This is a genomic window from Microbacterium sp. VKM Ac-2923 (genome assembly GCF_022815605.1).
GTDB lineage: Bacteria > Actinomycetota > Actinomycetes > Actinomycetales > Microbacteriaceae > Microbacterium.
Genome location: NZ_JALGRP010000003.1, coordinates 173,015 through 403,700, shown reverse-complemented (window position 1 = coordinate 403,700; position 230,686 = coordinate 173,015). Strand labels below are relative to the sequence as shown.

General features: G+C 69.5%; 203 protein-coding genes, 10 tRNA genes, 1 other RNA gene and 1 pseudogene (2 of these 215 cut by a window edge). 141 read left to right on the top strand and 74 right to left on the bottom strand.

All coding sequences use genetic code 11. The features are described 5' to 3' along the window. Positions 1-954, top strand: partial view of an energy-dependent translational throttle protein EttA gene (gene ettA, locus MT347_RS07745; protein WP_243499739.1) — the 3' portion only. Its footprint begins 726 nt before the window's first position; 954 of the gene's 1,680 nt are visible here — the last part of the coding sequence; its start codon lies off the left edge, out of view; the stop codon is at positions 952-954. After that, positions 947-1,486, top strand: coding sequence for a thioesterase family protein (locus MT347_RS07740; protein ID WP_243499737.1), 540 nt, complete (start codon positions 947-949; stop codon positions 1,484-1,486). The genes ettA and MT347_RS07740 overlap by 8 nt, the downstream gene beginning before the upstream one ends. A 313-nt stretch (positions 1,487-1,799) precedes the next feature. Here the strand turns inward: MT347_RS07740 and MT347_RS07735 are convergent, their stop codons facing one another. Beyond that, complete coding sequence (locus MT347_RS07735; protein ID WP_243499735.1) at positions 1,800-2,669, bottom strand: acyl-CoA thioesterase II; 870 nt, start codon at positions 2,667-2,669, stop codon at positions 1,800-1,802. A 52-nt stretch (positions 2,670-2,721) separates the two neighbouring features. On the opposite strand from MT347_RS07735, the gene MT347_RS07730 reads away from it, so the two are divergent. Both MT347_RS07730 and MT347_RS07725 read left to right on the top strand, forming a co-directional pair. Continuing rightward, positions 2,722-3,390 (top strand): hypothetical protein, encoded by a 669-nt coding sequence (locus MT347_RS07730; RefSeq protein ID WP_243499733.1) that lies wholly within the window; start codon positions 2,722-2,724, stop codon positions 3,388-3,390. A gap of 171 nt (positions 3,391-3,561) precedes the next feature. Further along, positions 3,562-4,437: a DUF3106 domain-containing protein gene (locus MT347_RS07725; protein ID WP_243499731.1), complete on the top strand. Its 876-nt coding sequence runs from the start codon at positions 3,562-3,564 to the stop codon at positions 4,435-4,437. A gap of 36 nt (positions 4,438-4,473) precedes the next feature. Here the strand turns inward: MT347_RS07725 and MT347_RS07720 are convergent, their stop codons facing one another. The 5 genes from MT347_RS07720 to pepN all read right to left on the bottom strand — a co-directional run bounded on the left by MT347_RS07720 (position 4,474) and on the right by pepN (position 10,619). Then, positions 4,474-4,923, bottom strand: coding sequence for a globin (locus tag MT347_RS07720; protein WP_243499729.1), 450 nt, complete (start codon positions 4,921-4,923; stop codon positions 4,474-4,476). Beyond that, on the bottom strand, positions 4,923-6,146 hold the full coding sequence (locus tag MT347_RS07715) for a mechanosensitive ion channel family protein (RefSeq protein ID WP_243499728.1): 1,224 nt from the start codon (positions 6,144-6,146) through the stop codon (positions 4,923-4,925). Before MT347_RS07715 ends, MT347_RS07720 begins: the two co-directional genes overlap by 1 nt. A gap of 81 nt (positions 6,147-6,227) precedes the next feature. Beyond that, the gene (locus MT347_RS07710) at positions 6,228-7,028 is read right to left on the bottom strand and encodes an ABC transporter permease subunit (protein WP_243499726.1); all 801 of its coding nucleotides are present in this window, start codon (positions 7,026-7,028) and stop codon (positions 6,228-6,230) included. Then, positions 7,025-7,936, bottom strand: a complete 912-nt coding sequence (locus MT347_RS07705; protein WP_243499724.1) for an ABC transporter ATP-binding protein — start codon at positions 7,934-7,936, stop codon at positions 7,025-7,027. The genes MT347_RS07710 and MT347_RS07705 overlap by 4 nt, the downstream gene beginning before the upstream one ends. A gap of 133 nt (positions 7,937-8,069) precedes the next feature. Next, positions 8,070-10,619, bottom strand: a complete 2,550-nt coding sequence (gene pepN / locus MT347_RS07700) for an aminopeptidase N (RefSeq protein ID WP_243499722.1) — start codon at positions 10,617-10,619, stop codon at positions 8,070-8,072. A 150-nt stretch (positions 10,620-10,769) separates the two neighbouring features. Between pepN and MT347_RS07695 the strand changes: the two genes are divergently transcribed. From MT347_RS07695 to MT347_RS07675, 5 genes are all read left to right on the top strand, one after another. Next, positions 10,770-11,957 (top strand): ferrochelatase, encoded by a 1,188-nt coding sequence (locus MT347_RS07695; protein ID WP_243499720.1) that lies wholly within the window; start codon positions 10,770-10,772, stop codon positions 11,955-11,957. A 90-nt stretch (positions 11,958-12,047) separates the two neighbouring features. Continuing rightward, a complete protein-coding gene (locus MT347_RS07690; protein ID WP_243499719.1) occupies positions 12,048-12,590 on the top strand; it encodes a ribose-5-phosphate isomerase in 543 nt (180 codons plus the stop codon). Beyond that, positions 12,590-13,579, top strand: a complete 990-nt coding sequence (locus MT347_RS07685) for an Fpg/Nei family DNA glycosylase (protein ID WP_243499716.1) — start codon at positions 12,590-12,592, stop codon at positions 13,577-13,579. Before MT347_RS07690 ends, MT347_RS07685 begins: the two co-directional genes overlap by 1 nt. Positions 13,580-13,640: 61 nt before the next feature. Next, a complete protein-coding gene (locus tag MT347_RS07680) occupies positions 13,641-14,264 on the top strand; it encodes an FMN-binding negative transcriptional regulator (protein WP_243499714.1) in 624 nt (207 codons plus the stop codon). Further along, positions 14,261-15,754 (top strand): amidohydrolase, encoded by a 1,494-nt coding sequence (locus tag MT347_RS07675; protein ID WP_374206518.1) that lies wholly within the window; start codon positions 14,261-14,263, stop codon positions 15,752-15,754. Before MT347_RS07680 ends, MT347_RS07675 begins: the two co-directional genes overlap by 4 nt. 131 nt (positions 15,755-15,885) lie before the next feature. Here the strand turns inward: MT347_RS07675 and MT347_RS07670 are convergent, their stop codons facing one another. Next, positions 15,886-16,371, bottom strand: coding sequence for a Dps family protein (locus MT347_RS07670; protein ID WP_243499712.1), 486 nt, complete (start codon positions 16,369-16,371; stop codon positions 15,886-15,888). 169 nt (positions 16,372-16,540) lie between these two features. On the opposite strand from MT347_RS07670, the gene MT347_RS07665 reads away from it, so the two are divergent. The 5 genes from MT347_RS07665 to MT347_RS07645 all read left to right on the top strand — a co-directional run bounded on the left by MT347_RS07665 (position 16,541) and on the right by MT347_RS07645 (position 21,709). Next, positions 16,541-17,098 carry a gamma carbonic anhydrase family protein gene (locus MT347_RS07665; RefSeq protein WP_243499711.1) on the top strand — a complete coding sequence of 186 codons (558 nt, stop codon included), beginning with the start codon at positions 16,541-16,543 and terminating at the stop codon, positions 17,096-17,098. Between the two features lie 150 nt (positions 17,099-17,248). Beyond that, positions 17,249-19,099 (top strand): hypothetical protein, encoded by a 1,851-nt coding sequence (locus MT347_RS07660; RefSeq protein WP_243499708.1) that lies wholly within the window; start codon positions 17,249-17,251, stop codon positions 19,097-19,099. Then, positions 19,096-19,635: a hypothetical protein gene (locus tag MT347_RS07655; RefSeq protein WP_243499706.1), complete on the top strand. Its 540-nt coding sequence runs from the start codon at positions 19,096-19,098 to the stop codon at positions 19,633-19,635. Before MT347_RS07660 ends, MT347_RS07655 begins: the two co-directional genes overlap by 4 nt. 67 nt (positions 19,636-19,702) lie before the next feature. After that, entirely contained in the window at positions 19,703-20,557 is an 855-nt protein-coding gene (locus tag MT347_RS18380) for a Kiwa anti-phage protein KwaB-like domain-containing protein (protein ID WP_243499704.1), read from the top strand. A gap of 60 nt (positions 20,558-20,617) precedes the next feature. Continuing rightward, positions 20,618-21,709, top strand: coding sequence for a hypothetical protein (locus MT347_RS07645; protein ID WP_243499702.1), 1,092 nt, complete (start codon positions 20,618-20,620; stop codon positions 21,707-21,709). 122 nt (positions 21,710-21,831) lie between these two features. Here the strand turns inward: MT347_RS07645 and MT347_RS07640 are convergent. Next, positions 21,832-21,905, bottom strand: a tRNA-Gly gene (locus MT347_RS07640). 182 nt (positions 21,906-22,087) lie between these two features. On the opposite strand from MT347_RS07640, the gene MT347_RS07635 reads away from it, so the two are divergent. From MT347_RS07635 to clpX, 6 genes are all read left to right on the top strand, one after another. Continuing rightward, positions 22,088-22,161: transfer RNA gene (locus MT347_RS07635), tRNA-Pro, on the top strand. Between the two features lie 73 nt (positions 22,162-22,234). Then, positions 22,235-23,704: a trigger factor gene (tig, locus tag MT347_RS07630; protein WP_243499700.1), complete on the top strand. Its 1,470-nt coding sequence runs from the start codon at positions 22,235-22,237 to the stop codon at positions 23,702-23,704. A 374-nt stretch (positions 23,705-24,078) separates the two neighbouring features. Further along, entirely contained in the window at positions 24,079-24,567 is a 489-nt protein-coding gene (locus tag MT347_RS07625; RefSeq protein WP_243499698.1) for a tetratricopeptide repeat protein, read from the top strand. A gap of 78 nt (positions 24,568-24,645) precedes the next feature. Then, positions 24,646-25,233, top strand: coding sequence for an ATP-dependent Clp protease proteolytic subunit (locus tag MT347_RS07620; RefSeq protein ID WP_243499696.1), 588 nt, complete (start codon positions 24,646-24,648; stop codon positions 25,231-25,233). A gap of 24 nt (positions 25,234-25,257) precedes the next feature. Continuing rightward, on the top strand, positions 25,258-25,920 hold the full coding sequence (locus MT347_RS07615; protein WP_243499694.1) for an ATP-dependent Clp protease proteolytic subunit: 663 nt from the start codon (positions 25,258-25,260) through the stop codon (positions 25,918-25,920). Between the two features lie 300 nt (positions 25,921-26,220). Beyond that, positions 26,221-27,489 (top strand): ATP-dependent Clp protease ATP-binding subunit ClpX, encoded by a 1,269-nt coding sequence (clpX, locus tag MT347_RS07610; protein ID WP_243499692.1) that lies wholly within the window; start codon positions 26,221-26,223, stop codon positions 27,487-27,489. Positions 27,490-27,675: 186 nt separating this feature from the next. Here the strand turns inward: clpX and MT347_RS07605 are convergent, their stop codons facing one another. The 3 genes from MT347_RS07605 to valS form a co-directional block, all read right to left on the bottom strand. Beyond that, a complete protein-coding gene (locus MT347_RS07605) occupies positions 27,676-29,724 on the bottom strand; it encodes a M3 family metallopeptidase (RefSeq protein WP_243499690.1) in 2,049 nt (682 codons plus the stop codon). A gap of 214 nt (positions 29,725-29,938) precedes the next feature. Continuing rightward, a complete protein-coding gene (locus tag MT347_RS07600) occupies positions 29,939-30,187 on the bottom strand; it encodes a hypothetical protein (RefSeq protein ID WP_115918078.1) in 249 nt (82 codons plus the stop codon). Beyond that, positions 30,187-32,754, bottom strand: a complete 2,568-nt coding sequence (gene valS / locus MT347_RS07595) for a valine--tRNA ligase (RefSeq protein WP_243499688.1) — start codon at positions 32,752-32,754, stop codon at positions 30,187-30,189. The genes MT347_RS07600 and valS overlap by 1 nt, the downstream gene beginning before the upstream one ends. Positions 32,755-33,178: 424 nt before the next feature. Here valS and MT347_RS07590 point away from each other — a divergent pair, with 424 nt between their 5' ends. The 9 genes from MT347_RS07590 to ndk all read left to right on the top strand — a co-directional run bounded on the left by MT347_RS07590 (position 33,179) and on the right by ndk (position 45,870). Next, positions 33,179-34,018, top strand: a complete 840-nt coding sequence (locus MT347_RS07590; RefSeq protein ID WP_243499686.1) for an endonuclease domain-containing protein — start codon at positions 33,179-33,181, stop codon at positions 34,016-34,018. A 428-nt stretch (positions 34,019-34,446) separates the two neighbouring features. Then, on the top strand, positions 34,447-36,060 hold the full coding sequence (locus tag MT347_RS07585; protein ID WP_243499684.1) for an ABC transporter substrate-binding protein: 1,614 nt from the start codon (positions 34,447-34,449) through the stop codon (positions 36,058-36,060). Between the two features lie 13 nt (positions 36,061-36,073). Beyond that, a complete protein-coding gene (locus MT347_RS07580) occupies positions 36,074-37,051 on the top strand; it encodes an ABC transporter permease (RefSeq protein WP_243499682.1) in 978 nt (325 codons plus the stop codon). Positions 37,052-37,103: 52 nt separating this feature from the next. Further along, complete coding sequence (locus MT347_RS07575; RefSeq protein WP_243499680.1) at positions 37,104-37,943, top strand: ABC transporter permease; 840 nt, start codon at positions 37,104-37,106, stop codon at positions 37,941-37,943. Beyond that, positions 37,940-39,730 (top strand): ABC transporter ATP-binding protein, encoded by a 1,791-nt coding sequence (locus MT347_RS07570; RefSeq protein WP_243499678.1) that lies wholly within the window; start codon positions 37,940-37,942, stop codon positions 39,728-39,730. Before MT347_RS07575 ends, MT347_RS07570 begins: the two co-directional genes overlap by 4 nt. 478 nt (positions 39,731-40,208) lie before the next feature. Beyond that, positions 40,209-43,691 carry an isoleucine--tRNA ligase gene (gene ileS / locus MT347_RS07565; RefSeq protein ID WP_243499675.1) on the top strand — a complete coding sequence of 1,161 codons (3,483 nt, stop codon included), beginning with the start codon at positions 40,209-40,211 and terminating at the stop codon, positions 43,689-43,691. Continuing rightward, a complete protein-coding gene (locus tag MT347_RS07560) occupies positions 43,688-45,040 on the top strand; it encodes a folylpolyglutamate synthase/dihydrofolate synthase family protein (protein WP_243499673.1) in 1,353 nt (450 codons plus the stop codon). Before ileS ends, MT347_RS07560 begins: the two co-directional genes overlap by 4 nt. Beyond that, complete coding sequence (locus MT347_RS07555) at positions 45,037-45,450, top strand: DUF4233 domain-containing protein (RefSeq protein WP_243499671.1); 414 nt, start codon at positions 45,037-45,039, stop codon at positions 45,448-45,450. The genes MT347_RS07560 and MT347_RS07555 overlap by 4 nt, the downstream gene beginning before the upstream one ends. Positions 45,451-45,453: 3 nt before the next feature. Continuing rightward, complete coding sequence (ndk, locus tag MT347_RS07550) at positions 45,454-45,870, top strand: nucleoside-diphosphate kinase (protein ID WP_058596268.1); 417 nt, start codon at positions 45,454-45,456, stop codon at positions 45,868-45,870. Positions 45,871-46,674: 804 nt separating this feature from the next. On the opposite strand, the gene MT347_RS07545 is transcribed toward ndk, so the two are convergent. Next, positions 46,675-47,271 (bottom strand): vitamin K epoxide reductase family protein, encoded by a 597-nt coding sequence (locus MT347_RS07545; protein ID WP_243499669.1) that lies wholly within the window; start codon positions 47,269-47,271, stop codon positions 46,675-46,677. Positions 47,272-47,588: 317 nt separating this feature from the next. Here MT347_RS07545 and MT347_RS07540 point away from each other — a divergent pair, with 317 nt between their 5' ends. Continuing rightward, positions 47,589-50,411 (top strand): ribonuclease E/G, encoded by a 2,823-nt coding sequence (locus MT347_RS07540; protein WP_243499667.1) that lies wholly within the window; start codon positions 47,589-47,591, stop codon positions 50,409-50,411. Positions 50,412-50,617: 206 nt separating this feature from the next. On the opposite strand, the gene MT347_RS07535 is transcribed toward MT347_RS07540, so the two are convergent. Continuing rightward, on the bottom strand, positions 50,618-50,887 hold the full coding sequence (locus MT347_RS07535; RefSeq protein ID WP_243499665.1) for a DUF4031 domain-containing protein: 270 nt from the start codon (positions 50,885-50,887) through the stop codon (positions 50,618-50,620). Positions 50,888-51,098: 211 nt separating this feature from the next. On the opposite strand from MT347_RS07535, the gene rplU reads away from it, so the two are divergent. The 8 genes from rplU to rsfS all read left to right on the top strand — a co-directional run bounded on the left by rplU (position 51,099) and on the right by rsfS (position 57,720). Continuing rightward, positions 51,099-51,407: a 50S ribosomal protein L21 gene (rplU, locus tag MT347_RS07530; RefSeq protein ID WP_055836929.1), complete on the top strand. Its 309-nt coding sequence runs from the start codon at positions 51,099-51,101 to the stop codon at positions 51,405-51,407. 18 nt (positions 51,408-51,425) lie between these two features. Next, positions 51,426-51,686 carry a 50S ribosomal protein L27 gene (gene rpmA / locus MT347_RS07525; RefSeq protein ID WP_055836932.1) on the top strand — a complete coding sequence of 87 codons (261 nt, stop codon included), beginning with the start codon at positions 51,426-51,428 and terminating at the stop codon, positions 51,684-51,686. A 124-nt stretch (positions 51,687-51,810) separates the two neighbouring features. Further along, positions 51,811-53,355: a GTPase ObgE gene (obgE, locus tag MT347_RS07520; protein WP_243499663.1), complete on the top strand. Its 1,545-nt coding sequence runs from the start codon at positions 51,811-51,813 to the stop codon at positions 53,353-53,355. Next, complete coding sequence (locus tag MT347_RS18550) at positions 53,352-55,451, top strand: glutamate-5-semialdehyde dehydrogenase (protein ID WP_374206517.1); 2,100 nt, start codon at positions 53,352-53,354, stop codon at positions 55,449-55,451. The genes obgE and MT347_RS18550 overlap by 4 nt, the downstream gene beginning before the upstream one ends. A gap of 50 nt (positions 55,452-55,501) precedes the next feature. Beyond that, positions 55,502-55,726, top strand: a complete 225-nt coding sequence (locus MT347_RS07505) for a hypothetical protein (RefSeq protein ID WP_243499661.1) — start codon at positions 55,502-55,504, stop codon at positions 55,724-55,726. Positions 55,727-55,736: 10 nt separating this feature from the next. Further along, complete coding sequence (gene nadD / locus MT347_RS07500) at positions 55,737-56,333, top strand: nicotinate-nucleotide adenylyltransferase (protein ID WP_243499659.1); 597 nt, start codon at positions 55,737-55,739, stop codon at positions 56,331-56,333. Continuing rightward, the gene (locus tag MT347_RS07495) at positions 56,330-57,343 is read left to right on the top strand and encodes a hypothetical protein (protein ID WP_243499657.1); all 1,014 of its coding nucleotides are present in this window, start codon (positions 56,330-56,332) and stop codon (positions 57,341-57,343) included. The genes nadD and MT347_RS07495 overlap by 4 nt, the downstream gene beginning before the upstream one ends. After that, a complete protein-coding gene (gene rsfS / locus MT347_RS07490; protein ID WP_243499655.1) occupies positions 57,340-57,720 on the top strand; it encodes a ribosome silencing factor in 381 nt (126 codons plus the stop codon). Before MT347_RS07495 ends, rsfS begins: the two co-directional genes overlap by 4 nt. 88 nt (positions 57,721-57,808) lie before the next feature. Here rsfS and MT347_RS07485 read toward each other — a convergent pair whose 3' ends face one another. From MT347_RS07485 to MT347_RS07475, 3 genes are read right to left on the bottom strand one after another with little or no spacing between them, the layout of a single operon-like run. Continuing rightward, positions 57,809-58,744, bottom strand: a complete 936-nt coding sequence (locus tag MT347_RS07485; protein WP_243499653.1) for a TAXI family TRAP transporter solute-binding subunit — start codon at positions 58,742-58,744, stop codon at positions 57,809-57,811. Then, positions 58,741-60,129, bottom strand: coding sequence for a HAMP domain-containing sensor histidine kinase (locus MT347_RS18375; RefSeq protein ID WP_243499651.1), 1,389 nt, complete (start codon positions 60,127-60,129; stop codon positions 58,741-58,743). The genes MT347_RS07485 and MT347_RS18375 overlap by 4 nt, the downstream gene beginning before the upstream one ends. Beyond that, positions 60,126-60,782 (bottom strand): response regulator transcription factor, encoded by a 657-nt coding sequence (locus MT347_RS07475; protein WP_243499649.1) that lies wholly within the window; start codon positions 60,780-60,782, stop codon positions 60,126-60,128. The genes MT347_RS18375 and MT347_RS07475 overlap by 4 nt, the downstream gene beginning before the upstream one ends. A gap of 188 nt (positions 60,783-60,970) precedes the next feature. On the opposite strand from MT347_RS07475, the gene MT347_RS07470 reads away from it, so the two are divergent. After that, entirely contained in the window at positions 60,971-62,353 is a 1,383-nt protein-coding gene (locus MT347_RS07470) for an MFS transporter (RefSeq protein ID WP_243499648.1), read from the top strand. A 323-nt stretch (positions 62,354-62,676) separates the two neighbouring features. Here MT347_RS07470 and MT347_RS07465 read toward each other — a convergent pair. From MT347_RS07465 to MT347_RS07445, 5 genes are all read right to left on the bottom strand, one after another. Beyond that, positions 62,677-62,749: transfer RNA gene (locus tag MT347_RS07465), tRNA-Ala, on the bottom strand. Positions 62,750-62,789: 40 nt separating this feature from the next. Further along, positions 62,790-63,698 carry a 3-methyladenine DNA glycosylase gene (locus MT347_RS07460; protein WP_243499646.1) on the bottom strand — a complete coding sequence of 303 codons (909 nt, stop codon included), beginning with the start codon at positions 63,696-63,698 and terminating at the stop codon, positions 62,790-62,792. Further along, on the bottom strand, positions 63,695-64,405 hold the full coding sequence (locus MT347_RS07455) for an SOS response-associated peptidase (RefSeq protein ID WP_243499643.1): 711 nt from the start codon (positions 64,403-64,405) through the stop codon (positions 63,695-63,697). The genes MT347_RS07460 and MT347_RS07455 overlap by 4 nt, the downstream gene beginning before the upstream one ends. Before the next feature lie 328 nt (positions 64,406-64,733). Next, positions 64,734-65,774 carry an App1 family protein gene (locus MT347_RS07450; protein ID WP_243499641.1) on the bottom strand — a complete coding sequence of 347 codons (1,041 nt, stop codon included), beginning with the start codon at positions 65,772-65,774 and terminating at the stop codon, positions 64,734-64,736. A gap of 5 nt (positions 65,775-65,779) precedes the next feature. Further along, entirely contained in the window at positions 65,780-66,460 is a 681-nt protein-coding gene (locus tag MT347_RS07445) for a DedA family protein (protein WP_243499639.1), read from the bottom strand. A gap of 42 nt (positions 66,461-66,502) precedes the next feature. On the opposite strand from MT347_RS07445, the gene MT347_RS07440 reads away from it, so the two are divergent. Then, the gene (locus MT347_RS07440; RefSeq protein WP_243499637.1) at positions 66,503-67,765 is read left to right on the top strand and encodes an anthranilate synthase component I family protein; all 1,263 of its coding nucleotides are present in this window, start codon (positions 66,503-66,505) and stop codon (positions 67,763-67,765) included. Between the two features lie 66 nt (positions 67,766-67,831). After that, on the top strand, positions 67,832-70,405 hold the full coding sequence (leuS, locus tag MT347_RS07435; RefSeq protein WP_243499635.1) for a leucine--tRNA ligase: 2,574 nt from the start codon (positions 67,832-67,834) through the stop codon (positions 70,403-70,405). Positions 70,406-70,471: 66 nt separating this feature from the next. Here the strand turns inward: leuS and MT347_RS07430 are convergent, their stop codons facing one another. After that, positions 70,472-70,963, bottom strand: a complete 492-nt coding sequence (locus tag MT347_RS07430) for a DUF2087 domain-containing protein (RefSeq protein ID WP_243499633.1) — start codon at positions 70,961-70,963, stop codon at positions 70,472-70,474. A gap of 117 nt (positions 70,964-71,080) precedes the next feature. Between MT347_RS07430 and MT347_RS07425 the strand changes: the two genes are divergently transcribed. Genes MT347_RS07425 through holA form a run of 3 tightly spaced genes read left to right on the top strand, consistent with a single transcriptional unit; the run spans position 71,081 to position 75,317 of the window. Beyond that, entirely contained in the window at positions 71,081-71,707 is a 627-nt protein-coding gene (locus MT347_RS07425) for a ComEA family DNA-binding protein (RefSeq protein ID WP_243499792.1), read from the top strand. Further along, the gene (locus MT347_RS07420; RefSeq protein ID WP_243499631.1) at positions 71,704-74,283 is read left to right on the top strand and encodes a ComEC/Rec2 family competence protein; all 2,580 of its coding nucleotides are present in this window, start codon (positions 71,704-71,706) and stop codon (positions 74,281-74,283) included. The genes MT347_RS07425 and MT347_RS07420 overlap by 4 nt, the downstream gene beginning before the upstream one ends. Continuing rightward, on the top strand, positions 74,280-75,317 hold the full coding sequence (holA, locus tag MT347_RS07415) for a DNA polymerase III subunit delta (RefSeq protein ID WP_243499629.1): 1,038 nt from the start codon (positions 74,280-74,282) through the stop codon (positions 75,315-75,317). Before MT347_RS07420 ends, holA begins: the two co-directional genes overlap by 4 nt. A 29-nt stretch (positions 75,318-75,346) precedes the next feature. Here the strand turns inward: holA and MT347_RS07410 are convergent, their stop codons facing one another. The 3 genes from MT347_RS07410 to MT347_RS07400 all read right to left on the bottom strand — a co-directional run bounded on the left by MT347_RS07410 (position 75,347) and on the right by MT347_RS07400 (position 77,162). Continuing rightward, entirely contained in the window at positions 75,347-75,592 is a 246-nt protein-coding gene (locus MT347_RS07410; protein ID WP_243499627.1) for a hypothetical protein, read from the bottom strand. 468 nt (positions 75,593-76,060) lie between these two features. Beyond that, positions 76,061-76,321, bottom strand: coding sequence for a 30S ribosomal protein S20 (rpsT, locus tag MT347_RS07405; RefSeq protein WP_243499625.1), 261 nt, complete (start codon positions 76,319-76,321; stop codon positions 76,061-76,063). Between the two features lie 118 nt (positions 76,322-76,439). Beyond that, complete coding sequence (locus tag MT347_RS07400; RefSeq protein ID WP_243499623.1) at positions 76,440-77,162, bottom strand: alpha/beta fold hydrolase; 723 nt, start codon at positions 77,160-77,162, stop codon at positions 76,440-76,442. 221 nt (positions 77,163-77,383) lie between these two features. Here MT347_RS07400 and lepA point away from each other — a divergent pair, with 221 nt between their 5' ends. The 15 genes from lepA (at position 77,384) to MT347_RS07325 (ending at position 93,065) form a co-directional block, all read left to right on the top strand. After that, positions 77,384-79,243, top strand: coding sequence for a translation elongation factor 4 (gene lepA, locus MT347_RS07395; protein ID WP_243499621.1), 1,860 nt, complete (start codon positions 77,384-77,386; stop codon positions 79,241-79,243). Between the two features lie 26 nt (positions 79,244-79,269). Further along, a complete protein-coding gene (locus MT347_RS07390) occupies positions 79,270-79,914 on the top strand; it encodes a DUF1990 family protein (protein WP_243499619.1) in 645 nt (214 codons plus the stop codon). Continuing rightward, positions 79,914-81,131 carry a radical SAM family heme chaperone HemW gene (gene hemW / locus MT347_RS07385; RefSeq protein ID WP_243499617.1) on the top strand — a complete coding sequence of 406 codons (1,218 nt, stop codon included), beginning with the start codon at positions 79,914-79,916 and terminating at the stop codon, positions 81,129-81,131. The genes MT347_RS07390 and hemW overlap by 1 nt, the downstream gene beginning before the upstream one ends. A gap of 237 nt (positions 81,132-81,368) precedes the next feature. Next, positions 81,369-82,409 (top strand): heat-inducible transcriptional repressor HrcA, encoded by a 1,041-nt coding sequence (gene hrcA, locus MT347_RS07380; protein ID WP_243499615.1) that lies wholly within the window; start codon positions 81,369-81,371, stop codon positions 82,407-82,409. A 48-nt stretch (positions 82,410-82,457) separates the two neighbouring features. Further along, positions 82,458-83,579, top strand: a complete 1,122-nt coding sequence (gene dnaJ, locus MT347_RS07375) for a molecular chaperone DnaJ (RefSeq protein WP_243499613.1) — start codon at positions 82,458-82,460, stop codon at positions 83,577-83,579. A gap of 2 nt (positions 83,580-83,581) precedes the next feature. Beyond that, on the top strand, positions 83,582-84,316 hold the full coding sequence (locus MT347_RS07370; RefSeq protein WP_243499611.1) for a 16S rRNA (uracil(1498)-N(3))-methyltransferase: 735 nt from the start codon (positions 83,582-83,584) through the stop codon (positions 84,314-84,316). Between the two features lie 221 nt (positions 84,317-84,537). Further along, on the top strand, positions 84,538-84,885 hold the full coding sequence (locus MT347_RS07365) for an HIT domain-containing protein (RefSeq protein WP_243499609.1): 348 nt from the start codon (positions 84,538-84,540) through the stop codon (positions 84,883-84,885). Between the two features lie 49 nt (positions 84,886-84,934). Next, positions 84,935-85,960, top strand: a complete 1,026-nt coding sequence (locus MT347_RS07360; RefSeq protein WP_243499790.1) for a PhoH family protein — start codon at positions 84,935-84,937, stop codon at positions 85,958-85,960. Further along, the gene (ybeY, locus tag MT347_RS07355; RefSeq protein ID WP_243499607.1) at positions 85,957-86,424 is read left to right on the top strand and encodes an rRNA maturation RNase YbeY; all 468 of its coding nucleotides are present in this window, start codon (positions 85,957-85,959) and stop codon (positions 86,422-86,424) included. The genes MT347_RS07360 and ybeY overlap by 4 nt, the downstream gene beginning before the upstream one ends. Continuing rightward, the gene (locus MT347_RS07350; RefSeq protein ID WP_243499605.1) at positions 86,421-87,731 is read left to right on the top strand and encodes a hemolysin family protein; all 1,311 of its coding nucleotides are present in this window, start codon (positions 86,421-86,423) and stop codon (positions 87,729-87,731) included. Before ybeY ends, MT347_RS07350 begins: the two co-directional genes overlap by 4 nt. Then, complete coding sequence (gene era / locus MT347_RS07345) at positions 87,728-88,621, top strand: GTPase Era (RefSeq protein ID WP_308194219.1); 894 nt, start codon at positions 87,728-87,730, stop codon at positions 88,619-88,621. The genes MT347_RS07350 and era overlap by 4 nt, the downstream gene beginning before the upstream one ends. Before the next feature lie 69 nt (positions 88,622-88,690). Continuing rightward, positions 88,691-89,638 carry an NADP-dependent oxidoreductase gene (locus MT347_RS07340; protein WP_243499603.1) on the top strand — a complete coding sequence of 316 codons (948 nt, stop codon included), beginning with the start codon at positions 88,691-88,693 and terminating at the stop codon, positions 89,636-89,638. Beyond that, entirely contained in the window at positions 89,635-90,222 is a 588-nt protein-coding gene (locus MT347_RS07335) for a GNAT family N-acetyltransferase (RefSeq protein ID WP_243499601.1), read from the top strand. The genes MT347_RS07340 and MT347_RS07335 overlap by 4 nt, the downstream gene beginning before the upstream one ends. 150 nt (positions 90,223-90,372) lie before the next feature. Further along, complete coding sequence (gene leuA / locus MT347_RS07330) at positions 90,373-92,133, top strand: 2-isopropylmalate synthase (protein WP_243499599.1); 1,761 nt, start codon at positions 90,373-90,375, stop codon at positions 92,131-92,133. 149 nt (positions 92,134-92,282) lie between these two features. After that, complete coding sequence (locus MT347_RS07325) at positions 92,283-93,065, top strand: MOSC domain-containing protein (RefSeq protein WP_243499597.1); 783 nt, start codon at positions 92,283-92,285, stop codon at positions 93,063-93,065. Between the two features lie 78 nt (positions 93,066-93,143). Here the strand turns inward: MT347_RS07325 and MT347_RS07320 are convergent, their stop codons facing one another. Next, a complete protein-coding gene (locus MT347_RS07320; protein WP_243499596.1) occupies positions 93,144-93,836 on the bottom strand; it encodes a trimeric intracellular cation channel family protein in 693 nt (230 codons plus the stop codon). Positions 93,837-93,919: 83 nt separating this feature from the next. On the opposite strand from MT347_RS07320, the gene recO reads away from it, so the two are divergent. The 8 genes from recO (at position 93,920) to MT347_RS07280 (ending at position 101,911) form a co-directional block, all read left to right on the top strand. Beyond that, complete coding sequence (gene recO, locus MT347_RS07315) at positions 93,920-94,648, top strand: DNA repair protein RecO (protein WP_243499593.1); 729 nt, start codon at positions 93,920-93,922, stop codon at positions 94,646-94,648. After that, positions 94,645-95,448, top strand: a complete 804-nt coding sequence (locus MT347_RS07310; RefSeq protein ID WP_243499591.1) for an isoprenyl transferase — start codon at positions 94,645-94,647, stop codon at positions 95,446-95,448. The genes recO and MT347_RS07310 overlap by 4 nt, the downstream gene beginning before the upstream one ends. Before the next feature lie 69 nt (positions 95,449-95,517). Continuing rightward, on the top strand, positions 95,518-96,201 hold the full coding sequence (locus MT347_RS07305) for a DsbA family protein (RefSeq protein ID WP_243499589.1): 684 nt from the start codon (positions 95,518-95,520) through the stop codon (positions 96,199-96,201). A gap of 81 nt (positions 96,202-96,282) precedes the next feature. Beyond that, positions 96,283-97,449: a tRNA dihydrouridine synthase DusB gene (dusB, locus tag MT347_RS07300; RefSeq protein ID WP_243499587.1), complete on the top strand. Its 1,167-nt coding sequence runs from the start codon at positions 96,283-96,285 to the stop codon at positions 97,447-97,449. Then, positions 97,421-98,773, top strand: a complete 1,353-nt coding sequence (locus tag MT347_RS07295) for a deoxyguanosinetriphosphate triphosphohydrolase (RefSeq protein ID WP_374206519.1) — start codon at positions 97,421-97,423, stop codon at positions 98,771-98,773. The genes dusB and MT347_RS07295 overlap by 29 nt, the downstream gene beginning before the upstream one ends. Then, positions 98,773-100,614, top strand: coding sequence for a DNA primase (dnaG, locus tag MT347_RS07290; RefSeq protein WP_243499583.1), 1,842 nt, complete (start codon positions 98,773-98,775; stop codon positions 100,612-100,614). The genes MT347_RS07295 and dnaG overlap by 1 nt, the downstream gene beginning before the upstream one ends. Positions 100,615-100,999: 385 nt before the next feature. Continuing rightward, entirely contained in the window at positions 101,000-101,773 is a 774-nt protein-coding gene (locus MT347_RS07285) for an ATP-binding cassette domain-containing protein (RefSeq protein WP_243499581.1), read from the top strand. A gap of 62 nt (positions 101,774-101,835) precedes the next feature. Further along, a tRNA-Asn gene (locus tag MT347_RS07280) sits at positions 101,836-101,911 on the top strand. Between the two features lie 246 nt (positions 101,912-102,157). On the opposite strand, the gene MT347_RS07275 is transcribed toward MT347_RS07280, so the two are convergent. Next, positions 102,158-103,216, bottom strand: coding sequence for a serine/threonine-protein kinase (locus MT347_RS07275; protein WP_243499579.1), 1,059 nt, complete (start codon positions 103,214-103,216; stop codon positions 102,158-102,160). A 209-nt stretch (positions 103,217-103,425) separates the two neighbouring features. On the opposite strand from MT347_RS07275, the gene glsA reads away from it, so the two are divergent. The 3 genes from glsA to MT347_RS07260 all read left to right on the top strand — a co-directional run bounded on the left by glsA (position 103,426) and on the right by MT347_RS07260 (position 105,733). Next, positions 103,426-104,352, top strand: a complete 927-nt coding sequence (glsA, locus tag MT347_RS07270) for a glutaminase A (protein WP_243499577.1) — start codon at positions 103,426-103,428, stop codon at positions 104,350-104,352. Between the two features lie 98 nt (positions 104,353-104,450). Continuing rightward, positions 104,451-105,068 (top strand): SRPBCC family protein, encoded by a 618-nt coding sequence (locus MT347_RS07265; protein WP_243499574.1) that lies wholly within the window; start codon positions 104,451-104,453, stop codon positions 105,066-105,068. Next, positions 105,065-105,733 (top strand): DUF4166 domain-containing protein, encoded by a 669-nt coding sequence (locus tag MT347_RS07260; protein WP_243499572.1) that lies wholly within the window; start codon positions 105,065-105,067, stop codon positions 105,731-105,733. Before MT347_RS07265 ends, MT347_RS07260 begins: the two co-directional genes overlap by 4 nt. 14 nt (positions 105,734-105,747) lie before the next feature. On the opposite strand, the gene def is transcribed toward MT347_RS07260, so the two are convergent. Next, complete coding sequence (def, locus tag MT347_RS07255; RefSeq protein WP_243499570.1) at positions 105,748-106,314, bottom strand: peptide deformylase; 567 nt, start codon at positions 106,312-106,314, stop codon at positions 105,748-105,750. 41 nt (positions 106,315-106,355) lie between these two features. Between def and MT347_RS07250 the strand changes: the two genes are divergently transcribed. From MT347_RS07250 to MT347_RS07240, 3 genes are all read left to right on the top strand, one after another. Further along, the gene (locus tag MT347_RS07250; RefSeq protein ID WP_243499568.1) at positions 106,356-107,321 is read left to right on the top strand and encodes a DMT family transporter; all 966 of its coding nucleotides are present in this window, start codon (positions 106,356-106,358) and stop codon (positions 107,319-107,321) included. Between the two features lie 246 nt (positions 107,322-107,567). Further along, a tRNA-Ile gene (locus tag MT347_RS07245) sits at positions 107,568-107,641 on the top strand. 165 nt (positions 107,642-107,806) lie between these two features. After that, a complete protein-coding gene (locus tag MT347_RS07240) occupies positions 107,807-108,694 on the top strand; it encodes a zinc-ribbon domain-containing protein (RefSeq protein ID WP_243499566.1) in 888 nt (295 codons plus the stop codon). 337 nt (positions 108,695-109,031) lie between these two features. Here MT347_RS07240 and MT347_RS07235 read toward each other — a convergent pair whose 3' ends face one another. The 5 genes from MT347_RS07235 to MT347_RS07215 all read right to left on the bottom strand — a co-directional run bounded on the left by MT347_RS07235 (position 109,032) and on the right by MT347_RS07215 (position 113,703). Then, on the bottom strand, positions 109,032-110,057 hold the full coding sequence (locus MT347_RS07235; RefSeq protein WP_243499564.1) for a CNNM domain-containing protein: 1,026 nt from the start codon (positions 110,055-110,057) through the stop codon (positions 109,032-109,034). Continuing rightward, complete coding sequence (locus tag MT347_RS07230) at positions 110,054-111,457, bottom strand: hemolysin family protein (RefSeq protein ID WP_243499561.1); 1,404 nt, start codon at positions 111,455-111,457, stop codon at positions 110,054-110,056. The genes MT347_RS07235 and MT347_RS07230 overlap by 4 nt, the downstream gene beginning before the upstream one ends. 247 nt (positions 111,458-111,704) lie before the next feature. Continuing rightward, the gene (locus MT347_RS07225) at positions 111,705-112,400 is read right to left on the bottom strand and encodes a hypothetical protein (protein WP_243499559.1); all 696 of its coding nucleotides are present in this window, start codon (positions 112,398-112,400) and stop codon (positions 111,705-111,707) included. Beyond that, positions 112,397-113,308, bottom strand: a complete 912-nt coding sequence (locus MT347_RS07220; RefSeq protein ID WP_243499557.1) for an ABC transporter ATP-binding protein — start codon at positions 113,306-113,308, stop codon at positions 112,397-112,399. Before MT347_RS07220 ends, MT347_RS07225 begins: the two co-directional genes overlap by 4 nt. Then, complete coding sequence (locus tag MT347_RS07215; RefSeq protein WP_243499555.1) at positions 113,305-113,703, bottom strand: GntR family transcriptional regulator; 399 nt, start codon at positions 113,701-113,703, stop codon at positions 113,305-113,307. Before MT347_RS07215 ends, MT347_RS07220 begins: the two co-directional genes overlap by 4 nt. A 254-nt stretch (positions 113,704-113,957) precedes the next feature. Here MT347_RS07215 and MT347_RS07210 point away from each other — a divergent pair, with 254 nt between their 5' ends. After that, the gene (locus MT347_RS07210; RefSeq protein WP_243499552.1) at positions 113,958-114,299 is read left to right on the top strand and encodes an ATP-dependent DNA ligase; all 342 of its coding nucleotides are present in this window, start codon (positions 113,958-113,960) and stop codon (positions 114,297-114,299) included. 91 nt (positions 114,300-114,390) lie between these two features. Here MT347_RS07210 and MT347_RS18370 read toward each other — a convergent pair whose 3' ends face one another. Together MT347_RS18370 and MT347_RS07200 are read right to left on the bottom strand one after the other, a co-directional pair. Continuing rightward, a complete protein-coding gene (locus tag MT347_RS18370) occupies positions 114,391-115,809 on the bottom strand; it encodes a HAMP domain-containing sensor histidine kinase (RefSeq protein ID WP_243499551.1) in 1,419 nt (472 codons plus the stop codon). Beyond that, positions 115,806-116,480 carry a response regulator transcription factor gene (locus tag MT347_RS07200; protein ID WP_243499549.1) on the bottom strand — a complete coding sequence of 225 codons (675 nt, stop codon included), beginning with the start codon at positions 116,478-116,480 and terminating at the stop codon, positions 115,806-115,808. The genes MT347_RS18370 and MT347_RS07200 overlap by 4 nt, the downstream gene beginning before the upstream one ends. Before the next feature lie 144 nt (positions 116,481-116,624). Here MT347_RS07200 and MT347_RS07195 point away from each other — a divergent pair, with 144 nt between their 5' ends. From MT347_RS07195 to MT347_RS07185, 3 genes are all read left to right on the top strand, one after another. Then, positions 116,625-117,206: a hypothetical protein gene (locus tag MT347_RS07195; RefSeq protein ID WP_243499547.1), complete on the top strand. Its 582-nt coding sequence runs from the start codon at positions 116,625-116,627 to the stop codon at positions 117,204-117,206. 118 nt (positions 117,207-117,324) lie between these two features. Then, the gene (locus MT347_RS07190) at positions 117,325-118,206 is read left to right on the top strand and encodes a hypothetical protein (protein WP_243499545.1); all 882 of its coding nucleotides are present in this window, start codon (positions 117,325-117,327) and stop codon (positions 118,204-118,206) included. A gap of 230 nt (positions 118,207-118,436) precedes the next feature. Next, positions 118,437-118,940 carry a DUF3145 domain-containing protein gene (locus MT347_RS07185; RefSeq protein ID WP_243499543.1) on the top strand — a complete coding sequence of 168 codons (504 nt, stop codon included), beginning with the start codon at positions 118,437-118,439 and terminating at the stop codon, positions 118,938-118,940. 152 nt (positions 118,941-119,092) lie between these two features. Here MT347_RS07185 and MT347_RS07180 read toward each other — a convergent pair whose 3' ends face one another. The 6 genes from MT347_RS07180 to aceE form a co-directional block, all read right to left on the bottom strand. After that, a complete protein-coding gene (locus MT347_RS07180; protein ID WP_243499541.1) occupies positions 119,093-120,331 on the bottom strand; it encodes a beta-ketoacyl synthase in 1,239 nt (412 codons plus the stop codon). A gap of 68 nt (positions 120,332-120,399) precedes the next feature. Then, positions 120,400-120,648: an acyl carrier protein gene (locus MT347_RS07175; RefSeq protein WP_243499539.1), complete on the bottom strand. Its 249-nt coding sequence runs from the start codon at positions 120,646-120,648 to the stop codon at positions 120,400-120,402. Positions 120,649-120,715: 67 nt separating this feature from the next. Further along, on the bottom strand, positions 120,716-121,720 hold the full coding sequence (locus MT347_RS07170; protein ID WP_243499537.1) for a beta-ketoacyl-ACP synthase III: 1,005 nt from the start codon (positions 121,718-121,720) through the stop codon (positions 120,716-120,718). Further along, positions 121,717-122,637, bottom strand: coding sequence for an ACP S-malonyltransferase (locus MT347_RS07165; RefSeq protein WP_243499535.1), 921 nt, complete (start codon positions 122,635-122,637; stop codon positions 121,717-121,719). The genes MT347_RS07170 and MT347_RS07165 overlap by 4 nt, the downstream gene beginning before the upstream one ends. Before the next feature lie 82 nt (positions 122,638-122,719). Beyond that, positions 122,720-123,943: a CdaR family transcriptional regulator gene (locus MT347_RS07160; RefSeq protein WP_243499788.1), complete on the bottom strand. Its 1,224-nt coding sequence runs from the start codon at positions 123,941-123,943 to the stop codon at positions 122,720-122,722. 77 nt (positions 123,944-124,020) lie between these two features. After that, positions 124,021-126,747 carry a pyruvate dehydrogenase (acetyl-transferring), homodimeric type gene (gene aceE / locus MT347_RS07155; protein WP_243499533.1) on the bottom strand — a complete coding sequence of 909 codons (2,727 nt, stop codon included), beginning with the start codon at positions 126,745-126,747 and terminating at the stop codon, positions 124,021-124,023. Between the two features lie 259 nt (positions 126,748-127,006). Here aceE and MT347_RS07150 point away from each other — a divergent pair, with 259 nt between their 5' ends. Then, positions 127,007-127,702, top strand: coding sequence for a hypothetical protein (locus MT347_RS07150; RefSeq protein ID WP_243499531.1), 696 nt, complete (start codon positions 127,007-127,009; stop codon positions 127,700-127,702). 158 nt (positions 127,703-127,860) lie between these two features. Here the strand turns inward: MT347_RS07150 and MT347_RS07145 are convergent, their stop codons facing one another. Then, the gene (locus tag MT347_RS07145) at positions 127,861-128,052 is read right to left on the bottom strand and encodes a hypothetical protein (RefSeq protein ID WP_243499530.1); all 192 of its coding nucleotides are present in this window, start codon (positions 128,050-128,052) and stop codon (positions 127,861-127,863) included. Between the two features lie 424 nt (positions 128,053-128,476). Between MT347_RS07145 and MT347_RS18365 the strand changes: the two genes are divergently transcribed. Beyond that, positions 128,477-130,882: an AAA family ATPase gene (locus tag MT347_RS18365; RefSeq protein WP_243499528.1), complete on the top strand. Its 2,406-nt coding sequence runs from the start codon at positions 128,477-128,479 to the stop codon at positions 130,880-130,882. Between the two features lie 2 nt (positions 130,883-130,884). Next, a complete protein-coding gene (locus tag MT347_RS07135; RefSeq protein WP_243499526.1) occupies positions 130,885-131,391 on the top strand; it encodes a hypothetical protein in 507 nt (168 codons plus the stop codon). Between the two features lie 198 nt (positions 131,392-131,589). Here MT347_RS07135 and MT347_RS07130 read toward each other — a convergent pair whose 3' ends face one another. Continuing rightward, positions 131,590-132,111 carry a hypothetical protein gene (locus tag MT347_RS07130; protein WP_243499524.1) on the bottom strand — a complete coding sequence of 174 codons (522 nt, stop codon included), beginning with the start codon at positions 132,109-132,111 and terminating at the stop codon, positions 131,590-131,592. A gap of 243 nt (positions 132,112-132,354) precedes the next feature. On the opposite strand from MT347_RS07130, the gene MT347_RS07125 reads away from it, so the two are divergent. Both MT347_RS07125 and MT347_RS07120 read left to right on the top strand, forming a co-directional pair. Beyond that, positions 132,355-132,516: a helix-turn-helix domain-containing protein gene (locus tag MT347_RS07125; RefSeq protein ID WP_279391103.1), complete on the top strand. Its 162-nt coding sequence runs from the start codon at positions 132,355-132,357 to the stop codon at positions 132,514-132,516. Next, on the top strand, positions 132,513-133,667 hold the full coding sequence (locus tag MT347_RS07120) for a site-specific integrase (protein WP_243499519.1): 1,155 nt from the start codon (positions 132,513-132,515) through the stop codon (positions 133,665-133,667). Before MT347_RS07125 ends, MT347_RS07120 begins: the two co-directional genes overlap by 4 nt. 7 nt (positions 133,668-133,674) lie before the next feature. Here MT347_RS07120 and MT347_RS07115 read toward each other — a convergent pair. Beyond that, a tRNA-Val gene (locus tag MT347_RS07115) sits at positions 133,675-133,747 on the bottom strand. Between the two features lie 233 nt (positions 133,748-133,980). Here MT347_RS07115 and MT347_RS07110 point away from each other — a divergent pair. The 4 genes from MT347_RS07110 to MT347_RS07095 all read left to right on the top strand — a co-directional run bounded on the left by MT347_RS07110 (position 133,981) and on the right by MT347_RS07095 (position 137,330). Beyond that, positions 133,981-134,709 (top strand): zinc ribbon domain-containing protein, encoded by a 729-nt coding sequence (locus tag MT347_RS07110; RefSeq protein WP_243499517.1) that lies wholly within the window; start codon positions 133,981-133,983, stop codon positions 134,707-134,709. 15 nt (positions 134,710-134,724) lie between these two features. Further along, positions 134,725-136,431 (top strand): bifunctional 3'-5' exonuclease/DNA polymerase, encoded by a 1,707-nt coding sequence (locus MT347_RS07105; RefSeq protein ID WP_243499515.1) that lies wholly within the window; start codon positions 134,725-134,727, stop codon positions 136,429-136,431. A 31-nt stretch (positions 136,432-136,462) separates the two neighbouring features. Then, positions 136,463-136,845, top strand: an RNA gene (gene rnpB, locus MT347_RS07100) — RNase P RNA component class A. Between the two features lie 194 nt (positions 136,846-137,039). Continuing rightward, positions 137,040-137,330, top strand: coding sequence for a hypothetical protein (locus MT347_RS07095; protein WP_243499513.1), 291 nt, complete (start codon positions 137,040-137,042; stop codon positions 137,328-137,330). 24 nt (positions 137,331-137,354) lie between these two features. On the opposite strand, the gene ppgK is transcribed toward MT347_RS07095, so the two are convergent. Further along, a complete protein-coding gene (ppgK, locus tag MT347_RS07090) occupies positions 137,355-138,140 on the bottom strand; it encodes a polyphosphate--glucose phosphotransferase (protein WP_243499511.1) in 786 nt (261 codons plus the stop codon). Positions 138,141-138,235: 95 nt separating this feature from the next. On the opposite strand from ppgK, the gene MT347_RS07085 reads away from it, so the two are divergent. From MT347_RS07085 to MT347_RS07075, 3 genes are read left to right on the top strand one after another with little or no spacing between them, the layout of a single operon-like run. Continuing rightward, positions 138,236-138,439 carry an SPOR domain-containing protein gene (locus MT347_RS07085; protein WP_243499509.1) on the top strand — a complete coding sequence of 68 codons (204 nt, stop codon included), beginning with the start codon at positions 138,236-138,238 and terminating at the stop codon, positions 138,437-138,439. Positions 138,440-138,462: 23 nt separating this feature from the next. Next, positions 138,463-139,803, top strand: a complete 1,341-nt coding sequence (gene glnA / locus MT347_RS07080) for a type I glutamate--ammonia ligase (protein ID WP_243499507.1) — start codon at positions 138,463-138,465, stop codon at positions 139,801-139,803. A gap of 10 nt (positions 139,804-139,813) precedes the next feature. Continuing rightward, entirely contained in the window at positions 139,814-142,804 is a 2,991-nt protein-coding gene (locus MT347_RS07075; protein ID WP_243499505.1) for a bifunctional [glutamine synthetase] adenylyltransferase/[glutamine synthetase]-adenylyl-L-tyrosine phosphorylase, read from the top strand. A 64-nt stretch (positions 142,805-142,868) separates the two neighbouring features. Here the strand turns inward: MT347_RS07075 and MT347_RS07070 are convergent, their stop codons facing one another. Continuing rightward, positions 142,869-144,563 carry a long-chain-fatty-acid--CoA ligase gene (locus tag MT347_RS07070; protein WP_243499503.1) on the bottom strand — a complete coding sequence of 565 codons (1,695 nt, stop codon included), beginning with the start codon at positions 144,561-144,563 and terminating at the stop codon, positions 142,869-142,871. A 166-nt stretch (positions 144,564-144,729) separates the two neighbouring features. Between MT347_RS07070 and MT347_RS07065 the strand changes: the two genes are divergently transcribed. Further along, positions 144,730-145,041, top strand: coding sequence for a DUF2277 domain-containing protein (locus MT347_RS07065; RefSeq protein WP_243499500.1), 312 nt, complete (start codon positions 144,730-144,732; stop codon positions 145,039-145,041). A gap of 195 nt (positions 145,042-145,236) precedes the next feature. On the opposite strand, the gene phoA is transcribed toward MT347_RS07065, so the two are convergent. Continuing rightward, positions 145,237-147,135, bottom strand: coding sequence for an alkaline phosphatase (gene phoA / locus MT347_RS07060; protein WP_243499498.1), 1,899 nt, complete (start codon positions 147,133-147,135; stop codon positions 145,237-145,239). A 162-nt stretch (positions 147,136-147,297) separates the two neighbouring features. On the opposite strand from phoA, the gene MT347_RS07055 reads away from it, so the two are divergent. Together MT347_RS07055 and MT347_RS07050 are read left to right on the top strand one after the other, a co-directional pair. Then, on the top strand, positions 147,298-147,705 hold the full coding sequence (locus MT347_RS07055; RefSeq protein WP_243499496.1) for a hypothetical protein: 408 nt from the start codon (positions 147,298-147,300) through the stop codon (positions 147,703-147,705). A gap of 81 nt (positions 147,706-147,786) precedes the next feature. Further along, entirely contained in the window at positions 147,787-148,803 is a 1,017-nt protein-coding gene (locus MT347_RS07050) for a hypothetical protein (protein ID WP_243499494.1), read from the top strand. A 174-nt stretch (positions 148,804-148,977) separates the two neighbouring features. Here the strand turns inward: MT347_RS07050 and glnA (MT347_RS07045) are convergent, their stop codons facing one another. After that, entirely contained in the window at positions 148,978-150,402 is a 1,425-nt protein-coding gene (gene glnA / locus MT347_RS07045) for a type I glutamate--ammonia ligase (RefSeq protein ID WP_243499492.1), read from the bottom strand. A 132-nt stretch (positions 150,403-150,534) separates the two neighbouring features. On the opposite strand from glnA (MT347_RS07045), the gene MT347_RS07040 reads away from it, so the two are divergent. Beyond that, positions 150,535-150,963, top strand: a complete 429-nt coding sequence (locus MT347_RS07040; RefSeq protein WP_243499489.1) for an RDD family protein — start codon at positions 150,535-150,537, stop codon at positions 150,961-150,963. A gap of 63 nt (positions 150,964-151,026) precedes the next feature. On the opposite strand, the gene MT347_RS07035 is transcribed toward MT347_RS07040, so the two are convergent. After that, positions 151,027-151,737: a DUF4191 domain-containing protein gene (locus tag MT347_RS07035; protein WP_243499487.1), complete on the bottom strand. Its 711-nt coding sequence runs from the start codon at positions 151,735-151,737 to the stop codon at positions 151,027-151,029. Positions 151,738-151,855: 118 nt separating this feature from the next. Here MT347_RS07035 and MT347_RS07030 point away from each other — a divergent pair, with 118 nt between their 5' ends. Beyond that, a complete protein-coding gene (locus tag MT347_RS07030) occupies positions 151,856-153,040 on the top strand; it encodes a hypothetical protein (RefSeq protein ID WP_243499485.1) in 1,185 nt (394 codons plus the stop codon). Positions 153,041-153,057: 17 nt separating this feature from the next. Here the strand turns inward: MT347_RS07030 and sucB are convergent, their stop codons facing one another. Genes sucB through MT347_RS07015 form a run of 3 tightly spaced genes read right to left on the bottom strand, consistent with a single transcriptional unit; the run spans position 153,058 to position 157,691 of the window. Beyond that, positions 153,058-154,800: a 2-oxoglutarate dehydrogenase, E2 component, dihydrolipoamide succinyltransferase gene (gene sucB / locus MT347_RS07025; protein WP_243499483.1), complete on the bottom strand. Its 1,743-nt coding sequence runs from the start codon at positions 154,798-154,800 to the stop codon at positions 153,058-153,060. A gap of 54 nt (positions 154,801-154,854) precedes the next feature. Then, positions 154,855-156,228 (bottom strand): dihydrolipoyl dehydrogenase, encoded by a 1,374-nt coding sequence (gene lpdA / locus MT347_RS07020; RefSeq protein ID WP_243499481.1) that lies wholly within the window; start codon positions 156,226-156,228, stop codon positions 154,855-154,857. Further along, positions 156,225-157,691 (bottom strand): leucyl aminopeptidase, encoded by a 1,467-nt coding sequence (locus MT347_RS07015; RefSeq protein ID WP_243499479.1) that lies wholly within the window; start codon positions 157,689-157,691, stop codon positions 156,225-156,227. The genes lpdA and MT347_RS07015 overlap by 4 nt, the downstream gene beginning before the upstream one ends. A gap of 84 nt (positions 157,692-157,775) precedes the next feature. On the opposite strand from MT347_RS07015, the gene MT347_RS07010 reads away from it, so the two are divergent. From MT347_RS07010 to MT347_RS07000, 3 genes are all read left to right on the top strand, one after another. Continuing rightward, positions 157,776-158,702: a proteasome assembly chaperone family protein gene (locus MT347_RS07010; protein ID WP_243499477.1), complete on the top strand. Its 927-nt coding sequence runs from the start codon at positions 157,776-157,778 to the stop codon at positions 158,700-158,702. A 264-nt stretch (positions 158,703-158,966) separates the two neighbouring features. Continuing rightward, the gene (locus tag MT347_RS07005) at positions 158,967-160,292 is read left to right on the top strand and encodes an RNA polymerase sigma factor (protein ID WP_243499475.1); all 1,326 of its coding nucleotides are present in this window, start codon (positions 158,967-158,969) and stop codon (positions 160,290-160,292) included. Beyond that, positions 160,289-160,987 carry a coenzyme F420-0:L-glutamate ligase gene (locus MT347_RS07000; RefSeq protein WP_243499473.1) on the top strand — a complete coding sequence of 233 codons (699 nt, stop codon included), beginning with the start codon at positions 160,289-160,291 and terminating at the stop codon, positions 160,985-160,987. The genes MT347_RS07005 and MT347_RS07000 overlap by 4 nt, the downstream gene beginning before the upstream one ends. A 288-nt stretch (positions 160,988-161,275) precedes the next feature. On the opposite strand, the gene MT347_RS06995 is transcribed toward MT347_RS07000, so the two are convergent. Beyond that, positions 161,276-162,298: a sugar-transfer associated ATP-grasp domain-containing protein gene (locus tag MT347_RS06995; protein ID WP_243499471.1), complete on the bottom strand. Its 1,023-nt coding sequence runs from the start codon at positions 162,296-162,298 to the stop codon at positions 161,276-161,278. Positions 162,299-162,343: 45 nt separating this feature from the next. Between MT347_RS06995 and MT347_RS06990 the strand changes: the two genes are divergently transcribed. Continuing rightward, a complete protein-coding gene (locus MT347_RS06990; protein WP_243499469.1) occupies positions 162,344-162,979 on the top strand; it encodes an alanine racemase C-terminal domain-containing protein in 636 nt (211 codons plus the stop codon). Further along, positions 162,976-164,010 carry an alanine racemase gene (locus tag MT347_RS06985; RefSeq protein ID WP_243499467.1) on the top strand — a complete coding sequence of 345 codons (1,035 nt, stop codon included), beginning with the start codon at positions 162,976-162,978 and terminating at the stop codon, positions 164,008-164,010. The genes MT347_RS06990 and MT347_RS06985 overlap by 4 nt, the downstream gene beginning before the upstream one ends. Positions 164,011-164,078: 68 nt before the next feature. Here MT347_RS06985 and MT347_RS06980 read toward each other — a convergent pair whose 3' ends face one another. Beyond that, positions 164,079-164,297 (bottom strand): hypothetical protein, encoded by a 219-nt coding sequence (locus MT347_RS06980; protein ID WP_243499465.1) that lies wholly within the window; start codon positions 164,295-164,297, stop codon positions 164,079-164,081. 161 nt (positions 164,298-164,458) lie between these two features. Between MT347_RS06980 and MT347_RS06975 the strand changes: the two genes are divergently transcribed. Further along, complete coding sequence (locus MT347_RS06975) at positions 164,459-166,531, top strand: type IIA DNA topoisomerase subunit B (RefSeq protein WP_243499786.1); 2,073 nt, start codon at positions 164,459-164,461, stop codon at positions 166,529-166,531. Positions 166,532-166,913: 382 nt separating this feature from the next. Here the strand turns inward: MT347_RS06975 and MT347_RS06970 are convergent, their stop codons facing one another. Continuing rightward, complete coding sequence (locus MT347_RS06970) at positions 166,914-169,379, bottom strand: DNA topoisomerase (ATP-hydrolyzing) subunit A (protein ID WP_243499463.1); 2,466 nt, start codon at positions 169,377-169,379, stop codon at positions 166,914-166,916. Between the two features lie 71 nt (positions 169,380-169,450). Between MT347_RS06970 and MT347_RS06965 the strand changes: the two genes are divergently transcribed. Beyond that, positions 169,451-170,569 carry an alkaline phosphatase family protein gene (locus MT347_RS06965; protein ID WP_243499461.1) on the top strand — a complete coding sequence of 373 codons (1,119 nt, stop codon included), beginning with the start codon at positions 169,451-169,453 and terminating at the stop codon, positions 170,567-170,569. Positions 170,570-170,640: 71 nt separating this feature from the next. On the opposite strand, the gene sepH is transcribed toward MT347_RS06965, so the two are convergent. Continuing rightward, complete coding sequence (gene sepH / locus MT347_RS06960; RefSeq protein WP_243499459.1) at positions 170,641-171,672, bottom strand: septation protein SepH; 1,032 nt, start codon at positions 171,670-171,672, stop codon at positions 170,641-170,643. Positions 171,673-171,893: 221 nt separating this feature from the next. On the opposite strand from sepH, the gene MT347_RS06955 reads away from it, so the two are divergent. Next, positions 171,894-172,187 carry a DUF4193 domain-containing protein gene (locus MT347_RS06955; protein WP_058233180.1) on the top strand — a complete coding sequence of 98 codons (294 nt, stop codon included), beginning with the start codon at positions 171,894-171,896 and terminating at the stop codon, positions 172,185-172,187. Here MT347_RS06955 and MT347_RS06950 read toward each other — a convergent pair. After that, complete coding sequence (locus MT347_RS06950) at positions 172,162-172,653, bottom strand: DUF3093 domain-containing protein (RefSeq protein ID WP_243499457.1); 492 nt, start codon at positions 172,651-172,653, stop codon at positions 172,162-172,164. The genes MT347_RS06955 and MT347_RS06950 overlap by 26 nt on opposite strands. Before the next feature lie 12 nt (positions 172,654-172,665). Between MT347_RS06950 and dut the strand changes: the two genes are divergently transcribed. The 5 genes from dut (at position 172,666) to dxs (ending at position 179,651) form a co-directional block, all read left to right on the top strand. Continuing rightward, the gene (gene dut, locus MT347_RS06945) at positions 172,666-173,121 is read left to right on the top strand and encodes a dUTP diphosphatase (protein WP_243499455.1); all 456 of its coding nucleotides are present in this window, start codon (positions 172,666-172,668) and stop codon (positions 173,119-173,121) included. Next, positions 173,118-173,750: a DUF3710 domain-containing protein gene (locus MT347_RS06940; RefSeq protein WP_243499453.1), complete on the top strand. Its 633-nt coding sequence runs from the start codon at positions 173,118-173,120 to the stop codon at positions 173,748-173,750. Before dut ends, MT347_RS06940 begins: the two co-directional genes overlap by 4 nt. Further along, positions 173,747-174,502, top strand: a complete 756-nt coding sequence (locus MT347_RS06935) for a DUF3159 domain-containing protein (RefSeq protein WP_243499451.1) — start codon at positions 173,747-173,749, stop codon at positions 174,500-174,502. Before MT347_RS06940 ends, MT347_RS06935 begins: the two co-directional genes overlap by 4 nt. Before the next feature lie 133 nt (positions 174,503-174,635). Continuing rightward, positions 174,636-177,476 carry an aconitate hydratase AcnA gene (acnA, locus tag MT347_RS06930; protein ID WP_308194218.1) on the top strand — a complete coding sequence of 947 codons (2,841 nt, stop codon included), beginning with the start codon at positions 174,636-174,638 and terminating at the stop codon, positions 177,474-177,476. A 225-nt stretch (positions 177,477-177,701) separates the two neighbouring features. Further along, positions 177,702-179,651, top strand: coding sequence for a 1-deoxy-D-xylulose-5-phosphate synthase (gene dxs / locus MT347_RS06925; RefSeq protein ID WP_243499447.1), 1,950 nt, complete (start codon positions 177,702-177,704; stop codon positions 179,649-179,651). Between the two features lie 135 nt (positions 179,652-179,786). Here dxs and MT347_RS06920 read toward each other — a convergent pair whose 3' ends face one another. From MT347_RS06920 to MT347_RS06905, 4 genes are all read right to left on the bottom strand, one after another. After that, positions 179,787-181,925: a 3-hydroxyacyl-CoA dehydrogenase NAD-binding domain-containing protein gene (locus MT347_RS06920; protein ID WP_243499445.1), complete on the bottom strand. Its 2,139-nt coding sequence runs from the start codon at positions 181,923-181,925 to the stop codon at positions 179,787-179,789. Further along, on the bottom strand, positions 181,922-183,130 hold the full coding sequence (locus MT347_RS06915) for a thiolase family protein (protein WP_243499443.1): 1,209 nt from the start codon (positions 183,128-183,130) through the stop codon (positions 181,922-181,924). Before MT347_RS06915 ends, MT347_RS06920 begins: the two co-directional genes overlap by 4 nt. Before the next feature lie 71 nt (positions 183,131-183,201). After that, on the bottom strand, positions 183,202-184,398 hold the full coding sequence (locus tag MT347_RS06910; RefSeq protein ID WP_243499441.1) for an HRDC domain-containing protein: 1,197 nt from the start codon (positions 184,396-184,398) through the stop codon (positions 183,202-183,204). Continuing rightward, entirely contained in the window at positions 184,391-184,924 is a 534-nt protein-coding gene (locus MT347_RS06905; RefSeq protein ID WP_243499784.1) for a DUF3000 domain-containing protein, read from the bottom strand. Before MT347_RS06905 ends, MT347_RS06910 begins: the two co-directional genes overlap by 8 nt. Positions 184,925-185,006: 82 nt before the next feature. On the opposite strand from MT347_RS06905, the gene MT347_RS06900 reads away from it, so the two are divergent. Next, complete coding sequence (locus tag MT347_RS06900) at positions 185,007-186,212, top strand: S9 family peptidase (RefSeq protein ID WP_243499439.1); 1,206 nt, start codon at positions 185,007-185,009, stop codon at positions 186,210-186,212. A gap of 24 nt (positions 186,213-186,236) precedes the next feature. On the opposite strand, the gene MT347_RS06895 is transcribed toward MT347_RS06900, so the two are convergent. Further along, positions 186,237-186,677 carry a SufE family protein gene (locus MT347_RS06895; protein ID WP_243499437.1) on the bottom strand — a complete coding sequence of 147 codons (441 nt, stop codon included), beginning with the start codon at positions 186,675-186,677 and terminating at the stop codon, positions 186,237-186,239. A gap of 47 nt (positions 186,678-186,724) precedes the next feature. Further along, complete coding sequence (locus MT347_RS06890) at positions 186,725-187,627, bottom strand: sulfurtransferase (protein ID WP_243499435.1); 903 nt, start codon at positions 187,625-187,627, stop codon at positions 186,725-186,727. Positions 187,628-187,745: 118 nt separating this feature from the next. On the opposite strand from MT347_RS06890, the gene zapE reads away from it, so the two are divergent. The 3 genes from zapE (at position 187,746) to MT347_RS06875 (ending at position 190,839) form a co-directional block, all read left to right on the top strand. Further along, positions 187,746-188,783 carry a cell division protein ZapE gene (gene zapE, locus MT347_RS06885; RefSeq protein ID WP_243499434.1) on the top strand — a complete coding sequence of 346 codons (1,038 nt, stop codon included), beginning with the start codon at positions 187,746-187,748 and terminating at the stop codon, positions 188,781-188,783. A 164-nt stretch (positions 188,784-188,947) separates the two neighbouring features. Next, positions 188,948-190,222, top strand: coding sequence for an ammonium transporter (locus MT347_RS06880; protein WP_243499432.1), 1,275 nt, complete (start codon positions 188,948-188,950; stop codon positions 190,220-190,222). 71 nt (positions 190,223-190,293) lie between these two features. Further along, entirely contained in the window at positions 190,294-190,839 is a 546-nt protein-coding gene (locus tag MT347_RS06875) for a type II toxin-antitoxin system PemK/MazF family toxin (RefSeq protein ID WP_243499430.1), read from the top strand. A gap of 275 nt (positions 190,840-191,114) precedes the next feature. Here the strand turns inward: MT347_RS06875 and MT347_RS06870 are convergent, their stop codons facing one another. Continuing rightward, positions 191,115-191,840 carry an Ltp family lipoprotein gene (locus MT347_RS06870; protein ID WP_243499428.1) on the bottom strand — a complete coding sequence of 242 codons (726 nt, stop codon included), beginning with the start codon at positions 191,838-191,840 and terminating at the stop codon, positions 191,115-191,117. A gap of 230 nt (positions 191,841-192,070) precedes the next feature. Then, positions 192,071-192,143: transfer RNA gene (locus MT347_RS06865), tRNA-Val, on the bottom strand. Between the two features lie 152 nt (positions 192,144-192,295). On the opposite strand from MT347_RS06865, the gene MT347_RS06860 reads away from it, so the two are divergent. The 6 genes from MT347_RS06860 to MT347_RS06835 all read left to right on the top strand — a co-directional run bounded on the left by MT347_RS06860 (position 192,296) and on the right by MT347_RS06835 (position 195,175). Beyond that, positions 192,296-192,368: transfer RNA gene (locus MT347_RS06860), tRNA-Gly, on the top strand. A 65-nt stretch (positions 192,369-192,433) separates the two neighbouring features. After that, a tRNA-Cys gene (locus MT347_RS06855) sits at positions 192,434-192,504 on the top strand. A gap of 27 nt (positions 192,505-192,531) precedes the next feature. Continuing rightward, positions 192,532-192,603 (top strand) — tRNA-Val (locus MT347_RS06850). Positions 192,604-193,761: 1,158 nt separating this feature from the next. Continuing rightward, a complete protein-coding gene (locus tag MT347_RS06845) occupies positions 193,762-194,175 on the top strand; it encodes a PPOX class F420-dependent oxidoreductase (protein ID WP_243499426.1) in 414 nt (137 codons plus the stop codon). 152 nt (positions 194,176-194,327) lie between these two features. Continuing rightward, a complete protein-coding gene (locus MT347_RS06840; RefSeq protein ID WP_308194216.1) occupies positions 194,328-194,744 on the top strand; it encodes an ATP-dependent DNA ligase in 417 nt (138 codons plus the stop codon). Positions 194,745-194,782: 38 nt separating this feature from the next. Continuing rightward, positions 194,783-195,175 (top strand): TIGR03618 family F420-dependent PPOX class oxidoreductase, encoded by a 393-nt coding sequence (locus MT347_RS06835; RefSeq protein ID WP_243499424.1) that lies wholly within the window; start codon positions 194,783-194,785, stop codon positions 195,173-195,175. 93 nt (positions 195,176-195,268) lie between these two features. On the opposite strand, the gene MT347_RS06830 is transcribed toward MT347_RS06835, so the two are convergent. Then, complete coding sequence (locus MT347_RS06830; RefSeq protein ID WP_243499422.1) at positions 195,269-196,420, bottom strand: SLC13 family permease; 1,152 nt, start codon at positions 196,418-196,420, stop codon at positions 195,269-195,271. An 82-nt stretch (positions 196,421-196,502) separates the two neighbouring features. On the opposite strand from MT347_RS06830, the gene thrS reads away from it, so the two are divergent. The 3 genes and pseudogenes from thrS to MT347_RS18545 form a co-directional block, all read left to right on the top strand. After that, positions 196,503-198,488: a threonine--tRNA ligase gene (gene thrS / locus MT347_RS06825; RefSeq protein WP_243499419.1), complete on the top strand. Its 1,986-nt coding sequence runs from the start codon at positions 196,503-196,505 to the stop codon at positions 198,486-198,488. 122 nt (positions 198,489-198,610) lie between these two features. Beyond that, the gene (locus tag MT347_RS06820) at positions 198,611-199,135 is read left to right on the top strand and encodes an HIT domain-containing protein (RefSeq protein WP_243499779.1); all 525 of its coding nucleotides are present in this window, start codon (positions 198,611-198,613) and stop codon (positions 199,133-199,135) included. A 261-nt stretch (positions 199,136-199,396) separates the two neighbouring features. Beyond that, positions 199,397-199,639 (top strand): annotated as a pseudogene (locus MT347_RS18545) (RICIN domain-containing protein); the annotation flags it as partial. 56 nt (positions 199,640-199,695) lie between these two features. Here MT347_RS18545 and pdxY read toward each other — a convergent pair. Further along, on the bottom strand, positions 199,696-200,550 hold the full coding sequence (pdxY, locus tag MT347_RS06815) for a pyridoxal kinase PdxY (protein ID WP_243499417.1): 855 nt from the start codon (positions 200,548-200,550) through the stop codon (positions 199,696-199,698). Next, positions 200,547-201,887 carry an aminotransferase class I/II-fold pyridoxal phosphate-dependent enzyme gene (locus MT347_RS06810; protein WP_243499415.1) on the bottom strand — a complete coding sequence of 447 codons (1,341 nt, stop codon included), beginning with the start codon at positions 201,885-201,887 and terminating at the stop codon, positions 200,547-200,549. The genes pdxY and MT347_RS06810 overlap by 4 nt, the downstream gene beginning before the upstream one ends. Before the next feature lie 118 nt (positions 201,888-202,005). On the opposite strand from MT347_RS06810, the gene pdxS reads away from it, so the two are divergent. The 10 genes from pdxS to MT347_RS06760 all read left to right on the top strand — a co-directional run bounded on the left by pdxS (position 202,006) and on the right by MT347_RS06760 (position 212,217). Next, complete coding sequence (pdxS, locus tag MT347_RS06805; protein WP_243499413.1) at positions 202,006-202,890, top strand: pyridoxal 5'-phosphate synthase lyase subunit PdxS; 885 nt, start codon at positions 202,006-202,008, stop codon at positions 202,888-202,890. Next, entirely contained in the window at positions 202,880-203,500 is a 621-nt protein-coding gene (gene pdxT / locus MT347_RS06800; protein ID WP_243499411.1) for a pyridoxal 5'-phosphate synthase glutaminase subunit PdxT, read from the top strand. Before pdxS ends, pdxT begins: the two co-directional genes overlap by 11 nt. A gap of 10 nt (positions 203,501-203,510) precedes the next feature. After that, a complete protein-coding gene (locus MT347_RS06795; protein ID WP_243499409.1) occupies positions 203,511-204,269 on the top strand; it encodes a YebC/PmpR family DNA-binding transcriptional regulator in 759 nt (252 codons plus the stop codon). Between the two features lie 48 nt (positions 204,270-204,317). Next, on the top strand, positions 204,318-204,920 hold the full coding sequence (gene ruvC / locus MT347_RS06790; RefSeq protein WP_243499407.1) for a crossover junction endodeoxyribonuclease RuvC: 603 nt from the start codon (positions 204,318-204,320) through the stop codon (positions 204,918-204,920). Positions 204,921-204,929: 9 nt separating this feature from the next. Beyond that, positions 204,930-205,550, top strand: coding sequence for a Holliday junction branch migration protein RuvA (gene ruvA / locus MT347_RS06785; protein ID WP_243499404.1), 621 nt, complete (start codon positions 204,930-204,932; stop codon positions 205,548-205,550). After that, on the top strand, positions 205,543-206,589 hold the full coding sequence (gene ruvB / locus MT347_RS06780) for a Holliday junction branch migration DNA helicase RuvB (RefSeq protein WP_243499402.1): 1,047 nt from the start codon (positions 205,543-205,545) through the stop codon (positions 206,587-206,589). Before ruvA ends, ruvB begins: the two co-directional genes overlap by 8 nt. Before the next feature lie 80 nt (positions 206,590-206,669). After that, on the top strand, positions 206,670-207,110 hold the full coding sequence (locus MT347_RS06775; protein ID WP_243499400.1) for a preprotein translocase subunit YajC: 441 nt from the start codon (positions 206,670-206,672) through the stop codon (positions 207,108-207,110). Between the two features lie 45 nt (positions 207,111-207,155). After that, positions 207,156-208,865 (top strand): protein translocase subunit SecD, encoded by a 1,710-nt coding sequence (secD, locus tag MT347_RS06770; RefSeq protein WP_243499398.1) that lies wholly within the window; start codon positions 207,156-207,158, stop codon positions 208,863-208,865. Beyond that, positions 208,865-209,851: a protein translocase subunit SecF gene (gene secF / locus MT347_RS06765; protein ID WP_243499396.1), complete on the top strand. Its 987-nt coding sequence runs from the start codon at positions 208,865-208,867 to the stop codon at positions 209,849-209,851. The genes secD and secF overlap by 1 nt, the downstream gene beginning before the upstream one ends. Before the next feature lie 116 nt (positions 209,852-209,967). Continuing rightward, positions 209,968-212,217, top strand: a complete 2,250-nt coding sequence (locus MT347_RS06760; RefSeq protein ID WP_243499394.1) for a bifunctional (p)ppGpp synthetase/guanosine-3',5'-bis(diphosphate) 3'-pyrophosphohydrolase — start codon at positions 209,968-209,970, stop codon at positions 212,215-212,217. Between the two features lie 95 nt (positions 212,218-212,312). Here MT347_RS06760 and MT347_RS06755 read toward each other — a convergent pair whose 3' ends face one another. The 3 genes from MT347_RS06755 to MT347_RS06745 form a co-directional block, all read right to left on the bottom strand. Then, on the bottom strand, positions 212,313-212,879 hold the full coding sequence (locus tag MT347_RS06755; RefSeq protein WP_243499392.1) for a type IV toxin-antitoxin system AbiEi family antitoxin: 567 nt from the start codon (positions 212,877-212,879) through the stop codon (positions 212,313-212,315). A 64-nt stretch (positions 212,880-212,943) separates the two neighbouring features. After that, the gene (locus tag MT347_RS06750; RefSeq protein WP_374206512.1) at positions 212,944-214,704 is read right to left on the bottom strand and encodes a DUF349 domain-containing protein; all 1,761 of its coding nucleotides are present in this window, start codon (positions 214,702-214,704) and stop codon (positions 212,944-212,946) included. Positions 214,705-214,785: 81 nt separating this feature from the next. Further along, a complete protein-coding gene (locus tag MT347_RS06745; RefSeq protein WP_243499390.1) occupies positions 214,786-215,082 on the bottom strand; it encodes a dioxygenase in 297 nt (98 codons plus the stop codon). 129 nt (positions 215,083-215,211) lie between these two features. Between MT347_RS06745 and MT347_RS06740 the strand changes: the two genes are divergently transcribed. The 10 genes from MT347_RS06740 (at position 215,212) to aroB (ending at position 226,905) form a co-directional block, all read left to right on the top strand. After that, positions 215,212-216,672 carry a replication-associated recombination protein A gene (locus tag MT347_RS06740; RefSeq protein WP_243499387.1) on the top strand — a complete coding sequence of 487 codons (1,461 nt, stop codon included), beginning with the start codon at positions 215,212-215,214 and terminating at the stop codon, positions 216,670-216,672. A 187-nt stretch (positions 216,673-216,859) separates the two neighbouring features. Further along, positions 216,860-217,489, top strand: a complete 630-nt coding sequence (rpsD, locus tag MT347_RS06735) for a 30S ribosomal protein S4 (protein WP_243499385.1) — start codon at positions 216,860-216,862, stop codon at positions 217,487-217,489. A 463-nt stretch (positions 217,490-217,952) separates the two neighbouring features. Continuing rightward, positions 217,953-218,240: an ATPase gene (locus MT347_RS06730; RefSeq protein WP_243499383.1), complete on the top strand. Its 288-nt coding sequence runs from the start codon at positions 217,953-217,955 to the stop codon at positions 218,238-218,240. A 64-nt stretch (positions 218,241-218,304) separates the two neighbouring features. Beyond that, entirely contained in the window at positions 218,305-220,974 is a 2,670-nt protein-coding gene (gene alaS, locus MT347_RS06725) for an alanine--tRNA ligase (protein ID WP_243499381.1), read from the top strand. Positions 220,975-221,000: 26 nt separating this feature from the next. Beyond that, a complete protein-coding gene (gene ruvX / locus MT347_RS06720) occupies positions 221,001-221,447 on the top strand; it encodes a Holliday junction resolvase RuvX (protein ID WP_243499775.1) in 447 nt (148 codons plus the stop codon). A 541-nt stretch (positions 221,448-221,988) separates the two neighbouring features. Beyond that, complete coding sequence (gene mltG, locus MT347_RS06715) at positions 221,989-223,233, top strand: endolytic transglycosylase MltG (RefSeq protein WP_243499379.1); 1,245 nt, start codon at positions 221,989-221,991, stop codon at positions 223,231-223,233. Then, positions 223,203-224,063: a shikimate dehydrogenase gene (locus tag MT347_RS06710; RefSeq protein WP_308194215.1), complete on the top strand. Its 861-nt coding sequence runs from the start codon at positions 223,203-223,205 to the stop codon at positions 224,061-224,063. Before mltG ends, MT347_RS06710 begins: the two co-directional genes overlap by 31 nt. A gap of 4 nt (positions 224,064-224,067) precedes the next feature. Beyond that, on the top strand, positions 224,068-225,294 hold the full coding sequence (aroC, locus tag MT347_RS06705; protein WP_243499377.1) for a chorismate synthase: 1,227 nt from the start codon (positions 224,068-224,070) through the stop codon (positions 225,292-225,294). Next, the gene (locus MT347_RS06700) at positions 225,281-225,832 is read left to right on the top strand and encodes a shikimate kinase (protein WP_243499375.1); all 552 of its coding nucleotides are present in this window, start codon (positions 225,281-225,283) and stop codon (positions 225,830-225,832) included. Before aroC ends, MT347_RS06700 begins: the two co-directional genes overlap by 14 nt. Beyond that, positions 225,829-226,905 (top strand): 3-dehydroquinate synthase, encoded by a 1,077-nt coding sequence (gene aroB / locus MT347_RS06695; RefSeq protein WP_243499373.1) that lies wholly within the window; start codon positions 225,829-225,831, stop codon positions 226,903-226,905. The genes MT347_RS06700 and aroB overlap by 4 nt, the downstream gene beginning before the upstream one ends. A 296-nt stretch (positions 226,906-227,201) precedes the next feature. Here the strand turns inward: aroB and MT347_RS06690 are convergent, their stop codons facing one another. The 3 genes from MT347_RS06690 to MT347_RS06680 all read right to left on the bottom strand — a co-directional run bounded on the left by MT347_RS06690 (position 227,202) and on the right by MT347_RS06680 (position 230,449). Continuing rightward, complete coding sequence (locus MT347_RS06690; RefSeq protein WP_243499371.1) at positions 227,202-228,521, bottom strand: MFS transporter; 1,320 nt, start codon at positions 228,519-228,521, stop codon at positions 227,202-227,204. 13 nt (positions 228,522-228,534) lie between these two features. Beyond that, a complete protein-coding gene (locus tag MT347_RS06685; protein WP_243499369.1) occupies positions 228,535-229,428 on the bottom strand; it encodes a shikimate dehydrogenase in 894 nt (297 codons plus the stop codon). Between the two features lie 388 nt (positions 229,429-229,816). Continuing rightward, complete coding sequence (locus MT347_RS06680) at positions 229,817-230,449, bottom strand: TetR/AcrR family transcriptional regulator (RefSeq protein WP_243499367.1); 633 nt, start codon at positions 230,447-230,449, stop codon at positions 229,817-229,819. A 50-nt stretch (positions 230,450-230,499) separates the two neighbouring features. On the opposite strand from MT347_RS06680, the gene MT347_RS06675 reads away from it, so the two are divergent. After that, a protein-coding gene (locus MT347_RS06675; RefSeq protein WP_243499365.1) for a sugar phosphate isomerase/epimerase and 4-hydroxyphenylpyruvate domain-containing protein crosses the window boundary here: on the top strand, positions 230,500-230,686 show its 5' portion. It continues 1,625 nt past the right edge of the window; only the first 187 of its 1,812 coding nucleotides appear in the window; its start codon is at positions 230,500-230,502; its stop codon lies beyond the right edge, outside the window.

Below are 230,686 nucleotides of genomic sequence, written 5' to 3'. Positions count from 1 at the left end.
TCGACCTACCTCGAGAAGAAGGGCCAGCGCCTCGAGGTCCAGGGCAAGAAGGATGCGAAGCTCGCGAAGCGCCTCAAAGAGGAGCTGGAGTGGGTGCGCTCCAACGCGAAGGGTCGCCAGGTCAAGTCGAAGGCCCGTCTCGCGCGCTACGAAGAGATGGCAGCCGAGGCGGAGCGCACGCGCAAATTGGACTTCGACGAGATCCAGATCCCCGCGGGTCCGCGTCTGGGTGGCATCGTCATCGACGCCAAGAAGCTCGAGAAGAGCTTCGGCGACCGTTGGCTCATCAGCAACCTCAGCTTCAACCTGCCCCCGAACGGCATCGTCGGTGTCATCGGCCCCAACGGTGTGGGCAAGACCACGCTGTTCAAGACGATCGTCGGTCTCGAACCGCTCGACGGCGGCTCACTCAAGATCGGCGAGACGGTCAAGATCAGCTACGTCGACCAGTCCCGCGCGAGCATCGATCCGGAGAAGACGCTGTGGGAGGTCGTGTCCGACGGGCTCGACATCATCACGGTCGGAAAGACCGAGATCCCCTCTCGCGCGTACGTGTCGAAGTTCGGGTTCAAGGGACCGGACCAGCAGAAGAAGGCCGGTGTTCTTTCGGGTGGTGAGCGCAACCGACTGAACCTGGCGATGACGCTCAAAGAGGGCGGCAACCTGCTTCTGCTCGACGAGCCGACGAACGACCTCGACGTCGAGACGCTGAGTTCACTCGAGAACGCCCTTCTGGAGTTCCCCGGCTGCGCCGTGGTCATCACTCACGACCGGTGGTTCCTCGACCGCATCGCGACACACATTCTCGCGTACGAGGGCACCGAGGAGCACCCGGATCAGTGGCACTGGTTCGAGGGCAACTTCGAAGCGTACGAGGCCAACAAGATCGAACGCTTCGGAGCGGATGCCGCCAACCCGTCGCGCGCGACGTACCGCAAGTTGACGCGTGACTGACAACACCGCACCTTCCGACCCGGGTTCGGCCTCCGCCGGACCCGGGCGGGTGCACGTGCCCATCCACCTTCGATGGGGCGATCTCGACGCGCTCGGCCACGTGAACAACGCGTCGATGCTGAAGCTGCTCGAGGAGGCTCGTCTGCGCGCCTTCTGGCGCGGCGACGACGACGCCGAGGCGTTGCCGACCGCCGTCTTCGACATGAGTGTGCTCGAGAGCGGCGGCGAGCGGGCGACCCTGATCGCGCGCCAAGAGATCGAGTACCTGCGACCGGTTCCCTACAGCCAGCGCCCGCTCGATGTGCGCCTGTGGATCGGTGCGATGGGCGGCTCCAGCGCCGACATCTGTTTCGACGTTTTCAGCCCCGCGGGATCCGCCGAGCCGGTGCTCTACGCCCGGGCGACCGTCGTGGTCGTTCTGGTCGACACGGCAAGCGGGCGGCCAATCCGCTGGAGCGCGTCCGAACGCGATGCGTGGACGCCCTACATCGGTGACCCGATCGAGTACCGCCGCAGATCCGGTCGCTCCTGATCTCACGGGCCCGCCAGCCCGATGGCGGTGCGCGGGCCGATCGACGGCCGCCGCCGCGCTCGTCATAGTGGCGTCCGACCCCCGGCCTGAAGGCGGTGCGCAGCCACCCGATCGAAGACCGCCGCCGGTCCGGTCGTCCACGGCCCGCCCGGACCCGCGTCCGCCGGGAGCGCCTCGGCGGCATCCGCCCGCGCCCACCGGGAGCTCCTCGGCGGCATCCGCCCGCATCCACCGGGAGCGCCGCCGCGGCATCCACCCAATCCGCCGGAGAGCCGCGGGCGGCATCCGCCCCCTCTCCACGGAGTCGAGGAGCTCAGTCGCGCGGCACGCGCACCATGATCTCCTGCGCGACGCTCGCCACGAGCACACCGTCGCGCGTGTAGACGCGCCCCGTCGACAGGCCGCGCCCTCCGCGCGCGTTCGGGGACTCCTGCACGTACAGCAGCCAGTCATCGACACGTCCGGGGCGGTGCCACCACATCGCGTGGTCGAGGCTCGCGACCTTCAGCCCCGGCGTGTTCCACGCGATGCCGTGCGCGCGCAGGATCGTCTCCTGGATCGTGAGGTCGCTGAGGTATGCAAGCGCGGCGCGGTGCACCGCCAGGTCGTCGGGGAGCGACCGGCGAGTGCGCATCCAGACGGCCTGGCGCGGAACTTCCGGACCCTCGACGGAGGTGTAGATGGGCGAGGGAACGTGCAGCACGTCGACCGGGCGCTCGGAGAACATCCGACGGCTGAGGGGATGCAGGCCCTCCGGATCGAACTCCGGGAGGTCCTCGGGGAGCGGGATGCCGTCGGGCATCGGCTCCGCATGCTCGAGGCCGGGATCGTCGTCCTGGAACGAGGCGATCATCGAGAAGATGGGCACGCCCCCCTGATAGGCCTGAGTGCGGCGCGTCGAGAACGAGCGACCGTCGTGGATACGGTCCACCGAGAACGTGATGCCGTCGGCGGGATCGCCGGGCCGCAGGAAGTAGCCGTGCATCGAGTGCACCGTGCGTTCGGGCGGCAGGGTGCGCGAAGCCGCCACGATCGACTGCGCGAGCACCTGGCCGCCGTAGACGCGGCCGAACGGCATCGACTGCGACACGCCGGTGAAGATGTCCTCGGTGGTCCGGGCTCCCGCGTCACGAAGGTCGAGCACCGCGAGCAACGACGCCACAGGATCGACCGCGTCGGTCACGTTCGCTCCATTCCGGTACGGCAGGCCCGCACCGATTGGTAGTTTAGGGCGGGTGTCCGCGCGTCTGTTGTTCCCCGATCCGCAGGCGGCTGCCGACCTGCTCACCTTCGCGTCCCGCGCGATCCGTCTCGGCGACGGGACGGTGCGCCTTCGAGCTGACGCCGGCGTGCTCGTCACGACCGCCGCGCCCCTCGCGCCCCGCGGCCTCTTCGACACCACTCCGACGGTGCTGGGGATCCGCGTGTCGGCGATCGACGCTGAGCTCGAATGCGATCTCGTCGTGGATGCCGCTGCGCTCCTGCCCGCCCCCGACGACGCCCAAGCCGTCATCCTGCCGGAGACCGCGACCTCGCCCGCCTGGGCGGGGATCTCCCCGCCACGCAGCGGATGGGATGAGACGGATGCCATCGACGCGGCGGTTCTGGCATCCCGCGCGCAGTTCGGGGTCGCCGCCGTCGCGGACGCTCTGCCCGCGGACGCGGGAGAGGACGTCGTGCGCGTCATTCGCGCGCAGGTGTGGGGTCAGCCCGACGACGCTCTCGGCGGCCTGCCGCTCGGGACGGCGTTCGCCGCGTTCGCGCTGGGGTTCATCGCCGGCGGCGAGACGGCGACAGTCCGAACGAGCGGTGCCTGGACGCGCGTGACGCTCGCCCGCGGTCATGTGCTCGTCCGAGGGCCCGTGCGCTCCGGGTTGACGGCCGTGCGCTCGACGGGCGGCTGATCCAGCAAGCGCATAGGTGGCCGCCTTACGATGGAGGTCGCAAGGGGAGTACTCCCGTCGCGATGCATCCGTCATCACGAGGCCACCGTTGGTCTCCGGGTGCGTCGGTCCGAATCGGGCGGAGGAGACCTTGACGTCGCAGCCGTGCGCTGCCCGTCGAGAGGTTCTCCCATGGTTTCGTTCTCCCGTCTGTTCGATCTCGCGTCCAAGGCCGTCGACAAGGCCTCGTCGTCGTCGTCCACGCCGCGTCCCCCGGCCGCGGGCGGCGGCAAGGACTGGCGCGACATGGTGCGCTCGGCGGCGGACGCCGTCACCGGCGATCGCCGCACCGACTCCGCCCCCACCCCGCCGGCACCGCCGGCGACTCCTCACGTGTCGACGTCGCGGGCGCCGGGGTCAACCGGTCGTTACGCTCCGCCCGCCGCATCAGGCACCGCGTCGAGCCTCTCGGCCGACGACCGTGCCGCGATCGCCCGCTACGACTACCTGCTTCGCACGGCCGACCCCGACCGTGTCGAGGAGATGCACCGGGAGGCCTTCAAGCGTTTGACGCCGGCCCAGCGCGCGCACGTGCGGGAGCGGATGGACGCCGATCTGGCTCCGCACGAGCGCCCGCGCTCTGATGCTCCGGACGACCTGGCCCGCACGGCCGCGCGGGCCGAGGCGGCTCGCCCGGGGCGCATGTCGACGCTGCTCGCGCGTGCGGGCCGCGGTGGTCTGATCGGAGCGGGCGTCGTCGGAGCAGGTGGCCTGCTCGCTGCCGTCGCCGGTGGCGCGGTCCTCAGCGCCGTCGCGGGCCCCCTGCTCGCCCAGGCCGGACAAATGGGCGTCGACTTCGCAGGACTCGCCGAGGGCGTCGACCTCGAGGCGCTGGCATCCGGCGTCGACGTCGCGAGCCTCGCCGAGGGCGTCGACCTCGGAGCCGCGGGTGAGTGGGCCGGGGGAGCACAGGATGCGGTGACGGGCGCCGGCGACAGCATCAGCGGATTCGGCGAGAACCTGTCGAATTTCGACATCCCCGGGTTCGGCGACTTCTTCGGTCGCTGACGCGCGGATCCGGCCAGGGAGCGTCGACCGCGCTCGTCAGTCGGCTGCGCGCAGGGGCAGCCCGGTGTCGGGGCGGCCGTCCTGCCGGGGCCCGATGCCGCGGGACTCGAACGTGTTGACCATCGCGTACGCGGCACGCTCGAGATAGTCCCAGAGCGGCGCCTCGAACACGAGCGGCAGGGAGATCTCGTCGACCGCGGCGCGCATGTGCCGCAGCCACCGGTCGCGAGCATCGGGGTCGACGTGGAAGGGCATGTGCCGCATGCGCAGACGCGGGTGGCCCCGCGTCTCGCCGTAGATGGGCGGTCCTCCCCAGTACTGCGCGAGGAAGAGCGTCAGGCGCTCGGCGGCGGGGCCGAGGTCTTCTTCGGGGTACATGGGCTTGAGCACCTCGTCGGAGGCCACGCCGCGGTAGAACGCATCGACGAGGCGACGGAAGGTGTCCATCCCCCCGACCTGGTCGTAGAAGCTGACGGGCTCGCTCATCAGGTGCCTTCTTCGTCGGCGCGGACGGCCGGGGGCGTGGGCTTCGGGGTGTCGGCACCCGGGAGGTCGAGAGTCGTCGTGGGCGCCGCGTCGTGCACCGTCTTCTTCTGCGTCACGGGTGCGGCGTCATCGTCGTCGGTGGCGGGGGCGAGGGGCTTGCTGCGGCGGCGCGGTTTCCAGACCGGGCGTGCGTCGCCCGCCGTGACGGGCGTCTCTTTCGTCTTGGGCGGGTGGGCGCCGCGAACGCTCTGCGCCCCCTCTGCGCCGGTGAGCACGATCGAGTTCAGCTGCGGCAGCGAGATGCCCAGCTCGTCGATGGCACGCTTCAGGCGGGCGCGGAGTTCGCGGGCGACGTCGTCCTTCGCGCTCGAGCGCGTCTTCATCACCAGACGGATGACGATCGCGTCGCCGCCGATGGATTCGAGGCCCCAGATCTCGGGCTGCTCGATGATGCGCGAACGCCACTTGTTCTCTTTTGCCATCGTCTTCGCGGCGGTCAGCATGGCCTTCTCGACGTCGTCGAGGTTGGCATCCACCGGCACGGCGAGGTCGATGATGACCCGCGACCAGCCCTGCGACATGTTGCCGATCCGGGTGATCTCGCCGTTTCGCACGTACCACAGCGTGCCGTTCACGTCGCGCACGTGCGTGATACGCACGCTGACGAACTCGACGATGCCTGTCGCCAGCCCCAGGTCGACGACGTCACCGATGCCGATCTGGTCCTCGGCGACGATGAAGATGCCGTTGAGCACGTCTTTGACGATGTTCTGGGCGCCGAAACCCAGCCCGGCGCCGATCGCCGCGGTGAGCAGGGTGAGCGAGGCGAGCGCGTCGGGCGCGACAATGCCGGCGATCCACACGAGGGCGACGATCACAAGGATGACGTTGACGATGTTCTGCAGGATCGTGCCCAGCGTGCGGGTGCGCTGCACGAGGCGGACGGCGCTGAGCGGTGAGCGGTCGAGAGCCTGTGTGTCGTCGACGCGGGCCTTGCTCTTGGCGCCGTTGACGATGCGGTCGACCACGCGACGGATGACCACGCGCAGGATCCACGCCGCGACGGCGATGCCGATGATGATCCCGAGGACCCGCAGCATCGTGCCGCCGAAGCTCAACAGCTGTGAGCCGATCCACGTCCAGGTGTCGGCACGCGTGAGATCCGCGGGGGACGTAATCGAGGGAGAGGGGGACGGTACGGGGATTTCGGCGAGAACGAACATCGGGTTCAGACTAACGACGGATGCCTCGGCGCCGGCTGAGCGTCGAGGCATCCGTCAGGGTGGACGGGTGGGGAGGAGGGGTCAGGCGTCGCGTGAACGCAGCGCCGCCCACCCCAGCAGCAGGGGCACGAGAGCCCATGCGGTCAGGGCGATCGCGGGAGCCGCCAGGTCGGTCGCGCCGGGACTGGTCAATGTGGCCGCGGCATTCATGGGCAGATACTGGGCCGAATCGAGCAGCCACTGCCACCGTTCGCCCGTGAAGGCGAACAGACTCACCACGATGGGGAGCACGAACAGCACCCCCACGGTGGCGGCGATCGCTCCGGCGCCGTTGCGGATGAGCACGCCGAAGCCGAGGCCGATGAGGCTGAACGCGATCATCGACGCGACACCGAGCGTGAGCGGGACGACCGATTCGGACGGAGTCGACCAGTCCAGACCGCCCGTCACCAGCGGCGCCGTGATGACGCTCGCCAGCACGTAGGTGACCGCGGTGGTCACGGCCATCACGGCCGAAATCACGATCGCCTTGGCCAGGAGGACTGCTCCGCGGCGGGGTTCGGCGGTCAGGGTGGAGCGGATCATGCCGGTCGAGTACTCGCCGGTGATGATGATCGCGCCGAAGATTCCGGCCACCAGCATCGTGAACTGGATGGGCGCGGTCATCAGCGTGGCGGCTGCGAACTCGCCGCCGTTGTCGCGCGCCGCCATCGCGAGCAGGAACGAAATGGCCAGCGAGAGCGCCGCGGTGAGGCCGAAGGACCACCAGGTCGAGCGCAGCGTGAGGATTTTGATGGTCTCACTGCGCAGCAGGTGAGCGAACGTGAGGCGGTGGGCGGGTGCGTGCGTGGCGCGGCGGGGTGCCGCAGTGAGCGAGGTCATGCGATCTCCTTGGTCTTGTACTCGACCGAGTCCTCGGTCAGAGCGAGGTAGGCGTCCTCGAGCGAGCCACTGCGCGGGGTGAGCTCGTAGAGGGGGATGCCGTGGCGGGCAGCGAGGTCGCCGACCGTCTGCGCGGTGACCCCCGTGATCTGGGCGGCACCGGGCTCGAGCACCGAGACGGTGGCATCCGGAATCTGGAGGGCGGCGACGAGGTCGGACAGGCGGGGGGAGCGCACGACGAGCGTCGTCGCGGTCCACGATCCGACGAGCTCCGAGAGGGGAGCGTCGGCGAGCACCCGCCCACGGCCGAGGACGATGACGTGGTCGGCGGTCTGCGACATCTCGCTCATGAGATGACTCGACAGCAGCACGGTCCGCCCCTCCGAGGCGAGGTGACGCACGAACGTGCGCACCCAGCGGACGCCCTCGGGGTCGAGGCCGTTGACCGGTTCGTCGAGGATGAGCGTGTGAGGGTCGCCGAGAAGGGCGGCAGCGAGCCCGAGGCGTTGCCCCATTCCGAGCGAGAACCCTCCGGCCCGCTTGCCGGCGACCGATCCGATACCGGTCAGCTCGATCACCTCGTCGACGCGCGCTCGGCGGATGCCGTGGGTGGCGGCCATCGCGAGAAGGTGGTGGCGTGCTGAGCGGCCCGTGTGCACGGCCTTGGCGTCGAGCAGCACACCGACCTCGGTGAGGGGCGAGCGCAGCCGCCGGTAGTCCTGGCCGCCGACGGTCACGCGACCGGCGGTGGGGCGGTCGAGGCCGACGATCATGCGCATGGTCGTGGACTTGCCGGCGCCGTTGGGCCCCAGGAAGCCGGTCACCCGGCCCGGGGCGACGGTGAACGAGACGCCGTCGACCGCGGTCTTGGCGCCGTATCTCTTGGTGAGGTTGTCTGCAACGATCATGCTTCCACGCTAGGGAGCGACCCTCTACGGGTCGTCCTCCGCGAGGATGACCCGGGGCTACCGGAGGATGATCGTCCGAATGACGGATGCCCCCTCCCGGCGACGGGGAGAGGGCATCCGATCGAGGACCCGATTACTGCGCGTCGCGCTCCTGCACGGCGAGGGCCCGCTCGACGCCGGCGAGGTTCTCGCCGACCAGGCGACGGAGCGCGGGCGCGGCGTCGGCGTTCTGCGTCAGCCACTGTCGCGTCGCGTCGCGGAGGGCCTTATTGGCCAGGGCGGCGGGGTAGAGGCCGACGATGAGGTACTGCGCGATCTGGTAGCTGCGCGACTCCCAGATGGGCAACAGCATGGCGAAGTAGGGCTCGACGAAGTCGGCCAGCGCGTCGACGGTGGTCGGGTGGGTGAAGCCCGCCGCCGTCGCCCGCACGATCGTGTTCGGCGCATCGGCGGAGTCGATGAGGGAGTTCCACGCCCTCTGCTTCGCCTCGTGCGACGGCAGGGACGCCAGCGCGGTGGCGGCGAACTCGCCGCCCTTGGCCGTGTTGTCCGCGGCGCGCGCCGCCTCGATGTCGGCCTCGGTCGCCACCCTCGCTGCGGCGAGCGAGATGAGAAGCTGCCACGACAAGTCGGTGTCGACCTCGAGGCCCTCGAGCGTCGTGTCGCCGTCACGCAGCGAGCGCACCGTCTCGGCGTGAGCCGGGGTGGAGGCCGCCGACGCGAATGCCGTGACGAACTGCAGCTGGCTGTCGCTCCCGGCCTCCGCCGATCGGGCGAGCTCCCACAGGCCGTCGGCCACACGCTCGCGCGCGGCGTCCCGGGTCGAGGGAGCGACGTAGGAGTTGGCCGCGAGCTGCAGCTGGGCGAGGGTCGTGCGCACCGTGGTGGACTCGGTCTCGGAGCCGATGTTGCGCAGCACGAGGTCGAGGTAGTCGGTGGCCGAGGCCTCGGCATCCCGGGTCTGATCCCAGGCCGCGCCCCACACGAGCGAGCGGGCGAGGGGGTTGGAGATGTCCTTGAGGTGCGCGATCGCCGTGGCGAGCGAGCGCTCGTCGAGGCGGATCTTGGCGTAGGCCAGGTCGTCGTCGTTGAGCAGCACCAGGTCGGGACGACGGATGCCGCGCAGCTCCGCCACCTCGGTGCGGTCGCCGTCGACGTCGAGCTCGATCCGGTGCACGCGCTCCAAGGCGCCCGCGTCGTTCAACGAGTAGAAGCCGATCCCGAGGCGATGGGGGCGGATCGTGGGGTAGTCGGACGGGGCCGTCTGCACGATCGCGAAGCGAGAGATGGTGCCGTCCGCGCCTTCCTCGATGAGCGGGGTGAGCGTGTTCACGCCCGCGGTCTCGAGCCACTTCTTGGCCCAGTCGCCGAGGTCGCGCCCGCTCGTGGCCTCGAGCTCGACGAGCAGATCGCCCACCTCCGTGTTCGACCACTGGTGCTTCTGGAAGTAGGCCGCGACACCCGCGAAGAACTGCTCGATCCCGACCCAGGCGGCCAGCTGCTTGAGCACCGACCCGCCTTTGGCGTAGGTGATGCCGTCGAAGTTCACCTGCACGTCTTCGAGGTCGGTGATCTCGGCGACGACCGGGTGGGTCGAGGGGAGCTGGTCCTGGCGGTACGCCCAGGTCTTCTCCATCGCGTTGAAGGTCGTCCAGGCGGCCTCCCACTCGGTGGCCTCGGCGGTGGCGATGGTCGACGCCCATTCGGCGAACGACTCGTTGAGCCACAGGTCGTTCCACCACTTCATGGTGACGAGGTCGCCGAACCACATGTGGGCGAGCTCGTGGAGGATCGTCACCACGCGGCGTTCCTTCACGGCATCCGTCACCTTGCTGCGGAAGACGTAGGTCTCGGTGAAGGTGACCGCCCCGGCGTTCTCCATGGCGCCGGCGTTGAACTCGGGCACGAAGAGCTGGTCGTACTTGGCGAAGGGGTACGGGAAGCCGAACTTCTCCTCGAAGTACGCGAAGCCCTGACGGGTCTTCTCGAAGACGTAGTCGGCGTCGAGGTGCTTCCACAGGCTCTTGCGCGCGAAGACACCGAGGGGGATGACGCGACCGTCGGCGCTCGTCAGCTCGCTGAAGATCGACTCGTAGGGACCGGCCACGAGGGCGGTGATGTACGAGGAGATGCGCGGCGTCGGCGGGAAGTCCCACCGCGCGACGTCGTCGGAGACGATAACCGGGTCGGGCGTGGGGGAGTTGGAGACGACCTTCCACGCCGCGGGCGCGGTCACCGAGAAGGTGAAGGCTGCCTTGAGGTCGGGCTGCTCGAACACCGTGTACACGCGACGCGAGTCGGGCACCTCGAACTGCGAGTAGAGGTAGACCTCGCCGTCGACGGGGTCGACGAAGCGGTGCAGGCCCTCACCGGTGTTCGTGTACTCGCAGTCGGCCTCGACGACGAGCTCGTTCTCGGCGGCGAGACCCTCGAGGGCGATGCGCGAGTCGGCGAACACGGTGGCGGGGTCGAGAGAGCGACCGTTCAGCGTCACCGAGCGAACGCTGCGCGCGATGAGGTCGATGAACGTCGACGCCCCCTCGGTCGCGGCGAAGGTGACGACCGTGCGCGAGGAGAAGACCTCGTCGCCACGGGTGAGGTCGAGCTCGACGCGGTATTCGCGAGTATCGACGATCGCGCGGCGTTCCTGCGCTTCGATGCGGGTGAGGTTCTCTCCTGGCACTGGCGTTCTCCCGGGGATGAGGGCGGAATCGACGCGAACGAGCGCGGACGCGGGTGACGACGAGCGCCGTCGGCGACGATGACAACCAGATAAGCCTAGTCACGAGACAACCCGCGTCCGGCCGTCCCGGCCAGGTGGGAGGATTGCACCGTGAGCACGACCGACACGGACACCAACGCTGAGACCGTCCTCTACGCCTCGCCCGCCGCGGCATCCGGACCCGAATGGGTCGAGACGCCCGTCGCCTACGACGGCATCCTCCTCGCCGGATTCGGCGGCCCGGAGGGTCAGGACGACGTCATCCCGTTCTTGCGCAACGTCACGCGCGGACGCGGGATCCCCGACGAGCGGCTGGAAGAGGTGGCCCACCACTACCGTCACTTCGGCGGCGTGAGCCCGATCAACCAGCACAACCGCGAGTTGAAGGCCGCCCTCGAGGCGGAGATCGCCCAGCGGGGCCTCGGCCTCCCCGTGTACTGGGGCAACCGCAACTGGGAGCCCTACCTCGAAGAGGCCGTGACCGAAGCGGCTGAGGCCGGCGACACCACGCTCCTGGCGATTGCGACGAGCGCCTACAGCTCGTTCTCGAGCTGCCGGCAATACCGCGAGGACTACGCCCGCGTGCTCGAGGCGACGGGCCTGGGCGAGACGGTGACAATCGACAAGGTCCGCCAGTTCTTCGACCACCCCGGGTTCGTCACGACGTTCGTGCGAGGTGTGACGGATGCCGTGTCGGCGTTCGTCGCGGAGGGCATCTCGCCCGAGAAGATCCGTGTGCTTTTCTCGACCCACTCCATCCCGTCGGCCGACGCGGAGCGCTCCGGCCCCCGCGACGTCGACTTCGGTGAAGGCGGTGCCTACGCCGCGCAGCACAAGGCCGTCGCCGCGTTCGTGATGGCCGAGGTCGCCGGAGCCGTCGCCGACGTCGAGTGGGAGCTCGTGTACCAGTCGCGGTCCGGCCCGCCGACGCAGCCCTGGCTCGAGCCCGACGTCAACGACGTCATCGCCGAGCTCCCCGGCCGCGGTGCCGAGGCCGTGGTGATCGTGCCCCTCGGCTTCGTGAGCGACCACATGGAAGTGCTCTGGGATCTTGACACCGAGGCGATGGAGGCGGCCGAGGAGGCCGGGATCAAGGCGGTGCGTACCCCAACGCCCGGCATCGACCCCGCCTACGTCTCGGGGCTCATCGACTTGGTCGAGGAGCGGCTGAAGGGCACGCCGAAGACCGAGCGCCCGCACCTGACTGACCTCGGCCCCTGGTACGACGTGTGCCGCCCCGGATGCTGCGAGAACATCCGCGCGGGCTTCAAGCCGGTGGCCGCGGGCGTGCGCCCCTGACCTCCCTCGACGCCGCCCATCCCCGCGGAGGGGGTGGGCGGCGTCGTCATATCCGCCCGCGGTGTCGGGCCCCTTCAATAGGATTCCCTCATGCGCATCCACATCGGCACCGATCACGCCGGTCTCGAGTTCTCCACCCAGATCCAGCACCACCTCGCCTCGCAGGGGCACGAGGTGATCGACCACGGACCCATCGAGTACGACCCGCTCGACGACTACCCCGCCTTCTGCATCCGCGCGGCCCAGGCGGTTGTGCGTGATCAGGCAGCGGGCGTCGAAGCACTCGGCGTGGTGTTCGGCGGTTCGGGTAACGGCGAGCAGATCGCGGCGAACAAGGTGCTCGGCGTGCGTGCGGCGCTCGTGTGGAACATCTCCACGGCCGAGCTCGCCCGCGAGCACAACGACGCCAACGTCATCTCGATCGGCGCGCGCCAGCACTCCTTCGAAGAGGCGAGCTCGTTCATCGATCGCTTCATCGCCACCCCCTTCTCCGGCGAGGAGCGCCACGCGCGTCGCATCGGGCAGCTCGCCGCGTTCGAGCAGGACGGCGTGCTCCTGCCCGATCCCCGCGCCGGCGCGTCCGAGAACACCGAGACCGACGCCAGCGATTCGTTCGACCCCGAGGCAGGCTGATGCCCGAAGGGCATTCCGTCCACCGCATCGCCCGGCAGTTCGAGCGCAACATCGTGGGCCGCACGGTTGCGGCATCCAGTCCTCAGGGCCGTTTCGTCGAGGGCGCCGAGGTCCTCGACGGGCGCGAGGCGCTCGAGGTGCGGGCCGTGGCGAAGCAGATGTTCCTGCGCTTCGACGGCGACGTGTGGCTGCGCGTGCATCTCGGCATGTACGGCGCCTGGGACTTCTCGGGCGACGTGTCGGTCGACGCGACCATCGCGTCGTCGAACGGGCGCATGGGGCAGACGAACCAGCGCGGCACCGTCGTTGACGACGCGATCATGGATGCCGCCGGCGAGAACTCCCTCAGCTCGATCGGTGCCCCGCGCCGCGCCCGTGTGCGGATGTCCGAACAGACGACGGGACTCGAGGAGCAGACCGAGTGGCCCCCGCCGCCGGTGGGCGCGGTGCGCCTCCGACTGCTCACCGAAACGACCTGTGCGGACCTGCGCGGGCCGACCGCGTGCGTGCTGCAGACGCCCGACGAGGTGCAGGCCACGATCGCCAAGCTCGGCCCCGATCCCCTGGTCGACGACCTTGTCGAGGGCGCGGAGCGCTTCACCGCCACGGTGAAGAAGAAGCCGACGCCCATCGGTCTGCTGCTGATGGACCAGGCGGTCGTCAGCGGGATCGGCAACGTCTACCGCGCAGAGATCCTCTTCCGCGCGCGGCAGAACCCCCACACCCCCGGACGCGACGTGCCCGAAGAGGTCGTGCGCGGCATCTGGCGCGACTGGGCGCGGCTGCTGCCCGTCGGGGTCGAGACCGGTCAGATGATGACGATGGACGACCTCGACCCGGCCGCCTATCGACGAGCGATGGCGCGCCGCGCCGACCGGCACTGGGTCTATCACCGCGAGGGACTGCCCTGCCGTATCTGCGGAACGGCGATCGTCATGGAGGAAGCCGCGGGTCGCAAGTTGTACTGGTGCCCGAACTGCCAGGCGTGACCGCCCACCCGCACGGAGGCGGCTGAGCCCGTCGAAGCCGCCGGCGTTCTAGGCTGATTCGGTGCGTCAGAACCCCAGCTTCGCGATGACCGACGTCGGAGAGATCCGACGCCTGATCGACCGCCACCCGTGGGTCACCCTCGTCTGTCAGACCGACGGAGGCCTCGTCGCCTCGCACTACGCGGTGATGCTCGACGAGGACCGCAATGACCTCACGATCGTCGGTCACGTCGGCAAGCCCGACGACGTGATCCTCGGTCTCGGCGATCGCGAGCTGCTCGTGGTCGTCCAGGGACCGCACGGCTACATCACGCCGCGGTGGTACGGCGACGTCCCCGCGGTGCCGACGTGGAACTTCGTCTCCGCGCACCTGTCCGGCATCCCGGAACTGCTGGCACCCGAAGAGAACCTGCGCGTGCTCCAGCGCCTCGTCGCACGGTTCGAGGGCGACGGCTCCGACGCGCGTGGCTTGTATGCACTGCCGAACGACGCCGCGTTCGTCGAGCGGCTCGAGCGGGGGACGGTCGGATTCCGGCTGACGCCGACGCGGGTCACGGCCAAGAGGAAGCTGAGTCAGAACAAGACCGCCGAGGTGGTCGAGACGGTGATCGCGGGTCTTTCCGAGCACAACGCCGAGCTCGCCGCAGAGATGCGTCGGGCCGCCGCTGCACGGGTGCGCCCGTGATCGGCGAGAACGCGGGGTTCCTCCGCGCCGTGCGAGTCGCGGGTCCCGGCCGCGAGTTCCTCCCCACCGAGGAGCCGGTCGACATCGTCATCGCGGGCGGTCGCATCGCCGATATCGCGCCGACCGGCAATCTGCGTCCGACCGGTCTCGTGATCGACGGCGAGGGCGGCTGGCTGCTTCCCGGGCTCTGGGATCACCACGTCCACGCGCTTCAGTGGGCGCTGGTCGCTGATCGCGTGCCCCTCGCCGCAGTCTCGTCCGCGCGTGAGGGTGCCGCCGTGATGGGCGCCGCGGCGCTGAGCGATGGATGCCGTGTCGGCGCCGGATTCCGCGACGGCCTCTGGCCCGACGCGCCCAGCCTGGAGCTGTTGGATGCCGCCACCGGTGTCATCCCGACGTATCTCATCAACGCCGACGTGCACAGCGTCTGGCTCAACTCCGCGGCCTTCCGTCGCGAGGGCTTCGCGCCCGTGGCATCCGGGATGCTGCGTGAAGAGGACGCCTTCGAGATCTCGCGGCGCCTCAACGCCGTCGCCCCCGACGTCGCCGACCGGGCTATTGAGCGCATGGCGCGAGAGGCCGCCGCCCGCGGGATCGTGGGCATGGTCGATCTCGACATGACCTGGAACGACGGCCCGTGGCAGCGGCGCGTGACGCGCGGCTTCGATACGCTGCGCGTCTCGTACGGCACCTATCCGCAGCACCTGGATCGCGCGATCGCGGAGGGACTCCGCACCGGCGACCCCGTGCGTGGCGCGATCGACGATCTCGTGCGCGTCGGGCCGTTGAAGGCCATCACCGATGGATCGCTCGGCACCCGTACGGCGGCGTGCGCGCACCACTATCCGGGTGACGTCGGTAATCACGGTCTTCTGACGGTGGCTCCCGACGAGCTCGTCGAGATGATGACGCGGGCGACGGCGGCGGGCCTGGAGTGCGCCATCCACGCCATCGGCGACGTCGCCAACAGCCATGCCCTCGACGCATACGCGCGCAGCGGTGCCGTCGGCACCATCGAGCACGCGCAGCTCGTCGCCCACGCCGACATCCCGCGTTTCGCGCGATTGGGCGTGGCCGCCAGCGTTCAGCCCGAACACGCGCTGGACGACCGCGACATGACGGACGCCATCTGGGCGGAGCAGTCTGCGCAGCCGTACCCCCTGCGGGCCCTGGTCGACAGCGGGGCGAACGTACGGTTCGGCTCCGACGCCCCGGTGGCGCCGCTCGACCCGTGGGCGGCGATGGCGTCGTCGGTGTTCCGCACGCGCGACGGGCGCGACGCGTGGCAGCCGCACCAGCGGGTGGGCATCGACACGGCGATCGCGGCATCCACCGTCGGGGGGACGACGGCGCCGGCGGAGATCTCACCCGGCGCGACGGCGGATCTGATCATCGTCGGGGCAGACCCGCTCACCGCCGACGAACGGAGCCTGCGCGCGATGCCGGTGCGCACGACGCTGATCGCCGGTCGGATCACGCACAGCGGCTGAGCCCCGGGCTCGAGGGGGCAAGAAGCGTCGCCTGAGCATCGACTCGGCGACAGGTGCTGACCCCTCCCGCCATCGTCTGCGAGAACGACGACGGGGGCGGCGCCGAAGCACCGCCCCCGTCGTGGAGAGTCTTACGCGGCGAGGTGCGCGAAGAGGAACCAGCGGTCCTTATCGAGACCGCGCTTGATCTCGATGGCGACGTCCTGGCTCGACATGTCGATCTCGTCGAGGCCCTCGATGGCCGCCTCGATGTCGACGAGCACGGCATCGATGTCGGCGATGACGGCGCGCAGAACCACGTCGGACTGCGCGAAACCGGCAGGAACCTCGGTGGCCTTCGCCTTCGCGGCGACGGTCGACAGGCGCGCGTCGATCGGCAGCCCCAGGGCGACGATGCGCTCGGCGGCCAGGTCGGCCCAGTCCTGCGCGTGGGCGACGACCGTGTCGAGCAGCTCGTGCACCCCGATGAAGTTCGAGCCGCGCACGTGCCAGTGCGCCTGCTTGCCATTGACGACGAGCGCCTCGAGGCCGATAACGACGGGGGAGAGGAACTGGGCGGTACCGGACGCCATGGTGGAGTCGACGGTGGTGGCGGCGGGGGTCTGAACGGTGCTCATTTTTTGCTCCTTAGGCGACGTTCGAAGTCTGATGTAAAGAACGCTACTCACTCTGTTCCATTCCGCAAGCAAGATGAGGCTCGGCTAAATCCCTGGTGAATAGGCAATCCTCACCTACTCTCAGACGGCATTCGCGACGGCGTCGGCGGCGGTGGATAGGGTCGCTCGCATGACGATCGCCCCGGATGCCACCGTGCTCGCCCTCCCCGACGCCGCACCCGCCATCGATGCCACCGCGTTCGTGGCATCCGGTGCGCGGATCGTGGGGGAGGTGCACCTCGGCGAAGGCGCGAGCGTCTGGTACAACGCGGTCCTTCGAGCTGACAGCGCGTCGATCACGGTCGGGGCGCGCAGCAACCTCCAGGACAACGTGTCGGTGCACGTCGATGCCGGACGCCCCGTGCGCATCGGAACCGATGTGTCGGTGGGGCACAACGCCGTCGTGCACGGGTGCACGATCGGCGACGGCTCACTGATCGGCATGGGCAGCGTCGTGCTCTCCGGCGCCGAGATCGGACCCGGATGCCTCGTCGCCGGGGGAGCGGTCGTCCTCGAGGGCACGGTGGTGCCGGCGGGTTCCCTCGTGGCCGGAGTCCCCGCCAAGGTGCGCCGGGCATTGACCGACGACGAGAGAACGAAGATCTTGCGGAACGCGCAGGTCTATCTCGCTCACAGCGAGCGGCACCGGTCGGCGCTGCCCGCCGGGCCTGACTCGGGGAGTGACTGACCACGCCGATGTCCAGCCCGCCGCAAAAAATGCCGCGCACGATCGGGCTGCGAAACGCATGACCTTACGTCGTCCCCGCGGGCATGCGCGTCGATCCTCGCCGTGGTTGTTCTCCTTCTGCAATGCTGGCGGTAGCGGAACGGGGGCTGCATGCAGGTGACAGCGGCAGGGCTGTGGCGTGAGTGGGAGCGAGCAGGCGCGCTGCGTCCGAACGACTACGACGCCGACGTCGTTGAACACCTCCGCCGGGTCCTCGTGCGTCAAGGGCACGACGGAGCAGTGCAGATCGACCAGGCGATGGATGACGCGAGATGGTCGTCACGTGACCTGCTTCACGCACTCGCTCCTCTGGTCGCGTCGTTCACCGGCATGCTGCGCGACCTTCTGCGTCTGATGCAGCGCGTGGATGCACTGGCGGGCACAGGAGGGAACCTCCGCGTTCAGTACGAGTTCGTTGAAGGCGACCTCGTAGATGAGTCGCTGAACGACTTTCGCGAACGCGTCCGTCGTATGGAAAGCACCGTCATTCGGCTGCGACCTCTTTCCTTTGACGCGTCCCGTGCGTTTCATCCTGGCCCGCTGCAGGACTACATGTCCTGGGATTCGGTGAACGGACTGTTGCTGAGTGCTGGCGCGACTTCGTGGGACAGTTGGCGATTCGCGGAAGGCGTGCCGGATCCGGTCCCCACCGGGCGTCCGCATATTGATGACCGGGCGGGACGCATCATCAGTCTGGTCCGTCGCGTGCTGGAGCGCCTCGAGGAAATGGGCGTCGACATGGACGCTGTGCGAGCATGGGAGCGTAAGCACCATGACGACCTGCGACGGGACCCGGTGCTCGAGCAGATCTACTTCGCTGCGACCGATCTGTGGCCCCTCTTCGTGGCGGGGGCGGTCTACGCATGGACGGCCGACGCGGCGACGAAGGCGACCGGACCATTGGACGAGAACCTCGCCGCGATCGACGAGTGGCTCGACGAGTTCGACGCAGACGAACGGGACGAGGTAACGGTCGAGCGTGATGTCGAGGATCTCCTCGATGTCCTGTCGCTGCCAGCGTGGGGAAAGCGCCACGAGCTGTACTCCGCGTGGATCACGACTCAGCTCGACCGCGCCCTCGAGTCCCGGCTCGAGTTCGTGGTCGTCGACAACGCGTTGCGATTCCCGTTTCACGCGACGCTGCTCGCGAATCTGCCCACTCTGCACGGCCCAGTCGAACTGTGGTGCGAGGTTCGCTCTGCGGCAACGGGCACGTTGCACGGGGGCCGAAAGCGCGGCATTCAGCCTGATTATCGGTTCCAGCGGCGCATGACCGGCACCCCGGCAGATCTCACCACGGTGGTGGCAGTGGAGGTCAAGCAGTACAAGTCGCCCGCTGCGCTCAGGCACGGAGGCACGATGCGTGACTACGTCACGAACCTGCCGGGTGCGACGGTGCTCCTGGTCGCCCACGGTCCCCTCGGGGAACGCGTCGTGGATGCGGTCCCCCCGTCGGATCGTGACCGTGCGCGTGCTCACCCCGACGTGCGAATCGGACGCCCTCGCGACGCTGCCGAGTTCCGCGCCGAGATCGCGCGACTGCTTCCGGCGCCGGCGCCGCGACCGACCCGGATCGAACTGCGATGGTCGTCGGCGGTCTCCGACCTTGACCTGTACGTCCACGACGGCGACGAGGAGACTTCGTATCGGACGCGCCAAACGACCCACTCGGTTCTAAGGGAGGACGCGGTCGATGGAGGGCCGGAAGTCATCGACATCGCGCCCGAGGTGTCCCGTCAGCTCGAAGTGCACGTGAACGTGTACTCAGCGGGGACGATCCGCGACGCCACACCGATGGTCACCTTCTTTCGAGGCGAGGACACTCTCCTCATCCTCGCGCCCCCGGAGGAGCTCGCGCTCATCGACGAACGCTGGTGGGATGTCGCACGCATCGACGATGCTGGTCGTATCGTTCCGTCCGAGCAGTCCCGCGAGGTCCGGGCCGATGTCGGGTTCGAATGAGCACCCGTCCGCCACGACGAGGCAAGCTCGTCCCGCGGGTAGAACTCGCGCTTGCCGCCTTCGCTCCCGCGTTCCTTCTCATCGCACTGCGATCGGGCGAGGTGTGGTGGTCGTGGGCGTTCTACGCGTTGACCGGGGTGGGCGTGCTGGTGCTCGTGGTCGGCGGTGTCCTCGTCACGACGGGTAACCCTGAGCGTTTCGAGCTGACCGAGATCGAGGACGCGTCTGACCAGGTCGTCGGGTACATCGCGGCCTACATCGTTCCCGTCCTGATCGACCCGTCTGCGTCGCCGCTGAACGGGATCATCGCCGCTGCGGCGATGTTCCTCGTCATCGTGATCCACGTCGCCACCGGACGAGTTCACATCAACCCTCTGCTGTATCTGATCGGGTACCGGGTCTACACCGCGAAGACGAGGACGTCGTCGTTCGCGTTGATTGCTCGATCCGAAGTCGCCGACTGGCCCGAGGAGCGGGCTCTCGTCGATCTCTCCTCGAGCGTCCTCGTGGAGAAATGGAGAAGGAAACGGACATGACGGCATGACCACTGCTCAGGTACTCGCCGCACTCGACATCCATCTTGACGGTCCGCTGTCGCTGGTCGTGGGACGTGCCCTCGACCAGGGCGGCGACGTGCGCCGCGTGCGGCTCGCCGCCGACGCCGCCGATGCCTTACGGGGATTCGGGCGAGATGCACGCACGCGCATTGCTGACGGGAAGACCGTCGAGTACACCGCCCTTACGGAACTACAGGCGGGGGAGCATTTCCTCATCGAAGATCGCGAGTCGCTTGACGAGATCGCAGATCTCAGAGCGGCGGTCCTTCACGCCGGTGATCTCGCGCCTGTCAGCCCGACGCAGCTCGATGCGAGCATCGGCTTCTACGTGGTCGGGGTAGGGGAAAGCGGCGAGCAAGCCGCGTTCATCCGTCGCACGGACCCGCGGATGGCAGCCAAACCTGGCCGGCTGCTTGCGATGGGCCGGGAGCGTCTCGAAAGCGTGGATGAGCAGATCTTCACGTTCTCCAACGAGTTCGACCTCGTCGTGGGACCGACCTGGGCGGTTATCTTCAATCAGATCGCGTTCGAGCGTCTCGCCCGTGAGAGCGGCATCGTCGAACGTCACGTCGCTAACTGGATCACGGGTATCACCGACTCTCTCGCGATGGACACGTCCAGCGTCGACCGGCTTCGGGAGACGGCGCTTCGCGATTCCCGGACCTGGCGGCGCCTTCGCGATATCAAGCGTCGCGGACACCTCGCGAACGTCGATCTGACCCAGGTCGTCGATTACGCCCGCGCTGTCGGCATGGATCCGCGCACCGTCGTGCGTGATGGAGCGCTGCACTTCGACCCGCAGGAGCGCTTCGGTTTCTTGCACCTGCTCAGCGAGGATCTCTATCGGGGCGCACTCACCGGAGAGCGCTTCGAGTCGCAGCGCAAAGCCGCGATGGAATGAACCGCAGCTACATCTCTGAACGGACGGCGCTGCTCGGGGGAGCCGAGGACGGGATGCGGCGTGAACCCGCTTGACTTCGAGCGCATCGTCGCTGGCGCCCGCACGACGGGCCGCGATCTCGCGGACGCTGTCATCGACGAGACGGCCGTCGCTTACCTCGGGGATCTGCCCAGCGCGTCGATGACGGAGTTCTCCTATCACGGAGCACGGTTCCTGTTCGACGCCACCGAAGGCATGGATCGCACGGTCCTCGCCATCGGCACACCCTCGATCGTGGATCGATCGCGCGAAGCGAGCTATCAGCGGGCGTTCCCGATCGCGGACACGTGTGCGGGGCGCCCACTGGACCGCGGCCATCTGCTGCCTCACACGGCCGGGGGCGGATACGGCCCGAATCTGTTCGCGCAGGATCGCGCGCTCAATCGTGGCTGGTCGGCCGATGGTCGTGAGTATCGGCGCATGGAGCGCCTCGCTGTCGCGGCGCCCCCGGGCACGTTTCTGGCCGTCGTGTTGATCTACATCGATCGCTCCGCGCTGCCCGGGTTCGTCCAGCTTGCGATCCTCGGCCCGGACGGCGGCGAGTCCCGTCTCTTTCGGAATCGGTTCGACGTCGTCGACGACGCCGACCGGCTTACCGCCGAGCTCAACGCGGCGACTGACGCGCAGCTTGGCGCGCTGGGGGAAGAGGCGACCGCGGTGTTCGTCGAAGAGAATCTCGGCGCGATCCTTGTCGCGCTCGGAGATGCCGGGATGCCCCGAACGGAAGGTCGCCAAGATCTCGATCTCGCCGTGATCGTCGATGATGAGCTGACAGCTCTCGAGGTCAAGACGAGGTATCGATCGGCGCTGGCGGGACGTCTCACCCGCGCAGGCAACCTGCGACGTCCACGGCTCCGCAGAACCCAACACGGTGGGCGGCAGGCCAGCCAGTCGTATGTGGCAGACCGGATTGGTGGGATCGTCGACACAGCTGATGGATATCACGGGGTTCGCGTACAGATCGTCGTGATCGACCTCGTTCTCATGCTCATACAGTTCTTCGACGTCACCGACGACGGCCGTCGTCTCGCGCCGTCAGCTCCGCCCACGCCGTGTGAGACCTCGGTCGAGGTTGCGCTCGCGCGTATCCACGCGCACCGCGGCCGACTCTGAACATCGTTGCCGCCCTCGCCAGGTAACGGCCTGAACAGGAGGTGGGTTAGTTCGCGAAGACGGCGAAGAAAGTCGTGATGCTGTCGGTGCTGTGGCCGAAGGCGACAACACGCGGCAATGTGTGGAGGGGCTGACGAGAATCGAACTCGCATCATCTGTTTGGAAGACAGAGGCTTTACCACTAAGCTACAGCCCCGAATTTCGGCATCCTGAGCAGGATGACGAACTCGAACTCGACCACTCTACGACACCCGCGCGGGTGGTGCGAACGCGGCGCATGGGCGTCTCCGCCGGTTCCTGTATGGCGGGACCTGCGCGCTCAGGCCGATCGACTAGACTTTCAGCGGTCGTTTCGTCGGCGCGTGCCGCGCGCCGCCCCGGGGCGTAGCTCAGCTTGGTAGAGCGCCCGCTTTGGGAGCGGGAGGCCGCAGGTTCAAATCCTGTCGCCCCGACGTCACGGCCCCACAGACCACAGGCCTAGCCGGCCCCCGCGTGCGCGCGGGCCACACGAGGAGAACGAACCGCATGGTCAACAGCACCGTCGAGAAGCTCAGCCCCACCCGGGTCAAGCTCCACATCACGGTCTCGCCCGACGAGCTCAAGCCGAGCATCGCGCACGCCTACGAGCACATCGCCAAAGACGTGCAGATCCCCGGCTTCCGCAAGGGCAAGGTGCCCGCGCCCATCATCGACCAGCGCATGGGCCGCGGCGCCGTCATCGAGCACGCTGTCAACGAAGGGCTCGACGGGTTCTACCGCGCGGCCGTCGAGGCGAACGACCTGCGCGTGATCGGTCGCCCCAATGCCGAGATCGTCGAACTGCCCGAGCTGAAGGACTTCTCGGGCGACCTGATCGTCGACGTCGAGGTCGACGTGCGCCCCGAGTTCGACCTGCCCGCGTACGACACCATCACCGTGACCGTCGACGCCGCCGAGGTCGACGAGGCCGGCATCGACGCCGAGCTCGACAAGCTGCGCGCCCGTTTCGGCACGCTCGTCACCGTCGACCGTCCCGCCACGACCGGTGACTTCGTCGAGCTCGACCTCGTCGCCACCATCGACGGTGCCGAGATCGACCGCGCCGAGGGCGTGTCGTACGAGATCGGTTCCGGCGAGCTGCTCGAGGGCATCGACGAGGCCATCGAATCGCTCACCGCCGACGAAGAGACCACGTTTCGCTCCAAGCTCGTTGGCGGCGACCACGCCGGTGAAGAGGCCGAGGTGGCCGTGACCATCAAGGCCGTCAAGGAGCGCGAGCTTCCTGACGCCGACGACGACTTCGCTCAGATGGCATCCGAGTTCGACACGATCGCCGAGCTCCGCGAGTCGCTCAACGAGCGTGTCTCGCAGCAGTCGGTGTTCACGCAGGGCGCCGCCGCGCGCGACAAGTTCATCGAGGCCCTCCTCGAGGCCGTCGAGATCCCCGTGCCGCCGGCGCTCATCGAAGACGAGGTGCACAACCACCTCGAGGGCGAGAACCGCCTCGAAGACGACGAACACCGCGCCGAGGTGACCGAAGCGAGCGAGAAGCAGTTCCGCACGCAGATGGTCCTCGACAAGATCGCCGAAGACGCCAACGTCCAGGTGTCGCAGGACGAGCTGACCCAGTACCTCATCCAGTCGGCCGCGCAGTACAACATGGCGCCGCAGGAATTCGTCAACGCGCTGCAGCAGGGCAACCAGCTGCCCGCGCTCGTCGGTGAGGTCGCACGCAACAAGGCCCTGGCCATCGCGCTCGGTAAGGTCACGGTCGTCGACACCGACGGCAAGCCCGTCGACCTGACCGGCTTCGTCGCTGTCGAGGGCGAAGAGCCCACCGACGGCGAGGACGAGGTCGTCGAAGAGGCGCAGGAGATCGCTGACGCCGCGGCCGACGCCGACGCCGTCGTCGAGGCAGAAGAGGCGCCCGCCGAGGAAGCCCCCGCGAAGGCTCCCGCCAAGAAGCGCGCCCCCGCCAAGAAGAAGGCCGCCGACAAGGCCGCCGACAGCGAGTAAGTCACGACGAGGGGCGGGTGCTGCGGCATCCGCCCCTTCTTCGTCCCCGGATGCCACCGCGCGACCCGCAACGCCGGTCAGTGTCCGAAACACCCGGGCCGGACCCCGCGCGCGTCCGGGTGTCGTGGACACTCGAGCGCGTGCCGGCTGCAATGCGGGGGCGGCGCCGGGCGGTGCGGTGGCGTGTCGCCCATATTCGAGTGTCCAGAACACGCGGGTCGGATCCCGCGGGCGTCCGGGTGTCGTGGACACTCGAGCGTGGGAGTCGACTGTCAGCGCGGAGGGTTCATGACGCTCGAGCGCGGGAGTCGACTGCCGCGCGGAGGTGGCGCGGACGCTCACGCCACGCAGGAGAGCAGAAAGAGGCACGAGCGATGGACGACTGGCAGGACAGAGTGGATGCGGTCTCGGCGGATGACACGCTCGATCCGGCCGAGGTGATCCAGCGGATCGACGCGCTGGCGCTCGAACGGCAGGAAGACGACGCGATCGCGCTGTTCGAGCGGGCGGGGGCCCGCGACTCGGCCGGCCTCGAAGCCGAGGCCGAGGTGCTGTACCGACAGGCGCTGACGACCGGTCTCGACGACGAGCGCCGCACCCGGGCCGCCATCCAGCTCGCGAGCACCATCCGCAACCTCGGCAAGACCGCGGAGGCTCTCGAGCTCCTGCGCGCGGAGTACGAGCGCGAGCCGCGGGGAGATCTGCACGACGCCGCCGCCGCCTTCTACGCGCTCGCACTGGTGTCGAGCGGAGAGCCCGAGCGGGCGGCATCCATCGCTCTGCAGGCGCTCGCCCCCCACCTGCCGCGCTATACCCGGTCCGTGACCGGATACGCGCGAGAAATCGCCGAAGAACCGCACTGATCCGCCCGCGGCGAACACGGCATCCCGCCCCGGAACGCGCCGGTAGATTCGTTGCAGATCACCGGAAGAGGAGCACACATGCCCGAACCCCTTATGGCAACGAGCGTCTTCGACAGGCTGCTGAAGGACCGCATCATCTGGCTCGGTTCCGAGGTGCGCGACGAGAACGCCAACGAGATCTGCGCCAAGATTCTGCTGCTGGCCGCAGAGGACCCGCAGAAAGACATCTACCTCTACATCAATTCGCCCGGCGGCTCGATCACGGCCGGTATGGCGATCTACGACACGATGCAGTTCGTGCCGAACGACATCGTGACCGTCGGGATCGGCATGGCCGCGTCGATGGGCCAGCTCCTGCTGACCAGCGGCACCAAGGGCAAGCGGTACATCACGCCCAACGCCCGCGTGCTGCTGCACCAGCCGCACGGCGGCTTCGGCGGTACCTCCAGCGACATCCAGACGCAGGCGCAGCTCATCCTCGACATGAAGCGTCGACTCGCCGAGATCACCGCGGCGCAGACCGGCAAGACTGTCGAGCAGATCAATGAGGACGGCGATCGCGATCGTTGGTTCACCGCCCAGCAGGCCCTCGAGTACGGCTTCGTCGACCACATGCGCGAGCACGCCACCGACGTCACCGGCGGCGGCGGAACCGCAGCGGTCTGAGCCGAGAGGAAAAAGGACACCGACATGAACATCCCCACTTTCGGCGGCGCAGCATCCCACATGCCCTCGAGCCGCTACGTCCTCCCTCAGTTCGAGGAGCGCACGGCTTACGGCTACAAGCGCCAGGACCCTTACAACAAGCTATTCGAGGACCGCGTCATCTTCCTGGGCGTCCAGGTCGACGACGCCTCGGCCGACGACGTCATGGCCCAGCTGCTCGTGCTCGAGTCGCAGGACCCCGACCGCGACATCATCATGTACATCAACTCGCCCGGTGGCTCGTTCACGGCCATGACGGCGATCTACGACACGATGCAGTACGTCTCGCCGCAGATCCAGACCGTCGTGCTCGGGCAGGCCGCCTCCGCGGCATCCGTGCTGCTCGCGGCCGGTGCCCCCGGCAAGCGTCTCGCCCTGCCGAACGCCCGCATCCTGATCCACCAGCCCGCTATGGGCGAGGCGGGCCACGGGCAGGCGTCCGACATCGAGATCCAGGCGCAGGAGATCCTCCGTATGCGCACCTGGCTCGAGGCGACGATGGCCCACCACACCGGACAGGACATCGTGAAGATCAACAAGGACATCGACCGCGACAAGATCCTCTCGGCTCACGAGGCGATGGAGTACGGCATCGTCGACCAGGTGTTGACGACGCGCAAGCGCCAGCCTGCGGCCCTCACCGCCTGACGTACGCCCGCGCGACCAGCCCCGCAGACCCGTCTCGGTCTGCGGGGCTTCCTCGTCCCCCCGCCCCCCGCGCGTGAGTCGCCAAGGACTGTCGCTTCCGAGCCGTCCGAGGCGACAATTCCTGGCGACTCGCGCTTGAGACGGGGGAGAGCTCGCGCTCGAGACGAGGGAGAGGGAGGGATGCCGCGTCCGCTACGGGCGATCATGACGGCGGCGCGGTCGCAAATGCCCTCTGTTCGCCCAGGCTCGGGTTAGGCTCGAACACACACCGGCGGGGGCCGGGTGACGGGAGGAACCGGCATGGCACGCATCGGTGAAAGCGCCGACCTGTTCAAGTGCTCCTTCTGCGGCAAGAGCCAGAAGCAGGTGCAGCAGCTGATCGCCGGCCCCGGCGTGTACATCTGCGACGAGTGCGTCGAACTCTGCAACGAGATCATCGAAGAGCGCATGGCCGAGTCGTCGGCCGGTGAAGTCGCCGAGTTCGACCTGCCGAAGCCCCGCGAGATCTTCTCGTTCCTCGAGGAGTACGTCGTCGGTCAGGATGCCGCGAAGCGCGCCCTCGCCGTCGCCGTCTACAACCACTACAAGCGCATCCGCTCGCACGGCACCCTGCAGCCTGCGGAAGCCCGCGCCGAAGAGATCGACATCGCCAAGAGCAACATCCTGCTGCTCGGTCCTACGGGGTGCGGCAAGACCTACTTGGCGCAGACGCTGGCGAAGCGCCTCAACGTGCCCTTCGCGGTCGCCGATGCGACGGCCCTCACCGAGGCCGGCTACGTCGGCGAAGACGTCGAGAACATCCTCCTCAAGCTCCTGCAGGCCGCCGACTTCGACGTGAAGCGCGCCGAGACCGGCATCATCTACATCGACGAGGTCGACAAGATCGCCCGCAAGGCGGAGAACCCCTCGATCACGCGTGACGTTTCCGGTGAGGGCGTGCAGCAGGCCCTGCTGAAGATCCTCGAGGGCACCGTCGCGTCGGTTCCGCCGCAGGGCGGCCGCAAGCACCCGCACCAGGAGTTCATCCAGATCGACACGACGAATGTCCTGTTCATCGTGGCCGGTGCCTTCGCTGGCCTCGAGGAGATCATCTCCGCCCGCGTCGGCAAGCACGGCGTCGGCTTCGGCGCGCCGCTGCACCGCAAGGAAGACGCCCCGGATCTGTTCAGCGAGGCGTTGCCGGAAGACCTGCACAAGTTCGGTCTGATCCCCGAGTTCATCGGCCGCTTGCCCGTCGTGGCATCCGTGTCGCCGCTCGACCAGGACGCCCTGATGGAGATTCTGACCGCGCCGCGCAACGCCCTGGTCAAGCAGTACCAGCGCATGTTCGAGCTCGACGGGGTGCAGCTCGAGTTCGACGAGGACGCCCTGCGCGCCATCGCCGACCTGGCGGTGCTGCGCAAGACCGGTGCCCGCGGGCTCCGCGCGATCCTCGAAGACGTGCTCGGGCCGATCATGTTCGACGTGCCGTCGGCCGATGACATCGCGAAGGTCGTCATCACGCGCGCGGCCGTCGAGGACCGTTCGGCCCCGACCATCGTGCTGGCTCAGAAGCGCCGCAGCGCCTGACGATCCGCGTCCACGCGAGGCTCACGAGCCGTTCACCGTATCGAGACGCGCCGGAACCGCACCCGATCGTCGGGGACGCAGTCGAGTGTGGCCCAGCGCGTGCGGTTCCGATGATCGGGATGCGGCTTCGGCGGCTTGGCGGGGCCCGACACCGGGGGCGGGCGGAGGTCGCCCCCCTCGGCGGCGTCAGCCGGCGAGACCGCGGCGTTCCAGGAGCGGCTGGATGTCGGCATCCCGGCCCCGGAAGTCGCGGTAAGCCGCGAGGGGATCGCCCGAACCGCCGACGCCCAGAAGACGGTTGCGGAACCGGTCTCCGTTCGCGCGCGTGAGACCGCCGTTCTCGCGGAACCACTCGACGGTGTCGGCGTCGAGCACCTCGCTCCAGATGTACGAGTAGTAGCCCGCGCTGTACCCGCCGCTGAACACGTGCGCGAAGTAGGTCGAGGAGTAGCGGGTGGGGACGGCCGGGTTGTCGAGCCCGATGTCGGCGAGAGCGGCCGCCTCGAAGCCGGCAACGTCGATGTCGGCCGCGGCTTCGTCGATCGAGAGGGAATGCCACGCCTGATCGATCCAGGATGCCGCGAGGTACTCGCTCGTGGCGAAACCCTGGTTGAACGCCTCGGAGGCGTGCAGGCGCTCGACGACGTCGGCGGGCAGCGGCTCGTCGGTGTCGATGTGTCGGGCGTAGTGCGTGAGGATCTCGGGCCAGAGGATCCACATCTCGTTGACCTGGCTGGGGAACTCGACGAAGTCGCGATGCACCGCCGTGCCGGCGAAATGCGGATAGGTGACCGTCGCGAAGAGCCCGTGCAGGGCATGGCCGAATTCGTGGAAGAGCGTCGTAACCTCGTCGAGGGTCAACAGCGTCGGCGTGCCGGGGGCCGGCTTGTTCACATTGAGGTTGTTGACGACGACGGGTGCGGTACCGCGTAGTTCCGACTGCGTGACGATCGCGTTCATCCAGGCGCCGCCGCGCTTCGTATCGCGCGTGTAGAGGTCGAGCAGGAACAGCCCCAGCTCGCTGCCGTCGGCGTTGTGCGCCTCGAAGACGCGGACGTCGGGATGGTAGCCCTGCAGGTCGTGCCGCTCGGTCATGCGGATGCCGTACAGCTGCCCGGCAGCGAAGAACACGCCGTCGCGCAGCACACGCTCCGCCTCGAACCATGGTCGGAGAGCCGCCCGGTCGAGGTCGTACTCCGCGGCTCGCACTTTCTCTGTGTAGAAGGCCCAGTCGTGGGCGTCGATCCGGATGCCGTCGGCGTCGGCGATGCGCTGGAGCGCCTCCTGTTCGGAGCGGGCGTTGGCGGCCGCCGGCACGGCGAGTCGGCGGAGCATCTCGTGCACGGCATGCGGGGATCCCGCCGTCTGATCGGCGAGGATCGCGGCCGCGTGCGACGGGTAGCCGAGCAGCGCGGCACGCTCCGCACGTACGCGCACGATGTCGCGCAGGACGGCCCGGTTGTCGTTCTCGTTGCCGCGAGAGGCACGGGCCCGCGAAGCCTGGAGCAGGCGACGGCGGCTCTCGCGGTTCGTCAGCGAAGCGAGCAGCGGATGCCCGGTGTACAGCGTCAGCGTGATCACATACCGGCCGTCGAGACCACGACTCGTGGCCGCCTGGGCCGCGGCCGACAGTTCGCCGTCGCTCAGACCGTCGAGCTCCGCCGCGGTGTCGAAGACCACGGCGAGGTCGTTGGTGTCGGCGAGGAGGTTCTTCTCGAACGCATTGGTGAGCACCGAGAGCCGCTGGTTGAGGTCGGTCAGGCGCGCCTTCTGCGTGTCGTCGAGTCCAGCGCCCGCCAGCGACATTTCGCGGTGATGACGCTCGACGAGGTAACGGCTCTCGGCGTCGAGGCCGAGGTCGTCGAGCTGGGCGTGCACGGCAGCGACGCGCGCGAACAGGGCGGCGTCGAGCTGGACGGCGTCCCGGTGAGCGGCCATGAGCGGCGCCAGCTCCTCCTCGATGGCCTGGATCTCGGCGGTGCCGTCGGCCCCAGTGACGGTGTAGAAGGTGCGGCTCACTCGACCAAGCAGTTCACCACTGCTCTCGAGCGCCACGAGGGTGTTCTCGAAGGTCGGCGGCTCGGCCTGGGCTGTGATCGCTTCAACCTCAGCCCGGTGCGCGGCGATGCCGGCGCGGAACGCGGGCCGGTAGTGCTCCGGCCGAATGCTGCCGTACGGGGGCAGGTCGTAGGGGAGAGCGGGCGGCGCGAGAAGGGGATTGGGGGCATCCGTCATCGGTCCAGCCTAGTGAGCGGGTCAAGCGGACCAGAGGCTTCGACAGGCTCAGCCACCCGTGGCCGACGGCGACGTGCGCGAGGGGTCCCTGTGCTAGTCGAAGGGACCGGGCCCTGCGCGTTCGGTGGCTTCGACGGGCTCAGCCACCTCCCTGCCACGGAAAACGCAGAACCCGCCGACGCACGAAAGCGTCGGCGGGCTCAGCGAAGACGCGTCAGGCGAACTCGGCGTCGTCGTCGTACCGCACGACGACCTCGCCGGCGGCATCCTGGGTCACGATGACCCCCGTGTCGAGCTCGGCGACCGGTCGCCCCTCGAGGAAGGTCAGCGTCCAGCGGGGCGCCGGAGCGCTGAGGCCGTCCGGGTTGAGCGCGGCCTCGACGGCGGCGATCTGCGCGTGCAGCGCCTCGGGAACGGCCTTCGGCGGCTGCTCACGGGCGGTCCAACGGGTTCCGAGTTGCATCAGTCCTCCTGGGGTGCGAACACGATGTCGGTGACGGTGGTGGTCTCAGCGGCGGCGAAGGTGATCGTCTCGATGCGGCCGACGGCGCGAAGGTCGCCCTCGGCCAGGCGCAGGGCCTCGACGTGGGGACCGGCGACGGTAAGCGAGGTGACCGGCGTCTTCTGCGAGGCCTTCGCCTCGGTCTTCGCGCGGCGGATGCCGATCAGCGCGGCGCTGACCGCCGTGAGCACAGCAGGGTCGCCTTCGATGCCGAGCGGCTCGGGCCACGCGGCGGTGTGCACCGAGCCCTCCTCGAACCACGACCACACCTCCTCGGCCGCGAACGACAGCACGGGCGCGAACAGGCGCACGAGCGTCGACAGGGCGGTGCGCAGGGCGAGGGCCGCGGACGCCTGACCGGCATCGGTACGGTCATACGCGCGCTCCTTGACGAGCTCGAGGTAGTCGTCGCAGAACGTCCAGAAGAACGACTCGGTGATCTCCAGCGCCCGCGCGTGGTCGTACGCCTCGAAGGCGGCGGTCGCGTCGCGGATGACGGCATCCAGGGTCGCGAGCATCGACGCGTCGAGGTCGTGCGTGACCTCGGCGCCCTCGGGCACGGGGAACGACAGCACGAACTTCGCGGCGTTGAGGAGCTTGATCGCCAGGCGCCGGCCGATCTTGACCTGCGTGGGGTTCTGCGGATCGAACGCCGCATCGGTGCCCAGACGGCTGGACGCCGACCAGTAGCGCACGGCGTCCGAGCCGTGCTGCTGCAGGATGTCGGCGGGCGTGACCACGTTGCCCTTCGACTTCGACATCTTCTTGCGGTCGGGGTCGACGATGAAGCCCGAGATCGCGGCATCCGACCAGGGGCTCCGGTCGTCTTCGAGGGCGCTGCGCAGCATCGTCGAGAAGAGCCACGTACGGATGATGTCCTGGCCCTGCGGGCGCAGGTCGAACGGGGCGACGAGGTTCCAGAGCTCCTCGTCGCGCTGCCACCCGCCGGCCAGCTGCGGGGTGAGCGAGGAGGTCGCCCAGGTGTCGAGGATGTCGAGCTCGGGGTCGAAGCCGCCGGGAACGCCCCGCTGGTCTTCGGTGTAGCCCGGGGGCACATCGACGGTGGGGTCGACGGGCAGCGACGCGACGTCGGGGGTCAGCACGCGCGCGTAGTCACGCTCGCCGTTCTCGTCGAGGCCGTACCAGACCGGGATCGGCACGCCGAAGAAGCGCTGGCGCGACACCAGCCAGTCGCCGGTGAGGCCGTTGGTCCAGTTCTCGAAGCGCACGCGCATGAAGTCCGGATGCCACGACATCTCGCGGCCGAGGGCCACCAGGCGCTCGCGCAGCTCGGCATCCCGAGCACCGTTGCGGATGTACCACTGACGCGTCGACACGATCTCCAGAGGCCGGTCGCCCTTCTCGAAGAACTTCACGGGGTGCGTGAAGGGTTTCGGGGCGCCCTCCATGGCACCGGACTCCTGCAGCAGCTCGACGATGCGCTTCTTGGCGCTGAACACCGTCTTGCCCGCGAGCTCGTCGTACGCCGCCTTCGCGGCATCCGTCACGATCACATCGGGGGCCTCGGCGACGATACGGCCGTCCTTGCCGATGATCGTGCGGTTGGGGAGGTCCAGCTCCCGCCACCAGATGATGTCGGTCACGTCACCGAAGGTGCAGATCATGGCGATGCCCGATCCCTTGTCCTTCTGCGCGAGCGGGTGGGCGAGCACCGGGACCTCGACGTCGAAGAGCGGGGTGCGCACGGTGGTGCCGAAGAGGGGCTGGTAGCGCTCGTCGTCGGGGTTGGCCACCAGGGCTACGCACGCGGCGAGTAGCTCGGGACGCGTCGTCTCGATGAACACGTCGCCCGAGCCGTCGGTCTTGGCGAAGCCCACGCGGTGGTAGGCGGCGGGCTGATCGCGGTCCTCGAGCTCGGCCTGGGCGATGGCGGAGCGGAAGTCGACGTCCCACAGCGTCGGCGCCATCGACTGGTAGGCCTCGCCGCGCTCGATGTTGCGCAGGAACGCGAGCTGGCTCGTGCGGATCGAGTCGTCGGAGATCGTGCGGTAGGTCTGCGTCCAGTCGACGCTGAGGCCGAGCTCGCGGAACAGGTCTTCGAACTGCTTCTCGTCTTCGACGGTGAGGCGCTCGCACAGCTCGATGAAGTTGCGACGGCTGATGGGCACCTGGTCGGCGGCCTTGCTGCTCTTGTTGTCGCCGCCCGCGAACGGCGGGGTGAAGTCGGCGTCGTAGGGGAGTGAGGGGTCGCAGCGCACGCCGTAGTAGTTCTGCACGCGGCGCTCGGTGGGCAGGCCGTTGTCATCCCAGCCCATGGGGTAGAACACGGTCTTGCCGCGCATGCGCTCGAAGCGCACCTTCACGTCGGTGTGCGTGAACGAGAAGACGTGCCCGATGTGCAGGCTTCCGGATGCCGTCGGCGGCGGGGTGTCCACGGAGTACACGCCCTGACGACCGGTCTCGGCGGCGCGGAGGCGGTCGAAGACATAGGTGCCGCGCTCACGCCAGGCGGCGTCCCACTTCTGCTCGAGGCCTTCCAGGGCGGGCTTGTCGGGAATCGTGGCCATAGAAGTACTCCTCGAACGATATGGGCGGCACTGTGTGAGCGTGCCTGATGGGTGTGGCATCCACGATACCGGGGCTGCCGTGCGTGCGTGGCGTGGCCAGCGGCGCGTACGGCCGGGTAGCGGGTGCGCGAGGTGGGTGATTCGCGCCGTGTCAGTCGGATTCGGCGGATGCCGGCTGAGGTCGTGCGGATCGCTGAGGTTGTGGGCGTGCGCGGGCTGGTACGCGCGAGGTGGGTGGTTCGCGCCGTGTCAGTCGTCCTCGGCGGATGCCGGCTGAGGTCGTGCGGATCGCTGAGGTCGTGCGGATCGGAACCGACGATCGCAGAACGATGCACGCTGGGGCGGCTCCTCCACAGCGGCCTCCCCATCCACCATCGCGCTCGTGATCGAGCCCCGCGCCTCGCGACGGACGAGCATGACATCCATGGATGCCGATCTCACCCGAGCCGTCGCCACGCGCGCTGCCGAACTGGGCGGTGTCGTTCGTGCCACCCGCCTGGTGAGCGAAGGACACACTCGGTACCGCATCTCGCGCGCTGTCGATCGCGGTCTCGTGGTGCGCGTGCGGTTGAACTGGATCGCCGTGCCGTCGGCCGATCCGCACCTCGTCGCCGCCGCGCGAACGGGGACGATGCTGTCCTGCGTCACGGCTGCGGAGCGACGCGGACTCTGGGTGGCCGAGCGGCCGGAGCGGCCGCACGTCGCGTACCCCGGCCGAGGGCGCCTGGAACAGACGTCGGCGGTCGTGCACTGGCAGAGGGCGATCGTTCCCCGGCATCCCGATCAGCTCGAGGACGATATCGAGAACATCCTCATGACCGTCGCGGGATGTCAGCCCTACGAATCGGCGCTCGCGATCTGGGAGTCGGCACTGAACAAGCGACTGGTCGACCTGGACGCTCTCCGGCGTCTTCGCTGGACGGGCACCGCGCGTCGTCTGGTCGAGGACGTGACTCCGTGGTCGGACTCCGGACTCGAGACGTTCGTGCCTCTTCGGCTGCGGTGGATGCGTCTGCCGATCCGTGCACAGATCTGGATCGCCGGATACCGGGTCGACTTCCTCATCGGCGAACGTCTTGCACTCCAGATCGATGGGGGCCACCACGTCGGAGCTCAGCGCACAGAGGACATCCGCCATGACGTCGAGCTCATGCTGCGTGGTTTCCACGTCATCCGCGTCGGGTATGAGCAGGTCGTGCATCGCTGGCCGGAGGTGCAGGCGCAGATCATGCGCGCTGTCGCGCAGGGCCTGCATCGACCCTGAACGTCTCTCGCGAGCTCCCCTGTCGACGATGACTCCGCGGGGTGAGCAGACACGCGCCGCATCCTGCGGGCGTCGTCCGAGACGGGAGTCGCCGGCGCGTGTGGGGCTGTCGCGCGATGTCAGCGATTCGCACGGTGTCAGCCCGAGACAGCCCAAGGCGACTGACCTGATGCGAATCGCGGACCGTGCGCACAGCCCCGGCATCCGGGAGGGCGGCGACTGCGCAGTCGACGGCGCGACCGCCGGTGCCGCGCGATGTCAGCGATTTACACGGTGTCAGCCCGAAACAGCCGAAGTCGACCGACCTGATGCGAATCGCTGACGTGGTGTGCGCGCGCCCGGATCTCGGCGCAACCCGGGGTTTCCGCACTGCGTCCAGGAACGCGGGTAGGCTAGAGGTTCCCCATCGACGTTTCCGAGGTCTTTCCATGCCTTCTGTGCCTACCCGCCGCATTCTGACGGCGGTCGCCGTCGCCGCGGTCGCCGCCCTGTCCCTGTCGTCGTGCGCCGGCGCCGACCCCGAGGCCTCCGGCGACGGAGAGATCGTCTGGGCGATCGAGGGCGCCAACCTCTCGGCCGGTCACATGGACCCGCAGACGAGCCAGCTCGACGTCTCGGCTATGGTCCAGCGTGCCGTGCTCGACTCGCTCGTTTACCAGGAGGCCGACGGGTCGTTCTCGCCGTGGCTCGCGACCTCGTGGGAGGTGGAGGACGGCGGGGCGACCTACGTCTTCCAACTCCGCGACGACGTGACGTTCCACGACGGCACGCCCTTCGACGCGGCCGCCGTGAAGGCGAACTTCGACCGCATCGTCGATCCCGAGACGGCATCGGCGCAGGCGGCATCCATGCTCGGGGGCGACCTGTACGCCGGCACCGACGTGGTCGACGACCACACCGTGCGCGTGCGCTTCTCGCAGCCCTACGCGCCGTTCCTGCAGGCCGCCAGCACGTCGCTGCTCGGCTTCTACTCGCCGGCCGTGCTCGAGAGCAAGGCCGACCAGCTCAAGGCGGGCGGCCCCGGCGTCACGGTGGGCACCGGCCCGTTCGAGCTGACCGAGTACACGCCCGATCAGGACATCGTGTACACCCGCAACGACGACTACACCTGGGGCCCCGACGGCACCGGGGCGCCGAGCTTCCAGACGCTGCGCGTCGACATCCTGCCCGAGGCGTCGGTGCGCGTGGGCGCGCTGTCCAGCGGCCAGGCCGACGTCGTGACCAACCTGCCGCCCAATCTCGTCAGCCAGGTTCCCGCCGACGACACCGTGGAGTCGCTGGAGTACCCGGGTCTGCCCTACTCGCTGTTCCTCAACGAGAAGAACGGCGTCTTCGCGGATGAGAAGGTCCGCCAGGCCTTCACGCGCGCGATCGACGTCGACACCGCCGTGCAGGAGATCTTCTTCGGGCAGTACCCGCGCGCGTGGAGCATCCTCGGCTCCACCACTCCCGGTTACGACGCGAGCCTCGAGAACTCGTGGCCCTTCGATGCCTCGGCCGCGGGCGCCCTCCTCGACGAGGCCGGATGGACGGGACGGGATGCCGACGGCATCCGCACCAAGGACGGTCAGCGCCTCACCGCCCGCTGGATCGCCTGGACCCCGGTGCCCGACGACCGTGCGGCACTCGCGAACGCGGTGCAGAGCGACCTGAAGGCGGTCGGTTTCGATCTGCAGCGCGAGGTGCTCGAGCCCGGCGCGTACAACGAGCAGTACGGCCCGAAGACCTTTGACGTCACCGACTGGGGCTTCTCGGGCGTCGACGCCGACCTGCTGCAGAGCCACCTCGCGACCGACGGCTTCCAGAACGCCTCGCAGGTGAGCGACCCCGCCCTCGACGCGCTGCTGGAGCAGGGCGCATCGACGACCGACGCCGCCGCCCGCAACGCGGTCTACGCGCAGGTGCAGCAGTGGAACGCCGAGCACGCCGCGATCGTGCCGCTGTACAGCCCCGCGCTGATCAGTGCCGTGCGTCCCGACGTCACCGGTCTCGCGTTCGACCTGTACGGCCGTCCGCTGTTCGCCACCGCCTCCGTCGGCTGAATCCGTCCCTCGGATGCCACGCTCTCGCCCACGCGCGTTGTTGACGCGTCTCGGCGGGGTCGTGGCATCCGTCGTTCTGGTGCTGTGGGGGGCGGCGACCCTGGCGTTCGTGGCGTTCCGCATCATCCCGGGCGATCCGGTCGACGTGATGCTCGGGCCGCAGGCGCAGGTGAGCGACGCGGTGAAGGACGGGATCCGCGCCGACCTCGGGCTGGATCGGCCGGTGCTCGAGCAGTACGGCGCGTTCCTCGGGCGCCTGCTGCGCGGTGACCTGGGGGAGTCGTACCAGCTGCGCCTCCCGGTCGGTGAGGTCATCGGTCGACAGCTCGGGCCGACCCTGCAGCTCTCGGCGCTCGCGCTGGTCATCGCGGTGACGCTGGCCCTGGCATCCACTCTTCTCGTGCGCGGGCGCACCGGGCGATCCGTGGCATCCGGGATCGAACTGGTCGTGCTGTCGTCCCCGGTGTTCTGGACGGGCCTGGTCCTGTTGAGCGTGTTCTCTTTCCAGCTCGGGTGGTTCCCGGTGTCGGGGGCGAGGGATGCCCCCGCGATCGTGCTCCCCGCTGTGACGCTCGCGCTCCCGGTCGCCGCCCTGCTGTCGCAGGTGCTGCGCGACGGCGTCGAGTCGGCTGAACGCGAGCCGTTCGTGCTGACCGTGCGCGCCCGAGGCGCGAGCCCGCTGCGCGAGAGCGTGCACCATACGCTGCGCCACGCGAGCGTGGGGGGCCTGACGCTGGCGGCCTACCTCGTCGGGTCGCTGCTGGGCGGCGCGGTGCTGGTCGAGACGGTCTTCGCGCGCCCGGGGATCGGGCGGGTGACGTTGACGGCCATCACCGACCGCGATCTGCCGGTGATCACCGGTGTCATCCTGCTGAGTGCGGTGGTGTTCGTGGCGGTCAACACCCTGGTCGACATCGTCGTCCCGCTCATCGACCCCCGGCTCCGCTCGGCGACCGCCGCCTTGAACGTCCGTGCGGCGGTGCCCTCATGAGCGCTGTCGTGGACCCTGCCCGTGGTGGCGAGATGAGCAAAGCGATGCCGTCATGAGTGTCACCGTCGTCCGGCCGCGGGCGCGGCCCGGGCGCGTCGTCGCCCTGGCGCTCTCCGGTGCCGTGCTGGCCGTCATCGCCCTCGCCACCGTGGCGCCGGCGCTCCTCGCCACGCACGACCCCCTGCTCACCGACGTGCGGGCGGCGCTGCAGCCCCCGAGCGGCGCGCACTGGTTCGGCACAGATCAGAGCGGTCGCGACGTCTACTCCCGCGTCGTGTACGGCGCGGGGCGATCGGTCGGGATCGGCCTGCTGGCCACGGGTCTCGCCCTCGTCATCGGCGTCGTGGTCGGCTCCCTCACCGCGGTCGCGCCGCGTCTCGTCGACACGGTCGCGATGCGCTTCGTCGACGTGCTGCTGGCATTCCCGGAGTTCCTCGTGGCGCTCCTGGTCGTGGCGGTGCTGGGACCGGGCCCGGCGAACGTCGCCCTGGCCGTGACCATCGCGGCCGTTCCCGTGTACATCCGTCTCGCCCGGGCTCAGACGCGTGCCCTGGCTTCGGCCGAGTACGTCGAGGCCGCACGTATCAGCGGAGTGCCGGCACCTGTCGTGCACGTGCGCCACGTGCTGCCGGGAGTCCTCGGTGCCGTGAGCGTCCTCGCGACGATCGGCGTGGGCACGAGCATCCTCGCCGCCGCGGGGCTGAGCTTCCTCGGCCTCGGGCCCACCGAACCCGTGCCGGAGTGGGGGCTGATGCTGTCTGCCGGGCGCAATCTGCTCCTGCAGGCGCCGTGGGTCGCCGTCTTTCCGGGACTCGCGATCACCGCGACGGTGGTCGGCGTGAGCGTCGTCGGCCGGACCCTGCGCGCGCGGGCCGAGGAGCGCGGGGCATGAGCGGACGGGATGCCGAGACGCCGCGCGCGGGCCGAGGGGCGCGGGGTCCGAGCGAAGCGGGTGCCGGAAGTGCGGGAGCCCCGCGCGCGAGCGCACGGGATGCCGAGACGCCGGGCGCGAGCGCACGGGATGCCGAGACGCCCCGCGCGAGCGCACGGGATGCCGAGACGCCCCGCGCGAGCGCACGGGATGCCGAGACGCCCCGCGCGAGCGCAGGGGTGCCGGGCGCCGAGGGTGTTCATCTGCGCGGCTTGCGCATCGACGGCCCCGGCGGCTCGCTCGTGCACGGCCTCGACCTCGATGTCACGCCGGGGGAGTGCGTCGCGATCGTCGGGGAGTCCGGCGCGGGTAAGTCGCTGAGCGCCCGGGCCCTGCTCGGTCTCGTACCGCGCGGACTGTCGTCATCGGTGGAGATGCTCTCCGTCGACGGGATCGACGCGGGGTCGCTGACCGAGCGGCAGTGGCGCGCGCTCCGCGGCCGGCGCATCGCGCTCGTCTCTCAGGACGCCCTCGTCTCACTGGACCCCCTCCGCCGCATCGGGGCCGAGGTGGCCGAGTCGATCCGCATCCACGAACCGGCCGTTCGCGGCGGCGCCCTCGCCGGGCGCGTGCGCGCGATGCTCGAACGCGTCGCGCTGCCCGAGCCGGACGCGCGCGCCCGCCAGTACCCGCACGAGCTCTCCGGTGGCCAGCGCCAGCGCGCTCTCATCGCCGCAGCCCTCTCGGCGACGCCCGCGGTGCTCGTCGCCGACGAGCCCACAACGGCTCTGGATTCCACCGTGCGAGCCCGCGTGCTCGACCTCCTCCGGCGGATCACCGACGACGGCGTGGCCGTGGTCTTCATCAGTCACGACCTCGCCGCCGTCGCGCGCGTGGCCGATCGCGTCGTGGTCATGCACGAGGGGCGCGTCGTCGAGACCGGTGTGACGACCGAGGTTCTGGCATCCCCTCGTCATCCGGCCACGAGGGCGCTCGTGGCGGCGGTGTCGCACGAACCGCTCGAGCGGGCATCGCGCTCGGATGCACCGATCCTCACGGCGGACCGGGTGACGAAGCGGTTCGGCGACCGGGTGGCCGTGGACGAGGTCTCGTTCGAGGTGCGCCGGGGCCGCACGCTGGCGGTCGTGGGGGAGTCGGGCTCGGGGAAGACGACGCTCGCACGGATGGTGGTCGGGGTGACGACCCCCGACGCGGGGATCCTCTCCTTCGACGGCCGACCGTGGGGCCCCGCGGCGGCTCACGGCGCCGATCGGCGACGCGTGCAGCTCGTGCAGCAGAACCCCTGGGGCGCGCTCGACCCGCGATGGACCGTCGGCCGAACGCTGATCGAGGCGGTCGCCGCCGCCGGCATCGCGTGCGCCGAACGGCGGTCGGCCGTGGCCACTCTGTTGGAGGAGGTCGGGCTGTCGGCGGAGTTCGCGGGTCGCCGGCCGGCGCAGTTGTCGGGCGGTCAGCGGCAACGCGTCGCCATCGCCCGGGCCCTGGCCGCATCTCCCGATCTGCTCGTGCTCGACGAGCCGGTGTCGGCCCTCGATGCGACCGTCCGGACGCGGATCCTCGAACGGCTGCTCGACCTGCAGCGGGAGCGGGAGCTGGCGATGGTCTTCGTCACCCACGATCTCGATGTGGTGGCGGCGGTCGCCGACGACGTCCTCGTGATGAAGGACGGACGGGTCGTCGATGCGGGTCCCGTGCCGCGCGTGTTCGCCGCCCCCGGGCACGCGTTCACCCGGGAGTTGCTGGCGGCCGCGGGGCTGAGGCCTGTCGAACGGGGGCCCGCGGACTGATCCGCCCGGCCGGCGGTGGCGCGTGTGCCGGTTTCGGTGTCCAGGACACCCGGATGCCTCGCGCCGCACTCCGGATGTCGTGGACACCGGAGCGCGGGCACGGGACCCGCCGCCGGACGCGGTCCCGGTTCGAGTGTCCAGGACACCCGGATGCCTCGCGCCGCACTCCGGATGTCGTGGACACCGGAGCACGAGAACCGGCCGATCGATCCACAGCGCCGCCGCGCCGGGACCGGCGAGCGCGTAGACTCGACCCATCAGCACCGATCCGGCCATCACCGGGGAGCTCGCGGAAGAACCTCCGACCCTTCGACACGCTCAGGGGCCGGATCAGTAGAACCGCGCGGGGCAGGCCCGTCACAGCCGCAGTGAGAGCGGCACCGGTCCCTGAGCTCGTCGAAGGGCCCGGCGCAATGCAGGGTGGTAACGCGGTCCGCAAGGGTCGTCCCGGCGAGTGAACCTCGACCCGCGGAGTGACATGACCTACCCACGCCCCTCATCCTTCGGCCCCGCCGCCGACCAGGCCGCCCACGCGTCGACCCCGGATGCCACGACCCCGGCCTCCGCGCAGAGCGCGACATCCGCTCAGAACGCCGCGTCCCCGGCATCCGTCGTCCCGAGCCCGCGCTTCCCGGCCATCGAGGACGACACGCTCGCCTTCTGGAAGGCCGACGACACCTTCCGTGCCTCGATCGCGAACCGCGACGGAGCCGAGGAGTGGGTGTTCTACGACGGCCCGCCGTTCGCGAACGGCCTGCCGCACTACGGCCACCTCCTCACCGGCTACGCCAAGGACGTCTTCCCGCGCTTCCAGACCATGCGCGGCAAGAAGGTCGACCGCGTGTTCGGCTGGGACACGCACGGTCTGCCGGCCGAGCTCGAGGCGATGAAGCAGCTCGGGATCACCGAGAAGGACGAGATCGAGCGCATGGGGGTCGCGACCTTCAACGCCAAGGCCCGCGAGTCGGTGCTCGAGTACACGCGCGAGTGGCAGGACTACGTCACCCGCCAGGCCCGCTGGGTCGACTTCGACCGCGGCTACAAGACGCTCGACACGACCTACATGGAGAGCGTTCTCTGGGCGTTCAAGACCCTGCACGACAAGGGGCTCGCCTACGAGGGCTACCGCGTGCTGCCGTACTGCTGGCGCGACGAGACGCCCCTGTCGACGCACGAGCTGCGGATGGACGACGACGTCTACAAGATGCGTCAGGACCCCTCGGTCACGGTGACCTTCCCGCTCGTCGGCGCCAAGGCCGAGGCTCTGGGCCTGACCGGCGTGCGGGCCCTGGCCTGGACGACGACGCCGTGGACCCTCCCGACGAACCTCGCGCTCGCCGTGGGTCCCGGCATCCGGTACGCCGTGATCGAGGGCGGCCCGAACGGTGCCGCCGACGTGCACACCACCCCCGACGGCACCCCCGACGAGGCGTTCGAGGCCGTCGCGCACCGCTACCTGCTGGCCGAGGACCTGCTGCCGAACTACGCGAAAGACCTCGGCTACGCGACCCCGGATGCCGCCCGCGCGGCCGTGGAGACGACCATCTCGGGCTCCGAGCTCGAGGGCGTGTCGTACGACCGCCTCTTCGACTACTACGCCGACGCCGAGACGTGGGGGACCGGCGACGCCTGGAAGATCCTCGTCGACGACTACGTCACCGTGTCGGACGGTACCGGCATCGTGCACCAGGCACCGGCCTACGGTGAGGACGACAAGCGTCTCGCGGATGCTGCGGGGCTTCCGACGATCATCTCGCTCGACGACGGCGGGCGGTTCCTGTCGGCCGTGACCGACGTCGCGGGGGAGCTGTGGATGGAGGCCAACCGGCCCCTCATCCGCCTGCTCAAGCAGGCCGGTCGCCTCGTGCGCGAAGCCTCGTACGAGCACTCCTACCCCCACTGCTGGCGCTGCCGGAACCCCCTGATCTACAAGGCGGTGTCGAGCTGGTTCGTCCGCGTGACCGACATCAAGGACGACCTGCTGGCGAACAACCAGCAGATCACCTGGGTGCCCGAGAACGTCAAGGAGGGCCAGTTCGGCAAGTGGCTCGAGGGGGCGCGCGACTGGTCGATCAGCCGCAACCGGTACTGGGGCTCGCCGATCCCGGTGTGGAAGAGCGACGACGCGAATTACCCGCGCGTCGATGTGTACGGCTCGCTCGCCGACATGGAGGCCGACTTCGGCCGCTTGCCGGTGAACGCCGACGGCGAGGTCGACCTGCACCGCCCCTACATCGACGACCTCACCCGCCCCAACCCCGACGACCCGACGGGGCGGTCCACGATGCGTCGCATCGAAGACGTGCTCGACGTCTGGTTCGACTCCGGCTCCATGCCCTTCGCCCAGGTGCACTACCCGTTCGAGAACCACGAGTGGTTCGACGAGCACGCCCCGGCCGACTTCATCGTCGAGTACATCGGGCAGACCCGCGGCTGGTTCTACGTGATGCACGTGCTCTCGACCGCGCTGTTCGATCGCCCGGCGTACACCGGTGTCTCGTGCCACGGCATTGTGCTCGGCAACGACGGACAGAAGATGTCGAAGTCGCTGCAGAACTACCCCGACGTGCGCGAGGTCTTCAACCGCGACGGTTCGGATGCCATGCGGTGGTTCCTCATGTCGAGTTCGGTGCTGCGCGGCGGCAACCTCGTCGTGACCGAGGAGGGCATCCGCTCGGGCGTACGCGAGTTCCTGCTGCCGCTGTGGAACGCGTGGTACTTCTTCGCGACCTACGCCAACGCGTCGGGGGAGGGCTACACGGCCGAGTGGCGCACCGACTCCACCGACGTGCTCGACCGGTACATCCTGGCCCTCACCGGTGATCTCGTGCAGGGCGTCGCCGCTGACCTCGAGGGGCTTGACTCCACGACCGCGGCCGAGCGGCTGCGCGACTTCGTCGAGGTGCTGACGAACTGGTACATCCGCCGATCGCGCGACCGGTTCTGGGTGGGGGTGACCGACGACCCGACCAGTCGCGAGGCCTTCGATACGCTCTACACCGTGCTCGAGACGCTCACCCGCGTCGCGGCCCCGCTGCTGCCGCTCGTGACCGAGCGGGTCTGGCAGGGCCTCACCGGCGGGCGCAGCGTGCATCTGACCGACTGGCCCGACGCGTCGGCGTTCCCCGCGGCCGAAGACATCCGCACCGCGATGGACACCGTCCGCGACGTCTCGAGCGTCGCCAACGCCCTGCGCAAGCGCGAGGGCAAGCGCGTGCGCCTCCCGCTCCCACGTCTGACGGTGGTGACCCCGGATGCCGCGGGCTTGGCGCAGTTCGACGACATCCTCCGCGAGGAGCTCAACGTCAAGAGCGTCGAGCAGGTGACGCTCGAAGCCGAAACCGCCGCAGAGTACGGAATCACCCACCGCCTGGCGGTCAACGCCCGCGCGGCCGGTCCGCGCCTCGGCAAGCAGGTGCAGCAGGCCATCAAGGCCGCCCGCGAGGGAGACTGGAGCGAGGTCGACGGACAGGTGGTGGTCGGTGGCATCCCCCTCGAGCCCGCCGAGTACGACCTCGTCGTCGAGACGGCGGGTCGCCCGGAGGGCGAGGCCCTGGCCGTCCTCGCGAGCGGCGGTTTCGTGCTGCTCGACACCGTGACCACCTCCGAGCTCGAGGCCGAAGGCCTGGCGCGCGACATGATCCGCGGCATCCAGGACACGCGCAAGGCCGCCGGATTCGACGTGAGCGACCGGATCTTCCTGCGTCTTGCATTCGCGGACGCCGAGGACGCGAAGGCCGTGGATCTGGCGTTCGACCTCGCCGGTGTCGCCGAGGAGACTCTGGCGACGGAGTACACGGTGATCGACCCGCAGGGCGAGGCGTTGAGAGCGGTGGCGACGACCGTCCTGGCATCCGCCGACGCCTCCGAAGACGAGCACACCGTCGAGATCCCCGCGCGGACCTACGCCAACGCGGGTGCGGTACGCGTCGGTGTGAGCCGGATCGGAGCCCCCGCATGAGCGACCGCACCAGAGCCGACGCCGTCTACAGCGCGCTGCTCGAGCGGCAGGGCGAGCAGTGGGTGCAGCCGCGCGTCGAGCGCACGCGCCGCGTGCTCGAGCTGCTGGCCGACCCGCAGCGCACCTACCGCGTCATCCACGTGACCGGAACCAACGGCAAGACCTCGACCAGCCGCATGATCGAGAGCCTGCTGCGGGCCATGGGTCTGCGGACGGGCCTGTTCACCAGCCCCCACCTCGAGCGGTTCACCGAGCGCATCCTGATCGACGGCGAACCCGTTTCGGATGCCGCGATCGCCGACGCGTGGGACGAGATCCAGCCGTTCGTCGGCATGGTGGATGCCGAGCTCGCCACGGCCGGAGACGCTCTGCTGACGTTCTTCGAGCTGCTCACGGTGCTCGCCTTCGTCGCGTGCGCCGACGCCCCCATCGACGTACTGGTGCTGGAGGTCGGCATGGGCGGGGAGTGGGACTCCACGAACACCGCCGACGGTGACGTCGCCGTGTTCACGCCGATCGATATCGACCACGTCGATCGCCTCGGCTCGACCATCGCGGAGATCGCGACGGTGAAGGCCGGGATCATCAAGCCCGGTGCCGCGGTGGTCTCGGCGGAACAGCCCGACGAGGCCCTGCGGGTCATCCGCGCCCGCGCCGAGAAAGAAGGCGCGACGGTCGCCGTGGCGGGCGACGGCTTCGCCCTCGAGGCGCAGACCCTCGCGGTGGGCGGGCAGCAGCTGACCGTGCGCGGTGTCGCCGGCACCTACTCCGAGGTCTACCTGCCGCAGTACGGCGCGCACCAGGGCCGCAATGCGGCGCTGGCCGTGGCCGCGGTCGAATCCCTCATCGGTGGGGGCTCCCAGCCGTTGGCCGCCGACGTTGTCGCCGACGGCCTCGGCAACGCCACCTCTCCCGGTCGCCTGCAGCTCGTCGGCACCGCCCCGACCGTGCTCGTCGACGCGGCGCACAACCCGCACGGTACCCGCGCGCTGGTGGCGGCTCTCGACGACGCGTTCGACATCGACGAGTGGGGGGCCGTCGTCGGCATCCTGGCGGGCAAGGATGCCGTGGGCATCATGTCGGCGCTCGTCCCCGCCGTCGCGCGAGTGTTCGCCACCGCGCCGGACAGCAACCGTGCGGCCGATCCCGACGCCATCGCCGACGTCGCCGAAGCCGCTGACCTCCCGGTGACCGTGCACCCCACCCTCGAAGACGCGGCCGACGCCGCGCGCGCCTGGGCGGCCGAGTCCGACCGCCGGGCTGTCGTCATCGCCGGCTCCGTCGTGCTGGCGGGCGAGGCGCTGCGGCTGTCCGAGCTCGAGGACTGGAAGTCGGGGTGGCAGGCGTGAGCCCGCGCACCCCTCGCTCCCCGCGTCCGCGCCGTCAGCGCGGCGCCCAGGAGTCCCTCGGCGCGGTCGTGCTCGGCTTCGAGTCGATCGTGGTGTTCCTGGGCGGACTCGTCGTCTACGGGTTGAAGGTGCTGCCCTTCGGCATCCCGGACTGGTGGGGGATCGTGGGCGGCGTCGTGATGGCCGTCGCGATGGTCGCCGTCTCGGGCCTCCTGCGCCACCGCGGCGCGATCATCGCCGGGTGGGCGCTGCAGGCGATCCTGATGCTGGGTGGTCTGCTCGTTCCCGCCCTCGCCGTCGTGGCCCTCATTTTCGGCGGCATGTGGGCGTATGCCACCATCAAGGGAGCGGCGTTGGACCGGCAGAACGCCCGACGTGCCGCTGACCCCGACCTCTCGACTGGAGAATGACCCATGGCTACCGAAGAGACCCTCGTCCTGGTCAAGCCCGACGGCGTCGCCCGCGGACTGACCGGCGCCATCCTCGCCCGCATCGAGGCGAAGGGGTACGCCCTCGTCGACATCCGGCTCGTCGAGCCCGACCGCGAGCGCCTCGCCCAGCACTACGCCGAGCACGAGGGGAAGCCCTTCTACGAACCGCTGCTGGAGTTCATGCTCTCCGGCCCCTCCGTCGCGATCCGCCTCGCCGGCAACCGCGTCATCGAGGGCTTCCGCTCCCTGGCCGGAACCACCGACCCCACCACTGCCGCCCCCGGCACGATCCGCGGCGACTTCGGCCGCGACTGGGGCCTGAAGGTGCAGCAGAACCTCGTCCACGGCAGCGACAGCGTCGAGTCCGCCGAGCGCGAGCTCGCGATCTGGTTCGCCTGATCCCGGATGCCACGATGGCCGCCACTCCCACCGGGTGGCGGCCATCGTCGTTCCCGCGTTCCGCGCGGAGGCGCACGGTCGGCTATTTGCGCGAGGTCGGCGGCATCCGCGGGTTTCGAGCTGAGGTCGTGCGGATCGCTGAAATTGTGCGCACGGCGGCGCGAGATCGGTGATTTGCGTCAGGTCAGCGGCATCCGCGGGTTTTTGGCTGAGGCTGTGCGAATCACTGAGATTGTGTGGATCGCTGACGTTGCGCGGACTGCGGAGGATGCGCACCGCGGGTGCGTCGCAAAGTCGGTGATTCGCGCCAGGTGAGTGGAAACCGGGGCTTTCGGGCTGAGGTTGTGCGAATCGCTGAGGTTGTGCGCACGGCGGCGCAAGGTCGATGATTTGCGCGAGGTCAGCGGCATCCGGGGTTCTGGGGCTGAAGTCGTGCGAATCACGGAGATTGTGCGGATCGCTGAGGGTGCGCGGACCGCGGAGGATGCGCGCCGCGGGTGCGGTGCGAGGTCCGTGATTCGCGTCAGGTCAGTGGTATCCGGGGCTTTCGGGCTGAGGTTGTGCGCATCACTCAGGTTGTGCGAGTCACTGAGATTGTGCGGATCGCGGAGGATGCGCGCCGCGGATGCGGCGCAAAGTCGGTGATGCGCGTCAGGTCAGTGGCATCCGCGGGTTTCGGGCTGAATCTGCACGAATCGCTGAGGTTGTTCACAGCGCGGGGGTGGGCGCGGGGTTGCGGCGCAAGATCAGCGTTATGCGCCGGATACCTGCGCACGGCTGACGGCGACGGACTGCGCCGCGGGCTCAGAACTGCGCGAGCACGTTCAACCGCACCTGGGCGAGGACCGCGACGATGGCGAAGGCGATGATCGTCATCAGCGGCACCCAGACCATCAGCCGGTCGGCCACCTCTCGCACTCGCGCCCCGGGGATGACCCCCTCGCGCAGCACGTGCAGCGTGACCACGAAGAACGACGGGATGACCACCGACCACGTCACCATGCACCAGGGGCACAGTGTCGCCAGCACGAACAGGCTCTGCGCGATCAGCCAGATGACGAACGTCAGAGCAAAGGCGAAGCCGAGCCAGAACAGCGCCCAGAACCACCGCGCGAACCGTGCACCGGCCAGGAGGGCGACCCCCACGACGAGGGGGGCGATCCAGGCGGACAGTCCGATGATCGGATTGGGGAAGCCGAACACCGCCCCCTGCGACGACTGGAGGTTGGCCGAGCACTGCACGAGGACGTTGAGGTCGCAGGATGCCGCCTCCCCGGGGTTCTGGAGTTGATGGAAACGCTCCAACGTCAGCGAGAAGGCCGCCCACCAGCCGACGACGCCGGCGAAGATCAGCCAGATCGCGACGACGATCGGGCGGCGGGGGACGACGGTTTGGCTCATGCCGTCATCCTGCCACCACGGACTTTTCCGGTCGCTGAGCGACCATCCTTGTATTCGACATCGTGCGCCGGGGTGGTTTTCGACGGTCGGGGAGAGTCTCCGGTGGCCCTCGCGCCGGTCCGTGCGATAATGGACGTCGATGTGACCGCGGCCGCGCCGCAGGAACACCACCCAGAAGACTTCGGGCGATGACCGCCCTCGCAGCACGAGCCGCAGGCCTGCTGCAGACCGAATGAGTTCGCGGCCCCGCCGGGTGCGGCGCTGCATGAGATTTCGTCGGGCGACGCGCGGTGTCGCCCGCCAGGGAGAACCCCGATATGGCCGATTCGACAGACGATCAGATCCCCGCCGACGAGACGGCGGCTGACACTCCCGAGACGCAGACACCCGACACTCCCGGTGGCGCGGGGGAGGGCGAGGCCCCCGACCTGCCTCTCGTCGACGAAGAAGAGGCCGCCGTTCAGGATGCCGAAGAAGCGGCGGCCGATGACACCGACGCCCCCGCGGCGCTCGATGTCGATGAGGCACAGCCGAGCACCGACGCGGTGCAGGCCGAGACCGCCGAGACCGCCGCTGCGGAGTCGTCCGACGCCTCGGCATCCACTCCCGCCGACGGGGCCGCCCTCGCTGACGCTCCCGCCGACGACGAGGCCGCTGGCGACGCCGTCGACACGCAGGCCGCAGCGGGGCAGCAGACCCCGCTCGCCGCGGAGACGCCTGCCGAGTCGCAGACGCCGGTCGAGCCCGAAAGGGGTGCGCAGTCGGAGACGCCCGTCGAGTCAGCTCCCACTGACCCCGCCGGCCCGGCTGATCCCGCCACCCCGGCTGAGTCAGAGGCCTCCGTCCAGCCCGAGGCCCCGGCCGAGCCCACGGCCCCGACCGAGCCGGAGACGCCCGCCGCGCCGGAGAAGCCCGCGCGCCCGACCGCCGTGTCGCTCGGTCTGCTGCCCGAGAACTTCGTGTCGGCCGTGTCGACCGAGCTGCACTTCTACGCGCCCGCTCTGCCGCCGCTTCCGGTGCGCGACGACTTCTCCGACCGCGACGATCGTTACAACCGCGACGATCGTTACAACCGCGACGACCGCGATGACCGTGACGACGACCGCGACGACGACGCTCCGGTCGGACGCGGTTCGGCCAACGCCCGCCGCCGCAACCGTCGCCGCGGGGGCAACGACACCCTGCCCGTCGAGCAGAACGACGCTCCCGCCGCGCCCGTCCGCCAGCGGGCCGTCGAGGTTATCACCGAGCCGCAGCGCATCAAGGGCTCGACCCGCCTCGAAGCCAAGAAGCAGCGCCGCCGCGACGGTCGCGAGGCCGGCCGTCGTCGTCCGGTCGTCACCGAGGCCGAGTTCCTCGCGCGCCGCGAGGCCGTCGACCGCGTGATGGTCGTCCGCTCGAAGGCCGGTCGCATCCAGATCGCCGTGCTCGAAGACAACGTGCTCGTCGAGCACTACGTCGCCCGCAACCAGGATGCCTCGCTGATCGGCAATGTCTACCTCGGTCGCGTGCAGAACGTCCTGCCCAGCATGGAGGCGGCGTTCGTCGACATCGGCCGCGGACGCAACGCCGTGCTCTACTCCGGCGAGGTCGACTGGGACGGCGTCGAGACCAACAACCAGCCGCGTCGCATCGAGCTCGCCCTCAAGTCGGGCGACCGTGTGCTCGTGCAGGTCACCAAAGACCCCGTCGGACACAAGGGTGCACGCCTGACGAGCCAGATCTCGCTGCCCGGCCGCTACCTCGTGTACGTGCCGAACGGCACGATGAACGGCATCTCCCGCAAGCTCCCCGACACCGAGCGCGCGCGCCTGAAGAAGATCCTCAAGGAGGTGCTGCCCGAGTCGTCCGGCGTCATCGTGCGCACGGCCGCCGAGGGCGCCACCGAGGAGCAGCTGACGCTCGATGTGCAGCGTCTCACCTCCCAGTGGGAGCACGTATCGAGCCAGGTGAAGACCATCCAGGCGCCGTCACTCCTGCACTCCGAGCCCGACCTCCTGGTCAAGATCGTGCGCGATGTCTTCAATGAGGACTTCACGCGCATGCTCATCCAGGGCGAGGAAGCGCTGCAGACGATCTCGAGCTACCTCCAGGGCGTCGCCCCCGATCTGCTCGAGCGGGTCGAGAAGTACGAGGGCGAGCAGGACCCGTTCGACGCGTTCCGCGTCACGGAGCAGATCGAGAAGGCCCTCGACCGCAAGGTGTGGCTGCCCTCCGGCGGTTCGCTGGTCATCGACCGTACCGAGGCCATGACGGTCGTCGACGTCAACACCGGCAAGTTCGTCGGCTCGGGCGGCAACCTGGAAGAGACCGTCACCAAGAACAACCTCGAGGCGGCCGAGGAGATCGTGCGCCAGTTGCGGCTGCGCGACATCGGCGGCATCATCGTCGTCGACTTCATCGACATGGTGCTCGAGTCCAACCGCGACCTCGTCCTGCGCCGCCTCATCGAGTGCCTCAGCCGTGACCGCACGAAGCACCAGGTCGCCGAGGTGACCTCGCTCGGCCTCGTGCAGATGACCCGCAAAAAACTGGGTCTGGGGCTGCTCGAGACCTTCAGCGAGGCGTGCGAGGTGTGTGCCGGTCGCGGCGTCGTCGTGCACCACGACCCCGTGGTCAAGCACCGCTCGTCGGGCCCGGCGAACGGCAACGGCAATGGTGGCCCGTCCAACCGGCGCGGTCGCGGTGGCGGCAACGGCAACGGCGGGTCCTCGAGCACGGGGTCCGCCTCTACGGCGAACACCGGTCAGAACGCCGGCGGCGGTGCCTCGGCGGCCGTCAACGGCGGGACGCACGTGATCACGGAGGGCGTGAAGTCCGCGCTCGCACAGATCGCGGCATCCACTGTCAAGCCGACGATCGATGACCCCGCCGTGGTCGAAGCGGCGGTCGTGGCATCCGTCGAGGCCGTTCTCGATGTCAAGGCCGAGGCGGAGGTTCCGCCGCCGGCGCGCGAGAAGCGCCCGCGGAAGAAGCGCGAGCCGCGTGCCCCCCGCACGGAGAAGGACGCGCTGCTCGAATCGGTGCTCGAGGCGCTCCCGGAGCCGAAGGCACCCGGTCAGGGACGCTCGCGTCGTCGCGTGACCACGGCGGCCCTCACCGGCACCCCGGTCAGCGCGCAGCCCACCCCGGAGTCCTGAACCGAGCGACCCCCTCGCGAGGGGTCGCCTCCCACCGCCGAGTCCCGTACCCGGTGCGCAGGAGGCGGCCCCTCGCGCGTCGCTTCCCGCAGACGTCGTCGAGGGGCTCGGCTCCGCCCGGAGGATGCCGTGGCGTCCGGCACGATGCTCGCGTGCGGGACGCCGTGAACGTCAGGTCCGACGCTCTTCCGCGGGATGCCGCGGGGTCAGGCGTGGCGCTCGCGCGCGGTGATGCGCAGGCCGGAGGCGCGGAGGCGTCGCACGAGCTCCTTGCCGCCGACGTGCTCGGCGCCGGCGGCGACCAGCGCGGCGTGGCGCTCGTCGGGCACGTCGTAATGGTCGAGGTCGAAGGCGCGGCGGGGGATCCCGGCCGAGGCGGCGAAGGCGTGCAGCTCGTCGAGATCGCTGTCGCTCACGAGGTGCGCCCACAGCCGTCCGTGCGCAGGCCACTGCGGGTCGTCGATCAGGATCGCCATCCCGTGATCTTACGATCGACACGCGGGTCGGATGCTTTTGCCGGATACCGCCCCGTGAGCTAAACTTGACCCTTGGTGCGTTGCGTCCGCCCTACGGGAGCGCGATGCCGCTGACTTCGTCAGCCGGATCGCACCGAGATTTGGGTCGTCAGACCCTCCCCTCGTCATCAGACAACCGGAGCCCCGCGCTCCCGAACGAAACAGGTGTGAAGTGGTTTACGCAGTTGTGCGCGCCGGCGGCCGCCAGGAGAAGGTCCAGGTCGGCACGGTCGTCGTGCTCGACCGCCAGAAGGCGAAGATCGGCGAGAGCATCCAGCTGCCCGCCGTCCTGTTCGTCGACGGCGACGCGGTCACGACCGACGCCGACAAGCTCGCGAAGGTCTCGGTCACGGCCGAGGTGCTCGGCGAGGAGCGCGGTCCGAAGATCGTGATCCAGAAGTTCAAGAACAAGACCGGCTACAAGAAGCGCCAGGGCCACCGCCAGGACCTCACGCGCGTCAAGATCACCGGCATCAAGTAAGAGCCAGGAGACGCAGAGATGGCACACAAAAAGGGCGCAAGCTCCACCCGTAACGGTCGTGACTCCAACGCACAGCGCCTCGGCGTGAAGCGTTTCGGCGGTCAGGTCGTCCTCGCCGGCGAGATCATCGTCCGCCAGCGCGGCACGCACTTCCACCCCGGCGCCAACGTCGGCCGTGGTGGCGACGACACGCTGTTCGCCCTGGCTCCCGGTGCGGTCCAGTTCGGCGCCAAGGGCGGCCGCAAGGTCGTCAACATCGTCACCGCCGCAGCGGAGTAATTCCCGCGCTTCGGCGCTCGAGGGGGTGGGCGCAGCCCACCCCCTCGTTTCATTTCTCGAACCGGCTGCCGCGCGTCTGGTTTTCTCGAGGCGGTCACGCCTCCCCGACCCGGAAGGACCCGCCATGGTCACCTTCGTCGACCGCGTCACCCTGCACCTGCGTGCGGGCAAGGGCGGCAACGGCTGCGTCTCGGTTCGCCGCGAGAAGTTCAAGCCGCTGGCCGGTCCTGACGGCGGCAACGGCGGGGGCGGCGGCGACGTCGTGCTCATCGCCGACCCGCAGGTCACGACGCTGCTGTCGTATCACCACTCCCCGCACCGCTCTGCGGGCAACGGCGGTTTCGGCATGGGCGATCACCGCTCGGGCGCGATCGGCGAGGACCAGGAACTCCCCGTTCCGCTCGGCACCGTCGTGAAGGACCCCGACGGCACCGTGCTCGTCGACATGCTCACGCCCGGGATGCGCTTCGTCGTCGCCCCGGGCGGGCTGGGCGGCCTCGGCAACGCCTCTCTCTCGTCGCCCAAGCGCAAGGCTCCCGGATTCGCGCTGCTAGGGACGCCCGGCTGGGAGGGTGACGTCGTCCTCGAGCTGAAGACCGTCGCCGACATCGCGCTCGTGGGTTTCCCCTCGGCCGGCAAATCCAGCCTCATCGCCGCCGTGTCCGCGGCCCGCCCCAAGATCGCCGACTACCCGTTCACGACTCTCCACCCCAACCTCGGCGTGGTGCAGTCGGGCGACGTGCGTTTCACCATCGCCGACGTCCCGGGACTCATCGAGGGCGCGAGCGAGGGCAAGGGCCTCGGCCTGGAGTTCCTTCGCCACGTCGAGCGCTGCACCGCGCTCGTGCACGTGCTGGACTGCGCCACGCTCGACCCGGGTCGCGACCCGCTGAGTGATCTCGACGTCATCCTCGCCGAACTCGGGGCGTACCCCGTACCGGAGGGTCAGACGCCGCTTCTCGAGCGCCCCCAGATCGTCGCGCTGAACAAGATCGACGTCCCGGAGGCGCGCGAGCTCGCCGACTTCGTTCGCCCCGACCTCGAGGCCCGAGGTTTCCGCGTCTTCGAGATCTCCACCGTGAGCCGCGCGGGACTTCGCGAACTCACCTTCGCGCTGGCCGACGTCGTCGAGCAGCACCGTCTCGCCACGCTGGACGATGCGCCCGCCGAGCGGATCGTCATCCGTCCCCAGGGCTCGCGGAAGGACTTCGAGGTCAAGGTCGAGGGCGGCACCTACGGTCCCCTGTACCGGATCCTCGGTGACAAGCCGGTCAAGTGGGTGCAGCAGACCGACTTCCAGAACGAAGAGGCCGTGGGCTACCTCGCTGATCGTCTCGCACGCCTCGGCGTCGAAGAGGGCCTGTTCCGCGCCGGTGCGGTCGCGGGGGCTACCGTCGTGATCGGCCCCGGTGACGGCATCGTCTTCGACTGGGAGCCCACGCTCACCTCCGCCGCCGAGCTGATGACCGCTCCGCGCGGAACCGACCCGCGCCTCGTGCAGAACCCGCGCCGCACCTCGTCGGAGCGTCGCGAGCGTTACCACGAGCGTATGGATGCAAAGGCCGAGGCCCGCGCCGAGCTCGAGACCGAGCGCCGCGCGGCGCGTGCCGCGGGCATCACCCCCGACGGTGAGTCGGCGGCGCGCGAGGTCGAGGACGACGCCCGGTGACGGCCGAGTCCCGCGCCGACATCCCGGCGGCCGCGCGTGTCGTGGTGAAGGTGGGTTCGTCGTCGATCAGCGGCGACGGCGCCCACCGCATCGACACGATCGTGGAGGCGCTCGCGCGCGCGCACCGCGCGGGCACAGAGGTGGTGCTGGTGTCGTCCGGCGCCATCGCGACCGCGTTGCCGCTGCTGGACCTCGGTGGGCGTCCGAACGACCTGGCGACCCAGCAGGCGGCCGCCGCGGTCGGGCAGAACGTGCTCATGTGGCGCTACCAGACTTCGCTCGACCGGTTCGGTCTTCTCGCGGGACAGGTGCTGCTGACCGCGGGAGACCTCGAGAACGCCACGCACCGCTCGAACGCCCGCCGCGCGATGGAACGACTGCTCGGTCTCGGCATCCTTCCGATCGTCAACGAGAACGACACCGTCGCCACGCACGAGATCCGCTTCGGCGACAACGACCGCCTCGCGGCCCTGGTCGCCCAGCTCATCGGCGCCGACGCGCTCGTGCTGCTCAGCGACATCGAGACGCTCTTCACCCGCCCGCCGAGCGAACCGGGGGCCCGCCCCATCACCGACGTGGAGTGGGGGCACGACCTGTCGGAGTTCGAGTTCGGCGCGGGTGTCGTGAACGGCGTGGGCACCGGGGGAGCGGCCACCAAGGCCTCGGCGGCCAAGCTCGCCTCCACCGCCGGCGTCGGTGTGCTCGTCACGAGCGCCGATCTGGTGGCATCCGCCCTCGCCGGGGACGCCGTCGGCACCTGGTTCGCCCCCAACCCCATCCCGTCAGCCTCGCGACGGGGCCCGTGGGCGCCGTGGGCGCGCCGGTACACTGAGCGCATGACCGTGATCGCCGCCTCCGTCGACGAGCGTCTGCGTCTCGCGAAAGACGCGGCGCGCGAGATCGCCCTGCTCGACTCCGCCCGCAAGACCGCTTTGCTCAACGCGGTGGCCGACGCCCTCGTCGCCGCCACCGACGAGATCGTCGCCGCCAACGCCGACGATCTCGAGCGCGGGCGGGTGGATGCCATCGGCGAGGCGTTGCTCGACCGTCTTCGACTCGACCACACACGCGTGGCTGCTCTGGCCGCCGCCGTCCGCGATGTCGCCGACCTGCCCGACCCCGTGGGCCGTGTACTCGACGAGCGCACCTTGGCCAACGGTCTCGAACTGCAGAAGGTGGCGGTGCCCTTCGGCGTCGTGGGCTCGATCTACGAGGCACGGCCCAACGTCACGGTCGACATCGCCTCACTCGCCCTCCGCTCCGGCAACGCCGTGGTGCTGCGTGGCGGATCAGCCGCGCAGAGCACGAATGCGACGCTCGTCGCCGTCATGCGTGACGCGCTGCAGGCTCAGGGCGTCGCCCCCGAGGCCGTGCAGAGCGTCGACGATTTCGGCCGCGACGGCGCGCGCGCCCTCATGAACGCCCGCGGTCTCGTCGACGTCCTGGTGCCGCGCGGCAGCGCCGGGCTCATCGAGACCGTCGTCACCGAATCCACCGTCCCCGTGATCGAGACGGGCGCCGGTGTGGTGCACGTCTTCCTCGACGCGACCGCCCGAGACGACTGGGCACGCGACATCGTGCTGAACGCCAAGACGCAGCGCCCGAGCGTCTGCAACGCCGTCGAGACGGTGCTCGTGCACCGCGGCGCAGCCGACCGCCTGCTGCCCGAGCTGCTGGCATCGCTGGCGGACGCCGGGGTCACCGTGCACGGCGACGCCGCGACGCGGGCGCACGACGAGCGCGTCGTGGCCGCCACCGACGACGACTGGTCCCGCGAGTACGGCACTCTCGACCTCGCCGTGCGCGTCGTCGACGACCTCGATGATGCTCTCGCGCACATCCGACGGTTCTCGACGCATCACACCGAGTCGATCATCACCGCCGATCAGGTCGCCGCCGACCGCTTCCTCGCCGAGGTCGACTCGGCGGTCGTGTTGGTCAACGCCTCCACGCGCTTCACCGACGGGGGCGAGTTCGGCTTCGGCGCCGAGGTCGGCATCTCGACGCAGAAACTGCACGCCCGCGGACCCATGGGTCTCGCCGAGCTCACGAGCACCAAGTGGCTCGGGCGCGGCGGCGGCCAGGTCCGCGCCTGACCGCCTAAAATGGCACTGCGCGCCGCGCAGACCACTCGAACGGAGTACTGATGACTTTCGCCTCGCTTCTCGCCCATGCCGCCGAAGAAGGCGGGCACCACGGCGGCAACGTGCAGGCCGAGACGTTCTGGATCGGTGCCGTGGCGTTCGTCGTCTTCGTGCTCCTGAGCCTGGTCACGCTCTCGTACCGCAACGTCTCGAACCGTCACGCGCACAAGGCCGAGGCTTACGCGCAGAAGCATGGCGCGCCCGTCCCCGAGGCGCACGGCCACTGAGGCCCACTGTATGTCGGTGACGCGCGCCCCTCGCATCGGGGTCATGGGTGGGACGTTCGATCCCATCCATCACGGTCACCTGGTCGCCGCGTCCGAGGTCGCGCAGTCGTTCGATCTCGACGAGGTCGTGTTCGTCCCCACGGGTCGTCCGTGGCAGAAGGACGACGTCACCGAGAGCGAACACCGTTATCTCATGACGGTGATCGCGACGGCGTCCAATCCGCAGTTCACCGTCAGCCGCGTCGATGTCGATCGGGCCGGTCCCACCTACACGATCGATACCCTGCGCGACCTGCAGCGGCAGCGTCCGGGGGCGGACCTGTTCTTCATCACCGGTGCCGACGCGGTCGCGCAGATCCTCAGCTGGCGCAATCATCAGGAGCTCTGGGATCTCGCGCACTTCGTGGCCGTGTCGCGTCCCGGTCACGTCTTGAGCACCGAGGGGCTCCCTTCCGAGAACGTCAGCCAACTGGAGATCCCCGCCCTGTCGATCTCGTCCACAGACTGCCGCGCCCGCGTGCGCCGAGGACACCCCGTGTGGTACCTCGTGCCCGACGGCGTCGTGCAGTACATCGCGAAGCACCATCTTTACCGGAGCAAGGCATGAGCACTCCCGACACCCCCGAGACGCCCGCCCTGACCCGCCGTCAGTTGCGCGAGTTGCGTCAGACCGGCGCGACGCCGATCATCACGCCGAACGACGAGCCCGAGGTCCCGGATGCTGCGGCCCCGGCGGTGGGGGGTGAAGCGCCCGCCGTCATCGACGCCGTTCCCGCGCCGGAGCCGGAGAAGCCCGCCGAAAAGGCGACGCCGGAGCCGGAGAAGTCCGCCGAAGAGGCGGCCCCGATGGCGACGCCGGATCCCGCGACCCCCGCGGCATTCGACTCGTACTCCGAGGCCGGCGCAGAGTTCGGCGTCTCGGGTCTCACGCGCCGGCAGGCACGCGAACAGGAGAAGATCCGCACGGCATCCGTGCCCATCATCAGCCCCGATCTCGAGCCGTCGCCGTCGGTCGTCGGATCGGCACCGAAGACCGCCGACGAGGCGCAGCCGGCCATCTTCCGCCCGGCACCCGCCGCGGAGACCCCGGCGCAGACGCCGGCTCCCGCCCCGTCGGTGGTCAACCCGGCGCTGGGCTCCGAGCTCATCAACGGCGCGACGCCCGATGTCACCCTGCCGGCGTCGTTCGACCAGCTGCTCGCTCGCACCACCGGGGCGACGGGCACCGTCTCCACGCCGAACTCGCTCATCCTCTCGCAGACGCCCTCGGGCGCGCCGCTCGTGGGCCCGGTCACCGCGACCGGCGAGATCATGATCACCGGCACGTTCGACCTTCCCGAGGGACTCGGCTCGGTCGGCCACGCCCCGGGCACCACCGACGGCCGCGACGCCGACGCCGTCCTCCTCGACGGCGAACTGCCCGCCGCCTCCTCACCCACCCCGATCGCTGCCAGCGCTGCGATCAGCACCGTCAAGCAGCCGGGCGAGATCATCCGTCCCCCGGCACCCGAGAAGGGGAGCAAGCTCCTCGTGGGTCTCATCATCACGACGGGTGCACTCTTCCTGGCGGTGGTCGCCACCCTCGGCCTCGCCTTCACGACAGGAGTCTTCCGATGACCGCCACCACCAACGGCAAAGAGATGGCGCAGATCGCCGCCCTCGCCGCCGACGCGAAGGGCGGCGACGATCTCGTCGCCCTCGACGTGTCGGAGCCGCTTCCCCTCGTCGACGTCTTCCTTCTCGTCACGGGTCGCAACGAGCGCAACGTCGCCGCGATCGCCGACGAGATCGAAGAGAAACTGCTCGAAGCCGGCCACAAGCGGCTGCGCCGCGAGGGGCGTCAGGAGTCCCGCTGGGTGCTGCTCGACTTCGGCGACCTCGTCGTGCACGTCTTCCACGAGGAGGAGCGCGTCTACTACGGGCTGGAGCGCCTGTGGAAGGACTGCCCCGTCGTTCCGCTCGAGATCCCCACGCCGGCTCACGCCGTCGAGTAGGCACCTCCCGACGACGCCCTCTGCCATTCGGCGGGGGCGTTCTTCGTATCCTGCGGACCCGAGGGGGTGCGGGCGAGACGCCGGTCGGTCAGCCGTACCGTTCGCGGTACCGTCGCTCGGCCGCCGGGTGCAGCGGCACGGGGAGCGTGTCGATCAGGCTCGCCGGCGTCAGGAACTGGATGCCGAGGGATCCGGGCGGCACGAGACGCGCGGCGTCGTCGATGAGCACGTCGACGAGACGCCGGGCCAGGTCGTCGCCCAGGCTGGCTCGGGCGAGAAGGAGGTTGGCGACACCTATGGCGGGGACAGCGGACTCGGCGCCGTACACTCCCGCGGGGATCGTGGTGGCCGCGTAGGCGTCGGGGTAGCGCCGGAGGAGCTCGGGCAGCACCGGGGTGGTATCCAGGACCGCGATCGGTGTCCGCGCGGCGAGGTCTGCGATCTGCGGTGTGGGGACCCCGCCCGACCAGAAGAGCGCGTCGATCCGGCCGCTCTCGAGGTCGGTGGCCGCGTCGCGGAAAGGCCGCTCGACCACAAGCGGTGGCACCGTCGCCGACGTCAGGCCCGCGGCATCCAGAACCCGTCTCGCCGTCGCTGCCGCGCCCGATCCGGCCGCCCCGAGCGAGACCGTGCGGCCGGGCAGGTCGGCGAGCGAGCGCGGACCGTCGCCCGCGCGCACGATGCACTGCAGGTAGTTCTGGTACACCCGCCCGATGGCGACCAGGCCGTCGCGCGTGGTCGCCGCCGCCGCCGAGTCGGCCAGCGAGAGCGCGAGGTCGACACGACCGGCGTCGAGCAGCGCGAGGTTGTCGACGCTGCCCTCGGTGGCGAGGGCGGTGATCTCGACGCCGCCGGTCTCTCGCGCCACCGCGCTCAGCAGTTCGCCGAACTGCAGGTAGCTCCCTCCGGCCTCGCCGCAGCCGAGCACGAGGGCGCGGGCGGGCGCCGGTGCGCAACCGGCCAGGCCGACCGCCGCGATCCCGAGGCCGGTCCAGAGGAATCGGCGTCGAGTGAGCCCGGTCACGACCGCTCCCAGATCAACCGAGCCGCAAGCCCTCCGAGCGCGGAACGGTGCACCTCGAGCCGGCCGTCGGCAGCGCGCATCAGCTGGGCGACGATGGCGAGGCCGAGGCCCGTGCCGGTCTGCGTGGAGTCCCGCCCGGCGCGCCAGAACCGCGTGCCCATACGGGCGAGGTCGTCGTCGGCGAGTCGCGTTCCCGAGTCCTCGACGACGAGGCGGATGCCGGCGGTTTCGTGCACGAGACTCACGCGCACCTCGGAGCCACGGCCGGCGTACTTGCGGGCGTTGTCGACCAACACGTCGATCATCTCGTCGAGGTCGGCGCGCCCGCACGGGACCGTCACCGCGTCGCCGGGTTCGACCCGCAGGCGGAGGTCGGCCGTCTCGAGCCGGTCGCGGTAGCGCGCGGTCAGCTCCGCGGCGGTGACCGTGCATTCCCTCGCGGCGCCCTCGTCGCGCGCCGCGTCACGGCCCTGAGCGCGAGCCGAAGCGCGGTGTTCGGCGTTCGCCAGGGTCAGCATCCGCTCCACCGTGTGCTCGAGTCTGTCGAGGTCGTCGTCGACGGCGGCGAGCTCGTCGGCAGCCTCGCCCTCTCGGGCAAGTCCGTCCACGCGCAATCGGATCGCGGCGAGGGGCGTTCGAAGCTGATGCGACGCGTCGGCGACGAATCCGCGTTGTTGTTCGAGGCTGCTTTCGACCTCGTCGGCCATGGTCGAGAAGGCGCGGCTGAGGTGCCGCAGTTCGGGTGGACCCGACGGACGCAGGGGCGCCGGGTCGCGATGGGCGGTGACGTCGGCGACGGCCGCGTCGAGGGCTCGCACCGGGCGGAGGACCCACCGTGTCCACAGCAGCGAGGCACCCATCAGGGCGCCGAGCAGCAGCACGCCGATCACGACGATCACCGCCCAGGCGCGCGACACATCGATCTTGGCGTCGCGAAGATCGACAGCCAGCACCACGACCCCGGTCGACAGATCGCCCGCCGCGATGACGGGGACGGCGACGAGCGCGGTGTTCGGCCCCCACGGTGTGACGCGGGGGAGCGAGAGTTGGGGGAGCGCGCGGGATGCGGCGGTCACGAGCTCATCCACGCGCGCGTCGCGCGTCAGGTCGCCGGCCGCGGCGACGGCATCCCCGCTCTCGTCGAGCACGAGCACGGACTCGGCGTAGACCGCGTGGAAGCGTTCCAGGTACGCCTGCAGACCATCGGCGTCGCGCTGCACCAGTGCCGTGCGCGCACGCTGGACCACCTGGTCGAGGGCGGCGGTGCGCTGCAGGGCGATCTGCTGCGTCCGTGAGTCGGCGATCGACTGCGCCACGGGGATGAGCACCGCGATCACCGCGATGAGCCCGAACACCAGCAGGGGCAACAGGACGCGCCGTCTCACCCGGCATCCTCCAGGCGGTATCCGACACTCCGCACCGTCGTGATCGTCACCTCGGGCAGCTTGTGCCGCACCTGACCCAGGTGCACGTCGAACGAGCGCGACGACGTCGCGTAGGCATCGCCCCAGACCTCGTCGAGCACCTGCCGGCGGCTGACGATCTGTCCCGCACGTCGGGCGAGCGAGATCAGGATGCCGAACTCGTTCGGCGTCAGGGCCACCTGTCGACCGTCCGCGATCACGCGTCGGGCGTCGACATCGATGTCGACGGTCCCCACCTGCACGCGCGCGGGCTCGTCGGGTGGGCTGTACCGCCGGGTGACGGCGAGCAGGCGGGCGAGCAGCTCGTGCAGGCGCACCGGCTTGACGAGGTAGTCGTCGGCTCCGAGTGACAGCGCCCGGACCGTCGAGCGTTCGTCGCCGCGGGCCGTGACGACGATCACCGGGATCGGACTCACCGCGCGCAACTGCCGCAGGGTGTCGAGGCCGTCCATGTCTTCCAGGCCCAGGTCGAGCAGGACGACCTGCGCGTCCCGGTGGCGCAGAAGCACGTCGCTGCCCCGGCTGACGCGCGTGCACGCGTGCCCGGCGCGCTGCAGCGCCGAGACCAGCGCTGCGGCGACGGAGCCGTCGTCCTCGGCCACGAGTACGTGCATGACTTCATCGTAGGCATCCCGCTCGTCCGCTTCCGGGCGGCGGGCCGGGACCCAATGTAAGGCGCATGTAAGGATCCCGGGGGAGCGCGAGGCGACCCGAGATGATGTCGTCATACACCTCGTCGTCGTCGCCGGGACGCTCCGACGGCACGCGAGACGAGAACGTCCATCGATCGATCGGATCTCCTATGTCAACGACGACACCACCGGCCACCACGACGACGATCCCCACGAGCCTTCGGCGCTCCATCTCGAACACCCTGAAGGGCTCGGCGGGCAACCTCGTCGAGTGGTACGACGTCTATGTCTACTCGGTGTTCGCAGTGTACTTCGAGTCGCAGTTCTTCAGCTCCGACGACAAGAACTCCACGATCTACGTGTGGGCGATCTTCGCCGTCACCTTCCTGATGCGTCCGATCGGATCCTGGTTCTTCGGCCGTTTCGCCGACCGGCACGGCCGTCGTCTGTCGCTGACCGTTTCGGTCTCGCTGATGGCCTTCTGCTCCCTGGTCATCGCCTTCGCCCCGACGGCCGAGATGATCGGCGTCGGCGCCGTCGTCATCCTCGTCTTCGCTCGTCTCGTGCAGGGCTTCGCGACCGGCGGTGAGTACGGAACGAGCGCGACGTACATGTCGGAGGCGGCGATGCCGGGCCGTCGCGGGTTCCTGTCGTCGTTCCACTACGTCACCCTCGTCGGCGGGCACGTGCTGGCGCAGACGACACTGCTCGTCATGGTGCTCACCCTCGACGAGGAGGCCATCACGTCGTGGGGCTGGCGCGTGGCGTTCGCCATCGGCGGCGTCGCCGCGGTCGCGGTGTTCTGGATGCGACGCACGATGGACGAATCGCTCGAGAAGAGCGTCATCGCCGACACGAAGTCGGGCCGTTCGAAGGACTCGGGCTCCATGCGCGACCTGCTCGTGAACAACTGGCGCCCGCTGCTGCTGTGTTTCGCGGTCACCGCGGGCGGCACCGTCGCGTTCTACACCTACTCGGTCACCGGTCCCAACATCGTCAAGACCGCGTTCTCCGGCGGCGATCTCGTCACCGGCACCGTGATCAACCTCATCGCGCTGACCGCCCTCATGCTCATGCAGCCCCTCGGCGGGTGGCTGAGCGACAAGGTCGGCCGCAAGTCGCTCCTGGTCTTCTTCGGCATCGGCGGTGTGCTGTACACGTGGTTCCTCATCACGATGCTCCCGCAGCAGACGAACGAGTTCGCGGCCTTCGCGATCCTGCTCGGCGGGTTCGTCATCCTGACCGGCTACACCTCCATCAACGCCCTCGTGAAGGCGCAGCTGTTCCCCACCCACGTACGCGCCCTGGGCGTCGGTCTGGGCTACGCCCTGGCCAACTCGCTCTTCGGGGGCACCGCCCCCCTGCTCTACGCGGGAGCGCAGAGCACGTCGCAGGTGCCGCTGTTCATCGTCTACGTGACGGTCATCATCGCCGCCTCCCTCGCGGTGTACATCTTCGCCCTGCGCAACAAGGCACCCAACTGGCTCGACGACGAGCTCGTCATGCGGGAGACGCAGGCGGCGAGGACGCGCGTGCCTGTCACCTCGCGCTGACGCTTACACGGCGGTGGGTGTCTTCCCTCTCGGGAGGGCACCCACCGCCGGCGTGTGGGGGTGGCTTCGGTCGCGATCGGATGTCCGTCTCGCCGAACGGGCGCGGAGAGATCTGAGCGTCCGTGGACGAATTTCGCAATCGCGCGCTCTGCTCGCAGTTCTCGCGAGGCGGACTGCGAGCTGCGCGACTTTCTGCGAGCGGCGTCACCTCGGAGGCAGGGGGGATCCGGATGCGGCGAGCCCCGCTTCCAGGGAGCTCCGCCGCAGAGACTCGCTCCGGGAACGACGAAAGCCCCCGCTGAAGCGGAGGCTTTGTCTTGATGTGGACCTGAGGGGACTCGAACCCCTGACCCCCTGCATGCCATGCAGGTGCGCTACCAGCTGCGCCACAGGCCCGTCTTTTGTTTTCCGCCCCCTTCGAGGCAACTCCATGAGCTTACAACACACTCCGCGACGGCAAGAAATCGGCGCCACCGGGCGTGTCGTCGCCGCTGGTGACCGCGTCGATCACGGCCCCGCGGAGCACCTGCCCGCGTTCGCTCAGCGCCCGCTGGCGGGCGACGTACTCGGCTTTGCCCTCGGCCGTTTCGATCGTCACGGCACTGTAGCCCCAGGCGCTCAGATCGTAGGGCGATGCCTCCATGTCGAGCGTGCGGATGTCGCGCGCGAGGTCGAACGCGTCGAGCAGCAGCGGCCCCGGCACGAGCGGCCCGAGCTTCACCGCCCATTTGTAGACGTCCATACCGGCGTGAAGGCATCCCGGCTGCTCGTGCGCGATCTGATCGTCTCGGCTCAGGGGCGTGCGATTGCGCGGCACGGCGTCGGGTGTGAAGAAGCGGAACGCATCGAAGTGCGTGCACCTCAGGTCGTGCGCGTCGACGACGGCGTCGGTGCCGTCGTGCCCCAAACGCAGCGGTACGGCGTGGCGCACGTCGCGGCTCCGGTAGGCCATGGCCCATTCGTGCAGCCCGAAACAGCCGAACTGCGCCGGCCGGTGCAGGGTCGCGCGCAGCAGGTTGACCACCCCGCGGTACAGCGACCCTCGTTCGGTGCGGAAGCGTTCGGCATCCACCCGCGTGCTCGAGCCCTCGGGGCGATACCAGCGCCATCCGGCGCGCTCCTGCGCGGCTTCGAGCACGACGTCGGGACCCGGATGCCAGCGGCGCAGGATCGCCGGTTTGTACGAGTAGTACGTGAAGAGGAAATCTTCGACCGGATGCTTCTCGGCGCGGCTGGCGCGCGCCCGATGCTCGGCGGTCAGGGCGTCAGCGCGTTCGGCGTGCGCCGTCGCCGCGGCGGTCCATTCCGCGCGGGTCAGCGTCGGAGTGTCGACGAGTGTGCTCACTCGACGGCAGCGATGAGATCGGACGAGTCGTTGCGCACGTTGCCGACCGCGGCCGAGACCACGTGATCCTCGAGCGTCTCGGCTACATCGGGGGCGGCGTCGATCGCGGCATCCAGAACATCGCCGACGTTCTCGGTGGTCGGATCGAGCCACGCGTCGGCGAAGTCGGGGTCCATGAACAGCGGCATCCGATCGTGGATGGAGCCCAAGCGGCCGATGGCGTCGCGCGTCAGGATCGTGCAGCTCAGCACCCACCGCGCGGGGTCGTCGTCGGCGCGCGCGGGGTCTTTCCACCACTCGTACAGCCCGGCGAAGAACAGCGGCGAGCCGTCGGCGGGGTGGATGTAGTGGGGGGTTTTGCCCGCTTCGGTGGTCTTCCATTCGTAGTAGCCGGATGCCGGGATCACGGCGCGATGCTTGATAAGGGCGTTACGGAACATCGGCTTGTCTTCGACCTCTTCGGAACGGGCGTTGAACGCCCGCGCGCCGATCTTCACGTCTTTCGCCCACCCCGGGATCAGACCCCACCGCGCAACTTCGAGACGCCGGACGGGCGGCTCGCTCTTGATCGAGTCGAGCACGATGCCGACCCGCGACGTCGGCGCGATGTTGTACGACGGGGGAGGCAGCTCATCGGTCTCGACATCGACGCGGAGCACCCCCACGAGCTCGGATGCCACATTGGCCACGACGAATCGACCGCACATGCCTCCACCGTACGCGCCCCCTCCGACATCGGGTCGTCGCCGCCGCCACGGCGTCGCCCCCGCGGCATCCCCGCGCACGACCTCAGCGATTCGCACGACCTCAGCCCGAAAGCCCTGGCTGCCACTGACCTCGCGCGCATCGCTGACATTGCGCACACCGCTGACATTGCGCACACCGCGGCATCCCCGCGCACGACCTCAGCGATTCGCACGACCTCAGCCCGAAGGCCCCGGATGCCGCTCACCTCGCGCGCATCACTGACCTCGCGCACATCACTGACCTCGCGCACATCGCTGACACTGCGCACACCGCGGCATCCGCCGCCGCTCAGCCGTCGCGCGAGATGACCCCGACATCCTCCAGCCGAGCGAGCAGGGCGGCGCCGTCCGAACCGGTCACCCACGGCACGTCGGCGGCGGAGTGGTCGTCGACGACGGTGCGGCCACCGGCGAGCACGGCCTCGGCGGGCAGCAGTCGGCGGATGGCGACGGCGGCGACGCTCTCGGGGTGCTCGATCGCGAAGCCGGTGTAGATCGAGTCGTCGTGCTGGCCGTCGTCACCGACGAGCAGCCACTTCACCTGCGGGAACTCCGCGGCGACGCGTCGCAGGTTGAGCTCCTTGTGGTCGCGGCCGCTGCGGAACCACCGGTCGTGGGTCGGGCCCCAGTCGGTCAATAGGAACGATCCCGCGGGGAAGAGATGACGGCGCATGAAGCGCGTCAGCGTCGGCGCGACGTTCCAGGCTCCGGTGGAGAGGTAGATGACGGGGGTGCCGGGGTGTTCGCGGGTGAGCCGCTCGAGCATGACCGCCATGCCCGGAACCGGCTGTCGGGCGTGCTCGTCGACGACGAACGAGTTCCATGCGGCCAGCAGGGGGCGGGGGAGGAGGGTCACCATGACCGTGTCGTCGATGTCGCTCACGACGCCGAACCGCACGTCGGCACCCACGATGAAGACGCGGGTCTCGGCGGGCTCGCTGCCCTCGACCGACATCGTGATGCTCTGCCACCCCGGCGCGAGGTTCGCGGGGAGCTTCGCGTCGATGACGCCACCGCGGTCGGCGGACACCGAGTGCGTCACGCCGTCGATGACGACATCCACCTTGGCCATGCCGACCGGCACGGCCGCGAAACTGCGCCATCCGCGGAGGCTCGCGAACTCCCCGGTCGAGGTGCGCTTGATCGGCGGGGCGATCAGCACGCGCCCGAGCACGCGCACCCACTCCTCGGTTCCGTAGCCGGGGAACCCGGTGATGGCGGGGCGCAGGTTGCGAGAGCGGGCCCGCCGCTCGCGCCACCGATGGAAGCGGCGCTCGAGTCGGGCGAACCAGAGCACCTTTGCGCGGGTGGAGCGAGGAGAACGAGGCATCGGCCTCAGTCTTTCACGTCACCGTCCGCGTGGCCGAGGGCGGTGACGTCATCGGCCAGATGACGTCGCTCGGCGCGCTCGATGAGCTTCTTGCCGACGAAGACGAGCACGAGGAAGACGACGAGGATGCCGACGAAGATGTAGCCGGCGTAGTGGAGCTGGTCCGCGAGTTCGCGATAGGTGCCCGCCGCCGTCGCGGCCACGGAGATGTAGAGCCCTGCCCAGATGATGCACGCGGGTGTCGTCCAGGCGAGGAACCGACGGTAGCTGTACCCGCTCATCCCGACGGTCAGCGGCACCAGCGAGTGCAGGACGGGAAGGAACCGCGACAGGAAGATCGCCAACCCCCCGCGGCGGCGGAGGTAGCGGTCGGCACGCTCCCAGTTGTGTTCGCCCAGCTTCTGGCCGAGGCGGGAGGCCCGGATGCGCGGGCCGAAGTACCGCCCGAGCCAGAAGCCCAGGCTCTCGCCCAGCAGCGCGCCCACCACGATCGCCGCCGCCAGCACGACACCCTCGAGCGGGGAGCCGACGGCGGTGCCGGCCACGATCACCATGGTGTCGCCCGGAACGATCAGGCCGACGAGGACACTCGTCTCGAGCATGACCGCGACGCCGGCGATGACGGTGCGCAACACGGGGTCGACGTTCTGGACGACGTCGAGCAGCCACGTGAGGATCTCGTTCACCCCCGTCAGCCTAGGGCCGCGCGCCGCCCGTAGCCTGGGAGCGTGCCGCACTCCGCCCCGCTCTTCACCCCGGTCGAGTGGGTCGATCCCGAGGCGGCGTTCCTGCATCTGTTCGCCGACGCCGCCGACGCCTTCTGGCTCGATGCGGGCATCGACGCCGGTACCGGGTGGAGCTGGATGGGCACCGGCCGGCTCGACCCGTCCTCGCGAGCGATGGAGCAGGCTGTCACGGCGCCCGGTGCCGCCGCCGGAACGGCCGGATCGTCAGTCGCCGGAACGGCCGGGGCGTTCCGCGGCGGGTGGGTCGGGTGGCGCAGTTACGAGGGCGAGTCGTCGTGGCTGCGGGTGGACGCTCTGCTCGCGTTCGACCACGTTTCGCGTCGCGTCTACGCCGTGGGGGACGCCTCCCTCGCAGCCCGCGTCGCCGACGCACCGACGCCCCCGGAGGCCGCTCCGGCACCCGCCCGGGGCACGGCATCCGCCCGCATCACCCCCGATCGCTACACCGCGCTGATCGAGGCGTGCCGAGACCGCATCCGCGAGGGTGACGCCTACCAGCTCTGTCTCACGACGCGCTTCACCGTGCCCGGTGCCGTCGATGCACTGGCGGCGTTCCGACGGCTCCGCCGAGCGTCGGCGTCGCACCACGCCGGGTTCGTGCGCATCGGGGACACGACGCTGGTGAGCGCGTCGCCCGAACGCTTCCTCGAGGTGCGCGACGGTGCCGTGCACACGCACCCGATCAAGGGGACACGTCCGCGTTCGTCGGATCCGGAGCGGGATGCCGCCCTCGCCGACGATCTGCGGACGGATGCCAAGGAGCGCGCCGAGAACGTCATGATCGTCGACCTCATGCGCAACGATCTCTCCCGGGTCTGCGAGCCGTCGACGGTCGGCGTCGACCGCCTGCTGGAGGTCGAGACGTACCGGCACGTGCACCAGCTCGTCAGCGAGGTCTCCGGCCGCCTACTTCCCGGCACCACCCTCGGCGGGCTGCTGGAGGCCACGTTCCCCGCGGGCAGCATGACCGGGGCGCCGAAACAGTCGGCGATGCAGATCCTCGCCGGTCTGGAGGGCTCCCCGCGCGGGCTGTACGCGGGTGCCTTCGGGTGGATCGGCGACGACGGCGCCGCGGACCTCGCCATGGTCATCCGCAGCATCGTCGTGTCCCCGGATGCCGCCTCCGTCGGGGCCGGGGGCGGCATCACCTGGCGTTCGGTCGCGGCCGCCGAGGTGGCCGAGGTCGGCATCAAGGCGCGCGCGCCGCTCGCGGCCCTCGGCGCAGAGGTACCGCCCGGGTGGTGACGTCCGGGTCCGATAACCTGGACGCTGGCCTCGCGGCCTCCCCGACTCACACGATTGGCTTTCCCCGTGTCTCAGAACTCCGCACCCGACGCCCGCGACGGTGGCTTCGACACCCACGCCATCCAGGCGAAGTGGCAGCAGGCGTGGGCCGAGAAGGACCCGTTCCGCGCCGGCGGCGACGACGACACGCGCCCGCGCAAGTACGTGCTCGCGATGTTCCCGTACCCCTCGGGCGACCTGCACATGGGCCACGCCGAGAACTATCTCTACTCCGACATCGTCGCGCGTTTCTGGCGTCACCGCGGGTACAACGTGCTCAACCCGATCGGGTGGGACTCGTTCGGCCTGCCCGCCGAGAACGCCGCCATCAAGCGCGGCGCCGACCCGGTCGAGTGGACCTACGCCAACATCGCTCAGCAGAAGGCGAGCCTGAAGGACTACGGCGTCTCGTTCGACTGGAGCCGGGTGCTGCACACCAGCGACCCCGAGTACTACCGCTGGAACCAGTGGCTGTTCCAGAAGCTGTACGACAAGGGCCTGGCCTACCGCAAGGACGCCCTCGTCAACTGGGACCCGGTGGATCAGACCGTGCTCGCCAACGAGCAGGTGCTGCCCGACGGCACGAGCGAGCGCAGCGGCGCCGTGGTGGTCAAGAAGAAGCTGACGCAGTGGTTCCTGCGCATCACCGATTACGCCGACCGCCTGCTCGACGACCTGAACCAGCTCGAGGGCTTCTGGCCGAGCAAGGTCATCCAGATGCAGCGCAACTGGATCGGTCGCTCCGTCGGCGCTGACATCGAGTTCGAGATCGAGGGCCGCGACGAAAAGATCACGGTCTTCTCCACCCGCCCCGACACGCTGCACGGGGCGACGTTCTTCGTCGTGGCGCCCGAGTCCGACCTGGCGGCCGAGCTGTCGGCATCCGCGGATCAGGGGGTGCGCGAGACGTTCGAGGCCTACCTGGCGCAGGTTCAACGCGCGACGGACATCGAGCGCCAGGCGACCGACCGACCCAAGACGGGCGTGTTCCTCGGCCACTACGCGATCAACCCGGTCAACGGCGAGAAGCTGCCGATCTGGGCCGCCGACTACGTGCTGGCCGACTACGGTCACGGCGCCGTCATGGCCGTGCCCGCCCACGACCAGCGCGACCTCGACTTCGCCCGCGCCTTCGACCTGCCCGTCAAGGTGGTCGTCGACACCAACGCCCCCATCACGGGTGCGATCCCCGTGATCGAGCTCGACCAAGACGGGGTGCCGATCGACCCGCTGGGCGACATCGACGACGTCGATCCCGCCAAGACCGGCGTCGCGCTGACCGGCGACGGCCGCATGATGAACTCCGGTTCGCTGAACGGCCTGTCCAAGCGTCACGCGATCGCGCGCATGATCGAGGAACTCGAGGCGAAGGGTGTGGGACGGGCGGCGAAGACCTATCGCCTCCGCGACTGGCTGATCTCGCGCCAGCGCTACTGGGGCACGCCGATCCCGATGCTGCACGGCGAGGACGGCTCGATCACGCCCGTGCCGGCCGATCAGCTGCCGGTCGTCCTGCCCTCGGTCGAGGGCCTCGACCTCAAGCCCAAGGGCACCTCACCCCTGGGTGCGGCCACCGAGTGGGTGGAGGTCGCCGACCCCGAGGCGGGCCAGACGCTGCGGCGCGACCCCGACACGATGGACACCTTCGTCGACAGCTCCTGGTACTACCTGCGCTTCCTCTCGCCGAACAGCGAGACAGAGGCGTTCTCGGGCCGCGAGGCGTCGAAGTGGGGTCCGGTCGACTTCTACATCGGCGGTGTCGAGCACGCGATCCTGCACCTGCTGTACGCGCGCTTCATCACCAAGGCGCTGTTCGACATGGGCCTGGTGGAGTTCACCGAGCCCTTCTCGAGCCTCATCAACCAGGGCATGGTGATCCTCGACGGCGCGAAGATGTCGAAGAGCAAGGGCAACCTGGTGCTGTTCCAGGAGGAGCTCGACGCGCACGGCGCCGACGCGCTTCGCGTGGCGCTCGCCTTCGCCGGCCCGGTGGAAGACGACAAGGATTGGAACGACGTCTCGACAACCGGCGCGGCGAAGTTCCTCGCCCGCGCGTTGCGCATCGCGCACGACGTCGACAGCGAAACCGACGTGGTGTGGGCCGAGGGCGACAAGGCCCTCCGCCGCGTCACGCACCGCCTGCTGGCGGAGGCACCGAACCTCATCGAGCAGACGAAGTTCAACGTCGTCGTGGCCCGGCTCATGGAGCTCGTCAACGTCACCCGTAAGGCCATCGACGGTTCCGCCGGAGCGAGCGACCCCGCCGTCCGCGAGGCCGCCGAGGTCATTGCGATGACCCTCGACCTGTTCGCGCCGCACACCGCGGAGGAGATGTGGCAGACGCTCGGCTACACGGGCTTCGTGGGGCTCGCGACCTGGCGTCAGCCTGACCCGACCCTGCTGGTGGAAGACAACGTCGTGGCCGTCGTGCAGATCGACGGCAAGGTACGCGCGACCCTCGAGGTCTCGGCCAAGATCGGCGGCGACCAGCTCGAGGCCCTCGCCCGCGGCGACGAGCGGGTGCGCCGTGCCTTGGGCGACCGGGAGATCGTGCGCGCGGTGGTGCGTCCGCCGAAGGTGGTCAGCTTCTCGACGAAGTAGGTCGACGTTCCGGATGCCACGTCCCCGGCGCTCTGCGGAGCGGTCGGGGCGTGGCATCCGGCGTTCTCAGCGCCGGTAGGCGGAGCCGTCGGGGTTCCGCGAAAGGAGCCCGGCGTCGACCAGGTTGCGCCTCAGGAGCGCCGGGTCGTCGGTGATCCCGTGGAGCCGCTCGGTGATCTCGGCCTCGGTGACGCTCTCGCCCGGGGTGAGCAGGTGAGAGGCGACTTGGGCGAGGACCGCCTGGCGATCAGCCTCGCGCGAGGGATATGTCGAGAGGCGACCCTCTGTGAAGAAGCGCTCCACTCCGCTCGGACGGGGCGCGGCGGGGGTCGCGGTGAGCGCGGCTCGGAAGACCTCGGGGTCTGCTTTCCACCCTCCCTCCACGGGGGCGATGAGCCCGGCCGACCGCAGCCTGTCGAGAACGCGGCGACGCTTCCCGGGTGACAGGTGTGCGAGACGCTCCTCCACGGAGTGATCGAGCACGATCAGCGCGTAGACCTCGCGCGCACGGTCGTCGGCGAGGGCTGCGACGAGGGCGCGCCAGGAGTTCTCGGACATCCGTCCAGGGTAAGTGCGGCTCCTCCCCGTGGGAGGATCTCGCTCGGTTGTGCACGAATGGGGTCTCGGCTGCGGCGGGCGCCGTCGGGATCTTCCTAGCCTCACGCCGTGACCGAGATGCCCCTGGAAGCCTCCGCCGCCGTGAGCGACCGGCTTCCGCCGCGCACGCGTCTCGGTGTCGGCGCGGTGATCGTGCTCGTGCTGCTGGCGTTCGCGGCGACGATCGGGATCGGAATGCTGCGCGGCGCGACGGGTGCCGAGGTCGTCGAGCCCGTCTCGACGGCGTCGTCGGCCCCGCAGCTGCCCGCCGCGGCCGGTCTCTACGTGCATGTCGCCGGCGCGGTGCGCGAGGCGGGACTGTACCGACTCGACGCGGGTGACCGGGTGGCCGATGCCATTGCTCGGGCGGGCGGCTTCGCCGACGACGCGGCGCGCGACACGGTCAACCTCGCGAGGCCGGTCGCCGACGGCGAGCAGATCGTCGTATCGGCCGTCGGGGCCGAGGCCCAGGCACCCACCGGGGGCGTCGGAGGCGCGGGTACGGCCTCCGGCGACCTCATCGATCTCAACACCGCCACGCGCGAGCAATTGGACACCCTTCCGCGCGTGGGACCCGCCATGGCTGACCGCATCATCGAGTGGCGCGAAACGAACGGTCGGTTCACGAGCGTCGACGACCTGCAGTCCGTTCCGGGTATCGGCGACAAGATGATCGCCGCTCTCCGCGATCTGGTGCGGGTGTGAGCGGGCAGAAGGCGATCCGTCGCCGAGCGCTGCGCCCGGTGTCGGTCGCGGTCACGACCTGGGCCTCAGCCGGCCTGGCGACGTCCTTCCCGGATGCGATCCTGCTCGCCGTCGTGCTCGGCATCCTCGCTGGTATCGCGACGGGCGTCTTCGTGTGGCGGCGGCACACGGCAATCGCCGTGATGGCCGTGGCGCTGGCTTGCGCCGCCGCGACGGCGGGCACGGTGGCCTCGTTCGCACCCGGGCGCGGGCAGGTGGCCGCCCTTCAGGCGGAGGGGGGTCGTCACCTCGAGCTCACCGTGACGGTCACCGGGCGCATCGATGGGTCGGCGGACGGAGGCGCCTGGTTCGACGCCGTCGCGTCCGAGGTGCGCGCCGGGGATGCAGTCGTCGTCGGCGCGATCCCCGCCCGGGTGCTCGTCGACGTGGACGGGCGAGCCGCTTTGTCGCACGCGAGCATGGGCAGCACGGTGGAGCTGTCGGGGCGGGCCATTCCCGTCGAGGGCGGGGAGAGGGCGGCGCTCGTCGTTCGCGCCGGGGAGGTGACCGCGGCCTCCGAGCCGGAGGGGATGTGGGCGTGGTTCGAAGGGCTCCGGGACCGGCTCGTCGATTCGACGCGCGGGCTGCCGCAGCCCGGAGCCGGTCTGGTTCCGGGGCTGGCGGTCGGCGATACGTCGAGCCTCGATCCCGCGACCGAGACCGCCATGACAGCGTCGTCGCTCTCGCACCTGACCGCTGTCTCGGGTGCCAACTGCGCGATCGTGGTCGGCGCCGCGTTCGCCCTTCTCGCGCTGTGCGGCGCTCCACGCGGTCTGCGTGTCGGCGGAGCATTCGTCGTCCTGGCGGCGTTCGTCGCCCTCGTCACGCCGGAGCCGAGCGTGGTACGAGCGGCGGCGATGGCATCCGTGGCCATGGCGGCGTTGGCGCTGGGACGCCCTGCCATCGGGGTCGCGGTGCTCTCGCTCGGGGTCACCGTGCTCCTCGTGATCGATCCCTGGCTGGCGCATTCCCTGGGCTTCGCGCTCTCCACCGCAGCGACCGGGGCCCTGCTCGTGCTCGCGCGTCCGCTGGCCGGTGGCCTCGAACGATGGATGCCGCGGGCCCTCGCCCTCGCGGTTGCCGTGCCGACGTCAGCCCAGCTGGTCTGCGGACCGCTCATCGTGCTCATCGATCCGCACGTTCCGCTGCTGGGCATCGCGGCGAATCTCGTGGCAGACCCCGCGGCGGCACCCGCCACGATCGCGGGTGCATTGGCCTGCATCGCGCCGCTTCCCTGGCTGCGCGACGGTCTGACCGCCCTTGCGTGGGTTCCCGCCGCGTGGATCGCTGCCGTGGCCCACACGACCGCCGCGGTCAGCGCACAGAACCTTCCCTGGCCCGACGGCCCCGGAGGAGCGGCACTTCTCGCTCTCGTCGCCGGGGCTGTCTGTCTCGCGATCGTGCGGCCGCGACGACTGCGCCGTGTCACCGCCCTCGCTTCGATCGCGGTGGCGATCGTGGTCGGCCTCACCCTCGGAACCGCCGCGGTGCGGACGGTCGCGGGGCCGCTCACCGTTCCATCGGCCTGGCAGCTGGCGATGTGCGACGTCGGCCAGGGAGACGCGACTCTGTGGCGATCCGCGAGTGCGACGGCGCTGGTCGACACCGGTCCCGAACCAGGGGCGCTCACACGCTGCCTGACGCAGTTCGGAATAGAGAGACTCGATCTCCTCGTTCTGACGCATTTCGATCTCGACCACGTGGGAGGGTCACCGGCCGTGCTCGGTCGGGTCGGACTCGTCGTGCACGGACCCGTCGACGGTGACGCCGACCAGCGGCTGCTCGATCGCTTCGCATCCGGGGGCGCACGGCTCCAGCAGGCGACCACCGGGACCACGGGCACGCTGGGGTCGACACGATGGCAGGCGCTCGGTCCTGCACCGCGCACCGAGCCGGGGAATGACGCGAGCGTCGCAGTCGACGTCGCCGGGGCCGACTTCCCCCGCACCGTCATGCTCGGCGACCTCGGCGAGGACTCGCAAGCGGCATTGCGGCGGCGCGTGGATGTGCCCAGGGTGCAGGTCGTGAAGGTCTCGCACCACGGGAGCGCGGATCAGGATGCCGACCTCTATCGGGATCTGCACGCGAGGGTCGGGTTGATCGGAGTGGGCGCGGACAACCGATACGGCCACCCGACGGACAAGCTCTTGACCATGCTGAGAGCCCTCGGCACCGCGATCGGACGCACGGATCGAGACGGCGCGCTGGCCGTCTGGCTGAATGACGACGGTGGGTTGATGCTCTGGCGGGAGCGCCCGGAGACACCGGCGGACCCGGGGGAGCCGTCACCCGTGAGCGCGACGACGGCGATGTCCACCGGCCGACGCGGGGCCTCCACGAGCCGGACTCGATCCCCGACACGCACAGCGCGGCGACCCGCAGACGGCGTGGGCGGCGCACCCGTTCCGAGTCGTCGAACCGACACCCGCTCCGACAGGGGTGGAGCGTGCGGAGTCGTGGGATCGGCAGGTGCCGCGACCCGGGGTCGGTCCATCCGAGACGCGGTGTCGGAGCCGGTCGGTAGGCTGGGGGAGTGACCCCGGCACCCCGACGATCCTCGCCCGCGAAGGCGAAGTCGGCCATTCCCCAGGTGTCGTGGCGAACCCCGCAACCGGCGCCCATCGTCCTCATCTCCGGCCCCGAAGAGGTCTGCGCCGAGCGGGCGACCGCCGGCATCCGGGCCATGCTCAAGAGTGAAGACCCGAGCCTCGAGGTCACCGACATCCGCGCCGACGATTACGCCGCCGGAACCCTGCTCGGCGTGACGTCGCCGTCGCTGTTCGGGGAGCCCCGGCTCGTCCGCGTGAGCGGTGTCGAAAAGTGCAGCGACACGTTCCTCACCGAAGCGGTGTCGTACCTCGCCCATCCGCAAGACGGGGCGACCGTCGTGCTCCGACACACCGGAGCGAGCGTGCGCGGAAAGAAGCTGCTCGACGGCATCCGTGCCGGCCAGGGCGGCGGCATCGAGATCGCGTGCCCCGCCGTCAAGCGCGACTCCGACCGCTTCGACTTCGCCGTCGGCGAGTTCAAGGCGGCGCACAAGCGCATCGCCCCCGTCGCCCTGCGCTCGCTCGTCTCCGCGTTCGCTGACGACCTCACCGAGCTCGCCGCCGCGTGCCAGCAGTTGATCGCCGACGTCCCCGGCGACATCGACGAGCGAACCGTCGAGCGGTACTACGGCGGTCGTGTCGAGACGTCGGCGTTCACCGTCGCCGACACCGCCATCGCCGGCCAGTACGGCCCCGCTCTTCTCGCCCTGCGGCACGCCCTGGCATCCGGGGCCGACCCCGTGCCTCTCGTCGCCGCCGTCGCCATGAAGCTCCGCACGATGGCGCGCGTCGCCGGAACCCGCGAATCGTCGTCGATGCTCGCTCAACGACTCGGCATGAAGGACTGGCAGGTCGACCGCGCCCGCCGCGACCTCGTCGGCTGGACCGGCAACACCCTCGGTATGGCGATCCACGCGACCGCCCGAGCGGATGCCGAGGTCAAGGGCGCCAGCCGCGACGCGGTGTTCGCCCTCGAGCGGATGATCACGATCATCGCCACGCGCGCGCCCTACGGCGACTGAGCCTCCGCCGCACGAGGCGCGTGGTCAGCTCAGCGTCGCACGAAGTGTCGAGCGAGGAACGTCGCCGCCATCAGGGTGAGGCGAGGCTCCGCGCGACGCAGATCGCGGACGACCGCGACCTCATCATGATCGGGAGACGACACGACGGCTGCCCACTGCAGAGCCGGCTCGGGCGGCTGTCCGCCCTCGGGCATCGTGCCGCCGAACAACTCCACGAGTCGTCGACGGGGATCCTCCCGGTCACCGAAGGATTTCGCCGCCCGCTCACTGTGCATGTCGCACCTCCTGGCGTCCACGCTACGAAGGAGCACCCGCGGCCCGCATCCTCCGAGGGGATGAGTTCGCACGACGCGCGATGCACCGTCGGTTCCGCGCGGCGCGGACTGTCGCGGTCCGCTGGGGCCGGGAGGGCTGACCGGCAGTATTCCGTCGAGTGACGAGGGGAGGAGATGCGGGGAGGGGAGGACCGATTCGGCCTCGTGCGGCCTCCGCTCGTCGCATTTCCTCCGTTCCGTAGGCCGAAGAGGGCCGCGGGAGCTGGTGCCCGCGCGGGCCGCGGGGACGAGGGGAGGAGATGCGGGGAGGGGAGGGCCGATTCGGCCTCGTGCGTCCTCCGCTCGTCGCATTTCCTCCGCTTCGCAGGCCGAGAGGCCCCCGCTCAGCCGCAGCGACGAGCGACGCAGGCCGGAAACGACGAAGCCCGCCCCGCAGAGCGGGACGGGCTGTCGAAGAAGAACTGCAGCTCAGAGAGCGGCGACCGACTTCGCGATGGCCGACTTGCGGTTCGCGGCCTGGTTGGAGTGGATGACACCCTTGCTCACGGCCTTGTCGAGCTTCTTGGTCGCGGTGGCGAGCGCCTTGAGGGCAGCTTCCTTGTCACCGGCCACGACGGCCTCCTTCGTGCGACGCACGTGCGTGCGCAGCTCGCTCTTGACGGCCTTGTTGCGCTCGCGCGCCTTCTCGTTGGTCTTGTTGCGCTTGATCTGCGACTTGATATTCGCCACGTCGACGGTCTTTCGTTTGAGTGAGTGTTGGAAGTGCCGGGCGAGCGGTAGAGGGGCGCTGCACCGGCGGTCGTGGAGGTCGGGAAAAACCCCACACGCAAGCCAAGGACCGAGTCTATCAGCTGGACGCTTCGATCGTGGTGAGCGCCACATCCAGCACCGCGTTGAAGACCCGCGGGCGCATCGCCGTGACGATGTGCGTCGTGCGCGGCACGATGACGAGCTCGGCGTGCGGGGCCACGGCGGTGAACAGCTTCTCGTTGATGCGCAGCTGATCCCATTGTCCGTTCACGAACCACAGCGGCACCGCGATCCGCCGGAGGGATGCCAGCAGGTCGAGGTCGGAGAGCGAGGCCAGGGCGATGTGCTGTGTGTCGAGGGCGTACCCCCCGGCGCCGAAATCAGGACGCGTCTCGGGCGGCAGCGTGAGATCGAGCACCCGATCGGTGAACCCCATCCCGCGGTCGGGGAGCCTGTCGGCGCGGCGGATCAGATAGCGGTACGTCGCGAGCGCCGGACCGCGGGGGAGCGAGGTGCACGACGCGGCGACCAGAGCGGCGACGGGCGGCGGATCCTCCCGCCCGAGGTAGTCGATCGACAGCAGCCCGCCCGTCGAGTGCCCGACCAGCACGACGGGACCGCGCTCAGCGGCATCCCGAACCGCCCGGTCGATCGTGGCGGACGCTTCGTCGAGGGTGAACGGCTCGCCGCGGCGCGTGCCGTGGCCCGGAAGGTCGACGGCGGTGACCGGATTGCCGCGCTCCCGCAGGTGCTCGACCTGCGCCCGCCACATGGTGGACGACGTGCGGATGCCGTGCACGAACACGACCTGGACCGTCATGGCATCCACTTTATGAGGGTGCGCCGCAGCGAGACCTGTGAGCTCGAGCGCCGGGATCACGCGATCGCGAGGAGATCACGCGCTCGCACGTGACGCGAACGCATGGTCTCGCGCCGACCGCGTGATCTCGCGACCGTCGCCGTTCCAGGAGAGCCCGGATGCCGGGACCCTGAGCATCCGCGGACGGCGATGTCGGCGCACCACCGTAGAATCGACGGAACATGTCACCGCGCGCCCTCAAGCCCCTCGAGCCGTCTGCCACCCCGCCGGAGCAGATCCGCAACTTCTGCATCATCGCTCACATCGACCACGGCAAGTCGACGTTGGCCGACCGCATGCTGCAGATCACCGGCGTCGTGAGCGACCGCGACATGCGTGCGCAGTACCTCGACCGCATGGACATCGAGCGTGAGCGCGGCATCACGATCAAGTCCCAGGCGGTGCGGATGCCGTGGGCCCTTCGCCAGGCTCAGGGACCCGAACAGACCTTCGCCCTCAACATGATCGACACGCCCGGTCACGTCGACTTCACCTACGAGGTCAGCCGTTCACTCGCCGCGTGCGAGGGAGCGATCCTGCTGGTCGATGCCGCTCAAGGTATCGAGGCCCAGACGCTGGCCAACCTCTACCTCGCGCTCGAGAACGATCTGACGATCATCCCCGTGCTGAACAAGATCGACCTGCCGGCCGCCGACCCCGAGAAGTACGCGGCCGAGCTCGCCGGCCTGATCGGCGGCAAGCCGGAAGACGTGCTGCGCGTCAGCGGCAAGACCGGCATGGGTGTCGAAGAACTGCTCGACCTCATCGTCGAGAAGATCCCCGCCCCCGTCGGCAAGCCCGACGCCCCGGCCCGCGCGATGATCTTCGACTCCGTCTACGACGCCTACCGCGGCGTCGTCACCTACGTCCGCATGATCGACGGATCGCTTCAGCCGCGCGAGCGCATCCAGATGATGTCGACGACCGCGACCCATGAGCTGCTCGAGATCGGCGTCTCGAGCCCCGAGCCGGTGCCCACTCGCGGCCTCGGCGTCGGCGAGGTGGGCTACCTCATCACGGGCGTGAAAGACGTGCGCCAGTCGAAGGTCGGCGACACGATCACGACGCACCGCAAGCCCGCCACCGACGCCCTGCCGGGTTACACCGATCCCAAGCCCATGGTGTTCTCGGGCATCTACCCGATCGACGGTAGCGACTACGCAGAGCTGCGCGAAGCCCTCGACAAGCTCAAGCTGTCCGACGCCTCGCTGCAGTACGAGCCCGAGACCTCGGTGGCGCTCGGCTTCGGTTTCCGCGCGGGATTCCTCGGCCTGCTGCACCTCGAGATCATCACGGAGCGCCTCTCCCGCGAGTTCGGTCTCGACCTCATCACCACCGCGCCGTCGGTGACGTACGAGGTGACCACCGATACCGGAGAGACCATCTCGGTCACCAACCCCAGCGAATACCCCGACGGGCGCGTCGCCTCGGTGTCGGAGCCGATCGTGAAGGTCGGCATCCTGCTGCCCAAGGATTACGTCGGCACGGTCATGGAACTCTGCCAGTCGCGCCGTGGTGCGCTTCTCGGCATGGACTACCTCAGTGAGGATCGCGTCGAGCTGCGGTACCACATGCCGCTCGGCGAGATCGTGTTCGACTTCTTCGACCACCTGAAGTCGCGCACCCAGGGCTACGCGAGCCTCGATTACGAACCCGCCGGCCAGCAGACCGCCGACCTCGTCAAGGTCGACATCCTGCTGCAGGGCGACAAGGTCGACGCGTTCAGCTCGATCGTGCACCGCGAGAAGGCCTACGCCTACGGCACGCTCATGGCCGAGCGCTTGCGCAAGCTCATCCCGCGCCAGCAGTTCGAGGTGCCCATCCAGGCCGCGATCGGCGCCCGCATCATCGCGCGCGAGACAATCCGCGCCATCCGCAAAGACGTTCTCGCCAAGTGCTACGGCGGTGACATCACCCGCAAGCGCAAGCTCCTCGAGAAGCAGAAAGAGGGCAAGAAGCGCATGAAGATGGTGGGTCGGGTCGAGGTGCCGCAGGAGGCGTTCATCGCCGCCCTGTCGGGCGACGTCGAGGCCAAGAAGTAACGCACGAGAACCGAGAGGGGTGGACCATGCGCCGGCAGAACTTCACCGATGACACGGTCGACTACGCGGCGGTCGGAGCCACTCAGGCGCCCGACCTGATGCAGTATCCGCCGGAGCATTCCGTGCCCGCCGAAGACGCCTGGCGTATCGGCAGCGGCGAGGAACGATTCGTCGCCGCGGGCGAGCTGCTGTTGTCGTGGGCGCCGTTGCGCGGCGAAGAGCTCAGCATCACCGACGTGCGCCCGGCATCCGGAGAAGGGTACGCCGGCGTCGGCTTCGACGCCGAGGGTGCGCCGGTGGCCCCCAGCCGTCGCGAGGCCGAGCAGCGCTTCGCCGCCGACGGCACCCCATTCGTCAGCCCCGGCACGGGCGTCCGTCTGCACGGCAAGGTCGACGGCCACCGCGCCGACGCCGAGCTGCGCGTGATCTCGGTGTTCGAGGAGCCCCGGCGCGTCGGGTTCATCCTCGGCACGGTGGGCCATTCGATCGTGAGCGGCGAGGAACTGTTCTCGATCGAATGGCGCGACAACGACGAGGTCTGGTTCGCCGTGCGCGCGTTCGACCGACCCACGGCTCCCTCGTACCGGCTGTTCACCAGCCGCGTACGTCGGCGCCGCAAGGCGCTGTTCGCGCGGTACCTGCGCGCGATCTCGCCGCTGTACACGTCCTGATGGGCGGGCCCCTTCCCCTCGGAGACCACGCTCCCGTCGACGGTCGCCTACCCGGCGACCTCGCGGTAGATCCCGCCACCGATTTCGGCGTTTATCTGCACGTGCCTTTCTGCCGGGTGCGATGCGGCTACTGCGATTTCAACACCTACACGGCGAACGAACTGCGCGGCGCACGCCAGGACGACTTCGCCGACACGTTGGCTGCCGAGGTGCGCCTGGCCGGCGGGGTGATGGATGCCGCGGGCGGTCGCCGCGCGGCATCCACGGTGTTCTTCGGCGGTGGCACGCCCACGCTCCTCCCGGCGGGCGACCTCGCGAAGATGCTCGGCGCGGTGCGCGAGGAGTTCGGGATCGCCGACGGCGCCGAGGTCACCGTGGAGGCCAACCCCGACACAGTCGACGACGCGGTGATGGACGTCCTCGCCGCGGCGGGGGTCACCCGCGTGTCGATCGGGATGCAGTCCGCCCGGCCGCACGTGCTGGCCGCGCTCGATCGCACGCACGATCCCGCGAACGTGGCCACGGCGGTCGCGGCCGCCCGTCGAGCCGGGCTCGACGTGTCGCTCGACCTCATCTACGGCGCACCAGGGGAGTCCCTCGACGACTGGCGGGCCTCGCTCGAGGCCGCCACGGCACTGGCCCCCGACCACATCTCGGCGTACGCGCTCATCGTCGAAGACGGCACGAAGCTCGCCCGACAGATCCGCTCGGGCGCGGTGGCCATGCCGGATGATGACCTGCAGGCCGACATGTACGAGCTCGCCGACGAGCTGCTCGCCGCCGCCGGGTACGACTGGTACGAGGTGTCGAACTTCTCGCGCGGCGTTCCGCACCGTTCACGGCACAACCTCGCGTACTGGCGCGGCACCGATTGGTGGGGCTTCGGCCCCGGGGCCCACAGCCATGTCGCGGGACTTCGCTGGTGGAACGTCAAGCACCCGGCCGCGTACGCCCAGCGTCTGGCCGCGGGCGAGTCCCCGGCGGCCGCGCGCGAGCAACCCGACGAGACCGCCCGACGCTTGGAATCGGTGCTGCTGCGCAGCCGTATCCGCGAGGGCCTGGCGGTGTCGGAGGTCGTGGGGGAGGGGCGCAAGGCCGTGGCATCCCTCATCGCCGACGGCCTCATCGAGGGGACGGATGCCGTGCGCGGGCGCATCGTCCTCACGCGTCGCGGACGCCTGCTGGCCGATGCCGTGGTGCGGGCGCTGACGGCGTAGACGTTCACTCGGGTGCAGCCGCGGGACACGATTCGGTCCTTCGCCTGCCGCGGTGGCCAGTCGGTCCCGAGAACGCGATCGCGGGCGAGAAACGCCTCGTCCCGACGTTTCTCGCTCAGCAGGGCGCTTCTCGTCGGAAGGCGAGGAGCGCCGGCCGCGAGCCCCGGACGCGGTGTCGTACCCATCCCGTAGAATTGGCACTCAGTCGAGTCGAGTGCCAAGCGGGAGGAGCAGCTCATGGTGTCGGAACGCGGCCTTCAGGTGCTCCGCGCGATCGTGCAGGACTACGTCGACACGCGAGAGCCCGTGGGGAGCAAGGCGATCGTCGAGCGCCACGCGTTCGGTGTCTCGGCGGCGACCATCCGCAACGACATGGCGCTGCTGGAGGACGAAGACCTCATCGTCGCCCCGCACACCTCGTCGGGTCGGGTGCCCACCGACAAGGGCTACCGGGTGTTCGTCGACCATCTCGCCGAACTCCGCCCCCTCTCCGTCGCCCAGCGCAGCGCCATCACGTCCTTCCTCGACGAGGCGGGCGATCTCGACGACCTCCTCGCGCGCACCGTGCGCGCCCTCACCCAGCTGACCGGCCAGGTCGCGATCGTGCAGTACCCGTCGTTCGCGCGCGCCAACCTCTCCCACGTCGAGCTCGTCGCGCTGGGCGGACCGCGGGTGCTCGTCATCCTCGTCACCGATACCGGACGGGTCTCGCAGCGCATCGCCCTCGTCCCGGCGGAGCCGACCGAAGCCGACGTCATCCAGCTGCGCGCGCGCGTGGGGGCCGTGCTGGTCGGCCGCAGCGTCGCCGATTGCGTGCAGCGTGTGGCCGACAGCACCGCCGTCGCGCCCCGACCGGGCGTCGTCATCGACGCCATCGCCGACGCCGTGCTGCGCGTGGTCGGCGAAGAGCTCGAGGAGTTCCGCCAGGACCGTCTCGTCATGGCCGGGGCCGCCACCCTGGCCAAGCGCGAGCAAGACTTCCGCGGAAGCATCTATCCCCTGCTCGAAGCCATCGAAGAGCAGGTCACCCTCCTGCGGCTGATGACCGAGATGGTGGCCGATGAGAAGGGCCTGTCGGCGAGCATCGGCCGTGAGAACGAGCCGTTCGGCCTCGTCGAGGCCTCCGTTCTCGCCAGCCGGTACGACGGCTCCACCGGGGGTGCCCGCGTCGGCCTTCTCGGCCCGATGCGTATGGACTACTCCTCCAACCTGGCGGCGGTCCGTGCCGTCGCGCACTATCTCACCCGTTTGCTCGAAGACGACGACAGCGCACGTTGACGAGCACCCCACCCGAACGACCCCGCGCGAGCGGGCAGGAAGGCGATTGTGGCTGACCACTACGAGGTCCTGGGCGTCGAACGCGACGCCAGCCCCGAGGACATCAAGAAGGCGTACCGACGCCTCGCGCGCCAACTGCACCCCGATGTGAACCCGGGCGACGACGCGTCCGAGCGCTTCAAGCTCGTCACGCACGCCTACGACGTGCTGAGCGACCCCGAGCAGCGCCGCCGCTACGACATGGGCGGCGACCAGAACCCGTTCGGGGGCGGGGGAGCGGCCGGTTTCGGCGGCTTCAGCGACATCTTCGAGACCTTCTTCGGTGGCGCTCAGAGCGGCGGCGGTCGCGGCCCCCGGCCGCGTTCGCGCCGTGAGCGGGGTCAGGACGCCCTCGTGCGCGTCACCCTCGGGCTCGGCGACGTCGTGTTCGGCGCCCACCGCGACCTCGAGGTCGACACCGCCGTGCTGTGCGAGACGTGCAAGGGCGCCTGCACGCAGCCGGGGACGAGCGAGGTCACGTGCGACATCTGCCACGGCTCCGGTCACGTGCAGCGCACCGTCCGCAGCCTGCTCGGCAACGTCGTCACCAGCGCACCCTGCACCGTGTGCCAGGGCCACGGCACCACGATCCCCTACCCGTGCGGCACCTGCCAGGGGCAGGGGCGCGTGCGCGCGCGACGCACGGTGTCGGTCGACATCCCCGCCGGTGTCGAGTCGGGTCTGCGCCTGCAGCTGCCCGGGTCGGGCGAAGTCGGCCCCGCGGGCGGTCCCAACGGCGACCTCTACCTCGAGATCACCGTCGATACCCACGAATCGTTCAGCCGCGACGGCGACGACCTCGTCGCGACCCTCGAGGTATCGATGTCCGATGCCATCCTCGGCGCGACCACATCGATCCAATCCCTTGACGGCGGTGTCGACCTCGAGGTGCGCCCGGGCGTGCAGTCCGGTGACGTGCTCACCATCAAGGGCCGCGGCATCACCCCGCTGCGCGGCACCCAGCGCGGCGATCTGCGCGTCGGGGTGCAGGTGCTCACGCCCACGCGCCTCGACCACAAGGAGCGCGCCCTCATCGAGGAGTTCGCCAAGCGCACCAAGGCCCCCAAGCCCCGTTTGGCCGAGCACCAGCAGGGCATGTTCAGCAAGTTCCGCGACCGCTTCCGGCACTGACCGTGGCGCTGCATTTCGTCACCGACGACGCGGCATCCGCTCAGCCGGGTGACCTCGTGGTTCTCACCGGAGCCGAGGCGCACCACGCTGCCAGCGTTCGGCGCGTACGCGTCGACGAGACGGTGACCCTCGGCGACGGACGCGGCGTGTGGCTCGACGGCCGCGTGACGGCCGCCGGCCCCAAGCAGGTCGACGTGCGGGTCACCACGCGCGGGGAGCAGCCCGCCCCGTCGCCGCGCTTCGTGCTCGTCCAGGCTCTGGCGAAAGGCGACCGCGACGAACTCGCGGTGCAGGCCGCCACCGAGCTCGGCGTCGATGCGATCGTGCCCTGGCAGGCCGCGCGCAGTGTGTCGCGATGGGACGCCAAAGCCGAGAAGGGCATCGCTCGCTGGCGCACGATCGTGCGCGAGGCGGCGAAGCAGGCGCACCGCGCGTGGATCCCTGAGGTGGAGGGGGTGGCCCGCACCGCCGACCTGGTGACTCTCGCGGGCACAGCGCTCGTCCTCGTGCTCGAGCCCTCGGCATCCGCTCGTCTCACCGCCGTGGCCGCCGAGGCCTCGGACGAGCGCGATGTCGTGCTCGTGGTCGGCCCGGAGGGCGGGATCGCCCCGGAAGAACTCTCCGCCCTCGAGGCTGCCGGCGCGCGGCTCGTGCGCCTTGGCGATACGGTGCTGCGCACGTCGACCGCGGGGGCGGCGGCCATCTCGGTGCTGTCGGCGGCGCACGGGCGCTGGTGACATCGGGCACTGCCGGTATGCCCCCCCCGTAAATTTGGTGGGGTGGGCCTCCTGTCTGTCGGGGCATGTTCACCCGGGTGGTTGCCGGTTGGGGGCGCGTTCGGCCCTTTGGGGCGCGGGATGCCGCCCCAAGGTGCCGGGTCCGCGCCGAATCGGGAAGTCACCGCCCGCTGCCTCCCCCTCCGACCGCGGTGTCGGAGGCCGTCACTAGACTGGATGCCATGACCGAACCGTCGATCTTCACGCGGATCCTGCAGGGAGAGATCCCCGCCGAGATCGTGGCCGAGACCGAGAACGCCTTCGCGATCCGCGACATCGCGCCGCAGGCGCCGGTGCACCTGCTCGTCATCCCCAAGACGGCGCAGTACCGCAACGTCGTCGAACTCGCGGCGGGCGACGCCGACCTCCTCACCGAGATCGTCGGCCTGGCCAACTCGGTGGCCGCCGAGCACTCCGACGGCGACTTCCGTCTCATCTTCAACACCGGCGAGGGTGCCGGTCAGACCGTTTTCCATGTGCACGCCCACGTCCTCGCGGGCGGCCTGAACGAAAAGAGCCTGGGTGGCTGATTCGTCCGAAGAAACCGTCTCCGACCGCATCGAGGTCGACGGCGTCGCCATGGTGCAGCTCCTCGGACCGCAGGACCGCCTGCTGCGGGTCGTCGAGAAGGAGCATCCCGATGTCGACGTCCACGTGCGCGGCAACGAGATCACGCTGTCCGGCGCACCCGAAGCGGTGCGCGGGGCCCGGGGCCTCGTCGACGAGTTGCTCGCCATGACGCGCTCGGGCCATGGTCTCGACCCGTCCGATGTGAGGAGCTCGAACCGCATGCTCCGCTCCGACGGCGGCCCCCGCCCGTCCGAGGTCATGGGCGAGGCGATCCTGTCGTCGCGCGGCAAGACGATCCGGCCCAAGACCGCCGGCCAGAAAGAGTACGTCGACGCGATCGACGAGAACACGATCGTGTTCGGTATCGGTCCCGCCGGTACGGGCAAGACCTACCTCGCCATGGCCAAGGCCGTCCAAGCGCTGCAGCGCAAAGAGGTGACCCGCATCATCCTCACGCGCCCGGCCGTCGAGGCGGGGGAGCGGCTCGGGTTCCTTCCCGGAACCCTCACCGACAAGATCGATCCGTACCTGCGGCCGCTGTACGACGCGCTCAACGAGATGATGGACCCCGACATCGTCCCCAAGCTCATGGCGACGGGCACCATCGAGGTCGCCCCCCTGGCCTACATGCGCGGACGCACGCTCAATGACTCGTTCGTCGTGCTCGACGAAGCGCAGAACACCACGCCCGAGCAGATGAAGATGTTCCTCACGCGTCTCGGGTTCGGCACGCGCATGGTCGTCACCGGCGACATCACCCAGGTCGACCTCCCTCAGGGCGCCTCGGGTCTGCGCCTGGTCACGCGCGTGCTCGACGACATCGACGACATCCACTTCTCGCGCCTGACCAGCGACGACGTGGTGCGCCACTCGCTTGTCGGCCGCATCGTCGACGCCTACAGCGAGTACGACGAGAAGCGTCTCTCCGCACGTCGTGAGCGCGACGAAGCGTCCGAGTTCGCCACCCGTGCGGAGCGACGCGGCCAAGCGGCCGCCGGTCCCCGCGATCACCTCCCGAGACGAAACCGCTCATGACCATCGAGATCAACAACGAGTCCGACCACCAGGTCGACGAGCAGGTGCTGTTGCGCCTGATGGAGTACAACCTGGCCGAGCTGCACGTCAGCGCCGACGCCGACGTGGCCATCGTGCTCGTCGACGAGGGGGCCATGGAGTCGCTCCACCTGCAGTGGATGGACGAGCCCGGCCCCACCGACGTGCTCAGCTTCCCCATGGACGAACTGCGTCCCGGGTCCGAAGACGCCCCGACCGCCGCGGGTCTGCTGGGCGATATCGTGCTGTGCCCCGCGGTCGCCGAGACCCAGGCGGTCGCGGCCAAGCACTCCACGCAAGACGAACTGATCCTGCTCACCACGCACGGACTGCTGCACCTGCTCGGTTTCGACCACGCCGAACCCGACGAGGAGCGCGAGATGTTCGGTCTGCAGCGCGAACTCATCACCGGTTTCCAGGCCGTCGAACGCCACCGTCGCACATGACCGAGGCGCTGCTCCTCGTCGCTGCATTCGTCCTCGTCGCCTTCGGCGGCCTGATGGCGGCGTTCGAGGCGGCCCTGGGTGTAAATTCGCGCGCGGACCTGCTCGAACTCGGCGTCTCCGGGCGCAACGGGCGGGCTCTGCGCCGCATCGCCGACGACACCGGCGCGCACGTCACGGCAGTGTCGTTCATCCGCGTCCTCGCCGAGACGACCGCCGCTGTGCTCGTCGCCGCGGCGTTCATGCTGATGTTCGACAACATCCTGCTCGCTGTGATCGCCGCCGCCCTGCTGATGACGGGTATCTCGTTCGTCGCCGTCGGGGCCAGCCCCCGTTCGGTGGGTCGCCAGCACGCGCGCGGCTTGCTGACCGGCGGTGCTCCCATCGTGCGGGGGATGCGGATCCTTCTCGGCCCGCTCGCGCACGGGCTCGTCGCGGTCGGCAACCGCGTGACCCCCGGTGTGCCGCGCTCGACGTCGTTCGCGTCGGAGGAGCAGCTGCTCAGCATCATCGACGAGGCCGCGGAGAACGAACTCATCGAAGAAGACGACCGCGAGCTCATCCACTCGGTCTTCGATTTCACCGACCGCTACGTGCGCGAGGTCATGGTGCCGCGCACCGACATGGTGAGCGTGGATGCCGCGGCGACCTCACGCGAAGCTTTGTCGCTCTTCCTCGAGAAGGGCGTCTCGCGCGTGCCCCTGGCCGACGACGAGGCCGATGACATCGTCGGCATGCTCTACCTGAAAGACCTGGTGCAATACGGCTTCCGCGACGAGGCCGGCTGGCGCGACGCGCCCATCCGCCGCATCGCCCGGCCGGCGGTCTTCGTGCCCGAGTCAATGAAGGCCGAGACCCTGCTGCAGCAGATGAAGAAGGACGCCGTCCACGTGTGCCTCGTCGTCGACGAGTACGGCGGGGTCGCGGGCCTGGTCACCATGGAGGATCTGATCGAGGAGCTCGTGGGCGAGATCGTCGACGAGTACGACGCCCCCTCCACCGAGGTGGTCGAGCTCGGCGACGGACGCTACCGGGTCAACGCCCGGCTCGGGCTCGACGAGGTGGGCGACCTGTTCGGCCTCGAGCTCGACGACGACGACGTCGACTCCGTCGGCGGGCTCCTGGGCAAGGCCCTGGGGCGCATCCCGCAACCCGGAGCGACGGCCGAGTACTCCGGTCTCGTACTCACCGGAGGCGCGTCCCGCGGCCGCAACCGCGGCATCGCCACGGTCATCGTGGAACGCTCCGAGATCTCCACCGACGAAGACGCCGAGGCCGACGCCTCCGTGCGCGAGAGGAACGACAGATGAGCGACCCCCGATCCGGTTTCGTGACCTTCGTGGGCCGGCCGAACGTCGGCAAGTCCACGCTGACAAATGCGCTGGTCGGCGAGAAGGTCGCCATCACCAGCGAGAAGCCGCAGACGACGCGTCGCGCGATCCGCGGCATCGTGAACCGTCCCGACGGTCAGCTGGTGGTCGTCGACACGCCCGGCATCCACCGCCCCCGGACGCTGCTCGGTCAGCGTCTGAACGACCTCGTCGAGCAGGTCCTGGGCGATGTCGACGTGATCGCATTCTGCGCGCCGGCGACCGAGAAGGTCGGCCCCGGCGATCGACGCATCGCGGAATCGCTCTCGGGCTACCCCCGGGCGAAGAAGGTCGCGCTGGTGACCAAGACCGACGCCGCGACGCGCGACCAGATCACCGAGCGTCTCGTCGAGGTCGACGCGCTGCGCGAGGACTGGGCCGCCGTCATCCCGCTGTCGGCGGTGACCAACGATCAACTCGACGTGTTGAGCGACGAACTGCTGGCGCTCATGCCCGTCGGTCCGCCGCTGTACGCCGACGACGTCGTCACCGACGAGACGCTCGAGGACCGTATCGCCGAGATCATCCGCGAGGCGGCTCTGCAGGGAGTGCGCGACGAGCTTCCGCACTCGATCGCCGTGACCATCGATGACGTCGCCGCGCGCGAAGACAGCGACCTGACCGACGTCTGGGCCAACATCGTGGTCGAGCGCGACAGCCAGAAGGCGATCATCATCGGCCGCAAGGGCTCGCGACTGGCTGATGTGGGCGCCCGCGCCCGCGCGGGCATCGAGCCGCTCGTGGGCGGTCGCGTCTATCTGTCGCTGCACGTTCGCGTCGCCAAGGAATGGCAGCGCGACCCCAAGCAGCTGGGCCGACTCGGCTTCTGACCACCCCGCCCGACCGTTTCGGGGCGGGCCTCCGCTCGCCCGCGACGACCCCTGACGAAAGGCACGACCATGGCGATGAGGTGGACGGCCCCCGCTCCGGGCCCGATCGAGACCTGGACCTTCGACGAGGTCGAGATCTCCCCGCCCGGTCACGGTGAGGCGACGGTGCGCATCCACGCGGCCGGCGTCAATCCCGCGGATGCCAAGCACGTGGCCCAGGCGCGCCCCGGCGCGCAGTTCCCGGTGCCGATCGGGTACGAGCTCTCGGGCGAGATCACCGCGGTGGGAGCGGAGGCCCTCGGCGGGTCGGGTGAGCTGCGGGTCGGCGACGAGGTCGTCGCGTTCCGCGTGCAGGGTGCCTACGCCACCGAGCTGACGCTGCCGGCACGAGACGTGTTCGCCAAGCCCGCGCCCCTGTCGCACCCGGAAGCGGCCAACCTGCTGCTGGCCGGCACGACCGCGGCCGAGATGATCCAGGTCACCCGCGTCGTCGAGGGAGAGACCGTTCTGCTTCACGCGGCATCCGGTGCCGTCGGGGTGAGCCTGCTGCAGCAGGCCCGTGAGCTCGGCGTCCGCGTGATCGGAACGGTCGGACCGGATGCCGAGGACTCCGCCGAGCGCGTACGACGCTTCGGCGGTATCCCGGTGGCCTACGGGGAGGGGCTTCGCGAGCGCGTCGAGGAAGCGGCCGACGGCGCGTCGATCGCCGCTGCCTGGGACGCCGTGGGCACAGACGAGGCCATCGACGTCTCGCTCGAGCTCGTCGCCGAACGCGACCGCATCGTCACCATTGTGAGTCCCGACCGGGCGAAGGCCGACGGGTTCTTTTGGATCGCGGGCTCGCGGCCCGAGAGCGCACGGTTCCGCGACATCGCACGTGCCCGCGTGCTCGAGCTGGCGGCATCCGGTGCCCTCGAGGTGCCCGTCGCCCGCACCTATCCTCTGGCCGAGGCGATCGAGGCCGTACGGTTCGTCATGACCGGTCACCCGGGCGGCAAGGTGGCGCTGCTGCCGTGAGCGCGTCGCCGTTCGTGCTGCCTCCGGCGCCCCGGATCCTCGACGTGCGGACCGATCGCGTGCGGTTGCGGCCCTTCGTCGAGGCCGACCTCGACGCCATGGCCGCCTACCGCGGCGATGCCGAGGTGTGCCGCTTCCTGCCTTTCGAGCCGCAGTCGGCCGACGACATCCGCGGTCGCATCGGCCACCTGTTCGGGTGCACGAGCCTCGAGGGCGAGCGCGACGGCGTCGTCCTCGTGATCGAACGGGTGAGTGACGGGGAGGTGATCGGCGACCTCGTGCTCTTCCACCTCGACGCGGAGGCGGGGTCGGCCGAGATCGGGTGGGTGGTGAGTCCCGCGGCATCCGGTCGAGGACTCGCAACCGAGGCGGTCCGCGCGCTCATCGACACCGCCTTCCGGGTGTACGGTCTGCGCCGCCTGACGGCTCGGATCGATTCCGAGAACGTCCGCTCGGTGGCTCTGGCCGAGCGGGTCGGTATGCGCCGCGAGGCGCACTTCACCGAGAACGAATGGTTCAAGGGACGCTGGAGCGACGAGCTGCGGTACGCCCTCCTCGCGCGCGAATGGGCGCCGACGTCGTGAACCCCTCGCTGCGACACTGCTACGATCGCAGGATGCGCTTCGGTGGCCTCCTTCTTCTTAGCTGCCGCGACGAGTCCTCGTTCTAAGGGCCTTCCTCGTCGCGGAGATCGTCGTCGGCCCCACCGAACGAATCTAAAGAAGCGACACATCATGAAGAACACCCAGAAGCCCACGTCCGCTCCGGTGCACAAGTACCGTCCCTTCCACGAGCAGATCCGGGTCGAGCTGCCCGATCGCACGTGGCCGTCGAAACGCATCGAGACCGCACCGCGCTGGTGCGCCGTCGACCTGCGCGACGGAAACCAGGCCCTCATCGATCCCATGAGCCCGGAGCGCAAGCGGGTCATGTTCGAGCTGCTCGTGAAGATGGGCTACAAGGAGATCGAGGTCGGGTTCCCGAGCGCGAGCCAGACCGACTTCGACTTCGTCCGTCAGCTCATCGACGACGGCCTGATCCCCGACGACGTGACCATACAGGTGCTGACGCAGGCGCGCGAGCACCTGATCGCCCGCACGTACGAGGCCATCGCGGGCGCAAAGCAGGCGATCGTGCACCTCTACAACTCCACGAGCGTGCTGCAGCGCGAGGTGGTGTTCCGCACCGATCAGCAGGGAATCGTCGACATCGCGCTCGAGGGTGCCCGTCTGTGCAAGCAGTACGAGGCGACCATTCCCCAAACTGACGTCTACTACGAGTACTCGCCCGAGAGCTACACCGGTACCGAGCTCGAGTTCGCCCTGCGCATCTGCAATGAGGTGCTGGAGGTCTTCCAGCCGACGCCCGAGCGCAAGGTCATCCTGAACCTCCCCGCGACCGTCGAAATGGCGACGCCGAACGTCTACGCCGACTCGATCGAGTGGATGTCGCGACACCTGAACCACCGCGAGAACGTCATCCTGTCGCTGCACCCGCACAACGACCGCGGCACCGCCGTGGCCGCCGCGGAGCTCGGCTACCTGGCCGGCGCCGACCGCATCGAGGGATGCCTGTTCGGCAACGGGGAGCGCACCGGCAACGTCGACCTGGTCGCCCTGGGCGTCAACCTGCTGACGCAGGGCATCGACCCGCAGATCGACTTCAGCGACATCGACCAGGTCAAGCGCACCGTCGAGTACTGCAACCAGCTGCCCGTCCCCGAACGCAGCCCGTGGGCCGGTGACCTTGTGTTCACGGCCTTCAGCGGATCGCATCAGGATGCCATCAAGAAGGGCTTCGAGGCCATGGAGGCCCGCGCGGCCTCCGAGGGCAAGAGCATCGACGACATCGAGTGGGCCGTGCCGTACCTGCCCATCGATCCCAAGGATCTGGGCCGCTCGTACGAGGCCGTCATCCGCGTCAACTCGCAGTCGGGCAAGGGCGGCGTCGCGTATTTGCTGAAGGCCGACCACGCGATCGACCTGCCCCGCAAGCTCCAGATCGAGTTCTCGGGCGTCGTTCAGACCCGCACCGACGCCGAGGGTGGCGAGGTGTCGAGCGCCCAGATCTGGGATATCTTCACCGACGAGTACCTGCCATCGAAGAACGACGACCAGCGCTGGGGGCGTTTCGAACTGCTGTCGACGCGCTCATCGAGCGACATGTCGGGCGACGTGCACCTCGACGTCTCGCTGCGCGACGGCGACCAGACGCACCCCGCCTCGGCCGTGGGCAACGGTCCGGTGGCCGCCTTCCTCGAGATCGTCCGGTCGCAGGGCTTCGACGTGACGCTGTACGACTACGTCGAGCACGCCCTCAGCTCGGGCGGCGACGCGCAGGCCGCGGCCTACGTCGAGCTGCAGGTCGACGACCAGCGTCTGTGGGGCGTCGGCATCGACGGCGACATATCGACCGCGTCGCTGAAGGCCATCGTGTCGGGCGTGAACCGCGCGATCCGCACCCGTCAGGACGCGAGCGCGCTGGCCGGCGTCTGATCGTCGTCTCGAAGCGCCGCCATCCTTTCCCGGGTGGCGGCGCTTCGGCGTGCGGGAGGCAACGCCCCGACGGCATCCGTCGGGCGTCGCACCGCCCAGGTGTCGACGCCGCGCCCTCGCCGCCGTCGTGCGGATGCGAGGATGAATCCGTGATCCGCGTCGACGCCCTCTACCGCTACCCCGTCAAGGGCTTCTCGCCCGAGCGACGGGACAGCCTCGTCATCCAGGACGACGGCCGCGTGCAGGGCGATCGTGCTCTGGTGTTCCGCTTCGCCGACGCGCTCGAGCCAGCGGACGCCACCTTCCCCAAGAGTCGCGGGCTGGCGCTCATGACCTTCCCGACCCTCGCGCGTGTGCGCCTGAGTTTCGACGACACGGCGCACACTCTGCGTCTCCAGGTCGACGACCTCGACGTCACCGCCGACCTCAGCGACGAGGGTCGTGCGCGTCTCAGCGAAGCGGTCACGGCGTACCTGCGCACGACCAGTGACGCGAAGCTGCTCGACGCCGACGGCGTCCTGCCCCTGGGCCTCCTCGGCGACGGTGCGACCGCGCGCTTCCAGGACCGGCCGCGGGGCTTCATCTCGCTGCACGGCTCCGCCTCGGTCGCCGACCTGGATGCCGCGGTACCCGCGCCCGTGGACGATCGCCGTTTCCGCTCCAACATCGTGATCTCCGGTGCCGACGCGTGGGCGGAACTGGACTGGACCGGTCGGCTTCGCATCGGCGAGGTGCTGTTCGACGTTCAGAAGCCCATCGAGCGGTGCGCCGCGATCACCGCCAACCCCGACACCGGCGTACGCGACGCACGGCTCCTCCGCGTGCTCACGACCGAGTTCGCCCAGGACGAGCCGACCCTCGGCATCCTGCTCCTCCCCGTGGACGGCGGCGGCACGGTCCGCGAGGGCGACGAGGTCGTCCTCGACGCGTGAGTCGCCAAGAAACGTCGCTTCAGACCAGACCCGAGCGACAGAATCTGGCGACTCGCTCGCGGAGGGGCGGGCGAGGGGTCAGGACTCCGCGCGGATGATCGGAATGCCGGTGGTCTCGACCGCGACCTTGCGGCGGTAGAGCTTGCGCTGCTCCGGCAGCGACAGGTCGAACAGCACCGCGAGGACGCGGATGATGGTGGTGATCGCGACGCCGATGACCGCGGCGATCGGCAGGGGCACACCGAACGCCGCCGTCGTCGCGAGCACCGCGCAGCCCCCGCCCGCGGCCACCGCGTACAGCGAGCCGACGTGCATGATCGCGACGGGCAGGCCCATCAGCACGTCGCGGAGCACGCTGCCGCCCACCGCCGCCAGCACGCCGACGAAGATCGCGGGGACCGCCGGCATGCCGAGAGCGAGGGCCTTCGACGTGCCGAACGCGCCGAACAGCCCGATCACGACGGCATCGAGCATGACGATCGCGCGGTTGAGGCGCTGGAAGATCCCCGAGAGGAGCATCCCCACGATCGAGGCGAGCGTCGCGGTGATGAGGTACCAGTTGCTCTGCAGGGTGGCCGGGGTCAACCCCAGGAGCAGGTCGCGGATGAGTCCGCCGCCCATGCCGAGAAGGATGCCGATGATCGCCACCCCGAGCAGGTCGAGTCGTCGCTGGCCCTGGAAGCCCGACGCGAACAGCGCGCCCTGGACGCCGCCGAGGGCGACGGCGGTGAGGTCCGCCCACAGGGGGATGACGAAGGTCGGCGTGTCCACGGCATCCATTCTTCCGCCCGGGGAGCCGGTTCGCGGGGCGCGCCGCGCAGGCTCCTCACGGGCGCGCGGCACGATAATGGACTGTGCCCACCTACCGCGACGAGGTCGTGGTCCTGCGTACCCACAAGCTCGGGGAGGCGGACCGCATCCTCACCCTGCTCAGCCGCCGCAACGGCAAGATCCGCGCGGTCGCAAAGGGTGTTCGGCGCACCTCGTCGAAGTTCGGGTCGCGGCTCGAGCCCTTCATGGTCGCCGACGTCCAGCTGTCCACCGGACGCAACCTCGACATCGTGCAGCAGGCGGAGTCGCTCGGTTCGTACGGTGCCGACATCGTCGCCGATTACGACCGGTACACCACCGCCAGCGCGATGGTGGAGACCGCTGATCGGCTGAACGAAGCCGAGGCGACGCCGCAGCAGTACCTGCTGCTCGTGGGCGGGCTGCGCGCGCTCGCGCGTGCCGAGCATTCGGAGCGCAGCGTGCTCGATTCGTACCTGCTGCGGGCCATGGCCCTCTCGGGGTGGGCTCCGGGGCTGACCGAGTGCGCGCGCTGCGGCACGGTCGGCGACCACGACTACTTCCTGCCCCAACTCGGCGGGGTGATCTGTTCGAGCTGCGCGCCCGCCGGCTCGCCGCGCGTCGCACGCGACACCGTCGACATGCTCCGCGCGCTCATGGCGGGGGAGTGGGAGGCCATCGACGCCGCCCCCGGGCGCACGACCGCGGCAGCCTCGGGCCTCGTGGCCGCGTACGCGCAGTTCCACCTCGAGCGCGGCATCCGTTCCCTCTCGCACCTGGAGTCGCCTCGATGACACCGAAGCCGTTCACGCACCGCGATGCCGTGCCGTACCGCCCCCTCGATTGGACCGGGGAGTACCCCCCGACCTACCCGAAGGGCGCCGTCCCCGAGCACGTCGCGATCGTGATGGACGGCAACGGTCGGTGGGCGAACCGTCAGGGACTCACGCGCGTCGAAGGCCACCGAGCGGGAGAGGCGGCACTTCTCGACGTGGTCGCCGGCGCCATCCAGGCGGGCGTGAAGCATCTCTCGGTCTACGCTTTCTCGACCGAGAACTGGTCGCGCTCTCCCGACGAGGTGCGGTTCCTGATGGGCTTCAACCGCGAGGTCCTGCATCGCCGCCGTGACCAGCTCAACGAGTGGGGCGTCCGCATCCGGTGGTCGGGCCGCAAGCCCCGGCTGTGGGGCTCTGTCATCAAGGAACTGCAGCACGCGGAGCGTCTCACCGAGGGCAACTCCACCCTGACGCTGACCATGTGCGTCAACTACGGCGGTCGCGTGGAGATCGTGGATGCCATGCGCCGCATCGGCGACGACATCGCCGCGGGCCGCCTCAAGCCCTCGGCCGTGACCGAGAAGCTCATCCGCAAGAACCTCTACCAGCCCGACATGCCCGATGTCGACCTGTTCGTCCGCTCAAGCGGCGAGCAGCGCACGTCGAACTTCCTGCTGTGGGAGTCGGCGTACGCCGAGATGGTGTTCCTCGACACGCTCTGGCCCGACTTCCGCCGCACCCACCTGTGGGACGCCATCGGTCTCTACCTGTCGCGTGACCGCCGGTTCGGCGGAGCCATCGACACGCCCACCTCCTGAGCGTCGGTCGCGGAGAGCGATGGATGCCGCGAACGGAATAGATCGACGAACCGGAAGGTTGCACGCGATATGACGGATGCCATCAAGATCGACGTGTGGAGCGACATCGCCTGCCCCTGGTGCTACATCGGCAAGCGGAACCTCGAGAACGGCCTGGCCGCCACGGCCGCCGATGACGACGCCCCGGTCGTCGAGATCGAGTACCACTCGTTCGAGCTCTCACCCGACACCCCCGAGGACTTCCACGGCGGCGAGGTCGACTACCTGTCGCAGCACAAGGGCATCTCGCCCGAATCGGCTCGCGAGATGCTCGACCGCGTCACCGGCGTCGCCGCCGATGCGGGTCTGACGTATCGCTTCGACATCCTCCAGCACACCAACACCGTCAAGGCGCACGAGCTGCTGCACTTCGCGAAGGAGCACGGGCGCCAGCTCGAACTCGCCGAACTGCTGATGTCGGCGTACTTCCTCGAGGGTCGCCACGTCGGACGTGACGACGATCTCGTCGAGGTCGCGGTCGAAGCGGGCCTCGACGCGGACGCCGCGCGCGAGGCTCTCGCATCTCAGCGCTACCGCTCGGCGGTGCGCGCCGATCAGGCGCAGGCGCAGCAGTTCGGCATCACGGGCGTTCCGTTCTTCGTCATCGACGGGAAGTACGGCGTGAGCGGGGCGCAGCCGGTGGAGGCGTTCACGCAGATCGCCCGTCAGGTGTGGGGCGAGCGTCGCGAGGCATCCGCGACCGCCGACGTCTGACCTGTCCTCCACAGCGGTGTCCGCCGTCGGCTCCGGCCGGGGCGGGCACCGCTGTCGCACGACGTCTGGGAGAATGAAACGATGACCACGGCAACGGCTCCGACGCGGACTCTCCGCATCGGCAACATCGAGCTCGATGCTCCCGTCGTCCTCGCGCCCATGGCCGGCATCACGAACACCGCGTTCCGCCGTCTCTGTCGCGAGTACGGCGCCGGCCTGTACGTGAGCGAGATGATCACGACGCGCGCGCTCGTCGAACGCAACGACACCACGATGCGTCTCATCCGGCACCACGAATCCGAGACCCCGCGCTCCATCCAGCTCTACGGCGTGGATCCTGCGACCGTCGAGGCCGCCGTGCAGATGATCGTCGACGAAGATCACGCCGACCACATCGATCTCAACTTCGGCTGCCCGGTACCCAAGGTCACACGCCGCGGCGGCGGTGCCGCCCTGCCGTGGAAGACGTCGCTGTTCCGCGAGATCGTCGAGCGCGCGGTGCGCGCGGCGGGCAGTACGCCGCTGACGATCAAGATGCGGAAAGGCATCGACGCCGATCACCTCACCTACCTCGAGGCCGGGCGGATCGCCGAGGGCGCGGGCGTGGCATCCATCGCCCTGCACGCGCGCACGGCAAGCGAGTTCTACTCGGGCCACGCCGACTGGTCGGCGATCACGAAGCTCAAAGAGACCGTGACGAGCGTGCCGGTGCTCGGCAACGGCGACATCTGGTCGGCCGACGACGCAGTGCGCATGATGGACGAGACCGGCTGCGACGGTGTGGTCGTCGGTCGCGGCTGCCTCGGTCGCCCGTGGCTGTTCGGCGATCTGGCCCGCGCGCTCGGTGGTCCCGGCGCCGCCCACGGCGCGCCGGTCGACGCCACTCTCGGGTTCGTCGCGCGGGCGTTCCGCCGACACGCCGAGCTGCTGGTCGAGTTCTTCGACGACGAGGGCCGCGGCTGCCGTGACATCCGCAAGCACGTCGCCTGGTACTTCAAGGGCTACCCCGTCGGCGGCGAGTTGCGCGCGAGTCTCGCGATCGCGTCGACGCTCGACGAGATCGACGAGCTGCTGGCCACGATGGAACTCGACGCGCCCTACCCGGGAGCGGCCGCGGAGGGCCAGCGCGGACGCGCCGGGACCCCGAAGCGCCCGGCCCTTCCCGACGGGTGGCTGGCCTCCCGCGAGATCGGCGACGACGCTGGTCGTGCCCTGGCCGATGCCGAACTGGACCATAGCGGTGGCTGAGGTCGCCGCGACCGCTGCCCGTCCGCTCGGGTACGACGACGCCGACGCCGCCCGCTTCCATGTCGAGAGGCATCGCTCGCGGCGCGACGACTTCGCGCGGGATCGCGCGCGCGTGCTGCACTCCGCCGCCCTCCGCCGCCTCGCCGCCAAGACGCAGGTGTTGAGCCCCGCGAGCCCCGCCGACTTCGCCCGCAACCGGCTGACGCACTCCCTCGAGGTGGCGCAGGTCGGCCGCGAGTTGGCGACGGCCCTCCAGCTCTCTCCCGACGTCGTCGACACCGCCTGCCTCAGCCACGACCTCGGCCACCCGCCGTTCGGGCACAACGGCGAGCGGGCGCTGAACGAATGGGCCGAGGACATCGGCGGCTTCGAGGGCAACGCGCAGACCCTGCGCATCCTCACCCGCCTCGAGCCGAAGGTGTTCGGCGCCGACGGCGAGCCGTTCGGTCTCAACCTCACCCGGTCGAGCCTCGACGCGACGTGCAAATACCCCTGGACGGCCGACGAGCCCGTGCCCGACCCCGGCGGACGTCTGAAGTTCGGCGTCTACCCCGACGACGAGCAGGTGTTCCACTGGATGCGGGGCGGCGCGCCCGCCCGCCAGCGGTGCATCGAGGCAGAGGTCATGGACCTCGCCGACGACATCGCGTACTCGGTGCACGATTTCGAGGACGCGGTCGTCAATCGCTACGTCGACCCTGCCCGACTGGCATCCCGCGTCGGGCGCGAGGGTCTGCTCGACGCGATCCAGCGCTGGGTGGGGTACGACTTCGTGCGCGACGACCTCGACGCGGGTCTCGAGCGCCTCATGGCCATGCCGGAGTGGATCCCGTCTTTCGACGGCACCCGCCCCGCGCTCGCGCGGCTGAAGAACCTCACGTCCGATCTCATCGGCCGCTTCGCGAGAGCCGCCACCGCCGCCACGCGCGAAGCGCACCCGGCCGACGCGCTCACCCGGTATCGCGCCCACGTGATCGTCCCGGCCGAGGTCGAGGTCGAGATGGCGGTGCTCAAGGGCATCATCGGCGCGACCGTCGTCTCGATCGACGGCCGCAAGGTTCTGTACCGCGAGCAGCGCAACGTGCTCAAGCGCCTGGCTTCCGCGATGTGGGAGAACCCCGGCGCGCTCGACGCCCTGCACGCGCCCGACTTCGCCGCGGCGACCGACGACACCGCTCGGCGCCGCGTCGTCGTCGATCAGGTGGCGAGCCTCACCGACCAGCTGGCGATCGCGTGGCACGGCCGGCTCGTGGGCGAAGTGGATGCCGCAGAACTCGGGGTATGGGCGCCGGGAGCCCGCGCCGCCCGGGGGGCGGATGCCTGATGGCCCGCATCCGCCAGGCCGACGTCGATGAGGTGAAGGCGCGGGTCAACATCGCCGACGTGATCGGCGAACGCGTCGCACTCAAGCCCGCGGGCGTCGGTTCGATGAAGGGCCTCTGTCCCTTCCACGACGAGCGGTCGCCCAGCTTCAACGTGCGGCCCCAGGTCGGCTACTACCACTGCTTCGGCTGCGGCGAGTCGGGCGACGTGTACTCGTTCCTGCGCGCGATGGACCACGTGTCGTTCACCGAGGCGGTCGAGCGCATGGCGGCCCGCGTCGGGTACACCCTGCACTACGAAGACGGGGGAGCGGCGCCCGAGATCACCGGACGCTCGCGGCTGTACGCGGCCAACGCCGCCGCGGCGGAATACTTCCGCAGCCAGCTGATGACGCCAGAGGCCGAGACCGGGCGCCGGTTCCTCGGCGACCGCGGGTTCGACGCGGGGGCGGCGGCCCACTTCGGCGTCGGCTATGCCCCGAAGGGCTGGGCGCACCTCCACGACCACCTGTCGTCGCTGAAGTTCTCGCGCGACGAATTGGTGACGGCAGGACTCGTCTCGCAGAACCAGCGCGGGGGGACGTACGACCGCTTCCGCGGGCGGCTCGTGTGGCCCATTCGCGACGTCACCGGCCAGGTGATCGGGTTCGGCGCGCGCAAGCTGTTCGACGACGACCAGGGCCCGAAATACCTGAACACGCCCGAGACGCCGATCTACAAGAAGGCGCAGGTGCTGTACGGCCTCGACCTCGCCAAGCGCGACATCTCGCGCTCCCACCGTGTCGTCGTCGTCGAGGGCTATACCGACGTCATGGCCTGCCACCTGGCCGGCGTCACCACTGCGATCGCCTCGTGCGGAACGGCGTTCGGCAGCGACCACATCACGGTGCTCCGACGCGTGATGGGCGACGACAGCTCCTCGGGCGAGGTGGTCTTCACCTTCGACCCCGACGCGGCGGGACAGAAGGCGGCGCTGCGCGCGTTCGCCGACGAGAAGCGTTTCGCCGCGCAGACGTACGTCGCCGTGGCGCCCGAGGGCCTCGACCCGTGCGACCTCCGCCTGCAGCGCGGAGACGGCGCCGTCCGCGCGCTGATGGAGAACAAGAACCCCATGTTCGAGTTCGTCATCGACCAGCGCCTCAAAGACTTCGACCTCGCCAGTGTCGAGGGGCGCGCGGGCGCCCTGCGGGCGGCCGCTCCCATCGTCGCCGACATCCGCGACCCGTCCCTCCGGCCGGGCTACGTGCGCGTACTCGCTCGCCGACTCGGCCTCGACATGCCCGAGGTGCAGGCCGCCGTCGAACGTGCGGCGCGCGGGGCGGACCGCGCCGAGCAGCGTGAGGCGCAGCGCGGGGCGGATGCCGCTCCCGTCGCCGTGTCGGTCACGATGGCCTCGTTGCCGAACACCCGCGACGTCGCCCTGGAGCGGGGCGCGATGATGGCCTTCCTGCAGTACGGGCACCGGATCGAGCCGGACGTGTTCCTCCGCGCTCTGCAACTGGCGTTCGGCCACCCCGCCCTCGAGGCCGTGCGCGGGTCCCTGGCATCCACCGATCTGTCGCAGCCCGGGTGGGCGGTGGCCGCCGTCGAGGCGGTGCGCGAGCCCTTCCGATCTCTCGCGGCAGAGCTGCTGACAGCGGAATTCCCCGCCCGCACCGAAGAGGGCGCGGTGGCGTCGGCGAACGATCTCGCCCGCGGGCTGCTCCTGCGCGAGTTGCAGCGAGAGAAGGACGAGCTGCTGCGGGGGATCCAGCGAGTGCTGCCGGATTCCGAAGAGGGACGACGCCTGCGCCTGCGCCTTCGCGAGCTGGATGCCGACCGCCAGCGCCTGATCGTCTCGTAGCGCGCGCTCTCGGCTGCCGCGGCGGCGGCTCTGGGCCCCGGCGTCCCCGCGGTGGTGGCTCGGGACCCCGGCGTCCCCGCGGTGGTGGCTCGGGACCCCGGCGTCCCCGCGGTGACGGCCCGTGCCCGCGGCGTCCCCGCGGTGGCGGCTCGTGCCCGCGGCGTCCCCGCGGTGGCAGCCCGTGCCCGCGACGTCCCCGCACCAGCAGTGCACGCGCGGCGATGTGCGCCGGGACCGCGGGTTGTGGCCGAGACCGCAGGGTGTTGCCGAGACCGCCCCTCAACGGCATCGACCGCGTGCGGTCTCGGCACGCGCGTGCGGCCTCCGCAGGTGCGACCCGGGCGCGCCGCTGGCATCCGTCTCCACGGTGGGCGAGGATGAAGGAATGCCCCGGACCCTCGACACCGACGTCGTCCTCCGCACCGACGACCTCTCGCTCGCCCGCGGCGGGGTGCGCGTGATCGACGGGATCACCTTCACGCTGCTGCCGGGGCGCACGCTGGTGGTGCGCGGCGCGACCGGGTCGGGCAAGACCTCGCTCGTCTCCCTCCTCGCCGGCGATCCCGACGACGGGCTGAACGTGGTGGGTGGCGATGCGCGGGTGCACGGCATCTCGGCGCGGCATCCGGGGCGAGCGCGTCGCGAATGGGTGTTCCACACCGGCTACCTGCCCCAGGGGGCGGGCGCGGCGCTGCCGTCGCGGCTGACCGTTCAAGACGTCATCGCCGAGCCGATCACGAGCCGCGACCGTCGGGTGAACACCCGGGCCCTCGCGGTGCGCGTGGCAACCCTGCTCGACGAGATGGAACTTCCGCTGGGTACCGCCCCGAAGTACCCCTACGAGCTCAGCGCGGGCATGCGCCAGCGCGTCGCCCTGGCCCGAGCGCTCGTGCTGGAGCCCCGGCTGTTCGTCGCCGACGACGTCTACGCCAACCTCGATCTCGAGGTGCGCGCGGCCGCCCGCACGGCCATCACCCGCCGCCGCGACGAGCGGGGCATGGCGTCGCTGATCGTGACGAACGACGCCGACGCGCCGCGTGAACTGGATGCCGACGTGCTCGTGCTGCACGCCGGTCACGCCGTCGGGCTGGGTCACGCCGACGAGGCCGTGCAATGGACGCCCGACGGCACGCCCGAGCGACGACTTTCCTCGCCGTGATTTTCTCGGCGCCCCCGCGTGCTGTTAGTATCGTCGGGTTGCCCACCGCAAGGCGGGCATGATCCTCGGTAGCTCAATTGGCAGAGCAATCGGCTGTTAACCGATAGGTTCTTGGTTCGAGTCCAAGCCGGGGAGCCAACGAAAGGCCCGTCTCGCGAGAGGCGGGCCTTCGTCGTCGCGGCGGCGGAACCGCGATCCGAGGTCACCTCGTCCGCGGCACCGCGGGGGACGACCGCAAGACGGACACCCGGGAGCGGCGAGGACGATCGCCTCGGACACGCTCGATGTTGCCAGGATGCCGAGAGGATCACGGCGGCACCGGCGGTGCTCATCCTCAGGTCGGTCCGCGTCGGCGCGGACGTCGACGAGTCGCGCGACGCGAGGTCACGGCATCCGTCTGCCTCTCCGGAGCCACGTTCGCATCGGACGACGCCCGGGCCGGGGGAGACGTGCCGAGCTGCCCGCCGGCGGGTCGACCGATGGCGCGGGCCCTGCGGCGGAAACGCCTCCGGGCGTCGAGAGCGGGGCGGTGACCGGGGCCGTCGCCGTCGTCCACCCCACGAGCGGATCCTCGGAGTCCGCCTCGTTCGCGGACGCCTCCCTGGTCAGTTCCGCCGCGCGCGCCGCCACGGTCGCTGCCGACGGTCGCTCCGCGGCGTCTGCAGCAATCATCGCGCTGAGCAACCTCTGCCACGCGGGACTCAGCGATCCCGGCACCTCGGGCCGACGTGCTCGACGTTCGAGCACAGTTCCCTGTAGCGAAGCGGCACCGCACGGGGGCCGTCGTGTGTGCGCTTCGATGGCCAACAGCCCGAGGGCGTAGATGTCCGCTGCGGCTCCCGGCGCTTCACCGCGCACCTGTTCGGGCGCGAGGTACGGGGAGGAACCGATCCCGGTGCGGGGGATGATCGGTCCCGTCGCATCGACACGAGGGCTGACGCCGAAGTGGGCGAGTACCGCCTCGACATCCCGGGTCGCCCCGTGGAGCGGCCGCAGCAGCACGTTCGACGGTGTGACGTCGCGATGCACGATGCCCGCGTCGTGCACGACCGCGAGGGCACCGGCGAGGTCGCCCAGGATGCCGGCGAGGTCGCTCGCTTCGATTTCGCCTCTCTCGATGCGCCGTTGCAGCGACGGCCCGGCGATGAGCTCCATCACGAGGTAGCCGTGATCCTCGTCGAGGAGTCGCGCGTCGTAAAGGGTGATGAGAGACGGGTGGTCGAGCGATGCGAACGTCCGCACCTCGGGCATGCGCCGCAGGGGTTCGGATTCGCCGCTCCCATCGGCGCGGAAGATCTTGATCGCGACGTCGCGGGCCAGCACTTCGTCGCGAGCGCGGAAGACGCGCCCCCGCCCACCCGCGCCGATGCGCTCGCGCAGGATGTAGCGCGCGCCCAGGATGCCGCCCGTATGCGGCATCGAGACTTCGGAGGCGTGGCTCATCGGATCCTTCGCGGAGCGGCCCGGGCGGCGGGCATGGGACGGCGCGGGTCACCGTCTGGTCGCACACTATGCGCGGCGGGAGTGCGTGGACACGGGGCTGGCGGTGGCCGGGAGCGGAACGCATAATGATCGCCCCTGCCACCCCTGTCGCGTACGTCCGGGTCCGCAACCCGGTCGCCATGTGCGATCGAGGTCGTCAGAGTGGACAGGTGACCCACGATCCGCACCGGTACGACCTCGACGCCCTGCGCACCCGCCTCCTCGACGAGACGAGCGGTGAGGTGGACGACAGCATCCCCCAACTCGCCGACGCCGATCCGGAGCTGTGCGCGATCGCACTCGTTCTGACCGACGGGACCGCCGTCACGAGCGCGGACGCCGATGTCGCCTTCAGCGTGCAGTCCGCGGTGAAGCCGTTCCTGTTCGCCCTGGCTCTGCTCGACACCGACGGCGAGGCTCTCGACCGCGTCGGCATCGAGCCGACCGGGGAATCGTTCGACGCGATCAAGCTGGAGAGCGGCACCGGTCGACCACCCAACCCCATGGTCAACGCGGGAGCTCTGCTCACGGCATCCTTGGTCCGGGGTGTCGATCCCGCCGAGCGCGATGCGCGCATCGCCGAGGGACTCGCGGCATTCGCCGGACGCGACCTGACCGTCGATGAGGATGTCGCGCACAACGAACACCTGCTCGGCGACCGCAACCATGCCCTAGCCCACCTCATGCGGGCCGAGGGGACCATGCACGTCAGCGCCGACGACGCGGTCGCCGTCTACGCGCGGGCCTGCGCGACCCTGGTGGATGCCGAGACCCTGGCCGTCATGGGTGCCACACTCGCGTGCGGCGGCGTCAATCCCCGCACCGGGGCCCGCGTCGTCCCCGAGCGCGTGGCGCGCGACGTCGTGTCGGTGATGGCCACGTGCGGGGTCTACGACGGGTCGGGCCGGTGGATGCGCGCCGTCGGCATCCCGGCGAAATCCAGCGTGTCCGGGGCGATCGTCCTCGCTGCTCCCGGGCGCCTCGGCGCGGCCGTCGTCAGCCCGCCGCTCGACGCGCAGGGGACGAGCGTTCGCGGCCGGCTCGCGAGCGAGGCGTTGAGCGACGAGCTGCACCTGCACAGCTTCGGCGCGGGCTGAGGCCTCCCACCTCCCGTGTCGGTGCCGACCGGTGCGGTCTCGAGGAGACCCGCCGCCGCGGGTGGGAGCCGATGATCCCGTGACCGTAGGCTGGCTGTATGGGGGCCCGCGGGATCTACGTCGAAACCATTATCCGCGCCACGCTCGACGAGGTGTGGGCTGCGACTCAAGACCCGCGACAGCATGTGCGGTGGGATGTCCGCTTCTCCCGCATCACCCCGACCACGCACACCCCCGAGGGTGCGGCTCGATTCGTCTACGAGCGCCGCACGCCCCTTCGCACCATCCGCGGCGACGGCATCAGCATCGGCGAGACATCTCGCCCTGACGGCACGCGCACATCGGCGCTGCGCTTCACGACCGACGACCGGCTGTCGCCCCTGCGGGAGGGGCGCGGGTACTGGCGCTACGAACCCACGGCGGACGGCATCCGCTTCTCCACCGGATACGACTACACGCCCGGATGGGGAGTTCTCGACGTCGTCGTGCGACCGCTGGTCGGATGGGCCACCGCGTGGAGCTTCGACCGGCTTCGGCTGTGGCTCGAGACCGGGCGGCCGCCCGAGACGTGGAGCCTGTTCGGCGCGGCGGCCGTGTGGCGCACTCCGAGGCCTCGGGCGCTTCGGTGTCGTCGAGTGCCCCCGCATCGTCGCCGTGCACTCGACGACGCCCCGGCGACCCTCACGACGCTGCCCGCGCCGGGAGGGAACCGATGACCTCCATCTTCGCCGAGGCGCTGGGCGCCGACTTCACCCGACTTCACCCGATGATGCAGCGGCGGTTCGGCGTCGGTCTCGACGGGGGCGAGGCGTGCGTCGGCCGCGGGATCATGACCGAGATCCGGCGCGGACCGTGGTGGACCGTCCCGTTCCTGCAGATCGGGAAGCTCCGCAACATCCTGGTGCCGGCCGTGGGGCGGGGCGTCCCGTTCACCATCTGGAACCGCCCCTACCTCGATCCCTTCGGCCGCGAAACAGTCACGTTCGTGCGCGAGTACGAGATCCGCGGTCGATCGGCGCGGTTCGACGCCACCATGATCCTCGCCGACGGCCGGATCGTCGATTACCTCGGCACGCACCAGCACCTCGCCGTCGATCTCGATCTTTCCGTCGACGATGATGGGGCGCTCATCCTGCGTTCCGGCGAGCAGCGATTCTACGAGGGCCCCGTCGGGTTCCGCTTTCCCCTGCTGTTCAGCGGCCGCGCGAGCCTGCGCGAGCACTACGACGATCGCCACGGACGCTTCCACGTCGACATGCGGGTGGACAACGACCGCTTCGGCTTCCTTTTCGGCTACCGCGGGAGCTTCACCTGCGAATGGATGCCGGCATCCGCCGCGCCGTCGCACGTCTTGCCGCGCCGCCATGAGGCGCGCGTCTGACCCCGGCGAGACGTCTACGCGTCGATGTCGTCGACGCCCGGCATCCACGAGGCCCCGGGCTTGCTCCACTTGCGCTTCTTCGCGATCTTCGCCACGACGCGGCTGTCCTCCTCGTCGAGACGGTCGACGTAGAGGATGCCGTCGAGGTGATCGAACTCGTGCTGCAGGATGCGCGCGCGCCAGCCGGTGACTTCGATGCGCACCGAGTGCCCGTCGAGGTCGGTGCCGGTGAGAAGCGCCGCCTCGGAGCGGCGGAGGGGGAAGCGTTCGCCGGGGAACGACAGGCACCCCTCGCTCTCGTCGTCCGGGTCGGGGTAGCCGGGTTCGAGCGGTCGGATCCACAGTTCGGGGTTGAGCACGACCCCACGCCAGGGCTGACCCTCGTCGTCCTCGTACATGTAGGTGAAGATGCGCAGTCCGACGCCCACCTGGGGGGCGGCGAGACCGACGCCCGGAGCGGCATCCATCGTCTCGAACATGTCGGCAACGAGCTGACGCACCTCATCGGTGATCTCGTCGACGCGGGCGGCGGGTGCGTGCAGCACGGGATCGCCCATGATGCGAATCGGGAGTACGGCCACGCCTCCAGCCTAACCAGGCGAGGGGCGGCTACTGTCGAGGGGTGATCCCGCTCGATGCCACCCTCAGCGACGGAATCGACCAACTCGTCGGCGTCTTCCGCGACCCGCGTATCCTCCTCGGCATCCCGCTGGCACTGCTGGGCGCGGTGTTCATGTCGTTCGGGGCGCAATACCAGCACCGCGGTGTGCAGAAGGTCGAGCGGCTGTCCGGCGGCAAGACGACCGGCGGTCTCTCTCGCTCCCAGTTGACCTCGCTGCTGACGCGGCCGTCCTGGGTGGCGGGTACCGTGATGCTGGGCCTGGCGATCGTGTGCCAGCTCGCAGCGCTGTCCGTGGCGCCGCTGATCCTCGTGCAGCCTCTCGGGGCGATCGCCCTGGTGATCACCACGGTGCTCAACGCCCGGGTGTCGCGCCACAAGCCGACCCGGCAGTCGCTCATCGCCATCGCCCTGTGCGTCGGCGGCATCCTCGTCTTCGTCACGATCGCGGCATTCTTCGCTACCGAGCAGGTCGTCACCGAGCGCGAACTCCTGATCATCCTCGGCATCCTCGCCGTGGTCGTCATCGTCTTCGCCTTCTTCTGGGCGATGGTGCGCCGTCGTGCCCAAGCCTTGTTCTACATCATGGCCGCGGGCGTCATCTACGGCTTCGTCGCCACGCTCGCCAAGGTCGTCATCAGCCGTGCGCAGGCGGGTGACTTCGAGTGGCTGACCCTGCTGTGCCTCGTCGCACTGATCGCCGCGGTCGCCGTCGGCGCCTACTTCGTGCAGACCGCGTACTCGGTCGGCCCGCCCGACCTGGTGATCGCCGGCCTCACCGTGATCGACCCGATCGTCGCCGTGCTGATCGGTCTGCTCGTGCTCGGTGAGGCCTCGACCGCCCCCGCGTGGGCGCTGATCGGCTTCGCCGTCGCCGGCGCGATCGCCACGTGGGGCGTCATCCAGCTGACGAAGCACCACCCCCAGATCACCGCCGACGGCAAGCCGAAGAAGCCGCGGGTGCACTGAGGCGGTCGCTGTCCGGCTTCGCGTTGCACGCCGTCGAGCGCCGATCGCCGACATGACCCGAGATGCGCGAGATCACCGGTTCCGGCGCGCGATACCGGGTCATCTCGGGAAGGACAGGTCGTCTCGCGGATGCCGTGGCGCCGGCGGTGACGGAAGGCGGATGCCGTGGCCCCGGCGGTGACGGGAGACGGATGCCGTGGCGCGAGCGGCGACGGGAGACGGATGCCGGTAGGCTCGTCGTCGCTGGGGGCGGTGGCCAAGCTGGTCAAGGCAGCGGGCTCATAACCCGACGATCGTGGGTTCAAGTCCCACCCGCCCTACGAATGCTTCCGCCGGAGACCCGGGCGAGGGGTATCTCTCCCTTTATCGAGTGGCGGCCAGCTACCCCCGCTCGCTTCCGGCCCACCACGGGACCCGAAGCACCCTCGGTCTTCCGGCCCGCTCGCCGGTGGGCAGTGTCGGGGGTCGCGGATAACCTCCCTCGCGTGGCGGAGAGAGTGCAATCGTGGTGGGCCCGACGGCAGTGGTCGAAAGGGCTCGACGTGCCCTACGCGGTGGGCGCGTACCGCGAGGCGTGGGCCGCGTACCCCGCGCTGATCCGGCAGTACCACCCCGATCTGAACGCCGGCATCGCCCTGAGCCAGGTACCGCCCGCCGCTGAGGTGCTGCTGCTCTGGCAGTGCGACGCGGGGCATCGTTTCGCCGCCACTCCGCATGAGCAGCGGCAGCGACCGGGTCGTGAACGTCGTCGCAGCGCGTGGTGCCCGGAATGCAGCGAGCAGGCGAATCCCACACGGGCCGTGGCCTTGCCGATGCGAGAGGCGATCACCGCCCCGGTCGTTGCGGCGAACGCGGTGCTCCGTCCGCGGCGCCCTCGTCGCCCGACGCGTCTGTGCGAGAGGACACCGGCCATTCCGATCGGTGAGGCGTTCGTCTCCGTCTGCGCTCCGAAACCCGCCTCGGCAGTCGAGGACCGCGTCCGCGCCGATCTCGGTCGCCGGCTGACCCTCACCGAGGGCGTCAACGCCGTCCGAGTCGCGCGTCCCTTCTTCGAGCACCTGGAGGTCTGGCCCGACTTCGTGTTCCCCGAGCTGCGGATCGCCGTCGAGTACGACACGATCGGCCGTCACGGCCTCGAGCATGTCGGGAGACGCGAAGAATCCGACCGTCGCAAAGACCGGGCGTTGCGCGCCGCCGGGTGGGAGGTGATGCGCCTACGTGTGGGACGCCTCGAACCACTCGGCCCCTTCGACCTGCAGATTCCCGCGTGGAGCGCCGCATCGCTGAGCACGCTCATCGAGACGTTCCGCGGCATCCGAGGAACGCTGCTGGTCGACCCCCTGCTTCGTGAGGACCCCGCGGTCGACGTGTGAGACGTCGGCGCCGGCCCCGCATGCGGCGGGCAACCGACCGCGGTCGCGCCGCACCGAACCAGCGTGCGTCGCACCCGGGGCGCGGGCCACGGGCCACGGGGCGCGGGGCGGACCGTCACCCGGTCCGCACCGCGCCGCGCGCTGTCCACTCAGGAGCCGTGCGCCTCCTCCGACACCGGCTGCCACTCGCGCCACGTCGTCAGACGCGACTCGTAGTCGCGCTCGGCGATGCCCAGGGGCTGTCCCGCTGCCCACGCGGTTCGGGGCGGATCCCGCCGTTCGGGGCGGGAGAGATCCGCCCCGAAGCGCAGAACCCGCCCCGAACCTGAAACCGCGCCTAACGCGCCGTGACCGCGGCCAACTCGCCCGGCCCGGGCAGGATCTTGCGCAGCAGGTCGTCGAGCGTCACGACCCCGAGCAGCCGCTCGTCCTTGACCACCGTCGCGAGCTGCACGCGGCCGCGGCGCATGCGCGCGAGGGCGTCGTACGCCGAGGCATCCGGTCCCAGACGCAGGGGCTCGCGCGCGATGTCGAGCGCCGGCGTTGCCGGGTCGACCGCCAGCGTGTCGCGCACGTGGGCCACTCGGGATGCCGCACCGGAACCGACGAGGATGCGCAGGTGCGTCGACGAGGCGGCGACCGCCTGGATGTCGGCGACCGTGGCATCCATCGGCACGGCCGTGGGGGAGCGGTCGGTGCGCACGATGTCGCCGACGGTCAGTGTGCCCAGGGCGATCGCCTGCGCGATCGGCTCGGAGTACTGCTTCTCGAGGGTGCCCGCCTGGCGCGAGTGCGCGACGAGTTCGCGGATCGTGTCGGCATCCTGTCCACCGGCGGCGGCCTTGTCGACCGGCTCCACGCCCGAGGCCTTCACGAGGCGGTTGGCGATGTGGTTGATCCACAGCAAGAACGGGCGCAGCGGCCACGTGAGGGCACGGGCCAGGATGCCGGTGGCCTTCGCCGCGGTCTCGGGGTGCGCGATCGCCCAGGACTTCGGTGCCATCTCACCGATCACGAGGTGCAGGAAGGTCACGACGATGAGCGCGAGCATGAACGCGATGATGTCGGCGAGCACGTACGGCAGGCCCCACGTCTCGAACACCGGAGAGAGCGCGTAGTCGATCGCGGGCTTGGTGATGGCGCCGAGCAGGAAGGTACAGGCGGTGATGCCCAGCTGCGCGAACGCGAGCATGACGGTCAGTTCGTTGACGCCGCGCAGCGCCGCGCGGGCGGAGGCGCTCGTGGCGGCCTCCTCTTCCAGACGGTGACGGCGGGCGGCGAGCAGGGCGAACTCGACGATGACGAAGAAGGCGCTCGCGATGATCAGCGCGGCCGTGATGAGCGCGACGGTCCAGCCGTTCATCGGGCCACCTCCTCGTCGATCGCACGGACGTCGTCGGCGGTCGCGGCATCCCGATCCACCTCATACAGCTGTACGCGCACCTGGGCGGGCACGTGACGATCGACCTCGATGACCTCGACGGCGAGCCAGCGCTCGATGTCGAGACCCTGCACGGTCTCACCGGGCCGCTCCGGGAGGTCGATCCGCACCACGGTGCCGACCGACGGCAGGTCGCCGTGCGTCTCGATGACGAGCCCCGCGACGGTCTCGACGTCGCTCTCGGCGAGGTCGTGGCCGATCAGCCGCTCGAGTTCGTCGAGGTGCAGGTCGCCCGGGACGCTCCACGCGTCGTCGCCCACGGCGGCGGCTTCGGCGATCTCGACGTCGTGCTCGTCGGACAGCTCGCCGATCACCTCTTCCGTGAGGTCTTCGACGGTGAGGATGCCGTCGAAGTTGCCGTACTCGTCGACCACGCACGCCAGTTCGTTGCGGGACTGACGCATGCGCTCCAGCGCGACGGGGAGCAGCATCGAGGTGGGGATGACGACGGCGGCGCGCATGACGGAGGCCACCGGCGCGTCGTCGACGGGCTTCTCGCGGAGCAGGTCGATGAGTTCCACGACACCGACGGGGGAGTCCTCGTCACCGATCACCGGGTAGCGCGTGTGGCCCGTCGCCATGAGCGCCCGCACCTCGCCGACGGTGGTGTCGGGCGTCACGGAATCGATCTGCGAGCGCGGAATCATCGCGTGCTCCACGTCGCGCTGCGGGAAGTCGAGGATGCGGTCGATGATCATCGACAGGTCGTCCGGCAGGTCGCCGCTCTGACGGGACTCCTCGATGATCGCCTCGAGGTCGCGGGCGGTGGCGCTCTCGTCGACGTCTTCGAGGGGCTCGATACGCAGCAGTCGCAGCAGGGCGTTGGCGGCGAGGTCGAACACGGTGATGAGCCATCCGAACAGCATCAGGTAGACGCGGGTCGGCATCGCCAGGGCACGAGCGAGGGGCTCGGGGCTCGCGATGGCGAGGTTCTTCGGGTACAGCTCGCCGAAGATCATCGTCACCACGGTGGCCAGCAGCAGAGCGCCCACGGTGCCGATCAGCACAGACACGGCCGGATCGATGCCCACCCCGCCGAGCAGGGTGCCCAGCGACTCGCCGATCAGCGGCTCGGCCACATAGCCGATCAGCAGACCCGTCACGGTGATGCCCAACTGGGCGCCCGAGAGCATGAACGAGGTGCGCTTCGTGATCGCGAGCACGCGCTTCGCCTGCGCATCGCCCTTCTCGGCCAGCGCCGCCATGCGGGAACGGTCGACGGACATGTACGCGAACTCCTGCGCGACGAAGAATCCGCAGGCGGCGATGATCGCCAGAGTCACGATGACACCCACGAGGAGTGTCAGAGCCGCAGCCAGCATCAGATTTCACCCCCTCTCGGAAAGAGGGGGCTTGAAGATCGGCCCTCCTGGTCGGGGGAGGTGCGGTGAGGGCTCACGGGTTTTCTCTCTCGTGGGTCGGGTGATCGCAGATCCCTCCGACCATATCGAGACGGCGGCTGTCGAGGCTGAGCATTCACCCCGACCGGAGTCGGTGCAGGGCCGCACACCCCCGCACGCGCCAGAGGGCCGGACCGCCGCCCTCGCGGCCCGGCCCTCATGCCCCGGATCAGGGAATCGCGCGCCGCAGCGTCGCGAACGACGACGCGGCCAGCCCGGCGGTGATCAGGATGCCGCACACCGCCAGACCCAACGCCCCCAGCGTCACGACGGTATCGGCGACCGCGGGCCACGAGCGCGTCGCGGTGACGAGCCACACCGCGCCCACCAGGACGAGGGCCACTCCCACCAGGGTCACGGCGGTCGTGAGACCGCCGAACCGCTTGAAGATGGTCGCCCCCCAGAACCCGACGACGAAGGCGAACATCGCCAGCGCGAAGTAAGCGATCCCGGCCGCGACCGGACCCGCCTCCCACAACCAGGGAATGTAGAAGAACCACCCGTTCATCCCGTACCCGTTCGTCGCCTGCTCGAGAAGTCCGCCGACGACGAAGACGACCGACAACAGACCGGCCGTGGCCACCGCCGTCAGAATCGTGCCGACGAAGAAGTCACGCCGGGTGACGCTCATGGCCTGCGAGAACGGGAACGTGCGCGTCAGAGCTTGCGCACCGATGACGCCGAAGTACCACAGCGGCGCCTGGACCCCGCCGCTGATCATGACCCCGCGGGCGCCGGATGACTGGATGATGCCGTACAGCAGCAGGCTGATGGCCAGCGAGCCGAAGAGGATGATGAGCGGGATCCAGACGAAGGTCTGACGGTTGATGAGTTGCAGACGGACGACGTTCAGCGTGCGGTTCATCGCAGCGCTCCTTCCGGGGCGGTGGCGGTCGGCGCACTCGCCGCTCGCTGAGTGGATCGGACGATGAACTCCTGCAGAGACACCGGAGAGACCTCCAACCGTGCGTCCGCCAGCGAGCGGCGGTCCTCGGATGCCAGGGCGCCCAGGATGGTGACCGAGGCGACGCGGCCCAAGGTCTCGCGGTGCAGAACCTCGCGACCCACGCAGAATGCGTCGACCGCGGCGGCGTCGCCCACGATCGTCGCCGCGCGCTCGCGCACGGCATCCGTGTCCTCGTCCATCACCACGCGACCCCCATCGAGCACGATGACGCGCTCGAGCAGGTTGGCGACCTCGTCGATCAGGTGACTGGAGAGGACGATCGTGCGCGGGTGCAGGGAGTAGTCCTGCAGCAGCCGGTCGTAGAAGATCTGGCGGGCGACGGCGTCGAGACCCAGATACGGCTCGTCGAAGAACGTGACCTCTGCCCGGGAGGCGAGCCCGATGACGACCCCCACGGCCGAGAGCTGGCCGCGGGAGAGCTTCTTGATCGTCCGCCGGACGGGGATCTGGAACGCCTCGATCAGCTCCGCGGCGAGGTCGGCGTCCCAGTTCGGGAAGAAGAGGCGGGCTGCGGCGAAGGCGTGGCTGGGCTTGGCGTCATCCGGGTACTTCTGGCTCTCGCGCACGAAGCACATCCGCGACAGCACCCGCGGGTTCTCGTAGGGGTCCTCGCCGAACACCCGCACGCGCCCGCTCGTGGCGAAGTTCTGCGCGGTGAGGATCGACATCAGGGTGGTCTTGCCGGCACCGTTTCGGCCGAGCAGCCCGTAGACCGCATCCTTTTCGATCGAGAACGACACATCGTTGAGGGCGTCTGTGTCGCGGTAGCGCTTCGAGAGGCCGGCGACCTCGATCACGGCGGTCATCGGGTGATCCTTTCGGTGGAGTGGGCGGGGGAGGACGCGAGCGCGGCACGCTCGCGGAGGAGTTCGGCGAGGTCGTCGGGGCCGAGGCCGAGCGTGCGCGCCTCGCTCAGGAGCGGATCGAGGTAGCGATCGGCGAACGCCGAGCGTCGTTCGCCCAGGAGCTGCGCGCGGGCTCCGTCGGAGACGAACATGCCGATTCCTCGGCGCTTGTAGAGAACTCCCTTGTCGACGAGCACGGCGATTCCTTTCGCGGCGGTGGCGGGATTGATGCGGTGGAAGGCAGCCAATTCATTCGTGGAGGGTGCGCGGCTTTCCTCCGGCAGCGAACCGTCGACGATCTGGTCCTCCACGCCCTCGGCTATCTGAAGGAACAGCGCTCTGCCGTCGTCGATCATTCGATCTCCGTCTGTTGGTTAGTTACTTGACTAGGTAACCATGCAACATGATGGCGGCCACGTCAAGTGGAGCTTCGATTCGGCCCGAAAGGGAGTTTGTCCACGGGCGAAGCATCTCCGGGCGATATATCGGTCGGACTCGGCCGATAGGTCTTTCGGGATGGAATACTGAAGCTCCCGCATTGCCTCGCTTCCCGGCGTGGTCCCGCCCTTGCTCAACAGGTACGCTTCGGCGCGCCAGAAAAGGACCAGCCGTGGGACGCCTCATCTACCGCGATCGTGCATCATTCGACATCGACGATCGCATCCTCGCCCACCTCCGCATCGTCGTGATGAACAAGCTCCGGCGCAACGAGGGCTTCATGCTCCAGCTGCCCGTGAATGAGGGCGTGCGCCAGGCCAGCCTGTGGATCCACGCCTCGAACGCCCTCGTCATGCAGTTCTACGGCGGCCGCGAACCCGCCATCGATCGGAACCTCGTCGACCAGATGATGCACGACGCCAGCGGCGCGGATGGCCTGACCCTCACGGCCGCCGGGATCGCGCCGCCCACCGCCTCGACGCGGCAACCCGTCGGAGACCGATCGCGGTCGTGACTCCACCCCGCCGGCCCGATCCGGCGGCGTGACCGAACGAACGTGGGATGCCGGACCCTCATCGGCGCGAGGGGTCTCGGCATCCCGCCGATCAGTCGAGCGGCACCGTCACGACGAAGCGCGCCCCGGAATCGCCGGGCACGCAACGCACGTCTCCGCCGTGCGCGCGAGCGATACCGCGGGCGATGGGGAGGCCCAGCCCCACCCCACCGGAGGCACCCCGGCCCCCGTCGAGCCGCACGAGCCGCTCGAAGATCCGCTCGCGATCCACGGCGGCGACACCGGGCCCGTCGTCGTCGACCGTGACACGCGCGACGTCCCCCGCGAGGTCGACGGACAAGAGCACCGAACCACGCCCGCCCGTCGCCCGCGCGGCGTTCTCGACGAGGTTCGACAACACCTGAGCGATACGGTCGATGTCGATGCGTGCGGGCACCGCGGCATCCGGCAGCTCCGCCCGAATCCGCAACGACGGATGGACGAGCGGCGCCCGGCGCACCTCGGCCTCGACCACGGCGCGCAGGTCGGCGTCGACTCGGTGGAGCTCGAGACCCCGATCCACGCGGGCCATGGTGAGCAGATCGTCGATGAGCCGGGACGCGCGAGTCGCCTCCCGAGCGACATGGGCCGCGAGCCGGTCGCGTTCGGGGCCGTCGAGGTCGGCGCGCACGAGCGTGTCGGCGGCCGCCCTGATGCCCGCGACGGGCGTCCGCAGCTCATGCGCGGCGTCGGAGAGAAAGGCCCGCAGGCGCGCCTCGGCGTCGCGCGCCGCCTGCTCTGCCCCGACCACATCGTCGAGCATGTCGTCGAGCGCCGTGGCGACACGGCCGATCTCGGTGTCGGGACGGGTGGGCCTCAGGCGCCGCTCGCGCTCACCCGCGCCGATGGCCCGGGCCACGTGCGACACCTGCTCCAGCGGGCCAAGGCTTCGGCGCACCACGACCGTCACCGCGCCGGCGGCCAGCACAAGTACGCCGACCGAGGCCACCGCCATGATCCACCGCACCTGCGTGAGGGTGTCGCCCACGCCGACCGCCGACGCCGTCAGCGTGAGGGTGGATCCGTCGCTCAGCGTCGAGCGCAGGGTCACGAGCTCATCGTCGCCGGAGACCTCGGATGCCACGACCGCGACGCCTCCGGAGGCGGTGGGCTGCGGCACCGATCGGTCGCCGGGTCCTGGCGCGCCGCCCGGCCCCGGAGGTCCTTCGCGCAACTGGTCGGGGCTGGGACCGGCGACGACGGAGTCGCCTCCCGCGCCGTCGATCCGCACGGCGAGACCCTGATACGACAGCCGCTCCGCCAGCTCGGCGTCGTCGACCGTGCCGACGAGCGAGGCGGCGGCCGCGGCGCGATCTCTCAGGCGCTCCTCGATCTGACCGCGCAGTCGCGCGCCGAGAGCGACGTCGACGACGACGGCCAGCACGACCAGCAGCAGAGCGACGAGGGCGAGCACCGCGACGATCGTGCGACGGCGGAGCGATCCCGACCGGAGGGGAGCGGTGGCGCTCACGGCGACGCGCTCAGTCGGTAGCCGAGGCCGCGGACGGTGTGGATGAGTCGAGGGCCGTGCTGCTCCATCTTCCGCCGCAGGGCGCTGAGATGGACTTCCACGAGGTTGGGGTCGTAGTCGTCGTACCCCCACACCTGGGTCAGGATCTGCGCCTTCGACAGGGTGCGGCCACGTCCGTCGACGAGCAGGTGCAGGAGGCGGAACTCCGTAGCCGTCAGGTCGAGCGCTGCTCCTGCGCGATGGGCCGTCGCGGCATCCGGGTCCACGATCAGGTCGCCGACCGAGATCGTCTGGGGGAGCCGCCCGCGCCGGCGGAGGACCGCTCCCGCGCGCGCCACCAACTCCGCCATCGTGAAGGGCTTCACGACGTAGTCGTCGGCCCCCTCGGCGAACCCGCGCAACCGGTCGTCCACGTCATCGCGGGCGGTGAGCATGATGACCGCGGTGTCACCCGCTTCGCGCACGACGGGCAGCAACCGGATGCCGCTTGGCCCGGGCATCATCCAATCCAGCACCACGAGGTCGGGGCGGAAGGCGGCCAGCCGCGAGGCGAGGTCGAAGCCGTCGGAGGCGGTGTCGGTGACGAACCCCTCGGCGCGCAAGGCCGTGGCGACGGCCAGACGGATGGTCTCGTCATCGTCGACGACGAGCACACGGGCGGCGGCGGACATTCGCTCGACGATAGAGGTGGCACCTGGACGGCGGTTATGGCTTGCGTATGCGAAGACCGTCCGGTCGCGCGCTTCAGGTTCGCTTCAGTCCCGGCTCGAAGTCTGGTCTCAGAGCCGGTGAACGCCACCGGCGGGAGGAAGATCATGAACAACGACGACAACCCCACCACCCCGCTGCCCCGGCTGGAAGAGCCCATCGAACCCCGCCGCCGGTCGTGGCGCCGACCCGCGCTCATCGCCGGAGCGGTCATCGTGGCCGCCGGACTCACGGGCGGAAGCGCCGCCCTCGCCGCGCAGACGAACGGCGGAGCGACTCTGACCGCCGCGACCTCGGCCCCCAGCGCCGACGGCGGCTCCGTCGGCCCCGGCTCGGCACCCACGCCCGGCTCGGGATCGACCCCGGGTGCGACCTCGAGCGGCTCCCCGACGGACGGCAGCGCACCCACTCCGCCGACCGACGGCACGGCCCCCACGCCTCCGGCTCCGGGTTCCGCCGGCGGACCCGCTGAGTGCGGCCCCGGCGGCGGCCCCGCCGGCCCCGGACACGGTCCCTCGGCCGACGGCGAGAAGCCCACCCCGCCCGCACCGCCCGCCGACGGCAGCGCGCCCACCCCGCCCGCCGAGGGCACCGCCCCCACCCCGCCGGCGCCGCCCGCTGATGGCACGGCGCCCATCCCGCCCGCCGAGGGCACCGCCCCCACCCCGTCCGCTCAGCCCGGCAGCTGATCGCCCGACCGGCGCGCCCGCGCCGGAGCACGGTCCTTCAGGCCGCGACCCCGCTGGCCGACGCGTCACATCGTGAGATGTGCAGCGCGCGGTCAGCGGGGTGCGGCACGATCGGAGGGTGGCGAGAACACCCGCGCGGCGGCGCCGCACCCCCCGTGCGCGCGTGCTCCGTCGTCGCCGGGTCTTCTTCGGTGTCGCCGCGTCGGCGCTGATCGCCCTCGTGGTCCTCACGGTCATCCCCCTGGTGTCCCTGGCCATCACGTGGAACACCGCCTGGAACACCGAGGCGCGGCGCGACAGCGTCAGCCTGGACTCCTTCGACCCCGGCACCCTGATCGACGACGGCGCCTTCTACGACGGCGATGCCATGACCGCCGACGACATCCAGCGGTTCCTCGACGAACAGGTCGGGCGGTGCGCGACCGACTCATGTCTCGCGCACCTGCGGATGCCGGTGGACGGTCGCGATCCCGTGGTGTCGAGCTCCACCGGCGAGACCGTCTGCGACGGCTTCGAGGGTGGCGACCTCAGCGCGGCCGAGATCATCTACCGGGTCCAACGCGCGTGCGGGATCTCGGCGAAGGTGCTGCTGGTCACCCTCCAGAAGGAACAGAGCCTCATCTCGGGCCGAATCGCCCGGGCCCCCACCGACCAGCAGCTCGGGGCGGCTATGGGCGCGCGCTGCCCCGACGACGCTGTGTGCGACCCCGGGGCCGCGGGCTTCGCCGTCCAGGTGGCCCAGGGCGCGACCGACCTGAAGTCGTACAGCGCGTCGGACTTCATGCGGCAACCGGGAACCCACTACATCGCCTACTCGCCCGACCCGGCGTGCGGCGGCACCGAGGTGACGATCACGAACGAGGCGACGGCCGCGCTCTACAACTACACGCCGTACCAGCCGAACCCCGCCGCCCTGGCCGCGAGGTGGGGGAGCGGCGACGCCTGTTCGGCGTACGGCAATCGCAACTTCGCGTTGTACTGGTCGCTCTGGTTCGCCTGACCGTCTCGCCTCCCCCGCAGCCGCCACCCAGGTCCCTGAGCCTGTCGATGGGACCGGAATCCACGTATGCTCGGGGGCTTCGACGGGCTCAGCCTCCTCCGCCTCGCGCACGGGCAGAATCACAGTGTTGTGATTTCGTTATGCGCGGGCGATAATGGCCGGGACAACCGAACACTCGCCACACTCCATCACAGGTCGTAGGGGAAGACGTACCTGACGAAGGAGAGACCATGGCGATCACGTCTTCGCGCGGAGTGATCCTGATCCACTCCGCGCCCCGCGCGTTGTGCCCCCACCTCGAGTGGGCGGTAGGACGCGCCCTGGGCCGTGCCCTCAACTTCGACTGGGCCGACCAACCCGTGCTCACAGGCAGTCGTCGCGCGGAGTTCTACTGGGAGGGCCCCGTCGGCTCCGGGGCCGCCCTGGCGAGTGCCATCCGCGGCTGGGAGCACTTGCGCTTCGAGGTGAGCGAGGACCCGACGCCCCGCAGCGACGGCGGTCGCTGGATGCACACGCCGGGGCTCGGCCTCCACTACGCCCAGACGGACGCGGCGGGCAACGTCGTTATCGGCGAGGATCGGGTGCGGTACGCGATGGAGGTCGCCGCGGGCGATCCGTTCGAGCTGCAGCGTGAGCTCGACGTCGCCCTCGGCTCCGCGTGGGACGAGGAGCTCGAGCCGTTCCGTCACGCCGGCGACGACCAGCAGATCGTGTGGCTCCACAAGGTCGGCTGAGAGCCGCACAGAGAGTCGGCGTGGGAGGCGCCTCTACCGGAGGTCGGTGAGCACACCCGGCACCGGGACCGCGTATCCCTCGCCCGACACGGCGAACGCCCCCTGGCATCCCCGTTCTTCGTCGGGGGGATGCCAGGGGGCGTTCGTTCGGATCAGACCGAGGCGATCGCGACAACGGCGTTGTGACCGCCGAAGCCGAAGGAGTTGCTGATCGCCAACTGGTCGCCGGAGCCGAGCTGCACGGGCGAGCCCGAGAGCGCGAACGGCACGGCGGGATCCTGCTCCGTGAGGTTGATGGTGGGCGGTGCCACGCGGTCCTGCAGTGCGAGCACGGTGAAGATGGCTTCGAGCGCACCGGTACCACCGAGCAGGTGCCCGGTCGCGGCCTTCGTCGCCGACACCGGAATCTCGTCGATCCGGTCGCCGAACACCGTGTGCAGCGCGCGGTATTCGTTCGGGTCGCCGACGGGGGTCGACGTCGCGTGCGCGTTGATGTGCGTGACGTCGTCGGTCGATGCGCCGGCCATTTCGAGCGCCATGCGCACGGCGCGAGCGGCGCCGTGTCCCTCGGGGTCATTCGCGGTGATGTGGTACGAGTCGGCTGTGACGCCGCCGCCCACGATCGACGCGTAGATCTTGGCGCCGCGGGCCTTGGCGTGCTCCTCGGTCTCGAGGATCAGCACACCGGCGCCCTCGCCCATGACGAAGCCGTCGCGGTCGATGCTGGCGGGGCGCGAGGCGGTCTCGGGAGAGTCGTTGCGCTTGGACAACGCCTGCATCGACGCGAACGACGCGATCGTGATCGGGTGGATCGCCGACTCGGTGCCTCCGGCGATCACCACGTCGGCGAGGCCGTCGCGGATGTGCTGCACGGCGTTGACGATCGACTCGGTGCTCGACGCGCAGGCCGACGCGACCGTCCGCGCGAAGGCGCGGGCGTTGAAGTGCAGCGACAGGTTGCCGGCAGCCGCGTTCGGCATGAGCATCGGCACCGTCATCGGCATGACGCGCCGCGGACCCTTCTCGCGCAGATCGTCCCAGGCGTCGAGCAGCGTCCAGACACCGCCAATGCCGGTGGCGAAGTCGACACCGAGGCGATCGGGGTCGATGTCGGGGGCACCCGCGTCTTCCCAGGCTTCTTTCGCCGCGATGAGCGCGAACTGCGACGACGGGTCGAGACGCTTCGCGACGGGACGCTCGAGCACGGTCTCGGGGCGCACGAGCGCCTCGGCCGCGAACGTCACGGGCAGGTTGTACTTCTCGACCCACTCGTATTCGAGGGTGCGCGCGCCGGAGGTGCCGGCGAGCAGCGCCGACCAGCTCTCGGGGGCGGTGCCGCCGATGGGCGAGGTGGCACCGATACCGGTGACGACGATGCGGGGTGTGCTCATGAGCGATGAATCCTTGCTGCGGCCGACAGGTCGTGACCGGTGGGGGCCGGAGCCCCCACCGGGAGGTGTCAGGACTGGTTCGACGTGATGAAGGTCACGGCGTCGCCGACGGTCTTGAGGTTCTTGACCTCTTCGTCGGGAATGGTGACGCCGAACTTCTCCTCGGCGTTGACGACGATCGTCATCATCGAGATCGAGTCGATGTCGAGGTCGTCGGTGAACGACTTCTCGAGGGCGACCTCGTCGGCCGAGATGCCGGTCTCGTCGGTGATGAGCTCGGCAAGGCCGGCGAGAACCTCGTCGTTGGTGAATGCCATGATGTCTCCTGTTTCTTGGGGGCGGCCCGAACGAGCCTGGATCAGTTTAGGGTTCGACGACGTCGCGTCAGGGGAGGACGACGACCTGCGCGCCGAAGACGAGTCCTGCGCCGAAGCCGATCTGCAACGCCAGTCCGCCGCTGAGCTCGGGGTGCTCTTCGAGCAGGCGGTGCGTGGCGAGCGGGATGGATGCCGCCGAGGTGTTGCCCGTGGTCTCGATGTCGCGACCGACGATGACGGTCTCGGGAAGGCCGAGTTGCTTGGCGAACTCGTCGATGATGCGCATGTTCGCCTGGTGCGGCACGAAGGCGGCGAGATCGGCGGGTTCGATGCCCGCGGCCTCGATCGCCTGACGCGCGACCTTGACCATCTCCCAGACGGCCCAGCGGAACACGGTGGGGCCTTCCTGACGGAGCGTGGGCCAGGCGGCGGTGCCGTCGCGGAACTCGGTGAGCGTGGCGTTCATGCCCACGGCATCCGCCTTCGATCCGTCGGAGCCCCAGATGGTCGGGCCGATGCCCGGGGTGTCGCTGGGCCCGACGACGACCGCGCCGGCGCCGTCTCCGAGCAGGAACGAGATGCTCCGGTCGGTGGGGTCGACGATGTCGCTGAGCTTCTCGGCGCCCACCACCACGACGTGCGTCGCCAGACCCGCGCGCACGAGCGCGTCGGCCTGACCCACGCCGTACGCGAAGCCCGCGCATGCGGCGTTGAGGTCGTAGGCCGCGGCGGGGTTCGCGCCGATGCGGTCGGCGACGATGGCCGAGGCCGAGGGCGTCTGCTTGGGGTTGCTGATGGTGGCCACGATCACGGCGTCGATGTCGGCGGGGGCGATGCCCGACTTCTCGACGGCCTCGCGCGCGGCCTCGGTCGCCAGGTCGATGGCATCGGTCTCTTTGTTCGCCCGCACGCGGGTGACGATGCCGGTGCGCTGACGGATCCACTCATCGCTGGAGTCGATCGGGCCCACGAGGTCGTCGTTGGGAACGAAGTTCTCGCCGCGGGCCGCCCCGTAGGCGTAGATGCGGGTGTGAGCCGCTCCCTGGGTCTGACGGAGTGTGGGGGTGCTCATGCCTGGTCTTCCTTCAGGAGTGAGACGGCCGCATCGAGGTCGTCGGGGGTCTTGACCGCCACGGTGGGCGTGCCGCGCAGGGCGCGCTTCGCGAGCCCGGTCAGGGCGCCCGCGGGGGACAGTTCGATGATGCCGGTCACGCCGTGTTCGGCGAATGATGCCATGCAGCGGTCCCACCGCACGGGCGAGGCGACCTGCGCCACGACGAGGTCGAGCGCCCGGCGTCCGCCGGTGACGACAGAGCCGTCTGAGTTGGTCCACAGCGTGGTCGTCGGATCGGACACGGCGACGTCGGCCGCGGCGGAGCGCAGAGTCTCGACGGCGGGCTCCATGAAGCGGGTGTGGAAGGCGCCAGCGACCTGCAGCGCGATGACTCGGGTGCCACGCGGCGCGTCGGCGGCGAGTTCGGCAAGTGCGGGCAGCTCGCCCGCGGCGACGATCTGGCCGCCGCCGTTGTAGTTGGCCGGGGTGAGGCCCAGGGCGTCGAGCCGCTCGAGGACGGCGGCCTCGTCGCCTCCCACGACGGCGCTCATCCCCGTCTCGACGGAGGCGGCGGCCTCGGCCATGGCGCGGCCGCGCAGCCCCACGAGGCGCAGGGCGTCGTCGTCGCTCACGACACCGGATGCCGCCAGGGCGGCGATCTCGCCGACGGAGTGACCGGCGACGCCGGCGACGGGAGCGCCGGCGCGCTCGTTCAGCGCCGCCCACGACACCAGGCTCGCCGCAACGATCAGGGGCTGGGCGACGCTCGTGTCGCGGATCCGATCGGCATCCCATTCGGTTCCGGCGGCGACGAGGTCGACGCCCGACTGCTGCGAGAAGGTGTCGAGGCGCTCACGAACCTCGTCGAGCTCGAGCCAGGGGGTCAGGAAGCCGGGGGTCTGCGAACCCTGACCGGGGAAGACGGCGATGATCACGTTTCCATCCTGACAGGCATCGGGCAACCGCTTCTGGAGATATCGACACAGAAATGCGGCGTGTCTTTGTGTGTGCCGTGCATCACCGCGGCTGCGGGGGGCGCCGTTTGCCGACACCGCGCCGTCGGGTGGCGTCGGTGCCGATGGAGCCGAGGATCAGTGCCGTCTGCAGGATGAGCGCTTCGCGCGGGCCCGTGGCATCCCATCCGATGACCTCGGACACGCGCTTCAGGCGGTAGCGCACGGTGTTGGGATGCACATACAGCTCGCGGGCCGTGGCCTCCAACGACCGGCCGTTGTCGAGGTAGCTCCAGAGCGTGGCGACGAGGTCGGCGCTGTGCGCGTGGAGGGGGCGGTAGACGCGGTCGACCAGGGTCTGCTTGGCCACCGCATCGCCGGCCAGGGCGCGTTCGGGAAGCAGATCGTCGGCCTCGACGGGACGCGGCGCGTGCCGCCAGGCGCGGGCGACCGCGAACCCCGCCAGTGCCGCACGCGCGCTCTGCCCCGCATCGACCAGGGCGGGTACGGCGGGTCCGAGCACGAGGTGTCCTCCGCCGAAGCTCGGCTCGAGCCGCTTGGCGATGTCGGTGAAGGGCAGCTCGGTGACCTCGGTGCCGCCGCGCGCGGGGAGGTCGGCGCGTCCGAGCACGAGCACCAGACGCAGGCCCTGCACTCCGATGAGCACGTCGACCCCGAGCTTGCGCGCGGTACGGCGTACTTGATCGACGTCGAGCTGCGGGGGAGTCGTCCCCACCAGCACCGAGACCTCGCCGTGGCCGTGCCATCCGAGGGCGGCGATACGGCTGGGGAGTTCGTCGTCGGCCTCGCCGGTGAGGATCGAGTCCACGACGAGCGCCTCGAGGCGGGCGTCCCAGAGCCCGCGCGCCTCGGCGGCTCGGGCGTAGACGTCGGCGGCGGCGAACGCCACCTCGCGCGAGTACGACAGCATCGCCTCGCGCACCTTCTCGCTGCGGCCGGCGACGCGCTCCTCCATCACCTCGACGGTCACGCGCACGAGCTGCAGGGTCTGGGTCAGGCTGACGCTGCGGAGCAGCTCCCGGGGCGCGGCGGCGAAGATGTCGGCCGCGATCGCCGGAGTGGATGCCGGTTCCTCGAACCACTGTAAGAACGAGGTGATGCCGGCCTGCGCCACGAGCCCGACGGCGGAACGCCGCGCCGGCGGCATCTCGGCGTACCAGGGCAGTGTCTCTTCGAGGCGCTGGATGGTCGCGGTGGCGAGATCACCCGAGATGCGCCGCAGCCAGGCGAGGGTCTCCGCTTTCTCGGCCGCTGCCTCGGCACGCACGTCGCCCGGAGACCGGTCGGACCCGGCCCCGCCCGAAAGGGGGGAACCGGGTCCGACGGTGGAATCCGCCACGTGGATCAGGCCTCGCCGCCCGCGTTGCCGCTGGTGCCGGCGTTCACGTCGTGCAGGCGATACTTCTCGATCGCCTGTGCGACGACCGCGCGGTCGACCTTGCCCTCTTCGGCCAACGCCTGCAGGGCGCGGACCGCGAGCGAGGGACCGTCGATCTTGAAGAAACGACGGGCGGCGGCGCGGGTGTCGGAGAATCCGAATCCATCGGCGCCCAGGGTCCAGTAGTTCTGCGGGACCCACTGGCGGATCTGGTCCTGTACGGCGTGCATCCAGTCGCTGACCGCGACGACGGGACCTTCGGCTTCCTTGAGCTTGTCGGTGAGGTACGCCACGCGGGGCTCCTCATCGGGGTGCAGGAAGTTGTGCTCGTCGGCGGCAAGACCGTCACGGCGCAGCTCCGTCCACGAGGTGACCGACCACACATCGGCGACGACGCCCCAGTCGTCCTTGAGCAGACGCTGAGCCTCGTGCGCCCACGGCACGCCCACACCCGAGGCGAGCAGCTGCGTGCGGGGACCGTCGCCCTCGCCGGACGAGATGTGGTGGATGCCGCGGACGATGCCGTCGACGTCGACCCCCTCGGGCTCGGCCGGCTGCACGTAGGGCTCGTTGTACACGGTCATGTAGTACATGACATTGGGATCGGGGTGGTTGCCGCCGTACATGCGCTCGATGCCCGAGCGCACGATGTGCGAGATCTCGTAGCCGTAGGCCGGGTCGTACGACACGGTCGCCGGGTTCGTCGACGCCAGCAGCTGCGAGTGACCGTCCGCGTGCTGCAGCCCCTCACCCGTCAGGGTGGTGCGACCTGCGGTCGCGCCGATGATGAATCCGCGCGCCATCTGGTCACCGGCGGCCCACTGGGCATCTCCCGTGCGCTGGAAGCCGAACATCGAGTAGAAGACGTACACCGGGATGAGCGGCTCGCCGTGGGTCGAGTAGGCCGTGCCCGCCGCGGTGAACGCCGCGAGAGCGCCCGCCTCGTTGATGCCGACGTGGATGATCTGGCCCTGCGGGCTCTCCTTGTAGGCCAGCAGCAGCTCGCGGTCGACCGAGGTGTAGTGCTGACCCTTGGGGTTGTAGATCTTCGCCGTGGGGAAGTACGCGTCCATACCGAACGTGCGCGCCTCGTCGGGGATGATCGGCACGATGCGGTGGCCGAAGTCCTTCACCCGCAGCAGGTCCTTCAGCAGACGGACGAACGCCATGGTCGTGGCGATCTCCTGCGTACCCGAGCCCTTCTTGGGCAGGGCGTACGCGGCATCCCCCGGAAGCTCCAGACCCACGTGGGTGGTCCGGCGCTCGGGCAGGAACCCGCCGAGCGAACGGCGACGCTCCAGCATGTACTGGATCGTCTCGTCCTTCTCGCCGGGGGTGTAATACGGCGGCTGGTACGGGTTCTCTTCGAGCTGTGCGTCGGTGACGGGGATGTCCATCGCGTCGCGGAACGACTTGAGGTCGTCGAGCGTCAGCTTCTTCATCTGGTGCGTGGCGTTGCGACCCTCGAAGTGAGGGCCGAGGCCGTAGCCCTTGATCGTCTTGGCGAGGATGACGGTGGGCTGGCCCTTGTGCTCGGCCGCCGCCTTGAACGCCGCGTACACCTTGCGGTAGTCGTGGCCACCGCGCTTGAGGCCCCAGACCTGATCGTCGGTGAAGTCCTTGACGAGCTCCAGCGCCCGCGGGTCGCGACCGAAGAAGTTCTCGCGCACGTAGGCGCCGTTCTCGGCCTTGTAGGTCTGGTAGTCGCCGTCGGGGGTGGTGTTCATCAGGTTGAGCAGCGCACCCTCGGTGTCGCGGGCGAGCAGGTCGTCCCACTCGCGGCCCCACACGACCTTGATGACGTTCCAGCCGGCACCGCGGAAGAAGCTCTCGAGCTCCTGGATGATCTTGCCGTTGCCGCGGACGGGGCCGTCGAGGCGCTGGAGGTTGCAGTTGATGATGAAGTTCAGGTTGTCGAGGCCCTCGTTGGCCGCGACCTGGAGCTGGCCGCGGCTCTCGACCTCGTCCATCTCGCCGTCGCCGAGGTAGGCCCAGACCTGCGAGTCGCCGACGTCCTTGATGCCGCGGTTGGCGAGGTACTTGTTCGACATCGCCTGATAGATGGCGTTGATCGGACCAAGACCCATCGACACCGTCGGGAACTGCCAGAACTCCGGCATGAGACGGGGGTGGGGGTAGGACGGGATGCCGTTGGGGGCGGCGGACTTCTCCTGGCGGAAGCCGTCGAGCTGCGCCTCCGTGAGGCGACCCTCGAGGTAGGCGCGGGCGTAGGCGCCGGGGGAGGCGTGGCCCTGGATGAAGATCTGGTCGCCGCCCGAGGGGTCGTCCTGGCCGCGGAAGAAGTGGTTGAAACCGACTTCGTAGAGCGCTGCCGAGGAGGCGTAGGTCGAGATGTGGCCGCCGACACCGATGCCGGGGCGCTGAGCGCGGTGCACGGTGACCGCGGCGTTCCAGCGGATCCACTTGCGGTAGCGGCGCTCGAGCTCTTCGTCACCGGGGAACTCGGGCTCGTTCTTCTGCGAGATGGTGTTGATGTAGTCGGTGGTCGGAACCATCGGCACGTTGAGGTGCAGTTCCTTCGAGCCCTTGAGCAGGCTCAGCATGATCTCGCGCGCACGGGCCGGGCCCTTGGCCTGGACCAGCTGGCGCAGGGATTCCTGCCACTCCCCGGTCTCTTCCGGGTCGCTGTCCTGCGGCCCCTGCGAATACGGATCCTGGTCGTGAACAGTCACGGAAGACCTTTCGTCGTCTGGCAGGTCATGCCAGAGAATCGCCATACGAGTGCGGCAACCCTTGTCTGCTCCGCACAATCAACCAGAGTCCACCCTAGCGAGTCGGGGCGGTCTCGGATGCGCGACGGCGACACGCCCCGCACGGTGGCGGCGGGGACTGTTCGACATCGAGAGGTCCATGGCATCCGCGTGCGTGGACCTCGGATGCCGGCATCCGCCCCTCGGCCGGAGTGCGCACCCGCGGGGCTAGCCTGAGCGCGTGAGCCCGCAGGATCCGACCGCGTTCCGCACCCGCCCCGAGCACCGGTGGCCGGTGCTGATCGCCCTGGCCGTCGGCACAGGACTGTACGCGGTGCTTCCGAGCGATGCATCCGGAGCCCTCCGCTACATCGTGGTGGGCGTCGGCGTGCTCTGCGCGATCCCGATGGTCGTGACCAATCCCGCGCGGCTGACGCGGGATTCGCGGGTGGGGAGAGGCTTCGCGCTGGCGTTCACGGCGTTGCTGCTGCTCGCGAACCAGTTCGCCTTCGGATTGCTCGTGCTCCAGTTGCTGCGGGGCGAGGGCGACGGCGCGTCGACGCTGCTGGGCGCGGCTCAGGTCTGGGCGATCAACGTGATCGGCTACGCGGTCGTCTATTGGGAGATGGACCGTGGCGGACCCATCGCCCGGCGTCGCGACCCCCGCGACGCCCTGCCCGCGGCGGACTTCCAATTCCCGCAGGACTCCGACCGCGACGCCGTGAGCGAAGTGCGGCGCCGTTCCTCCGACGTGGAGGACTGGGCGCCGGGATACGTCGACTACGTCTACTTCTCGGCATCCAACGCCATGGCGTTCAGCCCCACCGACGTCATGCCCCTGACCGTTCGCGCGAAGCTGTTCATGATGGTCCAGGCGGTGTCGGGCTTCATCCTGCTCGCCCTTGTCATCGCGCGGAGCGTGAACATCCTGAACTGAGAGTGGGCCCTGCCGGGATCGAACCGACGACATCCACGGTGTAAAGGCGACCGCATGAAGCCCGAAGCCGGAAACTCGCGTTTCTCAGCTTGCACGAGCCTCACGAGATTGCCCGCGTTCCATCCCTGGGGGACGCCGGGGGGACGCGGGGCGCGGTCCTAGATGCCGAGATGTTGCTCGATCTGCGAGAGCGTGACGCGGTACTCGTCACTCTCCAGGCCGATGACGGGTTGCAGCGATGTTGCATCGTCGAGCCGATACAAGCCGTCCTCGGGACCGCGAATCACCAGATCGGGACGGGCGAACGATCGAGCGATGGTCAGACGTTGGGATTCAGTCAGATGCGTCACAGTCACGAGGGTAGCTACACGCCCCCGGGATGCGTGACAAATTCGGCCCGACATGAGGACCGGATTTCGGCGCGAACCGCTTGACATTCCGAACCGGGAAACAGGCACTGATCGGCACGTTGAACGACTACGGGTGTATACCAGGATGTCAAGTAAACAGCCTCTGACCTGGGATTCGTTTGCACGTGCCTTTTGAGATATGGGACAATGGGGGTACCAATGAAGACAGCCAGACAGCCTCAATAAGCTCGACGGGCGCTCCCGTTTCTGGCTGTCACGGTAGAGCGCCCGTCGAATCTCACCGAAAGCACAGCCCGCAATGCACCACGACCTACCCAGCCCCGCAGTCGGGCAAAAGACTGCAACCCCGACCAACCGCACGACCCTGTCTGACATCCTCCCCGGCCCGAGCACCCCGCCGCCCGTGATCGGCTACGCGGATGCACTCAAGCTCTACACCCGAGCCGGTAGCGCCGAGACTCTGCGCCCGATCCCCGTCTCTGATGCCGCCCCTCGCGGATTCCGGAACTGGCACCCCGACCTCGCGCAGCGCTGGGCATCTTCCGAGCACTGGATGCACGCTCGCACGGCGTCCTCTCCGGCTCCGGGATTCGTCTTCCTGGATGACGACGATGCAACGCTGTGCGCCGCTCTGGAGGCTCAGATCGGCTCACGTCCGGCAACCCTCTACACGACATCTCGCGGGCGGCTCAGCGAGACTCAGGGCCGCGCCAAGCGCCTGTATCGAGTGCCCGCGGACGCAGCGCTTCGAGACGGATACAGCGGCGGCGACATCATCGATCACTTCCACCGATTCGCTTTCATCGGCCCGACTCGCAATGCGAAGACTCTCGAAGCCGAACAGTGGTACCTCCCCGATGGAAGCCCGCTCCCCGGAGTGCCGACCGCCGCTGACATCGCACAGCACACAGCCACGCTTCCTGCCGCGTGGGTGGAGCACCTGAAACGTGATCGACCCTACGGAGACGCTCCCGCCTACTCAGGGTCACTCACGTTTGATGCTGGAAGCGTTGCGCCGTGGCTCTCAGACATCGCAGGCACCTGGGGCGACTGGAGCGAGTACCGGCAGGCGCAACGCGCGCTATGGAACCTCGCTGGGGTCGCTGTGATGCTCCCCGAGACTCCCGGTATCGACACCCTGCGCCATGCGATCACTTCCGAGTACGTCAACCGTGCGAACGCTTCAAGCTCTCCCGCCGACTCCCAGGGCGCATTGGACCGCGCCTGGACAAACGGACTCGCAAAGCAAGCCGCCGAGCGTGACGCTCTGGAGGCCGAGGTCGGGGGCGCATCCCTTGCGTGGGCCGCCTCGAAGCTTCGCGGCGCGGTCCCCGAGGCTCCAACGTTCAGCGAGCGACTGGAAGCCGACGCATACAAACGTGCGGCGCAGGGTGACTTCAGCGCCTTTGAGCGCGCCGTGATGGGTGATCCGGCTGGTTACGCCGAGGAGCGCGCTGAGAAGGCCGCCGAGAGCGTGCAGACCGCCCCTGAGCCGGAGCGTGGAGGCTGGACGCCGCTCGACCTCGCTCCGGTCCTGACCGGCGAGTACGTCGCCCCGGAGGCTACCGTGATGCGCCGCGCTGACGGGGTAGGCCTGCTGTACCGCGAGGCCGTCAACGGATGCCACGGTGAGCCGGGAGGCGGGAAAAGTTGGTTTGCGCTCTCGGCTACGTCGAGCGTGCTCGCGGGGGGTGGGCACGTGCTCTATCTCGACTTCGAGGATCACGCTCCCCGGGTCGTTAATCGGCTCCGGCTACTAGGCACGTCAGACGATGCGCTCAGCACTCGCCTGCACTACGCCAACCCCGAAGGCGACCCGCTCGATACAGCGAAGCCCTACGCCGCCCAGGTGGCCGCTCTACTCGACGCGGAGCCCGCGTATGACCTCGTGGTATTTGACGGCATCACAGAGGCTCTGGCGCTGTCCGGGATGGGTTCCAACTCCGGAGACGAGTGGACGACGTGGGCGCGTCTGCCGAAGGCGTTCGCGCGCACCGGGGCTGCTGTCCTGACTGTCGATCACGTCGTGAAGGACGCGCAGAACCGAGGCCGTTTTGCTACCGGCTCCGGACAGAAGCTCGCAACGATCACAGGCGCGAGCTACTCCCTCGAAGTCAAAGAGCCGCTTGCACCGAACCGTCACGGATACCTCGCGGTCAAGATCGCGAAGGACCGTCACGGATACGTTCAGGCCAACTCCGAGCATGGCGGTAAGGGGCTCGCTCTCGCGGGTGAGTTCCACCTGTACCGCGCCGATGCATTATCGGATCGACTGACCGCTGAGATTCGCCAGCCCGAAGCCGCCGAGCACGTCGCACGCGCCGCGCAGCAGATCAGCGCCGACCGGGAGCGCATCGCATACGCGCTCCAGGAGGCAGGGGGCTCGCTCCCCTCGATGTCGAAGCTGTGGGAGTCGCTGGAGGTTCAGAAGAACGGGACCGACGAATTACGCACGGCTCTGGACGCGCTCATCTCTGACGGCTTCGTGGTTGTGGAGGACGGTGCTCGAAACAGCAAGTCCCTCCATCTGAAGAGCAACATCGCTCCCACTCCCGAGGCGGACGCTGAGAACGATCTAGTGCCCGTGATTGAGCATCCAGCATCCCAGGTACAAGTACCTGGGGATACTGCGGACACTCAGTCGAGTATCCGAGTATCCGAAACGGACACTCGCGGACACTCGGACACTCGATCCGACAAGCCCAAGACCCCACCCCGAAGCGTCCTCACCGGAGTAACAGACGCCGAGCTAGACGCTCTGCTCGACGAGCCGGACCCTGAGCCGGACACAACCCAGAAAGGAAACTAACCATGTCCCGATCACTGTTCGATCAGCACCCCACGACGCCCGCACGCGAACCTGTAGACCCCTACGCGGTCCCCGAGCACCTGCGAGCGGCCTACGGCGCAGCGAGCCCCGACGCGCACCGGTACTTAGAGCAAGCCGTCTCCGCTCTCGTGCAGGAGCGCAATCCCGTCACGACGTTCTACACCGAAACCATGTCGCGCTCTGTACGGGAGAAACACCTCCCCGAAGCTCTCCGACGCGCCGAGCACCTGAGCCGACTCGCGCAGGCCTGGGAGGCGGTCGAAGCACCAAAGCTTGCAGCCGCACGAGACGCCGAATACGCCGCGCGCTTTACCTGCTCTATCTGCGGCGAAGTGTCCCCCGACTGCCAGGACCGCTATTTGGATCGCGGAAACTGGGCGGCCCGATTCGCTTGCCGAGCTTGCGAAGATGTCGCCCGTGCGATCTGGACCGAGCGCGAGCGCACGAAGCACCGCGAGAAGGCCGTCAGAGCCGCGCTGAACGTGTGACCGACCCCCGAAGCCCTCTGAGCCGAATCCCATGCTCGGAGGGCTTCAACGCGCGCAGGGCGGGTCACGCTCGATCACATCGAACCGCCATCCGTCTACAGCAGATTATATCTATTCATCTGAATGTTTCAGACCCCTGCAGGTTAAAATCAAAACTGGCGCGGGGTGAAACGTGTCCCCACCAGAAAAACCCGGGGGTCACCCGAGATTGATCGTGCCGCGCGCGGAGCGGATGCGGCGATTGGTGTCCACGATGCCGATGTCGGCCCGCACAGCCGCGAGGAAGTCTTCGAGCTTGTGGTGGAACTCGATCTCCTCGTCGCTCTCGTAGTCTGTCCGCTCCGCATCACCCCATCGGTAGAGGGCGGAGTAGACCGCCTCGGCATGCATCAGTGTGTCGGGACTCGCGAAGACCCGTAAGCTCTGCAGCGCTTCAAACGCCCCCTCCTGCCAACCGAATTTGAGGTCAGGACCTATCCCGTAGCCCGCATCGTGTATTGCCACTGATGTTCGCCGAAGCTCTCGATAGAACGTCAAGTAGTAGTCGCGTTGAACTTCACCGACCTTCCACGCATCCTCGCGCGCCCATCTCCGCACCTCGTGAGCCTGCCGCACATCCTCGCGCCTCACGGCAGAGCGGTTTGTGAGAATCACGATGGTCACAGCCACGGCGTTACCGAAAAGGGCTATCGCTATAGGCACCCAGATTTGGTCGTCCATCCTCGAAGACTCCCACAAGCAGATGCCGCACAGAGCTTAGGAGACGCACGCTGTTGCTCCGATCGCGGACCCGACGACCTGCGCAGGCGGCTCGCTCGTTCGCTCACCTCCAGCCGCGTATTTCACCTACACAGAATGAACAAAAGCCCAGGTCAGACGCCGTAGAAGTCGACCTGAGGTTCGTGTCAGGGTGGACCCAACAGAGAGAGAGTTAGGTGATCGGTGGAGTAGTTGGAAAGTCTGATGACGAGCGGTGAAGTCGCCCGCATGCTGAGCGTGTCCGAGGCAACACTGTCCAGGTGGAGGGGTGCAAAGACGGGCCCCCCTGTTGTTAACCTGGCCCCGGGGCTGTACCGCTACCGGGTCGATGATCTGGAGGCGTGGATCGAGGGGAGCCGGGGATGACCATCTCGAAGACGCCGCAGGGCCGTTGGCGCGCACGAGTGAAGTCGGGGCGCGATGTCGTCGCCTCTCGCACGTTCGACCTCAAGCGCGACGCAGAGGCATGGGAGTCCGCTCAGCGGCGCATGCTCGACCTCGGAGAGTTCGTTGATCCCCGCGCGGGGCGCGAGTCTCTCGCGAGCGCTCTGGAGCGATGGAAAGAACAGCGGCGCGGAACGGTCGCAAGCAAGACACTTTCAACGGAGGGCTACGCGCTCAAGCATCTCCCGACTGCGATGCGAAACCGACCGCTCGCGGCGATCCGAGCATCCGAACTCGAAGCGCTCTATTCGACGTTGCTCCGCACCCAGGCTCGCGCCACCGTCTGCCGGTTCCGTAACATCATCTCCGCATTCTGGACGTGGGCAGTCGCGGAGCGGATCATCCCTCGCAATATCGCTATCGAGTCGAAGGTGCCGAAGGGTCGGGGGGAGGACGCTACCCGGGAGATTTACCCGTTCACGCTGGACGAATTGCGCGCCGTGCATGCCGACCTCTCCCAGCACACGACTCAGGCAAACGCCGACATAGCGCTCATACTCGGGCTGACCGGGCTCCGTTGGGGGGAGTTGTCCGCGCTGCGGGTGCGAGACGTGCAGCAGCTCCCTTATCCGGCATTCCGTGTCTCACGGTCGAAGCCGGACGGGCAACCTGTCCGAACCGTGACGAAGGGCGGTAGCGCTCGCACCGTGCCGCTCCCTGCCGAAGTAGCGGCTATCGTGCTGCCGATGCTGGAGGGCCGGACGCCCGACGCGCCTCTGTTCCCGTCCGCTACCGGCTCGAACCGCTCGGGGCGCAATTGGACGCGCGATGCGCACTGGAGCGACTTCGGCAGAGGACGCAGGGTGCATGACCTCCGGCACACGGCGGCGACTCTCTGGCTCTCGTCTGGAGTCGATCTGAAAACGGCTCAGACCTGGCTAGGGCACAGCACCGCAAAGCTGACCGCCGACACATATGCGCACTTCCTCGGATCAGACGCCGACACCGCCGCCCTCGCGCGCATGAATGCCGTGCTGAGCGATGCGGGGGGACGCCGGGGGGACGCGCTTGTGGACAACCTCGCGCTCTCAGGAAAGCGGAAAACCGAGGAAAGCGCGGGATCACGCGGTTAGGAGAGGGTGGGCCCTGCCGGGATCGAACCGACGACATCCACGGTGTAAACGTGGCGCTCTACCAGCTGAGCTAAAGGCCCTGGATGCCGCAAGTCTAGCCCGGCGTCGCTCCGGGCCCGCGTTGGTCGCGCCGCCCCACCTCGAGGCCACACTCGGCGCACGACATCACGCGCTGTTCGGCCGAAACTGCGGTCACCTCGCGCGGAACGGGCAATCTCGCCAGGCGCCGCCCGCGTCGACCCGCCGGGCCGTGACGCCCCCACGGGCGGAGGACGCACCGCCGATGTCCCACCCCCGGGGTAGCGTTGAGCCCGTGAATGCCGATTCCGCCGACCAGCGCAAACTGCTCGACCTCGCCGACCTCGACGCGCGTATCCACCGCGATCAGAAGGTCGCCGGCAACCCACCGCAGGCCGAGCGGGTCCGCGAGCTCATCGCCCAGCGGTCGACGCTGTCGCAGGAACTGGGCGCACGCGCCAATGCGCGCGACGACATCACCGCCGAGCTGAAGCGCCTCGAATCAGACGTCGCCGTCGTCGACGCCCGCATCGCGCGCGACACCGAGCGACTCGCCGCATCGTCGAACGCGAAGCAGGCGCAGGGGTTCGAGAGCGAGCTCACCTCGCTTCAGCGCCGCAAGAGCGACCTCGAAGACACCGAGATCGCCCTGATGGAGCGCCTCGAGGCGGCCGATGCCGCCGTCGCCGAGCAAGAAGCGCTGATCGCCGACACCAACGCGCAGGGTGCGCAGCTCAGCGCCGAGGCCAAGACGACCGTGGCCGACGCCACCACGCGCCTCGAGGGCGCGCGACGCGACCGCGACGCGGTCGCCGCGGCGATCCCCGCCGACCTCCTGGCCCTGTACGAGCGTCTGGCATCCCGCGGAAATGGCGCCGGTCTGCTGAACGCCGGAGCGTGCGAGGCGTGCCGCATGGTGCTGCCGCCCAGCGACCTCAACATCGTGAGACGCTCGCAGACCGACGAAGTGGTGTTCTGCCCCGAGTGCGGGGCGATCCTCGTCCGCACCGAAGAATCCCGATGACGCCGATCGGCGTCCGTGGTCTCTGACACGGTCGTCGTCGGACGCACCGACGCGGGCCGCGTCGCCCTCGTCACCCTGGGGGCGGATGCCACGACCCTCGGCTCGACCGACCTCGACGCCGCGGGTCTCGCCGACGCCGTGGCCGCGCGCGAGAGCGCGGGCGACGTGCGATGGATCTGGGCCGACACCGCCGCGACCTATCCGCGTCTGCTCGCGGCCGGCATCCGGGTCGCTCGAGCCTGGGACCTGCGGCTCGTTCACGCGCTCCTTCGCGAGGCGCAGGCGGTGACCGACGACCACGGACTCCGCGACGCCACGGCCTGGGATGCCGACACGGCGGCGCCCCTGAGCGGGGACACGCTCTTCGACCTCGGCGACGCGGCATCCGGCCTCCCCGACACCGTAGACACGGCCGTCGCCGAGTACCGCCGTCAGCGCGCCGCGATCGCCTCGTCGAGGTCGCCGGGAGCGCTCCAGCTGCTGTGCGCCGCAGAATCGGCGGGCGCGCTCATCGCCGTCGAGCTGCACGCCGCGGGCGTTCCGTGGAGCCGCGCCGCGCACGAGGAGCTGTTGGACCGCGAACTGGGCCCGCGCCGCGGGGGAGGGCTACCCGGCCGCATAGAACAAGCCGCTGTCGCCGTGCGCGCGGCCCTCGGCGACCCGACGGCCTCGCTCGACTCCCAGCCGCGCCTGCTGCGCTCGCTCCACCGCGCGGGACTGCTGGTGCAGTCCACCAGCCGATGGGAGCTCGCGGAGCACGACCACCCCGCCGTCGCACCGCTCATCGCCTACAAGAAGCTCATGCGCCTGTTCACGGCGAACGGCTGGGCGTGGCTCGACGAGTGGGTGCGCGATGATCGCTTCCGCCCCGTCTACGTCCCGGCGGGGGTCGTCACGGGCCGCTGGGCGTCATCCGGCGGCGGGGCTCTGCAGATCCCGCGATCGTTGCGTACCGCCGTCCGCGCCGACCCGGGTTGGACGCTCGTCACCGCCGACGTCGCTCAGCTCGAACCCCGCGTGCTCGCGGCGATGGCACGTGACACGGCGCTGGCCGAAGCGGCATCCGGTCGCGACCTCTATGCCGGCATCGTCGAGCGCGGAGCCGTCGCCAGCCGCGCCGAGGCGAAGCTCGCGATGCTGGGCGCGATGTACGGCGCCACGACGGGTGAGAGCGGGCGTCTGCTGCCGCGCCTGCGGCGCACCTTCCCCCGCGCGATGCAGCTCGTCGACGACGCGGCCCGCACGGGGGAGGACGGCGGGGTCGTGCACACGTGGCTCGGGCGCACGTCGCCCCTGGCGGGGGAGTCATGGCGTGAGCTGCAGTCGCGGGCGAGCGACGCCGCGGCATCCGGAGTCGACGAGACCCGCGCGCGCCGCTCCGCCCGCGACCGGGGCCGCTTCACCCGCAATTTCGTCGTGCAGGGAACGGCCGCCGAGTGGGCGCTGGCGTGGTTGGCCGATCTGCGCGCGCGCCTGGCCGCCCTCCCCGAGGTGGATGCCACCCGCGCGGCGCCCGCATCGGGCGCGGTATTCGGACGGGCGCCGCATCTGGCGTTCTTCCTGCACGACGAGATCGTCGTGCACACCCCTCTCGAGCACGCGGAGGCCGTAGCCGAGGCGGTGCGGGAGTCCGCGGCATCCGCGGGTCGGCTGCTCTTCGGCACGTTCCCGATCGACTTCCCCCTCGATCTGCGCATCGGCGAGACGGCGGAGAAAGGCTGAGGACGCTCCCGCGTAGACTGGACGATGCGAATGGGTCGGCTGGACGGTCGCGTCACGGGTTCGCCCGTGCCGAGGAACGTCCGGGCTCCACAGGGCAGGACGGTGGGTAACGCCCACCCGGAGCAATCCGCGAGACAGTGCCACAGAGAGCAGACCGCCTCGGCCCGCAGGGTTCGGGGTAAGGGTGAAAGGGTGGTGTAAGAGACCACCGGGGATCGTGGTGACACGATTCGCCAGGTAAACCTCGTCCGGAGCAAGGCCAGACAGGGGATGCAGACGCGGCTCGCCGAGTCCCCGGGTAGGCCGCTGGAGCGGCACGGCAACGTGTCGCCGAGAGAGATGACCGTCCACGGGGTCCCTGAGCTTGTCGAAGGGACCCCCGGACAGAACCCGGCGTACAGGCCGGCCCATTCGCCCCCACGGGATGAGCATTACTCCCAAACCGACCGGCGCTTCGCGCCGAATACCCATCGACCCTCCTGCTGGCCCCCTGCCTCAGGAGGGTCGCCCTATGCCAGGGGTGAGACGATGCGCTTCTCGTCCACTCCGCCGTCGAGTGTCGGAGTTATGTTCTACCATCGAGCACGGCCGGGGAAGGGGTCCGTCGCATGGGTTCGACGAGGGTCAGCGACGAGATGGTCGCGCGGGTGCTGGCATCCATCGCCCCCTGCACCCTGCAACCCGAGACGTGGGGGGCGCGCCCGATCGACTGGTACCCGCACAAACGCCCGGTGTGGGCGTGGGTAACCTGGCCGAATCGTGCGGCCACGCGCGAACCGGCCTGGGCTACCGGCGGCAACGACCGCGTCGTCATGCTCGAGGTCCCCTGCGAGGGCGGGCACTGGGCGCCGGTCGTCTGGCGAAACGCCGTCAGCGTGCGGCAGGTCGACGCCGCGTGACGACGGGGACGACCAGGGAGCCGCCTACTTGACGGCGGGGAGCGCCTCGGGCACGGGAACGGCGAGGGATGCCGCGCCAATGATGCCCGCGTTGTTGCGGTGCTTCGCCGGAACGATCGGTGCGCGCAGGTTGAGCAGCGGCAGGAAGTTCTCGGCGTGCTTCGACACGCCGCCGCCAACGACGATCAGGTCGGGGCTGAAGAGGAACTCGACGTAGTCGTAGTACCACTGCAGGCGCTTGGCCCACTTGTCCCACGACAGTTCCTCGCGCTCCATCGCCGAGTAGGCGGCGAAGTGCTCGGCATCCTTTTTGTGCCCCGCGCGCTGCAGGTGACCGAGCTCGCTGTTGGGCACGAGGACGCCGTCGTAGATCATCGCGGAGCCGATGCCGGTGCCGAGCGTGGTGAGGATGACCAGCCCCTCGACGCCCTTCGCCGCGCCGTAGCGCACCTCGGCGATGCCGGCCACGTCCGCGTCGTTCGCGAAATGGATGCCGCGCGACAAGCCGTCTTCGAAGAACTTCTCGGCCTCGAACCCGATCCACGAGCTCGACACGTTCGCGGCGGACAGGGTCTTGCCGCTCTTCACGATGGCCGGGAACGCCACACCCAGCGGCAGGTCGGTCGGAGCCTCGAGCGTCTCGAGCACCTGCCGCACTGCGGCCAGCACGTCGGCGGGTTCGGCTCCGGCGGGGGTCGCGACCTTGATGCGGTCGCTCACGAGCTCCCCGGCATCCAGATCGACGATTCCGGCCTTGATCCCGGTTCCGCCGATGTCCACTCCGACCGCATGTGACGCATTCGATGCCATACCCCTCAGCCTATCCAGCCCCACGGTCGGCATCAGTAGGATCAGGGGAGCACCGGCGGTTCACGCCGAGACGCGAGACCCACGTGAGGAGCATCGTGAGCGACGACAACAAGAAGTACTGGTACAACCTCGAGACCGGCCAGGTCGAGCAGGGGTACGAGTCACCCGCGGTCGATCGCGCCGGCCCCTTCGACACCGCCGAGGAGGCGGCCAACGCGCCGCAGCTCTTCAAGGATCGTTCGAAGAAGTGGGCTGAAGAAGAGGCCCGTGACGACTGGGGCTCCGGCTCCACCCGCTGAACGCACCGATACGAGGGATGACGATGGACAAGCAGCGTGATTTCGTCCTGCGCACGATCGAGGAGCGCGGCGTCAAGTTCGTGCGCCTGTGGTTCACCGACGTGGTGGGGACGCTGAAGTCGGTGGCGATCGCCCCGGCCGAGGTCGAGGGGGCCTTCACCGAGGGACTGGGCTTCGACGGGTCGGCGATCGAGGGGCTCACGCGCTCCTACGAGTCCGACCTCCTCGCGCATCCCGACCCCACGACATTCCAGATCCTGCCGTGGCGCGGCGAGATCGACCCGACCGCGCGCATGTTCTGCGACATCACCACGCCCGACGGCCAGCCCGCCGTGGCCGACCCCCGCCACGTGCTCAAGCGCACGCTCGCCAAGGCCGCCGACGCCGGTTTCACGTTCTACACGCACCCCGAGATCGAGTTCTACCTGCTGAAGTCCTCGCAGCTCGGCCCCGACGGGCGACCGCAGCCTGTCGACTCGGCCGGCTACTTCGACAACGTCCCCGGCGGCACGGCGCACGACTTCCGCCGTCGTTCGGTGCGCATGCTCGAAGACCTCGGCATCTCGGTCGAGTTCAGTCACCACGAGGGGGGACCCGGGCAGAACGAGATCGACCTGCGTTACGCCGACGCCCTCACCACGGCCGACAACATCATGACCTTCCGCACGGTCGTGAAGGAGGTCGCGATCGAGCAGGGCGTCTACGCCACGTTCATGCCCAAGCCCATCAGCGGCCAGCCCGGCAGCGGTATGCACACGCACCTGTCGCTGTTCGAGGGCGACATGAACGCCTTCTACGAAGAGGGCGGGCAGTACCAGCTGTCGAAGGTCGGCCGTCACTTCATCGCGGGCCTGCTGCGCCACGCAAACGAAATCTCGGCCGTGACCAACCAGTTCGTCAACTCGTACAAGCGCCTGTGGGGCGGTGACGAGGCGCCCAGCTTCATCTGCTGGGGCCACAACAACCGCTCCGCACTCGTCCGTGTGCCCCTGTACAAGCCGAACAAGGGCCAGTCGACCCGGGTCGAGTACCGCGCCCTCGACTCCGCGGCCAACCCGTACCTGTCGTACGCACTCATGCTGGCGGCCGGGCTGAAGGGCATCGAGCAGGAGTACGAGCTGCCCGCCGAGGCCGAAGACAACGTGTGGTCGCTGACCGACGCCGAACGTCGTGCGCTCGGCTATGCGCCGCTCCCGGCGAGCCTGGACCACGCCCTCGAGTACCTCGAGGAGTCCGAGCTCGTCGCCGAGACGTTGGGGGAGCAGGTGTTCAAGTACGTCCTGCTCAACAAGCGTCGCGAGTGGCAGCAGTACCGCGCCCAGGTGACGCCGTTCGAGCTCGCGAGCAACCTCGAAGCACTCTGACGGTCGTCCCATGACCTCGGGCGATCGCTCCACCGCGCTCACCGCGCTCGCTCGCACCGGCTTCTCGAGGCTCACCGAGGCCGACACGCTGCTCGGTGAGCTCGAGGCGACCGTGGGCGTCGAGCGAGCGGATGCCATGCGCCTGGCGCAGCGCGTCGCCGACCCCGACGGCGCCCTCCGGTCGATCCTGCAGGTAGCCCGGCGCGACGCGCCGGCGGTGCGCGCGGCGGCCGCCGACGCGGGGGTCTGGCGAGCACTGTGGGATCTGGTGGGAGCGTCCGACGGCTTCGCCGAGTTCTACCTCCGGCATCCCGACGAACTCGTGCACCTCTCGGGAGCGGGCCTGACCCTCCCCGACGAGCAGACCATGCGCGCCGAGCTCCTCGCATCCGTCGGCGACGTCGACGGGTTCGCGTCCGACGCCTCGGATGCCGCGTGGGTCGCCCTGCGCGTGCGCTATCGCCGCCTGGTGGCCCGCATCGCCGCGTACGACCTCGGGCAGGACGACCCGGCGGGAGCGATCGATGTCGTCTCCGCCGCCCTGGCCGACATCGCCGGCGCCGCCCTTGAGGCATCGCTGAGCGTCGCCCGCGCCCGGGTGTCGGCTCCCGGGCCCGGCTCGTTCCCGCGCGAGAACGTCGAAGCCACCCGCTTCGCCATCATCGCGATGGGCAAGACCGGGGCGCGCGAGCTCAACTACGTCAGCGATGTAGACGTGATCTTCGTCGGCGGCACGGCCGACGAGGACGTCGTGTCGGAGGCGCGGGCGATCGACATCGGCACCCGCCTCGCCGTGCAGACGATGCGCGGCATCTCGGGGCCGGAGATCGAGCCGCCCCTGTGGGAGGTCGACCCCAACCTCCGCCCCGAGGGGAAGCAGGGCGCGCTCGTCCGAAGCCTCGCCTCCCACCAGCAGTACTACGACCGCTGGGCGAAGAGCTGGGAGTTCCAGGCGCTGCTCAAAGCGCGTGCCATCGCGGGCGACCCGACCCTCGGTGCCGACTACGTCGCAGCCGTGCAGCCGCTGGTGTGGCACAGCGCCGCGCGCGAGAACTTCGTCGAGGGCGTCCAGCGCATGCGCGAGCGCGTCACGGAGCACATCCCCGCATCCGAGGTGAACCGGCAGGTCAAGCTCGGCCCGGGCGGCATTCGAGATGTGGAATTCACCGTGCAGCTGCTCCAGCTCGTGCACGGTCTCACCGACGAGCGCATTCGCCAGCGGGGGAGCCTCGAGGCTCTCGACGCCCTCGTGGCCGAGGGGTACATCGGACGCTCGGAGGCGGAGGCCTTCGCTCGCGACTACCGCCTGCTGCGTCTGCTCGAGCACCGTCTGCAGCTGCGCGGGCTCCGCCGCACGGCGCTCCTGCCCGAGAAGGACGACGACCTGCGCGTGCTCGCGCGGGCGACGCGCTTGGCCGACTCGGCATCCGGGGTCCAGGCGGCGTGGGAGAGCATCAAGCGCGAGGTGCGCGACATCCACGTGCGCTTGTTCTATCGCCCACTGCTGTCGGCCGTGGCGTCGCTTCCCGAGGGGGAGCGGACGTTGTCCACCGAGCAGGCACGCGATCGTCTCGCGGCCATCGGCTTCCGTGACCCCGCCGGCGCGCTTCGTCACATCGCGGCGCTCACCACCGGCCTCAGCCGCAAGTCGACGATCCAACGCCACCTCATGCCGATCATGATCCGGTGGTTCGCCGATGGCGTCGACCCCGACTACGGTCTGCTCGTCTTCCGCCGCATCAGCGAGCGACTGGGCAACACGCCGTGGTTCCTGCGCATGCTGCGCGACTCCGCGGGAGCGGCCGAGAGTCTGACCCGGGTGTTGTCGGGGTCCCGCTACATCGGCGAACTGATGGAGTGGATCCCCGAGTCCGTCGCGTGGCTCGACGACGACGCCCTGCTGCGACCTCGCTCGGGCAAAGCGCTCGAAGAGGAAGCGCGGGCGATCCAGACCCGCTGGCAGAATATCGACGACGCCATGCGCTCGGTGCGCGCCCTCCGGCGCCGCGAGATGCTGCGTGTTGCCATGGCAGCGGTCCTCGGCACGGTGTCGCTCGAAGAACTGGCCGACGCCCTCTCCACGATCACCGAGGTGACGATCCAGGCGACGCTCCGCGCGGTGCGTCGCGTGGTCGTTCCACCCGAAGACGACGACCTCGACTTCGCGGTCATCGCGATGGGGCGCTTCGGCGGTCGGGAGATGGGCTTCGGTTCGGATGCCGATGTCATGTACGTCTACCGCGCCAACGGCGTCGACCCTCAGCGTGCGAGCGCGCTCGCCCTCAAGCTCGTCGCCGGTCTTCGCGAGCAGTCGGAGGATCACCGCCTCCCCCTCGACCTCGACGCGGAGCTGCGGCCCGAGGGGCGGAGCGGGCCGCTCGCCCGCTCGATCGAGGCGTACGCAGAGTACTACCGGCGCTGGTCGCTGTCGTGGGAAGCCCAGGCGCTCCTCCGGGCGCGCGGTGTCGCGGGCAGCGTCAAGCTCATCGCGGCGTTCATGGAGCTCGCCGACGACGTGCGCTACCCGGTGTCGGCCGATCAGAACGGGCTACGGGAGATCCGGCGCATCAAGGCGCGCGTCGAGAACGAACGCCTTCCGCAGGGCGCCGATCCCACGCGCCACCTGAAACTCGGGCCGGGCTCGCTCAGCGACGTCGAGTGGCTGGTGCAGCTCCTGCAACTGCAGCACGCCCGCGCCGTCCCGGCGATGCGCACGACCTCCACGCTGGCGGCGCTGCACGCCGCCGTCGACGCCGGGATCGTCGAAGCGGACGCGGCCGAGAAGCTCGCAGCCGCCTGGCACTTGGCCAGCCGGCTGCGTTCGGCCAACACGTTGCTGTCGGGGCAGACGAGTGACGTGTTGCCCGCCGACCGCGTGCGCCTCGACGGTATCGGTCGGATCCTCGAGTATCCGCCTCGTTCGGCGACGCGGGTCGAAGAGGACTACCTCGGTGCGACGCGACGGGCGCGACGCGTGTTCGACAAGCTCTTCTACGGCTGAGCGGACGGGACGCCGCCACCCGGCGCGCGCGGCATCCCCTTCGACTTTCGAGCGAAGGTCGCCCTCACGACATGAGTCGCTCGCGCACCTCGCGTCGAAGGACCTTGCCGATGAGCGAACGAGGCAGATCGTCGACCACGACGATGCGCCGAGGCACCTTGTAGGCGGCCAGACGCGTCTTGCAGAAGTCGCGGACGGCCTCTGGCTCGACCTCAACTCCGTCGCGCAGCACGATCGCGGCGGCGACGTCTTCTCCACCCGACGACTTCGGAAGGGCGACGACCGCCGCCCCGGCGATGTCGGGGTGCGAGGTGAGCACGTCCTCGACCTCGCTCGGGGACACGTTGAAGCCGCCGGTGATGATGATCTCCTTCAGACGGTCGACGATCGTAACGAAGCCGTCATTCGAGACCGAGGCGATGTCGCCCGTGCGCAGCCAGCCGCCGTCGATGAGCGTCTCGGCCGTGTCGGAGGGACGGTTCCAGTAGCCCTGGAACACCTGGGGACCGCGCAGGAGCAACTCGCCGGCCTCGCCGAGCGGCAGGTCGGTGGCGGGGTCGTCGGGGTCGACGACCCGGATGTCGGTGCTCGGGAACGGCACCCCCACCGTCCCGGGGCGGCGCGACGGGCCGATCGGGTTCCCCAACGCGACGGGGGACGACTCCGTCATCCCGTACCCCTCGACGAGCAGCCCTCCCGTGGCGGCCTCCCAGCGGTCGACGGTCGCGACGGGAAGACTCATCGCGCCTGAGATCGCGAACCGCACGCTGGTCAGATCGATGGTGCCGCGCGCCGCGGCTCGGGCGAGCTGGTCGTAGATGGGAGGCACGGCGGGCAGGAAGGTGGGCGGGCTCTTCTTGGTCGCTGCAGCGACCAGCTCGAGGTCGTACTTGGGGAAGAGCACGAGCTTCGCCCCGATGCTCATGGCAAAGGTGAGGCAGAGGGTGAGACCGTAGGCGTGGAACAGCGGGAGGACGCCGTAGAACGTCTCCTCGCCGTCGCGGAGCCCGGGCACCCACGCGCGCCCCTGCATGGCGTTGGCTCGGAGATTCGCGTGCGTGAGAACCGCCCCCTTGGGGCTCCCGGTGGTCCCGCTGGTGTACTGCAGCAGCGCGATGTCGTCGAGCGCGGGTCCGTGGTGCTTGCGCGCGAGCGTGCCGTGCGTGAGCAGCTTCTTCCAGGCCAGCGGTCGCTTCGACGTCGGGGCGGCGGTCAGTTGGTTGCGCGCCGCGCGGGCCTTGGCCACGGGCAGGCGAAGGGCGAGCCGCTTACCGAGGGGGAGCGCCTCGGTGATGTCGACGCTCACGACGTGCTCGAGCGCGAGATCGGACGGAAAATCGGCGACGGTGTCGGCGAGTTTGTCCCACACGATCGCGAATCGCGCCCCGTGGTCCTCGAACTGATGACGGAGCTCGCGTGGGGTGTAGAGCGGGTTGTGCTCGATGACGATCGCACCCAGGCGGAGCGCGGCGTAGAACGCCACGACGTGCTGGGGCGAGTTCGGCAGCACCAGCGCGACGCGGTCACCGGGTCGTACGCCCAGTCGCCGTAGTCCCTCGGCGGCGCGGCCCACCTGGTCGCCGAGCTCGCGATAGGTCGTCGGGGCGCCGAAGAACTCGAGCGCCGTCTTCTTGCCGTAGCGCGCGACCGAGTCCGCGAGCATCTCGGGGAGGGTCTGCGAGGGGACGTCGATCTCGGGCGGGACGCCCTCAGCGTACGAACTCGACCACGGACGTGAGGCGTAAGGAGACTCCGGCATGGCTCCATCCTTCCAAGACCCTCCGACATTGCGGGCACGGTTGACGGGGATGCCGCGCGGTCGAGCTCGTTCGCCGGCCGCGCGCCGGCCGCAGTCGACCTCGCCGCGTTTGCCGATGGGTGGGAGACTCTCGCGAACGGCGGGCGATCGGCCTACCCTGTGGGGCATGTGCCGCAACATCGTCCCCCTGCACAACTTCACGCCCCCGGCGACGGATGCCGAGTGCCACGATGCCGCCGAGCAGTTCGTTCGCAAGATCGTCGGCACGACGACGCCCTCGAGGGCCAATCGCCCGGTGTTCGACCGCGCCGTCGACGAGATCGAGGCCTCGCTCCGTCGTCTGCTCGACGACCTCGTGACCACGGCGCCGCCCAAGGTGCGCGAGGTCGAGGCGGCCAAGCGGCAGGCGCGCTCCGCCGAGAGGTACGAAGCCATCCGCGTCTTCCAGGAGCACAAACGCGCAGAGCGCGCGGGCTGACCGCTGCGGCATCCGGTCACGCCTAGCCGGGTGTCGAGTCCGCCGCCGGATCGTGCGGATGCCGCGCCTGCGCCTCAGACCGGGCAGAATCCGTGTCCGCCCCTGATGCCGGGGGCATAGCCACGCCCGCCCCGGATCCGCGCGCGAGGGAACGCCCGCCCCCGCCGGGGCGGGGACGGGCGTTAAGGGTGCGACTCAGACGAAGTCGGTACGGCGCTGACGACGCGCGCGCAGGTAGGCGCCGGCTGCGAGCAGTCCCGCCGCGATCACGGCGGCGCCGATCGGCAGAGCGGCACCGGTCATCGCCAGTGGAGCACCGCCGTTGCCTCCACCGGCGATTGCGCCGGCACCGGCCGAAGCCGAGGGCGCCGGAGTCGGGGTGGTCGTCGGCACCGGAGCGGCCGAGGCAGACACCGTGAACGACGCGGTCTTGGTCGTCCCCGTCTGCGAGCCGCGGACGGTCACCTCATACGCGCCCTCCTTGGTGGGCGCGGTGGCAGCGAAGCCGGCGGAACCGCGGAGCGCATCGCGCTGACCGAGGTCGCCCGCACCCGTGATCTCGCCGGTGAGCTGCCAATCGGCGGCGAAGCCGTTCGCCACGACCGTGAACTCCGCGCCCGGGCGGACCTCCGCGGGGACCGACAGGGTCGCCGCGGTGCTGAGCGCCGCCAGGTTCTGAGAAAGCGCGAGACCGTTCGCGGCGGTGAAGAACAGGTCGGTCTGGTCGGTCAAGCCGACGACGTTCGCCGCGCCGGGGCCATACCCGGCGATGCGCACCTGCGAACCGGTGTGCTGCTGCGATCCGCCCGCGGGCGAGGTACCGTAGGCGACGATCAGGGGCTGGCCGTCGGCCGTGAGCAGGTGGGTGTTGAGGCCGGGGATGGCCGAGCCCACGATCTGGCTCGTGTGGGCGTGGTCGGCCGTGACGACCACGAGGGTGTCGCCTTGCGTGCGAGCGAATTCGAGGGCGACCTGCACGGCCTCGTCGAGGTCGACGGTCTCACCGATCTGGCCGCACGCGTTCGCGGCGTGGTCCTGCTTGTCGATGCTCGCGCCCTCGACCTGCAGGAAGAAGCCGTCCTCGCCGTCGAGCAGGTCGATCGCCTTCGACGTGAGGGATGCCAGCGACAGTCCCGTCGCGAGGCGGTCGGGGTTCTCGGCGCAGGCGACCGGGGCGGGCAGCTGTCCGCCGGCCGTCAGGTCGGTCGCTGCCGGGCCGTTCCAGCGCACCGGGAAGTTGCCCTCGGTGAAGAGACCGAGCAGGGGCCGGTCGGCATCCGCCGTCGTCACGGCGTCGAGACCCGCGGCGTCCTTCACGAGGGTGAAGCCGCGGTCCTCGGCCTGCGCCGAGAGGGTCTTGCCCTGCCACGGGCCCGCCTTCGCGGTCTGCGCGAAGCTCGCCGCGCCGCCACCGAGGGTGACATCGGGGCGCACGTTCAGGAGCTGCTCGCTGATCGAGCCGAGGCCGCCGTTCTCCAGCGCCTCCGAGGCGCAGTTCTTCGACGTCTGGTCGGGGCCGTAGCACCCGCGGGCGGAGATGTGCGAGATCTGCGCACCGGGGGTCGCATCCTGGATCTCCGCCGTCGAGACGTTGCCGGTCTTCAGGCCGTTGGCCTTGGCGATCTCGAGCAGCGTCGCCTGCGGCTTGTTCGCGACGTCGACGCTGAGACGGCCGTTGACCGTCTTCGTGCCCGTCGCCCACGCGCTCGCGGTCGAGGCCGACTCGGAGGCGTAGTTGGGCTTGCCCGCCTCGTCGATCGAGTACGTCGTGTACTGCCCGGTCAGCGGGAGGGCGTCGATGCCGGCGAACCGCCCGGCGGCACCCTCGGCGTAGTCGCGGGCGACGGTGATCTCGGAGTCGCCCATGCCGTCACCGATTAGAAGGATGACGTTCTTGGCCGGCCCGTCGACGATCGAGGCGCGGAGGGCGTCGGTCATGTCGCCGTCGTTGCGAGCCGCGCCGCCGTGCTCGGTGATGTCGGGCGTCGCGGCCAGCGCGGGAGCGGCCACGAGGCCGATGGAAGTCGAGGCCGCCAGCGCGACGGCCACTGAAGCGGCGGCCGCGCGGAGGCGTCGGGAAGTGCGAGAGTCCATGGGGGAGTCCTTCGTCGGATCGAGGCGGTCGTCGACCGCAGAGCAAGCCCACCGCCCGACGAACACCCCTTCGCGATGCTGAGGTGAAGATCAGGTGTCCAGACGGTGGTCAATCGCCCACCGGCGATCATCCTTCGAATGAGCGCGCCTAGGCTCGGCTCGATGACCGTCGCCGTATCCCGCCCGTCCGACCGGCGCGCCGCCGAGCGCGCGGTGCGGCTGGCGCTCGCGGTCTTCCTCCTGCTCTGCGCCTGGGCCACGACCCACTTCGATGAAGCGGGCGGTCACCACGAGGGCACGGCGCACAGCGCCATCACGGTCGGTTCCCTCCTGCACGCGGATGAGAACGCGATTCCGGATGCCGCGCTGGTCCCGCCCGTCGACACCGACGCGACGAACGTGGTCGCCGCCGACGGGTCGATCGTCATGGCTCTGCTCGTCCTCACTGCCGTCGTGCTCGTCGTCCTGGGCCTCCGTCCGCTCGCGGCAGTCCGCGGAGGCGCGATGCCGTCGGGCGCGCCGCCGCCACGGCGGCATCCTCTGATCGTCTTCGGAATCTCCCGGATCTGAGGTCGCACGCCGCCGCTCACGCGGTGGATCGCGGTCGTCTGTCGACGACCCTCCGTGTCGACCTCAGCCCGGGAGTTCTCCATGTCCGCCGTTCCTGCATTTCCTGCCGCCATCCGCCCGTCGAACTCGGCACCGCGCGGTCGTCGCCAAGTGCGACTCGCCGCCGACGATCTCGCCGAGATCGTCGAATTGGCGCTGCGATCCACGGGACCCGGCGCCCGTGCCGTGCTCGCGCAGATCGCCGACCACGACGGGGCGGGTGCGTCAGAGGTCATCGCGGGGATCCTCGAGCGCACGTCCCCCCGCTCGGCCCCTCGGAGCCGCCGCTCGACGTCGCCGTCCGTGACGGTCGAGCGCGTGGTGCCGCCACCCGTGGCGTCCCTCGACGAGCGGCGATCGCGTCAGCTCGCCGCCGTCGCCGATCGACTCACCGACGGGGGAACCGTTCTGCTCACCGGCCCGGAGGGCGCCGGCAAGACCCTCCAGGCACGGTGGATGGCACGTCATCGCGACCGTGCGCTCGTGACGATCGATCTCGTCGCTTCCGTCCATGTCGCACTTCCGCGTCTGGTCGACTCGGTCGCGAACGCCACGGCATCGGGGATGACCGTGCACCTGGATCACGCCGACGGACGCGATTCGGGGGCGCTGACCGCCCTCATTCATGCCCGGGTGGGTTCGGGCCTCGTCCTGATCGAGGCGACCGAGCCGCGGCTCGGCCTCCCGGCCGACGCGGTCGTGGAGGTCGGACTTCCCGAGGTGTCGGAGATCGGGACGCTCGTGCGCGAAATGGTGGGGGAGGTCGACGACCGTGCTCTTCGGGTGATCGCGGCGCTGCTTCGCGGCGAGACGCCGCGCGCGATCGAGCAGGCGGTCGAGCGCGCCCGTCGCTTCGCCGCGATGACCGAGATCACCGTTCCGGAGGCCCTCCGAGCGGCGAGCGTCCAGCGTCTCGCGTCATGGCCGCCGAGGCGTCGGCGCGACGTGGCGATCACCCTGTTGCAAACGGCGGGGCTCAGCCAGCGCGCCGTGCAGGAGATGACCGGTATCAGCCGTGACACGCTGCGCCGCCACGCCCCAGCAGCCGACCCGGGGTGACGGCTCGTCCGGGCCGCGATCACGGGGGAGGGGCGCTGACACCTCCCGGTCTTGCGCCTGCGCGCAGTGAGATCTCACCGGGTCACGGCTCGGACGCGACCCCGACCCCGCGCAAACGACGACGCCCGCCCCCGCGAAACGGCGGGGACGGGCGTCGACGTGGTGCTGAGGCGATCAGACCCCGAAGTACAGCTCGTACTCGAAGGGGTGCGGACGCTGAGCCATCGGCTGGATCTCGTTCTCGATCTTGTACTCGATCCAGGTGTCGATCAGCTCCTGCGTGAAGACGCCACCGGCGAGCAGGAACTCGTGGTCGGCGCGCAGGGCCTCGAGCGAGTCGAGCAGCGAGTTGGGAACCTGCGGGATGTTCGCGGCCTCTTCAGCGGGGAGCTCGTAGAGGTCCTTGTCGACGGGCTCGTGGGGCTCGATGCGGTTCTTGATGCCGTCGATGCCGGCCATGAGCTGCGCGGCGAACGCGAGGTACGGGTTACCCGAGGCGTCGGGAGCGCGGAACTCGATGCGCTTGGCCTTGGGGTTCGTGCCCGTGATCGGGATACGGATGGCCGCGGAGCGGTTACCGGCCGAGTACACCAGGTTGACCGGCGCCTCGAAGCCCTTCACCAGACGGTGGTAGCTGTTGAGGGTCGGGTTGGTGAAGGCGAGGACGGCCGGAGCGTGAGCCAGCAGACCACCGATGTACCAGCGGGCGACGTCGGAGAGTCCGCCGTAGCCGGTCTCGTCGTAGAACAGCGGCTTGCCGTCGTTCCACAGCGACTGGTGGGTGTGCATGCCGGAGCCGTTGTCACCGAAGAGCGGCTTGGGCATGAAGGTCGCGACCTTGCCCCACAGCTCTGCGGTGTTCTTGACGATGTACTTGAACTTCAGGATGTCGTCGGCCGCGTGCAGCATCGTGTCGAAGCGATAGTTGATCTCCTGCTGACCGCCGGTGCCGACCTCGTGGTGCGATCGCTCGAGCGCGAAGCCCGCCTCGATCAGCTTCAGGGTGATGTCGTCGCGGAGGTCCGCCGTCTTGTCGACGGGCGAGACCGGGAAGTAGCCACCCTTGTACGGGGTCTTGTTGGCGAGGTTTCCGCCCTCTTCGACGCGGCCGGTGTTCCAGGCGCCCTCTTCGGAGTCCACCGAGAAGAAGCTCGAGTTCTGCTTCACTTCGTAGCGGACGTCGTCGAAGATGTAGAACTCCGCCTCGGGGGCGAAGAATGCGGTGTCGGCGATGCCGGTCGAGGCGAGGTACTTCTCGGCCTTCTTGGCGACCTGACGCGGGTCCTTGGAGTAGATCTCCCCGTTGCGCGGGTTGTAGATGTCGAAGATCATGACGAGGGTCTTGGCCTCGCGGAACTGATCGACGTAGGCCGTCGTCACGTCCGGGATCAGCTGCATGTCGGACTCGTGGATGTTCGCGAACCCGCGGATCGACGAGCCATCGAACAGCTGTCCGACGGTGAAGAACTCCTCGTCGACGGTCGAAGCGGGGATGTTGAAGTGCTGCTGCACACCAGGAAGATCCGTGAAACGGATGTCGAGGAACTTGACGTCCTCGTCCTGGATGAACTTGAGCACCTCGGACGAATCTTTGAACATGAAGACTCCAGAGGTAGAACATTCGGGATCGGCGGGCCTCGCCCAGCCTCCTCGACCCTATACAGAACCGGTGTCTCGGCGATATCTCGCATGTTTCGGGCGTGTTACGTGGACCCGATTACTGTGGATGCCGTGAGCGCATCCGCTGAGAACGACTACCCGGGCCAGCGGCTCGGCCTTCCCCGAGAGGGCCCTGGATCCATCGCCCGTCCGGGCCGACGGATCGCCGCACTCCTGATCGACGTCGCGAGCGCAGGACTTGTCGGATTCGCGTTCTTCTCGTCGCCCGATCCGGTCACCGGCGTGCCGTTCGCCAACCCGGTCGCGGCGAACGTCATCTTCTTCGTCGTGCAGATCCTGTTCATCCCGCTCATCGGCGGAAGCCCCGGACATCGGTTGATGGGGATGCGTCTCGAGTTGGCATCCGGAGCCTGGGTGGGCCTGTGGCGGCCCATCGTCCGGACCGTGCTGCTGGCGCTGATCATCCCCGCCGTCGTCTGGGACGCCGATCAACGCGGCCTGCACGACAAGGTCGTGGGGACGGTTCTCGTCCGGACGTGACGGCCCGTCTCTGCAGGAAGAAGGCCCCCGCCGGCGATGGCAGGGGCCTTGTTCACACCGAGATCAACGCGGACGCGGTGAGCGCATCTTGGTGGGGTCGACGCCCTTGGGGATGGGCAGCGACGACATACCCTGCGAGACCGATGCCACGCGCTTGATGACCGCCGCCATGGTCGCGCGATCGACCTTCTTCGGCAGTGCCTTGATGGCGGAGGCGAGCTTCGCGATCGGCACCTCGTCCTGGCCGTGTCCGACGTAGAGCACCGTCACCGGCACGCCCGAGGCGACGCGCTGGACCCGACCGCGCTCCTCGCCGACGAGGCGGGTGAGACGACTGCGGTTGCCTTCGCCGATCAGCACCACGCCGCCGCGGCCGATGGCGCGGTAGAGCGCCTCCTGCGTGCGCGGGTTCACGCCCACCGGAGTCTCGGAAGCCTGCCAGTTGCGGCCGAGCGACGACGACAGCACGTGACCGGTGGCACCCGGCATCCCGTCGATCTTCTTGTACATGGCCGTCGTCGACAGGCGGGTCATCGTGATCATCGCAATCAGGATGCCGAGCAGCAGGCCGGTCACACCCCACAGGATGACGCTCCACACCGCCGGGGGCGGAATCAGGAGGCCGACGACGACGCCGAGGGCGATGCCCACCAGCACGATGCCGGCCAGCAGGAACGGCAGCCACCGGTACTCCTTCTGGGTGAAGGTGTAGAGGGTCTTGAGCTGCGAGAAGAAGCCCGGACGCTTCTCGGGCGTGGAAGTACGAGCGGCCATGGGATCGATTCTATCTTCGCCGCCGCCCCCTCCTCCCCAGAACGTCAATCGTCGCTTTCATCCCCGTTCGGTCGACGACGCTCTCCGGCGGGGGAGCGTCTCGACCACCATCGAGCGGATGAGCACCCCCGCGGCATCCGTCCTGGTCGAACCGTTCGACGCCTACCTCCTGCGGCGATCCCGGAGCGCGATCGCCGTCGCGCCGGGCGAGGCGGTCACTGCGGCAGTCGCGCTCCTTCGAGGCTGCCGTAGAGCGACGGGCCGCTTCACCGGGGCGGTGTGGTGGATGCGCGCCGATGGGTGCCCGATCGCGGTGGAGGATGACGAGAGCCCGGATGCCATCGCGGCCACGGCCGACACTCTCGAGCAGATCGCGACGATCGCGGAAGAGGATGCCACCCGGGAAATGCTGACGCGCGCCCGCCAGAGCGTACTCACTCTGCCCCCGCGTGAGTGGGAGGCCCTGGAACGCCGGCTCTTCCATCACGCCGACCCGCTCCCCCTCGTTCTCGGGCCTCTGACCCCGGTGACGGGTGCTCCGTCAGATCCCGGAGTCGACGCCCCGTCCGGCGGCGCTGCTGCGTGGGATGTCCCCGCGGCCTCACGGAGCCCCGCGGCGTCGCGTGACGTCGTGGGTCCGGGCGCGCCGTCGCGCGTGCTTGCGCTCGTCGACGCCGATCTCGCGGATGCCGTGCAGGAGGTGCTCCGCGAGCTTCGGACGCGGTGGCGCACATCCCGGGCCGTTCGCCTCGGAGCGGTGGGCGCGGCCGCCGCGCTGGTGGCGGTGATCGGCTTGCTGGTGTGGACGTCGCCCGTGACGCCGGAGGCGACGGCGGTGGACCCGTCTCCCACCCCGTCCGACGGAATCCCCCGCTCGACGCAGGTTCCGACCGAGCTTCCCGCGGAGCTTGTGACGTCGTCCGATTCACCGTCGCCTCCGTCCGCCGCGGTGTCGCCCGATGGAGCTGCCGACACGACGGGCTCGACGGCTGCGCCGCCCCCGCAAGGGGGCGCAATGTCGTCCGACGATCCGGTGACGGCGGCCCGTGCCGTGTTCACGGAAGTGGTTCGATGTGCCGACGACACGGCATGCGTCGCGGCGTACGAGGAGGACTCGGCGTCCTCACGCGAACCGTTGCCCCCTGGCGCCGCGACCGGAGACATCCAGCTCATCGACGATTTCGGCGGGGTTGCCGTCGTCCGCCTCGCCGTCGACGTGAACACCCAGTACGTGACGCTCGTGCGGCAAGAAGACCGATGGCTGGTCCGCGCCGTCAGAACAGTCGCGGACCAGCCATCGTGAGCCGGTATGGCGTGGGGTCAGATCCCGAGGTCGCCCTCGAACTGCGCCGCCTCGAGGCGGGCCTTGACGGCGCCGAGGAAGCGCGCGGCGTCGGCCCCGTCGATGGTGCGGTGGTCGTACGACAGTGCGAGATAGACGTAGGAACGGACCGAGATCGCATCCTTGCCGTCGACCGACACGACGCCGGGCTTCTTCACGACGGCACCGAGGCCGAGGATGGCCGACTGCGGCAGGAAGACGATCGGGGTGTCGAACAGCGCGCCCCGCGAACCGGTGTTCGTCAGCGTGAACGTGCCACCCGCGAGCTCGTCGGGCTTGAGCTTGTTGTCGCGGGTACGAGCGGCCAGGTCGGCGATCTCGCGAGCGAGCTGCGCGATGTTCTTGTCGCCCGCCTCCTTGATCACCGGCGTGAGCAGGCCGCGCTCGGTGTCGACCGCGATGGCCACGTTCTCCTGGGCGGGGTAGACGATCTCGTCACCCTCCACCGTGGAGTTGATGATCGGGTACGTCTTGAGCGCCTCGATGGCCGCAATCGCGAAGAACGGCAGGAACGAGAGCTTGTCGCCCGTCTTCTGCTGGAATTCGCCCTTCATCCGGTCGCGGAGCGCGGCGACCTTGGTCACGTCGACCTCGACGACCGTGGTCAGCTGCGCCGTGGCCTGCATCGACGCCACCGCGCGTTCGGCGATGACCTTGCGCAGTCGCGACATCTTCTGGGTGGTCCCGCGCAGCGGCGAGACCTCCACGGCAGCGGGAGCTGCGGCAGGGGTGGTCGCGGGGGCCGACGCCGCGGCGGGTGCGGCCTTGGCGGCCTCAGCGGCCTTCAGCACGTCTTCCTTGCGGATGCGTCCGCCGACGCCGCTTCCCTTGACCGAGGCGAGGTCGACGCCCTGCTGCTGAGCCAGTCGGCGCACGAGCGGGGTGACGTAGGTGACGTCGTCGTTCGACGACGCGGCGGGCGCCGGGGCGGCGGGCTTGTCCTCCGCGACGGGAGCGGGCTGCGCAGCGGGCTTCCCCTCCGCAGCGGGAGCCGGCTTCTCTTCCGGCTTCTCCTCCGCGACGGGCGCAGGGGTCTCAGCCGGCTTCTCCTCCGCGGCGGGCGCGGCCGGGGCCTCGGGCTGCGCAGCCGGGGCTGCACCGCTGCCGATGCGGGCGAGGGCGGCACCGACGTTGACCGTCTCGTCTTCCTGGACGAGGATCTCCTGCAGCGTGCCGGCGACCGGCGACGGAATCTCGGTGTCGACCTTGTCGGTCGAGATCTCGAGGAGCGGCTCGTCGACGGCGACGTCGTCGCCGACGGCCTTGAGCCAACGGGTGACCGTACCTTCGGTCACGCTCTCGCCCAGCTCGGGGAGCGTGACTTCGGACGAGTCGCCACCCGCGGCGGGAGCGGATTGCTCGGCCGCGGCGGGAGCGGGCTGCTCGGCCGGAGCGGACTCGGCGGGAGCGGCCTGCTCGGCGGGGGCGGAATCCTGCTCGGCCGGGGCGGCCTGCGGAGCGTCGTCGGACGACGATGCGCCCGATCCGTCACCGATCTTGGCGAGGACGGCGCCGACCTCGACGGTCTCGTCCTCCTGGACGAGGATCTCCTCGATGACCCCGGAGACGGGCGAGGGGATCTCGGTGTCGACCTTGTCGGTCGAGATCTCCAGCAGACCCTCGTCCTCCTGGACGGTGTCACCGACCTGCTTGAGCCAGCGGGTGACCGTTCCCTCGGTGACGCTCTCGCCGAGAGCGGGGAGGACGACGGAAGTGCTCATGAATATGTCTCCTTCGTACCGGATGCGGTACCTAGCTTAGTGACCGGTTCGTGGTCAGAGTGCGTGCAGGGGCTTGCCGGCGAGGGCCAGGAAGGCCTCGCCGAGCGCTTCGCTCTGGGTGGGGTGGGCGTGGATGAACGGGGCGATGTCCTCGGGGTGCGCTTCCCAGCCCACCGCGAGTTGCGCCTCCGAGATGAGCTCACCGACGCGATCGCCGACGAGATGCGCCCCGATCACGGGTCCGTCGACCCGCCGGACGATCTTGACGATGCCCGAGGTCCCGATGATCTCGCTCCGGCCGTTGCCGGCCAGGTTGTACTCGTACGCCTTCACGGCCTCAGATCCGTAACGATCCTGAGCCTGCGCCTCGGTGAGCCCGACGGACGCCACCTCCGGGTGCGAGTACGCCACGCGGGGGACGTCGACGTCGGGGACGAGGACGGGCGACAGACCCGCGATCTCCTCGGCGACGAAGATGCCCTGCTGGAAACCGCGATGGGCGAGTTGCAGGCCCGGAACGATGTCTCCCACGGCCCAGACGTGCGGCGAGGCCGTGCGCAGACGCTCGTCCGTCTGCACGAAACCACGGTCGAGGACGACTCCCGCCTCCTCGTAGCCCAGGCCGGCCGTGGAGGGGCCGCGACCGACGGCGACGAGGACGTAGTCGGCCACGAGCTCGGACCCGTCGTCGAGGGTGACCGTCGCGGCATCCGCGGTCTGCGTCAGTGAGGCGAACCGGCGACCCAGCTGGAACGCGATGCCGCGCTTGCGGAACGCCCGCTCGAGAGCCTTGCTGGACGTAACGTCCTCGGCGGGGAGGAGGTGGGGGAGAGCCTCGACGATCGTGACCTCGACGCCGAAGGAGCGCCAGACACTCGCGAACTCGACGCCGATCACGCCACCGCCGAGCACGACGACGCGCTCGGGGATGACGTCGAGGTCCAGGGCCTGCTCGCTCGCGAGCACGCGGCCGCCGATCTCGAGACCCGGCAGGCTGCGGCTGTACGAGCCGGTGGCGAGGATGACGTCGGTGCCGCGGTACACGTCGTCCCCGACGCGGACGGCCGGACCGGCGGCGAGCCTGCCCTCGCCGTGCACGACGCGGATGCCGCGCGTGGAGATGAGTCCCTCGAGTCCCTTGAACTTCTTTGCGACGATCCCCTCGCGGTACGCACGCACGCGAACGGGATCGATGCCGGAGAACGTGACGTCCACACCGATGTCGGCGGCACTCCGGGCGGCGTCGGCCACTTCACCCGCGTGCAGCAGCGCCTTGGTGGGGATGCAGCCGCGGTGCAGGCAGGTGCCCCCGAGCTTGTCCTTCTCGACGAGGACGACCTCCTTGCCGAGCTCGGCGAGACGCAGAGCTGCCGCGTACCCGCCGCTTCCGCCACCGAGGATGACGACGTCGGCGGAGTGGTCGGTCATCGTGCAGCCTCCGTGGTGAGCATCTCGATCAGCGAACGGACCGTCGCCCCCGTCACGCCCTTGTCGGTGTACCCGAACGGCGCGGACTTGTTCATGCCGACGCCGGCGATGTCGAGGTGCACCCACGGGATGCGGGCGGCGTCGGCATCCTCGGACACGCGGCCGACGAAGTGGCGGAGGAACAGCCCCGCGAAGAGCGACCCACCGGCGGGGTCTCCGATCTTCGCGTTCTGCAGATCGGCGATGGGGGAGTCGAGATCGTCGACCATGTGCTCGGGCAGCGGCAGCTGCCAGGCGAGTTCGGCGGCACGGCCGGCCGCGGCGAGATACGCCGCGACGGCGTCATCGTCGCCCATGACGCCGGTGTGGCGGTTTCCGAGGGCAACCGTGATCGCGCCGGTCAACGTCGCCACATCGACGATGAGATCGGGGTTCTCGCGGCTGGCGGCGACGAGACCGTCGGCGAGTACCAGACGCCCCTCGGCGTCGGTGTTGAGCACCTCCACCGTTGTGCCATCGAGCATCCGCAGCACGTCTCCCGGCCGGGTTGCCCGACCCGAGGGCATGTTGTCGGCGATGCACAACCACGCGCTGAGCGTGACGGGCAGTCGCATCTCGGCCGCGGCCTTGAGTACCGCGAGGACGGTCGCGGCCCCGCACATGTCGTACTTCATGCCGACCATGGATGCCGCGGGCTTCAGCGACAGACCGCCGGTGTCGAAGGTGATGCCCTTGCCCACGAGGGCGACGTGACGCTGAGCGTCCGCGGGCGAGTAGCGGAGGCGAACCAGGCGAGGCGGCCGATCGGACCCTTGCCCGACCCCGAGGATGCCGCCATAACCGCCCTCCCGCAGGGCGACCTCGTCGAGCACCTCGACCTCGACGGGGAGACCGGCGACCGCGTCCGCGGCGGCGGTGGCGAAATCGGCGGGTCCGAGCCACTCGGCGGGGGTGGTCACGAGATCCTTCACCAGCGCGACGGCCCCGGCAACGGCGGCCACCGCGACGGTGTCAGCCTCCGTCGGCGCGGCTGACGCCGCGACGCTCACGCGAGATGCACGCGCCTTGGCGGACTTCTTCTTGTAGTCGGCGAACCGGTAACCGCCCAGAGCGGCCCCCTCGGCGAGCGGGCGCCACGGCGCATCGACGAACGCCTGGATCGCCACGTGCGCGAACCCGGTGAGCTGACGCAGTCCGACGCCCGCCGCATCGCGGAGCGCGGACTCGTCCGGCTCGGTGCCCGCACCGACCGCCGCCACCGGAGTGCTCACTCCGGGCACGTGCACGCGCTGGAAGGAGTTCGCACCCCCGGTGAACCCCACGGCCGCCAACGCGGAACCGAGTCCCTCCCATCCGTCGGGATCCGCCGCCCCCTCCGTCAGGGTCGGGACGATCAGCAGGATCGCGTCGGCGTCGGACTCGAGAACGGGGGCGTCGGTGTACGCCACAGAAGGGAAGGGCATGGCGTCCATCCTAGGTTCGCGCGTGTTCGCTAGCAGCGGGACGCACCGCGACCCACCCACCGGGAGCGCTCGTAGAGTGGAGCCATGCCCGTATCCGCACCGCTGTACGACCGTGCCCCCGCGGCGCCGCCCGTGCCGTCGGGCCTGCCGCTCGTGATCTCTCTGACAGGGTTCACCGACGCCGGCGGCGCGGTGACACGACTGGTCGAGTACTTCCGCAACGATCTCGATCCGAACCCCGTGGTCGTCTTCGACAACGACCTCCTGCTCGACTACCGCGCCCGCCGGCCGCTCATCACCTTCGTCGAGGACCACCTCACGGATTACCGCCCCTCGCGCCTCGAGCTTTTGCTCGCGCACGATTCGCTCGGGCACCCGTTCCTCCTTCTCGCCGGCTACGAGCCCGACTTCCTCTGGGAAGCCTTCGCCGAGTCCGTGCTCGAACTCGCGGCGGGGCTGCAGGTCGCGTCTGTGACCTGGGTGCACGCCATCCCCATGCCGGTGCCGCACACCCGCCCCATCGGCACCACGGTCAGCGGAACCCGTCCCGACCTCGCCGAGGCTCACTCCGTGTGGCGGCCGCACACCCAGGTTCCCTCGACGGCGGGTCACCTGCTGGAGTACCGCTTCGCCGAGGCCGGTGCCAAGGTGGCGGGGTTCGCCCTGCTCATTCCCCACTATCTGGGTGACACCGAGTACCCGGCCGCCGCTCTCGCGGCACTCGACAGCCTCACCGTCGCCACCGGACTGGTGTTCTCGGGTGAAGTCCTGCGCGAGGAGAACCGCGAGTTCCTCACCAAAGTCACGGAGCAGGTCGAGGCGAGCGACGAGCTGACGCGCATGCTCGAGAACCTCGAAGAGCGTTACGACGCCTACATGGCGGGGTCGACTCAGGCGACGCCGATCATCCACACCGGCGATCTCCCCAGCGCCGACGAACTGGCCGCCGAATTGGAGCGTTTCCTTGCGACCCGCCCCGGCGACGACGACCGCCGCGGCAAGCTCGGCTGATCCGCCGCCGAGCGCACCACGGGTCCTCGGCATCGCGCTTCCTCGGCATCCGGGGAATACGTGGCTGCGCGCGGGCGTTGTCTACGCATAGATCCCCGGTCCGCGTCAAGTCCCGGTCCGAGGATGTGAGACAATAAAGAAACTGACCCGTTGTCAACCGGTCCGAGAGCCCCCGCTCCTCGGCCTGGAACTTGACAAGGGTCTTACTAGTGTCCGAGAACGACCGGCGGATGTGCAACAGAGGTTCCCGGTGAAAGGCGAAACGTGGCAGGCACGACTACCAAGACCCGCTCCCGGAGTGCGAAGGACAACGAGCTCGAGAACTCCGAGGAGACCGTGACGGCGTCGACGACGACGACCGCGAAGAAGGCTCCCGCGAAGAAGGCCCCGGCGAAGGCGAAGGCCACGCCGGCCAAGGCGAAGCCGAAGGCCAAGAAGGACGACGACCTCGACGAAGACGAAGAGGTCGACGAAGAGGGCGAAGTCGAGCTGGAAGCCGACGACAGCGATGCCGAAGACTCCGACGACACCGTCAAGGTCGACCCGAAGAAGTCCGACGACGATGACGACGACGACGCTCCGGCCAAGCCCGCCGAGGCTCTGCCCCAGGGTGCGATCGTCATCTCGTCGAGCGACGAAGACGACGTACCGGTGTACTCGGCGCAGATCACCGGCGCCACCGCCGACCCGGTCAAGGACTACCTGAAGCAGATCGGTAAAGTCCCGCTGCTGAACGCGGCCGAAGAGGTCGAGCTCGCCATGCGCATCGAGGCGGGTCTCTTCGCCGAAGAGAAGCTGTCGAACATGTCGGCTGCCGAGAAGACGAACCAGCTCGGTCTCGACCTGCAGTGGGTCGCGCGCGACGGTCAGCGCGCGAAGAGCCACCTGCTCGGCGCGAACCTCCGCCTGGTCGTCTCGCTCGCCAAGCGCTACACCGGTCGCGGTATGCAGTTCCTCGACCTCATCCAGGAGGGCAACCTGGGCCTGATCCGTGCGGTCGAGAAGTTCGACTACACGAAGGGCTTCAAGTTCTCGACCTACGCCACGTGGTGGATCCGTCAGGCCATCACGCGCGCCATGGCCGACCAGGCCCGCACCATCCGCATCCCGGTGCACATGGTCGAGGTCATCAACAAGCTCGCGCGCGTCCAGCGCCAGATGCTGCAGGACCTGGGGCGCGAGCCCACGCCCGAGGAGCTGAGCCGCGAACTCGACATGACCCCCGAGAAGGTCATCGAGGTGCAGAAGTACGGTCGCGAGCCCATCTCCCTGCACACGCCCCTCGGTGAAGACGGCGACAGCGAGTTCGGCGACCTCATCGAAGACACCGAGGCGGTCGTCCCGGCCGACGCGGTGGGCTTCACCATGCTGCAGCGCCAGCTCGAGTCGCTGCTGGACTCCCTCAGCGAGAGAGAGGCCGGCGTGATCCGCATGCGCTTCGGACTCGGCGACGGTCAGCCCAAGACGCTCGACCAGATCGGCGACACGTTCGGGGTCACGCGCGAGCGCATCCGCCAGATCGAGTCGAAGACCATGGCGAAGCTGCGTCACCCCAGCCGTTCGCAGTCGCTCCGGGACTACCTCGAATGAGCGGCGAGGCCAACGCCGGCAAGGCGCTCACCCGTACCGTCGAGGGCACCTCGTACGCCCGCATCCCGATCCGCACGCGGGTCGTCATGCCGGGCGACGACCTCGACGCTTTCATCCTCGAGTACGCGAAGGATGCCGTGCAGCCGGGGGACCTGCTGTTCGTCACCGAGAAGATCGTCGCAATCACCCAGGGTCGTTCGTACAAGCTCGACTCGATCACGCCCCGCAAGCTCGCGCTGTTCCTGTCGAAGTACGTCACGCGCACGCCCTACGGCATCGGCCTCGGCATGCCGGAGACGATGGAGATGGCGCTGCGCGAGTGCGGCACACCCCGCATCCTGGTCGCGGCGGCCGTCTCCGCCGTGACGAAGGCGTTCGGGCGCAAGGGTGACTTCTATCGCATCGCGGGCGACAAGGCCCGCGCGATCGACGGCCCGACCAGCGGAACCATCCCGCCGTATAACCAGGCCGTCGTCCTCGGTCCGGAGCGTCCGCGCGAGGTCGCTGCACGACTGAAGTCGCTGCTCGGCGGTGACCTGCAGGTCGCCGTCGTCGACATCAACGATCTGGGCGGCAACATCCTCGGCTCGACCATGGACAAGGCCGGCGAGAAGCGTCTCGTCGCGATCCTGAAAGACAACCCCCTCGGGCAGGGACATGAGTCCACGCCCCTCGGCATCGTCCGCCACGGCTGACTGATCCACGCGAAGGCCCGTCCCGTTCTCGGGGCGGGCCTTCGCGGTATCCGGATGCCGTGACGCGGCGCCGGGCCCTTCGACGAGCTCAGGGTCCTCCCACCCCAGCCGGTCACCCTCCCACCCAGGTGGTTGAGCTCGTCCAAGCCACCGGGACCCCCGGACCCTCGACGACCTCAGGGTTCTCGACGGTCACGCTCCTCGACGCCGCACGACTCAGCCCGTCGACGCCGCCGGGGAATGCGGAAGGCCCGCTCCTCGCGGAAGCGGGCCTCACGGCATCCGGGATCAGAACCCGATCGCGGCCTGATAGCGGGGCTTGTGACCGGTGCGGATGCCCGTCACGCTCGGCTTGTTCTCGTAGACACCGGCGCCCCAGTTGCCCTCGACGAGCACGGGGCCGTCGGGGCCGACGACGATGTCCCAGCCGACGTACTGCACCTGCGGCACGACGCGCGCGACCTGATCGACGAACGCCTTGACCTCGTCGATCAGCGGAAGCTGGAAGTCGGCGATGCGGACGCCCGAATCGGGGTGCACCTCGTGGACGTGCCCGTGCGAGTCGTACCCGGCGCCGAGGGAGTGACCGTTCTCATCGAGCATCGTGTAGAAGCCGCCGAAGGTCATCTGGTCGCTGACGGCTCCGCGACCGAACTTCTGGGCCATCGCGAGGATGTGGGTCTTCTCGCCGTCGAAGAAGGCCGTCACGCGCGTGGTGTTGACGGTGCCGGGGCAGACCGCCGCGAGGTCGTCGTGCTGGCGGATGACCTCTTCGACGAGGATCTCGCCGCGCTCGAGCAGGCCGCGGTGGAACGCCCCCCAGTCCTCGACCTCGGACGCGTGGTAGCGGTGCACGCCGGTACCGGCCTGTCCGACCGGCTCCTTGGTCACGATGGTCCCCAGCCGCTCGGCGAACGCGCGCAGCTCGTCGCTGTTGTCGGTCTCGACCACCATCCACTCGCGGCGGAGGAACTCGCTGAAACGGCGGTCGAACGCCACCTTGTCCTGGAAGATGCCTCGGTAGTCGGGGTGGTCGTACTTCTGCGAGATCTGATTTGACACCGGGTGCGTCATGTACGTCGCGCGCTCGGCCGGGGTGAGGATCGCGAAGTCGTAGTCGATGTAGTCCTGGAACCCGACGTTCTTCACGCCGGCCTGCACGAGCATGTCGGCGACGACGAGCGGCAGAGACTTGCCGTGCTGTGCCGAGGCCTCCTTGGCTCGTTCGATCACCGAGCCCACGTCGATGCGGCGGGCACGTCCGGCGAGGTATCGCAGACGGGTGACGGGGGAGAAGCCGTGGGCAGGCATGCACGCTCCGGGATCGGGGATGACGGACCACGTTATTCTAGAGGCGTGACCTCCACGCTCCCCGCCCGCACGCCCGGGGCCACGGGAGGAGCGCCTGTCGCTCTGGTGTCGGAATCGGCGCTGCGGCACAATGTCCGACTCGCGGTGGGCGGTCACGATGACGTGCTCGCCGCGGACGGCTGGGGTCACGGCGCCGCGTGGGTGGCATCCGTGCTCTCGGATCTCGGAGTGGATGCCGCGACGCTCGACGCCGCGACCCTGTTCGGTCTTCCCGGTTCGGGCACGCGGCCGGTCATGTCGCTGCGCGGTCGGGTCCTGGGAACCAAGCCGCTCCTGCGCGGCGAGGGCGTCTCCTACGGCTACACACATCGTGCGTCGCGTGATACGACCATCGCGCTCGTCACCGGCGGGTATGCGCAGGGGGTCGTCCGCTCGTTGGGCAACGTGACGACCGTCGTGATCGGGGGCGACCGACACCCGATCGTGGGCCGGGTCGCCATGGACGTCTGCGTCGTCGACGTCGGCGACACCCCGATCCTTCGTGGAACGGAGGTCGTCTTCTTCGGCGACCCGGGCGAGGGACATCCCTCGCTCGCCGAGTGGACGGACGCCACCCACTGGAGCGCGGCCGAGATCATCGCGATCGCCGGCTCTCGGGTCGACCGTCGGGTCGCCGCGTGAGCGCCGTCTACCGCGTCGATCTCGACGCCTTCGCACGGAACCTCCGCCGGGTGCGCGAGGCCGTCGCGCCGGCCGCGCACATGCTCGTGGTCAAAGACGACGCCTACGCACACGGGCTCGAGGCCGTGGTGCGCCGGGCGTGGGACGAGGGGGTCCGGTGGTTCGGAGCGTTCGATGTCGTCACCGGTGCCGCGGTGCGCGCCGTGGCGGGTCCTGACGCGCGCATCTTCGTCTGGCTGATCGACGGTTCCGACGACCTCGCAGCCGGGGTTGCGGCCGACCTCGATCTCGGTATTGGCGATGAGGCGCTGCTCGAAGACCTGGCCGGGCTGTCTGCCGGTCGCCCCGCCCGCATCCACCTCAAGATCGATACGGGCCTCCACCGCAACGGCATCCGTCCCGAGCGCTGGGATGCCGCGCTGTCCCGGACCGCAGAGCTCGTCGACGGCGGTCGTGCGATGTTCGAGGGCGTGTGGTCGCACATCTCCGAGGCCTCGGACGCCGACGACGACGACGCCCGCGCGCTGTTCCTCGAGGCGCGTGCCGCAGCGCGGGAAGCGGGACTGGTAGCCCGCTTCTCGCACCTCGCCGCCAGTGCCGCCGGATTCGCCCGCGGCGAGTTCCGCGAAGACCTCGTGCGTGTCGGAGCGTTCTCGTACGGCATTCGTCCTGCGGGAGGCCCGGGCGAAGCCGAGCTCGGCATCGAGCCCATCGCGTGCCTCGCTGCGACCGTCACGACGATCGACCCGAGGGGCGTCCACCTCGACGTGGGCAGCCTGCACGGCTTGCCGAGCACCCTCGCCGGCCGTTTCGACGTCGTCACCCCCGAGGGACCCCGCCGTGTCGAGCAGATCGGAGCGACCTCGTGCGTCCTCGCCCCCTGGAACGACGCCGCGGTGGGCGACGAGATCATCGTTTTCGGCCGCGGCGGATTTTTCAGCGCGACCGATCTCGCCGAGCTGATCGACACCATCGGCGAGGAGATCGCGCTGCGCGTGTCACCGTCGATCCCGCGCTCTTACAGGTCCTGAGGCCCGGAGACGCAGAACGGGCCCCGCTGCACCCGCAAGGGTGGTCGGGACCCGTTCCGTCGTGAAGGTCAGTCGGCGGAGCTCAGGCGCGCCGTCTCGTCGTGCCACGAGGTGGCGATGCTGCGGAGCTTCTCTTCGTACTTGCGGCCGTGGTGTGCGCAGAACAGCAGCTCGCTGCCGTTGACCTCGGCGGCGATGTACGCCTGAGCGCCGCAGGAGTCACAGCGATCAGCCGCCGTCAGGCGGTGGTCGAGAACAGTCGCGTCGGGTGCGGTCGTGGTGGTCATCTCGGGTGCCCTCCTCAAGTGGTCGTGGGCGAGTCTCCATATACAACCACGCGGATCTTTCCTCTATGCCGCGGCTTGATCACATTTCGCTGTGCGCGTACGGTGACCCGACCCCGCTGTGTGTCTGCAGGCGATGTCGGTGGCCCCGATTACGCTGGGCAATCGTGACGTCCGAGTACTCCGCCCACCACCTGCAGGTCCTCGAGGGCCTCGAAGCGGTGCGCAAGCGCCCCGGCATGTACATCGGCTCCACCGACTCCCGCGGGCTCATGCACTGCCTGTGGGAGATCATCGACAACTCCGTCGACGAAGCCCTGGGCGGCCACGGCACCCGCATCGACATCGTGCTCCATGCCGACGGCAGCGTCGAGGTTCGTGACCGGGCTCGAGGCATCCCGGTCGACGTCGAACCTCGCACGGGTCTGACCGGCGTCGAGGTGGTCTTCACCAAGCTCCACGCCGGCGGCAAGTTCGGCGGCGGCTCGTACGCGGCATCCGGCGGTCTCCACGGTGTGGGCGCGTCAGTGGTGAACGCGCTATCCGAGCGCCTCGACGTCGAGGTCGACCGTGGCGGCAAGACCTATGCGATGTCGTTCCACCGCGGTGAGCCGGGGCGGTTCGCGGGCGACACCCCCGACTCGGCATTCACCCCCTTCGAGCGCAGCAGCGAGCTGCGGGTCATCGGCAAAGCAGCTCGCGGGGTCACGGGAACGCGAATCCGCTACTGGGCGGACCGCCAGATCTTCACGAAAGAAGCCGCCTTCGGCCACGACGAGCTCGTGCAGCGCGTCCGTCAGACGGCGTTCCTCGTCCCCGGGCTCGAGATCGTCGTGCTCGACGACCGCGCCGGAGAACGCGTCGAAACGAGCTACCGCTTCGACGGGGGCATTTCGGAGTTCGCGGAGTTCCTCGCACCGGATGCCGCCGTGACCGACACGTGGCGTCTCACCGGCACCGGTTCGTTCACCGAGACCGTGCCCGTGCTGCAACCGGGGGGGTCGATGGTGCCCACCGAGGTGCAGCGCGAGTGCGAAGTCGACGTGGCCGTGCGCTGGGGGACCGGGTACGACACCACGTCGCGCTCCTTCGTCAACATCATCGCCACTCCGAAGGGCGGCACCCACCAGCAGGGCTTCGAACTCGGCCTGATGAAGGTGCTGCGCGCCCAGGTCGAGCAGAACGCCCGCAAGCTGAAGGTCGGAAACGACAAGGTCGAGAAAGACGACCTCCTCGCCGGTCTCACCGCGGTGCTGACCGTGCGTTTGCCCGAGCCGCAGTTCGAAGGGCAGACCAAAGAGGTGCTGGGCACTCCCGCGGTGCGCCAGATCGTCACCACGGTCGTGCAGAGAGAGCTGGCAGCGCGGTTCGCTTCGGTCAAGCGCGACGACAAGACGCAGACCGCCCAACTGCTCGAGAAGATCGTCTCCGAGATGAAGGCGCGCATCTCGGCCCGGACGCACAAAGAGACCCAGCGTCGCAAGAACGCGCTGGAGTCCTCGTCGCTGCCGTCGAAGCTGGTCGATTGCCGCTCGAACGATGTCGAGAACTCCGAGCTGTTCATCGTGGAGGGCAACTCCGCCCTCGGCACCGCGCGCGACGCGCGCAACAGCGAGTACCAGGCTCTCCTTCCCATCCGCGGAAAGATCCTCAACACGCAGAAGGCGTCGATCAGCGACATGCTGTCCAACGCCGAGTGCGCGTCGATCATCCAGGTCATCGGAGCGGGTTCCGGTCGCTCCTTCGACCTCGCTGCCGCCCGCTACGGCAAGATCATCCTGATGAGCGACGCCGACGTCGACGGGGCTCACATCCGCACGCTGCTCCTGACACTGTTCTTCCGCTACATGCGGCCCCTCGTCGAGGCCGGGCGCGTCTTCGCGGCCGTGCCTCCGCTGCACCGGGTGATCGTCGTCAACCCCGGATCCAAGCCGAACGAGATGATCTACACCTACAGCGAGCAGGAGCTGCACACGCTGCTCGCGCGGCTCAAGAAGGGCAACAAGCGCTGGCAGGAGCCCATCCAGCGATACAAGGGCCTGGGCGAGATGGATGCCGACCAGCTCGCCACCACCACCATGGACCGCTCCGGGCGTTCCCTGCGTCGCGTGCGTGTCAGAGACATGGAGGGCGCAGCCCAGGTGTTCGATCTGCTGATGGGCAGCGAGGTCGCACCGCGCCGCGAGTTCATCGTCGAGTCGAGCGACCGTCTGGCGCGCGAGAGCATCGACGTCTGACCCGCGACCATCGTTAGCGCCGTCACTGCCGGCCTCGCCGCGCACGACGGCGGGCGGATCCCGACGCTCCGCTTCGCCGCGAAACGGCGGGCGGATCCCAACGCTCCCGCCCCGTCGCGCACAATGGCGGGCGAATCCCGACGCTCCCGCTTTGCCGTGCAGCGGCGGACGGATCCCGCGGCCCGCAGCCTCGCCGCGCACAACGGCGGGCGAATCCCGACGCTCCCGCTTTGCCGTGCAGCGGCGGCGAATTCTGGCGCTCTCGTCTCGTCGCGCACAGCGGCGGACGAATTCCCCGAACCGCCGCCCGAGCGCCGCCCAGAACAGCGTGTCGGCTGCGGCGTCCGTCGCTGTGCGCCCCGCGCGAGACGGCGTCAGCGGCTCAGCGGACGACGGTTCCGATCGCGCCGAGCGCGGAGTCGAGGGGCTGACCCGAGGCGTCGCGCTTCGCACCCGACTCTGGCAGCGTCCGCACCGATCCGTCGGTCCCCACCGCGCGCGGTTCCGTGCCGACCCAGGCGAGCACGAGGGCGTCCTCACCGCGCAGCAGGCGCTGCGCACGGACGCCGCCGGTGGCACGCCCCTTGGCGGGGAACTCGGTGAAGGCCGACACCTTGGCACTTCCGGCATCGGTTCCGGGCAGCGCTGCCGACGAACCGGCGATGGTGACCACGACCGCGTCGAAGGCGGACGCGCCCACGACCGCGAATGCGATGACGTGCGCACCCTCGGAGAGCCGGATGCCGGCCATCCCGCCCGCCGAGCGACCTTGCGGCCGTACCGACGAGGCGTCGAAGCGCAGCAGCTGGGCGTCGCTGGCGACGAACACCAGTTCGGCGTTGTCGCCCGCCGGGGCCGCGCCCACGACGCGGTCACCGTCGCGCAGCGCGATGATCTCGATCTCGTCCTTCGCCCCGAGCTCGCTCGCGGCGACGCGCTTGACGACACCGTTCTCCGTGCCGAGGGCGATGGTGGGGCCGTCGGTGAGGGGAACGACGGCGATGACCTTCTCGCCCTTGCCCAGAGGCAGGTACTGCTCGACCCTGATTCCCGCGGCCACCTGCACCGAGTTGGCCGGGACCGAGGGCAGGTCGACGGGGGAGAACCGCAGGAGGCGTCCGGCAGAGGTCACCGCGCCGATGTCTCCGCGCGTGGTCGTGTCGACCGACGATCTGATCGCGTCGTGCTTCGATCGCCGCGTCGGTGCCACGACGCCGCCGCCCGGTGCGTCCGCGACGAGTTCGGCGCGCACCAGACGCCCGGTGGCCGAGAGGTAGACGCGGCAGGGGGCGTCGGCGATCTGCAGGTCAGCGGCGGCCGCAGCCTTCGTCGAGCGGGGCTGCACCGGCCCCCCGTTCAGCAGCATCGTGCGCCGTGGGGTGCCGTACGCCTCGGCCGCGGCATCCAATTCTTGCGCCACCTGCTGGCGCAGCAGGGTCTCGCTGCCGAGCAACTCGACGAGCTGCGCGATCTCGGCTTTCAACTGGTCGCGCTCGGCTTCCAGCTCGATGCGGGAGAACTTCGTCAAGCGCCGCAACCGCAGTTCGAGGATGTACTCGGCCTGGGGATGCGAGAGATCGAAGACCTCCTGCAGCTTCGTACGGGCCTGCTCGCCGTCATCGGAGGATCGGATGACCTGGATGACCTCGTCGATGTCGAGGATGGCGATGAGCAGACCTTCGACGAGGTGAAGGCGTTCACGCTTGCGCGCCAGCCGGTACTCGCTCCGCCGCGTGACGACGCGGATGCGGTGATCGAGGTACACGCGCAGAAGGTCGCGCAATCCGAGGGTCTGCGGCTGTCCGTCGACCAGGGCGACGTTGTTGATACCGAACGAGTCCTCGAGCGGGGTCAGTCGATAGAGGTGCTCGAGAACCGCCTTGGGGTCGAAGCCGGTCTTGATGCCGATGACCAACCGGAGCCCGTGATGCCGGTCCGAGAGGTCGGTCACATCGGCGATGCCGGTGAGCTTCTTCGCCTGAACCGCGTCCTTGATCTTCTCGATGACGCGCTCGGCGCCGACGAGGTAGGGCAGCTCCGTGATGACGATGCCGGTGCGTCGCGGCCCGAGCGACTCGATCGAGGCCTTCGCCCGCGTGCGGAAAGTGCCGCGGCCGTGGGTGTACGCGTCCTTGATGCCGTCGAGCCCGACGATGATGCCGCCCGTCGGCAGGTCGGGGCCGGGAACGAACTCCATGAGCTCGTCCACCGTGGCATCCGGATGCTCGAGCAGGTGTGTCGCGGCGGCGACGACCTCGACGAGGTTGTGCGGAGCCATGTTGGTGGCCATGCCGACCGCGATGCCCGTTGCGCCGTTGACCAGCAGATTCGGGAAAGCGGCGGGCAGTACCTCGGGCTGCTGGAACTGGCCGTCGTAGTTGGGGATGAAGTCGACGACGTCCTCATCGAGGTCTTCGGTGAGAGCGAGGGCCGGCGGGGCCAGACGCGCCTCGGTGTACCGCGACGCGGCCGGGCCGTCGTCGAGGGAGCCGAAGTTGCCGTGACCGTCGACGAGCGGCACGCGCAGTGTGAAGTGCTGCGCGAGGCGCACGAGGGCGTCGTAGATGGGTGCGTCGCCGTGGGGGTGGAGCTTTCCCATCACCTCGCCGACGACGCGCGCGCTCTTGACGTGGCCGCGGTCGGGGCGCAGCCCCATCTCCGCCATCTGGTACAGGATGCGTCGCTGGACGGGCTTGAGGCCGTCGCGGGCGTCGGGCAGGGCGCGCGAGTAGATGACCGAGTAGGCGTACTCGAGGAACGACCCCTGCATCTCGGTCGAGACATCGACGTCTTCGATGCGCTCGACAACGGGCTGCGTCGCCGCAGCGGGGGAACGGGAATCGGGCATGAGAGCGGCCTCGGGTCGGGCGGGCGTCCGAAACGGACGAGGATCGGGAGCCGTATGGGAGACTTGCCCCGATGTCATTCAGCCTACCGGCGGACCCGCCGCGCTCTCGGAGCCTCACCGGTGTGCTGACGCAGTCCATCGCGGCACTGGGCGGGACCTCCGACTGGTTCAGCCCCGCACGCAGCGTCATCGTCTTCCTCGTCGACGGACTCGGCTCCCACAACCTCGCAGCCCGCCGCGGGCACGCCCGTTTCCTCGCCGCGGCCGGCGGTCGTCGCGACGTCGCTCGCACGGTGTTCCCCTCGACGACGGCCGCCGCGCTGACGAGCCTGCTGACCGGTGCCGACCCGGGGGAGCACGGCATCGTCGGGTACCGCGCGCGCATTCCCGGCACCATGATCGCCTCGAATCAGCTGCACGGGTGGGAGACGGACGGACTCGATCCCCATTCGTGGCAGCGTCGTGAGCCGCTGCTCGCCGCGCACGCCGGTCGCGCGTTCGTCGTCTCGAAGTCGATCTACACCCGCAGCGGCTTCACCGAGGCGACGCTGAGGGGAGCGGAGTTCTTCCCCTCCGACGATCTCGACGAGCGGGTGCGCCTGGCGGCCGAGCTGGCTGCGCGTCACCCGGGCTCACTCACGTATCTGTACGCTCCCGAGCTCGACACGGCCGGGCACCGTGACGGTTGGGAGTCCGACCGGTGGACCGATGCGCTCGAACGCGTCGACGCGGCCGCCCGCCGACTCGCCGACCTCATCGATCCGGGGACCGGCGTGGTCTTCACCGCGGACCACGGCATGGTCGACGTACCGGCGCACAAGCATGTTCTTCTGGGCGAGGGTGACCCGCGGCTCGACGGCGTCGCCCTCGTCGGCGGTGAGCCGCGCATGCTCCACCTCTATGCCGAAGAGGGGCGAGCGGATGCCGTGGCGGCGGCGTGGAAGACGGACGAGGCCGCGCGGGCCTGGGTCGTGACCCGTGACGAGGCGATCGCCGCGGGGCTCTTCGGTACGGTGGACGACGAGGTGCGTCCCCGGATCGGTGATGTGCTGGTCGCGGCCCGCGGCCGCTTCGCGTATTACGACGACCGCGAGCCCGACAAGCGCCCGCAGCGGATGATCGGCCAGCACGGATCTCTTACCGACGAGGAGCGAACGGTCCCCCTCCTGCGACTCGGCGCCTTCGCCTGAGCCCTCAGCCGGCGTTTCGGGAGGACCGCAGTCCGGATGCCGGGACACCGGCATCCGTCGAGGGTGGGTCGTCAGCTTTCGTCGGAGCGCGCACCGAAGACGATCTCGTCCCACGACGGCATCGACGGGCGGCCCTTGGCGCGGCGGGCGGAGTCGGACTGCGGCCGTTCGGGCTCGGGCGCAGGGGTGTCGGGCTCGTCGACGTACCCCGGCTCGACGGCGTCGAACAGCGCGACGGGCGCGCCCACCGGACGCGGCTCGGGGTCGGCTTCGGTCTCGGCGGTGCCCGGCAGCGGTTCGCGCTGACCGCGACGGCGGCGGAGCGCCTCGAGAAGGTCGGCGGTCTCTGCCGAGGTCACGGGGGCGTCGGGGGCGCGCTTGATGGCGGCGGCCTGCACGGCCGGCGCGATCGGCCCCGTGGCTTCCACGCCCGGTTCGTCCTCGATGTCGAGACGGCGCGGACCGAATGACCCGCTGTCGAATCGCGAGTCGTCCTTCTGCACCGTGTCCAGGGCGCGCAGGCGGGGAATGAGCCCCTCAGGCAGCGATCCCTGGCGCGACAGCTGGATCGCGTCGGCATTCTGCGGCGAGAGCGTGCTGCGGCGCGGATCGAATCCCCAGCGGGCGTCGTGGTCGACTCCGTTGGCGGTGAACTCGAGCTTGACCATCCAGCTCGGACCCTCTTTCCAGCTCGTCCACCTCTCGGCCGAGGCGCCGGCGTCGGCGAGCTTGCCCCGCACCGCTTCGCCGAAGGTGACGGGGGCATCGTGCTCGAGAGTGCCCCCCAACAGCACCGGCACCGAAAGGGCCTGGCTGACGACGTGCTCGCGCTCGGCCAGGACCGGGCCCTCGAAGCGCTCGACGTCTTCGACGCGGGCGTTCAGCAGCGACGCCACCTCCTGAGCCGACATGCCGGCACGGATGTGCGCTTGGATCTCGCGAGGACTCGGGCGCGGAGCGCGGTCGTCGTCCTCTCGGCCACGACGCGCGCGGCGCGCTTCCGCGCGCAGCACCTCGTCGAGCGCGAGGGCGAAGCGTTCGCCTGCCTGGGTCGCCACGACGAGGACGTCATCCTCGGTTCCGATGACTTTGAGCTGTTCCATGCGAAACACCCCTCCGATCTGCGGTCAGCGCCCATGCTGACATGCTCACCGCGCCCTGACGGGAATATCGCGGGCGCGCCGCGAGTTTCACGCCTCGCCCGACACGCACACGCCTCCGGGAGCATTTGCTTATCGAAGACGTGTCATGCAAACTATGGCCGCCCGATCGGGCACCCGATGGGGCACAGCAACACGAAATCCGGAAGTAGAGACCTGCACGCATGGCAACCGATTACGACGCACCGCGCAAGACCGAGGACGACAGCGAGTCGATCGAGGCCCTCAAGGAGCGCGTGCCCGACAAGGCGTCGGGGTCGATCGACAACGAGGATGCCGACAACCCCTCGGGCTTCGAACTGCCCGGCGCCGACCTGTCCGACATCGAGCTCGATGTCGTCGTCCTCCCCGCGCAGGAAGATGAGTTCACCTGCATGAGCTGCTTCCTGGTGAAGCACCGCTCCCAGATCGCGGAAGAGAGCGGCCCCGGCTTCATCTGCCTGGAGTGCGCAGCCTGACCTGAGCGCGCTGGATCGCCGCAACGAGGCGATCCGGCGTGCGGGTCGAGATCACCCACGAAGGGGTCGGGTCGTCCGGATCGGTCACCGCAACGGTGACGATGCCGTCGATGCCGCCCCGGATCACATGCCAGGCCCGGCGGTCGAGACCGCTCCCGCGGGCCGTACGAGCATCTTCGGCGACGACGCCGACAGGAGCCCCGAGCAGATCGACGGGGATGTGCGCGCGACCGGCCCGCAACTCGCCGTCGCGGACTTCCACGACGGGCGAGACGGCGAGCAGACCCACCACGATGGCCACCGACACGGCCAGCCCGATGAACAGGGCCAGGGTGGTGTCGAGCGGCGAGAAGACCACGGCGGCCATCGGCCCGCACACGGCGGCGGCGGCGAGCGCCCACAGCGAAGGACTCAGACGCTCGCGATACTCGGCTGCGGTGCGGATGCCGCACCCCCTCTTCTGCATTACCCTCGTGGGGTGACCGAAACGGTGGATGTCCTCATTGTCGCATCCGAGTCACCGGTCTTCGCCCACCCCGGCGACGCCGGTGCCGACCTCAGGGCTGCTGAGGCCGTCCGACTCGAGCCCGGACGCCGGGCCCTCGTCCCGACGGGTGTGCGCATCGCCCTCCCGGAGGGGCACGCCGCCTTCGTGATGCCGCGCAGCGGTCTCGCCGTCAGACACGGGATCACGGTCGTGAACGCGCCCGGCACGATCGATGCCGGGTACCGCGGCGAGATCAAAGTGGCGCTGCTGAACACCGACCTCGACGAGGCCTACGACATCGCGGTCGGAGACCGCATAGCCCAGCTCATCGTGATGCCCGTCCCGCCCGTGCGCTTCGTCCCCGTCGACGAACTTCCCGACAGCGTGCGCGGCGACGGCGGATTCGGATCGAGCGGATACCAGAGCCTGCAAGGGAGCACCCGATGACCGATGACGAGACGCAGACCACCCCCGAGGTGGAACCGGCGGCGACCGACACGAACCCGCCCGCCAAGAGTGCGCCCGGCGACCGGGAGAGCGCCGGCCCCTTCGATGAGGCGGAGGCTAACCCGGTCCGCCCCTACATCGATCTCGGCGGCATCAAGATCCTGCCGCGCGAGGGCTTGAACCTGCGCCTCGAAGTCGAGGAGCAGACCAAACGCATCGTGGCGGTGGGCCTCGACTACGCCGACTCGACGCTGCAGGTGCAGCCCTTCGCCGCCCCGCGCACGAGCGGGCTGTGGGAGGAGACGCGCGAGCAGATCCGCCAGCAGGTCAAGCAGCAGGGCGGTCGCGTCGAGGAGCGCGAGGGGCCGCTCGGCCCCGAGCTGCTCGCGGAGGTGCCGGTGATGGCGGGAGCCGACGTCGCTTCGCAGCGTCTCGCCCGTTTCGTGGGCGTCGACGGTCCCCGGTGGTTCTTGCGTGGCGTCGTCGGCGGAGCCGCGACCTCCGACATCGAGGCGGCGGCCGCTGTCGAAGACCTCTTCCGTTCGATCGTCGTCGTGCGGGGCACCTCGCCCATGCCGCCGCGCGATCTGATCCCCCTCCGGATGCCGTCGACCCCCGGCACCGCATGAGCGACGACTCGACGCGTCCCGCGCCCGACGGCGACCGCGTTCCGCTCGAGCCCCCCTCCGCCGCGGAGAGCGTCGGCGCCGCCCTCGGCAGCGCCGCACGTCGCGCGGGCCTCGACCCTCAACGGCACGGATCGACCGGCGCGGCCGTGTGGTCCGCGATGGGCGGGGTGCGCGGCATCCTCGAGTCCGTCCTGCCGTCGCTCGCGTTCGTGGTGCTGTTCACGCTCACGATCGACCCCGAGACCCGCCAGGGGAACCTCTGGCTGAGCCTGGGCGTCTCGGTGGGTCTCGCGGTCGTGTTCACCCTCGCGCGCCTGATCGCCAAGTCACCGCCGAGCGCGGCGATCGGGGGCCTGCTCGCCACGGCCGGCGCGGCGGTCCTGTCGCTGGTGACGGGTCGCGGGCAGGACAACTTCGTCCTGGGCTTCTTCACCAACGGCGCGTACGGCACCGCCTTCCTGGTGTCGGCACTCATCGGATGGCCGCTGATCGGCCTGGCCGCGGGGTATCTGCTGGGGGAGGGCACACGGTGGCGCGCCGATCGTCGCAAGCGCCGCGCCTACACCTGGCTGTCGGTCGCCTGGGCGGCCCTGTTCGCGGCGCGCCTCATCGTGCAGCTTCCGATGTACTTGGCGGGGGACGTGACCGCGCTCGGCACCCTGAAGATCGTCATGGGGCTGCCGCTGTTCGCGCCGATGCTCGCGGTGACCTGGCTCGTGGTGCGTTCTCTCTCACCGCGTCGCGAGTCCTGATATTATCTTGACATCAAGATAAATCCGTCCCCTCGCGCGGTTAGGTCGACCTTCCTGGAATCGGGTTCGCCACGCGGGGAAGATGGTCCCCAGCGGGCCGACGCCTGCGCATTCGCCGACGAAGGAGACGATCGTGTCCACGGTTGACAGCTTCGGTGCTAAGAGCACCCTGACGGTCGGCAGCACCGACTACGAGATCTTCCGTATCGACACTGTCGCCGGTCACGAGAAGCTCCCCTTCAGCCTCAAGGTGCTGCTCGAGAACCTGCTCCGCACCGAGGATGGCGCGAACGTCACCAAGGAGCAGATCCAGGCGCTCGGTTCGTGGGTGCCCACGGCCGACCCCGACACCGAGATCCAGTTCACGCCCGCCCGCGTGGTTATGCAGGACTTCACGGGTGTTCCCTGCATCGTCGACCTCGCCACCATGCGCGAGGCCGTCACCGCCTTGGGCGGCGACCCCAACAAAATCAACCCGCTCTCGCCCGCCGAGATGGTCATCGACCACTCGGTGATTGCCGACCTGTTCGGCAGCGAGAACGCCCTCGAGCGCAACGTCGAGATCGAGTACGAGCGAAACGGCGAGCGGTATCAGTTCCTGCGCTGGGGACAGACGGCGTTCGACGACTTCAAGGTGGTGCCCCCGGGAACGGGCATCGTCCACCAGGTCAACATCGAGCACCTGGCCAAGGTCATCTACGATCGCACGGTCGACGGCGTCCTGCGCGCCTACCCCGACACCTGCGTCGGCACCGACTCGCACACCACGATGGTCAACGGCCTGGGCGTGCTCGGTTGGGGCGTCGGCGGTATCGAGGCCGAGGCGGCCATGCTCGGTCAGCCCGTGTCGATGCTCATCCCGCGCGTCGTCGGCTTCAAGCTCACCGGCGAGATCCCCGCCGGCGTCACCGCGACCGACGTCGTGCTCACCATCACCGACATGCTGCGCAAGCACGGCGTCGTCGGCAAGTTCGTCGAGTTCTACGGCGAGGGCGTCGCCTCGGTGCCGCTGGCCAACCGCGCCACCATCGGCAACATGAGCCCCGAGTTCGGTTCGACGGCCGCGATGTTCCCGATCGACGACGTCACCCTCGAGTACCTGCGCCTCACCGGTCGCGACGAGCAGACCGTCGACCTGGTCGAGGCGTACGCCAAAGAGCAGAAGCTGTGGCACGACCCGTCGCGCGAACTCTCGTTCAGCGAGTTCATCGAGCTGGACCTCTCGACCGTCGTCCCCTCGATCGCGGGCCCGAAGCGCCCGCAGGACCGCATCCTGCTGTCCGAGGCGAAGTCGCAGTTCGAGAAGGACATCCTGAACTACGCCGACGCGTCGGTCTCGGACTCGATCGTCGACCTCGAAGTCGACGGCACCTTCCCCGCCTCCGACCCCGGTTCGGTCCCCGGCGAAGAAGAGGAAGACGTCACCGACAGCGAGGTGCTCATCTCGTCGGGGCACCCGGTCAACGCCTCGAACCCGGTTCACGTGACGACGCCCGACGGGCAGTCGTACCTGCTCGACAACGGCGCCGTCACCCTGGCCGCCATCACGTCGTGCACCAACACCTCGAACCCCTCGGTCATGATCGCGGCGGGCCTGCTCGCCAAGAACGCCGTCGACAAGGGCCTGACGCGCAAGCCGTGGGTCAAGACGACGCTCGGACCGGGCTCGAAGGTCGTTACCGACTACTACGAGAAGTCGGGCCTCGACAAGTCGCTCGAGGGCCTCGGCTTCTACACCGTCGGCTACGGGTGCACGATCTGCATCGGCAACTCGGGTCCGCTCATCGAAGAGGTGTCCGCGGCCGTCAACGAGCACGATCTCGCCGTCACCGCGGTGCTCTCGGGCAACCGCAACTTCGAGGGTCGCATCAGCCCCGACGTGAAGATGAACTACCTGGCCTCGCCGCCGCTGGTGGTCGCCTACGCTCTCGCCGGCTCGATGAACTTCGACTTCGAGACCGATGCGCTCGGCAAGGACCAGAACGGCGCCGACGTCTTCCTCAAGGACATCTGGCCCGCGCCCGACCAGGTGCAGACCATCATCGATGCGTCGATCTCGCGTGAGCAGTTCATCCAGCAGTACGCCACCGTGTTCGAGGGCGACGAGCGGTGGAAGAACCTGCCCACCCCCACCGGCCCGATCTTCGAGTGGGATGCCGACTCCACGTACGTGCGCAAGGCCCCCTACTTCGACGGCATGACCATGCAGCCCGACCCGGTGCGCGACATCACCGGTGCGCGCGTCATGGCGACGCTGGGCGATTCGGTGACCACCGACCACATCAGCCCGGCCGGCAACATCAAGGCGGGCACCCCCGCCGCGCAGTACTTGACCGAGCACGGGGTCGCGCAGAAGGACTTCAACTCCTACGGCTCGCGCCGTGGCAACCACGAGGTCATGATCCGCGGCACCTTCGCCAACATCCGCCTGAAGAACGAGATGGTCGCCGCCGTAAACGACGGTCAGATCATCGAAGGCAGCTGGACCCGCGACTTCACGCAGGAGGGCGGCCCGAAGTCGTACATCTACGACGCGAGCCAGAACTATCAGGCGCAGGACACTCCGCTGGTGATCTTCGGCGGCAAGGAGTACGGCTCGGGCTCGTCCCGCGACTGGGCGGCCAAGGGAACCAAGCTCCTCGGCGTCAAGGCGGTCATTACCGAGAGCTTCGAGCGCATCCACCGTTCGAACCTCATCGGCATGGGCGTCGTCCCGCTGCAGTTCCCCGCCGGCGAGTCCTGGAAGACGCTGGGTCTGGATGGAACCGAGATCATCTCGATCGAGGGTCTCGAGCAGCTGAACGAGGGCGTGACGCCCAAGGCGGTCAAGGTCACGGCCGAGCCGAGCGAGTTCTCGCCCGAGAGCAAGCAGACCGTCACGTTCGAGGCCGTGGTCCGCATCGACACCCCCGGTGAGGCCGACTACTACCGCAACGGCGGCATCCTGCAGTACGTGCTGCGCTCGCTCGTCTGATTCACGACGCACGGATGTGCCCCGGGAGCTGCCGCTCCCGGGGCACATCGCATTCGACGGCGAGCCGTGTCAGCCGATCCGGCCGTATCCGGTCGCCGCCCAGGCGATCGCGTACGGGACCCGGCTCCGACGCCGCGCGCAAGCCCTGCCGGGCCTCGATGCGACCCCCGAGACTAGAATCGACCCGTATACGCACCACTGCGTGTACCGCACGAGAGGAGTCGGATGGCTCTCCTGACCGGCATTCATGGACCCCGCGACCTCGACGCGCTCACCCCCGATGAGCTGCGGCAGCTGGCCGCCGAGGTGCGTTCGTTCCTCGTCGAGAACGTCGCCCGTACCGGGGGTCACCTCGGCCCCAACCTCGGTGTCGTCGAGTTGACGATCGCTCTGCACAAGGTCTTCGACTCGCCCTCCGACCCGATCATCTTCGACACCGGCCATCAGTCGTACGTGCACAAGATGCTCACCGGCCGTCAGGACTTCTCGGAACTCCGCTCCCGCGGCGGACTCGCCGGCTATCCGCAGCGCTCCGAGAGCGAACACGACGTGGTCGAGTCGTCACACGCCTCGAGCTCCCTGAGCTGGGCTGACGGAGTCTCGCGCGCTTTCAGTCGCACGGGTCGTCGCGACCGTCACGTCGTCGCCGTCGTCGGCGACGGCGCCCTCACCGGCGGGATGACGTGGGAGGCGCTGAACAACATCAGCGACGACAACGACCGAAATCTCGTCATCGTCGTCAACGACAACGGCCGCTCCTACGCCCCGACCATCGGCGGCATGGCGCGGTACCTCAATCGCGTGCGCACGAACGACGCCTATCGGACGCTGCACCGCGGCTCCGACACGCTGTTCCGCCGCCTCGGCCCGGCCGCTCGCGCCGTGTACCGCGGGGTGCGCGGCGGCACGCACGGCTTCCTGTCGCGCTTCACCAACAACGAGGCTCTGTACAGCAACCTCGACATCAAGTACCTCGGACCGATCGACGGGCACGACTTCGAGTCACTCATCGAGACGCTCGAACTGGCCAAGTCCTACGGCGCCCCCGTGATCGTGCACGCGATTACCGACAAGGGCAGCGGCTACGCCCCCGCGATGAGCGACGAGGCCGACCAGTTCCACGCCGTCGGCAAGATCGACCCCATCACCGGTGAGGCGCTCGGTGCGGGCGGCGGTCTGCAGTGGACGGACGTGTTCGCGGATGAGCTCGCGGAGGTCGGCGCCGAGCGTGACGACGTCATCGCCATGACGGCCGCGATGCTGCGTCCCACCGGGCTGCAGAAGTTCGCTGAGCGCTTCCCCGAGCGTGTCTACGACGTCGGTATCGCCGAACAGCACGCCGTGGCCTCCGCTGCGGGTCTCGCCTTCGGTGGCCTGCACCCCGTCGTCGCCATCTACGCCACCTTCATGAACCGCGCGTTCGATCAGGTGATGATGGACGTCGCGCTGCACAAGGCCGGCGTCACTTTCGTCCTGGATCGCGCCGGCGTGACCGGCCCCGACGGCCCGAGCCACCACGGCATCTGGGATCTCGCGATGCTGCAGCTGGTGCCCGGCATCCGCATCGCCGCTCCGCGAGACGCTGCTCGCCTGCGCGAGGAGTTCCGCGAGGCCACAGCGGTCGAGGACGCCCCCACCGTGGTGCGCTACCCGAAGGGCAAGATACCCGCCGACCTCGAGGCCATCGAGCGTCTCTCCGACGGTGTCGACGTGCTCGCGCGGGGGTCCGAGGACGACGTGCTGCTGATCGGCATCGGCCCGATGGTCCACCTCGCCATGGACGTCGCCGAACGGCTCGGTGCGCAGGGGATCGACGCGACGGTCATCGACCCGCGCTGGGCGATCCCCGTGCAGCCGTCGATCGTCGACCTCGCCCGCGGGCATCGGCTGGTCATCACCATCGAGGATGGCATCCGGGTCGGCGGTGTCGGCACGCGGGTTCGCCAGGTGCTCCGCGAGGCCGGCGTCGACACGGCCGTCGACGAGCTCGGCATCCCCGATGAGTTCATCGACCACGCCACCCGCGAGCAGATCCTCGAGGATGCCGGACTCACGGCATCCAAGATCGCCCATGACGTCGTGGCCCAGGTGCTCGGAACCCGCATCCCCGTCGCGCGGCAGACGCCGACAGGCTCGATCCCCACGATGGACGAGTGGGAGAAGTCGCGGCCCTAGGCACACCGTCGCGCCAGAACAGGGGATCGGCCCAGAACACGCCGTGTCGGCTCGCCGCCGCCCTGTGCTCGCACGATTGCGCGCACTCGAACGACGGCGGCGCCGCCCCCCTGGGGGACGGCGCCGCCGTTCGCGTCAGACGCCAATACCGCGGATGGGCGGGTGATGGAACGTGTCGCCGAAAGCGCGTTTCGACGCTCCCTCACGGTCGAGGTAGGGCGAGGCCCCGCCGTCGATGAAGGGCCAGCCGGCGCCGAGGATGAGGCAGAGGTCGATGTCCTGCACCTCGGGTACCACGCCCTCGTCGAGCATGATCTTGATCTCCTGGGCGAGGCCGTCCTGCACGCGGGCGAGGATCGTCTCGGGCGCCACGGGCGTCTTGCCGGTGACGAGCACCTTCTGCGCCGCCCTGGTCCAGCCGGTCACACGGCCGCCCTTGTCTTTCTCGACGACCTCGGGGAGGGCGGCGAGCTCGTGGAAGTTCTCCGACGAGAAGAACCGGTCGGGGAACGCGTGCGACATCGTGTCCTGCACGTGAGCCGCGACCTTCCAGCCGACCAGATCGATGAGCTGGAACGGTCCCATCGGCAGCCCGAGCGGAGCGAACGCCTTCTCCACGACGGTGATGGGGGTGCCTTCGTACACAGCCCGAGCTGCCTCACCCATGACCTTCGCCAGCAGACGGTTGACCACGAACCCGGGGGCGTCGGCGGTGAGCACGGCGTTCTTGCCCAGGCCCTTCGCGACGACGAAGGCGGTGGACAGAGCGGCGTCCGACGTCGCAACGGTCTTCACGACCTCGATGAGCGGCATGACCGCGACGGGGTTGAAGAAGTGGAAGCCCACGAGCCGCTCGGGATGCTGCAACACCGAGCCGATCTCGGCCACCGACAGCGAAGAGGTGTTCGTCGCGAGGATGGTGTCGTCGGCCACGATCCTCTCGATCGCGGAGAACACCTCCTGCTTCACGCCGACCTCTTCGAACACGGCCTCGATGACGAAGTCGCAGTCCGCGAACTCACCGCGGTCGGTCGTGCCGTGCACGAGGGCGCGCAGCTGATTGGCGGTATCGCCGTCCAGGCGCCCCTTGGCCTCGAGCGTGCCGATCTCTTCGCGAATGGATGCCACACCCTTGTCGACGCGGCCCTGGTCGAGGTCGGTGATGATCACGGGCACCCGGAGCTTGCGTACGAACAGCAGGGCGAACTGCGAGGCCATGAGCCCGGCGCCGATGACGCCGACCTTGGTGACCTTCTTCGCCAGCGTCTTGTCGGGAGCCCCGACCGGACGCTTGGCACGCTTCTGCACCAGGTCGAAGGCGTACATGGATGCCGCGAACTGATCGCCCGTGATGAGATCGGCGAGGGCCTCGTCTTCGCGGGCGAACCCCTCGGCCTTCGTGCCGGTCTTGGCCTTGTCGAGCAGATCGAGAGCGACGTAGGGGGAGCGGGGGACCGTCCCGATCTTGGATTCCAGCATGCCGCGGGCCATCTTGATCGCGATGGGCCACTTCGTCAGGCGCTCGAGCTTGCCCGGCTCGTTCTTGCGCTCCACCCGGACGCGGCCGGTGAGCACACCGTCGGCCCAGCGCAGCGAATCCTCGAGGTACGAGGCCGCGGGGAAAATGGCATCCATGATCCCGAGGTCGAACGCCTGCTGCGGCTTGAGCATGCGGTTCTGCTTGAGCGGGTTCGAGATGACGACCTCGAGCGCGTTCTCGATGCCGATGAGGTTCGGCAGCAGGTAGGCCCCGCCCCAGCCGGGGATGATGCCGAGGAACACCTCGGGCAGCGCCACCGCCGCGGCCGACGCGTCGACCGTGCGGTAGGTGGAGTTCAGCGCGATCTCGAGGCCGCCGCCGAGGGCGAGGCCGTTCACGAACGCGAACGAGGGCACACCCAGGTCGGACAGCGACCCGATCACCTGATGGCCGCGCTGGGCGATGAGACGCGCGACGTCCTTCGACGGCAGCTTGGCGACGTCGGACAGGTCGGCACCCGCGGCGAGGATGTACTGCTTGCCGGTGATCGCGACCGCGTGGATCTCGCCGTGCGCGGCGCGCTGCTTCAGCGTCTCGAGCGTGCGCCCGAGCTCGGCGAGGGTCGCCGGCCCCAGCGTGTTCGGACGCGTGTGGTCGCGACCATTGTCGAGTGTGATCAGGGCGAGCACGTTGCCGGAGGGCAGGCGGACGTCGCGGACGGGGGAGTGCGTGATGACCTCGTCACCGGTGAGAGCGTCGAGGGGGCTGAAGTCGATGGCGGAGTAGTCGGTCATTTGCGCTTCTTCTTTCCGTCGAAGAACGGGTTCTCCCAGATGACCGAGCCGCCCTGACCGAGGCCCACGCACATGGCTGTGAGGCCGTACCGCACGTCGGGGCGCTCCGCGAAGTGCGCCGCCAGCTGGATCATGAGACGGACCCCGGATGCCGCGAGTGGGTGGCCGAGGGCGATCGCACCGCCCCAGGGGTTCACGCGCGGGTCGTCATCGTCGATGCCGAAGTGATCGAGCAGGGAGATGACCTGGATCGCGAACGCCTCGTTGAGCTCGAAGAGCCCGATGTCGTCGATCGTGAGCCCGGCCTTCTTCAGCGCCTTCTCGGTCGAGGGGATCGGGCCGATGCCCATGATCTCGGGCTCGACGCCCGCGAAGGCGAACGACACCATCCGCATCTTGGGTGCAAGACCGAACTCTTTCACGGCGTCGGCTCCGGCGAGCAGGCTGATCGTCGCGCCGTCGGTGAGGGGCGAGGAGGTGCCCGCCGTCACGCGCCCGTGCGGGCGGAAGGGAGTCTTCAGCGTCGCGAGACCCTCGAGGGTGGTCTCGGGGCGACGTCCCTCGTCCTCGGTGGCCAGGCCCCAGGCGCCCTCGGCGTCCTTCACCGCGACGGACACCAGGTCGGGTTGGATCTTGCCGGCCTCGTAAGCGGCCTGCACCTTGTGCTGGCTGGCGACACCGAAACGGTCGGCCCGCTCCTTCGTGAGGTGCGGGAAGCGGTCGTGGATGCGCTCGGCCGTCACGCCCATGTTCAGGGCGCCCGGATCGACGAGCTTCTCGGCCACGAAACGGGGATTGGGGTCGACGTTTCCACCGATGGGGTGTCGGCCCATGTGCTCGACGCCGCCCGCGAGGGCCAAGTCGTACATGCCGACACCGATCGAGGCGCCCATCGTGGTCACGCTCGTCATGGCGCCGGCGCACATGCGCTCGATGGCGAGGCCCGGCACGGTCAAGGGCAGACCCGCCAGGATCGCCGCGGTGCGCCCCAGGGTCAGGCCCTGGTCACCGGTCTGCGAGGTCGCGGCGATCGCCACGTCATCGATCCGATCCTTGGGCACGTCGCCGTTGCGCTCCATGAGCCCGATGATCGCCTTGACCACCAGGTCATCGGCACGGGTGTTCCAATACATGCCCTTCTCGCCGGCGCGCCCGAAAGGGGTACGCATTCCGTCGACGAAGAAAACGTCCGTCAGCTCGGCCACTCTGCCTCCAGTGTTTGGGATGATCCCAGCCTAGGAAGGCGGTTTCGCGCCGCAGAATCGGTTGTCCGAACCTACGAATCCGCGACGGGGACCTCGTCGTCAGCGTTGACGGAAGCTACAAAGCTATCCGCGATCACCTGTGCGGTCTCGTCAATCTGCCACGGTCGGGCACCGAGCCCGGCGAGGGACGCGGCGATCGAATCAGCAGTCACCTCGGCGGGCGGGGCCCACGCGACGCGGCGGAGGGTCTCGGGGGTCAGCAGGTTCTCGGTCGGCATCCGCAGGTCTTCGGCGCGGGCTTCGACGGCCGGACGCGCGCTCTTCAGGCGCAGGTCGGCTTCGGGGTTCCGATCGACCCACGCGCGCGGAGGAGGAAGCGTGTCGCTCGGCACCCGGTCGGCGGGGAGTTCGGTGGTCTCCCGCCCCGCCACGATGGCGTTCCACCACCGGTCCAGCTGCGTGCGGCTGGCCCGCCCGTTGAACTCCTTCACTCCGGCCAGCGCCTGTTTGCTCGCCGGGTCCGCGAGAATGGCCGCGACCAGGGCGCGATCGGGCACAAGTCGGCCCGGGGCAACGTCCTGCTCTCGGGCGTAGTCCTCGCGTGCCTGCCAGAGCGACCGGGCTACGGCGAGCGAGCGACGCCCGCGGACCGCATGCAGTCCACTCAGTCGCCGCCAAGGATCGTCGCGCACCGGCTTGGGCAGACGCTCCAGCACGGCCTGGAACTCCTGCCGGGCGAACTCCGTCTTGCGCTGCTCTTCGAGCTCGGCGACGAGCACGTCGCGGACGTCGATGAGGTGCTCCACGTCGAGGGCCGCGTATTCGAGCCAGGACGCAGGCAGGGGGCGCGTCGACCAGTCCGCAGCCGAGTGCGCCTTGGCCAGGGTGATACCGAGAGTCTGCTCGACGACGGCGCCGAGACCCACGCGCTCGTGGCCGAGCAGTCGCGAACCCAGCTCGGTGTCGAAGATGGACGGCGGCTCCAGTCCTCGCTCGCGCAGAGACGGCAGGTCCTGACTCGCGGCGTGGAACACCCACTCGGTGTCGCCGATCGCGGCCTGCAGAGGCGCGAAGTCGTCGATGGTCGACGGGTCGAACAGGAAGACGCCCGCCCCACGGCGGAACACCTGGATGAGGTACGCGCGCTGGGAGTATCGGAAGCCCGACGCCCGCTCGACGTCCACAGCCACGGGACCCTGCCCGGCGGCCAGGGTCTCACACGCGGAGTTCAGCCCCGCGGCATCCTCGATGACGATGTACTCAACCACGCGTGGGCCTCCGGGCTCCGAACACTGCGACACCCTCCGACCCCGGGGGGAGGCCGGCGAGCATGCACACGAGCTCCGCCCACGCCTCCAGGTGCGGGCGGAAGGGACCGCGCGGCGACCATGACGCGCGAAGTTCGATCTGCGACCCCTCGCCCTGCGCGGCGAGGGCGCCGAAGCCGGTGGAGAGGGTCTTGGTGGCAGTGCCCGATTCGGAGTGCCGCTCGGCACCGCGCGAGTCGAGGGCGTCGATGAGCCACGACCACGCCACCTCGGCGAGAAGGGGATCGATGCCGATCTCGGGCTCCAGGGGCGCCTGCGCGAAGCAGACGATGCGCCAGGCCCCGCCCCACGGTTCCGGCTCTTCAGGGTCGTGCAGCAGGATGAAACGTCCGGTGCCGAAGGGCGAATCCGTGGCGTGCTCCTCGGGACGGAGGTCGCCGGCCAGCGCCAACGCGAACGGCGCGAGACCGGCGGGGGAGGGGATCTCGCGCACGACGAGGTCGTCACGGAAGGTGGTGGCGCGCATCTCTTCGGCTGCTCGCGCGAAGGGGCTGTCGGCCTCCGCCGGGCGCTGGTCACTCACGGCCACAGACTAGAGTGAGGCCTCGATGAACGGTCCCAGGCGCGCCGCAGGTCCCCGCGCAACGCCACGCGTAGCCACCGGCATCCGGGTCACCCTTTCGGCTCTCAGCCTCACTCTGGCGGCCTCCCTCGCGGCTCTCGGTGCGGTCTCGCTCCGCGTCGCCCGCACCGTGGTGCGCCCCGCGGGCCGCGTGCCCGACACGCGCATCATCGGCCTCGACGCCGCCGCCCAGACGATCACGCTCGAGCGCACCCCCGACACGGCGCTTCCGGGCCGCTACGGGCTGTTCACGGTCGGCTCGGTCGATTACCTGCGCCTCGGCTCGATCGTGGGCGAGGACGAGACCTCGGTGACCCGTAAGCTCCTCACCCATGTCGCCGGCGACGGCGACCTCGCCCCCGAGGCGGCGTTCAGCGGCTGGTACTACGACCGACCGGAACACCTGCATCGACCGTTCCGCACCCTCGACATCGACACAGGCGTCGGTCCCTGTCCTGCCTGGGAGTTCCCGGGCGCCGTCGACACAGACGTCTGGGTGATCCAGGTGCACGGCCGCGGAACGACCAAGGCCGAGACTCTGCGTGCGGTTCCACTCTTCCTCGATCTGGGGATCACGAGTCTCGTCGTGTCGTACCGCAACGACGGCGACGCCCCGCGGAGCCCCTCGGGCACCTACGCGCTCGGCGCCACGGAGTGGCGCGATCTCGATGCTGCGATCGGCCACGCGCGTCGCCAGGGTGCGCGTCGCGTCATCGTCATGGGGTGGTCGATGGGGGGCGCGCTCGCGCTGCAGGCGGCACTGGAGTCTCCGCACGCGGACATCATCGCGGGTCTCGTGCTCGACTCGCCCGTGGTCGACTGGCGCATCGTTCTCGGCTTCCACGGTCGTCTGATGGGGCTGCCCGCCCCGGTCATCGCCGTCGCGCAGAACGCGATCGCATCCGGCTGGGGAGCCGCAGTGCTGCGCACCGGAGAGCCGATCCCGCTCGACCGTCTCGACGTTGTCGCTCGCGCACAGGAGCTGCGGCATCCCGTTCTCGTTCTGCACAGCGACGACGACGGATTCGTGCCCTCCGACGCCTCGCACGCGCTGGCGTCCGCACGACCCGACCTCGTCACGATGGTGACCTTCGACGTCGCCCGTCACACGAAGCTGTGGAACTACGACGAGACGCGCTGGGCCGCTGCCATCTCGGACTGGGTGCGCGCGCAGGGCCTCGCCCGCGATTGATCGCCGGGGTCGCCAAGGCCGAGGTCAGACGGCGCGCTTGGCCCGAACCTGGCGTTTCGCCCGCATGAGCATGCCGGTCATGCCGGCGATCCGCAGGGGACTGACGGCACGGGTGAGGCCGATGCTCTGCGGGAAGTCGTCGGGAACCGCGAGCACCTCATCGGCGCTCAGACCGGTGAGACCCTGCGCCAGAATGCTCGCGAACCCGCGTGTGGTCGGCGCCTCGGCCGGGGCGGTCGCGTGCATGGCGACGGCGTCGTCGGCGTCCACCGTGACGATGATGTAGACCGGCGACTGGCACTCGGCGACGCGCTCGCGCATCTCGGGGTGGTCGGCGTACTCGGCCGGCACCTCAGGTAGCTCCTGCGAGAACTCCAGGAGCAGCTGCAGCCGATCGGGCTCATCGAGCTCGAGGAACTCGTCGCGGATCTCCGCGAGACGGGCGGGGAGGGCAGTGTCGGACATCCCCGTCATCCTCCCACGCCCCGCGGCGGTCGGGCTCGACGCCGCACTCAGCGCTGAGGGACGTCGCCGGGCTCCGAGCCCGACACGATCGGCACACGCACCGCGCTGCCCCACTCGGTCCACGAGCCGTCGTAGTTGCGCACGTCGTCGAAACCGAGGAGGTGCTTCAGCACGAACCACGTGTGGCTCGAGCGCTCGCCGATGCGGCAGTACGCGACGACCTTGTCGCCGTCGGACAGACCCGCACCGTCGCGGTAGATGGCGTCCAGTTCTTCGCGCGTCTTGAAGCCGCCGTCCTCGGCCACGGCCTTGCCCCACGGAACGCTCTGCGCGCTCGGGATGTGCCCGGCGCGCAAGGCACCCTCTTCGGGGTAGGCGGGCGCCGTCGTGCGCTCGCCCGAGTACTCCTCCGGTGAGCGGACATCGATGAGCGGGTTGCCGAGGTGGGCGAGCACGTCGTCCTTGTATGCGCGCAGCAGCGAGTCGTCGCGCTCGACGACCGGGTACTCGGTGGGCGCGGGCGTGCTGCGTTCGGTCGTGGTCGGACGGCCCTCGGCGATCCACTTGTCACGGCCTCCGTCGAGCAGACGCACGTCTTCGTGGCCGAACAGCGAGAACACCCACAGCGCGTAGGCGGCCCACCAGTTGTTCTTGTCGCCGTAGATCACGACGGTGTCCTCGCGCGAGATGCCCTTGCGGCTGAGCAGCTTCGCGAAGCCCTCGCCGTCGACGTAGTCGCGGACGACCGGATCGTTCAGCTCGGTGTGCCAGTCGACCTTGACCGCGCCCGGGATGTGACCCGTCTCGTAGAGGAGCACGTCTTCGTCGGACTCGACCACGACCAGACCCGGCCGGCCGAGGCGTTCCTCCAGCCACTCACCGGTGACGAGGCGGCCGGGCTCGGCGTACTCGGCGAACTTGGGTGAGGTGGTGTCGAACTCGACGGTCACGGGGTCTCCTCGGTCGGGGCGATGGGTGCGGCGGCATAGGCTGGACACCGCACCTTCGACCCTAGATCCGCCGCGTCGGGGCACGCACCCTCCCGTAAGACTTGGACACAGGACGGCCATGACCTCGACTCCCGCAACGACTGGGCTCATCCACCTCACCGAGCGCGAGCCGGCGGTCACGGGAGCCGAGATGGTCAACGCCCTGGTGCCCCCTCCGCAGTTCGATGGCGCGACGTTCGAGTCCTATCGGGCAGATGCCGCCTACCCGTCGCAGCAGGAGGCCAAAGAGTTGCTGCAGGCGTTCGCGGGGCGGCAGGCTGCTCCGGCGAAGAAGACCGGTTTCTTCCGCCGGGCGGATAAGACTCCGCCGGTCAAACCGGGCGTCTACCTCGACGGTGGGTTCGGTGTCGGAAAGACCCACTTGCTCGCCTCGATCTACCACGCGATGCCCGCGCGTCGGAAGTACTTCGGCTCCTTCATCGAGTACACGGCGCTGGTCGGCGTTCTCGGTTACGCGAAGGCCGTGGAGTTGTTCCGCGGCTCCGACCTTCTCTGCATCGACGAGTTCGAACTCGACGACCCCGGCGACACGATGGTCATGACGCGTCTGCTCGGTGAGCTCGTGGCATCCGGGACACGACTCGCCGCCACCTCGAACACCCCGCCCAACGCCCTCGGTGAGGGCCGGTTCGCCGCTCAGGACTTCCTGCGCGAGATCCAGTCGATGTCCGACAGCTTCCGCACCATCCGCATCGACGGCACCGACTACCGCCAGCGCGCCATCGACGGCGCGGCCCGCGTGCTCGGCGACGACGACTACCGACAGTCGGTGGATGCGGCGTCCGCCGGGGGAGTGGCATCCGACGACGCGTTCTCCGATCTCGTGGGCCATCTCGCCCGCGTCCACCCGTCGCGTTTCATCCGCCTGATCGACGGCGTCACCTCGATCGGTTTGCGTGACGTGAAGGTGCTGCACGACCAGTCCGCGGCCCTGCGCCTCGTCGCGTTCGTCGACCGGGCCTACGACGCGCAGATCCCGATCCGCGCGACCGGCGTGCCGTTGAGCAGCGTCTTCAGCGACGAGATGCTGGGCGGCGGGTATCGCAAGAAGTACCTGCGTGCGGTGTCGCGCATGGTGGCGCTCACGCATTCGTGAGCCGCTCATCAGCGGCCTGAAGGTGCGCGAAACGCAGTGTTTACCGGAGTGAGCTCTCTGTAACGTGCCGGAAACACGAGGCGAACGACGACGGTAACCGGGGGTGGGAACACTGAGGGGACCCGACGCTTTACCTGCGTCCCTGCAGAGAGGTTCCCTCCGAGATGGATCAAGGCAACACCGCATTCATCCTGATAGCAGCGGCACTCGTGCTGCTCATGACGCCAGGACTCGCATTCTTCTACGGCGGACTCGTCAAGGCCAAGAGCGTCATCAGCATGATGATGATGAGCTTCGGCGCCATGGGTCTCATGGGCGTGCTGTGGGTGCTCTACGGGTACTCCATCGCTTTCCCCACCACCGCTGAGGGCACCACGCAGGTGCCCTGGGCCATCGACTTCACCAACTTCAGCCTCGCCGGCGTGCTCGAAGCCCCCGAAGGCGCCGCGTACCCGCCGCTCGCATTCGTCGCCTTCCAGGCCACCTTCGCCATCATCACCGTCGCCCTGGTCTCGGGTGCCATCGCCGACCGCGCCAAGTTCGGCGCGTGGATGGTCTTCGCTGCCATCTGGGCAACGGTCGTCTATTTCCCGGTCGCCAGCTGGGTCTTCAACTTCGGCCTCGCCGACGACGGCTCGTTCGCCTACGGCGGATGGATCACCCACGGTCTGCAGGACGTGTTCGGAGTCGGTGCGATCGACTTCGCCGGTGGCACCGCGGTGCACATCAACGCCGGTGCCGCCGCTCTCGCTCTTGCCCTGGTGCTCGGCAAGCGGGTCGGCTTCCAGAAGGGCGCCCACGTCCCCCACAACCCGCCGTTCGTCCTCCTGGGTGCGGGTCTGCTGTGGTTCGGCTGGTTCGGCTTCAACGCCGGCTCCGAGCTCGCGGCCGACAACACGGCAGCCCTGGCCTTCGTCAACACGATCGCCGCTCCCGCCGCCGCCCTGCTCGCGTGGCTGATCGTCGAGAAGGTCAAGGACGGCAAGCCCACCTCGGTCGGTGCCGCCTCGGGTGCCGTCGCGGGTCTGGTCGCGATCACCCCCGCCTGCGCCTCGCTCACGCCGTTCTGGGCGATCGTGCTCGGACTCGTCGCCGGTGCGGTCTGCGCCCTGGCCATCGAGCTCAAGTTCAAGCTCGGCTTCGACGACTCGCTCGACGTGGTCGGCATCCACCTCGTCGGTGGTCTCATCGGAACGCTGTACCTGGGCTTCTTCGCCAACGGCTCCGGCCTGATCTACAGCGGCTCGCTGAACCAGCTGCTCGTGCAGGCCATCGCCGCCTTCACGGTCATGATCTACTCGTTCGTGCTCGCCTTCGTCATCGGCTTCGCGGTCGACAAGACGATCGGCTTCCGCGTCAAGAACGAGGACGAGATCGCCGGTATCGACACCGTCGTGCACGGGGAAGAGGGCTACGTGCTCTCCGACACCCGCGGCTGACCCGCTTCACCCCGGACGGGGCGTCACCGATTCGTCGGTGGCGCCCCGTTCTGCGTGTCTAGGGTGGCCGTATGGGAACCGCGTCTCGACTGATCTCCGCCGTTCTGGGCCTGCTCCGCCCCTCCACTCCGCCGCCGCGTCCGGCATCGGTGCGGCCGGCGTCAGCGCGGCCCGCACCGGGTCGGGCGTCCGACCGCCCGACTCCGGCACGGGGGACCGAAACGGTGGAGATCGACGCCCCGCGCCGTCTGACGGTGACGTACGCTCCGGAGCGCGACAACGCTCCCGACGGCGGCGAGATCGTCTGGACGTGGGTGCCCTACGAGGAGCGCGACGGCCGTGGCAAGGACCGCCCGGTGCTCGTGGTCGGCCGAGCGGATGCCACGCACTCCTACGCCGTACGCCTCACGAGCAAGCCGCATGACGGCGACCGGCAGTACCTCGCCCTCGGCACGGGGGAGTGGGATCCCCAGCGCCGACCTTCGTGGCTCGACATCGAGCAGCTCTACCTCGTGCACGACGCCGGCATGCGCCGCGAGGCGGCTGCCCTGGACCGCACGAGGTTCAACACCGTAGCTGCAGCGCTGGCGGCGCGGTACGGGTGGCAGCGGGGCTGAGAGGGGGCTGGACGCGGGTGTCCGCCGGGGACCATGAGACCCGGGATCGATCTCACTTCCCTCCAGTCCGAGTTGGCCACTCCGCACGGGAGCCGGGCGCGGGCTTACTACTGTTGACGGCCAACGCTGAGGGTTCAACGGCGCGGCCACACCCGATATCCCCGACCTCCGCGATCCGACCCGCGCAGGCCGCATGAGAGACACCCCGACGCCCGTCCCCTGGATGGGGTCGAGCGCCGGGGCGTTTCGTCGGCGTCGGCCGCGGGCGACGTGCGTCAGCCGAGGTTGTCGACGGCGTACTGCGCCTCTTCGGCAGTGAACTTACTCCCGTACTCGGAGACGAGCTGGTCGTAGATCGCTGCCGGGGACATCGACATGCTGTCCTGGAACGTCTTGGCGCTCTCGAGAGCGTTCGCGTTCCAGTCGGCCTTGACGTTGTCGACGGCGTACTGGGCAGCCTCGGGGGTGAACTGGCCGCCGTACTCAGACGTCAGCTGGTCGAAGACGCCGGCCTTGCTCATATGCATGATGCTCGAGTAGGTCTCGGCCTGCGCGAGCGCCGAGATGAACTCGGTCGGCACGGGGGGCTGGGCCGGTTCGGCAGGCGCGGATGCCTCGGCGGGCTCTGCCTCCGTGGTCTCGGCGGGCGCGGCGATCGAGCTCGGCGCGACGGGCGCGGCGCTGGCTGACTCGACCGCTTCGCTCACGGCCCCGGCGAGGCCGGCGACGGACGAGATCGAGACGACGATAGCGACGATCCATGCGACGACGCCGAGGGCGATGCCTGCCCATGCGAAGCCGCGGGTGCGGTTCTTCTGCACGAGACCGATGATGCCGAGGACGATCGCGGCGATGGCGGGCAGCCAGGCGATGAAGCTCAGCACGGGCACGATCGCGAAGACGAACGCGACCGCGCCGACGATCAGAGCGGAGAGACCAACAGGGCTCTTCTGCTTCGGCGCGGCCGGTGTGGTGGTTGCGGTGGGTGCGGGAATGGTCATGCGGGTGTCTCTCTGTCAGGTGCCCGCGTCCCCCAATTGGGCGGGCATCGGCTCACCATATCGGCCATTCACAGCCGAGTCATAGTCGCGCGCACGGGCGCCGATGGCGCGTCAGATTGCACGGCGCTTCGCCCGCGCTGCGCCGTGATCTGCTCCACGTTTGCTCCACGCGGGCGGTGCTGCCTTACGCCGGGAAACAGAAAACCCCCGACTGACCGGGGGTTTCTTTGTGGGCGATACCGGACTCGAACCGATGACCTCTTCCGTGTGAAGGAAGCGCGCTACCAACTGCGCCAATCGCCCGCGTCGCGTGCGGGACTCATCGATCGTACCGGATGCCGGAAGGTGCTTCCGACCACGCTGCCGAGACACTCCCGGGCCGCGTCTGGTTTTGCGAGCGCGCTCGCATCGGGTAATGTCTTACGAGTGCCCGGGGGAAACGCCGGGAACAAAATGCGGATGTAGCGCAGTTGGTAGCGCACAACCTTGCCAAGGTTGGGGTCGCGAGTTCGAGTCTCGTCATCCGCTCGAGTGGAGGGATCTCCGTCTGGGAAACCAGCGGGGTATCACGACACGTGGGTCGAACCACACACGGTGGCGTGGCCGAGCGGCTAGGCACCGGCCTGCAAAGCCGTTTACACGGGTTCGAATCCCGTCGCCACCTCAACTCACAAGAGAACAGCCTTTACAGGCGCGATTGGCGCAGCGGTAGCGCGCTTCCCTGACACGGAAGAGGTCACTGGTTCGATCCCAGTATCGCGCACCGAATGAAACCCCCGGCTCGCCGGGGGTTTTTTCGTACCCCGGGTTACGACACCGCTGACACCACATCGGGCTCGCGACACGTACCTACGACACGCACTTATGTCACCGCGAACACCACTTCGCGCTGACGACATCGCGCTCACGACACCGCGCTGACGACACCATGCTCACGACACTGTGCTCGCGACTTCGTGCTCACGACATCGAGATCGGGTGCGGGGTTTTTCGCGCTCTGCACGATGCATCGACGCTCGACCACGCGCCGACATCGACCCCGTGAGCGCTGCCGTCCGGCGGGCACGAGCCGCACAGAACGAGCGGAGTCGCCGATGGGCCGCCGATCACAAGCCTCGGCACGACACAGCTGTCGCGCCTGAACACTCACGAGCGTCGCGGAGACCAACCGACCTCGACCCGCGAAGATGTCGAGCGTGAGCGCTCAGGGCCACCGAGAATCGGCCTCCATGCGAGGATCACGTCAGTGCGGACCCTTACAGGCCGGCGAACCTCAGCCCGGCGGGGCGAACGGGCTGGAAGGCGGCCGCGCGCGGGGCCCGTCGGACGAATTCGTTCTCGACACTCGATCGCCGCGGCACGTGGCCTGCGGGAGAGTAGTCGCCCCCGCCGCCAGTAAGGGGGGCTGCGGAGTGCCTGGCGGCGGGGACAGATAAAAGGTAACCCATGTCCGCCAAATGGGGGACATGAAATCGCACATCTTGATCGGCTCTTGAGTCGATATTGAGGTTGATCGAGAGGTGCAGCCGCCGTCAGGCCACGCGGTCGGCGCGCGGCAACATCGTCGCCGGGAAATGGTGACTCCACCCACCATCCCGAGAACGAGTCGCGCGGCGAACGCTCGCGGCGGGCGACGGTCGGGGTGAAGAGCGAGGGCCGGATCCGGAACCGGGCCGGGCGCTCATGTCACCCCGCGCCGAGAAGATGATTGTCCCCGCCGCTGCTGGAACGGGTGCGGGGTCTACCGGGCGGCGGGGACACCTCGAAAGTAGGGCACGAACGGGCAGGATGCAGGCGGTTCTCCGAGCCTTGGGGAGTTCTTGCGTCTTCCTTGAGGTGGCGCGTGACGGCGCGACGACCACCGTGTCAAGCGACGGACACCGCCGACGTGGACGACGACCCTGCCCGTACCCTGAACGCCATGACTGTTCCCGACACCCTCTGGCGCGAGGTCGCGGCATCCCCGTTCGTCTCACTCGGAACGTACCGCCGAAACGGTGCCCTCGTCGCGGTGCCGGTCTGGATCGCGCGCGACGGCGACGACCTCGTCATCACCACCGAACGGGCGACGGGCAAGGTGAAACGATTGCGAAACGACCCGCGCGTGACACTGCGCCCGTGCAGCCGCATGGGCAAGGTCGAACCGGATGCGATAACGGTCGAGGCACTCGGACGAGTCGCCGCTTCCGCCGCCGACGACACGCGGGCCGGCGAAGCCCTCCGTGGCAAGTACGGCCTGCAGTACCGCGCCATCCTCGGGTTCGAGGCGTTCGTCCGTCGAGTGCAGCGCAAACCCGGCGACCGCGTCATCCTCCGCATCTCTCGCGCCGTCTGAGGAGCTGCGGGCGACGGCGACGCGAAAAGCACTATCCGGAAAACGACACGGGCGACGCGGGGGTTTGCGGGGGCAGCCGACGCGCGAGACAGTGCGAGAACGGAAGAAGCGGTCGCCGCTGACGTATTCCGCGTCCTACTTCTCGCCTGGAGATGCGCACAGCGGCGGTGACCGCCGGGGGCATCATGGGCAAGTTCATCTACGACGGCAACATCAAGATCGACTTCGAAGACCGCCTGCTCGCTCATCTGCAGGCGGTGATGATGGCGAAGGTCCGCCGGGGCGAGAGCTTTCCGTTCACGTGGAAAGACGACGTCAGCACCGGCGGCGGACGCACGACGGTCTACATCCATCCGAACGTCTCGCTCGTCTTCAAGTATCACGGCAGCCGGTCGCCTCAGCTGAGTCCTGCGTGGTTGCACGCCCTGACCTACAACGCGAACTCCGGCCGCGGACTGTACGTCATCCCGGAGCCCGACGACCTCGCTCCGCGCGAGAGCCAGCGGCGCGACGAGATGGTGTTCCGCGAGGTACCGAACGACCAGGCACCCGCCGCCTCGGCGCCCTGATCGGGGAATGCGTCGCCGCGCCCGCGGTTGGGTGAGGTATGAGCGATTGGACGCACGCCAAGCCCTACTTCGAGACGGATGCCATCGCGCACCTCGCGACGGTGATGCGCGACGGGTCCCCGCACTCGATTCCCCTGTGGGTCGGCGTCGAGGGAGACCGTCTCGCGATCTTCACCGAGGTGGACACTCTGAAGGACCGCAACATCCGCCGCGACCCGCGTGTGGCGATCTCGGTGACCGGTGCCGACAATGCCTACGCGATGGCCTTCGTCCGCGGAGAAGCGGTCGAGCGCATCGAGGGCGATGAGGCACTGCCGTACGTCGATCGCATCGCCGCCGTGTACACGGGCGCTCCGTACGAAATGCGCGAGGGTCTTGCAGTGTGGCTCATTGAGCCGCGGAAGGCCTGGGCCCGCGCGTACGAGGGCTGAGCGGCGGCCGTCGACGCCCGTGCGGTCGCCCTGTCGGAAGGACACTGAGCGCCCGACTCGCGGCGGTCTGCGCAGCCCCGGGCGGTCGCGCTGTCAGCGTGCCAGCGGCAGGATGCCCAGGAGCAGGATCAGCGGCGCGATCACGGCGCCGAGCACGATGAATCGGCTCCAGCGCACCTCGACCCCGGCGGCCACGAGGCGGTCATGCCACAGCAGCGTGGCCATCGACGCCCACGGGGTGACGATGGGGCCGGCGTTCACACCGACGAGCAATGCCGCGAGACGTGCAGGGGAGCCCGCCACTGACTCCAGCGCCAGATAGGCCGGAAGGTTGTTGATCCCGTTCGCCGCCAGAGCGCCCACCCCGGCGAGCTGCCACAGCGAGGCGAGATCGTCGCCCGTCCCGGCGAGCACCGACGTCACCTGCCCGATGCCCAGAGCCTCCAGCGCTCCCACGGCGAGGAACAGCCCACCCGCGAAGACCAGTAATGACCAGGGGACCAGACGGATGCCGAGAGCCCGCGGCGCCCGCCACGCGAAAGCCGCCACGAGCACCACCGCGGCACCGAGTGCCGGCATCCACGGTTCGAGACCGACCACGAGCAGGGGGAGGAGCGCGAGCGTCACCACGCCCGCGACCCGGAGGAGCAGACGATCGGAGACGGTGGGAGGGGCGGCATCCGGGTACGTCTTCGGGAGCCGTCGCAGGAAGACCAGCGTCAGCACCACGACCGAGACCGCGATCGCGATCAACGCCGAGGGACCCAGCAGGGCGAGGAACGCGATCGGGTCGTGCCCGCCGCCGAGGGCCTCGGATGCCAAGAGGTTGGTGAGATTCGACACCGGAAGCACGAGCGAGGCGGTGTTCGCCAACACCACCGTGACGAAGGCGAAGGGCAGCGGGTCGAGCTTCCGCGCCACGGCCATCGATATCACCACCGGCGTCAGCAGAACCGCGGTGGTGTCGAGCGAGAGGAACGCCGTCGCCGCCGTGGCCAGGGCCACGACGAGCACCCACAGCCAGACCGTGCGGCCTCGGGCGATCCGGGCGAGCCGCGCCGCGACGACGTCGAACAGCCCCGCCTTGGATGCCAGTTCGGCGACGACGGTGACGGCGACGACGAAGAGGAGGATCGGCCACACCCGGTCGGCGACGGCGAGGGCGTCGCCCGCGGGGAAGGCGCCGGTGAGCAGCGCGACGATCCCGAGGATCCAGAGCACGCCGCCGATGATGGCCAGAGTCACCGCTCCACTATGGGGCACGTCCGGTGCGGTCGAGACCATGCCCGCCCGGTAGCCTGGAATCGACCCCTTCAGGAGATGTGCTGTGACTGATTTCCCCGCCGATGGCTTCGCCCTCTTCCCCGACCGTTCGGTCGTCGCGCTGCGCGTGAACGGAGAGCTGAAAGACCTGGCCACGACCGTCACGGCCGATGACGCCGTCGAGCCGGTCACGATCGACAGCGCCGACGGTCTGTCGATCCTGCGACACTCGACCGCGCACGTGCTCGCCCAGGCCGTGCAGCGGGTCAAGCCCCAGTCCAATCTCGGTATCGGTCCGCCCGTCACCGACGGCTTCTACTACGACTTCCAGGTCGACGAGCCCTTCACCCCCGACGACCTCAAGGTCATCAAGAAGGAGATGGAGCGCATCGTCCGCGAGAACCAGCGGTTCGTGCGTCGCGTCGTCACCGACGACGAGGCTCGCGCCGAACTCGCCGACGAGCCGTTCAAGCTCGAGCTGATCGGACTCAAGGGCGGATCGGCCGAGGCCGCCGAGGGCGCGTCCGTCGAGGTGGGCGCCGGTGAGCTGACCATCTACGACAACGTCACCCGCGACGGCGAGACCGCGTGGAAAGACCTCTGCCGAGGACCGCACGTGCCCGGCACGCGTCTGATCGGTAACGGCTGGGACCTCACGCGTATCGCCGGCGCTTACTGGCGCGGCAGTGAGAAGAACCCGCAGCTGCAGCGCATCTACGGCACTGCGTGGCCGACGAAAGATGAGCTGCGCGCCTACCAGCACCGTTTGGAGGAGGCGGCGAAGCGCGACCACCGCAAGCTGGGCAAGGAGCTCGATCTCTTCTCGTTCCCCGACGAGATCGGCCCGGGTCTGTCGGTGTTCCACCCCAAGGGCGGGATCATCCGCTACGAGATCGAGCGCTACATGCGCGAGCGCCTGCTCGCCAGCGGCTACGAGGTCGTGAACACCCCGCACATCACCAAGGGCGACCTGTTCATGACGAGCGGGCACCTGCAGTGGTACGCCGACGGCATGTACCCCCCGATGGTGCTCGACGAGGTCGTGGATGCCGACGGGCACGTGTCGCGCGAGGGCCAGGAGTACTACCTGAAGCCCATGAACTGCCCCTTCCACAACCTGATCTTCCGCTCTCGCGGGCGCAGCTACCGCGAGCTGCCGCTGCGCCTCAGCGAGTTCGGGTCGGTCTACCGCTATGAGAAGAGCGGCACGCTCGCCGGTCTGACCCGCGTGCGCGGTATGACCCAGGACGACACCCACATCTACGTCACCGCCGAGCAGGTCAAGGGCGAGCTGACCCACAGCCTCGACTTCGTGCTGCAGACGCTGCGCGACTACGGCCTCAACGACTTCTATCTGGAGCTCTCCACGAAAGAAGAGGGCAACCCGAAGTTCATCGGCGACGACGCGCTGTGGACCGAGGCCACCGAGACGCTCCGCGAGGTCGCCGAGGCTTCCGGCCTCGAGCTCGTGCCCGACCCGGGTGGAGCGGCCTTCTACGGGCCGAAGATCTCGGTGCAGGCGCGCGACGCGATCGGCCGCACCTGGCAGATGTCGACGATCCAGCTCGACTTCAATCAGCCCGAGCGCTTCGAGCTCGAGTACACCGGCCCCGACGGCGAGAAGCACCGCCCCGTCATGATCCACCGCGCCCTGTTCGGCTCGGTCGAGCGCTTCTTCGCGATCCTGCTCGAGCACTACGCCGGCGCCTTCCCGGTGTGGCTCGCCCCGGTGCAGGTCGTGGCCGTGCCGGTCGCTGCCGAGTACGGCGACTATCTCGCCGACATCGTGCGCGACCTCAAGACCAAGGGGGTCCGCGCCGAGGCCGATCACAGCGACGACCGCATGCAGAAGAAGATCCGCACGCACACCACTCAGAAGGTGCCGCTCATGCTGATCGCCGGCGAGCAGGACCGCTCGAACGGGACCGTCTCGTTCCGCTTCCGCGACGGCACGCAGCTCAACGGCATCCCCGTCGCCGAGGCCGTCGCCCGCATCACCGGCGCGATCGCGGGCCGCACGCTCGTGAACACGGCCGAGGACCTGGCGTGACGACCGATCCGGATGCCGCCGTGTCGGACGGGCCCTCGACGGTCGGCACGGCGCCGACCGGGACGGTATCGGCCGACGGCGCACCCGGATCGGCGACGACCGACGCCGAGCTCGTGGATGCCATGACGCTGCCCGGCGTGCCCGACGAATTCCAGCGCCTCTGGACGCCACACCGCATGGCCTACATCTCGGCCGGTCGCGAGCCGATGGAGAAGAACTGCCCGTTCTGCGCGGCGCCGACCATGTCCGACGAGGACGGTCTGATCGTCGCGCGCGGCACGACGGCCTACGTCCTGCTCAACCTGTTCCCCTACAACTCCGGGCACCTCCTCGTCTGCCCGTACCGCCACATCGCCACGTACGACCAGGCGACGGACGAAGAGGTGGCCGAGATCGGCGCCTTGACGCAGCGCGGGATGCGAGTGCTGCGCGCGGTATCACGGTGCGACGGGTTCAACCTGGGCATGAACCAAGGGGCGATCGCCGGCGCCGGTGTCGACGCGCACCTGCACCAGCACATCGTCCCGCGGTGGGCGTCCGACGCGAACTTCTTCCCGATCATCGCCAAGACGAAAGCCCTGCCGCAGCTCCTGGGTGATGTGCGTCAGACGGTCGCCGAGGCATGGGACGCGCCGGAGCACGACTGACGTCCGCACCGTCCGAATCCACGCCGAGGCCTCGTCGTGCCCCGACCGAGCTGACACCGGCTGCGTCGCACTGTTCGGGGCACGCATCCGGGCGATGGGCGGGACGCACGCACGGACCCCGACGGTGGTCACCGGCGCCTCGGACCGGGCATGCGGGCGACCGCCCGCAGCCTCCCTGCGGGCAGTCCGACCGACGACCCGCGGTCGACGAGCGATCCCTGGCCCCCGTCCACGATCCGGCGTTGACAGCCTCGAACCGAACTGTGGGCGGTCACCGACCTCGGCAACGGCTACGCCGAGATCAAGAACAGATCCAGCAATCTCTGCCTCGACAACTTCACCTTCGCCACTGCGAGCGGCTCGGAAGTACGGCAGTGGACGTGCAACGGAATCGACGTGCAGCAGTGGCAGCTCACCGACGTCGGCGGCGGTTGGACCGAGATTCGCGACAAATGCAACAACCTCTGCCTGCAGAGCGCAGCATCGTCGGTCGACGGCGGTCTGCTGTCGCAGGTCACATGCAACGGGTCGAGCGTGCAGCGCTGGCGCCTGACGAGCGGTCAGCGCACCTGCCGCACCGAGAACTGCAGCCTCGGGTGCGCATACGCCTCCTGCGACTCGATGAGACGCAGCTCCCGCGAACCTGACTCGTACGTGTTGGTCAACAGGTCGAAGACACTGGATGCCGTACGCGCGAGCGCGTCGGCCGCGTCACCGCCGCTGCGGCGGTAGTGGGCGGTGAACAGCGCCGCGGTCACGTCGCCCGAACCGTTGGCCTTCATCGGAATGAGCGGGGTCTGCACGATCCAGGCACCGTTGTCGTCGACGACCATCATCTCGATCGTGTCGGCCTCGCGGTCGGGGCGCTCGACGCTGGTGACGAGGATCGTCCGAGGGCCTCGGTCGCGCAACGCGTCGGCCGAGTCGAGCGTCGAGTCGATGCTGCCGGGCTCGGTGCCGGTGAGGAAGCCCAGCTCGAACTGGTTGGGGGTCAGGATGTCGGCCACGGGCACCACGCGCTCGCGCAGCAGCTCGGGGATGGCGGGGGCCACGAAGCAGCCCGACTTGGCGTTGCCCATGACGGGGTCGCAGGCGTACACGGCATCCGGGTTCGCCTTCTTCACCCGCGCGACGGTGTCGATGATGACGTCGGCGATGCCCTCGCCGCCCTGATACCCCGAGAGCACCACGTCGATCTGGGGGAACACCCCGCGGTCTTCGATACCGGAGATGACGGCCGCCACATCGTCGGGGGAGATGAGCGGACCCCGCCACGCGCCATACCCGGTGTGATTGGAGAAGTTGACCGTGTAGACCGGCAGGACCTCGACGCCGATGCGCTGCAGGGGGAAGACGGCGGCGGAATTGCCGACGTGCCCGTACGCGACGGCGGACTGGATCGAGAGAACCTTCATGCCTCGATCCTTCCACCTCGCGCGCTCGGGCGACGCGCCCCCGCGGCGACGGCGATGTCGTCGGCGAGGGCTGCGGCCGACGATTCGTCGAGATCGTGCACGGTGAGTCGCAGGAACGCCCCCGCGTGATCGGGGGAGAGGAAGAACGGGTCGCCCTCGCGCGCCAACCAGCCCCGCCGCATGAGTTCCTCGCGCACGGTCGCTGCCGGCACCGGGAGCGGCACCCACAGGTTGAGCCCGTCCCCGGAGGTGGTCGGTAGACCCCGTTCGGTGAGGGCCCGTGCGAACGCGGCATTGCGGGCGGCGTAGTGCTCGGCAGCGCGCTCGATGTCGGCGCGGACGCCGTCGTCGGTCATCAGCGCGAGGGTCAGCCGCTGCAGGATGTGGCTCACCCAGGTGGTGCCCGGGGTGAGGCGCACCGCAAGACCGTCGGCCGTGTCGGCATCGGATGCCGTGACGGCCAGGCAGGTGTCGGGTCCGAGGAACTTCGACATCGACCGGATGCGCGCCCATCGACGCTGTGCGGAACCGATCACCGAGTGGAGCGGTGCACGCGAGAGGAGCGAGAAGTGGTCGTCTTCGATGACGAGGACGTACGGGTGGTCGGCCAGAACCGCGCGCAGGCTCGCGGCGCGCTCACCGCTGAGACTCGCACCGGTGGGGTTGTGCGCGCGGGGCGTGCAGATCACGGCGCGAACTCCCGCCTCCAGCGCGGCCCGAAGCCCGACGACGGTCATGCCCTCGGCATCCACCTCGACGGGGACGGCCCGGTAGCCGCCCGTGCGCACCGTGTGCAAGGCCGAGAGGAAGCAGGGATCCTCCAGGGCGACGGCGTCGTCGCGCTGCAGCGCCTGCGCGAGGAGTCGCTCGATCGCGTCGCTCGCGCCACTGGTGACGGTGATGCGCACGTCGTCGTGGGGGAGCTGATCCATCATCCACGCACGAGACCAGGCTTCGAGGCCCGGGTCGATAACCGGCTCCCCGTACAGGACGGGCCGGGTCGAGCGGGCGAGGGCGGCGGTGGGGTCCGGGATGCGGGCGGGGTCGGGGTTGCCCGAGCCGACGTCGCGCAACACCGTGTCGGGGGCGTAGCCCTCTTGCGCGACCGCGGTGCGGTCGGCCACGCGTGTTCCGCCGCGCCCACGAGCCTCGACGAGACCCGCCTGCGCGAGCTGTCGGTAGGCGGCGACGACGGTGTTGCGGTTGACTCCGAGGTCGACGGCCACGGCGCGGACCGAGGGCAGCAATGTGCCCGGGACGAGCTCGCCGCGTTCGATGCGCGTGCGGAGGTCAGCGGCGATCCCGGATGCCGAACTGCCGGTCAGATCGATGCTCATGCGCCCCCTCGACTCGCTCCCGATCCTATGTCCTCGGCCATGCTACGGTTTGGCCTAAGCCAATAGCGCGCACCCCGACGCGCGAAACTCGCGCTGTCCCGCGCGGAACGGAGTGGACATGACCGACACCGGAACCTCCCGCGTCAAGCGCGGTCTCGCCGAGATGCTCAAGGGCGGCGTGATCATGGACGTCGTCACCGCCGAGCAGGCCCGGATCGCCGAGGACGCAGGCGCCGTCGCTGTGATGGCACTCGAGCGGGTACCCGCCGACATCCGCGCCCAGGGTGGCGTCGCGCGCATGAGCGACCCCGACCTCATCGACGACATCATCGCTTCCGTGTCGATCCCGGTGATGGCCAAGGCCCGCATCGGCCACTTCGTCGAGGCGCAGATCCTGCAGGAGCTCGGCGTCGACTACATCGACGAGTCCGAGGTGCTGTCGCCCGCCGATTACGTCAACCACATCGACAAGTACGACTTCACGGTGCCCTTCGTCTGCGGCGCGACGAACCTCGGCGAGGCGCTCCGCCGCATCACCGAGGGCGCAGCCATGATCCGTTCGAAGGGTGAGGCCGGCACGGGCGACGTCTCCGAGGCGACCAAGCACATCCGCACCATCCGCGGAGAGATCAACGCCCTGCGCGCCAAGAGCAAAGACGAGCTGTACGTCGCGGCGAAAGAACTGCAGGCTCCGTACGATCTCGTCGCCGAGATCGCCGAGACCGGAAAGCTCCCCGTCGTGCTGTTCACCGCCGGGGGAGTGGCCACCCCGGCCGACGCCGCCCTGATGATGCAGCTCGGCGCCGACGGCGTGTTCGTGGGCTCCGGCATCTTCAAATCGGGCAACCCCGCCCAGCGCGCCGCAGCCATCGTGAAAGCCACGACCTTCCACGACGATCCGAAGATCGTCGCCGAGGCCTCTCGCGGACTCGGCGAGGCGATGGTGGGCATCAACGTCGCCGACCTCGCCGCGCCGCACCGCCTGGCCGAGCGTGGCTGGTAACAGTCTCCGAGTCGGCGTTCTCGCCCTCCAGGGCGACGTGCGCGAGCACCTCGCGGTACTGACTTCCCTCGGCGCTGACGCACGCCCCGTGCGTCGGCCCGAGGAACTCGCCGACGTGGAGGGACTCGTGCTCCCCGGCGGCGAGTCCAGCGTCATCGACAAGCTGGCGCGCGCCTTCGACCTGTTCGACCCGATCCGCGGCGCGATCGCCGACGGGATGCCGATGTACGGCACGTGCGCCGGGCTCATCCTGCTGGCCGATCGCATCGACGGCGCGATCACGGGTCAGCGGACCTTCGGCGGAATCGACGCGCGGGTCGCGCGCAACGTGTTCGGAAGCCAGACCGCCTCGTTCGAGACAGACCTCGATGTTCCCGCGCTGGGGTCGCCGCCGGTGCACGCCGTGTTCATCCGCGCCCCCGCCGTGATCGAGTGGGGACCGGATGCCGAGCCCTTGGCATCCCTTCCCGACGGCCGCGTCGTCGCGATCGAGCAGGGGGCGTTGCTCGGCACGGCCTTCCATCCCGAATCGACGGGGGAGACCCGGTTCCACCAGCGCTTCCTCGACCACGTCGACGCCAGACGCGGCGTCGGCGCCTCCGCGCTCTAGACTGGAACTCATGTCCGGACACTCCAAATGGGCCACGACCAAGCACAAGAAGGCGGTCATCGACTCCCGCCGGGCCAAGTCGTGGGCCAAGCTGATCAAGAACATCGAGGTCGCCGCGAAGCTCGGTGGAGCCGACCTCCAGGGCAACCCGACGCTGTTCGATGCGGTCCTCAAGGCCAAGAAGACCTCGGTCCCCAAAGACAACATCGACCGTGCCATCAAGCGCGGTGCGGGTATCGGTGGCGAAGCCGTCGAGTACGCGTCGATCATGTACGAGGGCTACGGACCCAACGGCGTGGCATTTCTCATCGAGTGCCTGACCGACAACAAGAACCGCGCCGCGGCCGAGGTGCGCACCGCCCTCAGCCGTAACGGCGGCACCCTTGCCGACCCGGGCAGCGTCGCCTACAACTTCAGCCGCAAGGGCGTCATCGTCGTTCCCTCCGAAGGCACCAGTGAGGACGACGTCATGCTGGCCGTTCTCGAAGCCGGCGCCGAAGAGGTCGAGCCCCACGGCGAGGGCTTCGGTGTCATCACCGAGGCCTCCGATCTCGTGTCGGTGCGCAGCGCCCTGCAGGACGCCGGGATCGAGTACGACTCCGCCGACGTGGAATTCGTCCCCTCGCTGAAGGTGGAGGTCGACGCCGACACCGCCCGTAAGGTCTTCCGTCTCATCGACGCGCTCGAAGACAGCGACGACGTGCAGAACGTCTACACGAACTTCGACCTCACCGCCGAGGTGCAGGCCGAGCTCGAGAACGACGAGTAAGGGCGCGCCCTCACTCCGGCTACGGCCCCTGCGCTTAGCGTGGGGGCCGTGTCTCGTTCCCTCCGCGTCCTCGGCATCGACCCCGGCCTCACCCGCTGCGGCGTGGGCGTCGTCGACGTCTTGCCGAATCGCACGGCCACGCTCGTGCACGTGGGCGTCGTCCGATCGGCGACGACCGATCCGATCGAGAGACGCCTCGCGACCATTGCGGCCGGCATCCGCTCCGTTCTGGCGGAGCACGATCCCGGGGTGGTCGCCGTCGAGCGCGTGTTCGCGCAGAACAACCGACACTCGGTCATGGGAACAGCGCAGGCGAGCGGTATCGCCCTGCTGCTCGCCGCCGAGTACGGCATTCCCGCGGCCACCCACACGCCCAGCGAGGTGAAGGCCGCGATCACGGGCTACGGCTCGGCCGACAAACTGCAGGTGCAGACCATGGTCGCGCGCGTACTGCGACTGGACGAACTCCCGCAACCCGCGGATGCCGCTGACGCCCTCGCCATCGCGCTCTGCCACGCCTGGCGCGGGGGAGCGGCCGCCCCCTCGGGGGAATCCGCGCTGACCCCGGCCCAGCGCGCGTGGAGGGATGCCGAGAAGCGACGTTCTCCACAGCCCCGTGTCGCTCGAACACATGTACGAACGGACGCGTAAACTGTCGGCATGATCTCCTCGCTGCACGGGACGGCCGCCCACGTCGCCGACGACTCGCTCGTGGTCGTGGTGGGTGGCGTCGGCTTCTCCGTCGCCGTCACCGCGCAGCTCGCCCGCACCGTGCACGTCGGGTCCGAGGTGCACCTGCACACCAATCTCATCGTGCGCGAAGACGCCCTCTCGCTCTACGGCTTCGAAACCCGCGAAGAATTGACGGTCTTCGCCCACCTCATCAGCGTGACCGGCGTCGGGCCCAAGTCCGCGCTCGGCGTCCTGTCATCCCTCACCGTCCCGCAGATCGCGCAGGCCGTGGCCGACGACGACGACGCACCGTTCCGTCGCGTGTCGGGCATCGGCCCCAAGACCGCGAAGCTCATCGTCGTCCAGCTCGCCGGCAAGCTCGCGGTTGTTCCAGCGACCACGACGACCGCCGTCGCCGCACACGGCCACGTGCCGTCGCAGGTGACCCAGGCGTTGATCGGACTCGGCTGGAACGAGCGCACCGCGGCGGAGGCCGTGGCATCCGTCGCCGAGAGCGCCTCGGACGGTGATCGCGCATCGGTGCAGGCCCTGCTCCGCCTGACGCTCGCGCTGCTCGGACCCGCACGCAAGGAGACCGTGGGTGGCTGACGTCCGTGACGCCGACACCCCCGACGACGAGATCGAACTCGCCATCGAGGGAGCCCTCCGGCCGACCTCCCTCGCCGAGTTCGTCGGCCAGCACAAGGTGCGCGGGCAACTGCAACTGCTGCTCGATGCCGCGCGCATCCAGCAGCGCTCACCCGACCACATCCTGCTGTCCGGCCCGCCGGGTCTGGGCAAGACGACGCTCGCGATGATCGTCGCCCACGAGAGTGGGCGTCCCTTGCGCCTCTCCAGCGGTCCGGCCATTCAGCACGCGGGAGACCTGGCCGCTCTGCTGTCGTCTCTCACGCCCGGCGAAGTGCTCTTCATCGATGAGATCCATCGCATGGCGCGGTCGGCCGAAGAGATGCTGTACCTCGCGATGGAGGACTTCCGCATCGACATCATGGTCGGCAAGGGGGCCGGCGCCACGAGCATCCCCCTCGACCTCGCGCCGTTCACCCTGGTCGGCGCCACCACGCGCGCCGGGCTGCTGCCCAACCCCCTGCGCGATCGCTTCGGCTTCACCGCCCACCTGGAGTACTACGAGCCTGACGAGCTGGAGTTGGTGGTGTCGCGCTCGGCAGCCATGCTCGATGTCGGCCTCCCGGGCACGGCACGTACCGAGATCGCTCGCCGCTCCCGCGGCACCCCCCGCATCGCCAACCGCCTCCTGCGCCGCGTGCGCGACTACCTGGTCGTGTACGGCCCCTCGGCGGGCACCGACGACGGGCAGGCCGACGTGCGCACGGTCGGCGCGGCTCTCGACCTCTACGACGTGGATGCCATCGGCCTCGACCGGCTGGACCGTGCGGTGCTCGAGGCTCTCGTGCGCCGATTCCGCGGGGGACCGACGGGACTCAGCACCCTCGCCGTCGCCGTGGGCGAAGAGCCGGAGACCATCGAATCCGTCGTGGAGCCCTACCTCGTGCGGATCGGTTTCATGGGCCGCACGCCTCGCGGCCGCGTTGCGACACCCGAGGCCTACGATCACCTCGGCGCGCCCCACCCCGACGGCCTGCTCCGGTTCAGCCAGGGCGTATGACCTATACTCGGCGAGGGATTCCCCGACCCTCGCTAGGCAGTGCCGCACGGCGCGCCTGATTTGAAAGGTGCACCGCCTCCATGGAAAGCTTCCCCCTTCTGATTCTGCTGGCCGGTCTGCTCGTCTTCATGTTCGTGAGCTCGCGGCGCCGGATGAAGAAGCAGAAGGCCGAACAGGAGAAGAAGGCCCGCGAAACCGTTCCCGGCGCCGAGGTGCTGCTGCAGGGCGGTCTCTACGGCACGATCGTCGAGTACGACGGAGAAGACCTCGACAAGCCGGCGCTGGTCGAGATCGCTCCCGGGATTGTCATCAAGGTGCACAGCCAGGCGGTGCTGCGCATCGTCGACCCCATCGAGGGAGCCGTCACCGAAGACGAGTTCATCGAGGCCGAGGAGTCCGAGGCCGAGTACGTCGGCGGGGTCGCCGATGGCGAGATCACCTCGATCAGCGACGACGATCGCGCCGCCCGTCGGAGCACCGCTGACGCGGACCGCGACGACAAGGACCGCCCCGCGGTCTGATCCCCCTCTCCCTTTTCGTTCACCGCCGCACAGAAAGCCGACTCCGTGGCGCCCTCGACTCCTGTCCGTCATGCCTGGCGCGTGTTGACCGGATTGCTCGCCATCACCGGCGTGCTCTTCGGCATCAACGCGCTGGGCGTGCACGTCTTCCAAGCCAGTTCCTGGACCCCCGATCTCGCCCTGGACCTCCAGGGTGGAACACAGATCATCCTGCAGGCCCAGACCACCGACGGCGCCGCCCCTGACAGCGAGCAGCTGCGGCAGGCCGTCACCATCATCCGCCAACGCGTCGACGCCTCGGGTGTGGGTGAAACCGATGTCGCCACCGAGGGCGGTCGCAACATCGTCGTTCAGATCCCCGGTCAGGCCGATGAGGCGACGCGCGAGCGCATCCAGAGCTCCGCCCAGCTGCAGCTGCGTCCCGTGCTCTTCACCGGCGCGCAAGGGACCTCGTTCGTGGGCGCCGATGGCACCTCCACGCCGTACCCGACGCCCGATCCCGCGCTGCCGTCGACACCGACCGCCGCTCCGACCGACGCCAGCGACCCCGCGTACATCACACCTGCCCTGCAGGCGGAGTTCCTCGCCTACGACTGCGACAACCCGCCGTCGAATCCCTCGGAGGCCCCGGCCGACCAGCCCATGATCACGTGCGGGATCGACGACGGCGGGAAGTACATCCTCGGGCCCGTCGAACTCAACGGCACCGACATCAGCGATGCCACCAACGGTCAGGAACAGAACACCGGCCGCTGGGCCGTGAATCTGGTCTTCAACGACCAGGGCACCCGGACGTTCGGTGAGATCAGCCAGCGGCTCGTCGCGCTGCAGCCGCCGCTCAACCAGTTCGCCTTCGTCCTCGACGGCTCCGTTCTGTCGGCCCCGGTCATGCAGGGGACCATTCTCGACGGTCGGCCCAGCATCACCGGCAGCTTCACCCAGGAGTCGTCCAAGGCCCTCGCCGATCAGCTGAAGTACGGCGCCCTGCCGCTGAGCTTCACGGTCGTCAGCTCCGACACCGTCTCGGCAACCCTCGGCTCGCAGCAGCTGCAGATCGGCTTCATCGCCGGCCTCATCGGCCTCGGTCTCGTCGCGATCTACTCGCTGATCGTCTATCGCGCACTCGGAACCGTGATCATCGCCTCCCTCGGCGTGATGGCGGTGCTGACCTACGTGGCATTGTGCATCCTCGCCTGGCGTGCCGGCTTCCGTCTCTCCCTCGCCGGCGTCGCGGGTCTGATCGTGACCATCGGCTTCACCGCCGACTCGTTCATCGTGTACTTCGAACGCATCAGAGACGAGTTGCGCGACGGTAAGTCGATCACCGCGGCGGTCGAGGACGGCTGGGCCCGTGCGAAGCGCACGATCTACATCTCGAAGTCGATCAACATCCTCGCCGCCGTCGTGCTGTACATCCTCGCGGATGCCACCGTGAAGGGCTTCGCGTTCACGCTCGGTATCACCACCGCGATCGACATCCTGATCTTCATCCTGTTCACCCACCCGGTGATGCAGTTGCTGGCCCGCACGCGGTTCTTCGGCTCCGGCCACCCGCTCTCCGGGATGGACCCTCACGCCCTCGGCGCCGTCTACCGCGGTCGCGCGGAGTTCCGTGCCCCGGTCGCCGACGCCGCCCGCGCCAAGCGGTCGCGCGGTGAGGCCCAGCGACGCCAGACCATCGCGGAACGCAAGCAGGCGGAGCTCGCTGCCGCCGGCCGAGGCGATAGCCGCTCGACGAAGGAGGGAGACGACTGATGCGCTCCATGACGCAACTCGGCAACGACCTCTACTCCGGGAAGACGTCCTTCCCGTTCGTCCAGCGCCGTCGCCTCTGGTTCATCATCGCGGCCGTCCTGGTCATCGGCGCGGCTCTCGTGCCCCTGTTCCGACCGGTGCAGTTCTCCATCGAGTTCACCGGTGGTGCACAGTTCACCGTGTCGAACCCGGCATTGCTCGATCAGGCTCTCGCGACCGATGCCGTGACGTCCGTCGTGCCCGGAACGACCACGCGCGTCTCGACGATCAACGACCAGGCCGTGCGCGTGCAGACGGACCAGCTCGACAACGACGAGACGCAGGCCGTGTCGGCCGCCCTGGCCACCGCGTACGACGTGCCCGCAGCCGAGATCACGAACTCGTTCATCGGCCCGACCTGGGGTGAGGACGTCACGCGTCAGTCGCTGTGGGGTCTGTCCATCTTCCTGGCGCTGACGTTCCTCATCCTGGCGCTGTACTTCCGCACCTGGAAGATGTCGGTCGCGGCCATCATCGGACTGGTCGACGTGCTCGTCATCACGATCGGCGTGTACGCCGTGTTCGGATTCGAGATCTCGCCGGCCGCCGTCATCGGCTTCTTGACGATCCTCTCCTATGCGCTCTACGACACCACCGTCGTGTTCGACAAGGTGCGAGAGAACACCAGAGAAGACGGCGAGATCTCCGGTCGAACGTTCGCCGAATCGGTCAACCTCGCCGCCAACCAGACGTTGATCCGCTCGATCAACACCACCGTGGTCGCGATCCTGCCCGTCGGTGCGATCCTCTTCATCGGTGTCCCGCTCGGTGCGCGCACGCTCAGCGACATCTCGCTGTCGATCTTCGTCGGCACGATCGTCGCGGCGTACTCGACGCTGTTCGTCGCGGTCCCGATGTACGCACTGCTCCGCGAGAAAGAGAAGCCGGTCGCTCAGCGCGATTCGCGTGTCCTCGTTGCTCGCGAAAAGGCGGGTGTCCCGGTCTGAGACCGGACCTCAGCCCCCGCACGGCTGCGACAGCACCGGTGAGGCCCCGACCTGAGGTCGGGGCCTCACCTCGTCGGAGCGTAGACTTGATCGACTGGCCGTAGGGAGAGGTGTCGATGACCGAGACCGCGTCCTCTGCGCCGCCGCCGTCCTCGTTGCGACGGCTCGTGCCGCGCATCTTCTCGCGCGCCGCCCGCCGCGACGACGTCGACAAGCTCTTGCGCACCGTGCGCACGCACCATCCCAAGGGCGACCTGGCGATCGTCGAGCGTGCCTACGCCGTCGCCGACAAGGCGCACGACGGGCAGAAGCGGCAGAGCGGTGAGCCGTACATCACCCATCCGCTCGCCGTCGCACAGATCCTGGCCGAGCTCGGGCTCGGGCCGAAGGCCATCGCCGCGGCCTTACTGCACGACACGGTGGAAGACACGGGCTACCCCCTCGACGAGCTCGCCGCCGACTTCGGCGACGAGGTGGCCATGCTGGTCGACGGCGTGACCAAACTCGACAAGGTCAAGTACGGCGACAGCGCGCAGGCCGAGACCGTCCGCAAGATGATCGTCGCGATGTCGAAAGACATCCGCGTGCTGCTCATCAAGCTTGCCGACCGCCTCCACAACGCACGCACCTGGGGCTTCGTACCCCCGCACAAGGCGGCGAAGAAGGCCACCGAAACGCTCGAGATCTACGCGCCCCTCGCGCACCGGCTCGGCATCCAGGCGATCAAGAGCGAGCTCGAGGATCTCTCGTTCGCCGTCATGCATCCCAAGCTCTACGCCGAGATCGAAAGCCTCGTCCGTCAGCGCACCCCTCAGCGCGAGCAATACGTCCAGAACGTGATCGACGCCGTCGATGCCGACCTGCGCGAGCTTCGTGTGCGCGGCCGGGTCATGGGCCGACCGAAGCAGCTGTACTCCGTGTACCAGAAGATGGTCGTGCGGGGCCGTGAGTTCGACGACATCTACGACCTCATCGGCATCCGTATCCTCGTGGGTACCGTGCGCGACTGCTACGCGGTGCTGGGCGCGATCCACGCCCGATGGACCCCGCTGCCCGGGCGCTTCAAGGACTACATCGCCACGCCCAAGTTCAATCTGTACCAGTCGCTTCACACGACGGTGATCGGTCCGGGCGGTCGCACGGTCGAGATTCAGATCCGCACGCACGAGATGCATCAGCAGGCCGAGTTCGGTGTGGCCGCTCACTGGAAGTACAAGGAGCGGATGGCCGGCGGCAAGACGGATGCGAAGTCCGTCGACGCCGACATGGCCTGGATCGCCCACATCTCCGACTGGCAGGCCGAGACGGCCGACCCGGGGGAGTTCCTCGACTCGCTCCGCTTCGAGATCGGCGCCAAAGAGGTCTACGTCTTCACGCCGAAGGGACGCGTCGTGGGTCTGCCCACCGGTGCCACTCCCGTCGACTTCGCCTACGCCGTGCACACCGAAATCGGTCACCGCACCATGGGTGCGAAGGTCAACGGACGCCTTGTGCCGCTCGAATCCGCGCTCCAGAGCGGCGACGTGGTCGAGGTGTTCACGTCGAAGAACCCCGACGCCGGGCCCAGCCAGGACTGGCTCGGCTTCGTCAAGAGCACCCGTGCGCGCAACAAGATCCGTGGGTGGTTCACCAAGGAGCGCCGCGAAGAGGCGATCGAGCAGGGCAAGGACTCCATCGCCCGCGCCATGCGTCGGCAGAACCTGCCGCTGCAGCGGCTGATGAGCCAGGACTCCTTCACCGAGGTCGCGCGCCTGTTCCACTACGAAGACGTCTCGGCGTTGTACGCCGCCGTCGGCGAGGGACACGTCTCGACGCAGTCCGTGATCGAGAAGGTCACCGCCCTCGTCAGCGTCGAGGAGACGAACACCGGGCCCATCGACATCCCCGTCGGACGCAGCCGTGCCCCGCGCGGCGGAGATTCGGGCGTGCTCGTTCGCGGTGCCCCCGACATCCTCGTGAAGCTCGCGAAGTGCTGCACGCCGGTCCCCGGCGACGAGATCGTCGGCTTCGTGACGCGCGGAAGCGGCGTGTCGGTGCACCGCGGCGACTGCACCAACGTCAAATCCCTGAAAGAGGAGCCTGACCGTCTGATCGACGTCGAGTGGGCCCCCACCACGAAGAGCGTCTTCCTGGTTCAGATCCAGGTCGAGGCACTCGATCGCTCGGGTCTGCTCAGCGACGTCACGCGCGTCCTCAGTGAGCACCACGTCAACATCCTGTCGGCCACGGTGTCGACGACGAATGATCGGCTGGCCCTCAGCAAATTCGTGTTCGAGATGGGCGACACCGTGCACCTCGACCGGGTGCTCAACGCCGTCCGCCGCATCGACGCGGTCTACGACGTGTACCGCGTCACGTCGTCTTGATCGGGTTGCCGAGCTTCGTGGCATTGCTTCGAGCAGGGCGAAGGTCGACAGGGCTGCGTGTCTCGTCTCACGTCATCCGCTGACCGGCGCACCGATCACGACTGGCGCGACATCTCTGACTCCCGCGAATCTGTCGCCCCGCTCAAGAGCGTCGCCGCGCGTCGGACGTACGGGAACCTCGGATGCCGCGAGATCCAGGCCTCGGCAGACGTCCGCACATGGGGGTCCACGCCGGCCCAGGTGCGTGCGAGGTGGGCGTCGATGTCGTCGTCGGACCGGGCCAGGTCGACGAGCGTGCGCTCCGGGGAACTCACGGAGACACCGCCGATCGTCTGAACATCGTCGGCGGCCAGTCGGACATCGTGGTAGACGATGCGGGCGTCGAAGCGTGCCCGCACGCGTGTCGCACCGGCCCTCTGCACGTGGTGGGCCGTGGGCTCCTCCTCACGCGCACCGTGTATCCAGGCAGCACTGCTGCGGACGGCCGCCCACCGCTCTCCGAGGAGCGGCTGCAGACTGCGGGCGCGCATCCAGGGCGTCTCAGCGGCATCGGCGGGCATGTAGCCGGCTCCGAGAGGGACGAGCAGACCGTCGAGGCACGCGGCGGACAGTTCGGCGAGCGAAAGACGTTCGTCGGCGAAGAACAGGAAGGGCGACACCATCCCGCCAGTGTGGCGGGGTGATGTCGCCCGTGACGCCCGGAGCGTCGATCCTGTGGAGAACCGATCAGCCGCCGAGGGCGCGCAGCCAGGTGCGGCGTGCCTCGAGGGCATCTTTCGCCTGGGCGGCGGCGCGCTTGTCGCCGCGTGCTTCGGCCTCGGCGACTTCGGCCTCGAGCTTGTCGATCGCGTCGGTGAGCTGGCGCGTCATGTCGTTGGCGCGCGCCTTCTGCTCGGGGTCGTTGCGCTTCCAGTCGGCATCTTCGCGCGTGCGCACGCTCTGCTCGATCTTGCGCAGTTCGTCGTCGAGCGCCCGCTCCTTGTCGCGAGGGAAGATGCGCCCGATCTCGTCCCATCGACGTTGGATTGCCGTGAGCTTCTGACGCGCGGTGGCGATGTTCTTCTCGTCGACGATCGGCGCAGCCTCCTCGAGGAGCGCCCGCCTCTGCTCGATCTTCTCTTTGGATGCCTCGTTCTCCGCGGACTCGCGCTCGATGCGCGCGCCGTAGAGGGCGTCGCCGGCGGCCTTGAAGCGCGCCCAGAGCGCGTCATCGATCTTGCGGCCGGCACGTCCTGACGCCTTCCAGGCGTCGAGAAGGTCGCGGTACGCGCCGATGCCGTCCTCGCCGCGCGGGGCGAGGGCCTCGGCGCGTTCGACGAGACGCGTCTTCGCCTCGCGAGCGGACTTGTGCGTCTCATCGAGCGACGAGAAGAACTCTCGCCGGTGACGGTCGACCGTCGCCCGCGCGTCACGGAAGCGTCGCCACAGCTGCTGAGCGGTCGACTTCGACAAGCGCGGACCGTTCTGCTGGTGCGCCTGCCACCGGTCGAACAGAGCGGCCATGTCGGCGGTCATCTGCTTCCACTGCACGCTCTGCGGGTCGCGCGCAGCGAGAGCCTCGGCCTCTTCGACGATGGCGGTGCGCTCACGCACGGCTTCTTCGGTGGCCTGCTTGGCCGCGACGGCCTCGGTCTCGCTCGCCTCGGCGAGTTCGGCGGTGAGAGCATCGACGCGTTCGATGAGGGCGGCGAGGTCACCGACGGCGGCGGCCCCGTCCAGCTTCGCGCGAAGGGACGTGGCCGTAGAGCGCAGATCGGATGCCGACGCGCCACCTCGGCGGTGACGGGTCTCGACGAGCGTGACCTCGCCGGCCAGGTCGGAGAACTTGCGCTGGTAGTAGGCGAGCGCCTCGGCGGGCGTGCCGTCGGGGTACTGCCCGACCTCACGCCACTCGTCGCCCTCGCGGACCGAGACCGTGCCGTCGTCATCGACGCGGCCCCACGGCTGGGTCGAGGTCTTCGACGCGGTCGCACCGGGGGGCGGCCCGGGGAGTCGCGGTCCGGGGCGGGCCGCCGGCTGTGCGGGGACGGCCGGCTCGGCCGCCGCGGCGTCCGCGGCGTCCGCGGCGGGCTCGGCGTCCGCGGCGGGCTCTGCGGTCGCCGCAGACTCGGTGTCGACGGCGGGCTCTTCGGCCGCGGCGTCCACTTCAGCCTCTTCGTCGGCGGCGGGCGCGACAAGTGATTCGGCCTCGGCCTCGGCTGAGGACTCAAGGGCGACGGAGTCGGCCGCACCGTCCACATCGGCCGAGGACTGGGTGTCGGCGAAGTCTTCAGCCCCGTCGGTGACGGGCTCACCCTCTTCGGCCGGCTCGGCCGCGATGACGGCGTCGGACGCGGCATCCGTGGTCTCGCCTTCGCCGGCGACGGAAGCAGTTTCGTCGTCGGCCGTGGTGGAGACGTCGGCCTCGGTCGTGGGGGGAACGTCGACCTCGGCGTCGATCGCGGCGTCGCGCGGGTCGGAGGTCTCGGGAGTGGGAGCGGAAGACACGGATAGCACCTCATCGCGGCAGAGCCGCCTGGGGGAGAAGGACCCTCCGAGCCTAGTATGAGCCGCCCCGACGGCACAGGATCACGGTGCGGTGGTCTCCGTGGCATCCGGGGTGGGGCTTGTCGGCGCCTCCGACGCCGGGGCGTCGGGGGCCGGCGTCGTCGAGGGGACGGGTTCGGGCGCTCCGGGACCGGCGGCGAAGTACGCCGTCTGCGATCCGACCGCCCCCAGGATGACGACCAGGCCGACGACGAGAGCGGTCACGTTGTCGCGTGCGCGTCGGCGCCCCTGCCGCTCGTGGAGTTCGACACGCGCCTGATAGGCACGTGCACGCTCCCGCTGCTCCCGGGTCTGCCGGTCTTTCCCGCGCGTCGCCACATCGACCTCCTCCGCCCCGTCCGGGCCCCTCGATCCTACAAACCCCGACTCTCCCCGCCGTGCGGCCGTGAGACCGCCGTCGTCGAGCGCGACGGGCTCGATGTCGGACGCCCCGGTTAGCCTGGAACGGTGACCCCTCCTTCGGCGCTCTTCCAGGGCCAGACGCCCCTCGCCGTGCGCATGCGACCGGTGAGTCTCGACGAGGTCGCCGGCCAGGGGCATCTGCTGCGTCCCGGATCACCGCTGGTCACCCTCGCCACGACCGACTCCTCGGCATCCGGATCCGCCGTCTCCGTCATCCTGTGGGGGCCGCCCGGCACGGGTAAGACCACGCTCGCGCAGGCGATCGCCCGGTCATCGGGGCGCCGGTTCGTCGAGCTCTCGGCCATCACTGCCGGAGTCAAAGACGTACGCGAGGTCATGCAAGAGGCGTTGAATCAGCGCGACCTCTACGGTCAGTCGACCATCCTGTTCCTCGACGAGATCCACCGTTTCACCAAGGCCCAACAGGACGCACTGCTCCCCGGTGTCGAGAACGGGTGGGTCGTCCTCATCGCGGCGACCACCGAGAACCCCTCTTTCTCGGTCATCTCCCCCCTCCTGTCACGGTCCTTGCTCCTCACGCTCCGCCCTCTCGGCGACGACGACCTCGGAGCACTCGTCGACCGCGCCGTCACCGACCCGAGGGGTCTCGACGGCCGGGTCATCCTCGACGACGAGGCCCGCGCCGCCCTGGTGCGTCTCGCGTCGGGAGATGCCCGGCGCGCGCTCACGGCCCTCGAGGCGGCGGCCTCCGTGGCGGGCGACGTCGACGCGCCCGCTCCGACGGCGCGCGGTGGCGACGATGACGGCGGTGACGATGCGGGCCGCGACGATGACGACGCCGACACCGATGACGGCGAAGATGCCGCCGCCGACGAGACGGATGCCGCGACCGACGACACCGCGCACGTGCCGACCATCACCGCCGACCACATCGCCCAGGCCGTCGACCGCGCCCTGCTGCGCTACGACCGCCAGGGCGACGAGCACTACGACGTCATCAGTGCCTTCATCAAGTCGGTGCGAGGGTCCGACCCGGACGCCGCGATCCACTACCTCGCGCGCATGATCGAGGCGGGGGAGGACCCGCGCTTCATCGCCCGCCGCCTCGTGATCAGCGCGGCCGAGGACATCGGCATGGCCGATCCCCAGGCGCTGCAGATCGCGGTCGCCGCCGCCGACGCCGTGGCGTTCATCGGCATGCCCGAGGGGCGGATCCCGCTCGCCGAGGCGACCGTCTATCTCGCCACGACGGCCAAATCGAACGCCGCCTACAACGCCATCAACGCCGCCATCGCCGACGTACGCGCCGGCGGCTTCGGCCGTGTGCCGATGCACCTCCGCGATGCGCACTACCCCGGGGCGAAACGCCTCGGCCACGGCAAGGGTTACAAATACGCCCACGACAGCGAGATCGGCATCGTCGCGCAGCAGTACCTCCCCGACGAGCTCCGTGGCCGCCGCTACTACGCGCCCACGAACCACGGCGCCGAGCGCGACGTGTCGGCGCGGTTCGAGAAGATCCGTCGCATCCTCGACGGCTCGTGAACGCCCCGCCAGGGCCTCACGGTCCGCTCTGATAGTATGAATCGGCTCGAAACAGGGTTTTCGGGCATCCCCTCCTTCCAGTGATCACCATCCGGTGCGCCACGGCGTGCGCCCCGGATCGGGCGGAAGGGGGCGATACGCCCGCGAGCCGCGAAAGGCGCGGCCGCGTCATCGGAAGGAGCACTTCGTGACCACGAAGTCTCAGGACCGCCGCAAGGTGCGTCTGTCGCGAGCCCTCGGCATCGCGCTCACCCCCAAGGCCGCCCGCTACCTCGAGAAGCGTCCCTACGCTCCGGGCGAGCACGGCCGCACCAAGCGCAAGGCCGACAGCGACTACGCCGTCCGTCTGCGCGAGAAGCAGCGTCTGCGCGAGCAGTACGGCATCCGCGAGAAGCAGCTGCGCATCGCGTTCAACGAGGCGCGTCGTACCGACGGCCTGACCGGTGAGAACCTGGTCGAGCTGCTCGAGATGCGTCTGGACGCCCTCGTCGTGCGCGCCGGCTTCGCCCGCACCACCGCGCAGGCTCGCCAGCTCGTCGTGCACCGTCACATCATGGTCGACGGCCAGCTCGTGGACCGCCCGTCGTTCCGCGTCAAGCCGAACCAGCTGATCCACGTCAAGACCAAGAGCGAGGGCCTCGAGCCCTTCCAGGTCGCCGCCGCCGGTGGACACGCCGAAGTGCTGCCCCCCGTCCCGGGCTACATCGAGGTCGACCTGTCGACGCTGCAGGCCCGCCTGCTCCGTCGGCCCAAGCGCGCCGAGGTTCCCGTCACGTGTGACGTGCAGCTCGTCGTCGAGTACTACGCCGCCCGCTGATCCCAGCGAGCAACGAAGGGCGTCGGGTCTCCCGGCGCCCTTCGTCGTCTCTATGGCGTTTCGTGCGGCGTTCATCGCCTCACACACGCACCATGCTCGGAAAGACGCGCGATCCTCGCAGGGTGTGGGTCGAGAGCTGCGAGGAACGTGCGCGGCTGCGAGCATCGCGACGCACGAAGCCGGCGCCAGCCCCCCGCACACGGCCACCGAACCTGAACCGCGTCGCCGGGTCTCGGCATCCGCTTCCCGCTGATCCTCGAAGACACACGCGATGCACGCACCCTCCCGGCCGAGAGCCGAGAGGAACGCGCGCGGCTGCGAGCGGAGAGAGGCGATGGAACGCCGCATCGCATTCGAGACCGCCTGACGCTGGGGACCCGGGCTCGGCGCTCGCGCGGGCGAGGGGGGCCGTCGCCTACGATGAGGGATGCCGCGAACGCGGCGTCGTATCGAGGAAGAAGTGGTGATCGTGAAGAGCCTCGTCTGGTTTGCATTGGGTATCGCCGGCGGATTCGTCGCCGCCCACCTCGTCAACAAAGACCCCCGCGGCCAGGAGCTGTTCGCGCAGCTCGACTCCCGCATCGGCGAGTTCACCGACCACATGAGCGACGCCTACCACCAGCAGGAGACACGCCTGGCGGAGATCATCGACGACGCCAAGGGTGTCGCCGCCTCCGCGGTCGACCGGGCCTCCGATGCGATCGGCGATGCCGCCGCCGCCGCGAAGACCGCCGCCACCTCGACCGACTGACCTCCCCGGCATCCGACCTCCGACACCCGGGGGCGGCCACCGCACGCGCACGGAAAGACCCGCCATGAAAACCGCCGAGATCGCCCAGCGCTTCCTCGACTTCTTCGAGAAGAAGAACCACACGATCGTCCCCTCGGCGTCGCTCGTCACAGACGACCCCGCCCTGCTCTTCACCGTGGCAGGGATGGTGCCTTTCATCCCGTATCTGAGCGGGGTCGTGCCGCCGCCCTACCCGCGCGCGGCCGACGTGCAGAAGTGCATCCGCACCAATGACATCGAAGAGGTCGGCAAGACGCCTCGCCATGGCACGTTCTTCCAGATGCTCGGCAACTGGTCGTTCGGCGACTACTTCAAAGAGGACGCCATCCGCTACGCGTGGGAGCTGTTGACCGCTCCCGAAGCCGACGGCGGCCTCGCGTTCGACCCGAAGGACCTGTGGGTCACCGTCTACGAAGAGGACGACGAAGCCCACGAGCTCTGGCGTACCCTCACCCCACTGCCCGAAGAGCGCATCCAGCGCCTCGGAAAAGACACGAACTACTGGTCGACCGGTCTGCCGGGCCCTGCCGGGCCCTGCTCGGAGATCTTCTTCGACCGCGGACCCGACTACGGCATCGACGGTGGTCCCGCCACCGACGACGACCGCTACGTCGAGATCTGGAACCTCGTGTTCATGCAGTACGAGATCACGAACGTGCGCTCGAAGTACGACTTCGACATCGTCGGGGAGCTCCCCGCCAAGAACATCGACACCGGCATGGGCCTCGAGCGCATCGCGTTCCTGAAGCAGGGCGTCGACAACATGTACGAGACCGACCAGGTGCGCCCGGTGCTCGATCTCGCGGCCACGCTCGCCGGCAAGTCGTACGGCAACGAATCCCACGAGGACGACGTGCGTCTGCGCATCGTCGCCGACCACGTGCGCTCGTCGCTCATGCTGCTCGCCGACGGCGTGACCCCCTCGAACGAGGGTCGCGGGTACATCCTGCGTCGCATCATGCGCCGCGCGATCCGGTCGATGCGCCTCCTCGGTGTCGAGGGCGCGACCTTCCCCGAACTGTTCGCCGCGTCGCGCGACGCGATGAAGGAGTCGTACCCCGAGGTCGACGCCGATTACGCGCGCCTGTCGGCCTACGCCATCGCCGAGGAGCAGACCTTCCTGCGTACTCTGGCCGCGGGCTCCGCAATCCTCGACCAGTCGGTCATCGAGGCCAAGAACGGCGGCGGTACGACCCTCTCCGGGTCGGAGGCGTTCCTGCTGCACGACACCTACGGCTTCCCCATCGACCTGACGCTCGAGATCGCCGAAGAAGCCGGACTGTCGGTCGACCGGACCGCCTTCGACGAGCTCATGCTCGAGCAGCGCACCCGCGCCAAGGCGGACGCCCGTGCGCGCAAGGGCACGATCGCGGACCAGAGCGCGTACCGCAAGTTCCGCGCTCTCGGCGAGACCGTGTTCACCGGCTACACCGAACTGCAGACGGAGTCGAAGGTCCTCGGCATCCTGATCGACGGACGCGGCGTAGATCGCGCCGCCGAGGGACGGATCGCCGAGATCATCACGGCCGAGACCGCCCTCTACGCCGAGTCGGGCGGTCAGGTCGCCGACAAGGGCGTCATCGTCGGCCCCGGCTACGAGCTCGAGGTGCTCGACGTGCAGCGTCCGGTGCCGGGCCTCATCAGCCACACCGTGGAGGTCACCACCGGCGAAGTGTCGGTCGGCGCTCCCGCGACCACGGTCGTCGACGCGCTGAACCGCCACTCGGCGCAGCAGGCGCACACCGCCACGCACCTCGTTCACGCCGCCATCCGCGACACCCTCGGCAAGTCCGCGACGCAGACCGGTTCGCTCAACCGCGCCGGCTACATGCGCTTCGACTTCAGCTGGGGCTCGGCATTGTCGCCCGAGACGCGCACCGAGATCGAGGACATCGCCAACAACGCCGTCCGCGACAACCTCGAGGTCACCACACGCGTGATGTCGCTCGACGAGGCGAAGGCTGCAGGCGCGATGGCCCTGTTCGGTGAGAAGTACGGCGACACCGTGCGGATGGTCGATGTCGGCGGCCCGTGGTCACGCGAGCTGTGCGGTGGCACGCACGTCGCGCGCAGCTCCGAGATCGGCCTCGTCAACCTCGTCGGCGAGCAGTCGGTCGGCGCCTCGAACCGCCGCGTGGAGGCCCTCGTCGGCCTCGAGGCCTTCCGCGACCTCGCTGCCGAACGGGCGATCGTGTCGCAGTTGTCGACATCGCTCAAGACGCCGCGTGAGCAGCTGACGACGCGCATCTCCGACCTGGCTGCGAGCCTGAAGGCGGCCGAGAAGAAGATCGCCGCCTTCGAGGCGCAGGCCCTGACCGGCCGCCTCCCGCAGCTCGTCGAGACGGCCGTCGCCGTCGGCGCGGTTCGCGTCGTCGCACAGAGCTTGGGGGAGGGCGCGTCGGCTGACGACGTGCGCTCGCTCGCGTTGCAGGTGCGTGACCGCCTCGGATCCGACCCCGCGGTCGTCGCCCTCGCCAGCGTCGCCGGAGGCCGCGCCACGGTCGTCGTCGTGACCAACGAGGCGGCTCGCGAACGCGGGCTCGCCGCGGGCGCCCTGGCGAAGGGTGCGGCAGGAGTCCTCGGAGGCGGCGGCGGCGGGCGACCCGACGTCGCCCAGGGCGGCGGAACGGATGCCACGGCCCTGCCGCAGGCGTTGGAGGGCATCGTCGCGGACGTGCGGGCGACGACGGCGTGACGGCGTCGTTCCGGCGCGGCATCCGCATGGGAATCGACGTCGGGCGTGCCCGCGTGGGCGTCGCACGATCGGATCCCGACGGAGTGCTCGCCGTCCCCGTCGAGACGGTGCCGCGCAAGGGCGAACCGGTGCGTCGCATCGCCGCCCTCGCAGCGGAGTACGAGGCGTTCGAGGTGCTCGTCGGCCTGCCGCTGAATCTTCGAGGCGAGGACACCCCCTCGACCACCGATGCGCGGGCCTTCGCCGCCGCCCTCGCGGGGGCGCTGCCGATGCCGGTCCGGCTGGTCGACGAGCGGCTCAGCACCGTGTCGGCACACGGGGTGCTGAGAGAGGCAGGTCGTTCTCAGCGAGAGTCTCGTAGCATTGTGGACCAAGTCGCCGCTGTGGTCTTGCTGCAGCAGGCACTCGACGTGGAGCGACAGTCCGGTGAGCCGGCCGGACCCGCCGTATCACCGGGACAGGAGCCCGCCTGACATGCCCGAGAATCAGCCGCCCGACAGCGATCCGTTCGCCGACCTCTACGGGCGTCTGCCCGACCCGCGCACGGGAGCACGAAGCGACGGCGCCCCGCCGTCGCGGCGCGCCGCGCGCGAGGCACGCCGGAACGAGAACGATCGGCCGGACGCTGCTGCCCCAGACGGCGCGCGTGACGCCGCCGCGCGCGGCGCGTCCGACTCGACACCGGCGGCCGCAGGCACGCCCATGTCGCCGACGCCGACTCCGGCCGCGTCGGCGCCCTCGGACGTGCCCCCGCGCCGTCGCGAATCGGCCACCGCGCCGTCCGTGGACCCGTCGCCGACCGCTGCCCCGGCGCGCTCCCGCGACGACGACCCCCGCAGCGCCCGCTTCGGCGACGGGGCCCGGGCCTCGACCCCTCGCGGCCCCGGACGTCGTGCGAGCGACGGCAATGCGGCCCCGGGTCCTCGCCGAGGGGCCGCGCAGACGCGCGGCGCCGACTCGGACGCCACCCGCGAAATCGACCCGGACGCGGCGCGGGAGCCGATGCTCGTGGGCGTGAGCCCGGCTCGCGAACCAGCCCGCGGGGATGCCGGCGCCGCCCCCACCGGAGTCCCGTCCTCGGCGGGAGCCGCGTCATCCGGATCACTCGAACAGCTCTTCACCGGGCAGACGACGACGCACGATATCGGGTACGCCGTACCGGCTCCGTCGCGAAAGCGCCGCCATGTCGGACGGTGGATCGCTCTCGTCGTCGTGCTGCTGCTCGTCGGCGGGATCGCCGGCGGCGGGTACGCGCTGTGGAACACCTACGGCGAGCGGGTGCAGGCCTTCCTCGGAGGAGGGGAACCCCTCGACTACGAAGCGGGCCTGGCCACCGGCGAAGCACGCGTCACGATCGTCTCGGGCGACACCGGAGCGTCGGTGTCGCCGAAGCTGTTCGAAGCCGGTATCACCAAGGCGTCGAACTCGCTCTACCAGTACATGGTCGACAACTCGATCGCCTTCACCTTCCAGCCGGGCGTCTACAAGCTGCAGCAGCAGATGACCTCGGAGGCCGTTCTCGCCGCCCTGCGCGTGCCCGAGAACCGCCTCGACTACTCGGTACAGCTGCGCGAGGGGCTGACGCTCGCCCAGTCACTCGATCTCATCTCCGAGCAGCTCGGTCTGGCGCGCGCGGATCTCGACGCTGCCGTCGCCGACCCGTCGGCGTACGGCGTGCCCGCCTCGACTCTCGAGGGCTGGATCTTCCCGGCCACGTACGACTTCGACGAAGGCGTCACGCCCCAGCAGGTCATCGACACCATGGTCAAGCGCACCGTGCAGTCTCTCGACGCGGCCGGGGTGCCCGAGGCCGATCGGGAGCGCATCCTCATCATCGCCTCCATCATCGAACGGGAAGCCCGCAGCAGCGAGGACTTCTACAAGGTCTCGCGCGTGATCGAGAATCGCCTGCAGCCCACCAACCAGGAGACCTTCGGCAAGCTCGAGATGGACTCGACCGTGCAGTACGGCGCCGGCGAGATGGGCAGCGGCACGGTCAGCACGTCCGCGGAGGCGCGCAACAGCGACAACCCGTGGAACACCTACATGTACCCGGGCCTGCCGATCGGTCCCATCGCGAACGCCGGCGACCTCGCCATCGACGCCGCGATGAAGCCGGCCGAGGGGCCGTGGCTCTACTTCGTCACCGTCAACCTCGACACGGGCGAGACCGTCTTCACGTCGACGCTCAGCGAGCACGAGAAGGCCGTCGCCCAGTGGCAGGCCTGGTGCTCCGACAACCCGAACTCGGGATGCTGACCGGCCCCACGCGCCTGGCCGTCTGGGGCGACCCGATCTCGCATTCGCGGTCGCCCCGGCTGCACGCGGCGGCTTACGGCGCGCTCGGGCTGGAATGGGAGTACGGGCGTCAGCGGGTGCCTGCGAGCGCCTTCGACGATCACCTCGCGGGATTGGATGCCACCTGGCGCGGGCTCTCGCTTACGATGCCGCTCAAGACGATCGCCGCGCGCACGGCCCACTCCCTCGACGAGGACGCGCGCCGCACCGGCGCGGTCAACACCTTAATGCTCACGGACGACGGCCCCCACGGCTTCAACACCGACGTCAGGGGACTCGCCCGCGCCCTCGCGGAGATCGGCGTGCACGCACCGGGCGCGGTGCGCGTGCTCGGTGCCGGCGCGACGGCCACGTCGGCCGTCGTCTCCGCCGCGCGCGTGGGCGCGGATCTCATCGAGGTGCGCGCGCGCCGTCCGGAAGCGGCCGAGCCCTTCCGCACGCTCGGGGACGCGCTCGGCGTCGAGGTGCGCGTCCGAGCGATCGACGATGACTCGGTCGACCCCGTCGACGCCACCATCGCCGCTCTCCCCGGCGGGACCGACCTCGGCCCGGTCGCCGACGTGCTGGCATCCGGATCCGGTCCCCTCATCGACGTCGTCTACGGCGGATGGCCGACGCCCCTCGCCCAGGCCTGGCACCGGGCGGGGGTGGCGGCTCACGACGGCCTGGGGATGCTGCTGCACCAGGCCCTGCTCCAGGTGCGGGTGTTCGTCCACGGCGACCCCGGTCGACCACTCGATCGCGAGGATGCGGTGCTGTCCGCAATGCGCACCGCGGTCATGGGAGACTAGACGAATGCTTCGCGTTCTCACGGCCGGCGAGTCCCACGGCCCCGAACTGATCGCCCTCATGGAGGGGATGCCGGCCGGTGTTCCGGTGTCATCCGCGCAGATTCGCGCCGAGCTCGCGCGCCGTCGCCTGGGCTACGGCCGCGGTTCCCGAATGAAGTTCGAAGAAGACGAGCTGACGCTCTCGACCGGTGTCGTCCACGGCTTCACCATCGGCAGCCCCATCGCGTTGCGCATCGGCAACACGGAGTGGCCGAAGTGGACCGAGGTCATGAGCCCGGAGCCGATCGAGCTGTCCGACCGCTCGCGCGGCCGCGGCGCCGCTCTCACGCGTCCGCGTCCGGGCCACGCCGACCTCGTCGGTATGCAGAAGTACGGCTTCGACGAGGCCCGGCCGATCCTGGAGCGCGCCTCCGCCCGCGAGACCGCGGCCCGCGTGGCCCTCGGCGCTATCGCGCGGTCGTTCCTGAGCGAGCTCGGCATCCGGCTGGTGAGCCACACGCTCTCGATCGGCCCGGTGCGGGTTCCCGACGACGCCGCCTTCCCGACCCCCGACGACGTCGACCTGCTCGACGCCGATCCGCTGCGTTGCTTCCACCCCGAGACCAGCGCGGCGATGGTCGCCGAGGTGGACGACGCCAAGAAGGCCGGCGACACGCTCGGCGGCATCGTCGAGGTGCTCGCCTACGGCCTGCCGCCGGGGCTCGGATCCCACGTGCAGTGGGATCGTCGATTGGATGCCAAGCTCGCTCACGCTCTGATGAGCATCCAGGCGATCAAGGGCGTCGAGGTCGGCGACGGCTTCCTCACCACGACCCGTCGCGGGTCGCAGGCGCACGACGAGTTGTTCGCCACGGGTGACGGCATCACCCGTTCGTCCGACCGGGCCGGCGGCACCGAGGGCGGCATGTCGACCGGGACGGTGCTGCGCGTGCGCGCCGGCATGAAGCCGATCGCCACCATCCCCAAGGCCCTGCGCACGGTCGACGTCGCCACCGGCGACACCGCCGCTGCTCACCACCAGCGTTCCGACGTGTGCGCGGTGCCCGCCGCCGGCGTCGTTGCAGAGGCCATGATCGCCGTCACGCTCGCCGACGCCGTGCTCGACAAGTTCGGCGGGGACAACATCGTCGAGACGCGGCGCAACCTCGAGACGTACCTCGCGAACCTGCCCGAGACGCTGCGCACGACCGACGCGTCCGACGCCGCGCTCCTCGCGCATGACCTCGCCTGAGGTCGCACCCGACGCGGCTGGCGCGCCGGCCGTCGTGCTCATCGGGCCGATGGGGGCAGGGAAGACGAGCGTGGGCCGACGCGTCGCGCGGGCTCTGGGCACCCCGTTCACCGACACCGACAAGCTCGTCGTGCGTGATCACGGCCCCATTCCCGCCCTTTTCGTGGCCCACGGCGAGCCGCACTTCCGCGCCCTGGAGCGCGACGCGGTCGCCGAGGCCCTGGCCCGCGGCGGCGTGATCGCCCTCGGCGGCGGTGCCGTGCTCGATCCGGTGACCCGGGACCGCCTCACCGCTCACCGCGTCGTCCTGCTGACGGTGGCGCCACACGTGGTGGCATCCCGGATCCACGGCGACGAACGCCCCCTGCTGGGTGGCGAGGACCCCGTCGCCCGCTGGCAGCGCATCTATGACGAACGGCGGCCCGTCTACGAGCGGACCGCCGACATCACTTTCGACACCTCCTCGGGCCCGCTCGCGCGGGTCGTCGACGACATCGTGGCCTGGGCACGCCGTGTGCCGGCTGGAGAGACGGCATGACCGACACCACCACCATCAGCGTCGCCGGCGATTCCGGGTACGACATCACCATCGGCCGCGGCTTGCTCGCCTCGCTGGGCTCGGTGCTGCCGGCTGCCGCGCGCAAGGTGCTCGTCGTGCACCCGCCGACCCTCGCGGCGCAGGCCGAGGCGCTGCGCGCCCAGCTCATGGGCGACCGTCAGGTGCTGCTCGCCGAGATCCCGGATGCCGAGGCCGGCAAGCGCGTGGAGGTGGCATCGTTCTGCTGGCAGGTCATGGGTCAGGCCGACTTCACCCGCACCGACGTCGTCGTCGGCTTCGGCGGGGGAGCGGTCACCGACCTCGCCGGCTTCGTCGCCGCGACCTGGCTGCGCGGCGTCGCCCTGGTGCAGGTGCCCACGACCGTTCTCGGCATGGTGGATGCCGCGGTGGGCGGCAAGACCGGTATCAACACCGCCGAGGGCAAGAACCTCGTGGGGGCCTTCTGGCCGCCGGCCGCCGTCATCTGCGACCTCGACCTGCTCGACACGCTGTCGAAGAACGAAGCGACCGCCGGCTTCGCCGAAGTGGTGAAGGCCGGTTTCATCTGGCATCCAGAGATCCTCGACCTCATCGAGGCCGATCCCGAGAACATCGTCGACCCGCGCGGTGAGGCGTTCCGCCGGTGCATCGAACTGGCCATCGACATGAAGGCGCGGGTCGTGGGTGAAGACCTGCGCGAGGCGGGACTTCGCGAGGTGCTCAATTACGGGCACACTCTCGGCCACGCGATCGAGCACGCCGAGCGCTACCGCTGGCGTCACGGCGCCGCGATCTCGGTGGGCATGGTCTTCGCCGCCGAACTGTCGCGCCTCGCCGGCCGCCTGTCCGACGACGTCGCGCAGCGCCACCGCACCGTGCTCGAATCGCTCGGGCTGCCGACGACCTACCGGGCCGGAGCGTTCCAGACGCTCAAGGCCACGATGCAGCGCGACAAGAAGAGCCGCGGGGCGATGCTGCGCTTCATCGTGCTCGACGACCTCGCGCGCCCCACGGTGCTGCAGGCCCCCGACGAGTCGCTGCTGTTCGCGGCGTACCAGGAGGTCGGGGCGTAGCGCGCTCCGCGTCGAACCGTCACGAAGCGGCGCGGGTTTCGCGTATCGCGCACGTTCGCGCACCGATGCGGACGCAGCGCGGCCGTGCGGACGCCGCGCGGCCTCGCAGACACCATCCACCCGTACGGGCCCCGCATCCTCGCGCGGATATCGCAGAATCCGCCGCGATTGGTGCGAGAAATCGTCCTTTCTGCGAGATGCGTCACGTGTTCACTGGGGGGTGATACGCCTCCGCGACACGGCGCGCACGCGGACGGCCCCGCCTCCCGGAGGAGACGGGGCCGCAGCGTCCCGGGTCAGACCGAGACGGGAACCCGCTTCTCAGCGGCGAGGCCGAGCTGATCAGTGGGGACGTTCTTCGTCTCGCGAGCCGTGAGCGCACTGACCGAGGCGATGATCGCGATGGCCGCGGTGAAGATGCTGATGACGATCCAGCCGCCGGCGCCGCCGCCGCCGAGGGCCGCGACGATGCTGGGCGCGAAGCCGGCCATGAGGAAGCCGAGCTGCGTGCCGATCGCCATGCCCGAGAAGCGCACGCGGGTGCTGAACATCTCGCCGTAGAACGAGGGCCAAACCGCGTTGGCCGCGGCGTATCCGCAGGAGAACGTGAGAATCGCCAGAGCGAAAGTCAGAAGGTCGTTCCCGGCGCCCATCGACAGCATGTAGAAGGGCATGAACGCGGCCGACGACAGGGCGCCGTAGATGAAGACGGGCTTGCGACCGATCCGGTCGGCGAGCTTGCCGAACAGTGGCTGCGTGAACAGCGCCACGACGTTGGCGACGACGACCAGCCACAGCGTCACGCTGGCGGCGAGACCGACCTCCTTGCCGTACGCGATGGCGAGGGTGCCGAAGACGGTCGAGACCGCGGCGATGAAGGCGCAGAAGATCACACGGAGCACGTCGCGCCAGTGGTTCTTCAGCAGCGGGACGAGCGGCATCCGCGCGATCTGACCGGTCGCCTTCGCCTGCTCGAACTCGGGCGTCTCGTGCAGGCTCCGTCGGATGAAGAACGCCACGACGACGACCACGGCGCTCAGCCAGAACGGCACGCGCCAACCCCACGAGAACTTGATGTCGTCGGGGAGGGCGACGACCGGGATGAAGATGAGCGCGGCGAGGATCTGGCCGCCCTGGGTCCCCGTGAGCGTCCACGAGGTGAAGAAGGAGCGACGCCCGTCGGGGGCGTGCTCGAGGGTGAGCGACGAGGCCCCGGCCTGCTCACCCGCGGCCGACAGGCCCTGCGCAAGGCGGCACAGCACCAGCAGCGCCGGCGCGAACCAGCCGATCTGCGCGAAACCGGGGAGGCAGCCGATGATGAACGTCGACAGACCCATCAGCACCAGAGTGAACATCAGCACCTTCTGGCGGCCGATGCGATCACCGAAGTGGCCGAGGATGATCGCGCCGAAAGGGCGGGCGATGTAGGCGAACCCGAAGGTCGCGAACGACATCACCAGCGCGGCCTGATCGCCCGAGGGGAAGAACACCGTCGGGAAGATGAGGGCGGCGGCGGAGCCGAAGAGGAAGAAGTCGTAGTACTCCACGGCGCTGCCCATGAAGCTGGCCGTGGCCGCCTTCACGGGAGTCTTCCGCGTCGTTGCGGTGGTGGTCATGGACGGATGCTCCTTAGCGGGCGACGGCCGGTCCGACGGGGGCGTCGGCGGCGACCAGGTCGAGGAAATGGGTGGTCATGCGGTCGGGGTCGGGTCGCGTCCCCGTGATGAGCGCGAACGCGTCGACGGCCTGGTGGACCGCCATGCGTCCGCCGCTGAGCGTGCGGCAGCCACGCTCGCGCGCGGTGACGAGGAGTTCGGTGTCGAGGGGGCGGTAAACGATGTCGGCGACCCAGAGGTCGGGGCGCAACAGGGTGACGTCGAGGGGGAGTCCCGGGTGCTCGGCCATCCCGACCGGCGTGCAGTGCACGAGACCGTCGGCGTCGGCGAGGACCTCGCCCAGGTCGGCGGGTGCGGCCGTGTCCACGACGGCGAGCGGATGCCGAGCGGCCAGGTCGTCGGCGAGGGCGCCGGAACGCTTCGGGTCGAGGTCGACGATGCTCAACCGCGCGGTGCCGAGACGCAGCAGCGCGTCGGCCACGGCGGACCCCGCCCCTCCGGCGCCGAGCTGGACGACGTGGCGGGTCGCGGCATCCGGGAGCCCGTCGGCGAACGCGGCGGCGAACCCCGTCGTGTCGGTGTTGTACCCGACGCGGCCCGACGCGGTGAAGAGCACCGTGTTGACCGCGCCGAGGGCGACGGCGACGGGATCGATGCGGTCGAGGTGGGCGAGCACGCTCTGCTTGCACGGGTGGGTGACGTTGACAGCGTCGTAGCCCAGGCGCTCCGCCCAGGCGAGCACGTCGCCGATGCGCTCGGGGTCGATGCCCAGCGCGGTGAGGTCGAGGGGGCGGTAGACGTACGTCAGCCCGAGTGCGCGCGCTTCGGCCATGTGCATCGGCGGGGTGAGTGAGGGGAGGACCCCCGTGCCGATGAGGCCGACGAGATACGGGTGCGCGTCGTTCACGGTACTCCTTCGTGTCCGTGTCGCCGGTTATGTACTAACCGGTACGTTCAGAGGAAACCACGACCGGAGCGCGCTGTCAACGACGAATTCCGGATGCCACGCCGCAAAGTCGGCTCCGTCGGGGGCGCTGGTGCCGGACACGGCGCCGGGGGCGGGTCGCGGGCGGGGGTGCAGGCACATCGAGTGTCCGAGACACCCGGACCCTCCACGAAACGCTCCGGGTGTCGTGGACACCCGACCCGCGGACGGGGTACGCCGCACCCGCGCCCGGCCCCCGCGCCGCACGTCAGAGTCGAGTGTCCGAGACACCCGGACGCTCTTCGAAGCGCTCCGGGTGTCGTGGACACTCGACACGCGGACGGGGCACGCGAGACATCCGCGCGGCGGATCAGCGCGCGGGGGCCGTCAGCCAGCCGACGACCACGTCGCCGAGCGCGGCGCGCAGGTGCGCCCGACGCTTGGGCGAGGCGAGGTCGACGTCGAAGAGGTGACCGAAGGTGTACTGGTTCGCGACCTGGAAGACGCAGTACGAGCTGATTACGAGGTGCACGTCGATCGCGTCGACATCGGAGCGGAACACTCCCGCGTCCCGGCCGCGCTCGAGGATCTCGTCGAGCAGACTCTTCGCCGGCTGCGAGAGCGTCCGCAGCCCGTCGATCTGACGGATGAACTCGCCGCGATGGATGTTCTCGATCGCGACCAGCCGGATGAAGGCCTCGTGGCCCACGTGATGGTCGAAGGTCAGCTCGGCGAGGGCGCGAATGGCATCCACGGGGTCAGCGTGATCGACGTCGATCGCCCGCTCCGCCTCGCGGATGCCGCGGTATGCCTCCTCGAGCACCGCGCGGTAGAGCCCCTCTTTGCCACCGAAGTAGTAGTAGATCATCCGCTTGGTGGTGCGGGTGCGCGCGGCGATGTCGTCGACGCGGGCACCGGAGAACCCGTCTTCGGCGAAGACCTCGGTCGCGACGGCCAGAAGCTCGGCGCGGGTACGTTCGGCGTCCCTGCGTGCCTCGGCCATTCGGTCAGACTAGTGGACCCGCTTTGTACCAGATGGTACATTCGGCCGCCATGAGGACCTCGATCGCGACCGTCTGCATCAGCGGGACGCTCGCCGACAAACTGCACGCCTGCGCCGACGCCGGCTTCGACGGCGTGGAGATCTTCGAGCCCGACCTGCTCGCGGCCGCGGAGAGCCCGGAGGAGATCGCCGCGCTGGCCGCGCGACTGGGGCTCAGCCTCGACCTCTACCAGCCGA

Excerpts from the sequence above, each read along its gene's own strand:
- lepA (WP_243499621.1), top strand. The coding sequence starts at position 77,384 with ATGTCACCGCGCGCCCTCAAGCCCCTCGAGCCGTCTGCCACCCCGCCG.
- MT347_RS07180 (WP_243499541.1), bottom strand. The coding sequence starts at position 120,331 with ATGAGCACACCCCGCATCGTCGTCACCGGTATCGGTGCCACCTCGCCC.
- sepH (WP_243499459.1), bottom strand. The coding sequence starts at position 171,672 with ATGGAACAGCTCAAAGTCATCGGAACCGAGGATGACGTCCTCGTCGTG.
- MT347_RS07545 (WP_243499669.1), bottom strand. The coding sequence starts at position 47,271 with ATGAGCCAAACCGTCGTCCCCCGCCGCCCGATCGTCGTCGCGATCTGG.
- MT347_RS06955 (WP_058233180.1), top strand. The coding sequence starts at position 171,894 with ATGGCAACCGATTACGACGCACCGCGCAAGACCGAGGACGACAGCGAG.
- glnA (WP_243499507.1), top strand. The coding sequence starts at position 138,463 with ATGGACAAGCAGCGTGATTTCGTCCTGCGCACGATCGAGGAGCGCGGC.
- MT347_RS07575 (WP_243499680.1), top strand. The coding sequence starts at position 37,104 with ATGAGTGTCACCGTCGTCCGGCCGCGGGCGCGGCCCGGGCGCGTCGTC.
- MT347_RS06820 (WP_243499779.1), top strand. The coding sequence starts at position 198,611 with ATGACGCTGCCCGGCGTGCCCGACGAATTCCAGCGCCTCTGGACGCCA.
- MT347_RS06875 (WP_243499430.1), top strand. The coding sequence starts at position 190,294 with ATGGGAACCGCGTCTCGACTGATCTCCGCCGTTCTGGGCCTGCTCCGC.
- MT347_RS07265 (WP_243499574.1), top strand. The coding sequence starts at position 104,451 with ATGGGGGCCCGCGGGATCTACGTCGAAACCATTATCCGCGCCACGCTC.
- MT347_RS06755 (WP_243499392.1), bottom strand. The coding sequence starts at position 212,879 with ATGGTGTCGCCCTTCCTGTTCTTCGCCGACGAACGTCTTTCGCTCGCC.
- dnaG (WP_243499583.1), top strand. The coding sequence starts at position 98,773 with ATGGCCCGCATCCGCCAGGCCGACGTCGATGAGGTGAAGGCGCGGGTC.
- secF (WP_243499396.1), top strand. The coding sequence starts at position 208,865 with ATGCGCTCCATGACGCAACTCGGCAACGACCTCTACTCCGGGAAGACG.
- valS (WP_243499688.1), bottom strand. The coding sequence starts at position 32,754 with ATGGCCACGATTCCCGACAAGCCCGCCCTGGAAGGCCTCGAGCAGAAG.
- MT347_RS07665 (WP_243499711.1), top strand. The coding sequence starts at position 16,541 with ATGACGATCGCCCCGGATGCCACCGTGCTCGCCCTCCCCGACGCCGCA.
- MT347_RS06845 (WP_243499426.1), top strand. The coding sequence starts at position 193,762 with ATGACTGTTCCCGACACCCTCTGGCGCGAGGTCGCGGCATCCCCGTTC.
- aroB (WP_243499373.1), top strand. The coding sequence starts at position 225,829 with ATGACCGACACCACCACCATCAGCGTCGCCGGCGATTCCGGGTACGAC.
- MT347_RS07070 (WP_243499503.1), bottom strand. The coding sequence starts at position 144,563 with ATGCCGGAGTCTCCTTACGCCTCACGTCCGTGGTCGAGTTCGTACGCT.
- MT347_RS06680 (WP_243499367.1), bottom strand. The coding sequence starts at position 230,449 with ATGGCCGAGGCACGCAGGGACGCCGAACGTACCCGCGCCGAGCTTCTG.
- rpmA (WP_055836932.1), top strand. The coding sequence starts at position 51,426 with ATGGCACACAAAAAGGGCGCAAGCTCCACCCGTAACGGTCGTGACTCC.
- MT347_RS06935 (WP_243499451.1), top strand. The coding sequence starts at position 173,747 with ATGAGCGACGACTCGACGCGTCCCGCGCCCGACGGCGACCGCGTTCCG.
- MT347_RS07260 (WP_243499572.1), top strand. The coding sequence starts at position 105,065 with ATGACCTCCATCTTCGCCGAGGCGCTGGGCGCCGACTTCACCCGACTT.
- MT347_RS07295 (WP_374206519.1), top strand. The coding sequence starts at position 97,421 with ATGCCGAACTGGACCATAGCGGTGGCTGAGGTCGCCGCGACCGCTGCC.
- MT347_RS07075 (WP_243499505.1), top strand. The coding sequence starts at position 139,814 with ATGACCTCGGGCGATCGCTCCACCGCGCTCACCGCGCTCGCTCGCACC.
- MT347_RS07195 (WP_243499547.1), top strand. The coding sequence starts at position 116,625 with ATGAACAACGACGACAACCCCACCACCCCGCTGCCCCGGCTGGAAGAG.
- MT347_RS06690 (WP_243499371.1), bottom strand. The coding sequence starts at position 228,521 with ATGACCACCACCGCAACGACGCGGAAGACTCCCGTGAAGGCGGCCACG.
- MT347_RS07095 (WP_243499513.1), top strand. The coding sequence starts at position 137,040 with ATGGGTTCGACGAGGGTCAGCGACGAGATGGTCGCGCGGGTGCTGGCA.
- ileS (WP_243499675.1), top strand. The coding sequence starts at position 40,209 with ATGACCTACCCACGCCCCTCATCCTTCGGCCCCGCCGCCGACCAGGCC.
- MT347_RS07340 (WP_243499603.1), top strand. The coding sequence starts at position 88,691 with ATGGCGATGAGGTGGACGGCCCCCGCTCCGGGCCCGATCGAGACCTGG.
- phoA (WP_243499498.1), bottom strand. The coding sequence starts at position 147,135 with ATGGACTCTCGCACTTCCCGACGCCTCCGCGCGGCCGCCGCTTCAGTG.
- dxs (WP_243499447.1), top strand. The coding sequence starts at position 177,702 with ATGGCTCTCCTGACCGGCATTCATGGACCCCGCGACCTCGACGCGCTC.
- MT347_RS07055 (WP_243499496.1), top strand. The coding sequence starts at position 147,298 with ATGACCGTCGCCGTATCCCGCCCGTCCGACCGGCGCGCCGCCGAGCGC.
- MT347_RS07475 (WP_243499649.1), bottom strand. The coding sequence starts at position 60,782 with ATGCACGTACTCGTGGCCGAGGACGACGGCTCCGTCGCCGCAGCGCTG.
- MT347_RS06920 (WP_243499445.1), bottom strand. The coding sequence starts at position 181,925 with ATGACCGACTACTCCGCCATCGACTTCAGCCCCCTCGACGCTCTCACC.
- ndk (WP_058596268.1), top strand. The coding sequence starts at position 45,454 with ATGGCTACCGAAGAGACCCTCGTCCTGGTCAAGCCCGACGGCGTCGCC.
- MT347_RS06970 (WP_243499463.1), bottom strand. The coding sequence starts at position 169,379 with ATGCCCGATTCCCGTTCCCCCGCTGCGGCGACGCAGCCCGTTGTCGAG.
- MT347_RS07310 (WP_243499591.1), top strand. The coding sequence starts at position 94,645 with ATGACACCGAAGCCGTTCACGCACCGCGATGCCGTGCCGTACCGCCCC.
- clpX (WP_243499692.1), top strand. The coding sequence starts at position 26,221 with ATGGCACGCATCGGTGAAAGCGCCGACCTGTTCAAGTGCTCCTTCTGC.
- MT347_RS07200 (WP_243499549.1), bottom strand. The coding sequence starts at position 116,480 with ATGTCCGCCGCCGCCCGTGTGCTCGTCGTCGACGATGACGAGACCATC.
- MT347_RS06760 (WP_243499394.1), top strand. The coding sequence starts at position 209,968 with ATGACCGAGACCGCGTCCTCTGCGCCGCCGCCGTCCTCGTTGCGACGG.
- pdxS (WP_243499413.1), top strand. The coding sequence starts at position 202,006 with ATGACCGACACCGGAACCTCCCGCGTCAAGCGCGGTCTCGCCGAGATG.
- MT347_RS07015 (WP_243499479.1), bottom strand. The coding sequence starts at position 157,691 with ATGCCCTTCCCTTCTGTGGCGTACACCGACGCCCCCGTTCTCGAGTCC.
- MT347_RS07125 (WP_279391103.1), top strand. The coding sequence starts at position 132,355 with ATGACGAGCGGTGAAGTCGCCCGCATGCTGAGCGTGTCCGAGGCAACA.
- MT347_RS07120 (WP_243499519.1), top strand. The coding sequence starts at position 132,513 with ATGACCATCTCGAAGACGCCGCAGGGCCGTTGGCGCGCACGAGTGAAG.
- MT347_RS07615 (WP_243499694.1), top strand. The coding sequence starts at position 25,258 with ATGAACATCCCCACTTTCGGCGGCGCAGCATCCCACATGCCCTCGAGC.
- MT347_RS07065 (WP_243499500.1), top strand. The coding sequence starts at position 144,730 with ATGTGCCGCAACATCGTCCCCCTGCACAACTTCACGCCCCCGGCGACG.
- MT347_RS06700 (WP_243499375.1), top strand. The coding sequence starts at position 225,281 with ATGACCTCGCCTGAGGTCGCACCCGACGCGGCTGGCGCGCCGGCCGTC.
- MT347_RS07495 (WP_243499657.1), top strand. The coding sequence starts at position 56,330 with ATGAGCACTCCCGACACCCCCGAGACGCCCGCCCTGACCCGCCGTCAG.
- MT347_RS07365 (WP_243499609.1), top strand. The coding sequence starts at position 84,538 with ATGACCGAACCGTCGATCTTCACGCGGATCCTGCAGGGAGAGATCCCC.
- MT347_RS07360 (WP_243499790.1), top strand. The coding sequence starts at position 84,935 with ATGGTGCAGCTCCTCGGACCGCAGGACCGCCTGCTGCGGGTCGTCGAG.
- MT347_RS07580 (WP_243499682.1), top strand. The coding sequence starts at position 36,074 with ATGCCACGCTCTCGCCCACGCGCGTTGTTGACGCGTCTCGGCGGGGTC.
- ruvA (WP_243499404.1), top strand. The coding sequence starts at position 204,930 with ATGATCTCCTCGCTGCACGGGACGGCCGCCCACGTCGCCGACGACTCG.
- MT347_RS07655 (WP_243499706.1), top strand. The coding sequence starts at position 19,096 with ATGAGCACCCGTCCGCCACGACGAGGCAAGCTCGTCCCGCGGGTAGAA.
- MT347_RS07690 (WP_243499719.1), top strand. The coding sequence starts at position 12,048 with ATGCGCATCCACATCGGCACCGATCACGCCGGTCTCGAGTTCTCCACC.
- MT347_RS07585 (WP_243499684.1), top strand. The coding sequence starts at position 34,447 with ATGCCTTCTGTGCCTACCCGCCGCATTCTGACGGCGGTCGCCGTCGCC.
- MT347_RS06880 (WP_243499432.1), top strand. The coding sequence starts at position 188,948 with ATGGATCAAGGCAACACCGCATTCATCCTGATAGCAGCGGCACTCGTG.
- MT347_RS07505 (WP_243499661.1), top strand. The coding sequence starts at position 55,502 with ATGACTTTCGCCTCGCTTCTCGCCCATGCCGCCGAAGAAGGCGGGCAC.
- zapE (WP_243499434.1), top strand. The coding sequence starts at position 187,746 with ATGACCTCGACTCCCGCAACGACTGGGCTCATCCACCTCACCGAGCGC.
- MT347_RS07220 (WP_243499557.1), bottom strand. The coding sequence starts at position 113,308 with ATGACCGCCGTGATCGAGGTCGCCGGCCTCTCGAAGCGCTACCGCGAC.
- MT347_RS06995 (WP_243499471.1), bottom strand. The coding sequence starts at position 162,298 with ATGCCTGCCCACGGCTTCTCCCCCGTCACCCGTCTGCGATACCTCGCC.
- glnA (WP_243499492.1), bottom strand. The coding sequence starts at position 150,402 with ATGTTCAAAGATTCGTCCGAGGTGCTCAAGTTCATCCAGGACGAGGAC.
- MT347_RS06950 (WP_243499457.1), bottom strand. The coding sequence starts at position 172,653 with ATGCAGAAGAGGGGGTGCGGCATCCGCACCGCAGCCGAGTATCGCGAG.
- MT347_RS07410 (WP_243499627.1), bottom strand. The coding sequence starts at position 75,592 with ATGCACAGTGAGCGGGCGGCGAAATCCTTCGGTGACCGGGAGGATCCC.
- MT347_RS07135 (WP_243499526.1), top strand. The coding sequence starts at position 130,885 with ATGTCCCGATCACTGTTCGATCAGCACCCCACGACGCCCGCACGCGAA.
- MT347_RS07215 (WP_243499555.1), bottom strand. The coding sequence starts at position 113,703 with ATGATCGACGACGGCAGAGCGCTGTTCCTTCAGATAGCCGAGGGCGTG.
- MT347_RS07605 (WP_243499690.1), bottom strand. The coding sequence starts at position 29,724 with ATGACGGATGCCCCCAATCCCCTTCTCGCGCCGCCCGCTCTCCCCTAC.
- aroC (WP_243499377.1), top strand. The coding sequence starts at position 224,068 with ATGCTTCGCGTTCTCACGGCCGGCGAGTCCCACGGCCCCGAACTGATC.
- lpdA (WP_243499481.1), bottom strand. The coding sequence starts at position 156,228 with ATGACCGACCACTCCGCCGACGTCGTCATCCTCGGTGGCGGAAGCGGC.
- hemW (WP_243499617.1), top strand. The coding sequence starts at position 79,914 with ATGGGCGGGCCCCTTCCCCTCGGAGACCACGCTCCCGTCGACGGTCGC.
- MT347_RS07170 (WP_243499537.1), bottom strand. The coding sequence starts at position 121,720 with ATGAGCACCCCCACACTCCGTCAGACCCAGGGAGCGGCTCACACCCGC.
- MT347_RS07590 (WP_243499686.1), top strand. The coding sequence starts at position 33,179 with ATGGATGCCGATCTCACCCGAGCCGTCGCCACGCGCGCTGCCGAACTG.
- MT347_RS07670 (WP_243499712.1), bottom strand. The coding sequence starts at position 16,371 with ATGAGCACCGTTCAGACCCCCGCCGCCACCACCGTCGACTCCACCATG.
- MT347_RS06940 (WP_243499453.1), top strand. The coding sequence starts at position 173,118 with ATGACCGATGACGAGACGCAGACCACCCCCGAGGTGGAACCGGCGGCG.
- MT347_RS06795 (WP_243499409.1), top strand. The coding sequence starts at position 203,511 with ATGTCCGGACACTCCAAATGGGCCACGACCAAGCACAAGAAGGCGGTC.
- MT347_RS07710 (WP_243499726.1), bottom strand. The coding sequence starts at position 7,028 with ATGACCTCGCTCACTGCGGCACCCCGCCGCGCCACGCACGCACCCGCC.
- MT347_RS07350 (WP_243499605.1), top strand. The coding sequence starts at position 86,421 with ATGACCGAGGCGCTGCTCCTCGTCGCTGCATTCGTCCTCGTCGCCTTC.
- MT347_RS07620 (WP_243499696.1), top strand. The coding sequence starts at position 24,646 with ATGCCCGAACCCCTTATGGCAACGAGCGTCTTCGACAGGCTGCTGAAG.
- MT347_RS06810 (WP_243499415.1), bottom strand. The coding sequence starts at position 201,887 with ATGAGCATCGATCTGACCGGCAGTTCGGCATCCGGGATCGCCGCTGAC.
- MT347_RS07725 (WP_243499731.1), top strand. The coding sequence starts at position 3,562 with ATGGTTTCGTTCTCCCGTCTGTTCGATCTCGCGTCCAAGGCCGTCGAC.
- ruvX (WP_243499775.1), top strand. The coding sequence starts at position 221,001 with ATGGGAATCGACGTCGGGCGTGCCCGCGTGGGCGTCGCACGATCGGAT.
- alaS (WP_243499381.1), top strand. The coding sequence starts at position 218,305 with ATGAAAACCGCCGAGATCGCCCAGCGCTTCCTCGACTTCTTCGAGAAG.
- MT347_RS07130 (WP_243499524.1), bottom strand. The coding sequence starts at position 132,111 with ATGGACGACCAAATCTGGGTGCCTATAGCGATAGCCCTTTTCGGTAAC.
- MT347_RS07600 (WP_115918078.1), bottom strand. The coding sequence starts at position 30,187 with ATGCAACTCGGAACCCGTTGGACCGCCCGTGAGCAGCCGCCGAAGGCC.
- MT347_RS07705 (WP_243499724.1), bottom strand. The coding sequence starts at position 7,936 with ATGATCGTTGCAGACAACCTCACCAAGAGATACGGCGCCAAGACCGCG.
- MT347_RS07225 (WP_243499559.1), bottom strand. The coding sequence starts at position 112,400 with ATGAACCGCACGCTGAACGTCGTCCGTCTGCAACTCATCAACCGTCAG.
- MT347_RS06870 (WP_243499428.1), bottom strand. The coding sequence starts at position 191,840 with ATGACCATTCCCGCACCCACCGCAACCACCACACCGGCCGCGCCGAAG.
- MT347_RS07540 (WP_243499667.1), top strand. The coding sequence starts at position 47,589 with ATGGCCGATTCGACAGACGATCAGATCCCCGCCGACGAGACGGCGGCT.
- MT347_RS07430 (WP_243499633.1), bottom strand. The coding sequence starts at position 70,963 with ATGTCCGAGAACTCCTGGCGCGCCCTCGTCGCAGCCCTCGCCGACGAC.
- MT347_RS07035 (WP_243499487.1), bottom strand. The coding sequence starts at position 151,737 with ATGGCCGCTCGTACTTCCACGCCCGAGAAGCGTCCGGGCTTCTTCTCG.
- MT347_RS06905 (WP_243499784.1), bottom strand. The coding sequence starts at position 184,924 with ATGCGCGCCACCACCTTCCGTGACGACCTCGTCGTGCGCGAGATCCCC.
- MT347_RS07450 (WP_243499641.1), bottom strand. The coding sequence starts at position 65,774 with ATGCCTCGTTCTCCTCGCTCCACCCGCGCAAAGGTGCTCTGGTTCGCC.
- MT347_RS06980 (WP_243499465.1), bottom strand. The coding sequence starts at position 164,297 with ATGACCACCACGACCGCACCCGACGCGACTGTTCTCGACCACCGCCTG.
- MT347_RS07305 (WP_243499589.1), top strand. The coding sequence starts at position 95,518 with ATGACGGATGCCATCAAGATCGACGTGTGGAGCGACATCGCCTGCCCC.
- MT347_RS07030 (WP_243499485.1), top strand. The coding sequence starts at position 151,856 with ATGAGCACCCCCGCGGCATCCGTCCTGGTCGAACCGTTCGACGCCTAC.
- MT347_RS07400 (WP_243499623.1), bottom strand. The coding sequence starts at position 77,162 with ATGACGGTCCAGGTCGTGTTCGTGCACGGCATCCGCACGTCGTCCACC.
- MT347_RS07285 (WP_243499581.1), top strand. The coding sequence starts at position 101,000 with ATGCCCCGGACCCTCGACACCGACGTCGTCCTCCGCACCGACGACCTC.
- leuA (WP_243499599.1), top strand. The coding sequence starts at position 90,373 with ATGAAGAACACCCAGAAGCCCACGTCCGCTCCGGTGCACAAGTACCGT.
- obgE (WP_243499663.1), top strand. The coding sequence starts at position 51,811 with ATGGTCACCTTCGTCGACCGCGTCACCCTGCACCTGCGTGCGGGCAAG.
- MT347_RS06840 (WP_308194216.1), top strand. The coding sequence starts at position 194,328 with ATGCGCACAGCGGCGGTGACCGCCGGGGGCATCATGGGCAAGTTCATC.
- ybeY (WP_243499607.1), top strand. The coding sequence starts at position 85,957 with ATGACCATCGAGATCAACAACGAGTCCGACCACCAGGTCGACGAGCAG.
- MT347_RS06835 (WP_243499424.1), top strand. The coding sequence starts at position 194,783 with ATGAGCGATTGGACGCACGCCAAGCCCTACTTCGAGACGGATGCCATC.
- MT347_RS07425 (WP_243499792.1), top strand. The coding sequence starts at position 71,081 with ATGCCCCTGGAAGCCTCCGCCGCCGTGAGCGACCGGCTTCCGCCGCGC.
- MT347_RS07175 (WP_243499539.1), bottom strand. The coding sequence starts at position 120,648 with ATGGCATTCACCAACGACGAGGTTCTCGCCGGCCTTGCCGAGCTCATC.
- dusB (WP_243499587.1), top strand. The coding sequence starts at position 96,283 with ATGACCACGGCAACGGCTCCGACGCGGACTCTCCGCATCGGCAACATC.
- MT347_RS07050 (WP_243499494.1), top strand. The coding sequence starts at position 147,787 with ATGTCCGCCGTTCCTGCATTTCCTGCCGCCATCCGCCCGTCGAACTCG.
- MT347_RS07455 (WP_243499643.1), bottom strand. The coding sequence starts at position 64,405 with ATGTGCGGTCGATTCGTCGTGGCCAATGTGGCATCCGAGCTCGTGGGG.
- tig (WP_243499700.1), top strand. The coding sequence starts at position 22,235 with ATGGTCAACAGCACCGTCGAGAAGCTCAGCCCCACCCGGGTCAAGCTC.
- MT347_RS07570 (WP_243499678.1), top strand. The coding sequence starts at position 37,940 with ATGAGCGGACGGGATGCCGAGACGCCGCGCGCGGGCCGAGGGGCGCGG.
- hrcA (WP_243499615.1), top strand. The coding sequence starts at position 81,369 with ATGGTGTCGGAACGCGGCCTTCAGGTGCTCCGCGCGATCGTGCAGGAC.
- MT347_RS07390 (WP_243499619.1), top strand. The coding sequence starts at position 79,270 with ATGCGCCGGCAGAACTTCACCGATGACACGGTCGACTACGCGGCGGTC.
- MT347_RS06900 (WP_243499439.1), top strand. The coding sequence starts at position 185,007 with ATGAACGGTCCCAGGCGCGCCGCAGGTCCCCGCGCAACGCCACGCGTA.
- MT347_RS07010 (WP_243499477.1), top strand. The coding sequence starts at position 157,776 with ATGCCCGTATCCGCACCGCTGTACGACCGTGCCCCCGCGGCGCCGCCC.
- MT347_RS06775 (WP_243499400.1), top strand. The coding sequence starts at position 206,670 with ATGGAAAGCTTCCCCCTTCTGATTCTGCTGGCCGGTCTGCTCGTCTTC.
- MT347_RS07535 (WP_243499665.1), bottom strand. The coding sequence starts at position 50,887 with ATGGCGATCCTGATCGACGACCCGCAGTGGCCTGCGCACGGACGGCTG.
- MT347_RS07715 (WP_243499728.1), bottom strand. The coding sequence starts at position 6,146 with ATGTTCGTTCTCGCCGAAATCCCCGTACCGTCCCCCTCTCCCTCGATT.
- MT347_RS06965 (WP_243499461.1), top strand. The coding sequence starts at position 169,451 with ATGTCATTCAGCCTACCGGCGGACCCGCCGCGCTCTCGGAGCCTCACC.
- sucB (WP_243499483.1), bottom strand. The coding sequence starts at position 154,800 with ATGAGCACTTCCGTCGTCCTCCCCGCTCTCGGCGAGAGCGTCACCGAG.
- nadD (WP_243499659.1), top strand. The coding sequence starts at position 55,737 with ATGTCGGTGACGCGCGCCCCTCGCATCGGGGTCATGGGTGGGACGTTC.
- MT347_RS07000 (WP_243499473.1), top strand. The coding sequence starts at position 160,289 with ATGAGCGGCGAGGCCAACGCCGGCAAGGCGCTCACCCGTACCGTCGAG.
- MT347_RS07560 (WP_243499673.1), top strand. The coding sequence starts at position 43,688 with ATGAGCGACCGCACCAGAGCCGACGCCGTCTACAGCGCGCTGCTCGAG.
- MT347_RS07275 (WP_243499579.1), bottom strand. The coding sequence starts at position 103,216 with ATGAGCCACGCCTCCGAAGTCTCGATGCCGCATACGGGCGGCATCCTG.
- MT347_RS07685 (WP_243499716.1), top strand. The coding sequence starts at position 12,590 with ATGCCCGAAGGGCATTCCGTCCACCGCATCGCCCGGCAGTTCGAGCGC.
- MT347_RS07470 (WP_243499648.1), top strand. The coding sequence starts at position 60,971 with ATGTCAACGACGACACCACCGGCCACCACGACGACGATCCCCACGAGC.
- MT347_RS07230 (WP_243499561.1), bottom strand. The coding sequence starts at position 111,457 with ATGCTGGCTGCGGCTCTGACACTCCTCGTGGGTGTCATCGTGACTCTG.
- rsfS (WP_243499655.1), top strand. The coding sequence starts at position 57,340 with ATGACCGCCACCACCAACGGCAAAGAGATGGCGCAGATCGCCGCCCTC.
- MT347_RS07720 (WP_243499729.1), bottom strand. The coding sequence starts at position 4,923 with ATGAGCGAGCCCGTCAGCTTCTACGACCAGGTCGGGGGGATGGACACC.
- era (WP_308194219.1), top strand. The coding sequence starts at position 87,728 with ATGAGCGACCCCCGATCCGGTTTCGTGACCTTCGTGGGCCGGCCGAAC.
- MT347_RS07625 (WP_243499698.1), top strand. The coding sequence starts at position 24,079 with ATGGACGACTGGCAGGACAGAGTGGATGCGGTCTCGGCGGATGACACG.
- MT347_RS07660 (WP_243499708.1), top strand. The coding sequence starts at position 17,249 with ATGCAGGTGACAGCGGCAGGGCTGTGGCGTGAGTGGGAGCGAGCAGGC.
- ppgK (WP_243499511.1), bottom strand. The coding sequence starts at position 138,140 with ATGGCATCGAATGCGTCACATGCGGTCGGAGTGGACATCGGCGGAACC.
- MT347_RS06895 (WP_243499437.1), bottom strand. The coding sequence starts at position 186,677 with ATGTCCGACACTGCCCTCCCCGCCCGTCTCGCGGAGATCCGCGACGAG.
- pdxY (WP_243499417.1), bottom strand. The coding sequence starts at position 200,550 with ATGAAGGTTCTCTCGATCCAGTCCGCCGTCGCGTACGGGCACGTCGGC.
- MT347_RS07235 (WP_243499564.1), bottom strand. The coding sequence starts at position 110,057 with ATGAACGGCTGGACCGTCGCGCTCATCACGGCCGCGCTGATCATCGCG.
- MT347_RS07185 (WP_243499543.1), top strand. The coding sequence starts at position 118,437 with ATGGCGATCACGTCTTCGCGCGGAGTGATCCTGATCCACTCCGCGCCC.